The organism is Aeromonas sp. R9-2 (genome assembly GCF_040908025.1).
Classification (GTDB): Bacteria; Pseudomonadota; Gammaproteobacteria; order Enterobacterales; family Aeromonadaceae; genus Aeromonas; species Aeromonas veronii.
In genome coordinates this window covers 115344-346029 of the sequence record NZ_JBFOCX010000024.1, presented here as the reverse complement: position 1 = coordinate 346029, position 230686 = coordinate 115344, and the positions used below count along the sequence as shown (strand labels likewise).

At 58.6% G+C, this 230686-nt stretch carries 192 protein-coding genes, 1 tRNA gene, 2 other RNA genes and 3 pseudogenes (2 of these 198 only partly in view); 86 read left to right on the top strand and 112 right to left on the bottom strand.

Annotated elements, in window-relative coordinates:
• From AB5Y71_RS10660 to AB5Y71_RS10650, 3 genes are all read left to right on the top strand, one after another.
• Positions 1-752 carry the 3' portion of an AraC family transcriptional regulator gene (locus tag AB5Y71_RS10660; protein ID WP_115545162.1) on the top strand. It extends 70 nt beyond the left edge of the window, so 752 of the gene's 822 nt are visible here — the last part of the coding sequence; its start codon lies off the left edge, out of view; its stop codon occupies positions 750-752.
• 368 nt (positions 753-1120) lie between these two features.
• On the top strand, positions 1121-1465 hold the full coding sequence (locus AB5Y71_RS10655) for a hypothetical protein (protein ID WP_139411707.1): 345 nt from the start codon (positions 1121-1123) through the stop codon (positions 1463-1465).
• 6 nt (positions 1466-1471) lie between these two features.
• Positions 1472-1906, top strand: a complete 435-nt coding sequence (locus AB5Y71_RS10650; RefSeq protein ID WP_368171696.1) for an HNH endonuclease — start codon at positions 1472-1474, stop codon at positions 1904-1906.
• On the opposite strand, the gene sodC is transcribed toward AB5Y71_RS10650, so the two are convergent.
• From sodC to AB5Y71_RS10630, 4 genes are all read right to left on the bottom strand, one after another.
• Complete coding sequence (gene sodC, locus AB5Y71_RS10645; RefSeq protein ID WP_180343147.1) at positions 1896-2411, bottom strand: superoxide dismutase family protein; 516 nt, start codon at positions 2409-2411, stop codon at positions 1896-1898. The two genes, AB5Y71_RS10650 and sodC, sit on opposite strands and share 11 nt — an antisense overlap.
• A gap of 31 nt (positions 2412-2442) precedes the next feature.
• Positions 2443-2973 carry an ankyrin repeat domain-containing protein gene (locus tag AB5Y71_RS10640; RefSeq protein WP_139411706.1) on the bottom strand — a complete coding sequence of 177 codons (531 nt, stop codon included), beginning with the start codon at positions 2971-2973 and terminating at the stop codon, positions 2443-2445.
• Positions 2974-3088: 115 nt separating this feature from the next.
• Complete coding sequence (locus tag AB5Y71_RS10635; RefSeq protein ID WP_368171531.1) at positions 3089-4594, bottom strand: catalase; 1506 nt, start codon at positions 4592-4594, stop codon at positions 3089-3091.
• Between the two features lie 497 nt (positions 4595-5091).
• Positions 5092-5280 carry a hypothetical protein gene (locus AB5Y71_RS10630; RefSeq protein WP_323905554.1) on the bottom strand — a complete coding sequence of 63 codons (189 nt, stop codon included), beginning with the start codon at positions 5278-5280 and terminating at the stop codon, positions 5092-5094.
• Positions 5281-5543: 263 nt separating this feature from the next.
• Between AB5Y71_RS10630 and AB5Y71_RS10625 the strand changes: the two are divergent.
• The 4 genes and pseudogenes from AB5Y71_RS10625 (at position 5544) to AB5Y71_RS10610 (ending at position 9466) form a co-directional block, all read left to right on the top strand.
• Positions 5544-6335, top strand: a pseudogene (locus AB5Y71_RS10625) (transposase).
• Between the two features lie 453 nt (positions 6336-6788).
• On the top strand, positions 6789-7055 hold the full coding sequence (locus AB5Y71_RS10620; protein WP_139411704.1) for a hypothetical protein: 267 nt from the start codon (positions 6789-6791) through the stop codon (positions 7053-7055).
• A gap of 1006 nt (positions 7056-8061) precedes the next feature.
• Positions 8062-8978, top strand: a pseudogene (locus AB5Y71_RS10615) (IS5 family transposase).
• A 308-nt stretch (positions 8979-9286) separates the two neighbouring features.
• Entirely contained in the window at positions 9287-9466 is a 180-nt protein-coding gene (locus tag AB5Y71_RS10610) for an AlpA family transcriptional regulator (RefSeq protein ID WP_088869049.1), read from the top strand.
• A gap of 35 nt (positions 9467-9501) precedes the next feature.
• Here AB5Y71_RS10610 and AB5Y71_RS10605 read toward each other — a convergent pair whose 3' ends face one another.
• Positions 9502-10695: a site-specific integrase gene (locus AB5Y71_RS10605; RefSeq protein ID WP_139411703.1), complete on the bottom strand. Its 1194-nt coding sequence runs from the start codon at positions 10693-10695 to the stop codon at positions 9502-9504.
• Between the two features lie 188 nt (positions 10696-10883).
• On the opposite strand from AB5Y71_RS10605, the gene sbcB reads away from it, so the two are divergent.
• Together sbcB and AB5Y71_RS10595 are read left to right on the top strand one after the other, a co-directional pair.
• On the top strand, positions 10884-12299 hold the full coding sequence (gene sbcB, locus AB5Y71_RS10600; protein WP_368171530.1) for an exodeoxyribonuclease I: 1416 nt from the start codon (positions 10884-10886) through the stop codon (positions 12297-12299).
• A 155-nt stretch (positions 12300-12454) separates the two neighbouring features.
• Positions 12455-12955 carry a hypothetical protein gene (locus AB5Y71_RS10595; protein WP_368171529.1) on the top strand — a complete coding sequence of 167 codons (501 nt, stop codon included), beginning with the start codon at positions 12455-12457 and terminating at the stop codon, positions 12953-12955.
• A gap of 78 nt (positions 12956-13033) precedes the next feature.
• On the opposite strand, the gene AB5Y71_RS10590 is transcribed toward AB5Y71_RS10595, so the two are convergent.
• Positions 13034-14743, bottom strand: coding sequence for a glycoside hydrolase family 36 protein (locus AB5Y71_RS10590; protein ID WP_368171528.1), 1710 nt, complete (start codon positions 14741-14743; stop codon positions 13034-13036).
• A gap of 160 nt (positions 14744-14903) precedes the next feature.
• On the opposite strand from AB5Y71_RS10590, the gene AB5Y71_RS10585 reads away from it, so the two are divergent.
• The 3 genes from AB5Y71_RS10585 (at position 14904) to cdd (ending at position 17013) form a co-directional block, all read left to right on the top strand.
• A complete protein-coding gene (locus AB5Y71_RS10585) occupies positions 14904-15260 on the top strand; it encodes a CidA/LrgA family protein (protein WP_005333279.1) in 357 nt (118 codons plus the stop codon).
• A complete protein-coding gene (locus tag AB5Y71_RS10580; protein ID WP_267511724.1) occupies positions 15257-15943 on the top strand; it encodes an LrgB family protein in 687 nt (228 codons plus the stop codon). The genes AB5Y71_RS10585 and AB5Y71_RS10580 overlap by 4 nt, the downstream gene beginning before the upstream one ends.
• A gap of 185 nt (positions 15944-16128) precedes the next feature.
• Positions 16129-17013 carry a cytidine deaminase gene (cdd, locus tag AB5Y71_RS10575; protein WP_042061831.1) on the top strand — a complete coding sequence of 295 codons (885 nt, stop codon included), beginning with the start codon at positions 16129-16131 and terminating at the stop codon, positions 17011-17013.
• 132 nt (positions 17014-17145) lie between these two features.
• Here cdd and AB5Y71_RS10570 read toward each other — a convergent pair whose 3' ends face one another.
• The gene (locus tag AB5Y71_RS10570) at positions 17146-18531 is read right to left on the bottom strand and encodes a tryptophanase (protein WP_368171527.1); all 1386 of its coding nucleotides are present in this window, start codon (positions 18529-18531) and stop codon (positions 17146-17148) included.
• Between the two features lie 460 nt (positions 18532-18991).
• Between AB5Y71_RS10570 and AB5Y71_RS10565 the strand changes: the two genes are divergently transcribed.
• The 4 genes from AB5Y71_RS10565 (at position 18992) to asd (ending at position 23606) form a co-directional block, all read left to right on the top strand.
• Entirely contained in the window at positions 18992-19156 is a 165-nt protein-coding gene (locus AB5Y71_RS10565; protein ID WP_368171526.1) for a DUF2256 domain-containing protein, read from the top strand.
• Positions 19156-20676 carry a cryptochrome/photolyase family protein gene (locus AB5Y71_RS10560; protein WP_368171525.1) on the top strand — a complete coding sequence of 507 codons (1521 nt, stop codon included), beginning with the start codon at positions 19156-19158 and terminating at the stop codon, positions 20674-20676. Before AB5Y71_RS10565 ends, AB5Y71_RS10560 begins: the two co-directional genes overlap by 1 nt.
• 157 nt (positions 20677-20833) lie before the next feature.
• Positions 20834-22141, top strand: coding sequence for a D-amino acid dehydrogenase (locus AB5Y71_RS10555; protein ID WP_368171695.1), 1308 nt, complete (start codon positions 20834-20836; stop codon positions 22139-22141).
• A gap of 352 nt (positions 22142-22493) precedes the next feature.
• Positions 22494-23606 (top strand): aspartate-semialdehyde dehydrogenase, encoded by a 1113-nt coding sequence (gene asd, locus AB5Y71_RS10550; protein WP_005345266.1) that lies wholly within the window; start codon positions 22494-22496, stop codon positions 23604-23606.
• A gap of 103 nt (positions 23607-23709) precedes the next feature.
• Here asd and fdhD read toward each other — a convergent pair whose 3' ends face one another.
• The 5 genes from fdhD to AB5Y71_RS10525 form a co-directional block, all read right to left on the bottom strand.
• Positions 23710-24561: a formate dehydrogenase accessory sulfurtransferase FdhD gene (fdhD, locus tag AB5Y71_RS10545; RefSeq protein WP_368171524.1), complete on the bottom strand. Its 852-nt coding sequence runs from the start codon at positions 24559-24561 to the stop codon at positions 23710-23712.
• A complete protein-coding gene (locus tag AB5Y71_RS10540; protein WP_368171523.1) occupies positions 24558-26690 on the bottom strand; it encodes a sigma 54-interacting transcriptional regulator in 2133 nt (710 codons plus the stop codon). The genes fdhD and AB5Y71_RS10540 overlap by 4 nt, the downstream gene beginning before the upstream one ends.
• Positions 26691-27106: 416 nt before the next feature.
• On the bottom strand, positions 27107-27349 hold the full coding sequence (locus AB5Y71_RS10535) for a hypothetical protein (protein WP_234784138.1): 243 nt from the start codon (positions 27347-27349) through the stop codon (positions 27107-27109).
• Positions 27350-27601: 252 nt separating this feature from the next.
• Positions 27602-29746 (bottom strand): formate dehydrogenase subunit alpha, encoded by a 2145-nt coding sequence (gene fdhF / locus AB5Y71_RS10530; protein ID WP_080771385.1) that lies wholly within the window; start codon positions 29744-29746, stop codon positions 27602-27604.
• 46 nt (positions 29747-29792) lie between these two features.
• Complete coding sequence (locus AB5Y71_RS10525; protein ID WP_005333302.1) at positions 29793-30392, bottom strand: 4Fe-4S dicluster domain-containing protein; 600 nt, start codon at positions 30390-30392, stop codon at positions 29793-29795.
• A 675-nt stretch (positions 30393-31067) separates the two neighbouring features.
• Here AB5Y71_RS10525 and AB5Y71_RS10520 point away from each other — a divergent pair.
• From AB5Y71_RS10520 to hypA, 18 genes are all read left to right on the top strand, one after another.
• Entirely contained in the window at positions 31068-33536 is a 2469-nt protein-coding gene (locus AB5Y71_RS10520) for a hypothetical protein (RefSeq protein WP_368171522.1), read from the top strand.
• A 477-nt stretch (positions 33537-34013) separates the two neighbouring features.
• Complete coding sequence (kup, locus tag AB5Y71_RS10515; RefSeq protein ID WP_368171521.1) at positions 34014-35882, top strand: low affinity potassium transporter Kup; 1869 nt, start codon at positions 34014-34016, stop codon at positions 35880-35882.
• Between the two features lie 598 nt (positions 35883-36480).
• Positions 36481-37146, top strand: coding sequence for a 4Fe-4S dicluster domain-containing protein (locus tag AB5Y71_RS10510; protein ID WP_005333313.1), 666 nt, complete (start codon positions 36481-36483; stop codon positions 37144-37146).
• Positions 37146-39017, top strand: coding sequence for a hydrogenase 4 subunit B (gene hyfB, locus AB5Y71_RS10505; RefSeq protein ID WP_368171520.1), 1872 nt, complete (start codon positions 37146-37148; stop codon positions 39015-39017). Before AB5Y71_RS10510 ends, hyfB begins: the two co-directional genes overlap by 1 nt.
• A gap of 1 nt (position 39018) precedes the next feature.
• Positions 39019-39972 carry a respiratory chain complex I subunit 1 family protein gene (locus AB5Y71_RS10500; RefSeq protein ID WP_368171519.1) on the top strand — a complete coding sequence of 318 codons (954 nt, stop codon included), beginning with the start codon at positions 39019-39021 and terminating at the stop codon, positions 39970-39972.
• Positions 39973-40052: 80 nt separating this feature from the next.
• Positions 40053-41771 carry a hydrogenase large subunit gene (locus AB5Y71_RS10495; protein WP_335817110.1) on the top strand — a complete coding sequence of 573 codons (1719 nt, stop codon included), beginning with the start codon at positions 40053-40055 and terminating at the stop codon, positions 41769-41771.
• 9 nt (positions 41772-41780) lie between these two features.
• Complete coding sequence (locus AB5Y71_RS10490; protein WP_368171518.1) at positions 41781-42359, top strand: formate hydrogenlyase complex iron-sulfur subunit; 579 nt, start codon at positions 41781-41783, stop codon at positions 42357-42359.
• On the top strand, positions 42359-43174 hold the full coding sequence (locus tag AB5Y71_RS10485) for an NADH-quinone oxidoreductase subunit B family protein (protein WP_024944977.1): 816 nt from the start codon (positions 42359-42361) through the stop codon (positions 43172-43174). The genes AB5Y71_RS10490 and AB5Y71_RS10485 overlap by 1 nt, the downstream gene beginning before the upstream one ends.
• Positions 43167-43580, top strand: a complete 414-nt coding sequence (locus tag AB5Y71_RS10480; protein WP_236563238.1) for a formate hydrogenlyase maturation HycH family protein — start codon at positions 43167-43169, stop codon at positions 43578-43580. Before AB5Y71_RS10485 ends, AB5Y71_RS10480 begins: the two co-directional genes overlap by 8 nt.
• Positions 43580-44071 carry a hydrogenase maturation peptidase HycI gene (gene hycI / locus AB5Y71_RS10475; protein ID WP_368171517.1) on the top strand — a complete coding sequence of 164 codons (492 nt, stop codon included), beginning with the start codon at positions 43580-43582 and terminating at the stop codon, positions 44069-44071. Before AB5Y71_RS10480 ends, hycI begins: the two co-directional genes overlap by 1 nt.
• A gap of 213 nt (positions 44072-44284) precedes the next feature.
• Positions 44285-44376 (top strand) — tRNA-Sec (locus tag AB5Y71_RS10470).
• A gap of 314 nt (positions 44377-44690) precedes the next feature.
• Positions 44691-46160 (top strand): L-seryl-tRNA(Sec) selenium transferase, encoded by a 1470-nt coding sequence (gene selA / locus AB5Y71_RS10465; RefSeq protein WP_368171516.1) that lies wholly within the window; start codon positions 44691-44693, stop codon positions 46158-46160.
• Positions 46161-46164: 4 nt separating this feature from the next.
• On the top strand, positions 46165-48060 hold the full coding sequence (gene selB, locus AB5Y71_RS10460) for a selenocysteine-specific translation elongation factor (protein WP_368171515.1): 1896 nt from the start codon (positions 46165-46167) through the stop codon (positions 48058-48060).
• Positions 48057-50495, top strand: coding sequence for a carbamoyltransferase HypF (hypF, locus tag AB5Y71_RS10455; protein WP_368171514.1), 2439 nt, complete (start codon positions 48057-48059; stop codon positions 50493-50495). The genes selB and hypF overlap by 4 nt, the downstream gene beginning before the upstream one ends.
• 5 nt (positions 50496-50500) lie before the next feature.
• Complete coding sequence (locus AB5Y71_RS10450) at positions 50501-50752, top strand: HypC/HybG/HupF family hydrogenase formation chaperone (protein ID WP_368171513.1); 252 nt, start codon at positions 50501-50503, stop codon at positions 50750-50752.
• The gene (gene hypD, locus AB5Y71_RS10445) at positions 50746-51858 is read left to right on the top strand and encodes a hydrogenase formation protein HypD (protein ID WP_368171512.1); all 1113 of its coding nucleotides are present in this window, start codon (positions 50746-50748) and stop codon (positions 51856-51858) included. Before AB5Y71_RS10450 ends, hypD begins: the two co-directional genes overlap by 7 nt.
• Entirely contained in the window at positions 51855-52859 is a 1005-nt protein-coding gene (gene hypE / locus AB5Y71_RS10440) for a hydrogenase expression/formation protein HypE (RefSeq protein WP_368171511.1), read from the top strand. Before hypD ends, hypE begins: the two co-directional genes overlap by 4 nt.
• A gap of 69 nt (positions 52860-52928) precedes the next feature.
• Entirely contained in the window at positions 52929-53270 is a 342-nt protein-coding gene (hypA, locus tag AB5Y71_RS10435) for a hydrogenase maturation nickel metallochaperone HypA (RefSeq protein ID WP_106843291.1), read from the top strand.
• On the opposite strand, the gene AB5Y71_RS10430 is transcribed toward hypA, so the two are convergent.
• Complete coding sequence (locus tag AB5Y71_RS10430) at positions 53248-53604, bottom strand: hypothetical protein (protein ID WP_368171510.1); 357 nt, start codon at positions 53602-53604, stop codon at positions 53248-53250. The two genes, hypA and AB5Y71_RS10430, sit on opposite strands and share 23 nt — an antisense overlap.
• On the opposite strand from AB5Y71_RS10430, the gene hypB reads away from it, so the two are divergent.
• Positions 53485-54333, top strand: coding sequence for a hydrogenase nickel incorporation protein HypB (gene hypB / locus AB5Y71_RS10425; RefSeq protein WP_368171694.1), 849 nt, complete (start codon positions 53485-53487; stop codon positions 54331-54333). The genes AB5Y71_RS10430 and hypB overlap by 120 nt on opposite strands.
• A gap of 351 nt (positions 54334-54684) precedes the next feature.
• Here hypB and AB5Y71_RS10420 read toward each other — a convergent pair whose 3' ends face one another.
• The 12 genes from AB5Y71_RS10420 to AB5Y71_RS10365 form a co-directional block, all read right to left on the bottom strand.
• A complete protein-coding gene (locus AB5Y71_RS10420; RefSeq protein ID WP_368171509.1) occupies positions 54685-55326 on the bottom strand; it encodes an ATP-binding cassette domain-containing protein in 642 nt (213 codons plus the stop codon).
• On the bottom strand, positions 55326-56114 hold the full coding sequence (locus tag AB5Y71_RS10415; protein WP_368171508.1) for an ATP-binding cassette domain-containing protein: 789 nt from the start codon (positions 56112-56114) through the stop codon (positions 55326-55328). Before AB5Y71_RS10415 ends, AB5Y71_RS10420 begins: the two co-directional genes overlap by 1 nt.
• The gene (locus AB5Y71_RS10410) at positions 56108-56923 is read right to left on the bottom strand and encodes an ABC transporter permease (protein ID WP_368171507.1); all 816 of its coding nucleotides are present in this window, start codon (positions 56921-56923) and stop codon (positions 56108-56110) included. The genes AB5Y71_RS10415 and AB5Y71_RS10410 overlap by 7 nt, the downstream gene beginning before the upstream one ends.
• Positions 56913-57923 (bottom strand): ABC transporter permease, encoded by a 1011-nt coding sequence (locus AB5Y71_RS10405; RefSeq protein ID WP_368171506.1) that lies wholly within the window; start codon positions 57921-57923, stop codon positions 56913-56915. The genes AB5Y71_RS10410 and AB5Y71_RS10405 overlap by 11 nt, the downstream gene beginning before the upstream one ends.
• On the bottom strand, positions 57908-59518 hold the full coding sequence (locus tag AB5Y71_RS10400; protein WP_368171505.1) for an ABC transporter substrate-binding protein: 1611 nt from the start codon (positions 59516-59518) through the stop codon (positions 57908-57910). Before AB5Y71_RS10400 ends, AB5Y71_RS10405 begins: the two co-directional genes overlap by 16 nt.
• 131 nt (positions 59519-59649) lie before the next feature.
• The gene (hybE, locus tag AB5Y71_RS10395; RefSeq protein ID WP_064336165.1) at positions 59650-60165 is read right to left on the bottom strand and encodes a hydrogenase-2 assembly chaperone; all 516 of its coding nucleotides are present in this window, start codon (positions 60163-60165) and stop codon (positions 59650-59652) included.
• Positions 60147-60677, bottom strand: coding sequence for a HyaD/HybD family hydrogenase maturation endopeptidase (locus tag AB5Y71_RS10390; RefSeq protein ID WP_368171504.1), 531 nt, complete (start codon positions 60675-60677; stop codon positions 60147-60149). The genes hybE and AB5Y71_RS10390 overlap by 19 nt, the downstream gene beginning before the upstream one ends.
• Complete coding sequence (hybC, locus tag AB5Y71_RS10385; protein WP_064336167.1) at positions 60677-62380, bottom strand: hydrogenase 2 large subunit; 1704 nt, start codon at positions 62378-62380, stop codon at positions 60677-60679. Before hybC ends, AB5Y71_RS10390 begins: the two co-directional genes overlap by 1 nt.
• Positions 62377-63564 (bottom strand): Ni/Fe-hydrogenase cytochrome b subunit, encoded by a 1188-nt coding sequence (gene hybB / locus AB5Y71_RS10380; protein ID WP_021230238.1) that lies wholly within the window; start codon positions 63562-63564, stop codon positions 62377-62379. Before hybB ends, hybC begins: the two co-directional genes overlap by 4 nt.
• Positions 63557-64603: a hydrogenase 2 operon protein HybA gene (gene hybA, locus AB5Y71_RS10375; RefSeq protein ID WP_368171503.1), complete on the bottom strand. Its 1047-nt coding sequence runs from the start codon at positions 64601-64603 to the stop codon at positions 63557-63559. Before hybA ends, hybB begins: the two co-directional genes overlap by 8 nt.
• Before the next feature lie 2 nt (positions 64604-64605).
• Positions 64606-65739 carry a hydrogenase 2 small subunit gene (gene hybO / locus AB5Y71_RS10370; RefSeq protein ID WP_005345182.1) on the bottom strand — a complete coding sequence of 378 codons (1134 nt, stop codon included), beginning with the start codon at positions 65737-65739 and terminating at the stop codon, positions 64606-64608.
• A 956-nt stretch (positions 65740-66695) separates the two neighbouring features.
• Positions 66696-69749 carry an ATP-binding protein gene (locus tag AB5Y71_RS10365; protein ID WP_368171502.1) on the bottom strand — a complete coding sequence of 1018 codons (3054 nt, stop codon included), beginning with the start codon at positions 69747-69749 and terminating at the stop codon, positions 66696-66698.
• Between the two features lie 45 nt (positions 69750-69794).
• On the opposite strand from AB5Y71_RS10365, the gene AB5Y71_RS10360 reads away from it, so the two are divergent.
• The 3 genes from AB5Y71_RS10360 to AB5Y71_RS10350 all read left to right on the top strand — a co-directional run bounded on the left by AB5Y71_RS10360 (position 69795) and on the right by AB5Y71_RS10350 (position 75598).
• Positions 69795-71102, top strand: a complete 1308-nt coding sequence (locus AB5Y71_RS10360) for a two-component system response regulator (RefSeq protein ID WP_368171501.1) — start codon at positions 69795-69797, stop codon at positions 71100-71102.
• A gap of 240 nt (positions 71103-71342) precedes the next feature.
• Positions 71343-74255 carry an HD domain-containing phosphohydrolase gene (locus AB5Y71_RS10355; RefSeq protein WP_368171500.1) on the top strand — a complete coding sequence of 971 codons (2913 nt, stop codon included), beginning with the start codon at positions 71343-71345 and terminating at the stop codon, positions 74253-74255.
• A gap of 323 nt (positions 74256-74578) precedes the next feature.
• Positions 74579-75598: a diguanylate cyclase gene (locus AB5Y71_RS10350; protein ID WP_368171499.1), complete on the top strand. Its 1020-nt coding sequence runs from the start codon at positions 74579-74581 to the stop codon at positions 75596-75598.
• A 50-nt stretch (positions 75599-75648) separates the two neighbouring features.
• On the opposite strand, the gene AB5Y71_RS10345 is transcribed toward AB5Y71_RS10350, so the two are convergent.
• Genes AB5Y71_RS10345 through AB5Y71_RS10330 form a run of 4 tightly spaced genes read right to left on the bottom strand, consistent with a single transcriptional unit; the run spans position 75649 to position 80779 of the window.
• On the bottom strand, positions 75649-76785 hold the full coding sequence (locus tag AB5Y71_RS10345; RefSeq protein WP_368171498.1) for a glycosyltransferase family 4 protein: 1137 nt from the start codon (positions 76783-76785) through the stop codon (positions 75649-75651).
• A gap of 12 nt (positions 76786-76797) precedes the next feature.
• Positions 76798-78069 (bottom strand): glycosyltransferase family 4 protein, encoded by a 1272-nt coding sequence (locus AB5Y71_RS10340; RefSeq protein ID WP_368171497.1) that lies wholly within the window; start codon positions 78067-78069, stop codon positions 76798-76800.
• Positions 78066-79472, bottom strand: a complete 1407-nt coding sequence (locus AB5Y71_RS10335; protein WP_368171496.1) for an O-antigen ligase family protein — start codon at positions 79470-79472, stop codon at positions 78066-78068. The genes AB5Y71_RS10340 and AB5Y71_RS10335 overlap by 4 nt, the downstream gene beginning before the upstream one ends.
• The gene (locus AB5Y71_RS10330; RefSeq protein ID WP_139460613.1) at positions 79460-80779 is read right to left on the bottom strand and encodes a lipopolysaccharide biosynthesis protein; all 1320 of its coding nucleotides are present in this window, start codon (positions 80777-80779) and stop codon (positions 79460-79462) included. The genes AB5Y71_RS10335 and AB5Y71_RS10330 overlap by 13 nt, the downstream gene beginning before the upstream one ends.
• A gap of 299 nt (positions 80780-81078) precedes the next feature.
• Between AB5Y71_RS10330 and AB5Y71_RS10325 the strand changes: the two genes are divergently transcribed.
• From AB5Y71_RS10325 to AB5Y71_RS10310, 4 genes are read left to right on the top strand one after another with little or no spacing between them, the layout of a single operon-like run.
• Positions 81079-81834 (top strand): acyltransferase, encoded by a 756-nt coding sequence (locus tag AB5Y71_RS10325; RefSeq protein ID WP_323924250.1) that lies wholly within the window; start codon positions 81079-81081, stop codon positions 81832-81834.
• Positions 81831-83030: a glycosyltransferase gene (locus AB5Y71_RS10320; protein WP_368171495.1), complete on the top strand. Its 1200-nt coding sequence runs from the start codon at positions 81831-81833 to the stop codon at positions 83028-83030. The genes AB5Y71_RS10325 and AB5Y71_RS10320 overlap by 4 nt, the downstream gene beginning before the upstream one ends.
• Positions 83027-85561, top strand: a complete 2535-nt coding sequence (locus AB5Y71_RS10315) for a hypothetical protein (protein ID WP_368171494.1) — start codon at positions 83027-83029, stop codon at positions 85559-85561. The genes AB5Y71_RS10320 and AB5Y71_RS10315 overlap by 4 nt, the downstream gene beginning before the upstream one ends.
• A gap of 11 nt (positions 85562-85572) precedes the next feature.
• Positions 85573-86049 (top strand): hypothetical protein, encoded by a 477-nt coding sequence (locus AB5Y71_RS10310; protein WP_307896715.1) that lies wholly within the window; start codon positions 85573-85575, stop codon positions 86047-86049.
• Here the strand turns inward: AB5Y71_RS10310 and AB5Y71_RS10305 are convergent.
• Positions 86027-86473, bottom strand: a complete 447-nt coding sequence (locus AB5Y71_RS10305) for a hypothetical protein (RefSeq protein ID WP_128835865.1) — start codon at positions 86471-86473, stop codon at positions 86027-86029. The two genes, AB5Y71_RS10310 and AB5Y71_RS10305, sit on opposite strands and share 23 nt — an antisense overlap.
• 90 nt (positions 86474-86563) lie before the next feature.
• Positions 86564-87331, bottom strand: a complete 768-nt coding sequence (locus AB5Y71_RS10300; RefSeq protein ID WP_043819769.1) for a hypothetical protein — start codon at positions 87329-87331, stop codon at positions 86564-86566.
• Positions 87332-87498: 167 nt separating this feature from the next.
• Between AB5Y71_RS10300 and AB5Y71_RS10295 the strand changes: the two genes are divergently transcribed.
• The gene (locus AB5Y71_RS10295) at positions 87499-88344 is read left to right on the top strand and encodes a DUF1194 domain-containing protein (protein WP_042083513.1); all 846 of its coding nucleotides are present in this window, start codon (positions 87499-87501) and stop codon (positions 88342-88344) included.
• Between the two features lie 85 nt (positions 88345-88429).
• On the opposite strand, the gene AB5Y71_RS10290 is transcribed toward AB5Y71_RS10295, so the two are convergent.
• From AB5Y71_RS10290 to AB5Y71_RS10280, 3 genes are all read right to left on the bottom strand, one after another.
• Complete coding sequence (locus AB5Y71_RS10290; protein WP_368171493.1) at positions 88430-89074, bottom strand: hypothetical protein; 645 nt, start codon at positions 89072-89074, stop codon at positions 88430-88432.
• A gap of 244 nt (positions 89075-89318) precedes the next feature.
• A complete protein-coding gene (locus tag AB5Y71_RS10285; RefSeq protein WP_307896712.1) occupies positions 89319-90149 on the bottom strand; it encodes a hypothetical protein in 831 nt (276 codons plus the stop codon).
• Between the two features lie 377 nt (positions 90150-90526).
• The gene (locus tag AB5Y71_RS10280; RefSeq protein ID WP_307896711.1) at positions 90527-91942 is read right to left on the bottom strand and encodes a GNVR domain-containing protein; all 1416 of its coding nucleotides are present in this window, start codon (positions 91940-91942) and stop codon (positions 90527-90529) included.
• 156 nt (positions 91943-92098) lie between these two features.
• On the opposite strand from AB5Y71_RS10280, the gene AB5Y71_RS10275 reads away from it, so the two are divergent.
• From AB5Y71_RS10275 to AB5Y71_RS10265, 3 genes are read left to right on the top strand one after another with little or no spacing between them, the layout of a single operon-like run.
• Positions 92099-93250 carry a glycosyltransferase gene (locus AB5Y71_RS10275; RefSeq protein ID WP_307896710.1) on the top strand — a complete coding sequence of 384 codons (1152 nt, stop codon included), beginning with the start codon at positions 92099-92101 and terminating at the stop codon, positions 93248-93250.
• 31 nt (positions 93251-93281) lie between these two features.
• Positions 93282-94475, top strand: coding sequence for a glycosyltransferase family 2 protein (locus AB5Y71_RS10270; RefSeq protein ID WP_307896709.1), 1194 nt, complete (start codon positions 93282-93284; stop codon positions 94473-94475).
• On the top strand, positions 94472-95107 hold the full coding sequence (locus tag AB5Y71_RS10265; RefSeq protein ID WP_005333398.1) for a sugar transferase: 636 nt from the start codon (positions 94472-94474) through the stop codon (positions 95105-95107). Before AB5Y71_RS10270 ends, AB5Y71_RS10265 begins: the two co-directional genes overlap by 4 nt.
• 297 nt (positions 95108-95404) lie before the next feature.
• Here AB5Y71_RS10265 and AB5Y71_RS10260 read toward each other — a convergent pair whose 3' ends face one another.
• From AB5Y71_RS10260 to AB5Y71_RS10235, 6 genes are all read right to left on the bottom strand, one after another.
• Positions 95405-96406 (bottom strand): glycosyltransferase family 4 protein, encoded by a 1002-nt coding sequence (locus AB5Y71_RS10260; protein WP_307896708.1) that lies wholly within the window; start codon positions 96404-96406, stop codon positions 95405-95407.
• Between the two features lie 80 nt (positions 96407-96486).
• Positions 96487-97977: a SpoIIE family protein phosphatase gene (locus AB5Y71_RS10255; RefSeq protein ID WP_307896707.1), complete on the bottom strand. Its 1491-nt coding sequence runs from the start codon at positions 97975-97977 to the stop codon at positions 96487-96489.
• A 23-nt stretch (positions 97978-98000) separates the two neighbouring features.
• Positions 98001-98669, bottom strand: coding sequence for a tyrosine-protein kinase family protein (locus tag AB5Y71_RS10250; protein WP_005360129.1), 669 nt, complete (start codon positions 98667-98669; stop codon positions 98001-98003).
• A gap of 1 nt (position 98670) precedes the next feature.
• A complete protein-coding gene (locus AB5Y71_RS10245) occupies positions 98671-100776 on the bottom strand; it encodes an SLBB domain-containing protein (protein WP_307896706.1) in 2106 nt (701 codons plus the stop codon).
• Positions 100777-100794: 18 nt separating this feature from the next.
• Positions 100795-101211: a hypothetical protein gene (locus AB5Y71_RS10240; protein ID WP_307896705.1), complete on the bottom strand. Its 417-nt coding sequence runs from the start codon at positions 101209-101211 to the stop codon at positions 100795-100797.
• The gene (locus AB5Y71_RS10235) at positions 101208-101558 is read right to left on the bottom strand and encodes an STAS domain-containing protein (RefSeq protein WP_005333409.1); all 351 of its coding nucleotides are present in this window, start codon (positions 101556-101558) and stop codon (positions 101208-101210) included. The genes AB5Y71_RS10240 and AB5Y71_RS10235 overlap by 4 nt, the downstream gene beginning before the upstream one ends.
• Positions 101559-101896: 338 nt before the next feature.
• Between AB5Y71_RS10235 and AB5Y71_RS10230 the strand changes: the two genes are divergently transcribed.
• Positions 101897-102388 (top strand): molybdopterin-dependent oxidoreductase, encoded by a 492-nt coding sequence (locus tag AB5Y71_RS10230; protein ID WP_005351410.1) that lies wholly within the window; start codon positions 101897-101899, stop codon positions 102386-102388.
• Between the two features lie 8 nt (positions 102389-102396).
• A complete protein-coding gene (locus AB5Y71_RS10225) occupies positions 102397-104223 on the top strand; it encodes an ATP-binding protein (protein ID WP_307896704.1) in 1827 nt (608 codons plus the stop codon).
• 317 nt (positions 104224-104540) lie between these two features.
• On the opposite strand, the gene ffs (AB5Y71_RS10220) is transcribed toward AB5Y71_RS10225, so the two are convergent.
• An RNA gene (ffs, locus tag AB5Y71_RS10220) (signal recognition particle sRNA small type) lies at positions 104541-104634 on the bottom strand.
• 269 nt (positions 104635-104903) lie between these two features.
• Between ffs (AB5Y71_RS10220) and AB5Y71_RS10215 the strand changes: the two genes are divergently transcribed.
• Positions 104904-105086: a hypothetical protein gene (locus tag AB5Y71_RS10215; RefSeq protein WP_021230269.1), complete on the top strand. Its 183-nt coding sequence runs from the start codon at positions 104904-104906 to the stop codon at positions 105084-105086.
• A 278-nt stretch (positions 105087-105364) separates the two neighbouring features.
• Here AB5Y71_RS10215 and AB5Y71_RS10210 read toward each other — a convergent pair whose 3' ends face one another.
• The 5 genes from AB5Y71_RS10210 to radC all read right to left on the bottom strand — a co-directional run bounded on the left by AB5Y71_RS10210 (position 105365) and on the right by radC (position 108376).
• Positions 105365-106171 (bottom strand): hypothetical protein, encoded by an 807-nt coding sequence (locus AB5Y71_RS10210; protein WP_016350878.1) that lies wholly within the window; start codon positions 106169-106171, stop codon positions 105365-105367.
• Between the two features lie 26 nt (positions 106172-106197).
• Positions 106198-106749: a recombinase family protein gene (locus AB5Y71_RS10205; RefSeq protein WP_016350879.1), complete on the bottom strand. Its 552-nt coding sequence runs from the start codon at positions 106747-106749 to the stop codon at positions 106198-106200.
• Between the two features lie 648 nt (positions 106750-107397).
• Positions 107398-107538 (bottom strand): hypothetical protein, encoded by a 141-nt coding sequence (locus tag AB5Y71_RS10200; RefSeq protein ID WP_164470740.1) that lies wholly within the window; start codon positions 107536-107538, stop codon positions 107398-107400.
• 5 nt (positions 107539-107543) lie between these two features.
• A complete protein-coding gene (locus AB5Y71_RS10195) occupies positions 107544-107912 on the bottom strand; it encodes a DUF2787 family protein (protein WP_119197676.1) in 369 nt (122 codons plus the stop codon).
• Entirely contained in the window at positions 107909-108376 is a 468-nt protein-coding gene (gene radC, locus AB5Y71_RS10190) for a DNA repair protein RadC (protein ID WP_044800094.1), read from the bottom strand. The genes AB5Y71_RS10195 and radC overlap by 4 nt, the downstream gene beginning before the upstream one ends.
• Positions 108377-108648: 272 nt before the next feature.
• On the opposite strand from radC, the gene AB5Y71_RS10185 reads away from it, so the two are divergent.
• Entirely contained in the window at positions 108649-108990 is a 342-nt protein-coding gene (locus tag AB5Y71_RS10185) for a hypothetical protein (RefSeq protein ID WP_144406140.1), read from the top strand.
• 256 nt (positions 108991-109246) lie between these two features.
• Here the strand turns inward: AB5Y71_RS10185 and AB5Y71_RS10180 are convergent, their stop codons facing one another.
• The 5 genes from AB5Y71_RS10180 to AB5Y71_RS10160 all read right to left on the bottom strand — a co-directional run bounded on the left by AB5Y71_RS10180 (position 109247) and on the right by AB5Y71_RS10160 (position 117657).
• Positions 109247-112420 (bottom strand): type I restriction endonuclease subunit R, encoded by a 3174-nt coding sequence (locus tag AB5Y71_RS10180; protein WP_368171492.1) that lies wholly within the window; start codon positions 112418-112420, stop codon positions 109247-109249.
• A gap of 36 nt (positions 112421-112456) precedes the next feature.
• Complete coding sequence (locus AB5Y71_RS10175) at positions 112457-112921, bottom strand: hypothetical protein (protein ID WP_368171491.1); 465 nt, start codon at positions 112919-112921, stop codon at positions 112457-112459.
• 115 nt (positions 112922-113036) lie between these two features.
• Positions 113037-114299: a PD-(D/E)XK nuclease family protein gene (locus AB5Y71_RS10170; protein ID WP_368171490.1), complete on the bottom strand. Its 1263-nt coding sequence runs from the start codon at positions 114297-114299 to the stop codon at positions 113037-113039.
• A complete protein-coding gene (locus AB5Y71_RS10165) occupies positions 114296-115684 on the bottom strand; it encodes a restriction endonuclease subunit S (protein WP_368171489.1) in 1389 nt (462 codons plus the stop codon). Before AB5Y71_RS10165 ends, AB5Y71_RS10170 begins: the two co-directional genes overlap by 4 nt.
• Positions 115681-117657, bottom strand: a complete 1977-nt coding sequence (locus AB5Y71_RS10160; RefSeq protein WP_368171488.1) for an N-6 DNA methylase — start codon at positions 117655-117657, stop codon at positions 115681-115683. Before AB5Y71_RS10160 ends, AB5Y71_RS10165 begins: the two co-directional genes overlap by 4 nt.
• An 815-nt stretch (positions 117658-118472) precedes the next feature.
• Between AB5Y71_RS10160 and AB5Y71_RS10155 the strand changes: the two genes are divergently transcribed.
• Positions 118473-121088 (top strand): phage/plasmid primase, P4 family, encoded by a 2616-nt coding sequence (locus AB5Y71_RS10155; RefSeq protein ID WP_368171487.1) that lies wholly within the window; start codon positions 118473-118475, stop codon positions 121086-121088.
• Positions 121089-121247: 159 nt separating this feature from the next.
• Here the strand turns inward: AB5Y71_RS10155 and AB5Y71_RS10150 are convergent, their stop codons facing one another.
• The 10 genes from AB5Y71_RS10150 to AB5Y71_RS10105 form a co-directional block, all read right to left on the bottom strand.
• Positions 121248-122090 (bottom strand): OST-HTH/LOTUS domain-containing protein, encoded by an 843-nt coding sequence (locus tag AB5Y71_RS10150; RefSeq protein WP_368171486.1) that lies wholly within the window; start codon positions 122088-122090, stop codon positions 121248-121250.
• A gap of 88 nt (positions 122091-122178) precedes the next feature.
• Positions 122179-123297: a tyrosine-type recombinase/integrase gene (locus AB5Y71_RS10145; RefSeq protein ID WP_368171485.1), complete on the bottom strand. Its 1119-nt coding sequence runs from the start codon at positions 123295-123297 to the stop codon at positions 122179-122181.
• A gap of 84 nt (positions 123298-123381) precedes the next feature.
• Positions 123382-123478: signal recognition particle sRNA small type (ffs, locus tag AB5Y71_RS10140), an RNA gene on the bottom strand.
• Between the two features lie 102 nt (positions 123479-123580).
• Positions 123581-124369 carry a sulfite exporter TauE/SafE family protein gene (locus tag AB5Y71_RS10135; RefSeq protein WP_307896703.1) on the bottom strand — a complete coding sequence of 263 codons (789 nt, stop codon included), beginning with the start codon at positions 124367-124369 and terminating at the stop codon, positions 123581-123583.
• Positions 124370-124475: 106 nt separating this feature from the next.
• Entirely contained in the window at positions 124476-125912 is a 1437-nt protein-coding gene (gene arcD / locus AB5Y71_RS10130; RefSeq protein WP_058057349.1) for an arginine-ornithine antiporter, read from the bottom strand.
• Positions 125913-126270: 358 nt separating this feature from the next.
• The gene (locus AB5Y71_RS10125) at positions 126271-127050 is read right to left on the bottom strand and encodes an SDR family oxidoreductase (RefSeq protein ID WP_307896702.1); all 780 of its coding nucleotides are present in this window, start codon (positions 127048-127050) and stop codon (positions 126271-126273) included.
• Between the two features lie 52 nt (positions 127051-127102).
• Positions 127103-128005, bottom strand: a complete 903-nt coding sequence (gene mmsB, locus AB5Y71_RS10120) for a 3-hydroxyisobutyrate dehydrogenase (RefSeq protein WP_368171484.1) — start codon at positions 128003-128005, stop codon at positions 127103-127105.
• A 51-nt stretch (positions 128006-128056) separates the two neighbouring features.
• Entirely contained in the window at positions 128057-129169 is a 1113-nt protein-coding gene (locus AB5Y71_RS10115) for an enoyl-CoA hydratase/isomerase family protein (protein ID WP_368171483.1), read from the bottom strand.
• 18 nt (positions 129170-129187) lie between these two features.
• Positions 129188-129970, bottom strand: coding sequence for an enoyl-CoA hydratase (locus tag AB5Y71_RS10110; protein WP_005345131.1), 783 nt, complete (start codon positions 129968-129970; stop codon positions 129188-129190).
• A 140-nt stretch (positions 129971-130110) separates the two neighbouring features.
• Positions 130111-131268, bottom strand: a complete 1158-nt coding sequence (locus AB5Y71_RS10105) for an acyl-CoA dehydrogenase family protein (protein WP_368171482.1) — start codon at positions 131266-131268, stop codon at positions 130111-130113.
• Positions 131269-131573: 305 nt separating this feature from the next.
• Here AB5Y71_RS10105 and AB5Y71_RS10100 point away from each other — a divergent pair, with 305 nt between their 5' ends.
• From AB5Y71_RS10100 to AB5Y71_RS10060, 9 genes are all read left to right on the top strand, one after another.
• Positions 131574-132716 (top strand): isovaleryl-CoA dehydrogenase, encoded by a 1143-nt coding sequence (locus AB5Y71_RS10100; RefSeq protein ID WP_307896698.1) that lies wholly within the window; start codon positions 131574-131576, stop codon positions 132714-132716.
• Positions 132713-134314 carry a carboxyl transferase domain-containing protein gene (locus AB5Y71_RS10095; RefSeq protein ID WP_307896697.1) on the top strand — a complete coding sequence of 534 codons (1602 nt, stop codon included), beginning with the start codon at positions 132713-132715 and terminating at the stop codon, positions 134312-134314. The genes AB5Y71_RS10100 and AB5Y71_RS10095 overlap by 4 nt, the downstream gene beginning before the upstream one ends.
• Positions 134315-134325: 11 nt before the next feature.
• On the top strand, positions 134326-135180 hold the full coding sequence (locus tag AB5Y71_RS10090; protein ID WP_307896696.1) for an enoyl-CoA hydratase-related protein: 855 nt from the start codon (positions 134326-134328) through the stop codon (positions 135178-135180).
• Entirely contained in the window at positions 135177-137147 is a 1971-nt protein-coding gene (locus AB5Y71_RS10085) for a biotin carboxylase N-terminal domain-containing protein (protein WP_307896695.1), read from the top strand. The genes AB5Y71_RS10090 and AB5Y71_RS10085 overlap by 4 nt, the downstream gene beginning before the upstream one ends.
• Positions 137144-138112: a hydroxymethylglutaryl-CoA lyase gene (locus AB5Y71_RS10080; protein WP_368171481.1), complete on the top strand. Its 969-nt coding sequence runs from the start codon at positions 137144-137146 to the stop codon at positions 138110-138112. Before AB5Y71_RS10085 ends, AB5Y71_RS10080 begins: the two co-directional genes overlap by 4 nt.
• Positions 138113-138114: 2 nt before the next feature.
• Positions 138115-138525 carry a MerR family DNA-binding transcriptional regulator gene (locus AB5Y71_RS10075; protein ID WP_307896693.1) on the top strand — a complete coding sequence of 137 codons (411 nt, stop codon included), beginning with the start codon at positions 138115-138117 and terminating at the stop codon, positions 138523-138525.
• A 36-nt stretch (positions 138526-138561) separates the two neighbouring features.
• Entirely contained in the window at positions 138562-139323 is a 762-nt protein-coding gene (locus AB5Y71_RS10070) for an ABC transporter substrate-binding protein (protein ID WP_307896692.1), read from the top strand.
• Positions 139324-139375: 52 nt separating this feature from the next.
• Positions 139376-142378, top strand: a complete 3003-nt coding sequence (locus AB5Y71_RS10065) for a DUF748 domain-containing protein (RefSeq protein ID WP_368171480.1) — start codon at positions 139376-139378, stop codon at positions 142376-142378.
• 224 nt (positions 142379-142602) lie between these two features.
• Positions 142603-143199 (top strand): GPR1/FUN34/YaaH family transporter, encoded by a 597-nt coding sequence (locus AB5Y71_RS10060; protein ID WP_005336948.1) that lies wholly within the window; start codon positions 142603-142605, stop codon positions 143197-143199.
• A 336-nt stretch (positions 143200-143535) separates the two neighbouring features.
• On the opposite strand, the gene AB5Y71_RS10055 is transcribed toward AB5Y71_RS10060, so the two are convergent.
• The 9 genes from AB5Y71_RS10055 to sdhC all read right to left on the bottom strand — a co-directional run bounded on the left by AB5Y71_RS10055 (position 143536) and on the right by sdhC (position 154879).
• Positions 143536-145026, bottom strand: coding sequence for an autotransporter outer membrane beta-barrel domain-containing protein (locus tag AB5Y71_RS10055; protein WP_368171479.1), 1491 nt, complete (start codon positions 145024-145026; stop codon positions 143536-143538).
• Between the two features lie 277 nt (positions 145027-145303).
• Entirely contained in the window at positions 145304-146176 is an 873-nt protein-coding gene (gene sucD / locus AB5Y71_RS10050; RefSeq protein ID WP_005333542.1) for a succinate--CoA ligase subunit alpha, read from the bottom strand.
• On the bottom strand, positions 146176-147342 hold the full coding sequence (sucC, locus tag AB5Y71_RS10045; protein WP_005361097.1) for an ADP-forming succinate--CoA ligase subunit beta: 1167 nt from the start codon (positions 147340-147342) through the stop codon (positions 146176-146178). The genes sucD and sucC overlap by 1 nt, the downstream gene beginning before the upstream one ends.
• 171 nt (positions 147343-147513) lie before the next feature.
• Positions 147514-148704 carry a 2-oxoglutarate dehydrogenase complex dihydrolipoyllysine-residue succinyltransferase gene (gene odhB, locus AB5Y71_RS10040; RefSeq protein ID WP_043824260.1) on the bottom strand — a complete coding sequence of 397 codons (1191 nt, stop codon included), beginning with the start codon at positions 148702-148704 and terminating at the stop codon, positions 147514-147516.
• 35 nt (positions 148705-148739) lie between these two features.
• Positions 148740-151547: a 2-oxoglutarate dehydrogenase E1 component gene (sucA, locus tag AB5Y71_RS10035; RefSeq protein WP_368171478.1), complete on the bottom strand. Its 2808-nt coding sequence runs from the start codon at positions 151545-151547 to the stop codon at positions 148740-148742.
• A gap of 115 nt (positions 151548-151662) precedes the next feature.
• Positions 151663-152379: a succinate dehydrogenase iron-sulfur subunit gene (locus AB5Y71_RS10030; protein ID WP_005333549.1), complete on the bottom strand. Its 717-nt coding sequence runs from the start codon at positions 152377-152379 to the stop codon at positions 151663-151665.
• Between the two features lie 16 nt (positions 152380-152395).
• Positions 152396-154162, bottom strand: a complete 1767-nt coding sequence (sdhA, locus tag AB5Y71_RS10025) for a succinate dehydrogenase flavoprotein subunit (RefSeq protein WP_040066317.1) — start codon at positions 154160-154162, stop codon at positions 152396-152398.
• 1 nt (position 154163) lies between these two features.
• A complete protein-coding gene (gene sdhD / locus AB5Y71_RS10020) occupies positions 154164-154508 on the bottom strand; it encodes a succinate dehydrogenase, hydrophobic membrane anchor protein (protein WP_005333558.1) in 345 nt (114 codons plus the stop codon).
• A complete protein-coding gene (gene sdhC / locus AB5Y71_RS10015) occupies positions 154502-154879 on the bottom strand; it encodes a succinate dehydrogenase cytochrome b556 subunit (protein ID WP_005333571.1) in 378 nt (125 codons plus the stop codon). Before sdhC ends, sdhD begins: the two co-directional genes overlap by 7 nt.
• A 442-nt stretch (positions 154880-155321) precedes the next feature.
• Between sdhC and AB5Y71_RS10010 the strand changes: the two genes are divergently transcribed.
• Positions 155322-156608, top strand: coding sequence for a citrate synthase (locus AB5Y71_RS10010; RefSeq protein ID WP_307896687.1), 1287 nt, complete (start codon positions 155322-155324; stop codon positions 156606-156608).
• Between the two features lie 92 nt (positions 156609-156700).
• Complete coding sequence (locus AB5Y71_RS10005; protein WP_019446103.1) at positions 156701-157021, top strand: DUF4377 domain-containing protein; 321 nt, start codon at positions 156701-156703, stop codon at positions 157019-157021.
• Between the two features lie 77 nt (positions 157022-157098).
• Here the strand turns inward: AB5Y71_RS10005 and AB5Y71_RS10000 are convergent, their stop codons facing one another.
• Together AB5Y71_RS10000 and AB5Y71_RS09995 are read right to left on the bottom strand one after the other, a co-directional pair.
• Positions 157099-157539 carry an acetyltransferase gene (locus AB5Y71_RS10000; RefSeq protein WP_307896686.1) on the bottom strand — a complete coding sequence of 147 codons (441 nt, stop codon included), beginning with the start codon at positions 157537-157539 and terminating at the stop codon, positions 157099-157101.
• 57 nt (positions 157540-157596) lie between these two features.
• Positions 157597-158442: a DUF5718 family protein gene (locus AB5Y71_RS09995; protein ID WP_118854763.1), complete on the bottom strand. Its 846-nt coding sequence runs from the start codon at positions 158440-158442 to the stop codon at positions 157597-157599.
• A gap of 299 nt (positions 158443-158741) precedes the next feature.
• Between AB5Y71_RS09995 and AB5Y71_RS09990 the strand changes: the two genes are divergently transcribed.
• The 3 genes from AB5Y71_RS09990 (at position 158742) to AB5Y71_RS09980 (ending at position 161315) form a co-directional block, all read left to right on the top strand.
• Complete coding sequence (locus AB5Y71_RS09990) at positions 158742-159299, top strand: class IV adenylate cyclase (protein WP_307896685.1); 558 nt, start codon at positions 158742-158744, stop codon at positions 159297-159299.
• Positions 159300-159316: 17 nt separating this feature from the next.
• On the top strand, positions 159317-159709 hold the full coding sequence (locus AB5Y71_RS09985) for an NUDIX domain-containing protein (protein ID WP_159143829.1): 393 nt from the start codon (positions 159317-159319) through the stop codon (positions 159707-159709).
• A 487-nt stretch (positions 159710-160196) separates the two neighbouring features.
• A complete protein-coding gene (locus AB5Y71_RS09980; RefSeq protein ID WP_307896684.1) occupies positions 160197-161315 on the top strand; it encodes a glycerol dehydrogenase in 1119 nt (372 codons plus the stop codon).
• A gap of 106 nt (positions 161316-161421) precedes the next feature.
• Here the strand turns inward: AB5Y71_RS09980 and pdxY are convergent, their stop codons facing one another.
• The 3 genes from pdxY to AB5Y71_RS09965 all read right to left on the bottom strand — a co-directional run bounded on the left by pdxY (position 161422) and on the right by AB5Y71_RS09965 (position 163881).
• The gene (gene pdxY / locus AB5Y71_RS09975; RefSeq protein WP_043824274.1) at positions 161422-162285 is read right to left on the bottom strand and encodes a pyridoxal kinase PdxY; all 864 of its coding nucleotides are present in this window, start codon (positions 162283-162285) and stop codon (positions 161422-161424) included.
• 172 nt (positions 162286-162457) lie between these two features.
• Positions 162458-163234, bottom strand: coding sequence for a DUF429 domain-containing protein (locus AB5Y71_RS09970; RefSeq protein ID WP_307896683.1), 777 nt, complete (start codon positions 163232-163234; stop codon positions 162458-162460).
• An 83-nt stretch (positions 163235-163317) separates the two neighbouring features.
• The gene (locus AB5Y71_RS09965) at positions 163318-163881 is read right to left on the bottom strand and encodes a hypothetical protein (RefSeq protein WP_005333596.1); all 564 of its coding nucleotides are present in this window, start codon (positions 163879-163881) and stop codon (positions 163318-163320) included.
• 260 nt (positions 163882-164141) lie between these two features.
• Between AB5Y71_RS09965 and ybcJ the strand changes: the two genes are divergently transcribed.
• The gene (ybcJ, locus tag AB5Y71_RS09960) at positions 164142-164375 is read left to right on the top strand and encodes a ribosome-associated protein YbcJ (protein ID WP_005361116.1); all 234 of its coding nucleotides are present in this window, start codon (positions 164142-164144) and stop codon (positions 164373-164375) included.
• A gap of 33 nt (positions 164376-164408) precedes the next feature.
• On the opposite strand, the gene AB5Y71_RS09955 is transcribed toward ybcJ, so the two are convergent.
• From AB5Y71_RS09955 to AB5Y71_RS09940, 4 genes are all read right to left on the bottom strand, one after another.
• Positions 164409-164882, bottom strand: coding sequence for a DUF4442 domain-containing protein (locus AB5Y71_RS09955; protein WP_005352552.1), 474 nt, complete (start codon positions 164880-164882; stop codon positions 164409-164411).
• A gap of 167 nt (positions 164883-165049) precedes the next feature.
• Positions 165050-166801: an ABC transporter transmembrane domain-containing protein gene (locus tag AB5Y71_RS09950; RefSeq protein WP_338774652.1), complete on the bottom strand. Its 1752-nt coding sequence runs from the start codon at positions 166799-166801 to the stop codon at positions 165050-165052.
• Positions 166798-168534: an ABC transporter transmembrane domain-containing protein gene (locus tag AB5Y71_RS09945; RefSeq protein WP_368171477.1), complete on the bottom strand. Its 1737-nt coding sequence runs from the start codon at positions 168532-168534 to the stop codon at positions 166798-166800. The genes AB5Y71_RS09950 and AB5Y71_RS09945 overlap by 4 nt, the downstream gene beginning before the upstream one ends.
• Before the next feature lie 166 nt (positions 168535-168700).
• Positions 168701-171505 carry a response regulator gene (locus tag AB5Y71_RS09940; protein ID WP_139463071.1) on the bottom strand — a complete coding sequence of 935 codons (2805 nt, stop codon included), beginning with the start codon at positions 171503-171505 and terminating at the stop codon, positions 168701-168703.
• Positions 171506-171692: 187 nt separating this feature from the next.
• Between AB5Y71_RS09940 and trxC the strand changes: the two genes are divergently transcribed.
• Together trxC and AB5Y71_RS09930 are read left to right on the top strand one after the other, a co-directional pair.
• On the top strand, positions 171693-172127 hold the full coding sequence (gene trxC, locus AB5Y71_RS09935) for a thioredoxin TrxC (RefSeq protein WP_042083398.1): 435 nt from the start codon (positions 171693-171695) through the stop codon (positions 172125-172127).
• Between the two features lie 161 nt (positions 172128-172288).
• Complete coding sequence (locus AB5Y71_RS09930; protein ID WP_005333606.1) at positions 172289-173671, top strand: DASS family sodium-coupled anion symporter; 1383 nt, start codon at positions 172289-172291, stop codon at positions 173669-173671.
• A 63-nt stretch (positions 173672-173734) separates the two neighbouring features.
• On the opposite strand, the gene AB5Y71_RS09925 is transcribed toward AB5Y71_RS09930, so the two are convergent.
• Together AB5Y71_RS09925 and AB5Y71_RS09920 are read right to left on the bottom strand one after the other, a co-directional pair.
• Positions 173735-176209 carry a glycogen/starch/alpha-glucan phosphorylase gene (locus AB5Y71_RS09925; RefSeq protein ID WP_368171476.1) on the bottom strand — a complete coding sequence of 825 codons (2475 nt, stop codon included), beginning with the start codon at positions 176207-176209 and terminating at the stop codon, positions 173735-173737.
• Between the two features lie 375 nt (positions 176210-176584).
• Positions 176585-176782, bottom strand: coding sequence for a DUF4250 domain-containing protein (locus AB5Y71_RS09920; protein WP_005333612.1), 198 nt, complete (start codon positions 176780-176782; stop codon positions 176585-176587).
• A 230-nt stretch (positions 176783-177012) separates the two neighbouring features.
• Here AB5Y71_RS09920 and AB5Y71_RS09915 point away from each other — a divergent pair, with 230 nt between their 5' ends.
• Both AB5Y71_RS09915 and AB5Y71_RS09910 read left to right on the top strand, forming a co-directional pair.
• Positions 177013-177498: a cell division inhibitor gene (locus AB5Y71_RS09915; protein WP_005333614.1), complete on the top strand. Its 486-nt coding sequence runs from the start codon at positions 177013-177015 to the stop codon at positions 177496-177498.
• A gap of 412 nt (positions 177499-177910) precedes the next feature.
• Entirely contained in the window at positions 177911-178345 is a 435-nt protein-coding gene (locus AB5Y71_RS09910; RefSeq protein WP_005352569.1) for a YcgN family cysteine cluster protein, read from the top strand.
• A 578-nt stretch (positions 178346-178923) separates the two neighbouring features.
• On the opposite strand, the gene pflB is transcribed toward AB5Y71_RS09910, so the two are convergent.
• From pflB to AB5Y71_RS09890, 4 genes are all read right to left on the bottom strand, one after another.
• The gene (gene pflB, locus AB5Y71_RS09905; RefSeq protein ID WP_005352571.1) at positions 178924-181206 is read right to left on the bottom strand and encodes a formate C-acetyltransferase; all 2283 of its coding nucleotides are present in this window, start codon (positions 181204-181206) and stop codon (positions 178924-178926) included.
• A 46-nt stretch (positions 181207-181252) separates the two neighbouring features.
• A complete protein-coding gene (gene focA / locus AB5Y71_RS09900) occupies positions 181253-182101 on the bottom strand; it encodes a formate transporter FocA (protein WP_005333620.1) in 849 nt (282 codons plus the stop codon).
• A 381-nt stretch (positions 182102-182482) separates the two neighbouring features.
• On the bottom strand, positions 182483-184243 hold the full coding sequence (gene ycaO, locus AB5Y71_RS09895) for a 30S ribosomal protein S12 methylthiotransferase accessory factor YcaO (protein WP_100645702.1): 1761 nt from the start codon (positions 184241-184243) through the stop codon (positions 182483-182485).
• Between the two features lie 193 nt (positions 184244-184436).
• Positions 184437-185870, bottom strand: a complete 1434-nt coding sequence (locus tag AB5Y71_RS09890; RefSeq protein ID WP_064337774.1) for a glycoside hydrolase family 1 protein — start codon at positions 185868-185870, stop codon at positions 184437-184439.
• A gap of 167 nt (positions 185871-186037) precedes the next feature.
• On the opposite strand from AB5Y71_RS09890, the gene AB5Y71_RS09885 reads away from it, so the two are divergent.
• Positions 186038-186901, top strand: a complete 864-nt coding sequence (locus tag AB5Y71_RS09885; RefSeq protein WP_368171475.1) for a LysR substrate-binding domain-containing protein — start codon at positions 186038-186040, stop codon at positions 186899-186901.
• Between the two features lie 36 nt (positions 186902-186937).
• Here the strand turns inward: AB5Y71_RS09885 and AB5Y71_RS09880 are convergent, their stop codons facing one another.
• Together AB5Y71_RS09880 and metE are read right to left on the bottom strand one after the other, a co-directional pair.
• Positions 186938-187687 (bottom strand): ABC transporter substrate-binding protein, encoded by a 750-nt coding sequence (locus tag AB5Y71_RS09880; RefSeq protein ID WP_139399337.1) that lies wholly within the window; start codon positions 187685-187687, stop codon positions 186938-186940.
• Between the two features lie 176 nt (positions 187688-187863).
• Positions 187864-190128: a 5-methyltetrahydropteroyltriglutamate--homocysteine S-methyltransferase gene (metE, locus tag AB5Y71_RS09875; RefSeq protein ID WP_307896678.1), complete on the bottom strand. Its 2265-nt coding sequence runs from the start codon at positions 190126-190128 to the stop codon at positions 187864-187866.
• 276 nt (positions 190129-190404) lie between these two features.
• Here metE and AB5Y71_RS09870 point away from each other — a divergent pair, with 276 nt between their 5' ends.
• The gene (locus tag AB5Y71_RS09870; protein ID WP_013723658.1) at positions 190405-191313 is read left to right on the top strand and encodes a LysR substrate-binding domain-containing protein; all 909 of its coding nucleotides are present in this window, start codon (positions 190405-190407) and stop codon (positions 191311-191313) included.
• 6 nt (positions 191314-191319) lie between these two features.
• Here the strand turns inward: AB5Y71_RS09870 and AB5Y71_RS09865 are convergent, their stop codons facing one another.
• Positions 191320-192255 carry a LysR substrate-binding domain-containing protein gene (locus AB5Y71_RS09865; RefSeq protein WP_368171474.1) on the bottom strand — a complete coding sequence of 312 codons (936 nt, stop codon included), beginning with the start codon at positions 192253-192255 and terminating at the stop codon, positions 191320-191322.
• A 192-nt stretch (positions 192256-192447) separates the two neighbouring features.
• On the opposite strand from AB5Y71_RS09865, the gene AB5Y71_RS09860 reads away from it, so the two are divergent.
• The 4 genes from AB5Y71_RS09860 (at position 192448) to AB5Y71_RS09845 (ending at position 196403) form a co-directional block, all read left to right on the top strand.
• Positions 192448-193185 carry an isochorismatase family protein gene (locus AB5Y71_RS09860; RefSeq protein WP_041210334.1) on the top strand — a complete coding sequence of 246 codons (738 nt, stop codon included), beginning with the start codon at positions 192448-192450 and terminating at the stop codon, positions 193183-193185.
• A gap of 59 nt (positions 193186-193244) precedes the next feature.
• The gene (locus AB5Y71_RS09855; RefSeq protein ID WP_307896674.1) at positions 193245-194144 is read left to right on the top strand and encodes a pirin family protein; all 900 of its coding nucleotides are present in this window, start codon (positions 193245-193247) and stop codon (positions 194142-194144) included.
• Complete coding sequence (locus AB5Y71_RS09850; protein ID WP_307896673.1) at positions 194141-195400, top strand: CynX/NimT family MFS transporter; 1260 nt, start codon at positions 194141-194143, stop codon at positions 195398-195400. Before AB5Y71_RS09855 ends, AB5Y71_RS09850 begins: the two co-directional genes overlap by 4 nt.
• A 100-nt stretch (positions 195401-195500) precedes the next feature.
• Positions 195501-196403, top strand: coding sequence for a LysR family transcriptional regulator (locus tag AB5Y71_RS09845; RefSeq protein WP_005352600.1), 903 nt, complete (start codon positions 195501-195503; stop codon positions 196401-196403).
• Between the two features lie 124 nt (positions 196404-196527).
• On the opposite strand, the gene AB5Y71_RS09840 is transcribed toward AB5Y71_RS09845, so the two are convergent.
• The gene (locus AB5Y71_RS09840; protein WP_368171473.1) at positions 196528-197418 is read right to left on the bottom strand and encodes a LysR family transcriptional regulator; all 891 of its coding nucleotides are present in this window, start codon (positions 197416-197418) and stop codon (positions 196528-196530) included.
• A 101-nt stretch (positions 197419-197519) separates the two neighbouring features.
• Here AB5Y71_RS09840 and AB5Y71_RS09835 point away from each other — a divergent pair, with 101 nt between their 5' ends.
• From AB5Y71_RS09835 to AB5Y71_RS09825, 3 genes are all read left to right on the top strand, one after another.
• The gene (locus AB5Y71_RS09835) at positions 197520-198158 is read left to right on the top strand and encodes an NAD(P)-dependent oxidoreductase (RefSeq protein WP_203975982.1); all 639 of its coding nucleotides are present in this window, start codon (positions 197520-197522) and stop codon (positions 198156-198158) included.
• 425 nt (positions 198159-198583) lie between these two features.
• Positions 198584-199621: an isopenicillin N synthase family dioxygenase gene (locus AB5Y71_RS09830; protein WP_368171472.1), complete on the top strand. Its 1038-nt coding sequence runs from the start codon at positions 198584-198586 to the stop codon at positions 199619-199621.
• A gap of 133 nt (positions 199622-199754) precedes the next feature.
• Positions 199755-200918, top strand: a complete 1164-nt coding sequence (locus AB5Y71_RS09825) for a PLP-dependent aspartate aminotransferase family protein (RefSeq protein ID WP_042052882.1) — start codon at positions 199755-199757, stop codon at positions 200916-200918.
• Between the two features lie 109 nt (positions 200919-201027).
• On the opposite strand, the gene AB5Y71_RS09820 is transcribed toward AB5Y71_RS09825, so the two are convergent.
• The 3 genes from AB5Y71_RS09820 to AB5Y71_RS09810 form a co-directional block, all read right to left on the bottom strand.
• Complete coding sequence (locus AB5Y71_RS09820; protein ID WP_005333638.1) at positions 201028-202692, bottom strand: AMP-binding protein; 1665 nt, start codon at positions 202690-202692, stop codon at positions 201028-201030.
• A gap of 98 nt (positions 202693-202790) precedes the next feature.
• Positions 202791-203069 (bottom strand): YfcL family protein, encoded by a 279-nt coding sequence (locus tag AB5Y71_RS09815; protein WP_005333639.1) that lies wholly within the window; start codon positions 203067-203069, stop codon positions 202791-202793.
• 99 nt (positions 203070-203168) lie between these two features.
• Entirely contained in the window at positions 203169-204284 is a 1116-nt protein-coding gene (locus AB5Y71_RS09810) for an ATP-NAD kinase family protein (protein ID WP_307896670.1), read from the bottom strand.
• A gap of 120 nt (positions 204285-204404) precedes the next feature.
• Here AB5Y71_RS09810 and AB5Y71_RS09805 point away from each other — a divergent pair, with 120 nt between their 5' ends.
• Complete coding sequence (locus AB5Y71_RS09805) at positions 204405-205142, top strand: TerC family protein (RefSeq protein ID WP_127006498.1); 738 nt, start codon at positions 204405-204407, stop codon at positions 205140-205142.
• 95 nt (positions 205143-205237) lie between these two features.
• On the opposite strand, the gene AB5Y71_RS09800 is transcribed toward AB5Y71_RS09805, so the two are convergent.
• From AB5Y71_RS09800 to pspA, 18 genes and pseudogenes are all read right to left on the bottom strand, one after another.
• On the bottom strand, positions 205238-205726 hold the full coding sequence (locus AB5Y71_RS09800; RefSeq protein ID WP_005333642.1) for an OmpA family protein: 489 nt from the start codon (positions 205724-205726) through the stop codon (positions 205238-205240).
• Positions 205727-205761: 35 nt separating this feature from the next.
• Complete coding sequence (locus AB5Y71_RS09795) at positions 205762-206991, bottom strand: diguanylate cyclase (protein ID WP_005361161.1); 1230 nt, start codon at positions 206989-206991, stop codon at positions 205762-205764.
• A complete protein-coding gene (locus AB5Y71_RS09790; protein WP_227342662.1) occupies positions 206988-207545 on the bottom strand; it encodes a YfiR family protein in 558 nt (185 codons plus the stop codon). Before AB5Y71_RS09790 ends, AB5Y71_RS09795 begins: the two co-directional genes overlap by 4 nt.
• Before the next feature lie 188 nt (positions 207546-207733).
• The gene (gene tyrR, locus AB5Y71_RS09785; protein WP_005333656.1) at positions 207734-209281 is read right to left on the bottom strand and encodes a transcriptional regulator TyrR; all 1548 of its coding nucleotides are present in this window, start codon (positions 209279-209281) and stop codon (positions 207734-207736) included.
• Positions 209282-209429: 148 nt separating this feature from the next.
• Positions 209430-209519, bottom strand: a pseudogene (locus tag AB5Y71_RS09780) (4a-hydroxytetrahydrobiopterin dehydratase); the annotation flags it as partial.
• A gap of 29 nt (positions 209520-209548) precedes the next feature.
• Positions 209549-209887: a 4a-hydroxytetrahydrobiopterin dehydratase gene (locus AB5Y71_RS09775; RefSeq protein ID WP_019444917.1), complete on the bottom strand. Its 339-nt coding sequence runs from the start codon at positions 209885-209887 to the stop codon at positions 209549-209551.
• A 63-nt stretch (positions 209888-209950) separates the two neighbouring features.
• Positions 209951-210745: a phenylalanine 4-monooxygenase gene (phhA, locus tag AB5Y71_RS09770; RefSeq protein ID WP_115521826.1), complete on the bottom strand. Its 795-nt coding sequence runs from the start codon at positions 210743-210745 to the stop codon at positions 209951-209953.
• Between the two features lie 152 nt (positions 210746-210897).
• A complete protein-coding gene (locus AB5Y71_RS09765) occupies positions 210898-212328 on the bottom strand; it encodes a gamma-aminobutyraldehyde dehydrogenase (RefSeq protein ID WP_042657595.1) in 1431 nt (476 codons plus the stop codon).
• 29 nt (positions 212329-212357) lie between these two features.
• Positions 212358-213185 carry an ABC transporter permease gene (locus AB5Y71_RS09760; RefSeq protein WP_005352644.1) on the bottom strand — a complete coding sequence of 276 codons (828 nt, stop codon included), beginning with the start codon at positions 213183-213185 and terminating at the stop codon, positions 212358-212360.
• A 35-nt stretch (positions 213186-213220) separates the two neighbouring features.
• On the bottom strand, positions 213221-214189 hold the full coding sequence (locus AB5Y71_RS09755) for an ABC transporter permease (protein WP_005346227.1): 969 nt from the start codon (positions 214187-214189) through the stop codon (positions 213221-213223).
• Entirely contained in the window at positions 214186-215199 is a 1014-nt protein-coding gene (locus AB5Y71_RS09750; protein WP_368171471.1) for an ABC transporter ATP-binding protein, read from the bottom strand. Before AB5Y71_RS09750 ends, AB5Y71_RS09755 begins: the two co-directional genes overlap by 4 nt.
• Before the next feature lie 143 nt (positions 215200-215342).
• The gene (locus AB5Y71_RS09745; RefSeq protein ID WP_368171470.1) at positions 215343-216488 is read right to left on the bottom strand and encodes an ABC transporter substrate-binding protein; all 1146 of its coding nucleotides are present in this window, start codon (positions 216486-216488) and stop codon (positions 215343-215345) included.
• Positions 216489-216685: 197 nt separating this feature from the next.
• A complete protein-coding gene (locus tag AB5Y71_RS09740) occupies positions 216686-217609 on the bottom strand; it encodes a LysR family transcriptional regulator (protein WP_005346246.1) in 924 nt (307 codons plus the stop codon).
• A gap of 190 nt (positions 217610-217799) precedes the next feature.
• Entirely contained in the window at positions 217800-218831 is a 1032-nt protein-coding gene (locus tag AB5Y71_RS09735) for a YcjF family protein (RefSeq protein WP_368171469.1), read from the bottom strand.
• A 53-nt stretch (positions 218832-218884) separates the two neighbouring features.
• Positions 218885-220291: a YcjX family protein gene (locus AB5Y71_RS09730; RefSeq protein ID WP_368171468.1), complete on the bottom strand. Its 1407-nt coding sequence runs from the start codon at positions 220289-220291 to the stop codon at positions 218885-218887.
• A gap of 145 nt (positions 220292-220436) precedes the next feature.
• Entirely contained in the window at positions 220437-220841 is a 405-nt protein-coding gene (gene pspC, locus AB5Y71_RS09725) for an envelope stress response membrane protein PspC (protein ID WP_005333670.1), read from the bottom strand.
• The gene (gene pspB, locus AB5Y71_RS09720; protein ID WP_005333672.1) at positions 220838-221074 is read right to left on the bottom strand and encodes an envelope stress response membrane protein PspB; all 237 of its coding nucleotides are present in this window, start codon (positions 221072-221074) and stop codon (positions 220838-220840) included. The genes pspC and pspB overlap by 4 nt, the downstream gene beginning before the upstream one ends.
• A gap of 3 nt (positions 221075-221077) precedes the next feature.
• Entirely contained in the window at positions 221078-221764 is a 687-nt protein-coding gene (pspA, locus tag AB5Y71_RS09715) for a phage shock protein PspA (RefSeq protein ID WP_005361184.1), read from the bottom strand.
• A 196-nt stretch (positions 221765-221960) separates the two neighbouring features.
• Here pspA and pspF point away from each other — a divergent pair, with 196 nt between their 5' ends.
• From pspF to AB5Y71_RS09685, 6 genes are all read left to right on the top strand, one after another.
• Positions 221961-222989 carry a phage shock protein operon transcriptional activator gene (pspF, locus tag AB5Y71_RS09710; protein ID WP_115521818.1) on the top strand — a complete coding sequence of 343 codons (1029 nt, stop codon included), beginning with the start codon at positions 221961-221963 and terminating at the stop codon, positions 222987-222989.
• Between the two features lie 108 nt (positions 222990-223097).
• The gene (sapA, locus tag AB5Y71_RS09705) at positions 223098-224693 is read left to right on the top strand and encodes an ABC transporter substrate-binding protein SapA (protein ID WP_041202111.1); all 1596 of its coding nucleotides are present in this window, start codon (positions 223098-223100) and stop codon (positions 224691-224693) included.
• A gap of 2 nt (positions 224694-224695) precedes the next feature.
• Positions 224696-225655, top strand: a complete 960-nt coding sequence (locus AB5Y71_RS09700; protein ID WP_368171467.1) for an ABC transporter permease — start codon at positions 224696-224698, stop codon at positions 225653-225655.
• Positions 225656-225690: 35 nt separating this feature from the next.
• Positions 225691-226584, top strand: a complete 894-nt coding sequence (locus tag AB5Y71_RS09695; protein WP_005333677.1) for an ABC transporter permease subunit — start codon at positions 225691-225693, stop codon at positions 226582-226584.
• On the top strand, positions 226584-227582 hold the full coding sequence (locus AB5Y71_RS09690; protein WP_005333679.1) for an oligopeptide/dipeptide ABC transporter ATP-binding protein: 999 nt from the start codon (positions 226584-226586) through the stop codon (positions 227580-227582). The genes AB5Y71_RS09695 and AB5Y71_RS09690 overlap by 1 nt, the downstream gene beginning before the upstream one ends.
• Before the next feature lie 34 nt (positions 227583-227616).
• A complete protein-coding gene (locus tag AB5Y71_RS09685) occupies positions 227617-228402 on the top strand; it encodes an ABC transporter ATP-binding protein (protein ID WP_005333681.1) in 786 nt (261 codons plus the stop codon).
• A gap of 105 nt (positions 228403-228507) precedes the next feature.
• Here the strand turns inward: AB5Y71_RS09685 and htpG are convergent, their stop codons facing one another.
• Together htpG and recR are read right to left on the bottom strand one after the other, a co-directional pair.
• Positions 228508-230421 (bottom strand): molecular chaperone HtpG, encoded by a 1914-nt coding sequence (gene htpG / locus AB5Y71_RS09680; RefSeq protein WP_368171466.1) that lies wholly within the window; start codon positions 230419-230421, stop codon positions 228508-228510.
• A gap of 176 nt (positions 230422-230597) precedes the next feature.
• Positions 230598-230686, bottom strand: partial view of a recombination mediator RecR gene (recR, locus tag AB5Y71_RS09675; RefSeq protein WP_139494219.1) — the end only. Its footprint extends 514 nt past the window's final position; the window shows 89 of its 603 coding nt (coding positions 515-603); its start codon lies beyond the right edge, outside the window; it ends in the stop codon at positions 230598-230600.

Here is a 230686-nt window from a genome sequence, read left to right as displayed (position 1 = left end):
GCCAGAACTCCAATAGCCAAGACTATCCGGCGGGTGGCCATCTTCATTTGCTGCGAAGCGGTGAGCTCACTCTGTATCACGAGGGTGCGGAGCCGCACTTACTCACAGAACAAACACTGCTCCTCTTTCCGAGCGGGCTTCCCCACCGTATGGAACCCCGCCAACTGGGGGGATGTGACCTCGTGTGTGCCTCTGTATCTTTTGGCCAGGGAAGCACATCACCATTACAACTGGCGCTTCCTGATGTGTTAGTTCTGCCACTGAATGACATGCCAACACTGGCACCACTACTGAACATGTTGTTCGACGAAGCATTTGCTCATCGCTATGGCCAAGACCCACTCCTGACAAGGCTGTTGGAAAGCTTATTGATCTTGCTGTTGCGCCATATGGTGGAGAAGGGGCTCTGCCAAAAGGGGATGTTGGCCGGTTTATCAGACCCACGGCTGGCACGTGCGATTGCAGCTATGCATTTACGCTCAGAAGAAGGGTGGACTGTTGCAACATTGGCACAGGAAGCCGGAATGTCCCGAGCCCGCTTTGCCGCACACTTTCAGTCACAGACTGGATTGTCGCCTCTGGGTTACCTGACCCAATGGCGGATGCTGTTGGCCTGCCAACAATTGTTGACTGGGGAATCAATTACTCAGGTTGCGCTGGGGGCAGGATACAGTGGTAGTGTCGCGTTCAGTCGGGCGTTCGAGCGGGAATTTGGAATGAGCCCTGGACGATGGCTCAAGGCAATACAGTGAATTTGAAGAGGATAATAATCCCGCAGTGTGAGTGGGTAATTAACTACGAGGGAGTGGCTCTACAGCAACAGTGGTAGTAGCGAACCTTCCTCTTATGCGAATGATACCTATGGCCGCTATACAAGCTTTCTGTTGGTAGCGCATCAACCAATATCCCGCCCTGGTGCTATGGGAAACGGAACATCCGAGAAATAAGGTTGTGATAGTGAAACATAAGGAAGGACTGACGTACTGAATGAAGATATCGGGGTATCACCATCGCTCGATGAGACGACGTATCGGTTTTCTGGTCGCCTAAGACCAACATAAACGGCTCGCAGAACCAGACCTATATCATCAATCTCACGCTGAGCCTGCGCAGAGATATTGTGATCTCTTACGCCGATGGGTTTATCAAGGACGTTGGTCTGGTTACGGCACCTAGCAAAGAGAAATCCAAGCCCTCTGAATTCGGCAACGCAGGCGATTCATGGTCAGATGCAGGCGGGGAGGTACCTATCGACTGGGAGTTGCTGGAACACCCAATTCGTCCCAAGGACCATCTGGTATTGATCTCCCCCCTCCTCCATTCGAATAATTCGCCCTTGCAGGCCAGCGGTAATGGTAACCACGGTTGCTATCTGGCAAGCATAAGTGAAGCTCTCAGCAACCTGGTGCTCTCATTGGCCAAGAGAATGAACCCATCTTTTGCTGATGACATCGAGCAGCACTAGGCCGAACTGGAAGGTGATGCAATCGAGGCGGACATCCAGGCCTCTGCCCTGGACGCCACAGAAAAGCAGCAGCTCGTCAAATCGCGCCGTGGCCAAGGTCTTTTCCGTGCAAACCTGGAGAAGGTCGAGCCAGCTTGTCGAGTTACCGGAGTCTCCAACAAGGTCCTGCTGATTGCCAGCCACATTAAGCCCTGGTGTAAGTGCGATAACATTGAACGCCTAGATGGTAACAACGGCCTGCTGCTATCCCCTCACATCGACAAGCTATTTGACCGGGGGTGGATCACCTTCACTGACGCCGGCGACCTACTGTGTGCCGACCCCAGCATCGAGCGGGCCCTGCAGCAGTGGGGCGTTGAGCTGCCAATAAACGTCGGCTGTTTTGACCCCAAGCAAGTCATTTACCTCACCTATCACCGTGAAGTTATATTCATGGGATGATACCGCATACAACTCTCGGTCCACCGCCACCAAGGGGGGCTGGATGATCTGAGTGGTTGTCACCGCCTGCATGAATCATCAAGGCCTTACCACTCAGTTCCGCCAGGGTCAGGCGTGGAGCCAAAACTGGTTGAACAGCTTTACCTACCTCATCGACATAGAGAGGTGGTAAATCTCCCTTGTGGATATCATCTTGCCAGGGGGCGCCATGGCGCCCTGTTTGCTGGGGATCATAGTGACCACCCGCCGCGCCACCCGCAACGCTTTGCCCATCCTTAATACTGCTGTCGCAGCTCCCGTTTGCGTGCACATGGAATCCATGCAAACCAGCAGGCAAAGAGGACAGTACCGGAGTAAAGACTGCTCCATATGGACTTTCACTCAACTCTACTTGCCCAACGACCGCCCCGCTGGCCAGATCCTTCATCGTCACACTAGCTGCAGTGGCATTGACGCTTACTACCAACACCGCAGCAAGCATCACCTTACTCATTCGAGTATTCATCTTTCTTCCCCTTGCTCTATTACATCGAGGATTAGTTACCCTCGATGTAATTGCCTTTCCCAGCACCAATTGCCAGAGCGCGAAACCGTTCGCCCTGTCCAAAATGTTCGGCAAACTGAGCCGCCGTCATCGTGCTTTTATCGGTAACAGGCTCATCAGCCCGTTTATCACTATCCCAATCACAATCAATGGCATATAGGGTTTTCGCAATACGCCATTCACCCTTGATCACCGCCCCCATTAATGCGGTATGACCTCGTTTATCACGCAAGCAAGGGTCTGCCCCTCTTTCGAGAAGAGACTTCACTGCCTCCGACTGCCCTTGGTAAGCGGCAATCATCAGTGCGGTGTAACTCTGCTCATTGCGCTCATCGATCGGGAAGCCAGCTTTTACAAACTCATTCAGAACACTCACCTCTCCGCTGCGCGCAGCGGCAAAGAAATATTCTTGTAAGCTGGTAGGCTGCAATTGCTCCGCCTCTGTCGGCTCGCTACCCCAGGTAGGTTCAGACAACCCCACAAGCACTACAAGCAAACTCAGCAGCAAACGGTTAGGTACCATCCTGCACTCCTTCAACATAATGCCTGCAAGGCCCGGTTCATGATTGCAGGCAGGAACAAGTGGGCCCTGCAGGACTTACCTAGTTACCCCCACCGCCTGCCTGGTGGGGGCAAAATTAGAGTTTGCTCGCGAGTTGTTTGACCTGCTGCTCATCCCCCTTAACGGCACGAGTTAGGGCCATACCATATTCACTGTCTGCTTTGTAAAAGTGGGCCAGCATCTTGTGCTTCACTCCACTGTCACGCACAGCACCGAGATCGGCAGCCAAGTTGCGCACGAGATTAGTCTTTCCTTTAGCATCGAGAGAGCGATAGAAATTGCCGGCTTGGCTGAAGTTATCGGTTTTCTCGATCTGCTTTTGCTGAACTGTCCCCTCTAGCGCTGTCGTTACTGCACGCGCCTCTGCCACCATGGTCTTAGGTGCCTGGCTGCTCGGTTCATAGTTCACGTTGCTGATTGTATTGCCAATGTTCATGGCACCATCCTGGTTGTTACTCACAACCGGCACCAATGGACGGTTGATAGGCAACTGTTGATGGTTTGCTCCGAGACGGTAGAACTGGGTGTCACTGTAGGCGAACAGACGCCCCTGAAGCAGACGGTCTTCGGAAGGTTCGATACCAGATATCAGGTTGGCCGGAGCAAAGGCAGACTGTTCGGTTTCCTGGAAAAAGTTGTCAGGAATTCGATTGAGGGTCATGGTCCCTATCTTCTGCTCAGGTACCCCCTCCCACACCTTAGTAGCATCCAGCGGGTTGTAGCTAAAGTCGTTCAGCTGAGAGGGCTTTAACACCTGAATAGCCAGATCCCATTTCGGGTAGTCGCCGGCCTTGATGGCACTGTACAGATCCCGGGTCAGATGGTTGAAGTCCTGACCTTGTAACTTAGCGACTTGATCTAGATCCAGACTGCTCACCCCCTGCCGGCTGCGCCAGTTAAATTTGACGTAATGCACATCGCCCTTGGCGTTGACGAACTTGTATGCATGCACGCCGAAGCCATCCATTTTGCGATAGCTGGCTGGGGTACCGAGATCGGAGTAAACCTGGGTCAGCATATGAGTAGAGGCCGGATCCTGACTCATGAAGTCAAACACTCGGTTCGGGTCTTGAATATTGTCGACCGGTGAAGGCTTGAGAGAGTGGACCATATCGGGAAACTTGATGGCGTCACGGATGAAGAACACCGGTAGGTTATTGCCTACCAAATCCCAGTTGCCCTGGTCGGTATAAAACTTGGTAGCAAAGCCCCGTGGATCCCGGAGGGTCTCTGGACTATGTTGGCCATGTATAACTGTGGAGAAGCGAACGAAAACAGGGGTTTTCTTGTTCACGGCTGAGAATAGGCTTGCAGAAGTCAGCTCTGGAATAGCATGGGTCACCTCAAACTCGCCATGGGCGCCAGTACCTCGGGCATGAACGACCCGCTCGGGGATCCGCTCCCTGGCAAAGCGCTGCAATTTTTGGATGAGATGCACATCTTGCAGCAAGACAGAACCATTCTCACCGGCCGTAGTAGAATGCTGATTATCACCTACGGGCGCACCGTTATCGCGGGTGAGGAAATCAGCTTGAACGTGCAATGCAAGGCCCGACATGAGAGCAATTGTCAATTTTGTCATTATTTTCATTTCTTCCCTTATTTTTTCTAGATTTATCCCTGCCTGCGTGCTCAATACTATGCCAGCCATGCATTCTAAAAAAACGATTAAATACGATTAAATTGTTCTATTTTTACGATTAGATTTGACTGTAGCTGAAATGAGTGAGAAAGAAATAGGTCACCAACAAGGCTTTGCTGATTGATGGCCATATCTAACCTTGGTGTGAAAGCGACAATGCCGAGCGACTTGATGGCAATAACGGCCTATAGCCCTGCCCTCACATCGGCAAACTGTTTGAATCGCCCCGGGCAGTGACTGCCAGTAGTCAGCGAACGTAGCGGCCTCGAGGAGGATCCGCTCTCTTGGCCATCCAGTTTCCTTGCTGGCCCACCTGCCCCACTCTGCAGGTAGGAACCAGTCATTCGGCAAACGAGTTCCTCGTCGTGAAGCTGAGCTTTCGGCAGCGCGCTCCCCTTGGGGGGATATAGGGGGGATCTTTGGATCAATGACTGGATCTAAAGAGTGACTGATTCTATGTGCAGCTCCTGCACTATGAGTCTGTGCATCTCTTGCACATCTGGATGTGCAGGAGATTCACCATCAAGTGTCAGCATGTAGACATTTGACCTCTTCCCATTGGGGCCTCTTCTGGCTTCCTTAATCAAAAGGCCCGCCGCACAGAGCGCATCGATATGACTGATCACTGAGCGACGCGAAATCTCACATTGGTCAGCGATATGTTCACTGCTTTAAAATTTGCTAGAGCAGGCCAAGAGCTTGAAACTGACAAAATTGCCATGCACTGAGTTTTTATTGTTGCTTTCGCCATAGTCAGTAAAGAAGCTAGACCTCAATAAATTGCATACATGTGTCGAGCACTGCGCTGTTTCCCAAATCGATGCAGTTTGAAGGGAACTTACTGAGGACTCGGTGATCTGATCACCACCATCCCCTTCAAGTCTGCATCATGGGCACGTCGCTTCATCCCATCACCAACTGGCCTCAAGTCAACAAGTTTTTGATTAATCGTGGTTCAATCACCTTCAGGGTTGATACCGAGGCCATGCACAACTGATTTCACCAAGACCATCACGGGCTACGGGGCCGCAGCCAGCTCTACAGCGACCAGAGCATCTGCACCTTTGATGCTCAAGAGGAATTTCAACCTCACTCTGCTGGCCACTCAGGGAATACTCTACTCCTTATTCGCGTTGATGAATGTGCCGCTGTGTCTGTCGGACTATAGAGGTGCCAGCAAGCGGATAAGCACGGTGACGGTGGCGTATCGGCAGCCATTTAAAGCAAAGGTTACCGATCAGGTATCGACTCAACCGGGCTGAAGGTGTTTGGTGAAGGCGATTGGAAGGTCAGGAAACACGGCGGTGAGTCAGGCGCAAGCTGGGACGTGTTTATAAAGATGACGCCTATGACAGCAAAGCCAGCCATCAGCTTATCTCGCGCAAAGCGGCGACAGCCTGTATCCCGCCTCGCAAAAGCGCGGGGTTATGGAAAAAGGGACATCCAAGAAATGAGGCTGTGCTGGTTATGCACAAGGAAGGGCTGGCGCACTGGAAGAAGATATCGGGGTATCACCGTTGCTCGCTGGCAGAGACGGCGATGTATCGGTTCAAACAGTTGCTGGCGGGGAAAATCAGTCTGCGTAACTACGACGGCCAAGTGGGAAAAGTAATGGCGTGTGTAAGCGCCATAAACAAACTGAACACTCAGGGTTTTGCCTGTTAGACAGCCCCGAATGTAGCAGTCACCAAAGGCTGGGGCTGTTGCTGCTTGATGATTGATGATTGATGATTGATGATTGATTTGGGAAACAACGCCGTCGAGCACTATCAATAACGTATCGATGGCGCTCGGTCTCATTGGAGGAAAATATGATGCACTCAATAAAAAAGAATGCGGCTACTTACCTTTAAAATAAACTGTTATCGATTGTTAAACCATTCAAACCTTAATAAAAAGTAGCCTTCCCTCAACACTACAGCATGGCTTCCTCTAAAACTTAAAAAACTTGAGCGTTAAGCAATTAACACCCCCAAGAAAATATTGACCTTGCCTACATAACAGAATTTAATGTCACGCCCTAAACAACTGTTCTTAATAATACTACATCTTGCCGTAAGCCTTTAGCGTAAGGAATTTGTGCAATCTGACGGCAACCCCTGAAATGACAAGGTTCAGCGAAAATGTGTGCGTCATGTCACCTGTAGAAGCGGTACGAGTACAGTGTTCTACCATTCAGTCGAACTATTTAGTTCAACAAGCTGTTATGCCGCAAGGGACATCAACAAACCAAGCCATCACCATTAAAACACCATTCTTCATGCAGGTTAATTCCAAGCCTTGCTTGATGGCATATAAAGGGGCTATTGCCGTATTATGGCAATTTTTATCGAAAATTTTCCCAGATTTTCGCATGCAAATCGTTGTGGTTTTATCATGTACACAAATCCTAATCATTTAAAAATGGCTCTTTAAAAAACAATGCTTTAAGCTAATGAAACTACTATTTCAATGTCAAAAATCTGTGCCACTATATGGCAATGAACATTTGGCGCTGCCATATGGTGGCAGACACTTCTACCCAACGACTTGCTGAGCCTGTTCACCATACAGTCAACTCAGAAGAACCATTAAATTATGAAGATAAAGCGACTGAATATGCAATAACCAACCCTTCCATAATCATCTCAGTATCTTGTTCAAAGATAGTACAATGGGACACCATTAATTATAACCAAGCCATCTTTTTGAACCCAATCGAATCCCAACTGGAGGGTGACTTATTATGCATTTAATACATGCCTTCGACGCTATCTTGTAGATACTCATGAATTATACCTTTTCATTCTGACCTTCATTTACATCCCCTGTATTTCAAGATGAAATACGAACTATATAGAAAACTATCTTAAACAATATGAATTGCTGAGTTATTACTTATATTATCTCACTTGGTGCCACACTGTGATGATATATTTCATTATATGATTAAGATAAGTGGCATGGCTATGGGTTTTATCCGCTGGGATGAAAATTTCAATACGATACGTCTTGTCACCCAGAGTGGGGATTGAATAATCCTGTATCTAAAGCATAATAAAAACAAAGATTTCATCAATATCTCACCCTGGTAATTAGAATATACAGGCCTATTCAACTTGGCGACTCTGGATGTTATTAATCACGCGGGAGATGGTGCGCGAGGCGGTGAGTATCTACAACGTGGAGCGACCGTATTATATGTTGAAATACAGAGTCCCCGATGTGGTACATCGGGAATTTTGAGTGAAGAAATGCTAGTTGAAATTGTGTAAACCGGCATTATTGCCCAAATAGATACAGCTTGAATGGAACTAACTCAGAACTTGGTGACATGATCGGCGTTGTTTCCCAAATCGATGCAGTTTGAAGGGGACTGACTGAGGACTCGGTGATCTGATCACCACCATCCTCTTCAAGTCTGCATCATGGGGACGTCGCTTCTCCCCATCACCAACAGGCCTCAATACAACAAGTCTTTGATTAACCGTGGTTCCCTCACCTTCTGGGTTGATACCGAGGCCATGAGCAACTGGTTTATCCACGACCATCATGGGCGGCGGGGCCGCGGCCAACTCTACACTGACCAGACCATTTGTACCCTCCTGATGCTCAAGGGGATTTTCAGTCTCACTCTGCGAGCAACACAGGGACTACTCGACTCCCTGTTCGAGTTGATGAACGTACCGCTGTGCGCACCGGACTACAGCTGTGTCAGCAAGCGAGCACGCTCGGTGACGGTAGCTTATCGACAGCCCCAAAGGGACGCATTACAGACCTGGTTATCGACTCGACCGGGCTGAAAGTGTTTGGTGAAGGCGAGTGGAAGGTCAGACAACACGGCGCCGAGAAGCGGCGAGTCTGGCGCAAGTTGCATCTGGCGGTAGACCCGGTGACCCACGATATCGTGGCGGCAGAAGTCTCGCTGGAAAATATCCATGATGCCGAGGTGTTGCCGACCTTGCTCAACCCACTTCGGCGCAAGCTGGGACGTGTTTATGCGGATGGTGCCTATGACAGCAAAGACTGCCATCAGCTTATCTCGCGCAAAAGGGCGACAGCCTGTATCCCGCCTCGCAAAAGCGCGGGGTTATGGAAAAAGGGGCATCCAAGAAATGAGGCCGTGCTGTTTATGCACAAGGAAGGGCGGGCGAACTGGAAGAAGATATCTAGATATTACCGTCGCTCGTAGGCAGAGGCGGCGATGTATCGGTTCAAGCACTTGCTGGTGTGGAAAGTCAGTCTGCGAAAATACAATGGCCAGGTAGGGGAAGTGATGGCGTATGTGAACGCGACAAACAAACTTAACAGCCTTGGCCTGCCCGTCAGACAGCCCCGAGTATAGCGGTCACCTGGGCTGGGGGGGTCATGACTAGTTAGCTGATTTGGACAACAACGCCATTCCATACCCAACAAGCAAGAACTAAAACGAGCCAAAATTGTTATTGAAATTTACATATCATGACCATAAGCCATATTGTTTCATAGCCATTTTCATTGCTTTTATAATACACAAAAACAATTGTTGAATTGATTTTCGCAGTATGAAAATGACTACTTGTTTTTCTATATCATAAAAGCAAGCCGTCTAAAAATATGATAAATTGACACATATACCAATCATGTTTAACCTCCTAAAAAATAGGAGACTATATGAACAACAATGAACCAGCACTAATAAGAACAAAAACACTATTAAAAAAACTTGGCATATCCAGATCGACGCTGTACAGATGGATTAAAGAAGACAAATTCCCACCACCTATCAATAAGGGCTTTTATTCTGTCGCAGCGATAAATAGCTGGATATCAAGGGAAAATCACTCATCTTAGATGATGAATCACACCATCTTATGGTTCAGTTATATTTAAATATCCTGCAAGGATTTTATTGCCTCCATTAATTTTGTATCCCATAACTCATATGCCTCACGTTGCTCATCAATCCAGTCATGCAGATTGTAGATGGCCATCACACCGGCCATCCTGTGGCCAAGAATTTTTTCGGTTACCTGTGGTAGAACTCGTTCCTCCGATAAACGCGTACTCAACGTTCGACGCATGTCATGCATACGCCAATACGGCAGATCCAGTTTATCTCGCACACGCTCTGCTAACTGGATCAAGGACGCACTGCTCAACGATCTTTTCGGATTCACTGGCGAGCGACATACTGGCCCTCCCTTTAGCCGATCTCTCGCTGCCGCTTCTTGCAGCAGCATCATAACCCTGCTGGGAATAGGCCGACGTATTGGCGCCCCACATTTGGCGCGAGCAGCGGGAACCGTCCAAATTTGCTCCTCCATATTGAACTCACTCCACTGTGCACCCAATGCCTCGCCGCTGCGACAACCAAGCAAGATCACCAATTTGGCTGCCAATTTTAATCCGCGGCTGGCCCTGCTCTGTTCAAAGGCAATCCAAATTTGAGCGAGTTCTCGCATGGTCAACACACGAGTACCTTTCTCAGGTTGAGAGCCCACATCTTCGGTGCGTAATTGGAGCACCGGGGAGCCACCAATGAGATTACGACGAATACAAAAACTAAGCATGGATTTTAACCTGCGCAATAAATGCCCAGCGTTTTTCGGCTTTTTCTTGCCAATCTTATCAAACCACTCCAGCCAGCTCGAAAACGGGATCTGTTCAACCGGAATACCAATAAACAGAGGTTCGAAATAGCGCTGCATGGTATGCTCATAGAGCATGACCGTACGGGGCCGCAGCTTGGGCAGATGGTGCTCACGAAAATGCTCGCAGCACTGTTTCAGTGTGACATCATGCTTCTGGTGGAGCTTATCCCAGAAAACTCTGGGATGTTCATTACGCTCAAGTGCACCACGGATTGCAGGGATCAACGCCCTGGCATCAGCGAGTTTAAGGTCGGGATAGCGTCCAATTTTGAGTCTCGCCGCTTTTCCTTGCCAGCGATAGCGATATTGCCACGAGATGGTGCCTCGCTCGGTGACCCGAGCTGACAATCCATCACGGTCTGACAATTCCGTCTTGCCAAAGTAGGGCTTACCATAGAGGGCCCGTAGCTTCGTATCAGTAAGTGGCATATGACTCTCCTGTGACTGGTCATCTGATTTTTCACTGACACATTAACGCGTCCTAACGTGTACACAGATATGTACCAAACTGGTCTGAAACGGACTGAATCAAGGTCGGACAAAGTGAGACAATCTGAGATAACACTCCGTATAACGACTTGTTTTTCAAGCATATAGACACAATTCAGAACCACGAAATGAACCAGCAGACAAATCCTACCTTCTATTTCCACGACTACGAGACCTTCGGCATCAGCCCCGCCAAGGACAGGCCGTCGCAGTTTGCCGGTATTCGCACCGATGCAGATTTCAACCTCATTGGCGAGCCGCTGGTCATTTATTGCAAACCTCCGGCGGACTATCTGCCGGATCCGGAGGCGTGCCTGATTACCGGTATCACGCCGCAAAAGGCGATGAAGGATGGGCTGTGCGAGGCGGATTTCATTCGCCAGATCCACGAGCAGTTCGCCACGCCGAATACCTGTGTGCTTGGCTACAACAGCATCCGCTTCGATGATGAAGTGACCCGCTACACCCTCTATCGCAACTTCTATGACCCCTATGCCTACAGCTGGCAAAACGGCAACTCCCGCTGGGACATTCTCGACATGCTGCGGGCCTGCTATGCCCTGCGGCCGGAGGGGATCGAGTGGGCCTTTGACGATGAAGGAAAACCGAGTTTCAGACTTGAAAAGCTGACGGTCGCCAACGGCGTTACTCACGCCAATGCCCACGATGCACTCTCGGACGTGCTGGCCACCATCGAGATGGCCAAGCTGGTGAAAAAAGCCCAACCCAAGCTGTTTGGTTATCTCTTTGATCTGCGTAACAAAAACAAGGTGAAGGCGCTGATTGACGTGGTGACCATGAAGCCACTGGTGCACGTCTCCGGCATGTTCTCCCCCTGGCAGGGTTGTGCAAGCTGGGTCTCGCCGCTCGCCTGGCACCCCAACAACCAGAACGCGGTGATCATGGTGGATCTGACCCGCGACCCCACCCCGCTCATTGAACTCTCCAGCGAGGAGATCCGCGAGCGCCTCTACACCAAGAAAGAGGAGCTGGGGGATCTGGCGGGCATTCCGGTCAAACTGGTGCACATCAACAAGTGCCCGGTGCTGGCGCCGGCCGCCACCCTGACGGCGGAGCGCGCCGACGAGCTCGGCATCGATCGGGAGCAGTGCCGCAAGAGCCTGGATCTGCTGCGCGCCCACCCCGAGGTGCGGGAAAAACTGGTGGAAGTGTTCAATCAGGAGTTCACCGGCAGTAATGACAGCGACCCCGATACCCAGCTCTACGCCGGATTCTTTGGCCATGGCGACAAGTCCACCATGGATCTGGTGCGTGCCACCCCCGCGGATCTGCTGGGTGAGCGGGAGTTCGCCTTTAGCGACTCCCGGCTGCCGGAGATGCTGTTCCGCTACCGCGCCCGCAACTGGCCGCACACCTTGAGCGAAGCGGAGCAGAAACGCTGGCGCCTGCACTGCAGCGACTACTTCAGCCGCCGTCTGCCGGACTATGTGCCCCGTCTCGAGGCGCTGGCCGAGCAGAACCAGAGTAACGAACGGAACTTTGCGATTCTAAAGAGTCTCTACCACTATCTGGAAGATTTATGAGTTGTGAGTAGTTTCACAATAAATCCTTCCCGCCCGTCCCCTTCTTCAGGTCATAATGACGAAGGGGATTTCCCCAAAAACCAATATCTTGCAACATCCTGAGCGGATGTCTCCCAAGCAAGAGATCTTTTTGGCCGAACGGAAGCCATTTGCTGATGCCTCGTCACCACGCACTGCTCGGATTACTGGCCCTGCTGCCGCTGGCAGCCAACGCTGCATACCGGTTCGATGTGCCGGATTATCTTGCTCGCCTGCCCGAACAGACCTATCGCATCGTAGAACAGAACTTCAACACCCTTTATCAGCAGACTGATTTCACTCCCCTGATCACCAACAGCTACTTCAACGGCTCCAATCTCTGCAAGTTTGTCGGGGTACCGCTGGCCATCAGCGCCCAGTCAGGTTTCCAGCTGGAGGTGTTTGGTCAGGTCTATAACCGCGCTTCGCAAGCCTATATACACCTGAGCGAGGACATGTCCCTCTATCGGGTGATGCGAGTCGATCTGATGGGGAACCCCAATGATCAACTGGCCATCGGTTTTGGTCTGGGGGTGCCCATCACACCATTGCTGACCCTCAAGGCGATCGCCTCCGGCAGTGATATCCCGGGCTATGGCTCCGCCAAATACGCCGTCGGTTTTGAGTGGCGTTACTGAAAAACGTGACTGATAACCGCTGATTGAAACAATTCAGGCTCCGTGATGGAGCCTGAATTGTTTATGGTGACGTTGTGATCAGGCGTAGCGGATCACCCGCCCCTCGCCCCCTTGCAGGGTCACAGCCGTGCCGACTGCCTGTCCCAGCCAAAAATCGCTTCCCCCTTCCGGCAGCAGAAACTCCTGTGGTTGCCCCTCCCAGTTGAACAGGCAGAGCAGAGTGCCGCCCTCGGGCAGGCTTACTTCGCCGCAGGCAAAGTCCATCGACTCGAAACGGGCAGAAGGTGTCCGGGCCGCACAGAGCTCAAGCAGCTTGCGCAGTTGCGCCGCCTGCTCCTCATCGAGATCTTGTAGCCGATCACCCGCCAGCATCATGCCGCCGCTTGCCACCAACGCCGCCAGATGGAAACTGTATTCCGCCTGGCTTGCCTGCTGGCTTGGCAGATCCCGCAGACAGATGCAGTCGGGGTCGAGGGCCCAGAGCTTGTCGTTCTGCCAGGCACGGCAGAAGGCCTCGCGGGCAATTTGGCGATAGCGGTGGCCATTGCGCTCCACGTCATCGCTCACCCGCATGCCGTGCACCAAGCCAAGGCTTGGCCAGATGGGGGCGTTGCAACCGAGCAGGAAAGCCCCTTCACCTGCACCGCGCAGAATGGCCGCCATGCCGCGCCGATAGGCTTCAACCCGCGTGGCAGCCGGATCGTGGAAATGGCCACCGTGGATGGCACCCCAGAAGTTGGCATCGAGCTTGAAGTAGTGGATGCCCCACTGTTCTCGCAGGGTGCGGAACACCTGTTCAAGGTGCGCCTGCACCTCAGGGTGGGTGCCGTCCAGCACATACCAGGGGGTGCAGCGCCAGCCGCCATAGGTGACCCGCTCGGAGGGCAACGGCAGACCGTCATCCCCCTTCACAAACCAGTTGGGGTGATCCTGAAACACCTGTGAACCGGGTTCGGCAATAAAAGGGGCGACCCAGAGAGCGGGCTCGCAGCCAGCCTGTTTGATCTTCGCAGCCAATGAAGCAACACCTTGCTCGAACTTGGCCGACGGGGTAAGCCAGTCGCCCATTTTGGCCTGATAGCCGTCGTCGATCTGCACATAACGCAGGGCCGGGAAGCGCTCGGCACGCACCTGCAGGTTCTCGCGAATATCGGCGGCACTTACCTCGGCGTAGTAGTGATACCAAGAGCACCAACCGCTCGGGCGCTCACTCACCTTGCCGATCAGCGAGCCATGTTCGACCTCGATCAGCCGTGCCAGCTCGGCCAGCAGCTCCTCGCGCTCCGCCCCTTCGAGGCAGATCAGCGCCTCGCTCTGCCAGTACCCACCGGCCGCAAGTTTTCGCCCTTCGCAATTCATCAGGATCTGCAAGCGACCATCCGGGTAGAGGCGAAACTCCCCGCCAAAACGGTGGCAGCTGGCAAAGGCGAGCAGCAGCCACCCCTTGCCATGCTCCATCAACAACAGGTTATGAATGGTGTGGTAGCCATTGTCATCGGTGATGCGATAGATGCTGGCATCGGGGCAACGGCCGACATGTTGTGGTGATTGCCAGCTGCCCATGGTCTGGGCCAGCATCTGGAATCCTTCGCCATAGATGGCGCTCTCCACCGGCAGGCCAAGCTTGCCATCAAACAGCACCCAGCGCTCAACCGGGGTAGCATCAGAACCGATGTTGTCGAGTCGCACCCGGCACAGAGGCCCTTCCCACTGACGGGTTTGCAGCAGATGGGGTGGCAACGCATTATCATTCGCCAGCTGGCGAACTCGGGACAAGAGGGATGTCATCACTACTCCTTGAAGTTCGAAAAGGGTTCTATCAGACAATTTTCAAAAATTGCCAATCAAATCAGCCTCAAATGAACTGATTTCAGTTGTTATTGTTTTAATGCCGCGACCCGCCCTCTCTGGTAAACTGCGATTTTTCTTCCCAGTCGATGAGGTTCACGTGATCGCGCAACGCGCCTTGCTGTACTTTCGTGACTTTATGGTCATCGTCGCCTGCCTGCTGGCAGGCAAATCCGTGGCAGCCATCCTGCCGTTCGCCTTTCCCGGCAGCATCATCGGCATGCTGCTGCTGTTTGTGCTGCTCTCCCTGCAACTGATCAAGCTGCACTGGGTCGAGCTGGGGGCAGGCTTACTGCTGCGCCACATGGGCGTTTTGTTCGTGCCGGTTGCAGTCGGACTGGTGGCCTGGCTTGAGCCATTGCGCCAATCCTTCGGCGTCATCATGCTCTGCATCGTGCTCGGGATCGTGCTTATCCTCGCCACCGTCGGTCGGCTCTACCAGAGGATGAACAAATGATCTTCTGGCTCGCCATTCCCTTAACGCTCGCGCTCTATTTCGCCACCCGCGCCCTCTATCGCCGCCTGCCCTGGCCCATCATCAACCCGGTGCTGGTGCCAACCGCGGTGATCATCGGCCTGCTACTCTGGCTCGATCTACCCCTTGAGCAGTACGAGCACGGCAGCAGCCCCATTACCATGCTGCTGGAACCCGCAGTAGTGGCACTGGCGCTGCCGCTCTATCAACAGGCGCGCCAGATCCAGGCCAAGCTCAAGCCCATCCTAATCTGTACCCTCGCCTCCGTCTTGATCTCGGTGTGCACAACCCTGCTGATCGGTCATTTTATGGGCACAGATCCGGCGCTGCTCGCCTCATTGGCGACCAAATCCATCACCACCCCGCTCGCCATGAGCGTCAGTCAGTCCATTGGTGGCATTCCCGCCATCGCGGCGGCAGTGGTGGTGGTGGTGGGAATTGTCGGCGCCCTGATCGGCTACCCGCTGCTCAAACTGCTGAAAGTGACCGACCCGGAAGCCCAAGGGCTCGCCATGGGGGCCTGTGCCCACGCCATCGGCACCGCCACCTCCGCCGAGAAGGGGATCACCCAGGGCGCCTTTGCCTCGCTGGCCATGGTGGTGTGCGGCATTCTCACCGCTGCCGTCGCGCCCCTCCTCTTTGCCATCTATCACTGGCTCACCTGACCGATGATTAACCACCCCGACGGCTCTGCAGCGCTGTCGGGGTGCGACCTGCCGCACAATTTGCACAAGACAAACGTTTCCATTACCATCCCCCTCCGTTTGCCCATCAGGGCGTGAGCCTGCTCACACATTTACCCGAGCTTGCTCCCTACAATGGCCGCCCAATTGGCCTTTGAGGACACACTATGCATCCCCGTTTTGCCAAGCCATTCGATACCCTCTCTGCCCCGCTCAAAGCAGCCGTGCAGCCCATGCTGGATAGTGCCGACTTCAACGCCCGCTTCACGCCGGAGCAAGTCGCCACCCTGAAAGCCGCCACAGGTCTCGATGATCGCGCCCTGCGCCTCGCCCTGTTGCCGCTGGCTGCTGCCTGCTCGGTGGCACCCATTTCCAAGTTTTACGTCGGTGCCATCGCCTGCGGCCTGAGCGGCAGCTGGTACTTCGGTGCCAACATGGAGTTCGCGGGACAAGGTCTGTTCCACTCGGTCCACGCCGAGCAGTCCGCCATCTCCAACGCCTGGCTGGGTGGCGAGACCGGGATCTCTGAAATCACCGTCAACTACACCCCCTGCGGCCATTGCCGTCAGTTCATGAACGAGCTGAGCACCGCCAAGATCCTGAAAGTCTCTCTGCCCGATGACCTGAGTGCCCTGCAATCCTTCCTGCCCCACTCGTTTGGCCCGGCGGATCTCGACATCACGGATGCGCTGATGAGCCCGCAAGATCACGCAGAGCTTCAGCTTCAAAGCGAAGACCCGCTGTGGCAGGCTGCGCTGGCCGCCGCCCGTCAAAGCTACGCCCCCTACAGTCAGGGCTATGCCGCGGTGGCGCTGCAGTTTGCCGATGGCCGCATTTTCTCTGGCCGCTACGCCGAGAACGCCGCCTTCAACCCCAGCCTGCCGCCGATGCAGATGGCCTGCGCCCATGCGGTGCTTAACGGCGAAGATCTCGCCACCATCCGCCGCGCAGTGCTGCTGGAGAACAAAAACGGCCAGATCAGCCAGCGTGACTCCGCCCAGTCCACCCTCAAGGCGCTGGGCTCGGTCGAGCTGGAGTATCAGGCGGTTTGATCTCGGCTTTGTGTCGATAAACGAAAGCCCCCGCACCAAGGTGCGGGGGCTTTTTACTTGGCCGTTTAACCGGGAGTGGCCGGTGATCTCACGGCTTGGCGCGGTTGATCACCACATCTAACCGATTGCTGATCAGACCGGTTTCAGCCGCGCCGTGAAGTGGCGCAGTAGCGGCGGCTCGTAGTCAAAGGTGAGCCCGCGAATGTCTCGGGCCCGTGCTTTCACCGCGATCAGGCAGTCGGCCACATAGTCCATGTGATCCCGGGTGTAGACCCGGCGCGGAATGGTCAGACGCAGCAGCTCGAAGTCCGCCGCCTCCTGCTTGCCGGTGGCGGGATCACGCCCCAGCAGCAGGGAGCCAATCTCCACCCCGCGCACACCCCCTTCCAGATAGAGCTCGCAGGCGAGTGCATGAGCCGGAAACTGCTCGGCCGGAATATGGGGCAGCAGCTTTTTGGCATCCACAAACACCGCATGGCCGCCAGTGGGGGTCTGGATGGGGATGCCCGCCTCTGCCAGCCGCTCGCCGAGATAAGCCACCTGACTGATGCGGTAGGTGAGATACTCCTCATCCATCCCCTCCCGCAGGCCAATGGCGAGCGCCGCCATGTCCCGGCCGGCAAGCCCGCCATAGGTGACAAACCCCTCCATCGCCACACAGCGCACCTGCACTGCACGGAACAGGTCGAGATCCTCTTTAAAGCAACACAACCCGCCGATATTGACCAACCCATCCTTCTTGGCCGACATGGTGAAGATGTCCCCCAGCGCGAACATCTGGCGCACTATCTCCTTGATGCTGCACTTGGCATAGGCCGGGTCCCGCTCCTTGATAAACCAGGCGTTCTCGGCGAAGCGGGCGGCGTCGATCACCACCGGAATCTGGTGACGACGGGCCAACTCGGAGACCGCCTCCATATTGGCCATGGAGACCGGCTGGCCACCGGCGCTGTTGCAGGTGACCGTGATGATGATGCCGGCCACGTTGGCGGCCCCCAGGGTCTCGATGGTGTCGCTCAGGCGAGGGAGATCAAAGTCCCCCTTCCAGGCATAAGGGGCAGTGGTGTCGAGGGCTTTTGGGGTGAGCAGGTTGATGGCCCGTGCGCCAGCCAACTCCACGTGAGCCTTGGTGGTGTCGAAGTGGTAGTTGGAGATAAACACCGGCGCCTTGCCCTTACAGCGCTTGACCAGCTCGGGGAAGAGGATCTGCTCGGCCCCGCGCCCCTGGTGGGTGGGCATCACATGCTGATAGCCGAAGATATCGCGCACCGTGCGCTCCAGCTCGACGAAGTTGCGGCTGCCCGCATAGGCTTCATCCCCCATCATGATACCGGCCCACTGACGGTCGGACATGGCACCGGTGCCGCTGTCGGTCAGCAGATCGATATAGACATCCTCGGCCAGCAGCAGGAAGGGGTTCCAGCCCGCGGCCTCGAGGGCGGCACAGCGCTCGGCGCCAGTGGTCTGTTTGATGGGCTCGACCATCTTGATACGAAACGGCTCGGGTATACGACGCATATAAGACTCCTCACCGGCGCTGGGCCAGTGTGTTTGAAATCGGAATTGGCAAAGAGGCCTGGGCGATCAGGGTCGTCCGGCTGACAAATTCAAACGGCGGGTGCCGCCAATCAGCGGTGAGGAAAGTCGAAGGTGAGAATGGGATCCCGGGTATACCAGTGGGCGAGCAGGCAAGCTGCCCGGGGCGTAGCTGTCATGATTGGCATCACTCCCCTCCATATCGGTTGTAAACAGTCGGTGGCTAACAAGATCTATTGATGGATGCTGCCAGCAGGCAGCCTCGCCACGTTAACGGCTGGTTAATTGGCAAACAAGGGGCGCACCGACGGGCTGTGCGCCCGCTCACAAAGTGGGCATCTGCGCGGCAAACCGGCAGCGAGGTTGATCCGCCCGCGCTCCCGCTTCGTTATTCTCCCTACCCACACGCCACATCCCCCATCAGCCAAGGCCGGAAGCCATCATGCATCGCAAACCCCATCTGCCCGAGAAGATCTGCCCCGTCTGCCAACGCCCCTTCAGTTGGCGGCGCAAGTGGGCACGCAGTTGGGAGGAGGTTCGCTACTGCAGCGAGCACTGTCGCCATGCTCGTCACCACAGCTGCCAACATAACGGGGAGCCAATGTGATGGAGCTGCGCCTGATTCTCGGCGATCAGCTGAACGCCGGTCACAGCTGGTTTCGCACCTCGGATCCGGCGATCTGCTATCTAATGGCGGAGCTGCGCCAAGAGACCGACTACTGCCGCCACCATCGCCAGAAGGTGCAGGCCTTCTTTGCCGCCATGCGCGCCTTCGCAGCGGCCCTCACCCAAGCGGGCCACCGCGTCTGTTACCTGACCCTCGATGAGAGCGCCCGCTGGCCCGACTTGCCCAGCCTGCTGGCAGCTCAGCTCGAAGCACATCAGGCCGACAGCTTTGCCTGGCAGAGCCCGGACGAGTGGCGCCTCGCCAGCCAGTTGAAAAGCTGGGCGGCGGGCCTTGCCATCCCTGCTACCGAGGTGGAGAGCGAACATTTTCTCACCCCCCGTGATGGCTGGCAGCGCTACCCCCACAGCCGGATGGAGTTCTTCTACCGCGCCCTGCGAAAGCAATACCAAGTGCTGCTCGATGAGCGCGGCCAACCCCTTGGTGGGCGCTGGAATTTTGATGGCGAGAACCGAGCCAAACTGCCGGCGAGCCAGCCGATCCCGGCCCCCCTCACCTTTGCCAACGAGGTGAGCGAGATTGATGCCATGCTGACCCGCCACGGGGTCAGCACCATCGGCGAGGCGGATGCCAGCAGGCTGCCCTGGCCCATCACAAGGCGCCAGAGTCGCGAGCTGCTGGCCCATTTTCTGGCGCACTGCCTGCCTCACTTTGGCCGCTATCAGGATGCCCTGAGCGAGCGGGGTTGGAGCCTGTTTCACAGCCGTCTGTCGTTTTCCCTCAACAGCAAGATGCTTAATCCGCTTGAGGTGATCCGCGCCGCCGAGACCCACTGGCAGGCCAATCAGGCCACCATCACGTTGGCGCAGGTGGAGGGTTTTATCCGCCAGATCCTCGGCTGGCGCGAGTTTGTCCGTGCCCTCTATTGGGAGAAGATGCCCGACTATCAGCGCACCAATTTTCTCGGTGCCAACCGGTCGCTGCCCAGCTTTTTCTGGAGCGGCGAAACCAGGATGGCCTGCGTGCGCCACGCCATTAGCCAATCCCTTGAGCACGGTTACGCCCACCATATCCAGCGGCTGATGGTGACCGGCAACTTTGCCCTGCTGGCGGGGCTTGCTCCTGACGAGGTGGATGACTGGTATCTCGGCATCTATGTGGATGCCATCGAATGGGTGGAGCTGCCCAACACCCGCGGCATGAGCCAGTTTGCCGATGGCGGCCTGATGGGCAGCAAGCCCTACGCCAGCAGCGGCGCCTATCTCGAGCGGATGGGCCACTACTGCAAGGGGTGCCACTATCAGGTCAAAGCCCGCAGCGGCGACGGGAGTTGCCCCTTCAACAGCCTCTACTGGCACTTTCTCTGGCGCAATCGGGACAAACTTGGCGGCAATCCCCGCCTCGCCCTCCCCTATGCCAACTGGGATGGCCAAGCCGCCGAACAGCAGCAGGCCATTCTGGCCACGGCAGAACACTACCTGATCAAGCTGGAGCAGTTGTAAGCGGGCCATGCCCCCTGGCACATTCACACTGACAACAGTGCAGCGATTTACGCTGGCAATCAGGCTCTCCATCGCACCAAACACCAGCTTGTGACAGGCAAGCAGACGGAGATCCCAATCCTGCGTAGAGCGGTTGAATATCCTGTGGCGGCTGATTATGGTGGTGGCCACATCAGGAGATCAGTCAAGGAAAGACGATATGGAGATAGTGGTTCTCGGTGGCGGCGTGATCGGGGTAACCAGCGCCTGGTATCTGGCCAAAGCGGGTCACAAGGTGACCCTGCTGGAGCGACAGGGGGGCGTCGCCCTTGAAACCAGCCATGCCAACGCCGGGCAGATATCCCCGGGTTATGCGGCCCCCTGGGCGGCCCCCGGCATTCCCCTCAAGGCCGCCAAGTGGATGCTGCAAAAGCATGCCCCCTTCACCGTGCGCCCCACTGCCGATCCCTTCCAGCTACGCTGGATGCTCAGAATGCTCGCCAACTGCACCCCGACCGCCTATGCCACCAACAAGGGACGCATGGTGCGTCTGGCCGAATACAGCCGCGACTGCATGAAGCTGCTGCGCGACGAGCTGAACATCGATTACGAAGGGCGCCAGCTCGGCACCCTGCAGCTGTTTCGCAGCCATTCCCAGCTCGATGCCAGCCAGCGCGATATCGAGGTGCTGGAGGAGTATGGCGTCCCCTACCAGTCGCTGGATGCCAGCGGCTGCGAAGCGGCAGAGCCTGCACTGGCGCGGGTGCGCGGCAAAATCGTTGGCGGCTTGCGTCTGCCCGGCGACGAGACCGGCGACTGCTTCCGCTTCACCAAGGCCCTGGCCCTTGAAGCCGAGAAGCTCGGGGTCAAGTTCGTCTTCAACTGCGACATCGACGAGATTGAGCAAGCACGCGGCCGCGCCGTGGCGGTGCGGGCGGGCGAGCAGCGCTATCGTGCCGATGCCATCGTCTGTGCACTTGGCAGTTATGCCACCGGTTTTCTACGGCCGCTGCTGCGCCCGCTCGGACTGGAGCTGCCGGTCTATCCGGTCAAGGGCTACTCCCTCACCCTGCCGATGATCAATGCCGAGGCCGCGCCGCGCAGTACCGTGCTCGACGAGACCTACAAGGTGGCCATCACCCGTTTTGACGAGCGGATCCGGGTCGGCGGCATGGCGGAACTGTCGGGCTACAACCTCGCCCTCAACCCGAGGCGCCACGACACTTTGGCAATGGTGGTGGGCGATCTCTTTCCCGAGGGGGGCGATATCAGCCAAGCCGAGTTCTGGACCGGCCTGCGCCCCATGACGCCGGACGGTACCCCGCTGGTGGGGCCCAGCCCCATTCCCGGTCTCTGGCTCAATACCGGCCACGGCACCCTGGGCTGGACCATGGCGGCCGGTTCGGGTCAGCTGTTGTGCGATCTCATCAGCGGCAGCGAACCCGCCATCAGCGATGAGGGGCTCACTCTGGCTCGTTACGGCTAAGCACCCAAGCTGTCGGGCTGTTTCACTCGCCAACTACGCCCAGCAGAGGACGTTCTCAACCGCTTTATTGACAGGCCACCGCCATAAACGGTGGCCTTTTCGTCTGATGTTGACCTTCTCCCTCCCCGTCTGCCTGAGCGGTAGTCTGGCTGCCGGTTAATGCAGCAAACGGCACAGAATATTGCGCAATTCGACTTGCGCAAGCCGCCACAATCCGTAATGTGGATAGACGCATTTTTCGCAGCGCATATTTTTTAAATGACCTGTAAACCGCTTGTAAACAGGCGTCGCCAGACAAGAGGTTACGGGTGTCACCGCGAGTTTCTTTAGCAGCAATCCAGGGTAGGACATTATGAAAAAAGTAGGTTTGGTCGGTTGGCGTGGCATGGTGGGATCGGTTCTGATGAGCCGGATGCAGGAAGAACAGGATTTCGCCCATATTCAACCCACATTCTTCACCACCTCCCAGGCCGGTGAGGCCGCACCCAACTTCGGCGTCGATGCCGGTACTCTGCAGGACGCCTTCGATATCGAGGCGCTGGCCAAGCAGGATATCATCATCACCGCGCAGGGCGGCGACTACACCAAGGATGTCTATCCACGCCTGAAGGCCGCTGGCTGGCAGGGCTACTGGATTGACGCCGCCTCCTCCCTGCGGATGGAGAAAGATGCCGTCATCATTCTGGATCCGGTCAACGGCGACGTGATTGAGCAGGCCCTGAACGATGGCATCAAGACCTTCGTCGGCGGCAACTGCACCGTCAGCCTGATGCTGCTGGCCCTCGGCGGCCTGTTCAAGGCCGATCTGGTGGAGTGGGTGAGCGTTGCCACCTATCAGGCAGCCTCCGGTGGCGGAGCCCGCCATATGCGCGAGCTGGTTACCCAGATGGGGATGCTGCGTGACGAAGTGGCGGTCGAGCTGGCTGACCCCGCCTCCGCCATCCTCGACATCGAGCGCAAGATCACCGAGAAGACCCGTTCCGGCACCCTGCCGGTGGACAACTTCGGCGTGCCGCTGGCCGGTGGCCTTATCCCCTGGATCGACACCAAGCTCGACAACGGCCAGAGCCGTGAAGAGTGGAAGGGTCAGGCCGAGACCAACAAGATTTTGGGTATCGAAAACGCCGTCATTCCGGTGGATGGTTTGTGCGTGCGGATCGGCGCCCTGCGCTGCCACAGCCAGGCGTTCACCATCAAGCTGAAAAAGGATGTGCCGCTGGCGGAGATCGAAGCGCTGCTGGCTGCCCACAACGACTGGGTGAAAGTGATCCCCAACGATCGCGACATCACAGCCCGCGAGCTGACTCCGGCGGCCGTTACCGGCACCCTCAGCATTCCGGTGGGCCGTCTGCGCAAGCTCAATATGGGCCCTGAGTATCTGGCCGCCTTTACCGTGGGTGACCAACTGCTGTGGGGCGCCGCCGAGCCGCTGCGCCGGATGCTGCGTATCCTGCTGGCGCGCTAATCCGCAAGCTATAGGCAGATACAACAAGGGCGGGGAGTCACACTCCCCGCCCTTTTTCATTGCCTGTTTTTATGACCCGTTTAACGGGTTCACGGCCTTGCCATTACTTGAGCAGGATTCGCTGACAGCCGCTGTAGATCTCGGCCCGCCCGGGGCGACAAAAGCCCACCAGGGTGAGCCCGGTCTGCTCGGCCCGCTCGACCGCAAGCTCGGTGGCGGCCGAGATGGCGAGCAATATTTCCACTCCGGCGCTGGCGCACTTTTGCACCATCTCGAAGCTGGCGCGGCTGGTTACCAGAATGGCGCCATCCCGCCGACCGCTGCGGCACAGATGGCCCACCAGCTTGTCCAGCGCAATATGGCGCCCCACATCCTCGCGGATGGCGAGAATATTGCCCTCCCCGTCCAGATGCACAGCCGCATGGGTGGCGCCGGTGCGCTGACCCAGCAGCTGGAGCGGGCGCAGCGCGCTCAATACCTTGTCGATATGGCCCACCGCCAGGCGCTGACTATCGGGCAAGCTTGGCTGGGTGCGGATCACCTGCTCCAGACTCTCGCTGCCGCAGATGCCGCAACCGGTACGGCCCGCCAGAGTGCGCCGCTTCTCTTTGAGGCGATGGACGCAGCGATTGGCCAGGGTGATATGCAGCTCAATCCCCTGACAGCCGTCGATCTGCTCGATGTCGTGGATATCGAGCAGGCTGTCGATGATCCCCTCGGATAGCGAAAACCCGATGGCGAAATCCTCCAGATCGGAGGCCGAGCACATCATCACGCTGTGGGCGATGCCGTTGTAGACCAGCGCCACCGGCGTCTCGGAGGGGAGCTCCATCTCGCTATCGCAGGCCAAGGTATCAGCGCGGTAGTGCACCACCTCGCGGTGGATGGCGCAGCGGGCCAGCTCGTTCTGTTCGCTCTGCTCGCTTCGCGCCTCAAGCTCTATGGCCTCTCTCATGGTGCGACCCCGTCAATGATCTCGGGATCCCGGGCCGAGATGCCGAGCCGCTTCATCTTGGAGAGCAAGGTGGTGCGCTTCATGCCGAGGCGGTTGGCAGCCCCCCGTTCGCCAGCGACTATGCCGTTGCAGTCGCGCAGGGCAGCGATGATCGCCTCGCGCTCATCAATCGGCCCCTCCTCGGCAAAGAGCGGCGTGGCGGGCTCGTCATAGACCAGGGTCTCAATCTTGTGGTAGCCCTTGAGGGGCATCAGCTCATCGGGCGAGAGGTTGAGCACATGACCGCGGGTCATCACCACGGCGCGCTCGATGACGTTCTCCAGCTCGCGGGTATTGCCGTACCAGGGGAGCGATACCAGCATCTTCATGGCATCGGCGGGGATCGAGGTGATGGTGCGGCGCATCCGCTTGGCGATCTTCTTGATAAAGAAATTGACCAAGAGCGGAATATCCTCGCGACGCTCCCGCAGGGGTGGCAGCTCGATGGGAAAGACATTGAGCCGATAGTAGAGATCGCTTCGAAAGCGCTTGTTCTTGACCATTGAGAGCAGATCGCAGTTGGTGGCGGCCACCAGCCGCACATCCACTGCGATGGGGTTGCTGTTGCCGACCCGCTCCAGCTCGTGCTCCTGCAATACCCGCAACAGTTTCGGCTGCAAATCCAGCGGCATATCCCCCACTTCGTCGAGGAACAGGGTGCCCTTGTGGGCCCGCTCGAAACGGCCGATCCGCTGGGTCAGGGCGCCGGTAAAGGCCCCCTTCTCGTGGCCAAAGAGATCGCTCTCGATAAGGCCGGTGGGAATGGCGGCGCAGTTCACTTTCACCATCTCGTGGTCGTGGCGGGCACTCAGGGCGTGAATGGCCTGGGCGATCAGCTCCTTGCCGGTACCGGTCTCACCGAGGATCAGCACGGTACTGTCGCTCTCGGCCACCAGCCGCACCTTCTCCAGCACGCTCTCCATCACCGCGCTCTGGTAGATGATGTGGGGGAACTCCCCCTGCATCTGCGGCTCGTTGATGCGAATGGTCTTCTCTTTGGCGCCGTTGGTGTTGGAGATCTCCTGCTGCGCCTGCACGTTGTTCATGGCAATGGCCGTACGTGCCGCCACCTGCTCCAGCAAGGAGATATCGATATCGGCAAAGAAGTCGGCGTTGGGGTGCGAGAGGATCAGCCCCCCCAGCAGATTGCCCCGATAGCGCAGCGGCAAAATGCAGGAGCTGTCGGCCTCGGGCGGCAGGATCTGGGAGGTAAAGCGGCAGCGATTGCTGCAGCCGTGGCCATGTTCACGATAGACAAAAAACGGCTCGCTGTGGCCAAGGGCCCCCTGCAGGCACTTCTTTTCAAAACAGGAGTGATCGATGATACCCGGCTGCTCGCTCTGGTGCTGATTGACCAGATAGCTCTTGAAGCTGTCGGAGGTGGCGTTGTATTCGGCCAGACACAAGCTGCTGATGCCGAAGTGGTGGTGCAGGATGGCAAACAGGCTCTTGGGCAGCTCGGCAATGCGCACCAGCTTGATCACTGCGTTGGTCACATCCACCAGAATTTTGCAGCTGTCGCGCTCAAGACGCAGGGAGTTGGCCTGCTCCAGGGTGCGCTCCTTGTCGAGCACGTTCTCCAGCGCAATCGCGATAATGGCCGCCAGCTGGGTCAGCTTGGCGAGCGTCTCCATGGTGAAGCTGTCGAGCTGGGTGTTGATAAACTCGACCCCGCCCAAGTGGCTGCGGGCGGTGGTGATGGGGAGCTGGCAGTAGGAGCGCAGCCCCCCGTAGACCCCTTCGCGATCCAGCGCCGGGCAGCGATTCTCAAAGCGGGCGGCAGCGAGAATGATGGCCTGTTCCGGGGTCTCTTTGGTAGGACGGGGGGAGAGGTGCAGCTCTGCCTTGGGGCAGACCAGATGCTTTGGGCCGGAATGTCCCATGAAGTAGAAGATGGCCTCCTCGTCCGCACCCATGTTGAGGATCAGATTGACCCGGGTTACGCCGCCAAAGCTGGCATCTATCTTGTTGAGTTTGTGGATAAAATCATCGAGCGTCACGGCCGACAGGAGGGATTTGGAGAGCAGGAGGAAACCGTCGTCCCAGATGGGAGAGATCTCGTCCAGGGGGATGGCACTCACATTTAGCATTGCGGCCTCACGTTATATCGATTTAGTCACCAGTCAGGCTGTCCATGCCATCGCATCACGACAAGCCCCCGTCACCAAAATAAATAGCCGCAGCCCGTAAAAGCGGCTGCCAATAAGAAAAGCGGTGACGAAAATTGTCGCATGTTGCAATTCCAGAGTTGTTATTAACGAACGACAACAAAAAGTAACATCGTTATCGGGGGATATATTGGAATGGCGACTCATCATAGATGAGCTCAAATTTCATTACAATCCGATTTAATATATCTGATGGCCATATTTAACCGGTTATTTCATCAGTTATTGATCTCAATTAAGGCGCCCGAAAAGTGGGCCGCCGTCAACTGTCAGATCTGCCTCTCCTCTTCGCTGACTGCGGGTTTCGAGATGGCGTTTGCTGCCCATCCATCAGCAATTTACGAGGTGATGATCCGGCTGTGGCAGCACTTCAGGCCACCGAAGATAAAGAGGGCCGACAGGCTCTGGAAGGCCATCAGCAGCCAGCTGGCGTTGTCGGCAAGCTCGGCGGTGACGCTCTGATGCGTGAGGTAGATCAGCAGGGTGATCACCCCCAGCAGCAGGCCGTTGATCAAGGTGGTGGAGATAAACCCGATCAGCCAGGCACTGGAAATACTCAAGGCAGAAAATACGCTGCTCATGGCGAGCCTTGCTGCCATAAAACAGCCGAAAAAACCGAAGCCGAGCAGAAATATCATCTCGTCGCGCCAAATATAGCAACCTATTCCCAGCAATATCGCCGCCAGATAGGTGCCAATATAGAAAAGTCCGAATAAGCGACCAATTTCATGTTGCATCATTTACTCCCCTTTTTTTGGGTAATAAAAGGGTGCCCGACTCGATAAATCCGAGTCGGGTTCCCTTATTTGTGCAGAACCTCTTTTTTAGGGCGATCAGCCTTTGGCTGCGCTGCGCAATTTCGCCTTGAGCGCGCTGTATTCAGTCTGGACGTACACTTCCGCCTCAGGCTGATTGTCGATGCGCTCGATCTTCACCGCGCAATACTTGTACTCCGGCGTGTGGGAGACGGGATCGACGTGCTCGATGGTGAGCTCGTTGCAGGCCCCGATCCACCACTGGTAGGTCATATAGACCACCCCGGCGTTGACCCGGTCGTTATAGTTGGCACGAGTGATCACCTTGCCACGGCGCGACGAGATCCAGACCAGCGCCTGATCCTTCACCCCAAGCTTTTTGGCATCACTCGGGTGGATCTGCACATAGCCCGGCTCATCGGCCAGGGTCTGCAGCGCCGAGCAGTTGCCGGTCATGGAGCGGCAGGAGTAGTGCCCTACCTCGCGCACGGTGGAGAGCACCAGCGGGTACTCGGCACAAGGCTGCTCCAGCGGCGGCCGCCACTCGGAGGCAATCAGCTGACCCTTGCCGCTCGGGGTGGTGAACACGTTCCCCTCGAACAAAGTGCTGGTGCCCGGGTGATCCTCGGTCGGGCAAGGCCACTGCACGCTCTTGAGATCGGCCATCTTGTCGTAGCTGACCCCGGCGTAGAGCGGGCAGAGCGCACGCATCTCGTCCCAGATCTCTTCGGTGTTGTGGTACTCCATGGGATAACCCATGGCGGTCGCCATCAACGAGAAGATGGCCCAGTCCGGTTTCACGTTCTCAGGGGGCGTCACCGCCTTGTAGAAGCGCTGGAAGCCGCGATCCGCCGAGCTGTAGACCCCTTCGTGCTCGCCCCAGCTGGTGGCGGGCAGAATGACGTCGGCCATCTCGGCAGTCTGGGTCATGAAGATATCCTGCACGATCACCAGCTCCATCCCCGCCAGAGTGCGACGGAACTGACCGAGATCTGCCTCGGTCTGGGCCGGATCTTCACCGAAGATGTAGAAGGCCTTGCACTTGCCCTCCTCCACCTTGTGGCCAAGCTCGGTAAGGCGATAGCCGGGCTTTTGGGAGAGTGACGCCACGCCCCACGCCTTGGCGAACTTGGCGCTGATGGCAGGATCGGCCACCGACTGATAACCCGGGAACTGGTGGGGCAGCATCCCCATGTCACAGGTGCCCTGCACGTTGTTCTGACCGCGCACCGGCCCGCAGCCGGTGCCGCGCCGACCGAAGTTGCCGGTCAGCAGCGCCAGACCCGCCAGCCCCTTGACCACGTCCACCGCCTGACCGTACTGGGTCACCCCCATGCCCCACAGGATCATGGAAGCAGGCGACTCGGCATAGGTGCGAATGGCGGCGCGGATATCGGCGGCTTTGAGGCCAGTGATCCCCTCCACATATTCCGGGGTGTACTTGGCCACCGTCGCCTTGAAGGTCTCGAACCCTTCGGTGTAGTTGGCGACAAAGGCCTTGTTGTAGAGCCCTTCATTGATCAACACGTTGGCGAAGGCGTTAACCAGCGCCATGTTGGAACCGTTTTTGAGCGGCAGCCACTGATCGGCGATACGGGCGGTCTCCACCATGCGGGGATCACACACAATCACCTTGGCCCCGTTTGCCTTCGCCTTGAGAATATGGCGGGCGACGATGGGGTGAGAGTCAGCAGCGTTGTAACCAAACACCAGCAGGCACTTGGTCTCTTGAATTTCGGGAATGGCGTTGCTCATGGCGCCGTTGCCTACAGTTGTCTCCAGACCGGAGACTGAGGGTGCGTGTCACACCCTCGCGCAGTGGTCGACGTTGTTCGTCCCAATCACCGCACGGGCAAATTTCTGCATCACATAGTTGGCTTCATTGCCGGGGCCACGGGCAGAGCCGGTGGTCATGATGGCGTCCGGGCCATATTTCGCCTTGATGGCAGACAGACGGCTGCTGGCAAACTCGATCGCTTCATCCCAGGAGACCGCCTCGAACTTGCCACCGCGCTCGCGGCGGATCATCGGGCTCTTGAGACGGGGGGTCAGCAGGTTGGTATCGTTCAAAAAATCCCAACCGTAATAGCCCTTGAGGCAGAGCTGCCCCTCGTTGGTCCGGCCGTTGGCGCCTTCGGCCCCCACCACCTTGTCGTTTTCAACCAGCAGGTTGATTTTGCAACCGGTGCCGCAATAGGGGCACACGGTAATGACTTTTTTCATGACTCACACTCTTGTTTGTTAACGAAAAACGGCTCGGCAAGCCCGCTCACACCCGCGCCGGCATCGCCAGCAGTGCCTCGGCACTGGCCAGCTGCTTCTGCCGGTTCAGGGTTTCAAGATGCTCCGGCGTGACCAGCCGCAGCGCCTGGGTCGGACACACCTCGACACAGGCCGGGCCCGCCTCGCGGTGACGGCAGAGATCGCACTTGAGCGCCTGCGCCTTGGTCTGCGGACGCTTGAAGAGCGAATCGGCAGCGGGTGCCACCTCTTTGAGCACCACCGCCATGGCGCCGTAAGGACAGGCCACCACGCAGGACTTGCAGCCGATGCAGCGCTCCTGCAACACCTTGACGCAGCCATCCTCGCTGACGATGGCATTGTTCGGGCAGGCCATGGCGCACGGCTTGTCTTCACACTGGCGGCAGAGCACCGGCGTGGTCACCTTGCTGCCGACGATCACCTTCAGGCGCGGCTGAAAGTAGCTGTCCCTGGAGACCAGATGTCCATCCTCGATGGCAAGATGCAGGCCGCCCTCCCGCTCAAGGGTCCCGCTGCAAGACCCTGACTGGTGTGAAACGGCGCAGGCCACCTCACAGGTACGACACCCAATACAGAGACTGGGATCTGCAATCACGAAGCTGTTCATAGAGAGGGATCCTAAATGGTTCGTTACACCGGGCCGCCCGCCGACAGGCAAAGAGGCGGCCAGCCCCCCACAAAGCATTTATCAGACCAAAACGGGCCAAGGGTGCGATAAAAGCTCACAACCATCTGAAAATAAAGAAGTAATTAGAAAGAATGACGTGCTAATTGCCCCCCCTGACGAGGGTGACGACGGGGTGGGAAGTGTGATCGACACGACAAAAGTGACGAGCTCGACACCGGCTGACCAGCCCCTACCCCAGCCGTATAACGGAGCCGTTTGAAGGAGTTTGCAGCCAGGATCGGCCGCCCCAAACCGGACAAACGGAGGAAGGAAACCGGGGGAGAAAAACCATAGCAAGGGCCCAAAATGGGCTGTGCAGTACGCTAAAGCCGCTTGCGGCGATGGCAAGTTGTTTGGTTTTACTATCGCGCTGGCAAGCCATCATCAAGTCAAACCGAACAAAAATGGGCCACTTATTGACTGATTTGTTGAGCCAGAGCCGGTTTTAGGCCCCTGCCCCTTCAGTTTTCTATCCCTCCGGTTAATATGTGCCACTTGGAGACTGGTTCCGAAGGGACTCCTCAGGGAATCACGAGTTCAGTCAACAGAAATTCAATGCTGCAAACTAAATGTAAGAACTCTAGATTTCAGTATTAGAAGACACAGGGAGATATAATGAAAACCATGCATGAATGTGAACAATTTTTAAGAAAAATAATTGAAGAAAATTCAGATCTTGAAAAAATAAGAAATGAGGCACAAACAAGACACCACATCATAAACAAGATAATTACAGATGTTTTTGCATGGCCAGATGATCAAATAGAAGTAGAGGAATATGAACAAAATACGTTTACAGACTATGAGCTAGGCTCTCCAAGGCAAGTAATTATCGAAGCCAAACGAGAAGGTAGAGTTTTTGAAATACCTGCAGGATTATCCAAGAAAAATATTATAGACTTGCCCACTCTATTAAAAGCCAACGACGATTTAGGTAACGCAATTAGGCAGGTTCAACATTACTGCGCTTCTAGAGGAACACCTATTGCCGTTGCTACAAATGGTCACCAATATATATCTTTCATTGCAAGCAATCAAAATGGCTGTTCTCCTCTTGATGGAAAAGCATTAGTCTTTGATAGTTTATCTGATATGCTTGGTAATTTTACTCTAGCATGGAATATGCTTTCTTATTTTGGAGTAAAAGAACAGCGTTTAATAAAGTATTTGGCTTCCGATGTGAAAGGAATACCTAATAAATTATCATCATACCTTACAATGTATCCCAAAGTTAGATATGCAAGTGAAATTCAAACATCTCTACGCCAAATATCGGAGTTGATCATACAAGATGCACTAGAAAGCACAGAAAACGAGGAGATTTTTTATAAAAAATGTTATTGCGAAAGTGGTGCCCTTTCAAAATATGCTTTATTAAGTAAAGAAATGATCCAAGCTCGTTATGCTGCCTTATTTAGTGATAGTGAGGCGTCACCTAAACTCACATCCGTAAAACCAGATAAACGAGAACACGGGTTAGATCCTAGCATAATGGCAGAGGCTTTATCCAAAAGGCCAATTGTACTGATTGGTGATGTGGGCGTAGGCAAAACATCTTTTGTAAAAAATCTTATTTACTCTAGCGCGTTTAAAGAATTCAATGAAGCGATATACATTTATATTGATTTAGGTGCAAAAGCCACATTAGCTTCAAATCTTCAGCAATTTATTCTGAATGAGATTGAAGAACAACTGCTCTGCAAATATAACACCGACACATCAGAATTAAAATTTGTAAGAGGCGTATACTCAAGAGACATACAGCGATTTGCCAGTGGTATTTGGGGGGGACTCAGAGAGACGAACAGAGAAAAATATGAAGAGAAGCAATTAGAAATGCTATCATCAAAAATAAACAATAAAGATGAGCATTTAAAAAACTCTATTGCACATTTATCCAAACAAAGCAAAAAACAAGTAATAATCTGTATTGATAATGCAGACCAAAGAGACTTTGACACACAACAACAAGCTTTCGTCATTTCTCAAGAGTTGGCTAAAGAATGGTGCTCACTAGTCTTCATATCTGTGCGACCACAAACGTTCTTCAAATCAAAATCCTCAGGTGCCCTGACGGCTTATCCTCATAAAGTATTTACTATTTCCCCCCCAAGAATTGATCAAGTTTTAGATAAAAGGCTTCAGTTTGCTCTTGAAATGTCCGAGGGTAAGATCCCATTGGAAAAAGCCGAATTCGTAAGAATAAACATCGACAACTTATCTATTTTTATAAAGGTTTTACTCGAATCATTGAGAAGAAATAAATCACTTGGTGAGTTTATAGAAAACATCACGGGGGGAAATGTAAGACAAGCTCTCACTTTCATAACTGGATTTATTGGAAGCCCTAATGTGGAAGCAGAGAAAATAATTAGAACATATGAACACGAAGGTAGATATATCATTCCTGTACATGAGTTTTCAAAACAGGCACTGTTAGGTGAATTTTCTCATTTTGATCCAAACACATCTTTAGCAATGAACATTTTTGATATATCAATAGCTGATGAATCTGAGCATTTCCTTGTCCCGTTTATTCTAGCTATTTTATCAGATAAAAGTGAACTACAAGACCGAGATGGATTTTGTAATACAAAAGAAATAATTTCAGAAATGCAAGGTACTGGATACATACCTGCACAAACAGAGCATGCGTTAAGAAGAGCTACCAACAAGAAACTAATTGAAACCTCGCAACGTTTTACTTTTGATGAAGACGAAACAGGTTTGATTGGTGAAATGCCCGTGAAGTTTAGAATTACATCGACAGGGCAATATCATCTTAAACGCTGGATTAGTGACTTTGCATATTTGGATGCAATGTTATTTGACACTCCTATATTCAATCCTGAAATAGTAAATAAGATGCGTGCAGGATGCGAGTCATTCAACATTGAAGATAGATATAATAGAACTGTAGCATTTAGAGAGTACTTGCTGAGTGCTTGGAATCGACTTGTTATCAAGCCTAGTTACTTCGACCTTGTTGAGGCTTTAAAAATGGGAGAATCATCGTTTGATAATGTGGAAAGGGTGGTTGAAACAAATATGTTTAAATCACATGATTATCCGTTGAAAGCATAATTTTGTAGGGTGCAATTCACGTCGTTCATTGCACCCTACCTTTCCCCTACCAATAAAGACTCCATTGCTACCCAAGCCCCTCCCCTTTGCCATCCTGCCAGCAATTAATTAGTCACTATTTTATCGTCTGTTTTTCACTCACTTCGGTAAAAAATAGTGGCCAAACCACTTCCCCAGATAAAACAAACGGTTGCCCGCAAAGCGCATGAATATTTCAATCAATGGCCAATTAATAACCTTACTCAAAAGGGCGTTTTGATTATTTATACCTGAGCATGAACCCGCAGAGTGTGTGTCATTATAAGCTTAACGACAGATGAACAGACTGTGTCCCATGAAACGCATCTTTATATCCGATTAGCTCCCTTCCCATCGCAATCCTTTGATTTCCCCCGATGTTGTATCCACACATACCTGATGTGTTCGGGGCGATCTGCTGTGGCAAACGTGTAAACATCAAACTGACAAGATGAACTCATGAACTGTGATAAACAACAAGCCATGTCCGGCGTTATGCTGGCGGCGATTGGCGTAGTCTATGGCGATATCGGCACCAGCCCGCTCTATACCTTGCGCGAGTGCCTGTCAGGTCAATTCGGGTTCGGCGTCGAGCCGGCCTCCATTCTCGGCTTTCTCTCGCTGATCTTCTGGCTGCTGATCCTGGTGGTGTCGGTCAAGTACCTCTCCTTTGTGATGCGGGCCGACAACGCCGGCGAGGGCGGCATTCTCACCCTGATGTCGCTGGCGACCCGCAACGCCTCCACCCGCTGGACGCCTCTGCTGATCATCCTCGGCCTGATTGGCGGCAGCTTCTTCTATGGCGAGGTGGTGATCACCCCGGCGATGTCGGTGATGTCGGCCATCGAGGGTCTGAGCATTCTCACCTCCGCCCTCGACCCCTATATCGTCACCCTCTCGGTGCTGGTGCTGACCCTGCTGTTTGCCATCCAGAAACATGGCACCGCCATGGTGGGCAAGCTGTTTGCCCCCATCATGCTGATCTGGTTTATGACGCTGGCGGTGCTGGGGCTGCGCGGCATCATCCACAACCCCGAGGTGCTGGGTGCGCTCAACCCCATCTGGGCGGTGCGCTTCTTTGTCCAGTACCAGACCACCTCCTTCTTTGCCCTCGGCGCCGTGGTGCTGGCCATCACCGGGGTGGAGGCGCTCTACGCGGATATGGGCCACTTTGGCAAGAATCCAATTCGCCTCGCCTGGTTTATCGTGGTGTTGCCGTCGCTGGTACTCAACTACTTCGGTCAGGGGGCGCTGCTGCTGAGTAACCCCGCCGCCATTGCCAACCCCTTCTTCCTGCTCGCGCCGAAATGGGCGCTGGTGCCGCTGCTGCTGCTGGCGACCATGGCGACGGTGATCGCCTCGCAGGCGGTGATCTCCGGGGTCTTTTCGCTGACCCGGCAGGCGGTGCGCCTCGGTTATCTCTCCCCCATTCGCATCGTTCATACCTCCGAGCAGGAGTCCGGCCAGATCTATATTCCGGTCATCAACTGGATGCTCTATATCTCGGTGGTGATCGTCATCATGAGCTTCGAGCACTCCAGCAATCTGGCGGCGGCCTACGGCATCGCCGTGACCGGCACCATGGTGCTCACCTCCATCCTCTCCTGCTCGGTGGCCAAGAACAGCTGGCACTGGAACAAGTATCTGGTGGCCATCCTGTTTGCCGCGCTGCTCTGTATCGACGTGCCGCTCTTTGCCGCCAACCTCGCCAAGATCTTCTCCGGCGGCTGGCTGCCGCTCACCCTGGGCGCTGTGATGTTCACCGTGATGACCAGCTGGAAGAGCGAGCGTTTCCAGCTTATTCGTCGCCTGAACGAGCACGGCAACTCCCTTGAGCCGATGATCGCCTCGCTGGAAAAATCCCCGCCGACCCGGGTGGCCGGCACTGCCGTCTATATGTCGCGAGTGGTCAATGTGATCCCTCATGCGCTGCTGCATAACCTCAAGCACAACAAGGTGCTGCACGAGCGGATCATCCTGCTCACCCTGCGGGTGGAGGATGTGCCCTACGTCCACAATGTGCGCCGGGTCTGCATCGAGCAGCTCTCCCCCACCTTCTGGCGGGTGGTAGCAAGCTACGGCTGGCGCGAGACCCCGAACGTGGAGGAGATCTTCCACCGCTGCAACGCCGAGGGGCTCAGCTGCCGGATGATGGAAACCTCGTTTTTTATGGCCCACGAGTCGCTCATCATGAAAGACCGCCCCTGGTATCTCTATCTGCGCGGCAAGCTCTTTATGCTGCTGCAGCGCAACGCCCTGCGCGCCCCGGATCAGTTCGAGATCCCGCCCAACCGGGTCATCGAGCTGGGATCCCAGGTGGATATCTGATGGCCTCTTAATGGCATTGAAAACCTCAGCAAGTAGAGAGGGAGGCATTGGCCTCCCTCTGTTGTTTGCGTTACACCCGATTACCTCCCCCCCTCATCCCCGGCCCTTCTCCCCCGAGGGGAGAAGGGGGCAAACCACCACGACCATATGTTGCCAACGGTGCAATTCACTTCGTTCATTGCACCCTACTCCCGGCATGCTGCCGATATGTTTGCGTTCTCGTGCGTCCGATTACGCTTCGCTAATCGAACCTACGGTTTCAACACTGACGGACTCTATCCGAACAGACCACCGACGTAGGGTGCAACAAGCGCAGCGTCGTACACCGCGAACATATGTCGGAGAGGTGCAATTCACTTCGTTCTTTGCACCCTACTTATGCTGCGTTTTCCAAGGTGACGAACCCTCTTGGCGGCTTCGTCACAAGTGACGAACGTCACAGTTCGACAACCACATTAGCGCGTTTACTCAACTACACGAAGATTTTTATTCATTTTAAAACAGCCACTTAAAACCAATTTCTCTGCAGAAACCAATCTGGCCCGTATCTTGCCAATCTGCCCCTACTTTCTCCGTTCGCGACACGACAAGGTAGGCTATGAACCGCTTCGTTATCGCTGACCCCAAGCTTTGTATCGGCTGTGGCACCTGTATGGCGGCCTGCAGCGAGGTACACAAGGCGCAAGGTTTGCAGCAAGCCCCCCGTTTAACCGTTATGCGACACGAGCAGGCGACCATGCCGGTTCAGTGCCGTCACTGTGACGATGCCCCCTGCATCAAGGTGTGCCCGGTCGAGGCAATTCGCCAGACCGGCGATTGCGTGCAACTCAACGAGTCGCTCTGCATCGGCTGCAATCTCTGCGCTGTGGCCTGCCCCTTTGGCGCCATCCAGAGCGGCGGCAGCCGTCCGGTAGCCGTGGCCACCAGTTACGACACCTATATCCCCTGCTCCATCCGCTCCAGCAACCCCTCCACCTCCGCCGGCCTGCGCTGCTTTGGCGAGGATCTGCTGAGCTGGGAGCCGGGTGTGCGCAGCATCGCCGTCAAGTGCGACCTGTGCGAGTTTCGCGCCGATGGTCCGGCCTGTGTCGGTGCCTGCCCCTCCCAGGCGCTGAAGTTGGTCAATGACGGCGACACCGAACGCGCCGCCCGTATCCGTCGCCAGCAAGCGGCCGACACCAACCCGCAAGGAGCCTCCGCCTTCTCGGCGCCTGCCACGGCGATCCCTGCATCCGATTTATCTACCACAGAGGGAGTTCGCTGATGTTGTCCCCCCTTGTTATGGCCACGCTCCTGCTCTTTTTGCTGGGCGCTGCCGCCGGTTTGCTGCTGCAAAAGCTGCCCGCACTGGCCAACCGCCTCAATAGCGGCTTTGCTCTGCTGGGGTCACTCGCGGGTCTGGTCGCCGCCATCCAGATCTTTGCTCAAGGCACCCCCGTCGACGGCCAGCTCTGGCTGCTGGGCTCAGTGCACCTCGACATGCTGGCCGCGCTGATGCTGCTGGTGATTAGCACCGTCGGCGTCGCCGTCGCCCTCTACTCCTTTGCCTATATCCGCGAATATCAGGGCAAGGGGGATGTGGCCATCGGTGCGCTGATGAACCTCTTCCTCTTTGCCATGGTGGGCATGGTTCTGGCCGACAACGCACTCGGTTTCTTGCTCTGCTACGAGCTGGTGACCCTCACCACCTACTGGCTGGTCAAGACCAACCCGGATGCCGCCAAACAGAGCCGTCTCTACTTGGTGATGAACCATATCGGCATGGCGCTGGTGCTGATCGCCTTCTGGCTGCTCTGCCGTGAAAGCGGCTCGCTGGAGTTCGCCGCGCTGCGCGAGCACCATCTGGCGGGCGGATTGGCCTCCCTGGTGTTCCTGCTCAGCTTCTGCGGCTTTGGCCTGCGCGCCGGTTTCGTGCCGCTGCACGGCTGGCTGCCGGTGGCCGAGCCCGTTGCGCCGTCCCATATCTCGGCGCTGATGTCTGGCGTCATGGTGAAGCTGGGTCTCTTTGGCATCTTGCGGGTCAGCATCGATTTTCTCGGCGCCAGCCAGCTCTGGTGGGGCTATGTGGTACTGATCTTCGGCGCCTGCTCGGCAGTGCTCGGGGTGCTGTTTGCGCTGGCCGAGCACGATCTCAAGCGGCTGCTCGCCTACCACACTGTGGAGAACATCGGCATCATCCTGATGGGGATGGGCATCGGCATGATCGGCATCGCCAACCAGCAGCCGGCGCTGGTGGTGCTGGGGCTGCTCGGTGCGCTTTATCACCTGCTCAACCACGCCATCTTCAAGAGCCTGCTCTTTATGGGCACCGGCTCGGTGATGTTCCGCCTGCACACCCGTGACATGGACAAGATGGGGGGCTTGGCCAAGCTGATGCCCTGGACCGCGCTGGCGTTCCTCATCGGTGCCATGGCCATCTCGGCGCTGCCGCCACTGAACGGCTTTGTCAGCGAGTGGTTTATCTATCAATCCCTGCTCTCCATGACCAAACTTGGCACCTCTGTCGTCGCGCCGCTCGCGGTAGTGATGCTGGCGGTGACCGGCGCCATGGCGGTGATGTGTTTCGTCAAGGTGTACGGCATCTGCTTCTGCGGCGCACCGCGCAGCGAGAAAGCGAGCCACGCCCGCGAAGTGCCGGGCGCAATGGTGGCAGGCACCCTGCTGCTGGCCGCGGTCTGTCTGGTGCTGGGTCTGGGCGCCCCCTGGATTGCCCCCCATATCGCCAGCTATGGCCAAGCCTTGGTTGCCAGCCAAATGAGTGTCGCCACCGGCGCCACCCTGCTGCCACTCGATAGCAGCCAGGCGATCCTCTCCCCGCCCGTTATCGCCATCACCTTGCTGGGGCTGTTCCTGATCCCGCTGCTGGTACTGACCATCTTCAAGGGGCCCAAGCTGGGTCGTCGTCACGCTGGCACCCCGTGGGCCTGTGGTTACGCCTATGAGGAGCGCATGAGCCTCACCTCTGGCGGTGTCACCCACACCTTGCGCCAACTCTGCGCGCCGCTCTATCGCAAGCAGCCGCAGCTCGATCTGACCACCGCCCTGCACGGGGTGAGCGATACCAGCGGGACGACTGGCTGGTTGCTGCATGGCGTTGTGCTGGCGCTCTTTATCCTGATGGCTGTAGGAGTCTGATATGCCTGTTCTTGAAATGCCGAGCTGGGGCATGGTTGCCCTCGCCCTGACCCAGGCCATCGCCATGCTGGCGCTGGCGCCGCTCGCTACCGGTTTTAACCGGGTGCTGCGGGCCAAGATGCACTCCCGTCAGGGGCCGGGCCTGCTGCAGGATTACCGGGATATCGCCAAGCTCCTGCGCCGCCAGGAGGTGAGCCCCGAGCCTGCCGGCATCATCTTCAACCTGATGCCTGCGCTGCTCATCGCAGCTCTCTTGCTGGTAGGGATGGCGCTGCCTACCCTGACTCATGAGTCCCCCTTCCCTATCGCCGGGGATCTCATCACCGACATCTATCTGTTCGCCATCTTCCGCTTCTTCTTCTCCCTCTCGGGGCTCGACAGCGGCAGCATGTTTGCAGGGATCGGCGCCCGCCGCGAGCTGACGCTGGGCATTCTGGTGGAGCCCATTCTGGTGCTCGCCTGCTTCATCATGGCGATGATGGTGGGCAGCTCGGATCTGGGCAATATCAGCAGTTATGTGGCGACCCAGCCGCTGGCCGCGCCCATCGCTACCCTGCTGGCCGGCGCCGCCTGCGCCTTCGCGGTGTTTGTCGAGATGGGCAAGCTGCCCTTTGACTGCGCCGAAGCCGAGCAGGAGTTGCAGGAGGGGCCGCTCACCGAGTATTCCGGTGCGGGCCTGGCCCTGCTCAAGCTCTCCATCGGCCTCAAGCAACTGGTGGTGGTGCAGCTCTTTCTGGTCATTTTCCTCCCCTTCGGCAAGGCGGCCAACTGGAGTCTGCCTGCGCTCATCGGCGCGGCGCTGATCCTCGCCTGCAAGCTGCTGGTGGCATTTTTGCTAGCCGGCATCATCGAAAACGCCATGGCCCGTACCCAGTTCGTGCGCACCCACAAGCTCACCCGCTACGGGTTGGGGCTGGCCCTGCTGGCGCTGCTCGCCTATCTGGTCGGGGTCTGAACCATGCCCGCCAGCACAGCACCTTTTTTCGATTTCATCATTTGTGAATGCTCATTCCCGAACATTAAAGTGAGAACTGCATGACCATCGCCATTTCGGATCGCATCGGCTGCGACTACATCCAGCAGGTGCGAGCACAACTGCCCCACGCCATCGTCGACGAGGAGTGGCAAACCGCCGATCAGGCCACCATCACCGTCAAACCCACCAGTCTGGTCGAGACCGCCAGCCTGATCTTCCATCAGCTGGGGGGCTGGCTTCCGCTCTCCTTTGCCAATGACGAGCGCAGCCTCAACGGCCACTTCGCCGTCTACCACGTCTTCTCCATGGAGGGCGACACCAAGTGCTGGATCACCGTCAAGGTGCTGGTGGATGCCGATACCCAGGAGTACCCCTCCATCACCCCGACCATTCCGGCGGCGGTGTGGGGCGAGCGGGAGATCCGCGACATGTACGGCCTGCGCGCCATCGGCCTGCCGGACGAACGCCGTCTGGTGCTGCCGGACGACTGGCCGGAGGATATCCACCCCCTGCGCAAGGACGCCATGGATTACCGCCAGCGCCCCATGCCCACCACCGACACCGAGACCTACCCCTTCGTCAACGAGCTCGGCAGTGATGCCAACCGCATCGTGCCGGTCGGCCCACTGCACATCACCTCGGATGAACCGGGCCACTTTCGTCTGTTCGTCGACGGGGAAGACATCATCGATGCCGACTACCGCCTCTTCTATGTCCATCGCGGCATGGAGAAGCTGGCGGAAACCCGCATGGGCTACAACGAAGTGGCGTTTCTGACCGACCGGGTCTGCGGCATCTGCGGTTTTACCCACAGCGTCGCCTACACCACCTCGGTGGAGAACGCCATGGGCATTAAGGTGCCGGAGCGGGCCAAGATGATCCGCGCCGTGCTGCTGGAAGTGGAGCGCCTGCACAGCCATATCCTCAACATCGGCCTGTCTAGCCACTTCACCGGTTTCGACACCGGCTTTATGCAATTCTTCCGGGTACGGGAGAAATCCATGACCCTAGCCGAGCTGCTGACCGGTGCCCGCAAGACCTATGGCCTCAACCTGATTGGTGGGGTACGCCGCGACATCTTCAAGGAAGATCGCATCAAGGGTGCCCAGCTGGTACGGGAGCTGCGTGATGAGCTCAAACCCCTGGTGGCCATGCTGCTGGATACCGCCAACATCTCTTCCCGCCTCATCGGTATCGGCAAGCTCGAGCCGCAAATTGCCCGCGATTTCAGCTGCGTCGGCCCCATGGTGCGGGCGAGCGGCTTCAAGCGCGACGTGCGTCGGGTTCACGACTTTGCCGGCTACCGCGAGCTGCCGATGGAGATCCAGACCAAGGCGGGTTGCGACGTGCAATCCCGGGTGCTGGTGCGGATCCACGAGCTCTACGACTCCCTCGACATGATTGAGTTCGGCCTGGAGCACCTGCCGGAAGGACCGCTTTTGACCGAAGGGTTCACCTACCAGCCGGGCAAGTTTGCGCTGGGCTTTACCGAGGCGCCCCGCGGCGAGAACGTCCACTGGAGCATGACCGGGGACAACCAGAAGTTGTTCCGCTGGCGCTGCCGCGCCGCCACCTACGCCAACTGGCCCGCCCTGCGCTACATGCTGCGCGGCAATACCGTGGCGGATGCACCGCTCATCATCGGCAGTCTGGATCCCTGCTACTCCTGTACCGATCGGGTCACCCTGGTCGACCCCAAGAAGGGCAAATCCACCGTGGTCTCCTACAAGGAGATCGAGCGCTACGGCATCGATCGCAAAAACTCTCCGCTGAAATAAGGGGTCATCATGACCAAGCTGTTCAAGACCATCCTCAAGGCTGGCACCCCGACCGCCAAGTACCCCTTCGCCCCTTACGAGGTGAACCGGGATTTTCGCGGCAAACCGAAATATCAGGCGGATCAGTGCATCGCCTGCGCCGCCTGCACCAAGGCCTGCCCGGCCAATGCGCTGGTGATGGAAGTGGATATGGAGACCGGCGAACGGCGCTGGGAGATCTCCATGGCGCGCTGCATCTTCTGCGGCCGCTGCGAGGAGGTCTGCCCGACCCGCGCCATCGCCCTCTCCCCCGAGTTCGAGCTGGCGGTGACCAACAAGGCGGACCTCTATGAGGAGGCCCGCTTCGCGCTGGCCCCCTGCACCCTGTGCGGCACCTACTTTGCCCCGAGCAAGCTGGTGGCGCTGGTGGAGGACACCCTCAAGCAGGCGGGCACGCCGCTCGCTCGCGATGCCAAGCCGCTTGCGCCGCCAGAGCGACTGCACCACTGCCCCGACTGCAAACGAAAACAGAGCATGCTGAGCCAGCCTGACTCGGCCCTGATCACACCGATAGCCACACCGATGGCCGCACAAAAGGAGTGGATGTGATGAGCAAGATCAAAGGCATAGAACCGGTTGTCGGCTATGCCCATACCCGCGCCGTGCCGCTGGCACAGGATCCCGAGATCACCAAACTCAAGAAGACCCTGCTCAAGGACATTCGCCGCTCGGCCTATGTCTACCGGGTCGATTGCGGCGGCTGCAACGCCTGCGAGATCGAGATCTTCGCCACCATCACCCCGCTGTTTGATGCCGAGCGTTTCGGCATCAAGGTGGTCGCCTCCCCCCGCCACGCCGACATCCTGCTCTTTACCGGCGCGGTGACTCGGGCGATGCGGGTGCCGGCCCTGCGTGCCTACGAGGCGGCGCCCGATCCCAAGATCTGCATCGCCTACGGCGCCTGCGGCTGTGACGGTGGCATCTTCCACGACCTCTACTGCGTATGGGGCGGCACCGACAAGATCGTGCCGGTGGATGTCTATATCCCCGGCTGCCCCCCCACTCCGGCAGCCACCATCTACGGCTTTGCCGTGGCGCTCGGTCTGCTTGAGCAGAAACTCAAAGCCACCAGCCACGAGGTGCAACCGGGTGAACGGGTCGAACTGCGCCACACCGGCATCCCCAATGAAATCCGGGTGATGATCGAACGTGAAGCGCGCCGCATGGCCGGTTATCGTCAGGGGCGGATCATCGCCGACGAGTTTATGGCCCTGCTCGAAGGGGCAACCCAGCAGGATGTGGATCTGCGCATCCAGAGCTACCTCGATCAGCACGACGATCCCCGCCTGGCGGAGATCGTCAACAACCTCGCAAACGCCTGTCTCAACCGGGCGGCCGGCAAGGGAGAGGCGGTGCATGGCTGACGAGGTTTTTTTCTATCGCCTCTCGCGCAAGTTCGTCGACGAGCAGTTCGACGTGCCGGAAGAGGCCAGGGAGGTGATGTACTACAGCCTCGCCATCGGCCACCACCTCGGCATTGTCGATTGCCTGCGAGCAGACCTGGTCTGCTCGCTGATCGGTTATCGCGACTGGGTAGCCAAGCTGCCAGAGGGGAGCGAAGCGCGCCGCAAGATGGAGGGGTTTCTCACCTTTGGCGAGATCACCATCTATCGCGAGCACTGCCATATGCTGGCCTGCGCCTTCGACCGACTGCGCAAAGCCGACAATGTGCTCGATGAGCAAGAGCTTGGCTGGACCAATACCTTTATGGATCAGCTCACCGCCCTCTTTAACGACCCCCATATGTACCTGATGGTAAGGAGCCGCTGATGGGCTGCAATCTCGTGTTGACCGTGGGCAATGCCATGATGGGGGACGACGGTGCCGGCCCCTATCTTGCCGACAAACTGCAGGCCGCCCCCCTGTCCGGCTGGATCCATATCGACGGCGGCATCGCGCCGGAAAATGTGGTCTACAAGGTGCGGGAGCTGCAACCGGAGCGGGTGGTGCTGGTGGATGCCGCCGAGATCGGCGAGAAGGCGGGTACCCTGCAGGTGATCCCCCCCGAGACCATCGCCGAGATGTTTATCTTCTCGACCCACAATATGCCGCTCAATTTCCTGATCGACGAGCTCAAGACCTTTGTCCCCGAGGTGATCTTTGTCGGGGTACAACCGGCCATCGTAGCGTTCTCCTTCCCGATGACCGAGATGGTGAGCGAGGCGATGGATTATCTTTATCAGCACCTTGATGCCGCCAAGGATACCGACTTGTTAATAGAGAAACTGGACAGCTGGAATATTTCCAACGCCAAGCGGTGATTATTTATCGAGTTGTTAACGACCGTTATTGATCAACGATTTCGGCAATGTGATCGAGGCCCGATGTTAAATTAAAAACATCGGGCTAATTGTGCTGAACTTGATATAAAACAAGGTTCTTTTATTTTTTCAAAAAATCGCTAACCCTCGCTTTTTTATGACAAAAAAAGCGTTGCCAGTCACAGAAATTTGCCACAAAATGGCGACCGTTACGGAAGTTGATGGGGTCTGGTGGCCTCCTCGGTCTTCAAAACCGATGTGAGCCGAGAAGGCTTTGGCAGGTTCGATTCCTGCCTCTTCCGCCAAATTTATCTATTGAACAAATACTCTCCCGCTGAATTTTTCGGCCTGGATGTTATTTCCATTGTTTGTTCAATATGTTTGAAGTAATACCTTAAAAAAGGTGCTTGCCGCTTGCCAATATAATCCGAACTCAGGTTATCTCGCTGGCCAAAAATTAATTTATCAGCATTGATGCAGCATTAATTTATACCCGCTCATTAATGCACCCAGTTTGCACTCATCCGCAAATCGCCAGCAGTGCCATAACCCGTCAGCTCGGCCTCTCTATCGGCAAACCGGTGCGCCTCCCGAACCCACGCACTGCACTGGTAATCCCATGCCGAACTCGTCTCACGCGCCAGCCATCCCCCACCGCCAGCCCGCATCAGGTCAGGCTGCCGACGATTCACAGCCAGATTCTCAGCAACAGCCCGGCCAGCAACCAACGCGCCGTTTGCCGCAAGTGGAACAGCTGCTGCAGCAACCCTTTCTCGCTAGGTTTATCGATGAACTCAGCCGCCCGTTGGTGACTCAGGCGGTGCGCGATACCCTGAGCGAGCTGCGCCAGAGCGAAGATTTTCGCCAACATGGCGTTGCCCCCGAGCAGATCGAGGCGCTGATTGCCAAGCGTTGCCGACAGCAGTTGCGCCAGCGTCAAACCCGGGTGATCAACGCCACCGGCACCCTGGTGCATACCAATCTGGGGCGCTCGCCATTAAGTCACGAGCTGTGGGACGAGGTGCGTGACCTCAACACCGGGTACAACAATCTGGAGCTGGATCTCGCCACCGGCAAGCGCGGCGGGCGCAAGGGGCTGATCGCCCCCCTGCTCCGTTGCCTCACCCAGGCCGAGGATTCGCTGGTGGTCAACAACAACGCCGCTTCGCTCTTTTTGCTGCTGCAGGAGGTGGCCAAGGGGCGCGAGGTGATCGTCTCGCGCGGCGAGCAGATCCAGATTGGCGGCGGCTTTCGCATTCCCGATATTCTGGCGCTCTCCGGTGCCAAACTGGTGGAGGTGGGCACTACCAATATCACTACCGCCAAAGATTACCTCGATGCCATCAACGATCAGACCGCGCTGGTGCTGATGGTGCACAGATCCAATTTCGCCATTCGCGGCTTTACTGAATCCCCCGATATCGGCGAGGTGGCCCGCGCCCTGCCCGAACATGTAGTGCTGGCGGTGGATCAGGGGTCGGGCTTGACCACCGAAGAGTTTGCACCGGATGAAACCTCGGTGCGCCAGTACATCAAGGCGGGGGCAGATCTGGTCTGCTATTCCGGCGACAAGCTGCTTGGTGGCCCGCAATCGGGCATCATCAGCGGCCGCAGCGATCTTATCAAGCGGCTGGAAAAACACCCCATGATGCGTACCTTCCGCCCGAGCCGCATCGTCTACTCCCTGCTCGAACGCCTGCTCATCCACAAGCTCAACAAATCTCCCGTCGGCGAGGGTATCGCCCAGCGCACCTTGAGCAACCCGACTGCCATGCAGGCGCGAGCCGATCAGCTGATGGCAGCCCTGCCCGGCTGCTTTGTGCCCGTTCCCGCCCAGCTGGTGGTGGGTGGCGGCACCCTGCCGGACGAGTTTTATCCGGCACCGGCGCTGGAGTGCACCGACCCGCGTCCGGCCCAGCAGTTGCTCGATGCCCTGCGCGAACTCCCCGTCCCGGTGATTGCCACCGTGCGCCAGCAGAAGGTACTGCTCAATATGGCCACCCTGCTGCCGACCGAGATGGAACTGCTTATCGCCCAACTCAAAGAGCTGCTGCTGCCCAGCCCGACCACTGCGACCGAGGAGCCTTGATCCCATGACCCCCTATCGCGCCGTTATCGGTCTTGCTGGCCACGTGGATCACGGCAAGACCCTGCTGATCCAGGCCCTCACCGGCATCACCACCGCCCGCGCCCATGAGCAGGCCATCGGCATGACCCAGGATCTCGGCTTTGCCCACTTCGACGACGGTCAGGGCAACACCATAGGCGTCATCGACGTGCCCGGCCACGAGCGTTATATCCGCAACATGGTGGCGGGGCTCTGGAGTCTGGATCTGGTGCTGCTGGTGATTGCCGCCGACGAGGGGTGGATGCCGATGACCGGCGATCACCTGCGCCTGCTCAAGGCGATGGGGGTGCCGCGCCTCTTGGTCTGCATCAACAAGTGCGATCTGGTCAGCTCCGACGAGCTTTTGCTGTTGGAAGAGAGCCTGCTGGAGCGGGTGATGGACGAGAGCGGCATGGTGCCCGATATCGTCAGCGTCAGCGCCAAAACCGGCGCCAATATGGCTGCCCTACACGCCGCTATCGTACGTCAGCTGGCCGATCTGCCAGCCTCACAAGCTGCCCGCGAGCAGGGCGCACCGCGCCTCTATGTTGATCGTGTCTTTACCGCCAACGGCACCGGCACAGTGCTTACCGGCACCTTGCAGCAGGGCAGCCTCAAGGTGGGGGACAAGCTGCGCCTCTACCCCGCCGATCGGGAAGTGCAGGTGCGCTCCCTGCAGGCCTATCACCAGAGCGTCGACGAGATCGGCGCCGTCTGTCGGGTGGCGGTGGGCCTTAAAAAAGTGCCCCACAAGGAGGTGGCTCGCGGCCACTGCCTTACCAACGCCGCTGGCCAGTGCGAGGCGGCAACCCACCTTATCGTGCGACTCAACGCCGAGAGCCTGAGCGGCAAGGCGCTGCGCCCCTCTCTGCACAACAAGGAGGTCGAAGTAGCCCTTGGCAGCTGGCATGGCCGGGCGCGCTTTGTGCCAATAAAAAACACCCGGCTGGCGCGGCTGATCTTTACCAGCACCATCCCCTGCTTCTTTGGCCAGCCGCTCGCCATCATTCGCCACGGCAGCAGCGAACTGCTGCACGGCGCCCGTATCGTCTGGTGCGGTGACATCCATCCCGCCAGACGCAAGGCGCTGCACGCCCTGCTGGGTGAGCTGCCAGATGAGCTCGAACACTACAACCCGGCCACCCTGCAGCTTGGCCTCAATGGCTATGTGCAGGCTAGCCGCTTTGACCAGCGGCCAGAGCAGGTCACCCCCCTCGGTGACTGGCTGCTGGATAACTGCTGGCTGGCCCAGAGCCGCGACCAGCTGCTGGCTACGCTGGCCAGCGAACCGCTGAGTGCCGCCGAGCTGGCAACCCGCTTTGGCATCGCCCTGCCGGTCATTCAGGCCCTGCTCCAGAAACTCAAGAACGAGCAGCTTGTTCGCCTGCACCATGACAAGTGGCAGCCGGGCAGCGGCGAGTCGGAAGATGATCTGGGGGAAGAGGCGCAGCTGGTGCTCAAGGTGGTGCGAGATCAAGGCAAGGAGGGTTACGAGCCCGGTAAACTGGGCCCCGGTGGTGTGGAGCTGGATCCCTTTATCACCCGCAAGCTGCCCGCAGCCCTGCAGCAGGGCTTGCAACAAAAAGGCGCGTTGCAAAAGCAACTGCGCAACCTGGCGCGACTCAAGTATCTGGTGCAGCTCGATGGCCCCATCTACTACGACGCCGAGCTTTACAACCAGATGGTCGCCGAAGTGCTGGCGGGCCAGCAGGTGGGAGATCTGATCGACATGGCATCCCTCAAGGAGATCACCGGCTTGTCGCGTAAATACGCCATTCCGTTCTGCCTGCGCATGGAGATGGATGGCTGGGTGCGGCGCGAGGAGAACGAGCGCCGAGTGCTGCGTCTGCCGCAGACTCAAGATGAGATGGAGCCGGCATGAGCGCCATCATCGCCCCCTCTGGCTCTTCCAATCCTGTGGCCAACCGGCTGCGCCGCGAATTTCATATCGACGGCATAGTTCAGGGGGTCGGCTTTCGCCCCTTCGTCTATGGGCTGGCGCTGCGCCACGGCCTTGCTGGCTATGTACTGAACGACGCCAATGGCGTCACCATAGGCGCCGAGGGTTCCCCCGAGCAGCTCGCCAGCTTTGCCCGCGAACTGCGGGAACTGGCGCCGCCCTTAAGCCGTATCGATCATTTCAGCGAGCGGGAACGGCCCCTCGCTCATGATCCCGACTTCGATGGCCAATTTCATGGCCAGTTTCGAATTAAAGCGAGCCAGCAGCAGAGCGCGGCCACGGTCGCCATCTCGCCGGATCAGGGCATGTGCGAGGCGTGCGCCCGGGATGTGGCCAACCCCAACGATCGCCACCATCACTACCCCTTTACCAACTGCACCCACTGCGGCCCGCGCTACACCATCATCCGCCGCCTCCCCTACGACCGCCCCCACACTGCCATGGCCGGTTTTGCCATGTGCCGGCGCTGTGCGGCGGCCTATGAAAACCCGCTGGACAGACGCTACCACGCCCAGCCGGTGAGCTGCCCCGAGTGCGGGCCCCATCTCAGCTGGCGCAGCGGCTATGGCGATGCGCTGGCCGAGCGCGAGGATGCCCTGCAGGCCGCTGCAAGCGCCCTGCAAGCGGGGGCGCTGATTGCGGTCAAGGGCATGGGGGGTTATCACCTGATGTGTGATGCCCGCAATGAACAGCGTGTTGCCAGATTGCGAACACTCAAGCGGCGCGCGCGCAAACCACTGGCGGTGATGATGGGCTCCCTTGCCGAGGCCAAATTGCATGTCACCGGCTGCGAGGCAGAGTGGACGCTGCTCGCCTCTCAGGCCAGACCCATCACCTTGCTGCGCAAGCGCAAAAACGATGATCGGCACTCAGAATCTGGACCGTCAGCCGCGCCGCTGGCCGAGGGGATCGCCCCCGGCATCCCCTACCTTGGCGTCATGCTCCCCTATACCCCGCTCCATCAGCTGCTGTTGGATGCCTGCGCCATGCCGCTGGTGGCCACCAGCGCCAATGGTCGCGGCAGCCCAATCCTTATCGAGTGCGAGGCGGTGGTCAGGGAACTCGGCAGCGAGATTGACGGCATCCTGGATCACAACCGCCCTATCCTGCACCCGTGCGACGACAGTCTGGTGCAGTGGGCAGGCGGGCGACGCCAGACGTTGCGGCTGGCCCGGGGCTATGCCCCCTGCACTCCCAGCCTGCAACAGGCGGTCAAGGTGCCGCTCTTGGCAGTCGGGGTGCAGCAGAAGAACCAGCTGGCGCTCGCCTTCGGCCGCCAGCGCATCTACAGCCCCTATATCGGCGATCTGCACAGCCTGCCGATGCAGGAGCACTTCGAGCAGACCCTGGCCACCTTTCGCGATCTCTACGATCTCAAGCCCGAAGTTCTGGTCTCGGATCGCCACCCCGGCTACCTCAGCCACCAGTGGGCCAAAAGCTATTGCCAGGATCAGGGTGCAACCCACCTCGAGGTGCAGCACCATCACGCCCACCTGCTGGGGGTGATGGCCGAGCACGACATCACTGGCCCGGTGCTGGGGGTTGCCTTCGATGGCACCGGCCTTGGCGATGACGGCACCCTCTGGGGCGGCGAGCTGCTGCTGGCCGATGTGAAGGGCTTTACGCGTGTTGCCCACCTCGCGCCTTTCAAGCTGATCGGCGGCGAGGCGGCCATTCGCGAGCCGGTGCGCCAGCTGCTGGGGCTGCTGTTTGAATCGCACAGCCCTGAGGAGATCAGCACCCTCGATATTCCGTTGATCAACAAACTGCCTATAGAGCGGATCCGCAACCTGCACCAGCTCTGGCATCTCGGTCGCAACGCCCCTTACACCAGTTCCATCGGCCGGCTATTCGATGCGGTGGCGGCACTCTTGGGGGTGATCGACACCCCCGATTACGAGGGCGAAACGGGTCTTCTGCTGGAGGCTGCCGCCTTGCAGCTGGCCCCCGATGAAGCGCCCTTCCCCCTTGCCTTTGGCCTGCACCAGAGCGCAGAGGGGCCGCTGCATATCGAGTGGGCAGAGCTGCTCAATACTCTTATCAACGAACAAAGCAAAGGCACCGCCACTGCCAGCCTGGCCGCCGGTTATATCCGCGCCATCAGCAATCTGGTCATCGCCCTGGCCGAGCACTTCCCTGGCTATCCGGTGGCGCTCGGGGGCGGCGTCTTTCAAAACCGGGTGCTGATGGACCAGCTGTTGCCCGCTCTCGAAGCCGCCGGCCGGCAGGTATTGACCAGCGAAACCCTGCCGCTCAATGACGGTGGAATCGCCGCCGGTCAGCTCTGGTTTGCCATCCACCATCTTGCCACGCACCGCCCAACCACAGCCGGTTGTGCCACCTTGTCGGAGTCCTGAAATCCATGTGTCTATCCATCCCCTCTCAGGTAGTGCAGCTGCACCCCGAAGATAACTGCGTCACCGTCGATACCCTGGGGGTGCAGCGGCGCGTCAGCTGCATGCTGCTCGAAAAGCCCCTCCAGGTGGGCGACTATGTGCTGCTCCATATCGGCTTTGTGATGAGCAAGATTGACGCAGAGGAGGCGCAGGCCAGCCTCGAGAGCTTCCGCCAGATGGTGGCCCTGATGCCTAAACAGGATATCTTGCCATGCTGACCTTGAATGACCTGTTTCAGGGCTTTCGTCAGCCTGACGTTATCCGCGCCCTCGCCGCCCAAATTACAGAACTGGCCAAGGATCTCCCCGAGCCGCTGCGGGTGATGGAGGTGTGTGGCGGCCATACCCACACCATCATGAAATACGGCCTGCACCAGCTGCTGCCGGCCAGCATCGAGTTTGTCCACGGCCCCGGCTGCCCGGTCTGCATCATGCCCAAAGAGCGCATCGATCAGGCCATCGAGCTGGCGAGTCAACCGAATGTCATTCTGGTCACCCTGGGGGACATGATCCGGGTGCCGGGCTCCAAGGGTACGCTGGCACAGCAGCGGGCCAAGGGGAGCGATATCCGCCCGGTCTATGATCCCCTCGATGCCCTGCGTATCGCCAAAGAGAACCCGGAAAAAACCGTGGTCTTCTTCGCCATCGGTTTCGAGACCTCCACCCCCATGACAGCCGCCTTGCTGGCTGCCGCTGAAGAGCAAGGGGTCCTGAACCTGCTGTTTCATATCAACCATGTGCTGGTGCCCCCCGCCATTCATGCGGTGATGGCCGACGGGGTGGCCAAGGTGAACGCTTTTATCGGCCCCTCCCACGTCAGCGTCATCACCGGCGCCGATATCTACCTGCCTATCGTCGATCGTTATCAGGTGCCAGTGGTGGTGAGCGGCTTCGAGCCGGTGGATGTGATGGAGGCGCTCTTGATGATGGTGCGCCAGAAGGTGGAGGGTCGCTACGCGCTGGAAGTGCAGTACAGCCGCGCCGTCACCGCCAGTGGCAATAAAGCCGCCCAGCGGCTGGTCGAGCGCTTTTTCGAGACCCGCGAGCATTTTCGCTGGCGAGGTCTTGGCGATATCAACGCCTCCGCCCTGCGCCTGCGCAATGCCTTTGCCAAGCGCGATGCGGAGCGCCACTTTCAACTCAATCAGACTCCCATCGATGACCACAAGGCGTGCCAGTGCGCCGATATCCTGCGCGGCCTGGCCAAACCGAATCAGTGCAAAGTCTTTGGCCGGGGCTGCACCCCGACCCAGCCCATGGGCAGCTGCATGGTCAGCACCGAAGGGGCCTGCAATGCCTACTACCGATATATGGGGATCCAATGAGAGAAATTCAGTTAAGCCACGGCGGCGGTGGCGTCGAGATGAATCAGCTGATCAACCAGCTCTTCTTTCGCCACTTTGGTAACGAGATCCTGCTGCGAGGTGAAGATGCCGCCCTGTTGCCGGTAAGCGGGCCCGTCGCCTTCACCACCGACAGCTTTACCGTCTCGCCGCTCTTCTTCGAGGGGGGCGATATCGGCAAGCTGGCCATCGCCGGTACGGTCAACGATCTCGCCATGATGGGGGCCAAGCCCGAGTATCTGAGCTGCAGCTTTATCATCGAGGAGGGGTTCCCCTACGCTGATCTGGCCCGCATCGTCGAGTCGATGGCCGCAGAGCTGGCCAAGAGCGGCGCCCGTATCGTCTGCGGCGACACCAAGGTGGTGCCCAAGGGGGCGGCCGACAAGATCTTTATCAACACCAGCGGGGTCGGCACCTTCCCGCTGCCTGAGCAGAGCCGGGGCATCTCGGTACGCAACCTCAAGGCCGGTGACGCCATTCTGGTGTCGCGGGATATCGGCAGCCACGGCGCCTGCATCCTGATGGCCCGTGACGCCCTACAACTGGGCTCCGATCTCAAGAGCGACTGCACCACCCTCTGGCCGCAGGTAGAAGCGCTGCTAAAAGCGGGGATTACCCCTCACGCCCTGCGCGATGCCACTCGCGGTGGCCTTGCCGCCGTGCTGAATGAATGGAGCAGCGCCTCCGGCGTTGCCATCGAGCTGGAAGAGTCCGCCATTCCGGTGTGCGATCCGGTGCGTGGCCTGTGCGAGCTCTACGGTTTCGAGCCCCATGATCTCGCCAACGAGGGAACCATGGTACTGGCCCTGCCTGCTGAACAGGCGCAGGACGCACTGGACATCCTGCGACAATTCAACCCCGCAGCCAGCCAGATCGGCGTGGTACAGGCGAGCGATCGCCACAAGGTGATCCTCAACAACCCCTGGGGTAGCCGCCGTTATCTGGAGCTACCGCAAGGGGAACTGCTGCCGCGGATCTGTTGAGCGGCCATGCCGTTCCGTCAATTACAGGGAGGAGTCACTGTTCCTCTCCATATCGGTTAAGGAGCCACCATGCACGAAATGTCTCTGGCCATGGCCGCCATAGATCTGGCAGCCGAGCAGGCCACCCAGCGGGGTTTTACCAGGGTGACCGCCCTCTGGCTCGAGGTCGGCAGCTTCTCCTGCGTCGACCCGGACACCATCGCCTTCTGTTTCGAGGCGGCCGCCAAGGGCACAGTCGTCGAGGGGGCCCAACTTCACTTTCAGCACCAGGCGGCAGAGGCCTGGTGTTACGACTGCAACAAGACGGTCACCCTCACCGAGCGCGGGCAGGCCTGTCCCGAGTGTGGCGGATACAAATTACGAGTCGCGCAGGGCGATAGCCTGCGCATCACCGACATCGAGGTAAGTTGATATGTGTAGCGTATGCGGATGCGGCCAGGCGCGGATCGCCGGCCATGAGCACGATCATGAGCATCATCACGAACATGAACATCACCATGAACATGGTCATGAGCCCCATCACCACCATGATCACGAGCAGAGCGCACCGCGCACCCTGATCATTCACCACCACTATCACCATCAGGGAGATGTCCATCACCACTACCACGGGGTGCTGGCACCCATAAGCCATGAGGGGCATGATCAGCCCCATGAGCACCACCATGATCATCCCCACGACCATCATCATGATCATACCCACTCTCATGACCACGGCCATTCCCACGCGCATCCCCATGACCATGACCATGACCATGACCATGACCACCAGCAGGGTGATCTGCACTATGGCAAAGGGGAAGCGGGATTGTCGGTCCCCGGTATGGGGCAGCGCCAGCTGATCGCCATCGAGATGGATGTGCTGGCCAAGAACAATGCCTTGGCGGCCCATAACCGCGAGCACTTCGACGAGGCGGCCCAGCTGGTACTCAATCTGGTGTCGAGCCCGGGTTCAGGCAAGACCACCTTGCTGTGCGAAACCTTGCGCCAACTGGCCGACAAACGCCCCTGCGCGGTAATCGAAGGGGATCAGCAGACCAGCGCCGATGCGGATCGCATCCGTGCCACCGGCGTTCCTGCCGTGCAGATCAACACCGGCAAGGGCTGCCATCTGGATGCCAAAATGGTTCACGACGCCTGCCACCAGCTGCCCGCCAATGAAGGGGGCATCCTCTTTATCGAGAACGTGGGCAATCTGGTCTGCCCCGCCAGCTTCGATCTCGGCGAGAAGTACAAGGTGGCGATCCTCTCTGTCACCGAGGGGGAAGAGAAGCCGCTGAAATACCCGGACATGTTCGCCGCCGCCCAGCTGATGGTGATCAACAAGATCGATCTGCTGCCCTACGTCAGCTTTGACGTAGCCCGCTGCATCGAGAACGCCAAACGGGTCAACCCCTATATTCAGGTAATCCAGGTCAGCGCCACCACAGGTGAAGGGATGGATGCCTGGCTTAACTGGCTGGCCACAGCCTGAACCAGAACCGGTTAAACGCCGCTGATAACGGTAGAAAACAAGAGAGGGAGGCTGATGCCTCCCTCTCTTTTATCTACGCACTTTGCCAACGATTTTCTCTGTAAAGAATGGCCAGCGTTTCATACTCGCCCCCCGAACCCTGGCCCTCTCCCCAGGGAGAGGGAATCGGTTTGTGGATGCCGCCGCTATACGACGCCCTCAAACCCCTCAGGGGGCTTCGAGCATAACAACCAGCCATATTTTCAAACCCCGAGATTTTCCAAACCCTAAACCCTGAGCGTGGTGAGATGGCACCTTCAACTCCCTTCTCCCCTTGCGGGAGAAGGGCTGGGGATGAGGGGGAACCAATCCTCAGGCCGCATTTTCAGCCAATACACCAGTCACGGGCTGCATCTCCCCAAAGCGCAACACCCGATGGCAGATCTGGCGCAGCAGCGCCTGCTGGTGGCTGAAGATCACCATGGCAAGCCCGCGCTGCTCACATTCAACCATCAACTCCCGCCAGAGCTGGCGCTGTATTTGCGGATCCAGCTGGGCGGTCACCTCGTCGGCAATCAGCAGACGAGTGCGAGGATCGAGGGCGCGCAGCAGCGCGATGCGGGCCAGCTCACCGCCGGAGAGCTGGCCGGGTTTACGACCGAGCCATTCAGGCTTGACCATAAAGCGGGCAAGCATGGCGTCATCGGGGCGCCATACATCCCAGAGCGCCTGCCCGGTGGTGCGATAGGGATTGAAAGTGAGTTCCGGGTGCTGGGGCACCAGCTGGATGGGGTTATAACCTTTTACCTGTTCAGGTACTGGCTGCCCATCCAGCAGGATCTGCCCGCCAGCCCCAACCGGTTGCCAACCCGCCAATACCCGCCCCAACGTGGTCTTGCCATAACCGCTCGGGGCGGAGATGCCGAGCCGTTCGCCCGCTTTCACCGTCAGCGATAACCCCTGCCAGAGGGGACGTTCCCCCTGGGCGATAGTGAGATTTCGTACTTCCAACATCAGGAAACCTCCGGCACAGAGAAGAGCGAATTGAACTCCGGCAGCGCCTGCCAGTGGGCACGGAGCATCTCGCTCCCCTGCCCCTGGCACAGATGGTGGCAGCTCAAGGTATCGCTCACCTGCCCCTGATGCAGCGCCACGATGCGATCGGCGAAGCGGGCCGCCAGCGCCAGATCGTGGGTCACCCAGAGGATACCGCTGCCCTGATTGGCCAATTCACGCAACTGGCCGAGCAGCTGGCAGGCCAGCCCCTCGTCGAGCCAGGCGGTGATCTCGTCCGCCAGAATGTAGCGGGCACCACCGAGCGCCGCAGTGCAGGCCAGAATGCGCTTGGCCATGCCGCCGGAGAGCTGGCGCGGGAATCTGTCCAAGGTGGTCGCGGGCAGCTGATAGCGCAGCAACTGCTCGCCGAGCCGCTCGCGAGAACCATTCTGGCCGCAGAGACGTGCCGCACGCTCCAGCTGACGCTCCACCGTCAACAATGGATTGAGGGCGCTTACCCCCTGCGGCACATAGCAGAGGGTGTGGCCGCGCAGGCTGGCCCGGCTGGCATCGCACAGTGGCGTGCCATCGAGAGAGATGCTGCCGCGCATTCGCAGATTGTCCGGCAGCAATGTCAGAGCGCTTTGCAGCAGCAGGCTCTTGCCCTCGCCGCTCCCTCCCACTAGTGCCACTATCTCCCCCGGCGCCAGTTGCAGGCTGATATCGGTCAGTAAAGGCTGCCAGCTGCGTCGCCCCAGCCAGGAGTAGTGGGCCGCCTCTATGGTCACATGGTCAAAACTCAGCATGGTTCACTCCTGTGCCACAGCAGCTGTTGCAAGGCGCGGCTAGCCTGATCAAAGAGCAACACCAGCAGCAGCAACATCAGCCCCGGGAAGAGGGCCAGCCACCAACCGCCACCCGCCAGATAACGCAGGGCATCGGCCAGCAGCAGACCCAGCGAGGCCTCGTGGGCCGCCAGACCAAAGCCGAGAAAGCTCAAGGCCGCGCTGTGCAGCACCGCATGGGGAAACATCAGCAAGGTGCCGATAAACCACTGGGGCAACAGCCCCGGCAGCAGGTGGATGCGCCAGCGACGCAGCGCCCCCATCCCCTGACAGCGGGCCAGCACCACATAGTCGCTGCAGGCGATCCGCCGCGCCTCGGCGCAGAGAATGAGCGCCAGCTTGGGCCAGTGGGTGAGCGCCACCGCCAGGATAACCCCGCGCATGCCGCCCCCCACGGTAAAGCAGATGAGGATCAGCAGCAGCATATGGGGCAGCGCCAGCATGGCGTCGACCACCATTCGCACCGCCGCATCACATCTGGGGTGAATGAGCGACACGCTTGCCGCTACCATGGCCAGCAACCCGCTACAGAGCGCCGTGCTGATGCCAAGCTCCAGACTGGTGAGGGTGCCCTGAAAGGCCCGCAACCAGAGATCCCGTCCCATCTGATCGGTGCCGAACCAGTGGGTCAGCGAGGGAGGCTGCTGGCGCGCCAGCAGATCCATCGGCACATCCTGATGAGAGAGGCTCCAGCCGTAAGTGGCCAGCAGCGCCAATCCGAGCAGGGCAAAAACCAGCCGCAGTATGGAGGGAAACGGATTAAACAGCATGCTCGCCCTCCCAGCCCCGATTGATGCGGGCCAACAGCACACTGGCCACAGTGTTGCCAATAAAGACCAGCAGGGTGCAGAAGAGCACTATGCCCATCAGCAGGGGGATATCCCCCCGCAGCCCCGCATCCACGGTGGCCTGACCGAGCCCCGGGTAGGAGAAGACCTTTTCGGCCAAGAGCGACCCGCCAATCAGCTCGCCAAGGGAGGCAAACTGCAGGCAGAGTGCCGGGGTCAGGGCGTGGCGCAGCACATGAAAACGCAGCATGGACCAGCCACCATCCCCCTGAGCGCGGGCATAACGGATAAAGTCGCTCTTCAGCACCTCGGCCACCCGCCCCCGGGTATGCAGGGCAATATTGCCTACCCCGAGCAGCGCCAGGGTGGTGACCGGCAGCAACAGATGGCGCGCTCGCAATGCCCAATCCGCTTCCTCGGCAGCAAGCCCCGGCGTCCAGGCGCAGCAGACCGGCAACAGCGGCCAGTGCACCGCAAACAGGGCGAGCAGCAACAGGCCGACCCAGAAGGTGGGCAGGGAGGCGAGCAGATAGGCAAAGCGGCAAATAAAGCGATCGGGCCAGCGGTTGAGATAGCGACCGGCGCAGAGCCCGAGCAGGATGCCGAAAAAACCGGAGAGCAGCCAGGCGCCCGCCAGCAGCAGGAAAGAGGCGGCAAAGCGTTGGCCTATCACCTGAGTCACCGGTGCGTTGTAGAGCATGGAGTAACCGAGATCCCCCCGCAGCACCTGGCTAAACCAGTGCCAGTAGCGCAGCCAGAGCGGCTGATCCAGCCCCCAGCGGGCGGCGATGCGGGCGTACTGCTCCGGCGGCACATGGAGCAGATCGTTCCCGATATAGGCCTTGATGGGATCGATGGGGGAGTAACTCAGCAGCACAAAGGTGGCGACCGAGACCAGACATAACAGCCCTGCCAGACGCAGCAGGGCTTTTAGCAACAGATAACCGGAGTGACTCAAGGGCGAACTTAACGGCACGTCCACCGCCAATCCTGCAGGTTGTTGAGGAGTGACCAGCTACCGTGGATTTCCGGTGCACCCTTGCCAAGGTCGATGCAACGGTTGGCGAGATAGGTGTGCTGCACGTTGAGCAGCCAGGCCCAGGCGGCATCTCCCTGCACTCCGGCACCGGTCTTGCCATCCCACTCCACCTGCTGCCAGAACGGCACGGCCGCTTGCCAGTTCGGGGCATCCAGCGCCTGCTTGAGGTGGCCATCCACCACAGGGTTGCTGTAGTAGCCCGGATTGTAGAACTCCACGCCACCGGAGCCGCTCTGGTAGTGGTGATAGAGCTCCATGGGATCCAGACTCCCCCACCCCATCAGCACCGGATTGGCGTGCATCTCCCGCTCCACCTGCTCCCAGCTGCCGGACTTGAGGCTCACCTCAAAACCGATGGGCTTGAGCATGGCCCGCACCGCTTCCGCCAGATCCCGGCGGGTGCTGTCGCCACTGGTGTACCAGAGGGTAAAGGCGGCGCGCAGGTCGCCCTTGTGGCGAATGCCGTCACTGCCCATCTTCCAACCCGCCTCATCGAGCAGGGTATTGGCGTGGGCCGCATCCCCATCCTTGAAGGCGGTGGCTTTGTTCAGCCAGGGCAAGCCTTCTACCGCGCTGTAGGCGGGGATGGCATGTCCTTCCAGCAGCTGGTCGGCCAGCAGCTTGCGGTCGATGGTGTAGTTGATGGCGCGGCGCACCGCCACGTCCGAGGTCACGTCGTTGCCGATGGGATAACCCTTGGCATCTTTTTTACCAGCAGCAGGAATGGGGAAGACGATGCCGCGGTTCTCGACACTCGGCCGCACCCACAGCTTGAGGGAAGCAGGCACGGTTGGCGCCAGTGACGGGGCGATGCGCACCACATCGAGCTGGCTACTCTGGGCGGCGGCATAGGCGCTCTCTTCATCGATAAAGACAAACACCAGCCGTTTGAAGTCATTGTTGCCGCCGGCGTAATAGGGGTTCGCCTCCACCACCAGTTGCTGACCGGGCAGGAAGCTCACCAGCCGGTAAGGGCCGGCACCGACCGGCTTTTGGGCATAGGCTTTTGCGTCGTAATCCTGCTTCGACACTATCCCCAAGGATCCCAGCACATTGACGAAGGTGCTCTGGGGGGCGCTAAGAGTGATGGCAACCTCGGTGGGCGAGAGCACCTTGGCCGAGACAAAGTTGCCCATGTCGATCTTGCCGCCGCCTTGGGCTGCGCTGTTGTAGGTAAAGGCCACATCTTCGGCGGTGAGCGGCGCGCCATTGGAGAATTTCAGGTCAGGCTTGAGGGTAATGAGCCACCCCTTGCCATCCTTGCTCGGGGTCACCGACTGGGTGAGCACATTCTGCCAGCTGAGATCGGCGTTCTGCTTGAGCAGCGGGCTATGCAGCAGCAGGTAGCTGCCGTGACTCCAGCCAAGCAGAGGGTCAAACCCTTCGGTGGGTTCGGCGCCGATGGCGAGCTTGAGCTCGGCAGGCACAGGTTGGGCAGCGGCCAGCGCCGCGTGAGAGGCAGTGCCCAGCAGCAAAGTCAACAGGGCGGCAGCACTGGTGCCACAGTAATGGCGAAGGGAATTGCGTGGAACAGTCATGGGGATCCTTCTTGTTTTGTACCACTCACGGATCATCACTCAAAAAAGAGGCGGAATGCGTGTCTGAACATGGGAGTGAGGGGCCAAAATGGCCCCCTATTCTAAACTTGATTTCGCGTGAAACCTAGCGACTATGCCGGTTGACCGCGCCGGGCACCGAATAGCCGTCTGCGGCCCAGATCCACGCCGCCAGCCCCTTGCTGCACCGGCAAGGAGAGCAGCATCTTGAGGGTGCTGCTCACCAGTGAGCGCCCCTCCCCGGCCCCAAGATGGGGATCGAGCGGCGACATCAGGGAGCAGGCCAGCAACTGACCACTTTCGGGCAATTCACCCACCATAAAGGTCATGTTGCCGCAGGGGAGCTGCAGGGCGAGCCGATCGCTACTGCTGCGCACCGGCCAAAGCTGATCCGGCCCCGGCAGCACCACCACGCTCAGCATCCAGGGGGTGAGCACGCAGCCGAGCCACTGACCTTCAAACAGCACGCACTCGGCCACGATGGGCATGGTGGCGTGATAGAAGGGCAGCGCCTGCATCTCTTCACGAGCGATCCGCTCATACTGGGCTACCAGCAGAGGTGCGGGATCGCTGGTAAAACCGGCAAATTCCTGCACGTCATCAAGCCCGCTTAAATGGGACTGCACCATAGGCCCTCCCGTGCTTGTTCAGCTTTTTCTTGCTCAGAGAGCGGGATGGCGGGCGCGCCAACGGCGGCCAGCAGGGTCAAAATCCGATCCGTCGCCTCCCCCATGGCCGCCGCCACCACGGGGGTGAGGCCGATGCGAGGTTCGAGGGATTCGGGCTCGACCCCGATCAGGGTGAGCCGCCTGGGCGACTCCCCCGTCATGTGCAGCGCCGAAAGCACGTCCGCCAGCCCCAGCTGGTGCGGGGAGATCTTGCGGCCAAACAGGGTCGGGATCTCCTCATCCTTCAGGGTCACCACTGTGCCCGGCGGATTACCGCTGCGCACCGCATCCACCAGAATGATGTGATCGCGACTGGCCATCGCTTCGAGCAGCTCCATACCGGCGGTACCGCCATCGAGCAGCTCGATGCCGGGGGCGAAACGGTATTCGCGCCCCAGCCCCTCAACGATGCGCACGCCGACGGCCTCGTCACTCAAGAGCAGGTTGCCCACGCCCAGGATCAAGGTGTTCATCACAGCACCTTCACCTGAGTCGTTTCGCCATTCTGGGTATCCACCACATGCACCGCACAGGACATGCAGGGATCGAACGAGTGGATGGTGCGCACCACCTCCAGCGGTTTGGCGGGATCCGCAACCGGGGTGCCCACCAGAGATTGCTCGTAGGGGCCGGGCTCATCGTTGAAGTTGCGCGGGCCCGAGTTCCAGGTCGATGGCACCACCGCCTGATAGTTCTCGATCTTGCCGCCCTTGATGACGATCCAGTGGGAGAGCATGCCGCGCGGTGCCTCTTCAAAGCCCACTCCGCGAAACTCCTTGTCCGCCGGGATCTCCGCCTTGATATAGGCGGTGGTGTCCCCCTTGCCGATGTTGTCCACCAGCGCCTTCCACTGGTGCGCCAGGGTATCTTTGAGCACACAGCAGCGCACCGCGCGACCGATGATGCGGCCCATGGTGGAGTGCAGCTGTTCGGTCTTGATGGCAGAGCCGGTGAGCGCCTTGTAGATGCCGTTCAGCTGATCGAAGTGCGCTACCGTCTCCGGGTGTTTGGCGGCGAGCTTCACCAGCAAGTCGGCAAGCGGCCCCACCTCCACCACCTTGCCGTAGAAGGTGGGGGATTTGACCCAGGAGTATTTGCCATCATCCTGCCAGCCGGTGTAGTTGGGCTCGGTCTTGCCCTCCCACGGCTTGAGGGGGGCGTCATCCTTGTACCAGGCGTGCTTGTTGCTCTCGGCGATGCCGTCCATCAGCCAGCCATCCTGATGGCTCTCGATGGGGCGATAACCCGCCAGATTGCCATTCTCGATGTAGCCGCCCGGCATCAGGAAGCTGCCGCCGTTGGCGTCGGTGGGGAGCTCCGGCACGCTCAGGTAGTGCTTGGCCCCCTGCCCCAGACTCAGCCACTCGGGGTAGTGCGCGGCTATGATGGCGGCATCCACCTTGTAGACCTGCTCGATAAACTCGCCGAGCCGATCGATAAAGCTCTTCACGTAGAGCAGCCGCTCCAGGTTGAGCACGCTCGGTGCATCCAGATTGATGGGGTTGGCCACGCCGCCCACCGCCAGATTCTGGATGTGCGGGCTCTTGCCCCCCAGAATGGCGACGATGCGGTTGGCATCGCGCTGGCACTCCAGTGCCTGCAGGTAGTGGGCCACGGCGATGAGGTTTACCTCCGGGCTCAGCTTCATCTCCTTGTGACCCCAGTAGCCGTTGGCAAAGATGCCAAGCTGGCCGCTCGCCACCAGCGCGCGGATCTTGTCCTGCACCTTGGTCAGTTCATCGGCACTGTTGAGGGACCAGGTTGATACCCCCTTGAGCATGTCCGCCGCTTTTTGCGGATTGGCCTCAAGGGCCGCGGTGATGTCCACCCAGTCCAGCGCGGAGAGCTGGTAGAAGTGGACGATGTGATCGTGGATGTTGTGGGCCGCGATGATGAGGTTGCGGATGTACTGGGCGTTGACCGGCACCTTGGCACCGATGGCGTTCTCCACCGCCCGCACCGAGGCGATTGCGTGAATGGAGGTACATACCCCGCAGATGCGCTGCACTATCATCCAGGCATCGCGCGGGTCGTTGCCCTTGACGATCTCCTCCATCCCGCGCCACATGGTGCCGGACGACCAGGCTTTGGTCACTTTACCGCCTTCGATTTCGCAGTCGATACGCAGGTGCCCCTCAATGCGGGTGATGGGGTCTATGGTGATACGTTGGCTCATACGTTGGCTTTCCCTCGGGCCTGATAATCTTGGTGAACACGTTCAAGTGATGGCAGTACCGGCAAGAGCCGGATCAACAGCAAATAGGCACACACCTCGATGGCAACAAAGCCCAGGGAGATCAGCACCTCCTCCGCAGAGGGGAAGTAGTGGTAGCCATTGCCGGGGTTAAAGGCGAGCAGGGAGTAATCCAGTCGCCAGAGGGCGGCGCCCAGCAGCATGCTGAGGGCCCCCAGGAACAACATGCGCGAATCCCGGCGGCTCTTGTCCCAGTGGAACACCAGCAGCGGGAAGATCATCAGCGCAATCTCGCTCCAGAACATGATGGAGAAGCGATTGAACTCGGAGAGATACTCCGACTTGTCGTGGATGACGATCTCGGCAAAGCGCAGCGCCACAAACAGGATCAGGAAGATATCGATCACCTGGGTCAGCTTGTAGAAGAGCGACTTCTCGTTGGGGCCCCGCCCCGCCAGTCCGGCCTGCACCAAGGATCCTTCAAACACCACAATGGAGAAGCCCATGATAAATGCGGTCAGCAGCGAAAAGACCGGCAGCAACTCGTAGCTTTGCCAGAGCGGATGGATCTTCTCCCCCGCCACTATCATCAACGAGCCCATGGAGGATTGGTGCATGGTGGGCAGCAGGGCCCCCAGCGCCAGCACGAAGAACATGATCTTGTTGAGGCGAATGAGCGACGCCTTCCAGCCAAACTTCTCCAGCAGCACGGGCGCAAACTCCAGCGCCATCACCCCGATGTAGATGGTCATGCAGACCGCCGTCTCGAACAGCACCGAGGAGGTGTTGAAGTGACCAGGCAAGTAGAAGTACGGCAGGTTCCAGTAACGCCCCACGTCGATGGTGATGGAGAGGCCGCCCAGCGAGTAGCCAAACAGGCTCGCCAACAGGGCCGGTCGCACCAACGGGTGATACTCGCCCCGGTTGAACACATAGACAGCCCAGGCCAGTGCCCAGCCGCCACAGGCGAAACCGGTACCGATCAAGAGATCGAACGAGATCCAGAGTCCCCAGGGATAACCGCCATTCAGATCGGTGACCGAACCCAGCCCGAAGACGAGGCGTTTCAAGATCAACATGCCGCACAGCACGGCAAAGGGGGCCAGCACCAGCACAGGCCAGCTGACCAGCTTGCCGCCGAGGGGATACGCCTTGTGGTTACTCATGATCCTTGCCTCCCTTTGTGGTGCCCTGATCCTTGATCTGCGCACTCCCCTGATCATGACCATCATCGTGATGGTGATCGTGACCATTCTTGGTGTTGCGGCGAATGAGCACCGAAAGGCCGGTCAGTACCACCATGGGCAGCACCATCCCCTTGTAGAGGGTGTGCTGGATATGCTCGGAGCGGGCACCGGAGGAGAGCTCCGGCAAGTCGGGCATGTCGAGCTTGGTATAGGGCACCCCGGCCAGTACCAGCACCTGGGTGCCGCCTCCCTCCTTCTCGCCATAGATATATGGCTGGTAGTTGGGCACCTCGTGCAGGTAAGGGTCGTTGGCAGAGAGGGTCTGGCGCGGGTAGGCGTACTCGCTGCCCGGCTTTGCCAGCAGGCGGCGCTTGGCCTCGGCCATCAGCTCCTCGCGGGTGCCGAAGATGACGGCGCCGGTGGGGCACACCTCGACACAGCCGGGCAACTTGCCCTGATCGATCCGCTCAAGCCCCTTCTGGTTGCAGAGCTCGCACTTGTGGATCGCCCCCAGCGGGTTGTCATAGTCATATTTGGGCACATCGAACGGGCAACCCACCATACAGTAGCGACAGCCGGTGCAGACGCTCGGGTCGTAGTGAACGATGCCTGTCTTGGGATCTTTTTTAAGAGCCTGCACCGGACAGACAGAGACGCAGTTGGGATCGACACAGTGCATGCACTGCTTCTTGATGTAGGCGTAGCCATCCACCAGCTGATCCTTGTGCTCGCCAGTGCCGCTCTTCCACACCTGAATGATGTTGTTGGTGTAGGGGGTCAGCTTGTCGTTGTTGGACCAGGTCTGCGCCCCTACCGGGTTGACAGAATTTCCGTTAAGGCGCTGACACTCCGCCACACAGGCCTGACAGCCGACGCAGAGGGGGGAGTCGTAGAGCATACCGAGTGCGCCGGGAATGGGTGGCTTGTTCTTGGCCGCTGCCAGTGCGGTGCCGGGTACGGCTGTGCCCGCCGCCAGCGCACCGACGGAGGCGAATTTGAGGAAGTTTCGTCTGTTCACGGTTACTCCTCCCGTGATGGGTGCTGCCCGGCTTCGTGGCGCTTCTGCTGGCGACCGAGTTCACGCACCGTCATCAGACTCACCCCCACCAGCACCCCGAGGGCGCCACCGATAAGGCCGGTCGCCGTGGGCGAGGTATAGCCCCCCTCCTGAATTTTCACATCGGGTTTATCCACCCGCGGGGTCGGGTTCTCGACCTTGGCAAGCTGGAAGATCCCCTTGCTAAAACCGACCCCCTGCTCGTTACAGCCATAACAGGGGTGACCGATGCCGACCGGCCAGATGCCACCGCCCACATCGCAGAACTCCAGAGTTGAACAGTTGCCATAGGTCTCCGGCCCTTTGCAACCCAGATGGTAGAGACACCAACCCTGACGGTGACCCTCATCGCCAAACTCCTTGGCAAAACGCCCTGCGTCGAAGTGCGGACGACGCTCGCAGTTCTCGTGGATCAGACGCTCATAGGCAAACAGCGGACGCTTCTTGCTATCCAGCGCCGGCAGCTTGCCGTAGGTGATGTAGTAGGCAACCGTGGTGAGGAAGTTGTGGGGATTGGGCGGACAGCCCGGGATATTGATGATGGGAGTGCCGATATTGCCGAGCGCCTCTTCCAAGCTGACCGCACCGGTCGGGTTGCCGCCGCTCGCAGGCACACCGCCCCAGGCAGCACAGGAGCCGATGGCGATCACCGCAGCCGCGTCGGCAGCAGCACGACGAATATGGTCGACGATAGGCTCACCGGCCACCATGCAGTAGACGCCGCCATCTTTGAGCGGAATGGAGCCATCAACCACCAGCACATACTTGCCTTTATAGCGCTTGATGGCGTTGTGCTTGTTCTCTTCCGCCTGATGACCAAAGGCCGCCGAGAGCACCTCGTGGTACTCCAGCGAAATAGTATTGAGGATCAGGTTCTCGATGGTGGGGTGCGTGGCGCGCAGCAGCGATTCGGTACAACCGGTGCACTCCTGCGCCCCAATCCAGATCACCGGCGGCCGTTCGGGGCTGGTGAGCGCAGTGGCCATCTTGGCGACAGCATGCTGACTTAATCCCAGGGTTGCGGCCATCCCGGCACACAATTTCATAAAATCACGGCGATTAATCCCATGAGCCGATAAAAAATTATCCTCGACCATTCTTCTTATTCCCGTAGTGAGCACTTGTTTGATAAATGCTTAATAGCGGAAATGCTAAGGACTCACCCACCCTGCAGTATTGATCTCTATCAATTTCGACCGGCTTACCCCTATTTTCATAGCGAGCCACATCACAAATGAAATTAATTACCCCCTAAGAGATATTTAGCAAAACCGTAAATTTTATGAACTTAATTGGATATTAAATAATTAATCACCGCATATCCTCTCTTTCACTGTGAGCCAAATTAACATGATTGAAATCTTGGCTATACCGCTCATTTCACAATACTGATGCCCACCAATAAATGATCCATTGAATATATCTTTACTCATCTCATTGCATATTTCATGCAGTCATCCACGGGACAACCTCCTGACTTGCCTCCCCATACCAGAACGGTCTCACGGCCAGCTGCCACCGGTAGCAAGCACGGCCTGCACGGCACGATTTACCTGCATGTCGTTTGGTTTCAGTTTGCATTTTACCTGCGCTTCAGTGCGACACGTTCTACTGCTAGCCCACACAGCACAACCCCGCTTGGCCTCCCTGCCGTTTAACACCGCTTAATGAAAAGATGCCGCCGAGGTATGCATATCAGTATGACCTCCCCCCACTCTTTATTGTCTTGGATGCTGGTGAGTAAAATATCGCACTCACGGATATGTTTACGCATCATCGTGAATCTGCATTCAAATTAATGGTGAGAGAAAGGCAAGGTGGAAGGCTGCCTGCAACATAGTGTACATATTTAACTCGCGATGCATTCGCTCATCCGGTTACAGATGTTACCGCCCACCTTCACACTATTTACCTTCACGTCACCCCGCTTAATTAACCAGAGCGTAAATATCCATCTCCATCGATATAGATGATAATTATTCTTGTTCAATGGCAACCCCAAAAAATGAGTTTGGATGACGATGAACATGACAAGCGATAAGGGTGTAAACCATCACTCAAGCAGTGGTGCCAGCAACTGCAGCGCCTTATCGAACTCGAACTCGTTGACCGCCCGGCTCACCTCTTGAAATGCAGCACGCAGCGGCAATGCACTGCCAGCCAGATCAGCCTCAATCTGCTGACAAAACGCCAACGCCTGGGCATCGCTCTGTGCCAGCAAGGCCCCCAACTGCTGGAGTTGCGCCGCCAGCATCCCGGCATCGATGCCTCGGCAAGCGCCCATCGTCACAGGGGACACTGCCAGCGCGGCTTCCAGCCCAGACAGCAGGGGCTTCAGCTCGGCCATCAGGGATGGCAAGCGGGTTGCGACCCCTGCATCATCCCCCTCTTCACTGGCTTGCTCGAGCAGCGCCGCCTGCTCCGCCACACCGGTCGCCCCTATGGTGCTGGCACTGCCCTTGAGGGTGTGAGCCAGACGCCGGGCAGTGACTTTGTCATCCGAGACCCACGCCGAGTGGAAACTGGCTTCCAACCCCCGCTGCCCGTTACAAAAGCGCTGCAACATATTGCGGTAGAGCGCACTGTCGCCCCCCATCACGGCCATGCCCCGCTGCACGTCAAGGCCGAGCACGCCTTGCCAAGGGGTAGCATCGTCAGTCACCTGCAACTTGCTGGCGGCAGCCAGAGGTCTGGCGGGTGTGATCCAGTGCGAGAGGGTCGTCAGCAACAGCGGCATATTCAAGGGTTTGGCGATGTGGTCATTCATGCCTGCCGCCAGCGCCTTCTCTTTATCCCCGGCCATGGTGCTGGCGGTCATAGCGATAATGGGGATCCGGGCCAGCGCCGGATCGGCGCGGATCAACCGGGTCGCGGTGTACCCGTCCATCACCGGCATCTGGCAATCCATCAGGATACCGTCAAACCCGCGATCTTGCGCCAGCAGGGCGAGCGCCTGTGCCCCATCGCAAGCACAGACCAGGGAGATCTGCTCCTTGCCCAGCAGGGCCAGCGCCACCTCCCGGTTCATGTCGTTATCATCCACCAACAGCAGACGAGCCCCCGCCAGCCCATGAGCGGGCAGCGCAACCTGATGATGGGGGCTTGCATCCGATAACGCCTCTCGTCCCACGGCATCGCCCCCCTGCGCCTTACACAATGCCTGACACAGTGCCTGCGGGGTAAACGGATGGGCCAGCACATCACACGGCGCCAACCCCAGCGCAGCAACATAGCTGGCAAGCGGTGCGGGATCGCCCGAGGTGATCAGCAAGATCGCGGGCGGCGCTGCCAGCGTGCCAACCTCCTGCAGCACCTCTGTCAACCAGCTCTCCCCCTCCAGCCAGCCCAGCACAACTCGATCACAGGGTTTGCCCGCCGCGATGCCTTGATGCAGCAGTGCCAGCACTGTGGCGGGCTCGTCCGCGCAGACAAGCTCAACAGGCAGCGCCGCCAGCTGGTGGAGAATGGCCGCTCGCGAAGCAGGACACGACTCCAGCAACAGCAGACGCTGCGGCGCCAGCGGCATGGCCACACGTTGCTCTTTCTCCTTACCCTGATCCGCCAGGGTGGCGAGACAGATACGGAAGTGGAACTCGCTGCCCTGCCCCGGGGCGCTCTCCACCCAGATCTCCCCGTCCATCAGTTGCACCAGATTGTGCGTGATGGCCAAACCAAGACCGGTGCCACCATATTTGCGGGTGGTCGAGCTGTCAGCCTGTTCAAAGGAGTGGAAGAGACGCTGGCACTGCTCGGCTGTCATGCCGATACCGCTATCCTGCACACTGCCCTGCAGCCAGATCTTGCCATCTCGCTCGTTACTGCGTGCCAGCCGGACAATCACCTCTCCCTGCTCGGTGAACTTGATGGCATTGCTGGTCAGGTTGAGCAGGATCTGGCCAAGCCGCAGGGGATCGCCGCACAAACGGTCAGGCAGATCACCGGCCAGATCGAACAGCAGCGCCAGCCCCTTTTCCCGCGCCCGAAACGCCGTAAGATCCGCCAGCCACTCGAACACCTCGTTGAGCTGGAAATCCACCTTCTCCAGTTGCAGCTTGCCCGCCTCCATCTTGGAGAAGTCAAGGATGTCGTTGAGGATCCCGAGCAGGTTGTTCGCCGCTCTGTCTATCTTGCTCACATAGTTGTGCTGCTCGGGGGAGAGGTTGGTTTGCAGCACCAGATGGGCCATACTGATGATGGCATTCATTGGCGTGCGGATCTCATGGCTCATGTTGGCCAAAAATTCGCTCTTGGTTCGGGTGGCATCTTCGGAGATCTGCCTAGCTTCTAGCATGGCGGCCTCAGCCTGCTTGCGGTCGCTGAAATCGAAGATGATCCCGTCCAGATAGATGGCCTTACCCTCGGCATCATAGGTGGCGAGTCCGATGGAGTAGACCCAGCGGAGCTGACCCCAGCGATCGAAGATGCGGTACTCGTTGATGTATTGCCGATGTTCGGCAATGGCATCGATGGTGTTGCGGTTGCTCAGTTCGAGGTCATCAGGATGGATCAAGTCACCAAAATCGCGGCTGTTATCGACAAAATCGCTGGCGGGATAGCCGGTTAATTTTTCCGCCTCGTCGCTGACGAACAACATGGTCCAGGGATGATGAGGCAAGCAGCGATAGACCATACCCGGTACGTTGCGCACCATGGACTGGATCCGCTGCTCGCTCTCGTGCAGCCGCTGGCGATCTGCCGCTATCCGGTCATGAGCCTCCCGCATGGCCTGCTCGGCGGCACGGATCGGGGTGATGTCGACCAAGCTGCCGACCGCACCGCTTCGCTCGCTCTCGGCAAGCTCGATCCCCGAGAGAAAATAGAGCATGTCCAGAGGACGGCCATCCGGCGAAAACAGGCGCACCTCATGCTGCGTTCTGGCCTGGCTGCCAGCCACCCTCAACAAGGTGTTGTCCTCATCCGCCGAGTCCAACCCGGCAAGTTGGGGCAACTCCGCCAACCGCTTGCCCTCGAGCGGGCGGGCACCACCAAATGAGCTGGTAAAGGCGCGATTTACCCCCAGCAGGCGACCCTGATTATCTGCAATATCGATCTCGATTCGGCAAACTTGCTCACGCTGCTGAAAAATATTCGCAGTAGGGCACCTCATCACACACTGCCATTTTTGACCCTGACCTCAGGGACAGATCGCCCATTGATCGAACAATTTGTCCAGGCGAAAGTCTCTGACATTATCTTGACCCCGCTCAAGCCCGATACCCTTAAAACCAGGATCACTCGGCTGCTGTTGGCAACCAGCCAGTCGCAGCCCCCACTTTCACAATTTGAATTCGGTCGTTTACACCGTTTTTCCAACAGCGATCTGGTCGCCAGCAATCAGGATAGTCCAACCATTCTGGTGGTTGACGATGTTCCAGATAATTTGATGCTGATCACCTCGGTATTTCGCAAAGAGTTTCATCTCAAGTTGGTCAAGGATGGCGAAAAAGCGATCAGGATCTGCCAATCAGATAATCCACCCGATCTGGTGCTGCTCGATATCATGATGCCCAACCTGAACGGATTCGATGTCGCCAGAATTTTGCGTGAACATCCCCACTCAGAGCACATCCCCATCGTCTTTATGACGGCACTGGATGATATCTATTCCCGTAAACGGGCGATGAAACTGGGGGCCGTCGATTTTATCACCAAGCCGATCGACATCGAGATGCTGCGTTTTCGCATTGCCAATCTGATGCGGCTGGTGCATGCCAGAAGAGATCTGCAAAAAGAGTTCGATCAGATGCTTGAGCTCAATGCGCTCAAAGAGAGCCTCGAGTTCAATATCCGCTATGAAATTCGGGAGCCCCTGCTCAACGCGCTACACCTGCTGGAAGAGCTGGCGGCCGACTCATCGCTCAACATGCTCCAAAAAACCCAGCTATCCATCACCAGAAAATCTGTAGGCGATGCACTGGCATTGACCCGGCTGGCCAGCGAGATTTACCAGATTGAAACCGGCACCTTTGTTTTGAAAGCGGGTAAAGTCCAGCTCTTTAATATTTTCAACCGGCTTTCGGTGCAATTCAAAAATCTCTATGCCGAGAAAAAGCTCGATATCAAGCTGACCAAACCCCAAAATTACCTCTATGACGAGCTATTCATCGCAGGTGACGAATTTCTCTGTTATTCCGCGTTTCAAATATTGACACGGCTCGCTTGTGAGCATGCGGAGCCCTCCTCCTGCGTGGAAATTGTCTGTCTGAAATACCCCGACAGCATTATTTTAAATATTGATAGCTCGACCTTGCTGGATATCAACAATGTCCTCTCTCTGTTCGACAGATTCCCATCCTCTAATAACAACAAAGAAGCACACAGTCACAATGGCTATCATGGCAAAATCATGCTGGAAGCCCATGGAGCCACCGTTACTGTGTCGCTGGATGAAGAAACCAGGCTGCTGAATATCTCGGCGCACTTCCCGCAAAAAGAGGGTTTCAATCCATATCCAGAGTGAAAAGAATCACGATCACAGAACTCTGCGGTAACATCGCCGTGGATCATTTTTGGCTACTGCGATGGGTGAATAAAAAAAAAGGATTTATCACCCCTTTCCATTTATTGTCATCTGGTGGTTTACGCAACGGGGGCTCTTTAATGCAAGCAGCAAGGGCGAACACCATGAAGCTACCCATTATCCTGTTGGGTTATCTCATTTATACCCCACTCAACAAACCCATCCATTTAAGGAGATAACATGAGTCTCATTCGCCGCGTTATCCCCTTGTATGTTCATATTGCCCATCTGTTTCTGGGTTTATTGCTGGTGTTTGCCTTGATCACTCTTGGTCACCAATATCGGCAAACCAAAACCATGCTGATGAAAGTGGCGGAAGACAGATTCACCCTGATTGGCCAAATCACCACTCAGGCTTTAGAAGGGCTGTTCAGCACCTCAGCTTTAAGCGTTAATCTGCTCGCCCAACAGCGCCTGACCGAAGCCAAGACCCTGTCAGAGCGAATGGCCAGCCTTCCCTACATGACAACCCTGCTCAAAGGACAACCTTCTGCCAACGCGGTGTATGCCGGTTACAACAACGGCGATCTATTCTGGCTCATGCGCTGGCCTGCCGACACCGAGGTACCACACCTAACGCCGCCCGCCAATACCCGCTGGATCGTGAAGAGCATCCGGCATCAAGAGGCAACCACTCTTACGGAGACCTTCGCGCTGGCCGACAATCTCACCATCATTGAACGGCAAGAGGAATCAGGACAATTTTTTGATCCAATAGAGCATCCATGGTTTATTCAGGCCAAGCAGAGTGGACAGTTGGTGCAATCCCCTCTCTATATCTCGCACGATACTCAGGAGATGTACCTGAGTTTTGCCGAACCAATGCAAAATGGGGCTGGCGTCATAGGGATGAGCCTGAACCTCCGAGCTATCGAGCGCCTGCTCAAATCCGCCAAGATAACCCCCAATATGCGTCTAGCCATCGTCAATGAGCAGGGCGAGCTAATGACAAGTCATAAAGGTGGGATGCTGATTCATGAACATGGCGCTTATCGACTTGCAAGAGTGACCGAAGCCGACCTGCCTATGATCCAACACTTGATGAATGCCAGTCAGAATCAGAAGGCAGATAGTCTTTCCTTTAAGTCAGAGGGCAATGATTGGCAAGGAATGCGTATCACTTTACCGGAAGCCGATGGGTCAAAATTAACCCTCTGGATTGCAGCACCTGTCGATGAGTTGCTGGCCACCGCCTTCACCATTCGCAATCAGACCTTCCTTCTGTCGGGCATCTTCCTGATCTTTGCCCTGTTCGCGGCCATCAAGCTGGCCAGAACCGCCGCCAGGCCCCTTGATGACCTGACTCAAGAAGCAGGAAAAATCGCCCACTTCGACTTCAACGATCCGATCCGAGTCAACTCCTATATTGCTGAAATCATCGATCTCTCCCAGGCCATGGGCGACATGAAATCGACCATCCAGCGCTTTTTGCAGCTTTCCACCTCCCTCTCCAGCGAGACCAGTTTCCCCCGCTTGCTGGTGCGGCTGCTCACCGAAATGCAGCAACTGACCGGTGCAACAGGCTGCATGCTCTACCTCTCCGATAGCGGCAACAAGACACTGGATCTGGCAGGGTTGTGCTGGAATGGCGAGGTGCAGGAGCAAACGCCGATCCACAGTATCGGAACCCTCAATCAGCCAAAACATCCACTGTTCCAGAGCTTGCAAGGGGTAGAACTGGAACCCGTTGCATTGGTCACCAGCGAATTGCAGATCCTGTTTCCCTACATCGAGGAGAGCGACACACCACTGACCTTCTGGCCGATTGCCCTGAAAAACCGTGATGGCCAACTGCTCGGCACCCTGGTGTTTCTGATCGATGAACGGAAGAAGTCACTGACCCCGCAGCGGATGGCATTTGTCAACGCGCTCTCTTCCACCGCCGCTGTGGCACTCACCACCCAGCGACTGCTGGAGGAGCAGCGCAATCTGCTGGAAGCCTTTATCCAGCTCATCGCAGGGGCCATCGATGCCAAGAGCCCCTATACCGGTGGCCACTGTCAACGAGTCCCCGAACTGACCAAGATGCTGGCAGAATCGGCATGTGAGGCCAAGGAGGGCCCCTTCCAACACTTCTCGCTCGATGAAAAACAGTGGGAAGCAATACATATCGCGGCTTGGCTGCACGACTGCGGCAAAGTCACCACTCCGGAGTTTGTGGTCGACAAGGCCACCAAGCTGGAAACCCTGTGCGATCGCATTCACGAGGTCAGGATGCGCTTTGAAGTGCTGAAACGGGATGCCGAGATTGCCTACTGGCAGGCACGTCTCCATGGGGGTGATGAGGACACGTTACAGGCCACGCTGCAACAGCAGTGGCAACAGCTGGATGAGGAGTTTGCCTTTATCGCCCGTTGCAACGAAGGGGGCGAATTTATGGCCACAGAGGATATTGCAAGGCTGCAGCAGATCGCGGGCCGCACCTGGCAGCGCACGCTCTCCGATCGGATTGGGATCTCTCAGGATGAACTGGCGCGCAAACAGCGGGCCGCGGAGTCACCGCTGCCGGTCACCGAACCCTTGTTGGCCGATCGCCCGGATCACCTCTTCACCCGCAGCAACCGCGACCGTCTTGCCCCTGACAACCCTTGGGGATTTCAGGTCAACACCCCTGAATACCTCTATAATCGCGGCGAGCTCTACAACCTCGCCATCCGCCGGGGCACCCTCACAGATGAGGAGCGCTACAAGATCAACGAGCACATGATCCAGACCATCATCATGCTCGAAAAACTCCCCTTCCCCGCCAACCTGAAACAGGTGCCGGAAATCGCAGGGGGACACCATGAGAAGATGGATGGCACTGGTTATCCCAAGCGGCTGAAACGGGACGAGATGAGCATCCCTGCCCGGATGATGGCCATTGCCGATATCTTCGAGGCGCTGACCGCCGGCGATCGCCCCTACAAGAAAGCCAAATCTCTTTCGGAGGCCATCCGCATCATGGGATTCATGCAACAGGATCACCATATCGACCCCGAGCTGTTTGCGCTCTTTCTCCGCTCTGGCGTCTACCTGCGCTATGCCAAGCGTTACATGAGCCCGGAGCTCATTGACGAGGTGGATATCAGCCCCTATCTCGCCAGCCATTGATCGCCGCGAGGCACTCTGGGTTACCTGATGCCTGCAGTCTGGGGATCTGCATGCAGACCCGCCGTCTTGTCACCGGTGGTCACCCCGATGCGTAATAGAGATGGGGAGGATATGCACCGGACAGCCATGCTAATCCTCTCCATGGCACCTTGTTCTGACTGACCTTACGGACACTTGCCAATAACGGTAATCGAATAAAAAAACGATAAAAATCAAGATAGATAGCCAAATGAAATGACATTATTGACTATAGTTCAATCAAACGTTTGAAATACGTGACCACTTCTCATGGGCCCAGCGCAATGACCACTGAACGGGAACAGTTGATCCGCTCACTGTTTGATGAGTACATCGAGCTGTATTCATCACGGGATGATCGGCTCACCACGCGGTTTAGCGACAATTTCAGCGGTTTTGCCGGCAGCAGTGATGTTCTGGTTACCGATAGGGATGAGTGGATCCGGATAACCCGCCGCGATTTTGCCCAGATCCCGGGCAGGATCCGCCTGGAAATACTCAATGTGACCCTGCAAGATCTGGCCGCGGATGTGGTGGCGGTCACCGCCTTCTTTCATATCCATCTACCGAAATCAGAACCTATCCTCTCCCGCAGAACCGCCAGACTGGTATTGATTTTTCGACACGAAGCCATGGCGTGGAAAATTGCTCACAGCAGTATCTCCATCCCTTACAGTGCGGCTCGGGAAAACGAAATTTACCCGATGACCAGTTTGGAGGAGCGCCAACATGAGCTGGAGCTCATTATCGAGCTCAGAACCAAGGAGCTGGCGGAAGCGAACCGGAAACTGGAAGCGCTCAGCAATACCGACGGGCTCACCAATATCGGCAACCGTCGTCTGTTCGACAACTCATTGAACCAGGCCTGGGAACACTGTATTCAGACAGAGATGCCGATTGCGCTCATCATGCTCGACATCGATCATTTCAAGCAGTTCAACGACCTCTATGGCCACGTTGCCGGTGACGAGTGCCTTCGATTGCTGGCCCATACCCTGGCGCAATCCGGGCGCCGCTCGGGGGAGTTGGTGGCTCGCTACGGCGGAGAGGAATTTGTCATCCTGTTGCCACATGTCGAGCGTCAATCCGCCTATGAAATTGCCCAACATATCCAGCGACTGATTTTTGCACTGGCGCAGCCACACGCACAAAATGCCACCGGTCTGGTGACCGTTAGCATGGGTGTTGCCTGCCTCAGACCATCGAGTCACTGGCAGCCATCTGAACTGGTCAAACTGGCTGATGCTGCGCTCTACACCGCCAAATCATCCGGCCGTAACTGCATCAGAGTGGCGGAGTCACCCAGCCTCCCGCAACCAGTCTGACCATAAGTCCCTCATACGCCACCATCCTTCCCGTGGGGAATCACTGCGCGCTAACCATGCACGGCAAGGCTCAACGCATCCCATCGCAACATACCTTCCCACTGATCCAGTGTGCTTTGATAGGTATCTGCCGCGTTGTAATGGACCATGGCATGCAGGCGGGCATGATGGCCAAGTCGCTTGACCACGTCGGGCATGGCATTGATGCTGGCCAGCACCCGCGCCAGATCGCCGGGATCGTTTGGTTGATATTTGCGGCAATTCACGTCATCGGTGAGGTGTCGATCCCACCAGGCGCCATCGGCCGGGATCACTACGCATAATCCCGCCGCCATGGCCTCCAGAATGGAGAGACCAAACGGTTCCTGATGACTGGTGGAGACAAAAATGCCGCATTGAGATCGGATCTCGTCAAGATTGGCGGGGTTGGCATACCAGTGCGTGTCTGGCAGCTGTGGCTGAGGCTGGCTGCAGGGTTGCAGCGTGCCCTTGGGTTGCAGATAGCACACCATCAGCTCGGGGCGGGCGTCAGGGATCAGTTGATGGGCGGCCAGCATGGTCTCCAGTCCCTTCCAGCGCAGCAACGAAGCCGCCCACAAAATACGGGGCCCCCCCAGGGTCGCTTTGGGCCAATCAATCTCGCTCAAGCCGTTGGTAAATGGCTGCCAGTGTGACGGGAACTCGGTCTCGCCAAGCCGGGCCAGCAGCGCCGCCAGGGAGCTGCGGGTCGATTCGAGATAAAACACAAAACTCGCCCGCTGCAGGGCCCTGGCAGAGAGCCCCGAGCACCCCACAGGGCCATGGATCAGCTGAACCACCCGGCACCGCACCCAGCGGGCAGCCCAGTAACAGCAGAGATCCACTCCCGGCCCGGACGCCGCCACCAGGCACTTCACCTCCCCCAGACGCAACACCAGCCAGAGGGTCAGCAGAGTCTGCCACCCCTGTTTTAGCAGATAGCCGATGCCGGACTCCCGCCCCTTCAATATGTGGGGCAGCCAAAGAGGATGATGCTGACAACGGGACCAGGAGCCGGGATCCTGGGTCAGCACATGGCATGTGAGCCCGGGCATCCGTTTGGCCAACTCATCGAGCAGCACTTCGGTCGCAACCTTGGAGCCCCCGCGAAACGGGATGGGATCCACAACGATGATCTTTCCAAACACCGGCTCAGTTTGCATGCTCATCTTGCTGCTCCCTTACTCTGGCACCTTGCGGCGGCCAAACCCCAGTTGCACTTTTTGCGCCACTTTGGCCATCCCACTCGCCAACATATTGCGCCCTCTGGCAAGGAGTCGTTGCCCCGCCCAGTGAATGAGTGTGCGATAGGGCGCGGGGGCCGTTGAATGCCAACGACCAGCCAGCGCGGCGTCCCACACCGCCGTGACCCCGTCAACGTAGCGCGCCACCGTGAACAACTGTGCGGCACGCAACTGAGCGGCCCGCCCCATTTCACATCGGCGCTGCGGATTACTCAATTGCCGCCAGTGATCAGCCATCTCGGCCCAATCCCCCGGGGTTGCCAGCAAACCGGTCACCCCCTCTTCCACAACTTCGGGGATGCCGCCCACTCGGTAGGCACTGACCGGGAGCCCCAACATGCCCGCCTCCGCCAACGTCAGACCAAACACCTCCTCACGGGCTCCGGAGACAAGCAGATCCACCCCGCCCCGCAAGATAGCGGCACTGTCCGGCCGCTCACCCAAAAAGTGGACCCGCTCGGCCACCCCGAGCTCGACAGCCAACGCCATCAATGCTTCCCGCTCCGGACCGCTGCCAATGATCAGCAACTGGGCCTCCTCCCCCGATGCCATCAGGGCAGCCAGCGAGCGGATCAGCAGATCAATCCCCTTGCGTTTGATCAGGGAGCTGACGGTGGCGATGACCATATCCCCCGGGGGCAAGCCCAGCATGCCGACGACCGGCCAGTGAGCACCGCCATTCAGGCGAGCGGCATCCACCCCGTTGGGTACCCGGATCAACCGCTCGGCCGCGCAGCCATCCTGACGCCAACCGGTCAACACCGGCTCGCTCACCCCGATCAGCACGCTTGCCTGATGAACCCGCAGGCTGAATCTGTCTCTTGGCTGGTAACGGGCATGGAGGTGACACACTAGCGGAACCTGCAACGCCCGACAAACACCCGCCAGCCACTGACAAGGGGCCGCGCTGTTGGCATGTACCAGCCCAATCTGCCGTTCGGTGATGAGCTCTCTGGCTCGCCGGGAGAGGCGCCGATGGGCAGCAAGATCAAAGCGGGGCGCCTGCCATCCCAGCAGCAGGCTGAACGGCTCGACCATGGTTTCGACCCCGAGGGTGGCCGCCTCTGCCGCCAGCGTCGGGCTATTGCACCAGAGCAACGGCGTAAACCGGCTGCGATCGAGGTGGGCCAGCAGATCCAGCAGGCAGCGTTCGCTGCCGCGGATCCAGTCCTCTCCGTAGTGAACCAGCAAAACAGGGGTTGCGTTCATCCTCTTGCTCCCGTTGGTGGCACTGCTGGCAACCGGGTTGCCTCCTGATGATCCTCAGCGGTGGCCTTCACCTCTGTGGCCGCCTGCTGCACGTACTTGATGGCGGCGACGGCCAGCGCCAATTCCAGATAGATGGGCCAGGTAAACCCCTGGGTCAGGAAGGATCCCGAAATCACAAACCCCACCATGCTGGCCGTCACCCCCTGCATCGCCGTGATCACTGCAGGAGGCATGCCAGCGAGCTGGCAACGCCAGCAACTGCGCAGGGTCACCGTCACCATGCCGATAAACAGCGCCAACCCGACAAAGCCGGTTTCAGCCAGCACCCCGAACCAGGTGGAGTGCACCGCATGATTGAGTCCATCCCAATGGGGGCTGTAGAAGAAATAGTTGTAATAGAAATTGGACAAGCCCACCCCCACCAGCGGATGGCCCAACGCCATGCCCCAGGCCGCTTGCCAGGCGTAGATCCGCCCCATGGCCGAGGCATCGACACCGCTCTCGGCGGCGCCACCAGATGCCCGGTCGCTGATCCCGGCGGCGGCAAACAGCACCACCAGCGCGACCATCCCCAGCGAGATCAACAGGGTTTTCGACTTCACCCGCTGCCAGGCAAACAGGCCACCAACGGCGCAGATACCCAGCAGACCACCGCGGCTCTGGGTGGCGATAATGGCTGCGGCGGTCAGCGCAAAGCCAAGCCCCCCCAGCAAACGCCCCCCCACCCCATTGCCCTGATTGAGCAGCAAGCTCAATGAAAAGCCGGCAGGAAAGAGCAGCACCAGAGCCAGATCGTTGGGATCCCCCAGCACAGAGCCCAGCTCGCGCCCTATGGTCACCCGGGTGCCCTCCACCAGCCCGATCCCGCTCGCCTTGTTGTAGAGGGCCACCAGCGCCACCAGACAGCCCGCTACCACGAAGGTACGCACCGCCAGCGCAAAATCCCCCGGAGTGCGCACCAGCCAGGCGGTGGCCAGGGTCATCAGATAGATCTTGCTGTAACTGCCGGTCCAGGTGGCGATCGCCTCGCCCCGGTTGCTGGCAAACAGCACACCGATGGAGACCATCACAAAGAAGGCCGTCAGCCAGCTCAGGGCTGGACTCCAGTAGGGCTTGATCCGACCGGTCAGCAAAATGTGCCAGACCAGTGCGCCGATGGCGGCCAGCGAGAAGAGCAGCGGGATCTTGAGGGGATAGAGCTGGGAGAACACCTCATGCAGCCGAAAAAAGGAGAAAGTGACAAACCCCAGCACCATTAAGAAGGGCCAGCGCAGGGCAAACCAGATGGCGGGAATGGCAAGGCCGAGCACCGGTAGCAGCAAGGGATGGGGCAGCCGCCACCAGATCAGGGCCAGCACCAGACAGATGGCGCTTGCCCAGATGGCTGGCGTTAGACGAGCCATGATCCTGCCCACCATTGGCCGAGCCAGACCATCGCCAGCGCCCCGAGCGAACTGGCCCAGAGGGTCGAGAGGCGATACGGCAGCGGCAGCAACCGCTGGCTCACCAGATAAAAGGCCAGCGCCCGTACCAGATAGACCAGCAGCAGAGTCCAGATCACCCCGGCGACCCCGAAGGGGGGGATGGCGAGCAGAAAGCCTGCGACCCCAAGAGCGCTGCAGCCCAGATTGATCACCATCTGGGCATTGCTCTTCTCGCCGCTAAAGCAGCCGACATTGAGCAAGTCCGAAACATTTCGCACCGCCATACCCAGCACCAGCAGCGGAATATAGGCAATCGCCCCGTGATAGCTCTCCGGGGTCAGCCAGCGAATGAGCAAGGGGGCAGTGAGCCCGACAATCCCCGCGGTAACAAACCCCAACACCGACCCCATCACGCTGTAGTGAGCATTGAGTCGCAGTCCATCCGGCTCGCGCAACAGCATGAAACGGCGGGGATACCACCAGAGGGCAAAGGGTTGCAGCAGAAGTCCCACTGCCAGCGCCAGCTTGCCCGCCACCGCGTAGTAGGCAAGCAGCGCCTCACCCACCACATCGGCCAGCAGCCAGCGATCCAGTCCGCTCAGGGCAAAGCCTGCCAGCCCGCTCACCACCAGGGGCAATCCATAGCGCAGCAGCGGCCGATAGTGCTGCCAGTCAAAGCGGATCCCGCTATCTCGCCATTGCCAGAGGCTCAGCAGCAGCGCCAGTGCAACGCAGGTCAGGGTGCCGGAGGCCAGCACCCCGCTCACGCCCCAGCCGAGCCAGAGCCACCAGCCGGTCAGCAGGGACTGGATCACCGCCTTGCCTGCGGTCGCCACGAAAAAGAGCTGCGCCTGATTGCGCATGCGCAGCCATGCCAGCGGCACGCCGATCACCCCTTCAAACGGCAGGGCGCAGAGCACCCAGCGCACATCCGCAAGGCGGGTTTCAACCGGCAGCCAGGCTTGCACCACAGGTGCCAACAGCCAGAGCAGCACCAGACTGGCCAGGGCGATCAGCCAGACCAGCCCAAACATGCGGGCCACCACCTGCTGACGCTCCTGCTCATCTTTCGCCAGTCCGGCAAAGCGGTAGAGGGCATCCACCAGCCCGAAGCCAAGGATCAGGGAGCCCAAATTGATGAGGGTCAACAGCACCTCCAACTGACCGTATTCACGAGGCAGCAGCTGATGGGTCAGCACCGGCAGCATCAGCAGGGAGATCCCCTTCATCAAGAGCAAGCCGCCGGCGTAATAGAGCATGGCAATCTGGTTCACACCAAGTTTCATAGGGCCTCCCAGCCACCCGAAGCATCCTGCTCCGGGTCAGCTACCGCTAATGCAAAGCCCACGCCACTCACTCCCGCCCAGAGACGATAGCTCCTCTGCGCGGCTTAACCGGCCTAAGCAAGCCCAGAATGAGACTGGCATTTGCGTTTTGCACAACACTGGCTGCAAATTGCACCGACCGGCGCAATCTGCCCCTCCTCTTAGCCCCATTTGGCCCGATCTAGCTGGGGCCGTCCTGTTGGCCCGATCCCTGCTTTCTGCATAGCGAGCAACGGACTGCACCAGAGGGAGAGGTCGCCATGAACACCATCAACCTGCACCGGATGAAAAGCTGGGCCAAACAGGGGGAAACGCCACTGGCCCGCCGGGTATGGCGACTGGCCAAAAGTGCCCGCCACTGGTCATGCCCAGTGATACCTCCCCTGCATCGGCTGCTTTATCGGCTCTATCTGCTGGGCAGCAACGCGCTGGCGACCCTGACCCGCACCCTCTGGTGGACACCCTTGTTTCAATCTCGCCTGACGGCCCCCGCCCCGCGCCTCTACCTCTATGGCGGCATCCCCTATATCAGCGGTCCGGTCACCATCGAGATCGGCGCCGACTGCCGCCTCAGCGCCGCCATGACCATCAGCGGCCGGGCATCGAGCCAGACACCAAGGCTGGTGATTGGCCGCAATGTCGGGATTGGCTGGCAGACCACCCTGGCGGTGGGCAGCAAGATAGTGCTGGGGGATAACGTCAGAATTGCTGGCCGTGCCTTTCTGGCGGGCTACCCGGGGCACCCGGTCAACGCCCGCGATCGCGCCCTTGGCAAACCGGATCGCGATGAACAGGTGGGGGCCATCGTGCTGGAGCAGGATGTCTGGCTTGGCACCGGGGTGATGGTGATGGCCGGTGTCACCATAGGTGCCGGCACCATTGTCGCCGCAGGCAGCGTCGTCACCCGGGATCTGCCCGCAGGTGTGCTGGCAGCGGGGGTACCGGCCACAGTACTGCGTCCCTTGCAACCACAGGATCACAGCGACCCCGCACACGCTTCGGAGACCTTTGCATGAAACCACACTCACTGCCGCAACTGGTGGTACTGGGCGAGGATTGGGGCCAGCACCCCTCCAGTACCCAACACCTGATCAAACGTCTGTTGCCCGATTATCAAGTGCTCTGGGTCAACTCTATCGGCATGCGCTGCCCCCGTTTTACCCTTCATGATCTCACCCGCATCGTCCGCAAACTGGGGGCCGTGCTGCGCGGCGCGCGCCATGCTGGCGGCCAGTCGGTTGCGCCATCAGAGGTCAGCAGCCCCCGGGTTCTGCCGCCGCTCGCCTTGCCGCTGCCGGGCAGTCGGCTGGCGGGCAAGATCAATGGCCACTGGCTGGCGGCGCAGATCCGGCGCCAGTTGCCCGAGCTGGATCGCCCCTTGCTCTGGATCTCCCTGCCCAGCGCCGTCGATCTGATTGGCAAGCTCGAAGAGCGGGCGGTGATCTACTACTGCGGCGATGACTTCTCGGCGCTGGCCGGGGTGGATCATCAGGCCATCGCTCACTGCGAGGCCCGACTGGTGGAAAAAGCCGATCTCATTCTGGCCGCCAGCCCCGCGCTGGCCAGCCGCTTTCCCCCCCATAAAACCCGGCTGCTCAGCCACGGCGTGGATCTCGAGCTGTTTATGCCCCCCAGAGAGCGTCCAGCGGATCTCCCCTCCGGCCGTCCCATTGCCGGATTTTACGGCAGCCTGAGCGACTGGATTGATATTCCCCTGCTGGCAGAGACGGCGGCCGCCCTGCCCCACTGGGATCTGGTGCTGATTGGCCCGGTCCAGACCGATATCTCCCCCCTCAAGGGGCTCCCCAATATCCATCTGCTGGGGCCCCGTCCCCATCACACGCTGGCGGCCTATGCCCAGCACTGGCAGGTGAGTCTGCTGCCCTTTGTTGACAACGCCCAGATCCGTGCTTGCAATCCGTTGAAATTGCGCGAGTATCTGGCCGTAGGGCGCCCCATCGTCAGCACCGATTTTCCGGCCCTCGATGGCTATCGGGATCAGATCCAGCTCCCCTACGATGGGGAGAGCCTGGCCGAGGCCATCAACCGGGCCGCCTTTGATCAACCCAATCCGGGCTGGTTTCAGGAGAGTGGCTGGGAGGGGCTCACCCGCAGCGAAGGGCGCCACACGCGCCAACAGCAGGTGGCCCTGCAAAGCTGGGATCACAAGGCTGCCGAGCTGAACAACTGGTTGAAGGGGCTACCCGGATGAGCAGAGGGCTCTGGCTGGTTATCCTGCTCTGCGCCAATGCAGCGATGGGCGCTACTCGGCTGGAGGGGCAGACCCCGCTGCCCCTGACAAGTAACCAGACACCCCAGCGGCTCGATCTGAGCTCCCACAGCTGGCCGGTGGGCAGCGATGATGAACTGGTGATCGAGGGCCATAACCCCAGCGCCCGCCCGCAAACCCTGATCCTGCGTATCGACGATGAGGCCTCGGTCAACTACCGCAGCCGGGTCAATCTGGAGCGGATTGTCGCACCCGGCCCCTTCACCCAGCGCTTTGCCTTGAGCGAGTGGCGCACCAGCCAACCCAGAGCGCTGGCGTTGGACAAACTCACCAAGCTCTATCTCTTTATGGCCGATAACGCCCCCTCCATGACCATTCACCGCTGGTACTGGGTGCCCGGTCTGACCCTGCCTAAGGGCACCATTGCGCTGGATCTGGGGGCCTCCACCGCCCCCCGCTTTACCGGCTTTGAGCCCCTGAGCCCGGGGGATCCCCGGCTGATTGGCCATCCCACCCCCATCTTGCGCCCCTCCGGCGATGCCCTTGTGCGCGATGGGCTGCGCAATCTGGATGGCGTACGGCTGGAGGTCGCCAAGGGGCGCTACCAGCTCACCCTCTGGCTGGATGACCCAGGTGAATGGGAGTACCTGCCCCATCCCTTCGAGCGCAGCGTGCTGGTCAATGGCGAGCCCATCTGGGCCGAACAGTGGCAACCACAGGAGTGGCTCACGCAGCGCTATCTGGCGGGACAATCCCGCGAGGCACTGCCAAATCCGGATCCCTGGCAGCTGTTCGGGGCGCGTCAAGGCGGCCCGGTCCATGTCACCCTGAACCACCGCGGCGGCCCGCTCACTATCACATTGGTGGGTCACTCACCGGATGCCAAATACCTGGCGGGGCTGCTGCTTGCCCCCTATCCGGCCAGCACCAGCAAAGAGGCTCTCCCGAATAGTGGAAAAGATCTCGCCGTATTGGCCGACGCTACCGCCATCGTACTGACCAAGCAGCGCCAGCTGTTTTTGGAAAAGTGGACTCTGGCCCCCTATTCCCCAACCCCAGCTTCGCAGCAGCTGAGTCTCACGCCGATTACGGATGCCGCCCCAACCCTGCAGATCGCCCCGCTATCTGCAGCCGATGCGTTGCAGCAAGCTGCGCAACCGGTGCTGGCCGCCCGTGGCAGCCAGCTGTTGCTGGAGTTTGCCATCCACGCCGCCACCGACGATCCGGCCCCCTTGCTGGTGATCCAGCCCCCCGAACAGGCAGGATCGCCGCTGGCGCTGACCCCCTATTACGGCAAGTGGCATCTGGTTCGCCCGCAGGCGAGCGGCACCCTGCTAGCCCCCTCGGATCAGGAGCTGGTCGAGGGGATCGCCGGACTCACCCTGCTGGCAGGCGTACCTCGGCGTCTGGTACTGCAGATCACCGTCCCACGCGATGCGCCTGCGGGGCGCTATCTGGGCAATATTCAGCTGCTGAGCCAGCAGCAACTGGTGCAGTTACCGCTGACTATCGAGGTGCTGCCGCTGACTCTGCCCGCGGCCAGCAAGCCGGTCGGCATCTATGTCGAAGCCCCCCCGTATCTGAATTGGCTGAACCCCGACCCCGAGGCGCTAAAGCAGCAGATCGCAGAGGCCAGTCGCTGCGATCTGGAGCGGCTCGCCAAACTCGGGATCAGCGGCCTTTCACCCGCCCTGCCACAGGATGAGGCGGGGATGCGGGAGATCATGGGAGAGGCGGCCGGGCTCGGCTTTGTGCCGCCCCTGCTGGCCTATACCCCGCTCAAGCGCTGGGGGAGTGACCCTGCCAGCCAGCTTGATCAGTGGCAGGCGCGGCAACAGGCACTGACCGCCAGCGGCTCGCCCCCGCTGGCATGGAGCCTGTTTGATGAGCCGGATCTCGCCACCCTGCCCGCCATCACCAGCCTGGCGCGGGAGATGAAACGGCGGGATCCGGCGGTGATCCGCGCAGGCCACTTCAATCATCCGGGTCAAGTTGGTCTGCTGGCAGAGGTGGAGATTGCCCTGATCAACGCAGGTTTTGGCGCCGACAAGGCCGATGTGGCCCGGGTGCGCCAACACAAGGTCACCACCTGGTTTTACAATCTGGGCACCCCGAGAGCCGCCGGGTTCTATCTGTGGCAAAGCGGCGCCGAGGGCTATTTGCAGTGGCATGGCCGCATGCCCACCGCCCTGCCCTATGACCCCACCGATGGGCGGGAGAGCGACTTTATGCTGCTCGGCCCGCAAGCCTGCGAGGCGCACCGCCTCTCTCACGATCTGTTGCTGTTGCAGCAAGCCATCGAAGATCTGCGCTGGCTCGCCTGGCTGGAGCAGGAGGCCCGCTATCAGGTGGAAGCCGCCCTGCTGCTGGAGCGTCTGCGGGATCAGCTGCCGACCCGCTGGCAGGTGGCAGAGCAACAGCCCTCTGCCGCCTGGATCCAGTGGCGCCGCGAGATTGAACAACTGGCCAAGGGATTGAAAACATTGCAAACTGGTGCCAACTCATCCTCCTGAAGTGACTGCGTATGGCCAACCAGACTCCCCGCTCCACAGCCAAAGACAGCGCCCTGCGCCGCCTGTTGCCTCTGATGCTGCCATTGCTGATCCTCACCGGTTGCGCCCGTCAGGAGCCGGTCAATGAGACCCTGCCGATCCTCAACCAGTTGCGGGAACAGCAAATGGCCGAACAGCCCCAGCTGCAACTGCAGTACCAGCAAGCGGAGACGCAACTGCCAGCGGATCAGGAGCAGCAGTTGCATCAGTTTTTGGGACGCAAGGATCCGGCCCGAATTGCGCTGGTAAGCGGCCCCGGGCTGCAAACCGACATGCTGGAGAGTGCGCGGATGGCGAGCGTGCGGCTGACCGCACTCACCCGTTTGCTGGGCTCTCGCGCCATTGAGCTGGAACCCCGCTATGACCCCATGCTGGCCCCCAATACCTTGCTGATCCGCATTCTGCCAAACGGTGAACCGGGGGCGGTCACCCCAGCGGCGGCGCAATAAGGTCAATGCAAGAAGTCGGCAAGGCCACCCGATAGAGGGGATAAGGTGCCAGCCCCCACAATTTGCGCCAACCCTGGGTCAGACGGTAAGAGAGCAGCGGCGGACTCTGGTGCAGCTCGCCTAAAAACATCACCCCCTGACTCATCCCTTCACCAGCCAGCGTCACTGACATCGCCTCCCGATCCGGCGCCACCAGCATGGCCTGCAGCAGGCCGTCACAGCGGGGATGGGCCAGCTGATAGCTGACATAGGTGCCGCCCAATACTGGCGTAGCCACCCGCAAGCGCCAGCCCAACTGGACCAGCTCCATCAGCATGGGCTTGGCCCCCTCGTTAACTGCCCGGTTCTGATAACGCCAGCCCATGGCGGCAGCACTGAGCAGCGCCACCAGCAACAGCAGCAGATATCCCCTAGATAGACGCATCATGGCGCCCCCTTAGAAACAGGATGGTCATCACCAGCAGCATCATATTGACCACCCGGCTCTGATAACGCCACCAACCGCAGATATCCCTTAGACAGACCCATCACGGCGCCCCCGGATAAAGAGGATGGTCATCACCAGCAACATGATGGCCCACTGGTAGAGCTGGGCCAGCGAGCCGGTATGCAGCCAGCCATACCAGCGCAGATCCAGGCTCATCAGCACCAACCGCAGCTGATTGGCCCCGATATAGAGCAGGCAAACCAGCAGCAACATGGGCCACTGCCGGTAGAGGGGCCGATCCGGCGCCAGCCAGCAGCAGGAGACCAGCCAGGAGAGCACCACCAGATAGAGTTGAGAAAACGAGGAGCACCCCTTGAGCACAATCAGCGCATGGCCCCCCAACCGCTCGATGCGATTGCCATCAAGGCGAGTCTCCCAGCCCAGCAGTTGCAACCACTGGCCCACCCCCCAGGCATCGAGCGCCAGCACGGGGCCGGAGAGCAGGGCAAACACCTGCTGCCCCCACAACACCGCCACGGTAAAGGCGAGCACAATCTGCAACACCGCCCGCTCATCGCCACTCTGATGACGGCGCCATAGCGAGGCCACCAGCAACAGACAAGCCAGCGCCTTGCAACTGGCGCTGGGGATCAGGATCAGCAGGATAAAGAGGGCGAGCGCCAGTGGATGCGGGCGCCAGCTCGGTGCAACCCGCGATGCAATTTGCCACCAGATAGCAATCAGCAACACCACCAGCAGGTTGAAGTGACCCATATTGAGCCACACCATGCCCCACTGATTGGCCAAACCAAGTAGCAGCCAGTTGGGTGCCCACTGCCAGGGACGGATCTCCATCGCAACTCCTGCCGGTTATCAGCGCTTTTGACCCCTGTCGCAAGTTCTCGCAAGTTCCATGCCTGCCCGCTCTCACCCGGACCAAGCCAAGTCAGAGGATGCAACAAAGCTGGCACGCTTTATTCATTCCCCCTGCTGGCACTAGCGCCAGGGAGAAGGAGTGAGCAATGAAACTCAAACCGTTGGCAGGGCTGCTGGGGATGTTGTTGGTAACCTCCCCCGCATACGCCTTGACCGAAGTCGATACCGAACTGCAACTGCTGATGGATGTGTCGGGCAGCGTCAGTTCATCGGAATTCAATCTGCAATTACAGGGGTATGTGGACGCCTTTTACAGTCAGGATGTACAAAGCGCCATCCTCGACACCAGTGGCGGCAAACTCGGGTCCATCGCCGTACAGATGATCATGTGGAGCAGCAGCAACCAGCAGAGCGTGATGACCGACTGGTTCCACCTCTACGACATGACCTCCATCAACAACTTCGCCGCCACCCTGGATGCCCTGGTTCGCCCCTATGCGGGGATGACGGCCCCCGGTTCGGCCATGGCCTTTGGTGCCCAGCAGTTTGATACCAACAACTTCACCGCCGCCCGCCAGGTGATGGATGTGTCCGGTGACGGGATCCAGAACAACGGGCTGGATACCTCTACCGTGCGGGATCAACTGCTCGCCTCCGGCATCGACACCATCAACGGCATCACCATAGGTCAGGACTATGCCGATGGGGTGCTGCAAGAGTGGTATGTGGAGAACGTGGCAGGCGGTCAGGATGCATTTGTGATCAATGCCACCACCTTCGCCGACTTTGGCAATGCGCTGGAGCTCAAACTGGCAGCCGAAATTGAAGGGGGCATTATTCCGGAAGGGGCACTGGCCGCCCCCATCGAGGAGATCCCGCTGGCCGCCCAGCTGCTGCTCGGTATGCCGCTACTGCTGGCCTGGCGCTATCAGCGCCGTAACCAAGGACGCCTGCAGCCCGCCAACGGGCAACTGGCACCCGCCATCGGCTGATTTCTCACCCCGTGTGTCGCGATTAGGGAGCCATGGCTCCCTGATTTTTTTGTGGCGGTGATGACCTGAATACAGCGCGAAAAGGCTAGTCGCCCTGACGAAATTCGCCCGATTGACCAATATGCCAGGTCTGACCATATGGATGCTGCGCCGCTTGTTCTTCTGAGGGCAACAACGATAACGCCTCTAGAGTGGATGCGATAAGTTCACTCTTGCCCAGCGCCTGGCGTAGAGAGAGCGCCTCTGACAACACGGCGCGAGCGTTGTCATAAGCACCGGTCTGTGCGAGAGCCTTGCCCAGATGATGCAGTGCGAAATGCCGCATAAGGGATTTTGGTTGCAACCGACAAACTACTTGGGTGGCCAAGCTGACAGCTTCATCTGCACGATCGAGCCGCAGCAAAACCTGCACCAGGCGTAGTTCTGAGCTAACGCGAGCAACATCGTCCTCTGAAACCATCTGCGCGGAGATCACCTCTCGGAGAATGGCTTCGGCCTGCGCGGCTCGTCCCACACATAGCAACATAAAGGCGGCAGCGCTCCGAGCTCTTGAAGCATCTTGTGATAATGCAGCACAGGGATGTAGGGCGAGGGACTGATTGGCAACAGCCTGCATGGCTATTGGGTCTACCGCTTCGGGGAGCAGATAGGGAGCGCACAAGCGGTATTCCGTACCAGTGCCTGCGACGCATAACGTGTAGTCATCAGTGAGCGCCATGGGTTGATTCATCAATCCTCACGTTTGAAATAAGCTGCCTTGCAGCATTCGATATTTTCCGGAAGCAAGGGCTGTAGGTTCGATTAGCGCAGCGTAATCGGACGTTCGCGGTCTTTTTGCAATATTTCTCTTAAACTAACCAAACCCTCCCAGCTTGCCACTTCGTCCCTCCCCAAAAACACTTACTCTCGAACTGGCTCCGGTCGTGACGTTATTGCCATATTGACATGTAATTTCACCACTCTTAAACAGTTTGTTATGTGAATTTAAACCCATATGCTTTGATCGAAATATCCTTAATTTTACTTTCACCGATACATCTTTTTAAATTTGAGTACACTTTTAGTGCTTCACTATAAAATTGCTCATGTTCAGGATCATCAGAAGCACAATCGACAGCCTTTGCAAAACATTTGGTGGCAGAGAACAGCTTGGAAATACAGATAATCATCAACATATGCTTCAAAGCTAGGCTTTCGTTACGAGTGTCCGGTAATGGGATAACTGCAAACTCACCTTTATGATTCAAGGCAGACCTTGTCTCATCTGCTACCTGTTGTAACGTAGGGTGCTTCATTTTGCACAATAGCTTGTAGTTGTGATAACACATTTTCCAAGCCGTATTAAATTCATCATCATTTGGAAATTCATCCGGAATGTTCCCGTATAAATCTTTGTATGATGCCATTTTGCAAAGTTTTTGAGCCCCCCAAGGAACATCACCATTCTTGTTAAGTAGAACTTCATCAGCCAAGTCTTGACACTCAACAAGGCAATTAACAACAAGTGCATTTTCATAAAGTGAAGCAGCGACACATGCAGCTTGGTAAGGATAACCCCAATTAATCAATAACCACGCACCTCTAAAATCACTCATGGTACGCTTCAAAAATGCAGCAGAAAGCTTGATGGATTTTGAACCTGAGTTTTTACCTTTGAGAAATGGAGCTTTAATTGCTAAGTTCATACAATCTTCAGCTAAAGAACCCCAAGGCTTTAAGTCTTCAAAACTTCGGTCTATTGCACCGACTTCGAGGCGAGCCAAATAGTTCCAATAGTGATCTTGCCAGTTGTCTTCAGAAATCATTTTTCAATCACTTACGTAGGATTCCAATAATTCACATAACAGTAATTAGATGGAAAGCGCTATTAATGTGTTAGTAACGCCTTCCATCTAACTCCGCCCTACCACTCGTCATCACAACCAATAGATAATATTAAAATCACTGTATTACCAACCAGCGACTGATTTGTGAGTCCATTATCAATAGGCCTGAGTCGGCTCCACTTGTACCACTGGGTAAAACTACCGTCAAGAAACGAAAATAGAAAATGAATCCTTTCTCCTGTTTTACCGGCTTGCCATGATTCCTACTCCGCCAAATGCACGATATAAAAAAGGCCTTATCACAAGGCCTTTTCAGAAATATTCAGATTCCGTCTGATAGCCAGCTTTTGTGGCAATCACCCCGGCTCTGGTGACAAGGGCAATACCTGCCCATCCAGCGCCTGATCACTATTGGATGGATAGTCCGGCACCGGCTCGCAGTAGGGAATGCGGCTGAGCACCGGCGCCTTGACCAGGGCGGCCAGTTGATCGGAGCGACGCAGGCTGGCATCCGCCAGTTCCGCCACCAGTGCCAGACCGCAGCCCAGCCCCAGTCCGCCGACAATTCCCGCCAGCAGAAACAGCCAGAGCGGGTAGTTGCTCGGCTTGCTGGGGGCAAAGGGTTTGTCGATCACCTTGATCCGCTCCCCCTGCTCGAAGTTGCCCAGATCGCCGGTCACCTTGGCCTTCTCATAGCGCAGCAGCAAATCCTGATAGAGGGTGCGTTTGACCGCCAGATCCCGCTCCAGCTCGGCGAGCTGGCGCTCGGTATCCCCCTGGGAGTCGACCACCTTGTCCAGCCCATCGAGCTGGTTCTTCAGGCCGGCGGCGTTTTGCTCCGCCTCCGTCAGCTGCGTCTGGGCCAATTGCCACTCGGGCCCGCGCGCCATATCCGGTTGGGATTTGAGCTGCTCGAACTCCTGCTGCAACTGATCAATCTGATAGCGCAGACTCTGCACCTTGCTGTGCTCGTCGCTGTAGCGGGCCCGCAGCAACACCAGCTCGGTGCGCATCAGTTGCAGCTTCTCATCCAGTTGGCGGGCCAGCTGGCTCTCTTGCCCCAGCGATAGCTGATCGACCCGGGCCTTGGCCTGCTGCAGGGTGATCAGGCTCTCGGCATAACGCTCCTGCAAGCCATAGAGACGGGCGACGTTGGTACTCTGCTGCTGGGGCAAGGCGCTGGCATGCTCCCGTTTGAAGTCGGCGAGCAGCTGCTCGGCCGCTTGCAGTTCGCTGCGGCGGCTGTCGAGCTGGCTTTGCAGGAAACGTTCGGACGATTCCGCCGACTGGCGCCCCTTGCTGAGCAGGTTGAAGAAAAAGCGCCGAGAAATGGCTTCGAGCAAACCGGCGCTGTTGGCTGCCGAATCCGCCTTGACCTTTATCTCGATCACCTCATCGCCGATCAGCCGCAGCGAGACGGCACTCGAGAGCCAATCCATGATGGCATCGCGCTGGGCAGGCGGGGTCTCGTCATTGACCAGACCGCGATCCCGCGCTACCCCATCCAGCACATAACGGCTGCGCAGCAGGGCTTCGAGCACCGCAAAGCGATCCTTGAGACTCTCCTGAGTGATCAGATCCTTGAGGGTCGGGGTCTGGTTGGCATCTTGGGGCACCATAAAGGTGGTGCGGCTCTCATACTCCTTGGGGGTGAGCAGACCGACCGTCACGCCCACCAGCGGCATCACCAGCACCGGGATCACCAGCAGATAGCGACGGCGCCAGGCGGCAAAGAGAATGATGTAGAGGTTGTAATAGAACTGGACAGGCATGGCATCAATCCCTGAGAAAGGCCCTCCCCCGCACGATGCAAAGGCAGTGCCACCAGAGGAGCTGATCGCCTCTGTGGGCAGATCGCAAGAGTGGTACAAGATTCGCATTCTCCCGCTATCCGGGGTGTCACCCCTTCCCTTGCCGGAGCGCGAACCATGTTGTCATCAACCCCGTCGCACAAACCCCATCCCCGCAGGGGCGCCAGCGCCCAGTCCGTCGTGCAACCTGCTGTTCAACCTGTCGTACAAATCGTGCAGCACCTGCAGCCCGGCGGGCTGGAGACCATGGTGCTCAACCTCACGCAGGCGAGCCCTGCCGAGCAACCGGTGCATATCATCTCCCTCGAAGGGCACAAAGCGGATGTGCTAAGGGCGTGGCCTGCCCTGTATCCCTTCGCGGGCCACATTCACTGTCTGGAAAAGCCCGCAGGCTGGTCGCTGGCGACCCTCTGGCGGCTCACCCGATTGCTGCGCCAACTCAAGCCAGCCGCGGTACATACCCACCATCTTGGGCCCATGCTCTATGGCGGGCTGGCCAGTCGGCTGGCCCGGGTGCCCACCCTGGTACACACAGAGCACGATGCCTGGTATCTCGATGATCCCCATCAGCGCACGCTGGCCCTGTGGGGACTGCGCGCCTTCAAACCCATTCTGGTGGCCGATGCCACGCCGGTGGCCAACCAGCTGCTGGCCAAGCTGGGCCAACTGTCGCCAACCGTGATCCCCAACGGCATCGATGAGCGGCGCTTTGCCCCGGGCGCCGCCGCCCTCGCCCGTCAGGAGATGGGATTGCCGCAAGGGGTCAAGTTGATTGGCTGCGCCGCCCGCCTTGAGTCGGTCAAGGGACATACCTTGCTGCTGGAGGCGGTTCGCACCCTGCCGGAGGAGGTGCATCTTGCGTTGGCAGGGGTCGGCAGTTTGCAAAATGCGTTGCAACAACAGTGTCAGCAACTGGGGATCGCCCATCGGGTCCATTTTCTGGGGCTGGTCGAAAACATGCCGCGCTTCTATCAGGGGCTGGATCTCTTCTGCCTCCCCTCACTGGCGGAGGGGATGCCGCTTTGTGTGCTGGAAGCGCAGGCCTGCGGGGTGCCGGTGGTGATGAGCGATGTGGGGGCGGCCAGAGAGATCGTCTGTCAGGCCAGCGGCCATATCCTGTCGGAGCGGGATCCCGGCCGCCTTGCCCAGCTTCTGGCACAAGGGTTGCTGCACTGCCATAGCCTGCGTGCCGTCACCCGTGAGTTTGTGTGCCAGCAAAGCAGCTTGAGCCGGATGGCTCAGGCCTATCAGCAGCTTTACAGCCGCTGATCAAGCGACCCGATGACCAGAGGAGCATCCCATGGAATGGATCATGATCGTGTTCTGGCTGTGTGCTGTACTGGTGGTCTACCACCATGTCGGCTATCCCCTGCTACTCAAATTCGGTGGTCGGCAGGCACGCAAGGTAGCCAATCCGCCCCGCCCCCTGGCTCGGGGATTCAAAACAGACGCCACCGATGAGGCGCTGCCGACCATCACCCTGCTGATGCCAGTCTACAACGAGGCGGCGACCATCGCGGCCAAGCTGCAAAACCTCGCCAGCCTCGATTACCCCGCCGACAAGCTGTGGGTGCATGTGCATTTCGACGGCTGCAGCGACAACAGCTACCCCATTGCGCTGAGCCAGCTCGGAGATCCCGCCCTGCAGCAGTTGCAGATCAGGCTGTTTGATCACCCCCGCAATCGCGGCAAGGTCGCCGTGCTCAACGAGGCCATGACCCGGGTGCACAGCGATCTGGTAGCCCTCACCGATGTCTCGGCCCTGCTGCCCATCGACAGCCTGCTGCTGGCTGTCGCCCATTTTGCCGATCCCAAGGTAGGGGTGGTCGGGGAAGCATACCGCTTCTGGCAACCGGGCTCCCGGGGCGAGGAGAGTTACTGGCACTATCAAAGCCAGATCAAACTCTGCGAATCGGCCCTTGGCGGCATGCTGGGGGCCCACGGGGCCTTCTACATGATGCGCCGGGAGTGCCTCACCCCGCTGGCCGCCGATACCATCAACGACGATTTCATCCTGCCGATGCAGGCCATCGCCAAGGGGTATCGCGCGGTCTATGACAATCGCTGCGCCGCACTGGAGCTGGAAGTTTCCAATGCCGCGCTGGAAGCGACACGGCGCAAGCGGATCGGGGCAGGCAATACCCAGCAGCTGTTGCGGTTGCTGCCCCTGCTGCACCCCAAGTTCGGCTGGGTTGCCTTCAACTTTGCCAGTGGCAAGGGGCTGCGGGTGTTGATGCCGCTCTGCCTGACCCTGCTGTGGCTCTGCGCCATCCCGCTGGCTACCCAATCCCTGCTGTTTCAGCTACTGCTGGGGCTGCAACTGCTGGGGTATCTGCTGGTCATCTTGATCCAGCTGACCCCTGTCCACCCCTGGCCCAATCTGTTTCGCAAAATCCACTATCTAGTGCTCGGACACTGGTACAACGGCATGGGCACCCTGCGCTACTGCCTGCGCGCCCCCATACGTTTCATGTCACAGGAGAAAGCCGTATGACACACCCCATTCCAAGATTGACCCTGGTGGTCAAACGCAGCATGGATCTGCTCGGTGCCACTCTTGGCCTGCTGTTGACGCTGCCGCTGTGGCCGCTGATCATGCTGGCCATCCGGCTCGATAGCCCGGGGCCTGTGTTCTTTCGTCAGCTACGGATCGGGCGCAGCCACGCCACCCATACCGAGCTCTTTTTCATGATCAAGTTTCGCACCATGCGCGCCGACGCCGAGGCGGCCACCGGGCCGGTCTGGTGTGGCAAGGGGGACAGCCGGATCACCCGCAGCGGCGACTTTCTGCGCAAAACCCGGCTCGATGAGCTGCCGCAGTTTATCAATGTGCTCAAGGGGGAGATGTCGCTGATCGGCCCCCGTCCGGAGCGACCTGGGATCGCCAACCGGCTGGAAGATGCGGTGCCGTACTTTATCGAACGCACCTATGAAGTGGCCCCCGGTATTACCGGTCTGGCGCAGGTCAATCAGGGTTACGACGAGTCGCTGGATGATGTGCGCAGCAAGCTTGCGTTTGATCTGGCCTACTCGGTTGCCCTGCTCCACCCCTGGCGCTGGCTGGTGCAGGATGTGCATATCATCGGCAAGACGATCGCCATCATGGTCGGCAAGAAGGGGCGCTAATCCCGCCGCACCAACCTCAACCACATCTCAACACCCATCAGGCCATTGCCACTGCAATGGCCCTTTTTATGGCGCATCCTTGTGGCAAATCAACGGTGATCACTGAGAAGTCAGCGATCTGATCGCCATCATCTGGCCCCATCCATCTGCAAGCCATAATGCCAGATTAACCAACCGCAGAAACCCAAGCGTTGCGTGATCACAGAAGCAATCCGCCCCCTGCAACCCCTAACACAGGCACATAAAAAAACGAGTGGCCAGCGGCCACTCGTTTTTGGCGGGTTTCCCCTTGGGGATTCAGGCGCCGTAGACAGCCAGAATATCGGTCACTCTGTTGTTGACGCTGTACCCGCGGGCTATGGTGTTGCGGGCCGCCTGACTCATTTTGCTGCGCACCACCCCATCGCTGCGCAGCCAGTAGTTGACCAGCTCCGCCATATCCCGCACATGGCCGGGCTCCACCAGCCAGCCATTGGATTTATGGTCGATCAGATTGACCAGGCCCCCCACCGCAAAGGTACAGACCGGTATGCCGTGAGCCATCGCCTCCAGGGCCACCAGCGGCAACCCTTCAAAGCGGGAGGTGATGCAGAGCAGGTCGATGTTGTGCCACTCATTGGCCATGTTCTGGAAACCATGAAGCTGGACGCGATCACCATACTGCTGCAACAAGCCGCTTTTCATGGGGCCATCCCCGTAGAGATGAAACGCCCCATCCGCGCAGAAGGCGGCCAGCTGGCAGAATGCCTCCGGCCCCTTTTCCGGCGAGAGGCGGCCGACAAAGGCAATCCGGTTGCCAGTTACCGCAGCCGGCGTCGCAGGCATGGGGACAAAGTTGCTGATCACCGTGCTCGGCACAGGCAATTTGCGAGCGATGGGCTCGCTTACTGCAATACACTTCGCAAAACGCGCTGTAGTGCGATCCAGCCAGCTGTAAAACTTCAGCAAACCCTCCCCATCATCTCCACTGTGAAAAGTCGAGACCACCGATTTACCGGTGAACCAGGCTGTCAGCCGCCCCAGCACCCCGGCCTTGTAGCCGTGGGTATGGATCAGCACAGAGGCAGGCTGGCGAGCCAGACGGCGCATAAAATCGCGGCTGTTTTGGCACACCTCGTAAGGCAAACCCTGTTGTTTGAGCAGGGTCGTAAAGGGGGTCATGCCGTGGTTGCTCACCAGCACTATGGTGGGGCGAAATCCCCTGGCCAGCAGATCGTTGGCCAAGTGGATAATGTGAACTTCTATTCCACCGACCTGACGTGCATCGATGGCCAGCCAGATCTGCTGCATGGGTAACATAGTCACCTCCTCCCGTGGCTCCATGCCACCTGAAATGAGGTGTTGCATAGAGCGGGCCAGTCAGGTAAGGAGGGGCAGGATCAGGCGCCGGGACAGGCGACCAACAAGAGGGTCATGTCATCGAGGGCGGCATCATTGATGCGCTCATCAAACCAGCGGGCAATGCGATGAGCCAGTTGCTCAAGACCGGGCCCCGAAGTCAGGCAGATCTCTTTTAGCTGCGACTCCCAGCGCTGGCGCTCTGCGGCATCACGGCTATCGAGCAGACCGTCGGTCCAGAACAGCAGGATCTCGCCGGGCTTGAGCTGACGCTCATTGGTCACGAAGTGGGGATCCGGGCGCAAACCGGGCAAGGGGCCGGTCACGCCGACCTGACGGATGGTGCCGGGCCCAACCAGCCAGGGCGCAGGGTGGCCCGCGCTGGCCCACTGCACCCGCCCCTCGTTGCCGAGCTCAATACAGAGGGTGGTGAGCAGGGTAGCCCCGAGGAGCGGATCACTGTGAACCGCATTGGACAAGATGGTCAGCAAACGGGCGGGGGCGCGCTCCAGATCGTGGGCCGTCAGCAAGCCACGCAGATAACCGGCATAGGCATGGGCAAAAAACTTGGCTTCTGCATCGTGGCCCATCACATCCCCGAGCCACAGCACCCGATCCTTGACCAGCAGAAAATCCCCGCCCCCCACGGTGGCCGCGCGGGTTTGCAGCGCCAGCTGGTATCCCCCTATGGAGGTGGCGGGCAATAACGGGCGCAGCGCCGAGGTCATGCGCTGATCCAGCTGCTCGCCCCATTGCGACTTGAGCTGCTGCGAGCGTTGCAACACCCGCGAAACAGCCAGCAACAGGTCCTGCTTGGTGATGGGCTTGACCAGAAAGTCATCGATCCCCAGCGCCCCCGCCCGACTCTGGGTCCACTGATCCTGATGACCGGTCAGGAAGATAAAGGGCACCCCCTTCATCTTGGGATCCTTCATCAACTGCTGGCGCAGCCCAAAGCCATCGATCCCCTCCATCTCGATATCGGAGAGCACCAGCGCGGGAGGTTGCTTCCCAAGCGCCAGCAGGGCGGCATGGGAGTCGGCATAACTTTCAACCCAGTAGTGCTCATGAAGGTAGGCGGTGAGCAAGGCACGCATCACCTTGTCATCGTCGATCACCGCGAGCACCGGCAGTTGGTTGACCGGGCCCTGCTGGCGAAGGGTCACGCGATTGCGATCACCGTCGCGAGAGAAGTGCACCTCGGCAAACAGTTGGTGCACCAGCGCCAGCCCGTATCCCCCTTCCTGCAGTTCATCGGGTAACGGCGCACTGGCAAGCCCGGGCTGCGGGCCGCCATCATCTTCCAGTATCAGACTCAAACCCGTTTCATCCTCTTTCAGAGTGAGCCAGAGCCGGGTCGCGGGAGGAGCTGTGTGTTTGACGCTATTGGTGGCCAGCTCACTGAAACAGAGCAGCCAGTTGGCTTGATCCTTTGGGGAGACCTGAAACAGGGAGAGTCCCTGCGCCAGCCGGTTGCGCAGTTCGCGTACCGCCTGCAGGGTTGCCGGAGCAGATCGCAACCAGTCATCCATATCGGGCCTCCATCAGCGGGCGATCAGATCCGAAAATTGAGCAAGGCGCTGCGCCGACACCAGCGCTTGAGCCATTCGGTCACCCGGTTACTGGGCAGCCGGTTGAGCTCGCGCAAGATCTCGCTGGCCAGCCCCGGGTTGAGCTTGTCGTTATAGACTGCGCCAATCAGATTGGCCTCGGCACGGGTCAGTTTATCCACCGCACTTTGTACCACGGTCGTCGGGGTCACCCCCGCCAGCACCACCAGCAGCGCCCCTTCACAGGCCCCACACACCTGATCGGCCGGAATATTGCCCCGATTGAGGGCGGTGAGCGGCGAGGTATCGAAGATCACCACATCGTAATGCTCCAGCCAGCGAACCAGCAGCTGACGCAAGGTATCCTTGTTGCGAAAGGCCATCAGATCCTTGCCCGGCGCCGGGAGCAGCGACAACGACCGGCCAGTGGCTACCGGCTCGGGCACATCATTGGGCCCCCAAGCAACCGCCGTGGCGCGGCCGGGATGATAGAGGTTGAGATCCACCAGCAGGGTACGTAGCCCATCCGCCTCCGAGCGCCTTGCCAGCGCATCGCAGATGGAGCTTACCCCCTCTCCCCCTTCTGACGAGGTGACCGCCAGCGAGCGGATCCCCCGGGCGACCGTCGCCGCGTAGAGGGATTCGAGCTCCAGATATTGAATGGGGATGCTCATATCAAAGCGTCCCGACCAGGGCCACCACCGAGATCGTGGTCAGGATGTCGCGCATACCATCCATAAAAATGGCCCAGTTGCTGCTTTTGCTATCAGGGATAAAGACGGTGTCCCCTGCGCGCAGCACCGGTAACTGGCTAAAGTCGGGCTCTTTGGCAAAGCCGTCGAGATCGAAGCTGCGGGCCTGATCCCCCTGACCACTGGTGGCCATGTTGATCACCACAATCTTCTTGATATAGGCGCTGCTGGTCGGGCCCCCTGCCTCGGCCAGCAGATCCAGCAGGGTCATGGAGGAGTCAAAGCGGTAGCGACCCGGGCGGGCTATCGCTCCCAGCACCCGAATGGTGTTCTCCTTCGGCTCGTCGAGCCAGGGGCGATTCTTCTCCGGCAGGTAGATGGAGTCGCCGGGCAGCACCTTGGGCAGCAAGGTTTCATCGCCAGTTTCAAAGTAGAGGGCAAGATCGAGCTTGCTGACCCGCGCCGTGCTGCCACTGCGATGGGCGATGCGCACATTGCGCAGATCCGCCGCCGCAGTCGGACCATCGGCGGCCGACAGGATGTCGATAAAGCCCATCTGCTCATTGAAGGCATAGCGACCGGGGGCCCCGACCTGACCGAAGATATAGATGGAACTGTCCGGTGACTGGCGCACCCACTGGGACTTGTTATCACTGGGATCGGTGGGCAGCTCGGGGATCATGATGGTGAATCCGGCCCGGATCTTCGGCAGGCTGGCCAGCGCCCCGCCCTGATGAAGGAACTTGTCGAGATCAAACAGGGTTGGCGTGGCCTGCCCCCCTGCGGCGGTCAGGATCTGCACCTTGGCGATATCGGCCCGCTCGTTGGGGCCACCGGCGTGGGCGATCAGATCCAGCAACGACATTTCGTCAGACCATTCATAACGCCCCGGGATCCGCACCGCCCCCATCACCATCACCGCCCGCCCGGGTGCCACCTTCAACCAGGACTTCTCGTTGATATCGGTTTTTTCCGGCACAAAGATGGCATCACCGGGTTTGACTTGGGGCAGCGCCTTTTGCATCCCTTCGGTATAGGCCTGCAAGTCGATGGGTTCGATCGTGCCATCGGTGCGCAGCAAACGGATCTGGCGACTCTCGGCATAGCGGGTCGGGCCACCGGCATTGGCCAGAATATCGAGGAAGGAGTCCCCTTCCCGCCCCTCATAGGCGCCGGGTTTGAACACCTCGCCCATGATGTAGATAGTGCGTGCCCCCCGTTTTATCTGCTCTTCATCCTTGGGCACGAAGATGGTGGCGCCCGGCGCCAGATTGGGCAGCAGCTTGTTGTTGCCGGAGTCGAGATAGGCTTTGAGATCGAACAGTTCGGGGGCATCACCATTGATCACCCGGATCCGCTCCACCCCGGCAAAACGGGTTACCCCACCTGCCCGCATCAGCAGATCCACGATGGAGTTACCACTCTTGAAACTGAAGGCGCCGGGGCTGTTGACCTCGCCAAACACCTTGATCGCCTTGCCGGTATCGCCATCCCCGCCTGCCGCCAGGGTTGCCGCATCAAAATCTATTTGCACGTTGCCGATCAGCGGAGAGGCGGGTACGAACACCACATCGAGGGATTGCAATGGCGGCAACACGCTGGCATCGCCGGTATCGAGATAACGCTTGTAGTCGAAGCTAGATACCGTGCTGCCGCGCCGCACCTGCATGTTGTTGAGCTGGGCACCGGGCACCAACCCGCCAGCGGCATCGAGGGCCATCTGCACGTTGCCATCGGGCGCCAGATCATAACTGCCGGGTTTTTTGACATAGCCCATCACGCTGATCAGCAGCCGCTTCTCCAGCAAGGTGACGGTCAATTGAGAGAGGTTGTTGTAAACAGGTTTGAGGGCGGTGCGGATCAGCTCATCCGCCTGTTGCAGGGTCTTCCCCCCCACCACGACGTTTCCAACTTCAGGCAGTGCAATCTCCCCCTGCTTGTTGATCTGGAAAGGCTGATCAAAAGCAGGCTCACCGGGTTGCACTATGGCCAACCGATCACCGGGAGCCAACAAGGTGGAGGCCAGTAACGGGCAGGTGAAAAACAGCAAGAGAACACAGATCAATCCTTCGAGAGCGCCCCGTTTCATAGACATCCTTTTCGTCTGTTACGTCTGCCCCCATTGGCGTAAGGGGAGCCCTGACCAATCAGCACGACAGCCATCCGCTGTTGTCTGTTGCAGCCGCAAACGTACTTGTTGTAGTGATTGTGCCAACACGGTCTGACGCCAGGCTACATCCGACCAGAGCCGTCCGTGCATATCCCGTTCGATATCAATACGTTGAGATTGTAGTCGTTTCAACTCGGCAGGCATACACCCCTGCAGACTCGCTTGCTTTAATTCCGTCAGCTGCAAGTCGAGTTCCTTCTGACGCTCATCATAACGAGACCAGACCCGCCGTTCATCCTCATTGACCGGAATACGGGTGGGTCTTGCCTCGGCCATGCCGCCATACCCCTCCGACGGCCACTGCGCGCAACCCGACAGCAGAATGGACGAGAGCAGGATACCAAAGCGTTTCATGATGCAGCGGCCATCATGCCACGGGAACGCATATAGGCCTTGATGCTCTCATGGCAGGGGATCACCCGGTCGATATGCAGCATCTCCAGCAGGTCATGAGGTTGACCGGGTCCACAGACAAGGGCCATCTGATGCCCGTTCATAATCAATCTTTTATAGAGAAATACCAAGGCTCCGATCCCCGACGAGTCGATAAAATGAACATCGCTGATATCGGCCAGGATATCTCCCGGGTGGGTCGAGAGGGTTTCAAACAACGGGCGGAGCTCACTGACGGCCATCGCGTCAAACTCGTTTTCCAGTACCACTACCTGGATATCATTAAGGGTGTAAGTCATGCTTTCCATCGCTAGCTCCTTGTCGATTCTCAGACTATTTGCTGTCACGGCATTCAGCACGCTGCAAATGTTATGCCGGGCAGTGCCACGGCACTTGTTCTCCAAATGATACTCTTTGCGCCTTATTCACCGACACCCACTCCTCGTTTTGATTGCCAAATTGCAATTAACCTCCCCCGCACGTTGCAAACTGCAATTCACCTTGGCCGAGATCGCCCGATAACAGGCTAAATGGCTGATAATTCAAGCCCATTAGACTGGGCCCGATTATTGCTTGCCTTTGGACACACATCGCAAGCCACCGTTGGCTCGGCCCCCATGGCGCCATTTTCCAGGAAGGAGAGATCATGAAAGCAGGCCTTTACATCGCACCACTGTTGGCAGCCCTTTGCGGCACCGCATACGCAGCCCCCTCCCCTGACAGCGCTGTGTTGAAGGTTGAAGGCGCCATCAGCAGCCCCACTCATCAGGCTCTGGCCCTGTGGGACAGCGCCATGCTGGATCAACTGCCGGTACACGAAATCAAAACCCATACCCCCTGGTATGACGAAGCCAAGACCTTTCGCGGCCCGCTGCTGCAAGATGTATTGGCCAAGGTCGGGGCAACCGGCAAACAGCTCACCATTACCGCGCTCAATGACTACTCGGTACAGGTGCCGACCAGCGATGCCGAGCAGTATCGGGTCATCCTCGCCCGCACGATCAATGGCAAGCCACTGTCGGTGCGTGACAAAGGGCCGCTGTTCCTTGTCTATCCGTTCGATCAATATCCCGAACTGCAAAACAAGCTCTATTACGGTCGGGCTATCTGGCAGATCAGCGCGATAAAAGTGGAGTAGATCCCATCATGCGTTCCATGGCGGCCAGTCAACGTTTCTTGTTTGTGGTGCTTTGTGTGCTGCTCCTTGCCTTTGCCGGTATTGGTACCATCCAGTACCGGCAATTTCAGGATCTGCAGCGCAGTACCAGCCAGGGCGAAGACAACGTGATGTGGAACTATTTCCAGCTCTATAACGAAGCGCTGCGTTTTCAAAGCTCGCTGCTCCATGAGTCGCAACCGACCTTCCAGCTCAGATACGATATTCTGGTCAGCCGCATGGATCTGGTGTTGGAGAGCAAGGATCGCAGCCTGCTTCAGCAAACAGAGATCTACCAGCAGGCAAGCAAAGCCATTCGATCCTACATCTCTCTGGCAGATATCTGGCTCGGCCCGGAAGCCAATAAGCCGCTCGACAATCTTGCCCATCAGGAGCTGCGCCAACAGCTTGCCTCCCTGCTCCCCCTGCTCCATCAGCTGACTCTGGAGGTGAACCAGCAGGCGACCCTGTTTGATGTGGCACGCCGCGACAGCGTGAGGGAGCAGATCATCACGACGACACTCATCGCGACCCTGCAATTTGCGCTGCTCTTTGTGCTCGCCCTGCTGATCTGGCGGCAAATGAATATCTCGTTTCTGCAACACAAACTGATGCAGCAGCTCAATGACAAACTGCTGCGGGCAAATCAGGCGGCAGAGGCAGGCACAAGAGCCAAAAGCAGCTTTTTGGCCAACATGAGCCATGAAATTCGCACCCCCATGAATGGCATTCTCGGCATGCTCTCACTGCTGGCCGACCGGGATATGGATCCGAGGGAGCGAGACTATCTGGAGACGGCGCGGGAATCGGCAAACCATCTGCTCGGTCTGCTCAACGACATTCTGGATGTATCCAAGCTGGAAGAGGGCAAGATCGAGCTGCAACTGGCCCCCCATCACTTGCCCCAGCTGCTGGAGGATATCCGGGCCCTGATGCAGAGCAACTGCGATGCAAAAGGGATCAAGCTGACCCTGGCTGTTGCCCCCGATACGCCGGAGTGGTTGATGATCGACCCGCTGAGAGTGCGCCAGATCCTCTTCAATCTGGTGAGCAATGCCATCAAGTTCACCCATCAGGGAGAGGTCAATATTCGCGTTGATAGCACCCTGTTGGAGCAGGATCGCCACTCGATACGCATCTCGATCCAGGACACCGGGATCGGCATGAGCAAAAGTCAGCTAAAGAACCTGTTTCAACGTTTCGCCCAGGCGGATGTCTCGATCACCCGCCAATATGGCGGATCGGGCCTGGGACTTGAAATATCCCGTAACCTCGCACGCCTGATGGGCGGCGATATCTCGGTAGAGAGCAGCGAGGGACATGGCAGTACTTTTACCTACATCTGGCCCGCCAGAGCCACGACCCCCTCGATTGTTTGCCTGCCGTCCAAGCCACTGGATCAGGAGAGCTATCGCATCTTGCTGGTTGATGACAATGCCACCAACCGCAAGGTGATCGGCGCCATGCTCGACTCCGTGGGCCATCAGGTCACACTGGCCGTTCAGGGAGAAGAGGCGCTGGAGAAACTGGGTCACACCGAATTTGATCTGGTGTTGATGGATGTCCAGATGCCAGTGATGGATGGCCTGGTGGCCACCACTCGGATCCGCACCTCCCAGATGCCTTGGGCAGATATCCCCATCATCGCCCTGACGGCTGATGCGATGCCGGAATCCAAGCAATACTATCTCTCCCATGGCATGAATGGATATATCACCAAGCCCATCAATAAAGAGACGCTACTGAGCGAGATAAACAGACATATTTCCCATGGGCGGCTCAAATACAACGCAGCCATGCGTGTCACCAAACAGTAAAACCGCGGATTCCGGGCTACTGATTGCTCATGTGGGGCAACATTGACCTCTGCAGGCAACTGAATGGGCTTGGGTCTGGAACCCACGCAGGCAAGCCGCTTCGCAACAGCTGCACGGGCAGTCAGCTTGTCTCGGGTATGCAGGAATTTTTTGATCTCTTTATGACGACCACAGGGGAGCGTGGTGACTTTCCGGTAATACCAGATGCCGTGGGGACTGAGCCAGAGATTCATCGATGAGCTCCTCGTTGTCCACACAAAGTGGATGACCAAGGGCTTTAGGAAGCTAACTTATTGAATTGCAGAAACAAGTGGTGGCCCTACCAGCCACATCCCGGCACTCGAGTCCCCCGCCTTGGCTGCTACCTTCCGGTCCTGACCAGGTCGACGGGTTATCAATGCGAGCCCAAATAAATCAGGCACTTGGGGATGGAACTGATTGCCATCACAGTGTTCTGAAACCTCAACAAGCGAGAATCCGCCGCAAGTACGGTCATCCACATCAAGTGGACATGCTTAAATTGGTAACAAACAGGCCAATCCTACCCGCCCTCTCCCGTACACTGCAAGCACCTCATTACAGGCCCCATCCCCTCCCTCAGAAGCTCAACAATCAACCCAATATTGAGCAAAATGAAATCTAATGGTAACTTTGGGTCTCACTTAAACCCGAGGTGACATATGGCTACGAACACAGGCAAAGGCTATCGACAAGGTTCCGTCAACGACCGTACCCAAGTTCAGAACCCAGTTAATGGGAACTGGACGAAACGCGATACGGATAGCGGCAAGTTTATCGAGCAGAAACAAGGTGGGGAGCCCTTCAAAGGGGTAGCCAAAGAAACCGACAACCGCCGGAAGTGAGTTCATCGATGACCGACCAGTGTTCTTGTGGCCAGCCCCTCAACCATTCAGTTGTGTTCCATCAAAACGGGCAGAAACTCAAAAGCTGCCCGAACTGTTCAGAGCAGGCTGGCGTTCATGTGTTCTATCGGGCAGGAGAATTCGGATTCAGACGGATGGCTGGTGTAACCAGGATACAATCATGGTGCCGTGGTTGCCGAGCCAAGCACCGCTACCGGCTTGATGCCTTGCATACCTGCTAAAGAAAAGGAGCTCTGATGTGAGCTCCTTCAAGTCTACTAGGCCAGAATCGCCACTGCCGGAAACAGCAGAAGCAAATGGAACACCAACAGGATCGGGGTAGGATAGCCCTGTGCCTTCCCTAGCGCCTCTTTCGCCTCTTCTGCAAGGTTATCGCTGTTGCGGTAACTGGGAATCAGGAAGAGCAGAGCCAAGCCAATGTAGACCATCACTTGGCCTGCCAATATCCATGAATCGTAACCCATTGAGGACAGCTGCTCTGCTGTCTTGGCTTTCACATCAAAGCCCCGCCCATAGACCTCTGCATTAATTCTCGAATGTTCGGCAAACATTGTGAACCACGCTGACCGCTCAATGCTTAGGAACCACCCAAGGATCACCCCTGCAGCTGTCATCGCTACGGTCGCGACACCAATCATGCGGCTCAGTGGGTCTGTGAGTGCGGCTGCTTGGAGGCGTTTCTCGTAGCCAATAAAGACCAGAATGGCCCAATGCAATGTCCCAACGACAACTGTGCTCATGATGAGCCATAGCCCTGCTTTGTAGTTAATGCTTAATCCCATTCGAGGCAGTAGAAACTGCCAAGCGAGCACGAGAAGTGCCGTCAGCCACAACCCCCACAGGTGAGCCCTCAGCATGCCCGAGAGATAGGCGTTATAACTGCAGATCCCGCCCCGCAGATAAGGGTTGTTGTTGACCTCGCTTGAATTGGACGGAAGTTCTAGCCGCACAGATTGCTTTAGCCAATCGCGATAGCGGGCCCACTTACCTGCGACCTGTGCCGATGCAGTTTCCCGCTGCTCGAAGAACCGGCCGGACTCTTGTTTCGTCTTCTCTTGTTCCATGTCGTTTTCCTTGTTGTCAAAACTATTCATTCGCCAGACAGTCCACGCAAGATCCGCTGCACACTGGAGAGACTGATCCCCGTTCGACGTGCGATTTCGGCCTTGGCTAGTCCCCGTTCAGCGAGTGACAGCACCTCCTCCCCTTTAGCCATGGCGGTCGGCTTGCGACCTTTGTAGACCCCACGCTGTTTTGCCATAGCAATCCCTTCTGCCTGACGCTCCAGCATCAGCTCCCGCTCAAACGTGGCGATGGCACCGATCATGGTTAACATCAGTTTTCCGGTAGGTGTCGAGGTATCGATACCCAGATTCAAAATCCTCAGAGCAACCCGCTTAGCGTGCAGGTACTCCGAGATCTCCAACAGGTGGCGAGTGTTGCGAGCCAAGCGATCCAGCTTGGTCACCATCACCACGTCTCCCTCACGAACAAAATCCAGCATCAACGAGAGCTGCGGGCGATCATCCTTGGCCCCGCTCACCTTCTCCTGAAATATCTTGCTGCACTCGGCCAGTGCCTGAAGCTGGGCATCCAGGCTCTGCCCCACAGTGCTGACACGTGCATATCCCACCAGTGCCATGGTCTCCTCCTGGTCAATAGGGCAAGGTACACTGACGCGACCGGTCAGAAGGTCGAAAGGAACCCATATGACCGGCAAAAAGTGGCACTTTCGCTCGCGTCACACGGGCTTGGTCTATTGACCTGTGCCAGTGATACAAATGAAAACGGGCCGCTCCGTGATGGAGGGCCCGCAGGGGTTTTTAGGTGCCCATAAAGGGCCAGAGATAATCTCTTTACTACATATGTTAAAGCTACTCGTCGAGGAGCCTAATGACAAAGGGACTCGTTTTTATCTGAATGGTACATATGTACCATGCAGGTCGCTTCACACCATCATGACGAATTAACAGACTCGTTATGATCTGAATGGTACATATGTACCATGCAGGTAGCCTCGCCCCATACTGACGAATTAACGGACTCGTTATGATCTGAATGGTACATATGTACCATGCAGGTAACGCCACCCCATTCTGTCAGCATGACGGACTCATAATTATCTGAATAGTACATATGTAGGTTGCAGGTTCGACTTAATGATGTGTTGTACTACCAGGCATCCGCAATACCTTAGCCAATTCAGCCTTCTTGACCTTACGTTGCTGGTGAATAAACAGAGTGCCACTGGTCAATACTGCCAGGGCCAAGGAACTCAGGATCATCTTCTTCATTGGTATTCATCTCCATTCATGTTGTAGAAGTGTGGTGGCATATAGCGAGCCATCATCGCGTTGACGATGACCGATGCAAATGCCGTCAATGCCGCTTTCAAGGCATCGAGCAGCAGGGCTTTCGTGAAGTCGTTCATAACAGTCACTCTTGGGAAATATCCAAGTGGTAAACCTCCATCCGGTAATAGGTGAGAAAGTTCCTCTCCCAGAGCCGGTAGAGGTCCATGGTTGTGGCCAACGGCCGTTCTCCACACCAGGGGTCGTAGAACACCCCAGCGGCGAAGTCGAAATCCAGCGACTTAGTCAGCTCATCGGTGACATAGCAGAACTCCGTCACATAGAGGAGCCCCCAACTCCCAGCCCGTTTCTCCAGACGAATTTCGACCGGACGGTATCCACCAGTGTCGGCGGAATAATCGGGACTTCGGAAGTTGAGGGTCAGGGCAGTGGCATCGGGGTAGCTGCCGATGATCTTGTCGAACAGAGCCTGTAGCTGTTTGGATGGGGTCATAGCAGCCCCCTATCGGCAAACGAGACGATGTCGTGCTGTCCCACCACAAAGTGGTCGAGCACTCGCACGTCAACCATCTCGAGCAACTCCTTGAGACGAGCTGTGACAGCCTTGTCGGCATCCGAGGGATCGACCATACCAGAGGGATGGTTATGGGCCAGAATGACCGCTGCGGAGTTTTTGTTGAGAGCCGCCTTGACCACCTCACGGGGGTGAACGGTGCCAGCATTGATAGTGCCGAAGAACAGCTCTTGGTAATCGAGTAGCCGATGCTGATTGTCGAGCAGCATGACGGCGAACACTTCCCGCTCGTATTCACCCATCTTGAGCCGAAGGAAGTCTGCTGCCGCTTTGGGCTGAGTGAAGGCATGGCCCAGATGCCGCTGTCGGCTCTCCAGAATGGCCAAAGCTTGATTGATGATGTGATCGCCCTGTCCGGGGTGATCATCATAGTGGTGTGTCATAACAGTAACCTCGCGTCGTTTGGATACACGAGTTACTTATGCCAAGAACACTCCGCATTATTGATAAATTAAATACTGGACATTCAGGTATAAGCCCAGTGATGACTCACCCAGCCCCCTCTTGTCAATATACCTCAAGCAATGTTATTAATTACTTGGGTTGATAATTCCAGGTAAAACAGGGATCTGTTTAATCCACATGGTGTTTGGCAACACATTCGACTTACGGCAATCGATATAAGCCAAACGAAACCAACCATGAGGAAACACCTATGCGTTATCAACACGAAGCACACAGCAGCTATTTGTTAATGAGTCGCACACTGGCGCAAAGTTTGCCCGGCCAACACAAGCTGAATATTCTTTTTTCAGATTGTGATCATGCTGGCACACAAGCATTGTGGATTGTGCCTTGTGATGAAAATCCGATTCAGGGCCGTCTATTCGGTGAATTAAACGTAACACCGCAGCAGATTGCCAAAATCCATGAAATCATGGACTTTTATGGTGTTGATGGCGGTGTTGCCCAGAATACGATGGCTACCGATATGGCTCCATTACCGGTATTGAGATGCGTTGCAGATACTATCTATCATTGCGTCAGATCGCGCTAAATTACTTGAGCTGCTTGCTATAACCCCAAGGGGTCCTTCGGGACCCCTTGTTCATTCAACAGTTAAGATTACCCAACCGATTGCAACACCAAGCGAGGTAATTAATCTGCCGATTTCTATGCATTAATACGATCTTCTCTATGCTACCGATGATAAGAAAAGTTCATAGATATGCCTCAAAATCGGCAGTTGACCATAATCACCTCTTCCCCCTCCTGTTATTAGGCTGGGGAACAATGGTGCCAATTAACCCAACTTAATTCTGATGGCTCAATCCCCCCTGCAAGCCTTTGAGCAAGATATCCAGTAGTAGGCTCTGGATACGGTTGGCCGCCTCGGGTCGAGAGAGGTAGTCCAGCGACATGCCGTTCTGGATATCCATCCGCTCGATCACGGCCGCATCAACCGCCTTGGGATAGTCACCCAGCATGATGGCGTCGCGGGGGTTATTTCGCACCTGATCCATCAAGGGCTGGTTTTCCGCAATCTTGCTGGCCATCCCCTGCAGCCAATCCAGCTTGTCCCCATCAGTCACCTCTGTACCGAACAGATCGTTCAGTTGCTCCAAGATGTGAGAGAGGAAGTCTTTCTTCTCTTCTTTTGCTTTGGCACTGCCGAGCGCCGAGATGCCCTGCAAACCATTGCCGCTTGCATCAGCTTTGAGCTTGAGATCCTGAGTTCGCTTGGCCTTGAGGTTGTAATGGCTCAGCAACACTTGAGAGAGATCAATCTCGTCCTCCTCCAGCACCTCCTGACGCAACATCGGCAGCAGGTGGCGGGCGAACACGCAGAGCCGCTCCAATGATTCGTCATCAAAGGCGGTGATCTGGGAGACAAACTCATAGAACCGCACATAGCTATTGAGATCTTTCTTGAAGAGATCGAGCTCGCCCCGGGCTTCGGTCGCTTCTTTGACCCGCCGTTCGGCATTTACCTTATCAGTCGCAGACCCGCCTTCCCGCTCGATGCGTTTGAGCATCTGGCGACACTCCCTCACAGCTTCACTGGCCAGCTTGTAACGTTTGGTGAACCGTTCGACAGCCGGTTTGATATAACCGGGCAAGGCTTCGGCCCCACGCTTGGGATCGAAATAGGCATCGCTAAACGCCTCCACCTCGCTCCAAGTAAAGATGCCCGTCGCTTTCAGCTTGTGGAACAGGTCATAGACCAGATTGGGATCGGAGACGGTATCGAGGGTGGCTGTCTCAAAATATTTTTGGAACTCCTCCAGCACATCCTGCGGATCATTCACGAAATCGAGCACAAAGGTGCTCTCCTTGCCTAGATAGGTGCGGTTGAGGCGAGAAAGGGTCTGGATGCAATCCACTCCTGTCAGCTTCTTGTCCACATACATGGCACACAGCTTGGGCTGATCGAAACCGGTCTGAAACTTGTTGGCCACCAGCATCACCTGATAGTCCTGGGTATCGAATGCCTTACGCATGTCCCGCCCATTAAGCTCGGGGTTCATGTTCCGCTCGTTAAAGCTCTGCCCTTCCTCTTCGATGTCGCCAGAGAACGCCACCATGGCACGAATAGCACCATAGCCTTGCTCTGTTACATACTTATCGAACGCCAGCTTGTAGCGAACAGCCTCCAGCCGGCTCGACGTCACAACCATTGCCTTGGCCTGCCCTCCCAGGAGATTGGCCACGTTGGTGCGGAAATGCTCAACGATGATCGCCACTTTCTGGCCGATATTGTGCGGGTGTAGCCGCACCCACTTGGATAGCCGGATGCGAGCCTTCTTGGCATCCACTTCCTTATCCGCCTCTTCTGCCTTCATGGCGAGTTTGTAGGCAAGCGAATAGTTGGTGTAGTTCTTCAGCACGTCGAGGATAAAACCCTCCTCGATCGCCTGACGCATGGAGTAAACATGAAATGGCTTGGGCTTGTTATCCTGGCCAAGCGGCATCGTCGGGTTCGCTGGGCGGCCAAACAGCTCCAGCGTTTTACCCTTCGGGGTTGCCGTAAAGGCGAAATAGCTGATGTTCTGGCTGCCGCCACGAGCGGCCAGCGTCATGTTCATCACATCTTCGCCGCTGAGTTCCTCTTCCCCATCTAACTGCTCGGCCATCAAGACTTCACGCAACTGACGAGCCGTGCTGCCGGTCTGGCTTGAATGCGCCTCATCGGCAACCACCGCAAAGCGAGAGCCTTTCAGTGTGGTCGATTCCTGAATGGCCTTGAGTACGTGCGGGAAGGTTTGAATGGTGACGATGATGATGGGCGTGCCACTGGCCAGTGCCTCGGTCAGTTGTGCCGACTTGGAGCCATCTCCCTCTTCCCGGTTGATGCGACTCACCACCCCATCAGCATGGTCAAACTGGGCGATAGTCTCTTGCAACTGGCTGTCGAGCACCGTTCTATCGGTAATCACGATCACCGAATTGAACAACTTCTCCCCTTTATCCAGGTAGAGCGAGGCCAGCTGATGGGTCAGCCAGGCAATCGAGTTGGATTTGCCAGACCCTGCCGAGTGCTGGATCAGGTACTTCTGACCAGCCCCCTCCTGCCCCACCGTGGCCAACAAATTCTGAACCACTTTCCACTGGTGATAGCGAGGGAAGATCATCGTCTCTTTCTTCTTCTGCCGCCCCAGCTCATCCTCTTCCACCTTGACCTCAAGGTGCAGATAGCGACTCAGTATCCGCAGGAAGTTATCCGGTTGCAGGATCTCTTGCCACAGATAACCGGTAGCAATGCCCTCCTCACCATTCACTGGCAAGGGCTGATCATTGCCCGCCCCACCCTCACGGGTGCCCTGGTTGAATGGCAGGAAGAAAGTCGAGTCGCCCGCCAGTTTAGTGGTCATCGCCACCTCGAACTGATTCACTGCAAAGTGCACCAGCGCCCCGCGGCGAAAACTCAGTAGTGGCTCATCACGCCCATTGGTCTTGGGCAGACGATCTTCCCGATACTGCTTCTTGGCATTCTCCAGCGACTGCTTGAAGCAAGATTTGAGCTCCAGTGTCGCCACCGGGATGCCGTTCAAAAAGAGGGTCAGATCGATACGGCCATCATAACCATGGGGGCTATAGACCAACTCGGGCACCACCCGCAGCCGGTTGGCTTGATAGCGAGCCAGCAGTTCTGGATTCAAGTCATGATCAGGCTTGAAGCTGGCGACCTTGAGTCGATGGCCGCGATCTTCAATCTGGTTACGCAGCAGCCACAGGGTTCCCCCTTCACTGCGTTTAAGCTGGCGCACCGCACCGTCCAGCAGGTGGCGTTCCGGCTGCTCGCCATAGGTCTTGCAGAACTTCTGCCACCCCTCAGGCTGGCTCTCTTGCACATAGGCGATCAAGTCTTCCGGATAGAGTGCTCGCTCTTTGTCGTAGTGAGACGACTCACCCACCAGCCAACCCGAAGCGGCCAGCTGCTCGATGATATGGTCTTGAAACGCCTTTTCCCGTGCTTTACTGTCCATAACTCTTCTTCTACGTTTTAATCGGTAAGGATGTTTTTAGTTAGAGCATCTGCAATATGGCCCAATTCCACCACATGCTTGGCATTCGTCCCTGCTATAGGGAGGTAAGACAGCGGTTGATTCAGCATCTACTTTAATGACTTTGGGAGTTTGATCTTTTGGCGTTAGCTTATGGATCATTTGCCGATATCGGGTTTCCCACTGTTGCAGCTCATAGACTTTATCTTCCAAATCCCTTTGCTTGCTCCCCATGCTACGAATGATGGATGCCTGTGTCTGAGATGCTTCATCCATATCATTGAGCTCAGATAGCAGTCGTTGAATTCGAAGCTCAGCGTGCTCCAATGCTGTAGCCTTTACGTCCCGCTCGTCCACTAAGCACACAGTTTTTTTCAAAAGAGCATCATTTAATACATCAGCATCTTTTATCCGCGTAGCTTGACTCTGATATGAATCATCGCCGCACCATAGCAGTAGTTTTTTGAGTATCCGAATCAGCATTAGCTCTCCTGATAACCACGACCAACCAATAAACGGACTTGCTCAAAATCTGCGATGATATGGTCTTGAAATGCCTTTTTCCGTGCTTTGTTATCCATTGTTATCCCCATCCTCGCTACAAGGTCTCAATCGCCTTGTCCATGGTCACTTTCAGCAGGGGCCAGTCGTGTGACCAGAAATGCTGTAGCTTCTTGTCGATCTGTTTTTTGCACGCCTCTTCGTCAGGCTCATCGACAGTGTGTTTTTTATCGAGCAGACGCAGTGAGTAGACTTGGCTCCATTGCGGGCTTTGTCGCAGTTTTCGTGTCGACAGCGCTGCAACCCCACTTTGCTCCACACGGCTAAACAGATGGTCACGCAATGAAGCATCACTGCTAGGGCCAATCAGCAGTTTCAGCTCTAGCTTGTCGGTATTGCTCTGGATTTCAAACAGTACAACGCGGCCACTTTTGGTCCAGTTTGAAGAACGCATCCCCTTCCCGTCATCCCACGGTAAATGGGCGTAGCGAATCATTGTTCTTGTCTCACTATCGATCTCCCAACCGTGCTGCTCTGCGACAAGAGCGATAACCTCTTTCGCCCAATCCCGGCGCTCGGTTCGGCCATCGCCATCAGCAGGTCTGTGCTCAAAAATCAGATCCAGTGCTTTCTGGTGCTTCTTGTAAATACGGCGGCAGAGCTCCGCAATCTCGGTATCTTCCATAAAATATCGCTTGAATAGGGTGATGTAGTGCTCGATGCCGATACGGGCTGATGGCGGGATCTGATGGCCATAATCGGTGACCAGTTCGCTCAGGCATTCAATGACCTGGGCATAGCTCAGGGTTAACCAGCCATCGCGACTGGCCTCGCTGCCGTCGAGGGTCAAGAAGACAAAGACCTTGTGATGCTTCGGATAGCGTCGAGCAATGCTCTGCTCATAACGTTCCAGCTGATTGCCGTGCTCACCGGCGTCAATCTTGTTCTCGATAACAAAGACCTGACGGTTTTGCTCGCTCACCAGCAGTAGATCGATACGATCTTGCTCGCGAAATACCTGCAGGTCATCGTAATCACAGAGATCGATATCGAGTAGGGAAACATCGCCACTTCGCCGCTCCGGCAAGTCATAGAGCAACCTTGAAAGCAGCGACTCAAAGAAGCGAGAGCCCAAACCATGGGGCTCACGGGGATTGAAGAGGGTGCCGAGAAAGTGGGAGTGGCGGATCTCCTGACGCACCATCCCCATCGCTTCAAACAGGTTGAACTCCGAGACCATGCCCCCCAACTTATCGAGCTCCTTGCTATCGAAAATCAGCTCGGTCAGCCAGCGGTACTGCTCGTCATTGCTGGCTGGAGCAATCGCATCAGTCGCCTCGGTTTGCGGCATTGAACTCATGCTGCTGCCTCTTCTGCTGGCGGTGTCCAGCCACGCAGATCTATCTTGCCAGTGACAGCTGCAGAAATCAGAGCAGTACGGCGTTCTTGAAGCAAATTAACCTTATTAATCGCCAAATCTACAATAATGTCTATTCTAGAAGAAACTCGATCGATATATTCTGATATTTCAGAGCGTTCTTTTTCTGGGGGCCAAGCTAGAATGAAATTTTTTATAGTTTCAACATTCACATGTGGCGCCGTAGAGCCAATGCAGTCCTGCTTTGCTTGATTATAAGTAGATGTAGAATTCAAAGCCCACATTATAAATCTTGAGGAGCTCTTCGCTCTAAATAGCATAACCCTTTGAGCCAAGCAGACTTTCGCATTTTGTGGGATGCAAGCACCGATACCGAATCTCTCCCCCTCTCTAGAATAGATAATGTCATCCCATATAGGAACCAAACGTATATTTCTCTCATTATATACGTCTTTGCTTACTCTTCGAGCATTCTGCAAATTCATTAACCCAGCAGAGATGTCCGCTGTACGTATCGCAGGAAAATCCCCCCCATCATCATATCTTGGTGTGGAATGAGGGCAGTCAACTATATGGCTGCATTTATATTTCAGCTTAGTCACAGTCCAATGCTCCGGTACTTGGCCAAGCCACTCGATGCCGGAGTCTTTCATGGGGGCATCGGGGTTGAGGCCCTTGGTCACAGCGTGGGAGATCACCGCCTGCCGCTTCTCTTTCAGCAGCTCGATCAGCCGCTGCTGCTTGGCAATAAGTTGATCAATCCGAGCGGTTTCGTAGTCAAGGAAGGCAGCGATTGTACGTTGCTCATTCATTGGAGGCAGCAAGATATTAAATTCACACAAATCAGCTTGGAATAGATGTGGCACACCCATTCCCCCCTGCATCAATTTAATTACACTCTGCGTATATGGACTCAGAAAAAAATAATATAGGTACTCTGAAACAAGATTTCTGATAGGTCGAATCACTGCAATAGAGCTATTAACCGTGGCTGGCGATGGCAATTTTCTAACAATATTACAGGTGCCCGTGGTCGAACCATCTTTGGTTACTAAAACATCACCTACGTTAATTTTTATTTCAGGTGATTCATCATATCTAAATTTGGTTATGTAGTTGACATTATTGAAATCAATTTCAGAGCCTTTGATGTTGGGTGTGGCCAAAAAAATATAGCCATCTTCAACGTATTCATCAGCTTTAAGCCCCTTCCATCCTAAGCGTGCTTTGATACTCGCTTCAAAGCCAATTCGACTTTTCTCCCAGTGAAATGGAATAGTACCTAACCAGTCCACTCCTGAATCCTTATATTCAGGATAGACATGATACTTCCCCGACTGCAGCACTTCATCTGCTACCTTGCTCATGAATGCACCTCCGCCAGCAGTTGCATAATCTCTTTGGCTACCGCATCGAGATCGGCATCGATGGCAGCCAGATCCCGGGGCGGCTGGTACTGATAGAAGTGGCGGTTAAAGGGGATCTCGTAACCGACGATGCCGACCTGACCATCGAGTGGATCGGTTTTGGTGGTGTCAATCCAGGCATCCGGCACATGGGGCAGCACCTCACGCTTGAGGTAGTCATAGATATCTTCCCCCAACGGCACATTCTCGTTATCCCGCAGGTCCGCATTAGCCTCCGGCTCACCTTTGGTTTTACACACTTCGGCGGCATCATCCTGCTCACCCAGATGGCTCACCAACAGCTTGAAGGCCGGAGCAGGCAGCTTTACCTCACCCAACAACTTGGTCAGCTGTTTTTTGAAGGTGTCGCGTGAGAGCAGTTTGGCCTCAGAGAACTGGCCCAAGGCAGTCAGGATGGCGGACTGCAAAGTGCCATCGAGCTTGGTCCATCCCTTATCGGCAGTGAGGCTGGCAAGACGTTCGGCATCCTGCGGATAGAATGCCAGTTTCAGCGGCCGCTCGATGGTCAGACGGCGATAGCCAAAGGCAGTGGTGGGGAAAATCTTGGCGATCGGGCTCTCTTCATAGCGGCTGTAGAGGCTGACGATCTCGCTTAACACCTCATCGTTCAGCTGTTTGCGCTTGGACCCCAGCGATTTACGCATCGGGCTGTGCAGGTCGCTAGCGTTGATCAGCAGCACCTTGCCCTTACGCTCGGCCGGTTTGTGGTTGGAGAGCACCCAGATATAGGTGGCGATACCGGTGTTGTAGAACATATCGGTGGGCAGGGCCACCAGCGCGTCCAGCAGGTCGTGCTCGAGGATATAACGACGGATCTCGCTCTCGCCACTGCCCGCCCCACCGGTAAAGAGCGGTGAGCCGTTGAGGATAATCCCGATCTTGGAGCCCGCACACTCGGCCGAGGGTTGCTGCATTTTGGCGATGAGGTGCATCAAAAATAGCAAGGAGCCGTCAGATACACGTGGCAAGCCGGGACCAAAGCGACCGTTAAAACCCAGCTTGGTTGCTTCATCCCGCACCTGCTTTTCGACCTTCTTCCAGTCCACACCGAAAGGCGGGTTGGAAAGACAATAATCGAAGGTCTTGTAGGGCAACTGGTCATCGGAGAGGGTATTGCCCAGCTTGATGTTGCTGATCTCCTGCCCTTTGATCAGCATGTCGGCTTTACAGATGGCGTAGGACTCGGGGTTGAGCTCCTGACCGAAGGTGGCCAGCCGTGCGGCGGGATTCAGCTCGTGCAGATACTCCATGCCGCAAGAGAGAAAGCCACCAGTCCCCGCGGTGGGGTCATAGATGGAACGCACAATGCCCGGCTTGCCGAGAGCCTCATCATCACCAGCAAACACCAGGGAGGTGGTGAGCCGCACGATATCGCGAGGGGTAAAGTGTTCACCGGCTGTCTCGTTGGAGCTTTCCGCAAAGCGGCGGATCAGCTCTTCAAACACCAGACCCATGTGGTAGTTGTCTACCGCTTCCGGGGAAAGATCCACGTTGGCAAAGGAGCGAACCACCTTGTAGAGCAGGTCGGCATCTTCCAGCAGGTTGATGCTGGCATCGAAGTTGAAGTGCTCGAAGATCTCACGAGCATCCTTGGAGAAAGCCCGCACGTAGGCATCCAGGTTATCACCCACATGGGTTTCACCAAGCTTGGCCAGCTCCAGCGGTGAACTATTGTAGAAGGCGTGGCCGCTGGCATTGAGCAGCAGCTTCTCTTTGGCCAGTTCTGGCATGGCTTTGGTTGTATCCACCATGGCCAGCACCTGGGCCTTGCTTGGTGCCAGCACACACTCAAGACGACGCAGTACGGTAAAGGGCAGGATGATGCGGCCATACTGGGACTGTTTGAAATCACCACGAAGCAGGTCGGCAACCGACCAGATCAGGCTAGCAAGGGAAGAGATATTGGTGGTCATTGGAATTCTCAAAATACGGGGAACTGCCGAGGCATATTCAGGACCAAACGGAAATGCGGGCAGTTTACCACAGGGGACTGGCTATGGGCGTGATCCCAACCGTTATCCTCAACCCTTTCTTCCCCACTTTGGCCACCAAACCGAATACCCTGCCGTATTTTCATACTGACACGCCGATTTTGTGCTGGCTTACATCCCTATTAACAAAGCGAAATCAGCCTAAAAAGACGTACTCTCTGCCAATTTTCGGGCTAATTAAGAGAACCTTTCATTTAGTTAACCACATGAAAAAGTTAAGAAATATGCTTAAAAACTGGCACATGAACCTGAGGGCTTACATCTCGTTTTGGCACGGGGAGAGTGTCGAATACATGGATAAAGCAGAAGGGACTCATAGGTGTAAGTTGAGGGGCTTCTACGGCTAAACCCTTACCCTAACTAGAACGCTGCATCTCGTTTTTGTATATGCAGCTTTTTTGAAGCCGAGCGAAGAAGGCTAGGATTATCAAATCTGACCTCAAATTGCAAACCCTCCGTTTCGGAGGTTTGATCTCAAAAACAGTATAAAGGCAGTAAAAGCAATGCTTTCACTCTTGTTGTGTATCCATCCCTGAGTATATTTCGACCTTGTGTTGGGTAATTTACGTCCCCGTGGCCATGAAGCCAGCTCCCATGATGGATTCCTGGTGGCCACTACCTCAGCATCTGGCAACCCTTTGTTCGAACGTAGACGGACCGCCGATCAGCCTTTGAGATGGCAGATCTAGCCAGTCAAACAATGAGTTATTAATTGATTGTCAAACTGGAGAGAAATCATGTCTCAACATACAAATTGCGATCTCGAGTTCGCTTTGGCCGAAGCTGGCTACCCGCTCAACTTCGAACTTGCCGATATCAAGGCTAAATTCTCTATTCTTGATGTCACTTCAGCCCTTACAGGGCAAGACGTAGAACAACTTGGTGAGATCTATCGGCTGGATGATCGCAGTTGCCCACTGTGCGGGCATAACGATTGCTTCACCTTATATCCTGAAACAAATAGCTTTCACTGTTTTAGCTGTGAAGAGAATGGTGATGTCCTCGACCTCATCGTCAAATACAAGCAAGCCCCAAATGTCTACGATGCTGCTCGCCTGCTGCTACTGGGAGAACTGGAGGCTAGTCCCACTACTCCCAAGGTTGTACCTTTGGAACAACCGGTCTACACCGCTCCACCAGCTCGCCTGCAGGAGCTATTCAATCTGGCTGCCCGCCACTATCAAACTCGTTTGGACATTGAGGAGCTGGTAGAACTGCGTGGCCATTCTGAGGAGGTGCTAGTGGGGCTGGACATCGGTTTCTCCGGTGGCCTGAACAAAGCGTTGCGGGATGCTGGCTTTTCCCAAGAAGAACGGCTGGCATCCGGTCTGGTCAAGCCCCGCAAGGATGCACCTGACCAACTTCGTGACTTCTTCCCGAGCGGTGTCTATGTGTTCCCGCACTTCGACCGCAACGGACAAGTCAGTCGCTTCACCTTCAAGGACCCAAACAAGCAGCACCAGTTCCAACTACCGAGCCGCAACTGGCTTAACGGCGTTCAGTTCTACGGGGAAGAGAGTCTGAATGCCCCTGGCCCTGTCGCCCTGGTAGAGGGAGAGAATGACCGCCTGTCGCTGGTCGATGCCGGTTGGCCTGGACCAGTGCTGGCCACTATAGGCACTTTGTCAAAGACCCAGCTTGAGTGGCTAGAGCGTGAGCTCGCGAACCGTGACACCGTCACCTTCTTCGACACCGATGAGGCTGGTGATAAATACCGTTCAAATGTTGCCAAACTTGACCTCACGCTGACTCAGGTCAAGCTGCCGGATAGCGTAAAGGACATTGACGAGTATCTGCACGGTGACAATCCACTCCCTCTGCAGGAGCTGGTGGCAGCATTTACTCTGAAAAAACCAGTAGTTGAAACCACGGGAACACAAGATGACGATCTGCAACCAGAATCCGTCACAATTGTCCCCCGTCAGTCCGTCTTGGCAGTCGAGTTCCACGACAGCCGAAACGCTGAACGGCTTGTTGAACTATGCGGCCATGACCTCAAGTATGTGCCCGAGTTTGGCAGTTTCCTCTGCTTCAATGGGACCTGCTGGGAACTGGACAACCAAACCCCGTTGCTGATGGCCAAACAAGTAGGAGAAGAACTCCACCAGATTGCAAAGCAGCTACTCGATACTGCCAAAGAGAAGGATGACGAGAAGGCCATGGAATGGGGCAAGATGGTTCGCAGCTATGGCACCCGTTGCCTCAGTCGGGCGAGCATCCAGAACATGCTGGAGTTAGCCAAACCGATGCTGCAGATAAAACTCGCCGAGCTCAACGCCAACCCCATGCTACTTGGTGTCGGTAACGGGGTTATCGATCTGAACTCTGGATGTTTCCTTGCTGCTCGTCGAGCCCATTTGCTGACCAGTGCCAGCCCTGCTGTCTATATCTCGGGGGCCACTTGCCCACGCTGGGAGCAATTCATCAGTGAAATCACCTGTGGAGATACCGAACTGGCCACCTTCCTGCAACGCTGTGTGGGCTACTGGATAACGGGCCGTACCGACGAGCAATTGTTGTTCTTCCTCTATGGTAATGGCTGTAATGGTAAGAGCACCTTCATGTCGGTCATCCAGCAACTGCTCGGGGACTATAGTCGGCAGATCAACAGTAACGTCCTGCTGTTTAACCGAAATGCCAGTACCGGCCCGAACCCATCGTTGACCAAGCTGGTGGACGCCCGACTGGTAGTAGCTAATGAGCTACCAGAGGGCTCTCGCATGGATGAGAACCTAGTGAAAGCCATGACGGGTGACGACATCATTGTCGCTCGGGCCCCTTATGCCAAGAGCGAGATGGAGTTCCGTCCCCGCTTCTCACTTGCAATGGTGGGGAACCACAAGCCTTTGATCCGGGATACCAGTCCCGGCATGTGGCGACGGATGATGATGATCCCCTTCAATGCAGCGTTTACGGGAGAGCAATTAGACCCGTACTTGATGCAGAAGCTTCAGGATGAACTGCCAGGTATCTTGAACTGGGCCATCCAAGGCACCCAGATGTGGTTGGCACAAGGGCTGAAACGATCGATGCCAGCAAGCATCAAGGCCGATGTCGAGAGCTACCGTGGCGAATCCGATCTAGTGGGAAGCTTTTTGGAAGAGTGCACTCAGCCAAGCAGTAACTACAAATGCACCATGGACGAGATCTACGCTGCTTTTAGCCGCTGGGCTCAGCAGAACGGAGAGTGGACCATGAGTAAAATCATCCTCAAGAAAAAACTTGTGGATAAGGGGTTCGAAGCAACACGCCACCGTAACAAGGCTGCAATTATTGGGATTGTGTTACGGGATGATGCATTTGATGCTTATCCAAGTGCATCCCCCACGCTCCGTCTTGCATCAAATCAGTAACATTTTCGGGGCCTGCGGGCCCCTTTTCGTTGTCGGTTATGGCACACATCACTACCCCATACTGAGGCGGTACTCTGTGCTACTTCAACGTCATAACGTAAGCTGTGGAAATCTGTATCGATGGGATGATGTTTGCTAAACCATCATTGCTGTATCAATTTAGGTTCGGCGTGTGCGATACCAAGTCACTCCACCTGTGGGAGATAGCCGCTTGTCTACTTCGAAGAGCTGGGAACAATGAATGACCTCCCGCCAACTACTACATCCGTACAGCTTTGGAGATAAGTCTGGCCACCGTTGACCAATGCTATAAATGGCTTCGTTTAACTGTACCCAGCCGTTCTTGGCTAAGGAATGCTCTGCAAATTTCAGCTGTTGGATAATGGTGGTATTTTCCCAATTCTCGACAGGTTCACCCGGGATGATGCCGTACAAATAGAGACTCTCTCCGACAGGTGAGTTAATAAATTCAAGCAGTCTCTTCTTACTTTCTTCAAAAGCGATCAGGAGGGATTGTAGCGTTTCCCTATTGCTCTTGATGGTGCTTGCTGCAGTAGACAGATAACTGATTGCCTCTTGGCAACTGGCCTCCGAGTTCAACGTAAAGCGTGACAGGAAATGATGCACCAGCTCATTTCGCAACTCGACCAATTGTTTGAGCTTTTCGCTCATCCATTCCCCGTCTTCCAGACCAACGCTGATGCTGATGTACGCTCGGTTGTGTAGGGCATCATCAATTTCTTGCTCATCGCCCAGCGTAATTCTCTGGCTCCACTGACCAACCAAATGCCCCAGCGTCTTTCCAACTAAAAACTGGCGATAGCGTTCAATGTTGCCAACCAGCTCATCCGAAAATCCGCTCACCTTCATAGTGGGCAGGGCTGCTTTGAGCATCAATTCAAACTGCTGTAGCTGGAGGAGACATCGCCCGTACTCCAACGCAATTTGCTCTTTCAAGTAATTCAAATCAGATTGTGCCGTGTCAGGCCTATTGTGTTCCAACGGAGCTCTTCCTTGTGCTCATTAGCATCCAGCTAATAGTGGCTATGTGAGTTGAAGTACCTATTAGATGTTCACCAATGTAACGCGTTCATAGTGCAGCTTCGATAGCGGCTTGTAACTTCTCAACTGCTATCCCACCACCATATCGGTCATAACTGATCGCTCCGTTGGTATGACCCAAGATCGCGGCAGCAAATTGAAGAGGAATACCTTTATCTTTCAGAATTGTCGCTACCGTATGTCTCAAACTGTGGAAATCTTTAGGCACCGGCCGGTTGCGGCTGAACCACTGCCCCCAAAGGTGGCTGTAGCCGTCTTGGCGATGGGGCAGTTCGACGAAGAGCCTTCCCCCCACCCTCTCTTGCACAAATGCTAGGAAGCCAGCCTCCAGCACCGCCGAATGGATCGGAATGAGCCGTTTGCTGTTGTCTGTCTTGAGCTTCTGGTCTGGTCTACCTGCCTGCACTTTGATACACCAGATGTTATCCACCAACACAACATCATCGGCATAGAGCTGGCAGATCTCGTTGGCTCGGGCCCCCGTGTAGAGCCCCAACAGGGCTATCCAGCGGCGATAGGGCTCCTGCCTTTTCGCCCATTGGACGAACCTCTGCCTCTCCTCCATCGTGTAACCACTTCTGGCCTTGGTCTCTTTGACCCGTTGCAACTTGAGCCCAGCGAAATGGTTGACGATCCCCTCCTGATGGTTAGCAAGCCAGCTAAACAACAGGGAGAGCTTCTGGAGGTACTTGTTGATGGTGGCCGGACTCTTACCCGAGTTCAGTAGCCCATCCTTGAACATGACCACGTCAGCCTTGCTGTAGCCGGTCACAGGGCGATCCCCCAGTGCCTCGATAAAGGAGCCGAGATAGTTTTTCTGGTTCTTTCGCTCTTTGGGAGCCCAGGATAGGGCCTTCTCCTTCTGATAGCGGTCACTCAGGACTGACAGGAGCGGAGCAAGCGGTTTAACCGCCCGAGCTACCGGCTTGGTGCTCGATTGATTTGGTGGGGTCTCTGATGCCTCAGCAGGCTCAACGCCAGATTTTGGTCTGGAACGCACGCAGGCAAGCAGCTGGGTCACCTTGTGGCGGGCCGTCAGCTTGTCTCGGGTATGCAGGGATTTTTTGATCTCTTTGCGACGACCACAGGGAAGCGTGGTGACTTTCCGGTAATACCAGATGCCGTGGGGACTGAGCCAGAGATTCATCGATGAGCTCCTCGTCGTCCACACAAAGTGGATGACCAAGGGCTTTAGGAAGCTAACTTATTGAATTGCAGAAACAAGTGGTGGCCCTACCAGCCACATCCCGGCACTCGAGTCCCCCGCCTTGGCTGCTACCTTCCGGTCCTGACCAGGTCGACGGGTTATCAATGCGAGAGGACCAATAGGACCACCGGCGAGGAGAATAGGCAAACTGGGCGTTCAATGCAACGGCTTTCTACCCTCCAACAGATCGTTTGCCTTATTTTTCAACAATCTGCCGAATGAATCAGCTAAACAGCATAAATTTCGCCCCCACCAGCAGCATCAGCAGAGCAAATGCCTGCTTGAGGCGTCTTGGTGACAATCGGTGTGCCAGCTTGGCACCAAGGCGGGCAAACTGGGTACTGGTCAGCACAATGCCGAGCAGCGCTGGCAGATAGATGTAGCCCACACTCCACTCGGGCAGATCGGCATGACTCCAACCCGCATAGAGGTAGCTGAGGCTCCCCGCCAGCGCGATGGGCATGCTGCAAGCTGCAGAGGCCGCTACCGCATTGCGCATCGGCACCGAGTTCCAGCTCAGATAAGGGACGGTTAGCGAGCCACCGCCAATACCAAACAGCGCTGACATCCAACCAATGATGGTACCGGCGATGCCTGTGCCGAGCGCCCCCGGCATATGGCGCTCCGCTTTGGGCTTGAGATTGAGCCCCATCTGCAGCGCCATAGTCCAGGCGAAGCATCCGATGATGATATTGAGGGTACTGGCACTGAGCAGATTGGCCGTCATACCACCGAGCCAGGCACCAACCAACATACCAGCCCCCAATCTGCGGATCATCACCCAGTCGACGGCGCCCGCTTCTTGGTGCGCTCTAAGCGAGCTGAATCCGGTAAAGATCATGGTGGGAAGGGAAGTGCCCAGGGCCAAATGGGTAATGATTTCGGGTTCAAATCCCATCGCACGAAAACTGACCACCAGCACGGGAACAATGATCAATCCACCGCCAATCCCGAACAGCCCAGCCAGCATACCGGCAAAGGCGCCCAGCAGGAGGTAACCCATAAACAGCATAAAAATTCCTGTCTTGAACGATAAACGGCCAACTCGGCCGGACGACACTGGATATCAGCATGAAAAAAAAAGAGATGGCGCGAGGGCCATCTCTCTATTGTGCCGCTCAGTTCAGCGGAATGGTACCATCCATCACCTTGTAGAAGGCCAGCACGGCGCAGCCGAGCAGAGCCGCCGTCATCCCCTGCTCCAGCCGGTTAAGGCCACGCAGACCGTGATGCTGACGCGCCTTCCAGTAGATGAAGATGCCTGGGCTATATAGCAGCGCCACCAGCAGCAGGTACTCCACACCGGCAGCGTAGACCAGCCAGCAGCCGTAAACGGTCGCCACCAGAGCCAGCAGCAGGTCACGCTTGCGCTGATGAGGTTGACCCTGATAGGTCTCCCCTTTCAATGCCAGCTTCAGGCCATAGGCACCGGAGAAAACGTAGGGCACCAACGCTGCAGAGGTGGCGATGTTGACCAGCGCCAGATAGGTGCTGCTCTGGAAGTAGATGATGATCAGGAAGATCTGCACCAGACAGGTAGAGCACCAGAGGGACACCTGCGGCGAGCCGTTTTTGTTCTCCTTGGCAAACCAGCCCGGGAAGACGCCGGTCTTGCCTGCGATGTAGGGCACTTCAGCGGCCAGCACGGTCCAGCTGAGTAGCGCCCCCATCACCGACACCACCAGACCGATGTTGATAAGCCAGGCGCCCCAGGGGCCGACTACGGCTTCAAGGATCATGGCGGTCGAAGGATTTTTAAGCGCCGCCAGTTGCGGCTGGCTCATGACACCCAGCGAGAACAGGGTCACCATCACATAGAGTGTCAGGGCGCCGAGCAGCGCCAGCACGGTGGCACGGCCCACATCCTTGCGATGACGGGCACGGGCAGAGACCACCACGGCCCCTTCAATCCCGATAAAGACCCAGAGGGTCACCTTCATGGTGGACTTGACCTGATCCATCACGGAACCCAGCTCCATGTTGTTCTGGCCCCAGATATCCAGAGTGAAGGTATCCATGTTGAAGGCCAGCAGGATCGCGACACAGAAGACGATGAGCGGCACCATCTTGGCGATGGTGGTGACGATATTCACCAGCGCAGCGACCTGCACCCCGCGCAGCACCAGCGCATGCACCGACCAGATCAGGATGGAGGCCAGCGTGATGGCCACCGGCGTATTGCCGTCACCGAAGATGACGTTGTCCGGCGTATCGAAGAAGTAGCTCAGGGCGCTGAACACCACGATGGCGTAGGAGACGTTGGCCAGCAGTTGGCAGAGCCAGTAACCCCAGGCGGCGTTGAAGCCGATAAAATCGCCGAAACCGGCTTTGGCATAGCTGAAGATACCGCCATCGAGATCGGGGCGGCGCATGGAGAGGTTCTGATAGACCAGCGCGAGACAGATCATGCCAAGACCGGTGATGGCCCAACCCAGAGCGACCGCCCCGGCACTGGCATGCGCAGCAATGTTTTGTGGCAGACTGAAGACCCCGGCGCCGACCATGGAGCCGATCACCAGCGAAATGAGGGCGCCCAGCCCTAGTTTCTTGTCCATTTCAATCCTGTTTATTTAGGCGGCGGCAGAGCGTCCGTATTCATACTGCGCGCAATATGGGAGGGGCTGGGAATCCTGACCCCGTGAAAAAGGCGGCAACTATATTGCATGACTATTCCGACCGCAATCCCTCGTCCCGTCAATCATGCACCGCCTTGACCGCGCGCAATTTTACAGCACTGACCCATATGGCCTGTGAGCTGGCTCAAATTAACCAAGACCCATTGATATTTCTCATTTTTCTGCCAACACAACCTGACTCGCATGGTTCCTATGCATTGCCATTCAGGCGCTCTCTGTATAAATAATCTGCATAAAAAAGCCCCGGTGGAAACACCGGGGCCCATTATGTAAATCCCTATAAACGCAAACCGCCATCCAGTTCAATCATCCTTCCCGACAGATAGTCGTTGGAAAAAATAAAGCTCACCGTCTCGGCCAGCTGCTGCGCCTCGCCAAGGGTGCCGACCGGAATGGCCTGCTGCATCCGCGCCATCGCCTCCGGCTTCATCGCCGCCGTCATGTCGGTGGCAAACACCCCGGGGGCAATCCCCATCACCCGAATGCCATGGCGCGCCAACTCCCGCGCCCAGGTCACCACCAGCGAGGCAACCCCCGCCTTGCTGGCGGCATAGTTGCTCTGGCCAATATTGCCAGCGCGGGCGATGGAGGAGATGTTGATGATGACGCCCCCCTGCCCCCCTTGCGCCATCAGCGCCGCCCCCTCGCGCCCACAGAGGAAGGTACCGGTGAGGTTGACGTCAATCACGCTCTGCCACTGGACCAGCGTCATCTTCTCCACCAGCTCACCCTCTTTCACCTTGATCAGCATGCCATCGCGCAAAATGCCGGCGCAGTTGATAAGACCGTGCAGCACGCCAAAACGCTCCTTGATGCCAGCAAAAACCGACTCAACCTCGGCTTCGCTCGCCACATTGCAGACAAACAGCTCGCACTGGCTATCTTGATCGCACTGATCATTCTGACTGCGCACCAGGGCTGCGGTCGCCTCCAGATCGGCGCGATTGATGTCGAGCAGCGCCAGCGTCGCCCCCTGTGCGCCCAGGGCCAGCGCAATGGCCCGTCCCAAGCCACGTCCAGCGCCGGTAATAACGATGACCTTATCTTTGATATCCATCAATGCTCCTTGTAGCTGGTCGAAGAGAGATGCCTTAAAGAGAGGTGGCCCGTCAGGTGGGATCCTGTTTATCCAGATAGAGTTCGACGATACTGGAGAAATCGCGGCTCCCCTGCCCCTGAGCGGCATGCAGGTTGAACAGGTTGCGGGCCAGCGCACCCATGGGCACAGCGCTGTGGCCATGCTCGGCCAGCGCCATGGCCAATCCCAAATCTTTCACCATCAAACGGGTCATAAAGCCCCCCTGATAGTTGCGGGCGGCAGGGACATTCTCCATCACCCCGGGCCAGGGGTTGTAGCGCTCCAGACTCCAGTTGTTGCCGGAGCTCTTGCCCATGATGGTGGAGAGCACGGCGGGATCCAGCCCCTCCTTCACCCCGAGGGCCAGCGCTTCGGCAGTACCCGCCATATGGATCGCAAGCAGCATGTTATTGCACATCTTGGCGATCTGCCCCGCCCCCAGCGTTCCGGCGTGAAACAGGTTCTGCCCCATGCAGGCGAGCAGGGGCGTCGCCGCCTCGAAATCTGCCGCGTCGCCGCCAACTATAAAGGTGAGCGTCCCGGCGGCCGCACCGGCGACACCGCCCGATACGGGGGCATCGATAAAGCGCAAACCGCGGGCGCGGGCCGCCTCCCCGACCTGACGGGCAGAGTCGACATCGATAGTGGAGCAGTCGATCACCAGTGCACCAACCGGCAGGGCTGCCAGCAGATCCTGCCCCTCAGACAACCAAAGGTCGCGCACATGCTCCCCCGCAGGTAGCATGCTGATCACCACCTCGCAGCCGGTCACCGCCTCTCGGGCATCCCCCGTGGCGATACAGCCAGCGGCGATGGCGCGCTCAATGTTTTGAGCAACCAGATCAAACACCTGCACCCTGTGCCCAGCCCTGGCCAGATTGGCCGCCATGGGCCCGCCCATGTTGCCGAGCCCGATAAACCCTATCCTTGTCATCCCGCTTGCTCCTTGCGTTGCTGATGGCGGCGTGCGCCGGTTGCCAAGATGTTATTCCTTGCAGGCCAACGGATTGCTCCCCTGCGGCCAGCGATAGAACTCGTCCAGCCACTCCCCCTCCGGTGGCAACTGTTGCCAGCGGGGATCTTTATCCTTGTCGATCAGCAGTGCCCGCACCCCTTCCACAAAATCGCCCTTGAGCACGCAGTTGACCGAGAGGGTCAGCTCCTCGGCAAATACCTCTGCCAGTGAGTTGCGGCGAGCCTGCCAATACTGGCGCCACAAAATGGCACGGCTGATGGGGCTGCCGGTGCGGCAGAGCTGCTGCGCCTGCTGGAGTACCGCCTCCTGTTCATCGAACTGAGCTTCGAACAACCGCGCCAATGCCCCTTGCAGCGTGCGTCCCGCCAGCAAGGCATCGATCCTCTGTTGATGGGGCAGCAATACTGGCGCTGGCAAGCGGGCCGCCACCTCACCATGCAACCCCGTGAGCAGCAGATCGATCTGCTCACGGGGATCACCACTGCCAGCCCAGTCGAGCACGGCGAGGCGTGACAACAGCGCACTGCGCTCGCTACTGGCGATGGCGTGATCCGCCAGCCCAAGACCGATGGCATCACTCCCGTTGAAGCGGGCGCCAGTCAAACCAAGCCAGAGCCCGAGCCGCCCCGGCATCCGGCTTAAAAACCAGCTTGCCCCCACGTCGGGGTAGAGGCCTATGGTCACCTCCGGCATGGCAAACAGGCTTCTTTCGGTGACAACCCGAAAATCGGCTCCGGCAAACAGGCCAATGCCGCCCCCCATGCAGATACCGTCCGCCACGCAAATAAGGGGCTTGCGGTAAGAGTGGATGTGGTGGTCGAGCCGGTACTCCTGCTCGAAAAAGTCGCGGGCATATTCGAACAGTTCCGATCCGCTCGCCTCCTGCTTGCGGTAATAGAAGGAGCGGATATCGCCACCGGCACAAAATGCCTTCTCACCCGCCCCCTGCAGCAGCACACAGACGATGGCAGGATCCTGCTCCCAACGGGTCAGCGTCTGTTGCAGGATCTGGATCATCGGCAGGCTCAATGCGTTGAGAGACGCAGGGCTGTCGAGGGTCAACACCCCGATCTGATGGCCATCTTCGGTGGGATAACAGCTAACCTTGACCAACTCACTCATAAACGGCTCCGTATGGATTTATTCTGTTGGGCCATATTGCCAGCGCGGTAAGCGTTTCTCCAGGAAGGCGGCCACCCCTTCACGCTGGTTGGCATCGCTAAAGAGATCGAGAAACAGCGCTCGCTCAAGGGGCAAGGCGGCATCCCGCGGGCCACTGCGGCCCTGATTGATCAGGGTTTTGCAGGCGCGCAGGGCACTCGGGCTCTGGCGCTCCACCAGATGGGCCATCTGGTGCGCGGCCTCCCACGCCTGACCGGTTTTCACCACCTCCTCCACCAGCCCCATCTCGTAGGCCAGCGAGGCACTCACCTTCTCGCCGCAGAGGATCATCCGCTTGGCCCAGCCCGGCCCCACCAGCTCGGTCAGGCGCTGGGTGCCACCGGCACAGGGGAGCAAGCCCACCGATGCCTCCGGCAGTCCCAGCAGCGCCTGCTGCTCGGCAATGCGGATATCACAGGCCAGCGCCACTTCCAGGCCACCGCCCATGGCATAACCATTGATGGCGGCGATACTGACGCCGTGAAAACGGGCCAGCGCCTCGAAGGCCTTGCCAAAGGCCTCGGCTACTTCGCGGGCCAGCTCGACATTCCCCTCGACAAACATATTTAGGTCGGCACCGGCGCAGAAAAATTTGTCGCCCGCACCACGGATCACCAGCGCCACCACATCGGGACGACTGTCGAGCTCCACCATCATCTGCAAAAAGGCCTGCAGGCTGGCGAGGGTCCAGGTGTTGGCAGGGGGATGGTCGAGGGTGATATAGGCCACGTGGCCATGATATTCGAGTCTGATCCTTGTCATAGCATTGTCCTTGTCGATGAAGCTGCCGCCATGATGACAGGCTTGAATGACACCAACCTGTGGCTGGCTCACAAAGCCGAAACCGGCATGGCATGGTGCAAATCGGGTGGCAGGCAACACACCCTTGATGCGACCACCGGTTAGCCCAGCGACAAACCGGGATCGGCCAGCATGCGGCGCGCGATGATGAGTCGCATCACCTCGTTGGTGCCCTCCAGAATGCGGTGTACCCGGGTATCGCGCAGATAGCGCTCGAGCGGATACTCGCGGATATAACCATAGCCGCCAAAGAGTTGCAGAGCCTCATCACAGATTCGATAACCCACATCGGTGGCAAAACGCTTGGCCATGGCACACCAGGCACTCTTGTCGGGTGCCCCGCGATCCAGCTTGTCGGCGGCCTGACGCACCAGCAAACGGGCGGCAGCCAGCTCGGTCGCCATATCGGCCAGGCGAAACTGCACGCTCTGGAATTCGCTGATCGGGTGACCAAATTGCTGGCGCTGCTGCACATAAGCCAGCGCATCGTCCAGCGCCTGCTGGGCGGTGCCCACCGAACAGGTGGCAATATTGATGCGCCCCCCATCGAGGGCCTGCATGGCGAACTTGAACCCTTCCCCCTCCTCACCCAACCGGTAGCGGGCGGGAATACGCACCCCGTTGAAAACAACCTCCCGGGTCGGCTGGCTGTTCCAGCCCATCTTCTCTTCGGGCTTGCCATAGACGATGCCCGCGCTATCTGCCGGCACCATAAAGGCAGAGATCCCCTTCGCACCTTCACCACCGGTACGGGCCATCACCACCAGCACGTCAGTGCTCCCCGCTCCCGAGATAAAGACCTTGGTTCCCTCGATGAGGTAGCTATCACCCTCGCGCACCGCCCGGGTCATGAGTGCCGCAGCATCGGAACCCGCCCCCGGCTCGGTGAGGCAATAGGAGCTCAGCAATTCGCCGCTAGCCAGTTTCGGAACCCACTCTTTGGCAACCTCGGTGGGCAACCAGCTACCCAGCATCCAGCTCACCATGTTGTGGATCGTCAGATACGCCGTGGTCGAGGTACAGCCCATGGCAAGGCGTTCGAAGATGAGGCTCGCATCGAGGCGCGGCAGCCCCAATCCGCCAAACTGCTCCGGCGTATAGAGACCACAAAAACCTAGCCCGGCCGCCTGCTTGATGGTCGGGATCGGAAACTCATGCTCCTTGTCCCAGCGCGCGGCATGGGGTTTGAGCGCCTCATCGGCAAAGGCGGCGGCCGCCTCCACATACGCCTGTTGATCATCGGTCAGGGTAAAATCCATCTTGTCGTTCGCTCCCTTGTTGCCCCGCGCTTACTTTCCTGAGTTAGTGCTTTATGACGCGGCGCCCACACGCTGCGTCAGCCGGATCTGCCACTATGGCGCTGTTGTCGTGGTAGCTCATGACGCTTTCACTACCACCCCTCTATCGACACACAACAGATTAACAATTGATTTACGTTTACGCTAACGTAAACTTGTGGCAAAAGTGAAGTACAAAATGGACCGACCACTGCCAGCCTTGAAGCCGAGTCAGCCGGTCGAACCCACCTTCCTACCCGACTGTCATATCCGCAAGGAGAGCATGGATGCAGATGGATGAGACCCTGAATGCCCTGACCGAACAGGTTGCGGCCTTCTGCCAGAAAGTGATCGCCCCGCGCGCCAACGAGATCGATCAGAGCAACGCCTTTCCCCGTGATCTCTGGCCCCGGATGGGTGAACTGGGGCTGCACGGCATCACGGTGGCGGAGGAGTATGACGGGGTGAACCTCGGCTATCTGGCCCACGTGCTGGTGATGGAACAGGTAAGCCGCGCCAGCGCCTCGGTCGGCCTCTCCTACGGCGCCCACTCCAATCTCTGCATCAATCAGATCCACCGCCACGGCACGGCGGAGCAAAAAGCACGCTACCTCCCCCCGCTGGTGAGCGGCGAGCATGTGGGGGCGCTGGCCATGAGCGAGCCGGGAGCCGGGTCCGATGTGGTCAGCATGCGCCTCACCGCGGAGCGCGAGGGCGATCACTTCGTGCTGAACGGCAACAAGATGTGGATCACCAACGGGCCCGATGCCGACACCTTCGTCATCTATGCCAAGACAGATACCAGTGCGGGCCCCAAAGGAATTTCTGCCTTTATCGTTGAAGCAGGCACTCCCGGTTTTTCTACCGCCCAGAAGCTCGACAAGCTGGGGATGCGCGGCTCCAGCACCTGCGAGCTGGTGTTCGACAACTGCCGAGTGCCGCAGGAAAACCTGCTGGGCACCCTGCACGGCGGGGTCAAGGTGCTGATGAGCGGGCTCGATTACGAGCGGGTGGTGCTGGCTGCGGGCCCCCTTGGCATCATGCAGGCCTGCATGGATGTAGTGCTGCCCTATGTGCGTGAGCGCAAGCAGTTTGGTCAAGCCATCGGCGAGTTCCAGCTGGTGCAGGGCAAGCTCGCCGACATGTATACCCGCCTCGCCAGCAGCCGGGCGCTGGTCTACTCGGTGGCGAGCGCCTGCGATCAGGGTCGCACCAGCCGTAAAGATTGCGCCGCAGCCATCCTGTTTGCCGCCGAAAACGCCACCCAGATGGCCCTCGATGCTATCCAGCTGCTCGGCGGCAACGGTTACATCAACGAATACCCCACCGGCCGCCTACTGCGGGACGCCAAACTCTACGAGATCGGCGCCGGTACCTCGGAGATCCGCCGCTGGCTGATTGGTCGCGAGCTGATGGGGGATAACGCATGAGCAGGCTCCACTCCCGTCTCGACACGGCGAGCCCGGAATATACGGCCAATCGGGCCGCTATGCAGTCCCTGGTCGACGATCTCCATACCCGCATTGCCGAGATCGCCCAAGGAGGCGGCGCGGCCAACAACGCCCGCCATCAGGCCCGTGGCAAGCTTCTGCCCCGCGAGCGCATCAATCAGCTGCTGGACCTGGGTTCCCCGTTTCTCGAGCTCTCGGCGCTGGCTGGCTGGCAGGTCTATGACGAGCCGGTGCCCGCCGCCGGCATCATCACCGGCATCGGCCGGGTTTCGGGCCGGCTCTGCATGCTGGTGGTGAACGACGCCACCGTGAAAGGCGGCACCTACTACCCGCTCACGGTGAAAAAACACCTGCGCGCCCAGGCCATCGCCGAGCGGCTGCGCCTCCCCTGCCTCTATCTTGTGGATTCCGGCGGCGCCTTTCTGCCGATGCAGGATGAGGTGTTCCCCGACCGGGATCACTTTGGCCGCATCTTCTACAACCAGGCCCGCATGTCGGCCCAGAACATTCCCCAGCTGGCAGTGGTGATGGGACTCTGCACCGCTGGCGGCGCCTACGTGCCCGCCATGGCTGATGAATCCATCATGGTCAGGGAGCAAGCCACCATCTTTCTGGCGGGTCCGCCGCTGGTCAAGGCCGCCACCGGCGAGGAGATCAGCGCCGAGGCCCTGGGCGGCGCCGAAGTGCACTGTGCCCACTCCGGCGTTGCTGATCATATGGCCCGTGACGATGCCCATGCGTTGACCATCGCCCGCACGCTGGTTACTCATCTGGGTAACGAGCCGATAGAGAGCAGCCCCGGCTACGAGCCCCCCTGCTACCCCATAGAGGAGCTCTACGGTCTGGTGGGCACCAGTCTCAAACGCCCTTACGACGCCCGCGAACTGATTGCCCGATTGGTGGATGGCTCTGACTTTGACGAATTCAAGGCGCTGTTCGGCACTACACTGGTGACCGGCTTTGCCCGCATTTGCGGTATGGAAGTGGGCATCCTCGCCAACAACGGCGTGCTGCACAGCGACAGCGCCCAGAAAGGCGCCCACTTTATTCAGCTCTGTAGCCGCCGCGCCATTCCGCTGCTCTTTTTGCAGAACATCACCGGCTTTATGGTGGGGAGTAGCGCAGAAAAAGAGGGGATCGCCAAGCACGGCGCCAAGCTGGTCACCGCAGTGGCCTGCAGCCGGGTGCCCAAGATCACCCTGATCGTCGGCGGCAGCTTTGGCGCCGGCAACTACGGCATGTGCGGCCGAGCCTACGACCCCGATTTTCTCTTTAGCTGGCCCAACAGCCGCATCTCTGTCATGGGTGGCGAGCAAGCTGCCGGAGTGCTGGTACAGGTGCGTCGGGACAAGCTGGCCGCCGAGGGCAAGAGCCTGAGCGAGCAGGAGGCAGCCGCCATCCGCGCCCCGGTGATCGAGCAGTATGAGCGCCAGGGTCACCCCTACTACGCCAGCGCCCGCCTCTGGGATGATGGCGTCATCGACCCGGCCCAGAGCCGCACCGTGCTGGCGCTGGCACTGGCCGCCTGTCAGGGTGCCCGCATTGAACCCGAGCAGTACGGCATCTTCCGGATGTAAGGAGCAAGCATATGTCCGATCCACTCACTTCCCCTGCACTCAGCTCGTCAGCCCAGAACCCGTTTCGGCTGGAGCGGCACGGCCCGCTGACCGAGCTGGTGCTGTCCCGCCCGGCCCGCCACAACGCCTTTGATGCCGACCTGATGCTGGGGCTGCTCGACTGCCTCGATGATCTGGCCCATCTCCATGGTCACTCACTTGCCGAACGCCCTCACGCCCTGCTGCTGCGGGCCGAGGGTAAACACTTTTGCGCGGGCGCCGACCTCAACTGGATGCGCAATCTGGCTCACGCCGATTTCGAGCATAATCGCGAAGACGCCCGGGTACTGGCGCGGCTGATGCAGACCCTCGACGAGCTCCCCTTCCCCACGGTGGCGCTGGTGCAAGGGGCCGCCTATGGCGGGGCGCTGGGGCTGATCTGCGCCTGCGATCTGGTGCTGGCCAGCGACGATGCCCGCTTCTGCCTCTCCGAGGTGAGCCTTGGTCTGGTGCCTGCGGTGATCAGCCCCTACGTGGTGCGCACCATGGGGATGCGTCAGGCGCGCCGCTACATGCTCAGTGCCGAGCCGTTCGATGCCATCACCGCTTGTCGGCTCAATGTGGCACATCAACTCTGCAAGCCGGATCAACTGCTGGCGGAGGGACGGGCGCAGGCCCTTCGTCTGTGCCGCAACGGGCCGGAAGCGATGAAAGAGACCAAACGACTGCTGGCGGCCATAGAGGCCCATCCTTCCCGCCTGCACGAAGAGAAAACCGTCGAGACCATCGCCCGGGTTCGGGTGGGGCTCGAAGCACAGGAGGGGATGCAAGCCTTCTTCGACAAACGCCCTCCCGCCTGGCGCCCCCGTTTCAAGGATGAGACATGACCCATCACACTCAGATTAAGCGCCTGCTGATTGCCAATCGCGGCGAAATTGCCGTGCGTATCATCAAGACGGCGAAACGCCTCGGCATCCACACCATCGCCCTCTACTCCGATGCCGACGCCCATGCCATGCATACCCGTCTGGCCGATGAGGCCTGGCATCTGGGGCCCGCACCGGCCAGAGAGAGCTATCTCGACACCGGCAAGGTACTGAAGATTGCCAAAGAGGCGTGGGCTGATGCCATCCATCCCGGTTACGGCTTTCTGTCGGAAAACAGCGATTTTGCCACCGCCTGCGAGCAGCGTGGCCTGCGCTTTGTCGGCCCAAGCGGCGCCGCCATTCTCGCCATGGGCGACAAATCGGGCGCCAAGGCGCTGATGCAGGCTGCCGGCGTACCTGTGCTGCCCGGCTATCACGGCACGGATCAACGACCGGACTTCTTGCGCGATCAGGCGAGCCAGATTGGCTTCCCGCTACTTATCAAGGCAGCCAGTGGCGGCGGTGGCAAGGGGATGCGCCGGGTCGATCAGCTGGCCGATTTTGACGAGTCGCTGGCGGCAGTCAAACGGGAAGCCAACGCTGCCTTTGGTGACGATCTGGTGCTGCTGGAGCGCTATCTGCCCCAAGCTCGCCATGTTGAGGTGCAGGTCTTTGCCGATAGCCTCTGCAACGCCATCTATCTGGGGGACAGGGACTGCTCCTTGCAGCGACGCCACCAGAAGGTGATCGAAGAGGCACCCGCCCCCGATATCCCTCCGGCTCTGCGCCGCGCCATGGGGGAGGCAGCCGTGGCCGCAGCCAAGGCCATCCACTATCAGGGGGCTGGCACCATCGAATTTCTGCTCTGCAAGGATGAGTTTTTCTTTATGGAGATGAACACCCGGCTGCAGGTGGAGCATCCGGTCACCGAAGCCGTGACCGGGCAGGACCTGGTGGCCTGGCAGTTGGCCGTGGCCGAAGGCAAGCCGCTGCCACTCACTCAGGAGGAAGTGGTGCTGCGCGGCCATGCGGTGGAGGCGCGTCTCTACGCCGAGGATGTGGCGGCCGGTTTTCTGCCTGCCAGCGGGCCTATCCACTGGCTCCACTGGCCGGATGGCGTGCGCATCGACACCGGCGTTACCGCTGGCGATGAGGTCAGCCCCTATTACGATCCCATGATCGCCAAGCTGATCGCCCACGGCCAGAGCCGCACCGAGGCGTTCGCCAAACTGGCCGATGCGCTGGCGGCACTGGATCTCGGCCCGCTGGAGCACAACGGCGCGCTCTTGCTGCGCCTTTGTGAAGAGCCTGACGTCCTGGCCATGGGCCACCATACCCAGTGGCCCATCCCCACCACAGCACGGCCCATTCCTGAGCTCGCCTGGCCGCTGGCCGCCTTCTGGCTGGCGAGCCGCCCTGCGGGCACCTCCCCCTGGCAGCAAGCCTGCGGATTTCGGCTGGGGCCGGATCGCTGCTGGACAGCGGCGGTGCGCATCGGTGATGAGCGCCGGGTATTGACCCTTAACGATCATGGCGGCCAGCTTGAGTGGCAAGGGGAGACTCATTGCTACCAGAGAGGGGACGACCATATCCGGCTGCAACTGGGTGGCTGCTGGCAACAGATCCCCATTCAGACAGTCGAAGGCTCGGAGGCAGCCTTCATCATGACCCTGGGGGGCCAGCGCATCCGCTTCGCGGCCGATGATCGGCAGCACAGCCACCACCATGATCAGGCAAATGATAAGGCGCAGGGCGCCATCGCCCCCATGCACGGCATAGTGGTGGCCGTGCTGGTCGAGCAGGGGCAAACGGTCAGCAAGGGGCAACCCCTGCTGGTGCTGGAGGCGATGAAGATGGAACACCAGTTGCGTGCAGAGCGGGACGGGGTAATTGAAGCCCTGCAGTGCAAACAGGGCGAACAGGTAAGCCAGGGGACCGTGCTGGTGCGCTTTGCCGAAGAGATAGCTTCACAGGAGGATCACCCATGAACCGATCACAGGACGTCCGTGACGACAGGGTCAGTCTGGTGGAGATGGGGCCGCGAGATGGCCTGCAAAATGAAGCTGCGCCCCTCTCCCTGGTACAGCGGCTGGAGCTGATCCAGCGCCTTTCCGACAGCGGCCTGCAGCGCATCGAGGTGGGTGCCTTTGTCTCTGCCAAAAAAGTGCCGCAGATGGCGGACTCCGCAGCGCTGTTCGAGGCACTGCCGCGCAAGGGCTCAACCCGTTACGGCGCTCTGGTGCCCAATCTGCAAGGCTTGCAGGCAGCCATTGCCGCCCGCGCCGACGAGATTGGCCTCTTCACCGCCTGCTCCGACGGTTTTACCCGGGCCAATATCGGCATCAGCGTGGAGGAGTCGCTGGTACGCTTCGCCCCGCTGGTGCAGGAAGCTCGCCGCCTCGGCATCAAGGTGCGCGGCTACCTCTCCACCGTCATCGCCTGCCCGTTCGATGGCCCGACCCGCCCGAAACGAGTCGCTGCGATGGCCGAGCAACTACTGGATCTCGGTTGCCACGAAATTTCGCTGGGGGACACCATCGGCGTCGGCACTCCGGGCACCGTGGCGCCCATGCTGGATGCGGTGCTGCACGAGCTCCCGGCGGGTCGACTCGCGGTCCATTTTCACGACACCTACGGCCAGGGGTTGGCCAACCTGCTACCCGCGCTGGAGCGCGGCATTCGCACCATCGACTGCTCGGTGGCGGGGCTTGGCGGCTGTCCCTATGCGCCGGGCGCCTCCGGCAATGTAGCGTCAGAAGAGGTGGTCTACCTGCTGCACGGCCTTGGCATGACGACCGGGGTGGATCTCGACAAACTGGCGGCCACCGGCCATTGGGTGAGCGAGCAGCTCGGCCGTCCCAACGGCTCGCGGGTCGGTCAGGCCCTGCACGCCAATGCCGAGCGGCTGCGCGCCCGCCTCTGCCAGCCACACGCCCAGCAACAGGAGTCATGACCATGTCCCGTTCCCTGCCCGGCAAGGAGATCACCTACAGCATTTCGGAGCTGGCCCACGAATTCGATGTCACGCCGCGCACCATCCGCTACTACGAGGATGAGGGGCTGCTCACCCCGTTGCGGGAGGGGCACACCCGCATCTACAGCCATCGGGACAAGATCCGGCTCAAGTTGACCCTGCGCGGCAAACGGCTGGGGTTTAGCTTGGCCGAGATCCGCGAGCTGTTCGATATGTACGACACCGACAAATCGAGCAAAACCCAGCTCCACTCCATGATCCAGCTGATCGAGGCAAAACGCGGCGCCCTGCGCCAGCAACTGGAGGATATCCAGATGGTGATGGCCGAGCTCGCGGCCGCCGAACAGCGCTGTGTTAATTCCCTTAACAGCTTGAAAACTGGCGCAGATTAACCGAATCTGGGAGCAAGCTATTGCCCTGGGGATCCCATGAGATATTGGTGCTGGTTTTTGCTCTTGTTCAGCCTCTCTGGCTGGAGCCATCCCCTCATCAAGGTTGGCGGATACCCCTATGCCCCCTTTGTGGTCAAACTCTCCGATTCCCGCTATGAAGGGCTGACGCTGGACCTCATCGCCAAGCTAAACGAGATCCAGCAAGAGGTAAGATTCGTGTTTGTTCCCACCTCGGCCGCCAACCGTTACAAGGCGCTCGATCTGGGCCGTTTCTCGCTGATGCTGTTTGAAGACACCAAGTGGGGCTGGGACACAGATAAATTCAAGATAACAGCCCCCTTTCTCGGTGGTGGTGAGGTCTATGTGGCCCTGAACAAAACAGGCCGGGATCAGCGCTTTTTCGATGACCCCTCTCGGCATCATCTTATCGGGGTGACCGGCTACCACTACGGCGTCGGCCAGTTCAATGCTGATCCCCTCTACCTGCAGCGCAAGCTCAATATCACCCTGGTCAAGGACAACATCAGCGCCCTGCAAGCCCTGCTCAAAGGGCGTGGCGAGGTAGCCATTCTCAACGTTTCCTACCTTAACCAGTATCTGCTGGCCCATCCCGACACCGCCGACCAGCTGCTGATCTCGCAAAAATGGGATCAACAGTATCAGCACCGCGCCATCCTTCACCCTGTGGCCCCCATTACCCCTGCCCAGCTGGAACAGTGGCTCGCAGCGCTGCAAAAAAAGGGGGAACTGGATCGCCTTTGGACAAAGTACGGCGTACAACAGCACGCAACCCCATGATTACTATCCAGCTTTTCTGTACCATGGTGGGAACCAAATGGGAGTGCACCAAATGAACACCACCGAGCCCGCGTCCCCCAAGCTCCGCTTGCTGCGCTACCTTGCCTACGCTTTCCTGCTGCTTCTTATCCTGATCACCCTGCTGCTGTGGCAAACCCCCCGTCTGGTCCAGCGCTATCTGCCCGGCTGGCTGGCCGAGCACTATGGCCTGCAACTGACGCTGGGGGAGATTGACGTAGGTCTGCGCAACCCTTCTATCTCCCTCGGCGCGACTGCCCTGCTCGATGCCAAACAGCAGCCTATCATCCGTTTTGAACAGCTCTTTATCACCCCAAACCTGCAAGCCAGCTGGCAGCAGAAAGGGGTCGTGCTTTCCGCCGTAACCCTGACCAAACCCGTGGTGCAGCTGCAACGGCTGGCAGACAAAAAGGGGGATGTTCGACTCAATCTAACCGATGCGCTGGCGACCCTGCTCACCCCTGCGCCCGCCCCCGAGCCCGAGACAGCAAGCGCCCCGCTACTGGTCGACATCGCCAGCGTCAATGTCACTGACGGGAATGTGCGCTATCAGGATCAGCGCAAGGAGAGCGAACCCGGCTGGTTGCCGCCCCTCAATCTGGAGAAAGTGGCCCTCAAACTCGATAACCTGCGCACCGAGGCAAATCACCCGACCGCCTATCAGCTGAGCGCCGCCATCAACGGCAAAAGCAGCCTCGCCGCTCACGGCAAACTCGATGTGATGAGCGGCATGGGTCAGGGTAAGGTGAGCCTCAAGCAGGTCGAGCTGAAACCCTTCGCCCCGCTCTGGGCACCCTATCTCAAGCTGGATCTGGCCAAGGGCCACGCCAATGCAGAGGTGGAGTACCAGCTTAAAGAGGGCAAGCAAGGGGTACTGTGGCAATTGTCCAAAGGCAAGCTGACGCTGGACAACTGGCAGCTTAAAAAACACAAGGGCGACGAATTTGCCCGCTTCGGCCAGCTGGCCCTGAGCGAGCTGGCTGTCGATGGCCAGAAACAATCCCTCCAGATCAGCAAGGTAACCCTGCAACAACCCCTGCTCAAGGCCACCCTCAACCCACAGCAGGAACTGGATCTGGCTGACTTGCTGATTGAACAGGCTCCCGCCAAGCCCGTCAAAGAAGCCAACACCGCAAACGAGGTGGCCAACAATGCGGCGCCCAAGTCGGCACAACAAGCAAAGACAGCCGGTAACGGCAAGAAAAATGCGCCAGACAAACCCTGGCAGTGGCAAATCAAGCAGATCCTTATCGACAGGGGCGATCTCACTCTCACCGAATCGAGCAGCGGCAAACCGCAGGCACGCCAGCTCTCCGGCCTCAAGCTGGCGATGGGGCCACTGGGCAGCAAGGGGGAGCAACCGAGCAAACTGACTCTGGCCACCCAGTTCAACCAGAGCAGCCCCCTCGCCTTTGATGGCCAACTGACCCTGACTCCTTTCACCTTAAGCGGCGAGATCAACCAGCAGGGGCTGCCCCTGACGCTGGCACAGCCCTATCTGGCCGATCTGGTACGCATTAAGGTGCAAAACGGGCTGCTGAGCAGCAAGACCCGCCTTGATCTCGCCACCACCGCCCAGGGAGATCTCAGCAAGCTGACCCTGCAAGGGGGGCTCGATATCAACGGGCTCAAGGTGGTCGATCGGGCAGACAATCAGCGGCTGCTGGAGTTCAACACCCTGGCACTCACCGGTCTGACGTATGACGGCATCAGCCAGCAGATGCGGATCAAGGACATTGCTCTGAACAAGCCCTTCGCCCGCATCGAGATCAACGAAGATGGCACCACCAACCTGCAACAACTGCTGTTACCGCAGCCGGCGGCAGCCAAAAGTACTCAAGTGGCGGCAGGCAGCAAGACTCCCGACTTTCGTTTCACCATCGACCAGCTGCGCACCGAGCAGGGCAACCTGCGCTTTGCCGACCGCAGTCTGAGTCAGGATTTTGTGGCCGATATCGCCTCGCTGGGCGGCCAGAGTCGCCATATCAGCAATATTCCGGGGCAACGCTCCGATCTCGCCTTCAACGGCAAGGTGGATCGCTATGCGCCGGTGACTATTCGCGGCGGCACCAACCTGCTGGTCGCCAACCCGATCCTCGACATCGCGGTCGCTTTCCACAATCTGGAGCTCACCACCTTTACCCCCTACTCGGGCACCTATGCCGGTTATGCCATCGACAAGGGGCAGCTCTCCATGAAGCTGCACTACAAGCTGGAGGGCAACCGGCTGGAGGGGGATAACGACATCACCATCAAGAAGCTGCAACTGGGCGAGAAGATCAAGAGCGATCAGGCCAAGGATCTGCCGCTGGGGCTGGCCATCGCCCTGCTGAGCGATGCCAACGGGGTGATACAGATGAACCTCAAGGTGAAGGGCGATCTCGATCAACCGGACTTCAGCATCGGCAATATCTTCTGGGATGTGCTGGGCAACACTCTGAGCAAGGCGATCACCTCCCCCTTCTCCCTGCTCGCCTCGCTGGCCGATGACACCGAAGATCTCGACGAGCTCCCCTTCCTGCCGGGGGAACCCGATCTCACCCCCACCCAGCAGGAGAAACTGGTCAAGCTGGCGCAGGCCCTCAAGGATAGACCCAAGCTCAGCATGAACATTCGCGGCAAGGTCAACTTCAACGAGGAGCGCCCCATCTTGCAACGGCAAAAGCTGGAGCGGGTACTGGCCAAGCTCACCGGCAATCAGGCGGATCTCGACCTGCTGGAACAGGACTCAGCCCTGCAAGAGGCGCTGGCCCAGGCCTATGAAGAGCGCTTTGGCGAAGACCTGGAAGATCTGGCCGATCGCCTCCATCTGGATGAAGAGAGCGCGGCACTGCGGGCCCAGGCGGTGATCCTGCTGCGGGATCAGCAGCTCATCACCGCCAAATCTCTGCGCAATCTCGCCATGCGCCGGGCGCAAAATACCAAAGAGTTTCTGGTCGACAGCCAGGGGATCACCCCGGAGCGGCTGTTCGTGCTCGACAGCCAGGTCAAGGAAGAGGACAAGGAAGCCAAAGTGATCCTGACACTGGATCAGTGACGCCGCCACACTGCGCAAAAGCGTAATAAAAATACAACCCCTCAACTATTTTGACACCTTTTGCTCACCAAACATCCTGTCTTGGTGAGCATTTGGCCTCTGATGCAAATAATCACGTAGTTTTTTTACGATTTATCCCCCTTGCCCCCTTGCGGGCGCGCCGCAGCCTGCCTAAAATCGCGCGTCTTTTGTTAACCCCCCACTCTATTTTTGGAGAACGCCACGTGAGCGAAAAATTGGCCAACCCTGCCCCTCTGGGTCTGATGGGTTTCGGTATGACCACCATCCTGCTGAACATCCATAACGCAGGTTTCTTCCCCATCAGCGCCATGATCCTGGCCATGGGCCTGTGCTACGGCGGCATCGCCCAGATCATCGCTGGCATCATGGAATACAAGCGTGGCAACACCTTCGGTGTGACCGCATTCACCTCCTACGGCCTGTTCTGGCTGAGCCTGGTGTTCCTGCTGATCATGCCGACCATGGGTCTGGCCGAAGCCACTCCGCACGCCTACATGGGTTGGTATCTGCTGATGTGGGGCATGTTCACCCTGTTCATGCTGGTTGGCACCATCAACTACCCGCGCGCCAAGCAGTTCGTGTTCGCCTCCCTGACCGTGCTGTTCTTCCTGCTGGCCGCCCGTGACTTCACCGGCAGCACCCTGATCGGCACCATCGCCGGTTTCGAAGGCATCATCTGTGGCGCCAGCGCCATCTACCTGGCCATGGCCACCGTGATCAACGAACAGTTCGGCCGCACCGTGATGCCGATCGGCGATCACAAAAAAGCCGCCGCCGTACAGCTGAAAGCCGCTGCCTGATAGGCAAGCCACTCAGATTGTGAAAAAGGCACCCTCGGGTGCCTTTTTGCTATCTCGCAAAGATGACGTTCCTGCGCACACATCTTCCCTTTTCAGCCCTACATCCGGATATCCGTCTCTAGCTATTCGGCACTCCTGATACACCTATTTGTGGATATATCCATCAACTAAATAAGGCTCTCTCGGGCCACCACAAGGGATACAGTTTGTTATTCGGTATGAAGCCGTATGACCACTCCCTTTTGTTGGCAACTGTCAGGTGAATACCATCTCCATACATGTAATTTAAATCAAAGTGCCGACCAAGTTATCAGTACTTTTATCTCCCTATGTAAGTTAAAAATTCACTGCGGCGTTAAATCTAATATCCCAGAGGTCAAGGTCCTGACGCCCGATACTGTAATAACCGGTGATAACTTCAAAACGCTGATGACGCTGAGGGGCTACCGCCAGTGCAATCCGTGCAGATCCACTCCACGGGGTCGTACTTTCCATTGTCAGATTTTCATTCAGGATCTGACCATCATTGGGACGCTCAATATCATAACGAACCCCAAGACGCAGGGCCGGTATAATTTGAACCCCATCGGTTGTGGTGAAAATACGACTGATATCCCCTGATGCTTCACTGGTGGCATATTCAAAAGAGTTTTCATTAACCCGCAATGTCACGTTATAAATCTGGTTTGCATAAGGCAATGAGCCTGTGTAATTAAACGCATCGGATTTATTGTGACTGTAAAAGAGGGCAAGCTTGGGCCGCAGCAGATATTCACCAACGTCGTAGCCGCCGGTCAGGTTGGCTGAGATCAACCCGGTCGTTGTCTTGAAACTCCCTTTAAGTACATCGAGTTCGGTATCGTTATCAGTTCGTCCCCATGCAGCCCAGCCATCCAGCAGCCAGTGCGTATCTAGCCTATAGCCGCCATATGGCCCAACAAAGAAGCTGTCCCCCTCATTTCGTACCGAACTGCCAAACGTGCCAAGAGAGGTTTTGCTATTGGCAAATGCAATACCGCCCAGCCCGTCTTTACCAAGGGAGCTGTGTATACCGATCAAAAAGCTGTTGGCATGTCCGGATGTGTCTATCTCGTTACGATCATCGGAGACTCCGGTATGGCGTACATCAGTCCATACCTGCCACAACCCCTTTTGACTGGCAATATCTTCAAATTGGTCAAGCCCGACAACGACACGATCTGAAATACTGAGGGAGCCGCTCAAATAGCCCATCAAGGCATCTGCACTGATACTGGTCACAATATTGCGGATCGGGTCACTCCCACCGCCGGTGCCACCACCACTACCACCATTGCTGCCATCCCCACCGCCGGTTCCGCCACCAGTTCCACCATTGCCGCCACCCCCACCGCCGGTTCCGCCACCACTTCCTCCATTGCTGCCGCCACCACCTCCGGTTCCTCCACCAGTGCCACCGTTACTGTCTCCCCCATCGATCGGGGGAATATTTGGAAATACCGGATTGTTCTGGTTTCTCGAATCGAGGAAGCAGTTGAAAGAACCATCCGCATTGAGGAGATCCAGTTTGTGAGTCCCGTTAAGGTCATCAAGTACTACAGGTGAGACACTCAAGTGCAACGACGCGCGGTTTGCATTCCAACTATCGATTTCAGATACCCCGGGAGCAGAGAGGCGAAAATTACCCCCGGAACCTGGACTTGAAAGCCATAGTGATACCGAATTGTCAGCCGAACGCCCAAGAAACTCTAGATGCTGCCCCGGTTGCCTGTTCGGGCAATCCGCCGCCCATGCTGTTGGCAAGCAGATACTGGTAAGGCAGCCAATTCCCAAAATACGTGAAATCATTATGTCCTCCTGACACTACGTTATCTCACTGACATCCTTGCATGACTTTTAGCATTACCCACAAACAGGTCACTCGATGCAATGGGTAAAGGAACAAATCAATCTGACAAGTTCAAATCGCAGACTATTTTAGTATCCACACTGTTTCTGGTCTCCTGTAATAAAATTCGTTTAGCGCCTGAATCGCGATGATTGATTAAATCAAACCACTTTAAAACCCATAAAAAATGCCGCCCATCGGGCGGCATTTTTATTAGAGATAACGGGCTAACGGGAATTACCAGCCGGTGACTTCGCGCAGGGCCTTGCCGATATCGGCCAGGGAGCGGACGGTTTTCACGCCAGCATCTTCCAGCGCGGCAAACTTCTCGGCGGCAGTACCCTTGCCACCGGAGATGATGGCGCCAGCGTGGCCCATCCGCTTGCCGGGAGGGGCAGTAACACCGGCGATATAGGAGACCACCGGCTTGGTGACGTGGGCCTTGATATAGGCGGCCGCGTCTTCCTCGGCGTTGCCGCCGATCTCGCCGATCATCACGATCGCTTCGGTCTGCGGGTCGTTCTGGAACATCTCCAGAATGTCGATAAAGTTGGAGCCCGGGATGGGGTCGCCACCGATACCGACGCAGGTGGACTGGCCAAAGCCCTCGTCAGTGGTCTGCTTGACCGCTTCGTAGGTCAGGGTGCCGGAGCGGGAGACGATGCCCACCTTGCCCGGCTTGTGAATGTGGCCCGGCATGATGCCGATCTTGCATTCACCCGGGGTGATCACGCCCGGGCAGTTGGGGCCGATCATCCGTACGCCGGTCTCTTGCAGCTTCACTTTGACGTCCAGCATATCCAGCGTCGGGATGCCTTCGGTGATGGTGACAATCAGCTTGATGCCCGCGTCGATCGCTTCCAGGATGGCATCCTTGCAGAACGGCGCCGGCACATAGATGACGGAGGCGGTGGCGCCGGTCGCTTCGACCGCGTCACGGACGGTGTTGAACACCGGCAGGCCCAGATGGGTGGTGCCGCCCTTACCCGGAGAGACGCCGCCCACCAGCTGTGTACCATAGGAGAGCGCCTGCTCGGAGTGGAAAGTACCCTGACCGCCGGTAAAGCCCTGGCAGATGACTCGGGTGTCCTTGTTGATCAGTACGCTCATCAGTTGGCCTCCGCTGCTTTGACGACTTGCTGCGCGGCATCGGTCAGACTCTTGGCCGCAATGATGTTGAGGCCGCTCTCGGCCAGCTTGATACCACCCAGCTCGGCGTTGTTGCCTTCCAGACGGACCACGACGGGCACCTTGACCCCCACTTCCTTGACCGCACCGATAATGCCTTCCGCGATCATGTCGCAGCGCACGATACCGCCAAAGATGTTGACCAGCACCGCTTTGACGTTGCTGTCGGAGAGGATGATCTTGAACGCCTCGGTTACGCGCTCCTTGGTGGCGCCGCCGCCGACGTCAAGGAAGTTGGCCGGCTTGCCGCCGTGCAGGTTGACGATGTCCATGGTGCCCATGGCCAGACCCGCGCCGTTGACCATGCAGCCGATGTTGCCATCGAGGGCCACATAGTTCAGCTCCCACTGGGCGGCGTGCGCTTCGCGGGGATCATCTTGTGACGGGTCGTGCATCTCGCGCAGCTTGGGTTGACGATACAGTGCGTTGGCATCGATGTTGATCTTGCCATCCAGGCAGTGCAGGTTGCCCTGCGCGGTGATCACCAGCGGGTTGATCTCCAGCAGCGCGAAATCGCAATCCAGGAACATCTGGCCCAGACCCATGAAGATCTTGGTGAACTGTTTGATCTGATCGCCGACCAGACCCAGTTTGAAGGCCAGTTCGCGGGCCTGATAGGCCTGCGGACCCACCAGCGGATCGATAGCCGCCTTGTGGATCAGATGGGGGGTTTCGTGGGCGATCTTCTCGATATCCACGCCACCTTCGGTCGAGGCCATGAAGACCACGCGACGGGAGCCACGGTCAACCACGGCGCCCAAGTAGAGCTCTTTGGCGATGTCGGTGCAAGATTCCACCAGGATCTTGGTGACCGGCTGGCCGTTGGCATCGGTCTGGTAGGTCACCAGATTTTTGCCAAGCCAGTTTTGGGCAAAAGCACGGATCTCATCCTTGCTCTTGGCCACTTTCACGCCGCCCGCTTTACCGCGGCCACCGGCGTGTACCTGGCATTTGACGACCCAGGTATTGCCGCCAATCTTGTCGGCCGCTTCGGCTGCTTCTTGTGGGGTAGCACAGGCATAACCTTCGGAGACCGGCAGGCCATACTCGGCAAACAGCTGTTTTGCCTGATATTCATGCAGATTCATAGATGCTCTATCCGTGTTGTAGGTATTTCCGTCCGGGGCTGGTGTTTCTCAATCCCCTGTGAATGGGGGCCTGGGCGGCCCCTCGTTATCTTTCAATCGCTCGGGTATTACTCAAACGTCCAGCAGCACGTTCGGCTCGGGGCGCAAACCCCTTGCCCGGGTGCCACAGGCTTAGACGTCCAGCAACAGACGGGTCGGGTCTTCCAAGAGCTCCTTGACGGAGACCAGGAAGCCTACCGATTCGCGCCCGTCGATGAGACGGTGATCGTAGGAGAGCGCCAGATACATCATCGGCAGGATCTCGACCTTGCCGTCAACGGCCATCGGGCGATCCTGGATCTTGTGCATGCCCAGAATGGCGCTCTGGGGCGGGTTGATGATCGGGGTGGACATCAGGGAGCCGAACACACCACCGTTGGTGATGGTGAAGTTGCCGCCAGTCAGTTCATCCACGGTCAGCTTGCCGTCACGGCCCTTGCCCGCCAGATCCTTGATGGCCTTCTCGATGTCCGCCAGGCTCATGTTGTCGCAGTCGCGCAGCACCGGCGTCACCAGACCACGGGGGGTGGAGACGGCGATGCTGACGTCGAAGTAGTTGTGGTAAACCACGTCATCACCATCGAGCGCCGCGTTCACTTCCGGATAGCGCTTGAGGGACTCCACCACCGCCTTCACGTAGAAGGACATAAAGCCGAGCTTGATGCCGTGCTTCTTCTCGAAGATCTCGCCGTACTGCTTGCGCAGATCCATGATGGGCTTCATGTTGACCTCGTTGAAGGTGGTCAGCATGGCGGTGGTGTTTTTCGCTTCCAGCAGACGCTCGGCAATGCGCTTGCGCAGACGGGTCATCGGTACCCGCTTGTCGGTACGACCACCCAGCGGAGTAACCTTGGCTGCCGGAGCGGCAGCGGCGACCGGTGCGGCTGCCGCAGGCTGGCTCTTGGCCTTGATGAAGGCTTCCACATCATCCTTGGTGATGCGACCGCCCTTGCCGGTACCGGTCAGCTTGGTCACATCGATGTCGTGCTCGCCAATCAGGCGGCGCACCGAGGGGCTCAAGCCATCGGCACCATCATCGGCCACCGCTTCAGCGGGTTTCTCTTTGGTCTCTTCACCGGCCACCGGAGCGGCGGTGAGGATGGCAATCAGTTGACGGGACAACACAGTCGCCCCTTCCCCTTGCAGAATATCCCCCAGCACACCGGCTTGCGGTGCCGGTACTTCCAGCACCACCTTATCGGTCTCGATGTCGACCAGCACTTCGTCACGGGCGACCAGATCGCCCGGTTTTTTGTGCCAGGTGGCGATAGTGGCATCGGCCACTGATTCCGGCAGATCCGGTACCTTGATTTCGATAGTCATCCAATCAGTTCCTTTTTACTTCTATGCCAGAGGCTTTACAGGGTAAGGGCATCTTCCACCAAGGCTTTTTGCTGCTTGGCGTGGACAGACATGTAACCGACGGCCGGTGAGGCGGACGCCGGACGACCGGCATAACGCAGGGTAGCTCCGGCTGGCAGCACGCCATCGTAGTGGTGACGGGTGCAGTACCAGGCGCCCTGGTTCTGCGGCTCTTCCTGACACCAGACAAAGTCGGTGACGTGGCTGTAATCGGCCAGAATGGCGCGCACTTCCTCTTCCGGGAAGGGGTAGAGCTGCTCAATTCGCACCAGTGCCACATCTTGCTGCTCGGTCTTGCGACGGGCATCGAGCAGGTCGTAGTAGACCTTGCCGGAGCAGAAGACCACACGCTTGACCGCTTTCGGATCCAGCGCATCGATCTCGCCGATGGCATTCTGGAAGGTACCTTCCGCCAGCTCTTCAAGCTTGCTCACCGCCAGCGGATGGCGCAGCAGGGATTTGGGCGTCATGACGATGAGCGGACGGCGCATCGGGCGCACAACCTGACGACGCAGCATATGGAACACCTGCGCCGGGGTAGAGGGCACGCATACCTGCATGTTGTGCTGGGCGCACATCTGCAGATAACGCTCCAGACGAGCGGAGGAGTGCTCCGGCCCCTGCCCCTCGTAACCGTGCGGCAGCAACATGGTCAGGCCGCACATCCGGCCCCACTTCTGCTCACCGGAGGAGAGGAACTGATCCACCACCACCTGGGCACAGTTGGCGAAATCGCCGAACTGGGCTTCCCAGATGGTGAGGCCAGCTGGCTCGGCGCTGGCGTAACCATATTCAAAGGCCAGTACCGCGTTCTCGGTCAGCACAGAGTCATACACCTCGAACGGGCCCTGTTCGTCGTGCAGGTTGCACAACGGGGTATAAGTGCTGGCATCGGTCTGGCTGTGGAGCACAGCGTGGCGGTGGAAGAAGGTGCCACGGCCGGAGTCTTCACCGGTAAAGCGGATGCGGGACCCCTTGTCCACCAGAGTGGCGTAGGCCAGGGTCTCGGCAAAGCCCCAATCCACCAGCTTCTCGCCAGCGGCCATCAGACGGCGGTCTTCGTAAATCTTCTCGACCTGACGCTGCAGCACGTGGGTCGCCGGATACTGGCTCACCCGCTCGCCGAGGCTCTTGAGGTGATCCATCGGCACGGCACTCTCATAGGCCATGTTCCAGTCGTGACCGAGATAAGGGGTCCAGTCGACGGAGTGTAGCTCCATCGGCCGCCACTCCTTGCTCACCCGCTCGCCGCGATCCAGCGCTTCACGATACTCGTTGACCAGTTCGGTCGCCCGCTCCTGAGCGAGGCTTCCCTCGGCCACCAGCTGATCGGCGTAGATCTTGCGCGGGGTCGGGTGCTGCTTGATCTTCTGGTACATCAGCGGCTGAGTGGCGCTCGGCTCGTCCGCTTCGTTGTGACCGTGACGACGGTAGCAGACCAGCTCGATCACCACGTCGCGTTTGAAGGTGTTGCGGTAATCCAAGGCAATCTGGGTCACCAGCACCACGGCTTCCGGATCATCCCCGTTGACGTGCAGCACCGGCGCCTGCACCGCCTTGGCGATGTCGGTGCAATATTCGGTGGAACGCAGGTCACGGATATAGGAGGTGGTGAAACCAACCTGGTTGTTGATGACGATGCGCACCGTCCCGCCGACACCATAAGCACGGGTCTGGGACATGTTGAAGGTCTCGGCCACCACGCCCTGACCGGCCATGGCCGAGTCACCGTGAATGGTGATGGGCAACACGCTGGAGCCATCCTTGTCACCGCGACGATCCATACGGGCACGGACCGAGCCGATGACCACAGGGTTGACGATCTCGAGGTGAGAGGGGTTGAACGCCAGCGCCAGGTGGACGTTGCCACCCGGGGTGGCGAAGTCGGAGGAGAAGCCCATGTGGTACTTCACATCACCGGTACCCCAGGATTCGCCATGCTTGCCGGCAAACTCGTCGAACAGATCCTGAGCGCGCTTGCCCAGCACGTTGATCAGCACGTTGAGGCGACCGCGGTGGGCCATACCGATAACGGCCTCTTTGCAGCCCTGCTCACCGGCGCGACGGATCAGCTCCTTGAGCATGGGGATCATGGCGTCGCCACCTTCCAGCGAGAAGCGCTTGGCTCCCGGGAACTTGGCGCCCAGATATTTCTCCAGCCCTTCGGCAGCGGTCAGGCTCTCGAGGAAACGGGTCTTCTCTTCGAGGGTGTAGCTCCCCTTCCCTTCAATGGATTCGAGACGCTGTTGCAGCCAGCGCTTCTCTTCCGTGGAGGTGAGGTGCATGTAGTCGGCGCCGATGGAGCCGCAATAGGTCTTCTTCAGCGAGGCGTAGAGGTCGGAGAGCACCATGGTCTCGCGACCGATGGCGTAGGAGCCCACATTGAAGGTGGCCTCCATATCTGCGCCCTGCAGGTTGTGGAACGCGGGATCCAGTTCGGCAACGGTTTCACGCTGCCACAGGCCCAGCGGGTCCAGATTGGCATTCTGGTGACCACGGAAACGGAAGGCGTTGATCAGCTGCAATACCCGCACCTGCTTGGCATCCACTTGCGGATCGGAGACGGGGGCACTGTAGCGAGAGGGATCCTTGGCCAGACGACGGAAATAATCGCGGACCTGGGAGTGGGGTTGTTCAACCGCATGGCCATTGACCTGGGGCAGCTCGCTAAACAGGCTGCGCCACTCGTCGGACACGGAGTCAGGATTTTCCAGGAAGGATTCGTACAAATCCTCAATATAGCTTGCATTCGCACCAGCCAGGTGAGATGACTCCAACCAGGCCTTCATCACGCCGTTATGCATTTCTATCCCTTGTACTTCTTGTTACTGCTGCGCAGCTTGTAGGGGTCAAATAGCCATCCTGCCACGGGTGGGATGGCTATCCAGAGGTCGGGCCAGCACCTGGCCGGCCCTGATACTAAACAGCCCGATTGAGCAACATCGACTTGATCTGGCCAATCGCCTTGGTCGGGTTCAAGCCTTTCGGACAGACGTTCACGCAGTTCATGATGCCATGGCAGCGGAACACGCTGAAGGCGTCGTCCAGATTCCCCAGTCGTTCGGTGGTCGCGGTGTCGCGGCTGTCAGCCAGCCAGCGGTAGGCGGCGAGCAGCCCGGCCGGACCGATGAACTTGTCGGGATTCCACCAGAAGGAGGGGCACGAAGTGGAGCAGCAGGCACAGAGAATGCACTCGTACAGGCCGTCAAGCTTGGCGCGCTCTTCGGGGGATTGCAGGTGCTCACGCACCGGCGGCAACTTGTCATCATTGATGAGGAAGGGTTTGACCTTCTCCCACTGGGTGTAGAACTGGGTCATGTCGATCACCAGATCACGGATCACCGGCAGGCCGGGCAAGGGGCGGATAACGACGTTATTGCCCTTCTTCAGCAGGTCGGAGAGCGGGGTGATACAGGCAAGACCGTTCTTGCCATTCATGTTGAGACCGTCTGATCCACAGACCCCTTCGCGGCAAGAGCGGCGGAAGGCGAGCGTGGGATCCAGCTCTTTCAACTGGATCAGTGCGTCGAGCACCATCATGTCGGAACCTTCAGGAATATCAAGACGATATTCCTTCATATGGGGGACGTTATCAACATCCGGATTGTATCTGTAGACAGAGAATGTGACGTTCATAGGGCTGGCTCCGCAATCAGTAAGTCCGGACCTTGGGCGGGAACGCCTCACGGGTCTTGGGTGACATGTTGACAGCGCGACGGGTCATGGACTCGGTGTCCGGATGATAGAGGCTGTGGCACAGCCAGTTCTCATCGTCGCGATCCGGGAAGTCGAAGCGGCAGTGAGCACCGCGACTCTCGGTACGGAAGTTGGCGGCAACCGCCGTGGCAAACGCCGTCTCCATCAGGTTGTCCAGCTCCAGGCACTCGATGCGCTGGGTGTTGAACTCTTTGGAGGTGTCATCCAGACGGGCTGACTTGAGGCGTTCGCGGATAACCTTGAGCTCGGCCAACCCTTCTGCCATCGCAGCACCTTCGCGGAACACCGAGAAGTTATTCTGCATGCAGCGCTGCAGGTCTTTGCGGATCTGCACCGGGTCTTCCCCGTCACGGCAATTTTCCCAGCGGTTGAAGCGGGCCAGTGCGGCATCCAGATCCGACTCGGAAGCATCGCGGCCGTGATCCATCTCGCCCAGGGTGTTGACCAGATGCATGCCGGCAGCGCGGCCAAACACCACCAGATCCAGCAGGGAGTTGCCACCCAGACGGTTGGCACCGTGTACGGAGACGCAGGCAATCTCGCCCACCGCAAACAGACCGACCACCGGTACATCGTTGCCATTCTTGTCCTGAGTCAGGCACTGGCCATTCACGTTGGTCGGCACGCCGCCCATCATGTAGTGGCAGGTCGGAATGATCGGGATCGGCTCTTTGACCGGATCCACGTGGGCGAAGGTGCGAGAGAGCTCGCAGATCCCCGGCAGACGGGATTCCAGCACCTCTTTGCCGAGGTGATCCAGCTTGAGCTTGATGTGCGGGCCCCAAGGACCATCGCAGCCACGGCCTTCACGGATCTCGATCATGATGGAGCGGGCCACCACGTCGCGACCGGCCAAGTCCTTGGCGTTCGGGGCGTAACGCTCCATGAAGCGCTCGCCATCTTTATTGAGCAGATAGCCGCCTTCACCACGGCAACCTTCAGTTACCAGCACCCCTGCCCCGGCGATGCCGGTCGGGTGGAACTGCCACATTTCCATGTCCTGCACGCCGACGCCGGCACGCAACGCCATGCCGACACCGTCACCTGTATTGATGTGGGCATTGGTGGTGGACTGGTAGATACGACCGGCACCGCCAGTCGCCAGCACGGTGGCCTTGGCCTTGAAGTAGACCACTTCACCGCTCTCCATATCGATGGCAGTACAACCCACCACATGGCCATCCTGGTTTTTCACCAGATCCAGCGCATACCACTCGGAGAAGACGGTGGTCTTGTTCTTGACGTTCTGCTGATAGAGGGTGTGCAGCAGGGCGTGACCGGTACGGTCGGCGGCCGCTGCGGTACGGGCAGCCTGCTCGCCACCGAAATTCTTGGACTGACCACCAAACGGACGCTGGTAGACAGACCCGTTGTCGAAACGGGAGAAGGGCAGCCCCATGTTCTCCAGCTCATAGATAGCCTCGGGGCCGGTTTTGCACATGTACTCGATGGCTTCCTGATCACCGATGTAATCGGAACCTTTTACCGTGTCATACATATGCCACTGCCAGTTGTCATCGTGGGCATTGCCCAGCGCAACCGTGATCCCGCCCTGGGCGGAGACAGTGTGAGAACGGGTTGGAAAAACCTTGGACAACAGAGCGCAGCTCTTGCCGGACTGGGCAATCTGCAGCGCGGCGCGCATACCGGCACCACCGGCACCAATCACCACCGCATCAAATTCACGAGTTGGAATAGTCACCTTACACACCCCACAGCACGACGAAACCCGTCATCAGATAGACAAACAGCACCACGACCAGGGCAAATTGCAGCGCCCCGCGCAGCCCTACCGGCTTGATATAGTCAGTCAGCACCTGCCACAGACCAATCCAGGCGTGGATCAGTACGCAGAGCAGGGTCAACAGGGTGAATACCTTGGTGAATGTTTTGGCGAAGAAGCCTGCCCACACCTCGTAGGTGATGTCGTTGAACGCGACAAAGCCCACCAGATAGAGGACATAACAGGTCATGATGAGGGCGGTGGCGCGGATCAGGATGTAATCGTGAACGCCGCTGCGCCCGAAGGTTGCAGAATTGGTTACCATACAAGCACTCCCGCCAATACAGCCAGGATCGCGGTGATCACGAAGGCCACGCGGGCGCTCTGATTGCCGGATTCCAGCTCTTCCCAATAGCCCATATCCATGACCAGATGACGCAAGCCGCCCACAATGTGGTATGCCAGCGCAGTCAGGATCCCCCACAGCACGAGTTTGACCAGGAAGTTGTCCATGATGGCAACCACGGTTTCAAACCCTTCGGGAGAGGCGAGTGAAGTACCAAGCATCCACAGCAAGATGCCCAGTGCAACAAAGGTAATGACCCCTGAAACACGGTGCAGGATGGATGCAATGGCAGTGACAGGAAAGCTGATCGTCTGTAGGTCGAGGTTGACCGGTCTCTGTTTGTTTTTCACGCTTGCCCACTCAGCTCCATTGAGCACGTTAGTTATTGTTTTAACTCACACTTGAGGGCACGGAATGGTGATTGTTGGTTTTTTGTTACCAAAACACTCTGAAAAAGCCAAAACGCGAGTTTTCGGTTTCACATCAGGCTTTGCCAAAGCGTTTCAAACACCCGCAGCCATGACCCACGTGGCGCAGTATATCGGCGGCCTTAACCGAAGACAATCAATTAGCTACAAAGAAAACACAAAACCGCAAACTCGATCGCATATTTAATTTAACATTTCATTAATGCCATTAATGGGGTTTCAGCAAAATTGACATTGATAAGGAACTCTGTTTCAAATAAGGCGCTCCAGCCACTTCGGTATGGGTAACAACCTTTGCCAGCGTCATAAAAGTCGTAATAGAGTAGGACTGGAACCAAATTATAAAGAGCAAAGGAGACGTGCTATGGCTGATAAGATAGCCACCCTACACCTGCCCGGAAAAGATCCGGTCGAACTGCCGATCCTCTCCGGCACCATCGGCCCGGATGTCATCGATGTCAGAAAATTGGGATCACAGGGGTATTTCACCTTTGACCCCGGTTTTATGGCCACCGGTTCTTGCAAATCTGCCATTACCTACATTGACGGGGATCAGGGTGTCTTGCTGCACCGTGGTTACCCCATCGCCCAGTTGGCCACCCAGGCCACCTATCTGGAAGTCTGCTATATCCTGCTGTACGGCGAAGCGCCGACCAAGGCGCAATATGCCGAATTCGAACGTCTGGTCACCCGCCACACCATGGTGCACGAGCAGATCGCCTTCTTCTTCCGCGGCTTCCGTCGTGACTCCCACCCCATGGCCATCATGTGCGGTGTAGTCAGCGCCCTCTCCGCCTTCTATCACGATGCCCTCGACATCAATAACGAGCAGCATCGCGAGATCTGTGCCTTCCGTCTGCTCTCCAAGATGCCGACTCTGGCCGCCATGTGTTACAAGTACTCCATCGGCCAGCCGTTCATGCAGCCGCGTAACGCCCTCTCCTATGCCGGTAACTTCCTGCACATGATGTTTGGCGTGCCGACCGAAGAGTACAAGGTCAACCCCATCGTTGAACGCGCCATGGATCGTATCTTTACCCTCCATGCGGATCACGAGCAGAACGCCTCCACCTCCACCGTTCGTCTGGCTGGATCCTCCGGTGCTAACCCGTTCGCCTGTATCGCCGCGGGGATCGCCTCCCTGTGGGGACCGGCCCACGGTGGTGCCAACGAAGCCTGCCTGCGCATGCTGGAAGAGATCGGCTCGGTGGATCGCATCCCCGAGTACATCTCCAAGGCCAAGGACAAGAATGATCCGTTCCGTCTGATGGGCTTCGGTCACCGTGTCTACAAAAATCACGACCCTCGTGCCACTGTGATGCGCGAAACCTGCCACGAAGTACTGACCGAGCTGCAGATCAAGGATCCGCTGCTGGACGTGGCCATGGAGCTGGAGCGTATTGCGCTCTCCGACCCCTACTTCGTCGAGAAGAAACTCTACCCGAACGTGGACTTCTACTCCGGCATCATCATGAAGGCGATCGGCATCCCGATGAGCATGTTCACCGTGATCTTCGCCATCTCCCGCACTATCGGCTGGATTGCGCACTGGAACGAGTTCCACTCAGACCCGGACAGCAAGATTGGTCGCCCACGCCAGCTCTACGTGGGCCACCCGCTGCGCGAGTTCACTCCACTCGAGCAGCGCTAACCACTGCGCTGATATGGTTTGTTACAAAGGCGGTCATTGACCGCCTTTTTGTTTGCCGCTCTAATGCCCCCTTTCGCGTTAAGGAGTCCATTATGAAACCACTGTTTATCAGCGCAGCCTTGCTGCTGACCGCCTGCCAGAGCGCCCCCGCCTCGTCACAGGGGGAGACCCTCTATATCAACAGCCAGTTGGTCGATTGCGTCGGGGTTGGCCCAATGCAGTGCATGCAGGTTCGCAGTGATGAGCAGCAGCCCTGGACGCTGTTCTACCAGAATATTGAAGGTTTCCAGTTCGAGCCGGGTTACCGCTACCAGCTCACTGTCAGCAAGGAGCAGCTCACCGATGTGCCGGCCGATGCCCCCTCCGTGCGCTATCAGCTGATCAAGGTGGTGAACAAGGTCGCCAGCAAGTAACAAACACGATCAAAAAACGGGGGATGGCTGATGCCATCCCCCGTTGGTTTATGGGTACTGCGCCTCATCAGGCACGATCAGGTCGGCGCCAGCGCCATATGCAGCAACGGATAGGGCTTGCCCTGACCATCCAGCGGCGAGCGACCCGTCACTGTGAATCCCATCTTCAGATAGAAGCCCACCGCCTGTTCGTTCTGCTCGTTAACGTCAACCAGCGTCGCGCCGCACTGGCTGATGGCATGGGCCACCAGCAAACGCCCCACGCCACTGCCGCGCGCCTCGGGAGCCACAAACAGCATCTCCAGCTTGCCCTCGTGTACCCCGCTAAAACCCGTAATGTGCCCCTCTTCTGTGCGGGCACAGTGCAGTGTCACCGCATCGAAGTAGTGCTCCAGAATAAGCGGTTTGAGCGCGAGGATCTCGGCCTCGGGCAGAAAGTGGTGGGTCGCCCGCACCGAAGCCTCCCACAGATCGATCAGGGCCGGATAATCGGCCCGGGATACCGGAACAATCGTCATAAAATAACTCGATATGATAACCAGCGGGAAGAGACACCTTCCCGCTGGCAACGGTGATTAACGCGCCTGCACCGCCTGCAGCAGCACCGACATATCAGCGCCAAAGTTGCGGCTGCAGATCGCTTCGCGAATATCCGCTTCGCTATAACGGCTGCCCGGATAGACCACCACGCAGGAGGTGTCGCCCGGTTTGAGGAAGTGGGTCTCGCCAAACGGGGTATAGCGGGTGGCACCGATACTGATGAGCGCATGGGGAGGATGTCCCGCCTGCGCCAGCAGTCCCTGAATGTGCTCCGCCGGCCCTTCATCCTGCTGATGATTGAACTTGTCGATGGCCCAGTCGAGCAGCTTGCCGTGGAAGTAGCTGTAGTCGATGGCGGCGCTGTCTACCCCGTAGGCGTGCAGCTCGCCATCGCGCTCCAGATAGCAGGCGATACGATAGTCATCGAGCTCGCAACCGGCGGCAAAACCGGAAAGCGGCAGCAGCTTGGCCGCCAACCCCTTGCTCTCTTCGCCCCAGTTCTTCTTCTCGCTGATCTTCTTGGCGTTGGGACGGCGGATGGAGCAGTCGTTATAGGCACCAAAGGCGCGGGGATGGATCGCCACCACCTGCTTGCCGGCATACTCCAGCTCGCACCAGAGGGCTACTTCCGGCTCGATCTGCACCTTCTCGTCACCGCTGACCGCCGCTTCCGGCAGGAAGATCGCCTTGTCGCTCAACGGGAATACCCCGAGCTGACCCGGATGGCCCGGCACAAAGAAGGGAAACAGCGCCTTGGGCGCCGTGGTGTCGCGCACGACTACCGCTACGAAGTCCGATGCTTCGCCCGCCTGCTCCAGATGACCGGCGAAATTGCCCGCGACCCCGAGTCCGATAAACTTGCTCTCTGCTGCTATCTGCATCTTGCTCACCTGCATCTTGCCCACGCAAGGTAGCAGGCCCGTCACCCACTACCGCTAAAGTGGCAAGATTAAACCACAAGGGGCCCGCCTTCGCCCAGTCCGGCCCTGTCGTGATGTGCGCCAGTCCGCTTTTTTAGGGACGAGAAGGCTGTGGCGAACCAGCGATTGCGCACTCATTCAGCTACGCGGTCACCGCGCTGGAAACAGTGCGTTTCCGACCTATCCCCTCTTTCTCCTTGGGACTCAACTTCATCTTTGTTAGGCTGCCTGCCACACAGGCTCACAGAGGGATCTTCTTGATGTCACAGGCGCACTTTCAGGGCCGCTTCGAAGTCGAGTTCAAATATCAGCTGACGGATCGCCCCGCCTTCCTCAAGGCACTGCTCGCCCTCAATCCGGAGATCATGCTGGAGGATAATCTGGAGCAGGATCGCTACTTCGACACCCCGGATGATGCCCTTGCCCAGGCTGGCAAAAGTCTGGCTATCCGCACCATGCAGCCCTCCGGCATCCAGCTCTGGATCGTCAAGGGGCCCGAGACGGATCGCTGCGAGGCGGTCAATATCAATAATGCGGACAAGGCCGTCAGCATGCTCTTGACCATGAACTACCGGCAGATACTCGTGATCACCAAAAGGCGCAGCATCTACTTTATTGGCCCGTTTCACGTCACCCTGGATCATCTGGCCGAGATCGGGGATTTTGCCGAGCTCGCCATCATGACCGATGACGAGGAACGCCTCCCGGCGTTTCGCCAGCAACTGCTCGCGCTGGCAGATCAGTTGGGACTTTCTCCCGATGCGCAGGAGCCTCGCTCCTACCGCACCCTGTACATGCAGGCAATACGCACCACATAACCAGAGGATGCAACTCAATGATCGACAAACTCGCCTGGCTCACCTTTAAAGATCAGCAGCTGCTCTGCGCCCGCTCCCACGGCAAGGACATCTATTACATCCCAGGCGGCAAGCGGGAACCGGGCGAGAGCGACGAGGCGGCGCTGATCCGCGAGATTGAGGAGGAGCTGGCCGTTACCCTGCAGCCCGATACCCTGCGCTTTGCCTGCGAGTTCAGCGCCCAGGCCGATGGCAAACCGGCAGGAGTCGTGGTGAGACTGCGCTGTTACACCGGCGAAGCGAGCGGCACCCCAATCGCCTCGGCAGAAATTGCCGAGCTGCGCTGGCTCGACAGCTCTCACCTCGATGAGCTCTCCCCCGTCTCCCGCCTGCTGTTTACCTGGCTGGTTGAGCAGAAGCTGATCCGCTGACAAGCCGTACTCGCGGCGAGCATAAGTACCTACCTCATATGAACCAACGGTGGCAATCAGCCACATAACAGCGCAACGACAAGGATGTCAGATGAACGTTGTGGAAGTTAAGAGCGCAGCAACCTACCAAAGTGCACGCAACGCCGAGGCTCCCTTGCTGCGACAGTCATCTTCTACAAACCGCTCTGACCATCCCCTATGCCTTATACAAATACAGCAGGGCCGCACCAAGCGGCCCTGCTTGTTGCCAGCGTGACTGTTTGTTGCAGCAATATGGCTTGCGACGGATTGCCACGATAGAGCCATTGCTCCTGTATGCCTCAACACCGCCAATTGCTCACCCCAAAATACAACCAAATAAACAGAAAGATTAATTAATGATTAAAACACCCCCCTTTTCTTCTTCATCTATTGCCTCATCAGGCGTATCGTGAGAGACCCATTTGATAATCAAATCTATGTTGTTCACTGCCTTGAGGAATAATGGATGCCCACTTTGCCTCGTACAGTTACCTCCCCCAAAAAGTTCATCATCGGTCAACACCTTCTCCCGCAACTCCATGAGCACGTTAAAGATTTTGGTGACTATGCGTTGCTCATCAGCGATGAGTTCATTCTGGAGCGGGTACGGGAAGAAGCTTTGGCGGGGCTCCTGCAGGCAGGCCTCAGGGGAGTGGTCGACAAGTTTCGCTATGAATGCACCGAACAGGAGATCCACCGCCTGACCCACCTTGCAGAGCAATATGGTGCGAACGTGATTGTCGGGATCGGCGGCGGCAAGACGCTGGATGTCGCCAAGGCCGTGGCCTTCTATCTGCGCCGTCCGGTTGTGCTGTTCCCGACGATTGCCTCCACAGATGCCCCCTGCACGGCACTGGCGGTGATCTACAACCAGGCGGGGGAATTTGAGCGCTATCTGTTCCTGCCGCAAAATCCGGACGTGGTGCTGGCTGACACTGCCATCATTGCCGCCGCCCCTCCCCGCTTCTTTTCCGCAGGCGTTGGCGATGCCCTGGCCACCTATTTCGAGGCGCGCGCCTGCTATCGGGCGGACGGGCTCAATCTGGTCGGCAAGCGCCCTTCACGTACTGGCCTTGGTCTGGCACAGCTCTGTTACGAGCTGCTTGGTGAGAACATCGAGCTGGCCATGGATGCGATACGCCACCATGTCTCGACTCCGGCGCTGGAGCAGGTTATCGAGGCCACCATCTACCTCAGTGGCGTCGGCGCAGAAGCCGGTGGGCTGGCCGCCGCTCATGCAATCAACAATGGCATGTCACTGATCGCGGATCTCCATCGTGCCCAACATGGCGAGAAGGTGGTCTTCGGCCTGCTGACCCAACTCGTGCTTGAGCGCGCCCCGCAACATGAGCTTGATGAGGTGTTTCGCATCATCGACTGTGCAGGCCTGCCCATGACACTGCAAGAACTGGGGCTCACCCACTTTGATGAAAGCGAGTGGCGCAAGGTGGCGCAGCTGGCCTGCGATCCCCTCGATACCATGGGCAACATGCCGATGACAGTGAGTGAACAGGATGTCTACGCCGCCATGGTAGCGGCCAATGCCATGGCTGAGCGTTATCGCCTCTGCCATCCCCGCATCTGATTGCTTGCCGCACTAAATAGGCAAACAGTAAAAAGGCTTGCCCATTGGCAAGCCTTTTTCATCTGCATCCCCCCCCTTGTCGGGATAGACGAAAGTCCGCGTTGACTCAGGGGAGTTTCACCGCTCGCACTTCAACCTCTGGCAGGGCGAAGGCATCTTGCGCGGTGATGAGTTGCAGCTCGTAAGCCTGCTGGCGCCAGGTCTCCTGCAGCACCGCATCCACCGAGGCGTTGGTGCGCTCGAACGCGCTAACCGCATCGTGACCGGCCAGCAAATTGGCCAGCATCAGGGCGCTGATAAGATCGCCAACCCCCACCGGCTGGCGGGCAAAGTCGTAGAGCGGACGGGCAATCAGGTAATCCCCTTGCGGGGTCGCCAGCAGCATCTCGAAGCGGCTGGAGTCCTGCGCCGCACGACCGAGATGCTTGACCAGCACCAGCTTGACGCCGCGGGCCAGCAGCTGATGGGCAGCCGCGCGGGTCTGATCCAGATCAGCCAGATGGGTATCGCAGAGGGTCTCCAGCTCCAGCAGGTTGGGGGCCATCATGTCGGCCACCGGCAGCGCCTGCTCGGTCAGGAAACGGGTGACGCCGGGAGCGACGATACACCCCTTCTCCGGGTGCCCCATCACAGGGTCGCAGAAGTAGATTGCATCGGGGTTGGCCGCCTTGACGGCGTTGACCACGGTCAGGATCTCGTCTCCCTGTTCGGCGGAGCCAAGATAACCGCTCAGCACGGCGTCACACTGGCTCAACACCTCGATATTGCCCAATCCTTTCACCAGCGCACTGATATGACCCGCCGGCATCGCCATTCCCTGCCACCCCTGGGCATATTGGGTGTGGTTGGAAAACTGCACCGTGTTGATGGGCCATACATCCATACCAAGGCGACGCATGGGGAAGACGGCCGCGCTGTTGCCGGCACAACCAAAGACCACGTGGGACTGAATAGAGAGAACGGATTTCATCGGGAATACCACAGCAAAGGATCAGCAAGGTGGGCAATATATCGGATGAAGATAACGATGCGCCACCTTGGCGCGGGATGAACAGGCAATTTCCTGACTAAAGACAGGTTTTTTACGCCATATGGCCCGCGTCAACAGGGTGAGCGGCGCCATGATCCGCCGCGTCCGTCCGTCACATCCCGTTACGTTCAACAGCATGACGGGCAAAGTGATAGACCCATCCCTCATCACAAGGCATGTCACTGGGTGGCGAAATCAGCTCAGGCAATACCGTCACCTTGCCACCAGCGGCATATTGCAGCGCCATCAGGGCGCAGAGCGCCGCATCGTAGCGATCGGTGCCGACCAGCACATCCGCAGGCAGCTGTGCCGCCAGCTCGGGCCATGCCGGGGAGGCCTTGCCGCCCACTTTGGCCAATGCCGGATAGACCTCCAGCACGGCGCGACTGGTCTTCGGAGCAACGGTCGGCACCAGTTGCAGATCCGAGAGTCGCGGCAGCATGGAGAGCGCTAGGGTGGCGTTGTTGCCGAGCCGGTCGAAGGTAGCCGACAGCGGCTTCTTGCCGTACTGCTGATACAGCCAGCGCTCGCAGTCGCGGTAGGCGTAGGGGTTGTCTATCTCCCGCTCGGGCACGGCACAGCTGTGTGGCTGGCCATTGAGCAGATCCCGCAAGGCACGGGGAAAGGCGAGCGGAGCATCGATACCGAGCGCCAGTTGCGGGCAGGCTTCTACCTGCATCAGGGTCAGCTCGTTTTGCAGGGCCGGACGCAGCAGGGCGGCCAGATCCGGCGCCACCCGCGAGCTCAGACGAAACAGCGGCGACACCCCGAGCCAGTGCAGGCGGTTGGATTCGGCCTGCCAGCCCACCACGGCCACCGCCTGGGCACTGCCCTGCCAGCCACGCACATCCCAGCCGATCCCGATTGCACTCATTTGCCCTGCCGTCATCAATTACCTCTGTTCGCCTGTCACAAGTTGCAAGAGGCACAGGGTAATCAGCAGAGGCCCTTAACGCAAAGCGAACCGCCCACTCAGAACGATTTCTGGAAGTTCACCAGCGGCAGAATGGGGAACACACCGTTGGCGGCATAGTTGGCCAGCCCGATCTGCAAGCCGTCGAGGTGCTTGGTCGCATTGATAAAGCCAATCTGGAAGGTGGTACGCTCGGCATAGTTGACGAAGCCAACGTTGGCCAGCGCATTGCCCTTGGCGATATTGACCGCTCCCCAGTTAAGCCCCTGTACATTGTTGGTCAGGTTGACCAGCCCCAGATTGACGCCGGTATCTTGCCCTTCGTGCCAGTTGATGGCGTTGATGGCGACCCCGCCAAACTGGTGGCGCACCCGACCAGCACCGAGGAAGATCCCGAGCTGCAGGCCGCTGAACTGATCCACATCGGAGAGGGCGAAGATCGGCAGATCAATACCCTTCACCTGACCGGTCCGGCCGTAGAGCAGCGAGGCGCGCGCCCCTTCCACCTGATGGGACGCGGGCAAATTGACCCCAGGCAGCGAGACCTGCACCGGAGTACTGGCCTGCGCGACACCGCACAGAGTAAGGGCGCTGCATGCCAGCAGCAGGCGGGAGAGTGTCATGGAAAGTTCCTTGGGCCATTGAGAGTGGCCCGATCCTAACAGTCAGGGGCTAATGTGGGCACACCAGCAGGGACGAGGTGCGTCACGATACGTCACGGGTGGCCCTCTCACCTCTCCATCAGGTCTTGCGAAAGCGCCACCTTAAAGACAATCGGCCACTTTTTCGCAGCGAGTGGCCCCTCTTCCTTTCTTTGCCTGAGCGAACTGCCTAAAATAGTCGCCCTGCTGTATCCGGCATTCATCCATCTAGAGGATTTCCCATGGAGACGTTTCTGCTCGAAGGTCACCCCTTCGTTGCCTTGTGTGACCTTATCAAACATCAGGGGTGGGCCGATTGTGGCGGCGCCGCCAAAGCCCTCGTTGCCGAAGGGCTGGTCGAGGTGGACGGTCAGGTGGAGACCCGCAAGCGCTGCAAGATCGTGGCCGAACAGGTGGTCAACTTCAACGGCATGAAGGTCGTGGTGAAAGAGGGTGTCAGCCCGGAGATTGGCTAAACCCGTTTCGGGGAGCCACTCTCCGGCAACCCGCTAGCTGGCCTTGATCGACAGGGTCAGCACAAAACGCGCCATCGCCTCATCCCCGTTCAATGACGGGCAGGTGGCCACCACCCGGATGGGGCGATTAATGCGCTGACCGCTTGCCAGCGACTCGTCGATCATGGCGTCAATCTCCTCCCCCGCTGCGCAGTCGAACTGCACATCCCCCTCCGGTCGTTTCAAAAACTCCCCCTGCACATCCTTGAAGGCGAAGTGCACCTTCTTGCGCCGCTGCCGCCCCTTCTCCATCACCAGTAGACCACCTACCAGATCGGCGCCGGTCGCCAGCGCGCCAAAATACATGCTGCCTAGGTGGTTGCGGGTACGCCAGCCAAGGGGAATGCGAATGCGCAGCGCCTTGGCGTTCATCTCTTCGATGATCGGGGCACAAAACCCGATGACGGGAATGTAGCGCCAGGCAAACAGCCGAAGCGCCAGATTGGCTTTGAAGCGTTGCAAATCCATATGCGAACTGATCCGATGAGTTAATGTAAACAACATGTTGCCTGCATCTGCGCCATTCGACAAGCACAGGGATCACGGTTACGACCTTTTGCCCAACCCAAAAAAACAGAGGGAACCGCACCGGTTCCCTCTTTTCGCTCATGTCGCTGTTACAGCAAATGTGCCGATCAGGCGCGCTTCTCTTCCAGCCAGGCCCCCTGACTCTGCATCTCGAACAGCTGGGCATAGTGACCGCCGAGGGCCATCAACTCACCATGGGTACCCCGCTCGCTCACCTGACCGCGGGAGAGCAGCAGGATCTCGTCCGCATCGACGATGGTCGAGAGGCGGTGGGCGATGGCGATGGTGGTGCGGCCACGACGGGCGGCAGAGATCGCCTGCGACAGCGCCAGCTCGGTCTGGGAGTCCACACTCGCCGTCGCTTCATCCAGAATGAGGATACGCGGATCCCCCACCAGCGCGCGGGCAAAGGAGAGCAGTTGCCGCTGACCGGCGGAGAGGTTCTTGCCCCCCTCCTCCATCAAGGTGTTGATCCCCTGTGGCAAGCTGCGCACAAACTCGGCCAACTGCACCTCGCTCAGCGCCTGCCAGAGCCTCGTTTCGTCTATTCCGGCCCGACCGAGACGCAGGTTCTCCGCCAGGGTGCCGACGAAGATAAAGGGATCTTGCTGCACCAGCCCGATGCTGCGGCGCACCGCCGCCAGCGACAGGGTATCCAGTGCGTGATCATCGAAGCGGATCTGCCCCTGATCCAGCGGATAGAAGCCCATCAGCAAGCTGATGATGGTGGACTTGCCGCTGCCGGTATGGCCCACCAGCGCCAGCATCTGGCCCGGTTTTGCGGCAAAACTGACCTCCCGCAGCACCTGCTGCTCACCATCGTAGGAGAAGCTCACCCGCTCGAAACTGACCCGCCCTTCCAGCGGAATCATCTCGCCATCGGTGCTCTCGCGGGTTTCATCGAGCAGGGCAAAGACCCGCTCCCCCGCCACCATCGCCTGCTGCAACTGGTTAAGCTGGTTGGTCATCTCGATGAGCGGCTCTATCATCCGCCCCAGATAGCTGATAAAGGCGTAGAGCACCCCCACCTGAATCGCACCGGCGTGGCTCACCCCCTCGTGGGCGAACAGCGCCAACAGACCAATCAGCACCATCATGTAGAAGAGATCGATAAGCGGACGCAGCAAAATGCCGTTGATCTTGAGGCTCTTGACCCGTGCCGACCAGTGCTGCTGATTCACCTCGGCAAAGGCGTTGGCAAAGTGGCGCTCCTGTACCATCGCCTGGATCACCGGCATCCCCTGCAGCGACTCGTTGAGGCGGCTGTTGATGTCGGAGAGCAGGCTGCGGGTCGCTCGCACCACCGGCACGCTAAGTTTCTGGTAGAGCCACATCACCCCACCCACTGCGGGCAGCAACAGGGAGCAGACCAGCATCAGCCGCAGATCCAGCAGCGCCATCGAGATGAGGATGCCGCACAACAGAACCACTTTTTGCACCAGCAAGCCGATCACCTGCACATAGAGGTTCATGATCGCCTCGGTGTCGTTGGTGATGCGGGAAATCAGCGAGCCGGAGCGATGCTTGTCAAAGTAGCGGGCCGGCAAGCGGATGGCGGTGGCAAACACCTGCTCGCGCAAGGTTTGCACCACCGCCTGGGCGATACGGTTAAAGCGCAGGGATTGCAAATAGAAGCCCGCCGCCGAGAGTACCTGCAAGCCCAGATAGCCCGCTGCAATCAGGGCTATGGTGGGCAGCACGATATTGCGAGGCGCCAGATAGTCATCGATAAAGAGCTTGATCAGCAGCGGCCCGGCCACTTCGGCACCGGTGGCGAGCAGCAAACAGATCCCCGCCTGGATCAGCCAGCGAGGATACTGGGCGCAGTAGGCGAGCAGTCGTTTAATGGTCGGATTCACAGGCTCTCCTCCACCGCTTCTTCGAGACGCTGGTAACGCACCATATCTGCATACCAGCCATTGTGCGCCATCAGGGTACCGTGATGACCCCGCTCGCTGATGGTCCCCTGCTCCAGCACCAGGATCTCGTCGGCCTGCTCCACCGCCGTCATGCGATGGCTGACCAGGATCAGGGTGCGACGATGGGCCTTGAGGGCATGCAGAATTTGCTGCTCGGTGTGGGCATCCACCGCCGAGAGCGCATCATCTAGCACCAGAAGGGGCGCATCCAGCAGCAGGGCGCGGGCAATGGCCAGCCGCTGTTTCTGGCCGCCGGAGAGGGTCACCCCTTTCTCCCCCACCTCGGTCTCATAGCCCTTGGGGAAACGCACAATATCATCGTGAACACAGGCAATGCGCGCCACCCGTTCGACCTCCTCGCGGCTCGCATCGGGTTTGCCCAGGGCGATATTGGCGGCGATAGTGGTGGAAAACAGGAATGGCTCCTGCGGCACATAGGCAAACTGGCTGCGCAGTGTGGCGAGCGGCAGCAGGTCAATCGGAACGCCACCCATGACAATCGAACCGTGAGTCGGATTGGCAAGGCGCATCAACAGCTTGAGCAGGGAGCTCTTGCCTGCCCCGGTGCGCCCCACCACCCCGAGCATCCCCCCTTGCTTGAGGGTAACGTCGATATCCGCAAGCAGGGTGCGCTGCTCAAGTTGATAGCTCACCCCTTTGATCTGCAAAGGAAAGGCAGAGGTAAACGCGGCCGGCTGGGCGGGCTCTTCGATATCGCTGCGCTCCCCCAGCAGGCTTTCGATACGGGAGTAGGCGGCGCTGCCCCGCTCGATGATGTTGAACAGCCAGGCGATGGCAAACATCGGCCAGATCAGCTGGCCGAGGTACATGGTGAAGCTGGTGAGCTCACCCAGGGTCAACTCATCGCGCAGCACCAGCACACTGCCCCCCGCCACCGCGAGGAAGTAGGAGCAACCGATACAGAGATAAATGACCGGATCGAACTTGGCATCGATGCGGGCCACCGCCATATTGCGCTCCCCCGCCTGTTTGGTCAGCTCGGCAAAGCCTTCATCTTCCAGCGATTCAACCGCATAGGATTTCAACACCCGCACGCCGGAAAGGGCCTCCTGGGTCTTGTTGTTGAGCCTGGAGAAGGCCCCTTGCGCCGCCTTGAACTGGGTGTAGATCTGGGTGCCGAAGCGGTTCATGAAATAGGCCATCACCGGCAGCGGCAGTAAGGAGACCAGCGTCAACTGCCAGGAGTACTGGCTGCACATGATGGAGAGCACCAATACCCCGACCATGATGGAGTCCACCAGAGTCAGCACCCCTTCGCCAGCGGTCATCTCCACAGCCTGAATGTCATTGGTGGCATGGGCCATCAAATCGCCAGTACGGTGGCGCTGATAAAAATCGGGGCTCATCCGGGTGAAATGGCTGAACAGGCGATTGCGCAACACATAGGCCAGACGGTAAGAGGCACCAAACAGCATCACCCGCCAGACGTAGCGCAGCAGATAAATCAGCACACCCAGACCAAACAGCCCCGCCAGATAGCGCATCAGGGTACCATTGTCGAGACCGTCCTTGGTGATGCCATCCACCACCCAGCCCACCACTTTGGGCGGAATAACGGTCAACAGGGCTACCATCAGTAGCAGGGAGATGGCAGCCAGATAACGGGGCCACTGCTCCTTGAAAAACCAGCTCAATCGTAGAAATACGCTCACACCACCAACCTTTAGCGCTCTCTGCCCGTGACCGCTCCAAGGAGCGGCCATCAGCGAAGCCACGCAGAAATAGAAGAATGAAAACAATCGCCTCCGGCTGGAGGCGATTCGAACGAAAGCTCATCATATCCCGAACCGGGATGGTTGAGAATAATTACTATTTAATTCACTGTGACATGCGATCATCCCCTGATGAATAGGGATTATACGAATTTTCATGCTGCTCACCGGTCAACAGGAAGTGTGACACCTCTTCCCGGGTCTGGCTGAACACCTGTTGCAACTGCTCCAGATCTGTCTCGCTTAGCACCTCGTTTTGCCGCAAGCGCCACTCCAGCTCGCCAGCCACCAATTGCAGACGGGCCGCCGAGATATTGGCAGACACCCCCTTGAGGGTGTGCAGCAGCTTGCTTGCCACCTCGGGCTGCTGACGGCGCAGGGCTGAGCGGATCTCCCACAGATCGTCCTTGTGCTCCGACATGAACAGCTTGAACAGGATCTGCAATGCCTCCTTGTCCTGCTCCAGCCGCTTGAGGGCATCCTGCAGATCGAGGATCCCGATCATATCCGGCGGTTTCACCTCCATGATCCCCGCCTGCTCCACCCCTTGCGGCTTTACCCACTGCAGCAGGTTGTTGTAGAGATCCAGCTTGCTCACCGGCTTGGTGACATAGCCATTCATCCCCACCCCCAGACAACGCTCCTTGTCACCGGGCATGGCACTGGCGGTGAGGGCAATGATGGGCACATCGTGTTTGTCGACCATCTTGCGGATCTGGCGGGTGGCATCGAGTCCGTCCAGCACCGGCATCTGCAAATCCATCAGGATCACGTCAAAAGGCTGCTCTGCAACCCGCTCCACCGCCTCCCGACCATTGCTGACCACACACACTACCGCATCGACGCGCCGCAGATACTCGATGATGAGCTGCTGATTGACCCGGTTATCTTCCGCCAACAGCACTCGGGTACCCTGCAACAGGGATTTGAAGTGTTGCTGATCCCCCTGTGCCTCTGCCTTGCGCAGGTTGAGCTCGTAGGAGCTGCCGTTGAGCAGCTCGTCCACCTTGGCCAGCAGGGCATTTTCGGTCATCGGTTTGGGCAGAAAATGGGTCAGCCCCATGCTGTCCATCCTGGCGTGTAGCCCCTCTCTGGCCCAGGCACTGATCATCAGGATGGGGATCCGCCGCCACTGGCTGTGCTGATACATCTCCAGCGCCAGATCGAGCCCATCCTCCTGACCCATGCGCCAGTCGAGGATCGCCAACCGCAGATTCGGTCCCTCTTCACGGAGCAGCTGACGGGCACGGGAAAGGGAGTTGACCGGCAGCACTCGCACTCCCGCCCGAGTCAGAATGTCCCGGGCCAGATCCAGCACCAGTTCGTTGTCATCCATCACCATCACCAGCGGCTGGTTTTCGAAGAAGACTTTCCGTCCAGCCACGCCGTAGACCGCCTGCGCCATCGGGATATCGAACTTGAACAGAGAGCCGACGCCAGGCTTGCTCTCTACGGTGATCCGCCCCCCCATCAGCTCCACCAGCCGCTGGGAGATATTGAGCCCGAGTCCCGAGCCGCCATATTTGCGGGTATTGCCCGCCTCCAGCTGGGTAAACGCCTGAAACAGTTGGGTCTGCTTCTCTTCGGCAATGCCGATGCCGGTATCGCGAACACTGAAGCGGATCCGCATTGGGTGAGGATTGGCCAGCTCGATGCAGACTTCGACTTCACCGCGTTCGGTAAACTTGATGGCGTTGTTCACCAGATTGACCAGCACTTGTCCCAGTCGCAAGGGATCCCCCCGCAAGAAGACCGGCACCTCCGGTGACTTGCGAATAACCACTTCCACGTGTTTGCGCTCCGCCAGATCGGCAAACATGCCCGCCAGCGAATCGAGCTGCTCGCTGAGATCGAAGTCGATCTCCTCCAACGTCAGCTTGCCTGACTCCACCTTGGTCAAATCAAGGATGTCGTTGATCAGCAACAGCAGGGTATCGGATGAGGATTTGATCTTGCCCAGATAGTCCCGCTGTTGTTGATCCAATTCGGTCTGCAGTGCCAGCGAGCTAAAACCTATGATGGCATTCATGGGGGTGCGGATCTCATGGCTCATGTTGGCCAGAAAATCGCTTTTGGCCTGAGCCAGCAAGCCGGTCTGGCGCGACAACTCGCTCAGCTTCTGGTTGCGGCGCCACAGGGTGAAGGCCACCAGCGCAAAGCAGATCAAAGCCCCGCACAGCACCATCAGATAGAAGCGGTTCATCAAAGAGGAGGCGCGCTCCAGCTTGTCGAGTTTCCAGCGCACCAGACTCTCGATCACATGCATGTCGATGAGCTGGTAACGCAAGGTGTGATAAGCAATCACCTGCTGGCTCATCTCCTTGCTCAGGCGGATCAGGGTGGCGATCTCCGGCAAGTTGCCATAACGGGATTGCAACTGCTGTTGCAGCTGGTCCAGCGTAGTCTGTTCACGTTTGTCCCAACTGCGCTGCAGATAGTTGCTCAGTTGCGCCAACTCCTCCAGGTCGCGATGGAGAGCACTGTCTGACGGGCTTATCCCCCGCACCTTTTTAATCTGGGCCTGCAGGGGCGCATTGAGGTACTCGATAGCCATCTCAATGGCATGAAGCCTGGCCAGCGCCATCAGATAGGTGTCCATGTCCTCAAGCAGTGCTTGGGAGAGATCGTCTTGCACCAGCTCGGGATCGCTTCTGACTTCCCGTACAAAACCGTCAAGGGTGATGGATAACTGGTTCAGGCGCTGCTGGACATTGCTGTCATTGGCCTGCTCCCGCCCAAGCAGATAGACGGTATCGGCGTTGATCCGGTTCAGCACCACCTCGGCCGCGTCGTTCAGGTCGTGGGCCTGTTGCTGCTGACTGAGCGACTGCCAGCAGTAGCCCGAAAAGGCGAGCAGCAAGGCAACGATCAGCCCTGGCACAGCACGGTTTTTCCGTGATCCTTTATTCATCCCGTCTCGACTCTCATCTGGTGGTCGCTGAATTATCCGGTCAGGCAATGACCCCTGGGGGAATTATCCACTCCCGCTGGGCACTGTGTTACCGTTATTGCTCTGATATTTCGCTATTGTTTCGCGATTGCTTCATTCTGGCTTCTCATCATATCCCCGGCCAGAGCTGATTTAGAAGGAACCAATTATGTCATTTATCACTACTTATTGTAGCCACTGCTTTACCAGGAACCGCCTGCCCATTACCCATATCGATACATCTGCCAAATGCGGGCGCTGCAAAGCCCCCCTGTTCAGCCAGACCCCTTGCCTCGGGAAGACGGATAACTTCGATACCCTGATCAACTCAGATATCCCGGTCGTGGTCGATTTCTGGGCCAGCTGGTGCGGCCCCTGCCAGCAGTTTGCTCCGGTATTTCATGAGGTTGCCCATGAACTCGAACCACGGATGCGCTTTGCCAAAGTCGATACCGAGCAACAGAGCACCATTGCCGCCCGTTACGCCATTCGCAGTATCCCCACCCTGATGGTCTTCAAACAGGGCAAACTGGTGAACCAGATAAATGGCTCCTTGCCCAAGAGCATGTTCAAGCAATGGCTGGAACAGTTCATGGATGTTTGATTTATATTTCGCACATGTTTTATTTATGTGTTCATTTCCTCATTTTTATCAATGAGTATGTGAGTAGAGGCTGATTTTCAACATGTGAGTCTGTTTCAAACAAGTGAATGGATGTAATCTCGGCAACACAAAAACAACCATAAATTAACCGAGAGAACATTATGCACACATCAGCTGTACCCTCTGCTCCATCTCGCTGGCTGGACATCAAATCAGGGATCGTCATCCTGGATGTTTTGCTACTTTGTGCCATGCTCGCCTGGCTCCCGTTTGACCCCATGGTCAACAAGGGGCTGGGCATTCTGGTCTTTATCGCCATCCTCTGGCTGACCGAAGCACTGCACGTCACCATCACCGCGCTGCTGGTACCCCTGCTGGCGACCGTGCTCGGGGTGTTTGACATGAGCAAATCCCTCACCGATTTTGCCAACCCGATCCTGTTCCTCTTTTTTGGCGGTTTCGCCCTCGCGGCAGCTCTCTCAAAACAGGGACTGGATACCCTGATGGCAGGCAAGGTGATGCACCTGGCCAATGGTCATCTAGGTTGGGGCGTCATCCTGCTCTTTACCATCACAGCCGCCATGTCGATGTGGATCAGCAACACCGCTACCACCGCCATGATGCTGCCACTGGCGATCGGTATGCTGGCACGCCTCGATAGCAAAAAAGAGCGCGCCACCTTCGTCTTCGTATTGCTGGGGATCGCCTACAGCGCCAGTATCGGCGGCATCGGTACCCTGGTGGGTAGCCCACCCAACGCCATCGCAGCCGCCCAGATGGGGATTGGCTTCACTGACTGGATGAAATTCGGTGTTCCAGTAGTGCTGATCCTGATGCCCTGCGGTATTGCCCTGCTCTATCTGGTAACCCGCCCGCGTCTCAGCCACCGCGTCGAGATCCAGGATGTCACCATCAACTGGACCCGCGAGCGTAAAGTGACGCTGGCAATCTTCCTGACCACCGTTGTGCTCTGGATCGGCTCACAACCCATCTCCAACGCCTTTGGCGGTATTCCGCAACTCGACACCCTGATTGCCATGGGCGCCATCGTGGCCATCGTGGTCAGCCGTGTCGCCAGCTGGGATGACGTCAACCAGAATACCGACTGGGGCGTACTGATGCTGTTTGGCGGCGGTCTGACCCTGAGCGCCATTCTCAAAGCCACTGGTACCAGCGCCTTCCTGGCCAGCCATCTGTCGGCCGTGCTCTCCAACGCCAACATTTTTGTTGTGTTGCTTATGCTGGCCGCCTTCGTGGTGTTCCTGACCGAGCTGGTCTCCAACACCGCCACCGCCGCGCTGTTGGTTCCCCTGTTTGCCGGTGTCGCCGAGGCGCTGGGTGTATCACCTGTGGTGATGTCGGTGTTGATCGCTATCGGTGCCTCCTGTGCCTTTATGCTGCCGGTCGCCACGCCGCCCAATGCTATCGTCTTTGCCAGTGGCCACATCCGCCAGAGGGAGATGATGAAAGCCGGTATGGCTCTGAACGTGGTCTTTACCGTGTTGCTCGCCCTGCTGGCCTACTTTGTTGGCGATATCCTTTGATCCAGCTCCCCCCAATAAACAAAAACCCCCGCATTGCGGGGGTTTTCTCATTTATGAATCCGATTAGCTGATGTTGCAGGCCTTCAGATCCCAGATCCGATCCACATAGTCCTGAATGGAGCGGTCGGAGTTGAACTTGCCCATGGTGGCCGAGTTGATGATGGCCTTCTTCGCCCACAGTGCCGGATCCCGATACCAAGTATCGATCAGCTTGTGTGCATCCGAGTAGGACTGGAAGTCCGCCAGGGTCAGGTAAGGGTCTCCCCCTTCCAGCAAGGAGCGCTTGATGGAGGCCAGCTCACCCGGACGACCAGGCGTGAAGTAGTCGGTATCAAACCAGTCCAGCACGGCTTTGAGCTCGGAGTTGGCATAGTAGAAGTCGTACGGGTTGTAACCGCGCGCCTTCAGCGACTTCACTTCGTCCACGTTCAGACCGAAGATGGCACAGTTTTCGGCACCCGCCTCTTCAGCGATCTCGATGTTGGCTCCATCCAGCGTCCCGATGGTGATTGCACCGTTGAGTGCCATCTTCATGTTGCCGGTACCGGATGCTTCATAACCTGCCGTAGAGATCTGCTCGGAGACATCTGCCGCCGGGATCAGCTTCTCGGCCAGACTCACGCGGTAGTTCGGCATGAACACCACTTTCAGCTTGCCTTGGATACGAGCATCGTTGTTGACCCGATCCGCCAGCTTGTTGATGGCATAGATGATGTCTTTGGCCAGCTTGTAACCGGGCGCCGCTTTGGAGCCGAAGATAAACACGCGTGGGTGCATGTCATAGTCCGGGTTGGCCAGCAGACGACGATAGAGTGCCATGATGTGAATGAGGTTCAGCTGCTGGCGCTTGTACTCGTGCAGACGTTTGATCTGAACGTCAAAGATCGCCTCGGCACTGACATCGATACCGGTTTCGTCTTTGATGACCTTGACCAGCTTCTCTTTGTTGTGACGCTTGATGGTCATGAACTGCTGCTGGAACGCCTTGTCGTCGGCAAACTTCACCACGCCACGCAGTTTGTCCAGTTGCAGCGGCCACTCCTTGCCCACAACTTCGTTGTAAAGACCAGCCAGCTCTGGATTGCACGCCAGCAGCCAGCGACGCGGGGTTACCCCGTTGGTCACGTTGCACATTTTTTCCGGCCATAGCTCGGCATACTCGGGGAAGAGATCTTCCTTCACCAGCTTGGAGTGGATCTCGGCCACACCGTTCACTTTGGACGAACCGATCACGCACAGGTTGCCCATGCGAACCTTGCGCACGGCCCCCTCTTCGATGATGGAGAGCTTGGCCTTGATGGCATCGTTGCCCGGCCACTTGGGCTCCACCAACTCGTTCAGGAAGCGGGCGTTGATCTCGTAAATCACTTCCAGATGGCGAGGCAGTACTTTCTCGAACAGGCTGACCGACCACTTCTCCAGCGCTTCCGGCAGCAGAGTGTGGTTGGTATAAGAGAAGACCTGATAGCAGATAGCCCAGGCGGCATCCCAGTTCAGATCTTCCTCGTCAACCAGCACCCGCATCAGTTCCGGGATGGCGACAGTCGGGTGAGTATCGTTGAGCTGAATGGCGATTTGCGCAGCAAAGTTGCTGAAGTCACTGCCATGGACCCGCTTGTAGCGGCGCATGATGTCCTTGATGGAGCAAGCACAGAAGAAGTACTGCTGGATCAGACGCAGCTCTTTACCTGCATCGGTCTCATCGTTCGGATACAGCACCTTGGAGATGGTCTCAGCCTGGGCTTTCTCAGCCTGGGAGTCGATGTAACCACCGGCGTTGAACACGTCCCAGTCGAAAAACTCGGAGGCGCGGGATTCCCACAAACGCAGGATGTTGACGGTGTGACCGCCAAAACCGACCACCGGAATATCCCAAGGCACCCCTTTAATCTTGCGACCGGCGTGCCATACCTTCTTCAGGCCGCCATTGTCACCAAACACGGTCTCGACGTAGCCATAGAGCGGCACTTCTTGCACCGACTCGGGGCGGCAGATCTCCCAGGGGTTGCCATATTCACGCCAGGAGTCCGGACGCTCGATCTGGCGGCCATCCTGGATTTCCTGACGGAACAGACCGTGTTCGTAGTGGATACCATAACCAACCGCCGGATAGTTCAGAGTGGCCAGCGAGTCGATAAAGCAGGCAGCCAGACGCCCCAAGCCGCCGTTGCCAAGTGCCATGTCCGGCTCTTGTTCGCAAAGGTCGGTCAGTTCCAGACCGAGTTCGCCCAGCGCCTCTTCGCAAGTCTTGTAGAGGGAGAGGTTGTGCAGGTTGTTGGAAGTCAATCGTCCCATCAGGAATTCAGCAGAGAGATAGTGAATCGCACGAGTATCTTTCTTGAAATGAGTCTGCTGAGTGCGGGTCAGGCGCTCGTACACCTGTTCATTGACAGCCGCAGCAGTGGCTTTCCACCACGCTTCGGGAGAGGCTTTCTGTTCGCTTGTTCCCAAGGTAGAACGCAGGTGACGCACGATACTCGCCTTGAGCTGATCTTTATCCAGTTGGAGATCCTGGTCTGTCTTCTTCTTGGTAGCCATAAACCATATTCCTTCGTTACAAATAAAATTGTTATCCCGCTTGCGGGACCGGCGCTGTTGTTATCTCAAAATATGTACCGGCGTGAGAATACTAACTAAAGCGGCAGAATTAAAAGTTAACGCAAGTCACACTTTAACCGATAAAAACAGCCTGAAAAGCTTGAAAACCCTTTCCTTTAATTGATCGCACAAAAACAAACATTCCCTTTATTATCATAAACTTAATGAAACAATAAAAATATTCTGGCATGAATAGGTTTTCAGAGATTGCCAAGCCTTGAAAATCCCTGAAAATAGGCAGCAAGACGGCACATTGAAACCGGTTTCAATGTGCCTGAAAAATTACCGTATAAATATGAAGCAATCATTGCACCCTTAAAGATGTGCCTTGAACTGATTACTCAATGGATCGTAATGGTACCCAATCTGATCCAGACGTCCTGCCAACTGCTCTTCACTCATATCGTAATAGGCCAGTAACTCCTCCAACCCGTCACACTCAAGCCTTAGCTTCTCATTGATGATGCCCAGCAAGATGTTGGCATCAAGACGTTGCAAGGTACTGATATCCATGGCGGCACCTCCTGTAAATGACCTGTATAACCATGGGCGGTTACGCAAGGTTTGTCCATAGTACGAAAAACACCCAGCCAGCTTTATATTAAATAGTGTTTAAAAACATAACCTTACTAACGACACATGCCAACACCATCACATTTTTCAGCAAAAACTCCTTGTCACTGCCACAGGATATAACTACTGTATACACATACAGCTTGGATATTCATACAGGAAACCCATATATGAACCAGCCCCTGCACTCACTGCCCTTTGCGATGAATCGTGTCATGAGCAAGCCCTGGCCAACCAGAACCGCCTGCAAAGCGGAGTTGGCTCATTATGGTGTGACTATCCAGTCTGATGATCAGTTTCTGAGCGAGCTGACAAAGCTTGGGGAGGCTCATACCGGCTGGATCTTGTTGATCGCCCCGCCGGGACGCCCCACAGTCAGCCGTCTGGAAGAGCGAGGTATCGATCCCAAGAGAGTGCTGGTGGTACATAGCCCCAAAATCAAGAACTGGCAGCAAACCCTGGAGCGCAGTCTGGGCAATGGTCACTGCGCCGCCGTATTTACCTGGCTACCCGAGCAGATCGAGCTGGATCACGTCAAGCTGCAGCGACTGGGACAGCAATCTGGCGTACTCACCCGCTTCTTTGGCGCGAAACGGACTAACCTCGGCACACCTCTGCTGGCCTATGCAGAGCAAGATATCTACCTCAATCATTAAGAAAAAAAACGAACACCTACGCAGGCTCTCCCGCGGGGCGCAGTGACAGAAGGGCGCAACCAATATGTGACCAGCGGCTTTATTTGAAAGACAAGCGTGCAACAGCCTGACGGTAGGCATCGGAGATCATTTGACCCTGCTTGCTGCAAGCAGACAAACATCAAAAGATGTAACAGATAAAGAGGCAGAAAATAAAACCTGAACTGGACAATCATGCAGCCCAAGTATTCAAACCTGCGGGACTTCCTGCCCACCAGCGAACCCGTTTGAGCAATATGATGAGGCTGAAAGTCATTGCATTCATTTGAGCTGATCACGACAATTTGCCCACCGGAGTGACCCTCTCCTTGAAATACTGGGTAACAAGGGGTATAACCACGCGTTTTATCAGGTGTAATAAGTGAGCGGTATGATGCAAGCCCCCTTTTGGCAGACCAAGAGTCTGCAGCAGATGACTGAATCCGAATGGGAATCCCTCTGCGATGGTTGCGGAAAATGCTGCCTCAACAAGCTGATCGATGAAGATACCGACGAACTGGTTTTCACCAATGTCGCCTGCAATTTGCTTAACACCAAGACCTGTCAGTGCTCTGATTACGCCAATCGTTTCAAAAAAGAGCCTGACTGTCTGCAGATCACCCATGACAAGATCGCCGAATATGACTGGCTTCCCTCAACCTGCGCATATCGCCTGCTGTCTGAAGGTGACGCTCTTCCAGAGTGGCATCCTCTGCTGACCGGCAGTCGTTCTGCGATGCATCAGGCTGGTCAATCCGTCCGTGGCAAAGTCATTCACGAGGATCAGGCGGGTGAATGGATCGATCACATCATCACTTGGGCCAGCTGACACGCTCAACCCGCTATTCTCCAGAGGCAAGGGCTGCACAATGTGCAGCCCTTGTTGTTTCTGCAAGCAGGGTTTGTAGCTTCACACATATCTGGCTGGCTAAACCAGACCCCCTCCCAGCTGCGCATTGAGAGAGGCAGAGGCAGAGGCAGAGGCAGAGGCAGAGGCAGAGGCAGAGGCAGAGGCAGAGGCAGAGGCAGAGGCAGAGGCAGAGAATGATTCCATAGTCACAGGCTTATGGGTATTGCTTGATACTCGCGATGGCGCCTCTGTTCACCCCTTAAACCTGATCAGCTGTTCCACGAGCCATAGCAACACTGATGCAATGGCAGGCAAAGCAATCGCCCTATTCCCTTAGAGCATGAATAACGAGTTATCGCATTACAGGCTGTGCCAAGTTCAACCCTGATGAACACCTGCGCCATAGCACTGTTCAAATACCCCAAGACAACTGTCAGGTGAATACCATCTCCATACATGTTGTGATTACGATGGAACTGGATGTAAGCCTACTCCCCTGAATCACACGCATAAAAAAACCGGCGCCTTGGCGCCGGTTTTTGCTCACTATCTCTCGATTACAGAGAAGCAGTGAAGGTACGGGTGATGACGTCTTGCTGTTGCTCTTTGGTCAAAGAGTTGAAGCGAACGGCATAACCGGATACGCGGATGGTCAACTGCGGATATTTCTCCGGGTTTTCCATGGCGTCCAGCAGCATTTCACGGTTCATCACGTTAACGTTCAGGTGCTGACCACCCTCTACGTTGGATTCGTGGTGGAAGTAACCGTCCATCAGGCCAGCCAGGTTGGCTTTCTGGGCTTCCATATCTTTACCCAGTGCGTTCGGAACGATGGAGAAGGTATAGGAGATACCATCTTTAGCGTAAGCGAACGGCAGCTTGGCTACGGAAGTCAGGGAAGCAACAGCACCTTTCTGGTCACGACCGTGCATCGGGTTTGCACCCGGACCGAACGGAGCACCAGCACGACGGCCATCCGGGGTGTTACCGGTCTTCTTACCATATACCACGTTGGAGGTAATGGTCAGAACAGACTGGGTAGCAACAGCACCACGGTAGGTGTTCAGCTTCTGAATCTTCTTCATGAAGCGCTCAACCAGGTCACAGGCGATATCATCGACGCGAGCGTCGTTGTTACCGAACTGCGGGTATTCGCCTTCGATTTCGAAGTCGATGGCAACGCCATCTTCGTCACGAATCGGCTTGACCTTGGCGTACTTGATGGCAGACAGGGAGTCAGCCGCTACAGACAGACCAGCGATACCACACGCCATGGTGCGATATACGTCACGGTCGTGCAGCGCCATCAGAGAGGCTTCGTAGCTGTACTTGTCATGCATGTAGTGGATGATGTTCAGCGCAGCAACGTATTGCTTGGCCAGCCAATCCATGAAGTGGTCCAGACGATCCATTACGTCGTTGTAGTCGAGGTACTCGGACTTGACCATCTCGGTTTTCGGACCGACCTGGATCTTGAGTTTCTCGTCCATACCACCGTTGATTGCATACAGCATGGTCTTGGCCAGGTTGGCACGAGCACCGAAGAACTGCATCTGCTTACCAACGATCATCGGGGATACACAGCAAGCGATGGCGTAGTCATCGTTGTTGAAATCCGGACGCATCAGATCGTCGTTCTCGTACTGAACGGAAGAGGTCTCGATGGATACCTTGGCACAGTACTTTTTGAAACCGACCGGCAGCTTCTCGGACCACAGGATGGTCAGGTTCGGCTCAGGGGACGGGCCCATGGTGTACAGGGTGTTCAGCATACGGAAGCTGTTCTTGGTGACCAGGGTACGGCCGTCAACGCCCATACCAGCCAGGGTCTCGGTCGCCCACATCGGGTCGCCGGAGAACAGTGAATCGTATTCCGGAGTACGCAGGAAGCGAACCATACGCAGCTTCATGACCATGTGGTCCATCAGCTCCTGGGCTTCTTGCTCGGTGATCAGGCCTTTCTGCAGGTCACGCTCGATGTAGATATCCAGGAAGCTGGAGGTACGACCGAAGGACATGGCTGCACCGTTCTGGGACTTGACTGCCGCCAGGTAGGCGAAGTAGGTCCACTGTACGGCTTCTTTGGCGTTCTTGGCCGGTACGGAGATATCGCAACCGTACTTGGCAGCCATCACCTTCATCTGTGCCAGGGCACGGTGCTGCTCGGAGATCTCTTCGCGCAGACGGATGGTGGCCTCCAGGTTGACGCCGTTTTCCAGGTCAGCTTGCAGGGACTTGAACTGGGCCAGTTTGTCGGCCATCAGGAAGTCAACACCGTACAGAGCAACACGACGGTAGTCACCGATGATACGGCCACGGCCGTAGGCATCCGGCAGACCGGTGATAACACCAGACTTGCGGCAGTTCAGGATGTCTTTGGTGTAAACGTCAAACACGCCCTGGTTGTGAGTCTTGCGGTATTCGGTGAAGATCTTCTCGACCATCGGGTCCAGTTGACGACCGTACACTTCGCAAGAAGTTTTAACCATCTTGATACCGCCGTTGGCGATGATGGCGCGCTTCAGCGGCTTGTCAGTCTGCAGACCAACGATCTGCTCCAGGCTCTGATCGATATAACCGGCATCGTGTGCGGTAATGGTGGAGGGCAGGTCAGTATCAAAATCAACCGGCGCATGAGTGCGGTTCTCGATTTTGATCCCTTCCATGACCTTGTCCCACAGCTTGGTGGTCGCTTCGGTCGCGCCAGCCAGGAAGGACTCGTCACCTTCATACGGGGTGTAGTTCTTCTGGATGAAGTCACGGGTGTTGACAGAGGTCTGCCATTCACCGGCCGCGAAGCCTTCCCATGCTTTTTGGAACTGTTCGTTAAGTTCTGCCATTTTTCATTACCTCACACGGTATTGATGTAGTATCCCGCAATCATCCTTAATGATGACGACGGAAGATAAACCAGTAAGTCAGACCAACCATCACGCCACCACCGATGATATTGCCGATGGTCACGGGGATGAGGTTGTGTAGGACGAAGTTGGATACGGTCAGGTCAGCAAAGGTTGCCGGATCCTGGCCGATGGCCTGCCAAAATTCCGGACTAGCCACGCTGTGGATAGCGATACCAACCGGAATCATAAACATGTTTGCGATGCTGTGCTCGAAACCTGAGGCAACGAACATGGCAACCGGCAGCAGCATAACCACTACCTTGTCAGTCGCGCTGCGGGCACCAAAAGCCATCCAGGCAGCAAGACATACCATCAGGTTACAGAGGATACCCAGCGCCACCGCTTCAAAGAAGGTGTGGTGAATTTTGTGCTGGGCCACTTTGAGGGCATTGAGACCCCACTGACCGTCTGCGGCCGTGTACTCGGCAGAAACGATGATCAGCGCCACCATCAGCAGACCGCCAATCAGGTTGCCGAAGTAGACCAGACCCCAGTTCTTGAGCAGCTGAGCCCAGCTGATGCGATTGGCAGCCTTGGCCACCAGCGTCAGGGTGGTGGAGGTGAACAGCTCGGCACCGAGCAGCACACAGAGGATAAGTCCGAGAGAGAAGCAGAGACCGCCCACCAGCTTGGCCATACCCCAAGGCATGGAGCCGGTTCCGGTAGTCACTGTGATGTAGAAGATAAATGCGATGGCGATGAAAGCGCCTGCGGTAATGGCCAGTGGAATGACCTTGTATGCCGGCTTGGTAGCCTTGGCATAGGTGATGTCTTCAGCCAGTGCAGCGATGGCTTCGGGCTTGAGACAATCGAATGGAGATTCAGCTTTCAATTATTTTCTACCTGAATGTTTTGCCTGTTGAAATCATAACAAAGGGCCAAATAGCCAAAATTGACATTGATCAAGTTTATCAGAGTGCGAATGTAATTTTACTACAAATATTTTAGTGCGATGGCTACGCCACTTTACACCAGGTATCAGCTGAAACAGAAATATCACATTTTTAATGCAATGATTTTAAAGAATTTATTCTAGAGCATGGAAATGTGGCATTGGCAAGATATCTTTGCAGATCGACAGCACATCCCCTGCCCTGCCATCAACCCCCTTAGGGGTATTTTTTGTTTTTTATTTCATCTTTGAATAACAATCCCGTGCCTTGCCGCACGATAAACAGAAGGGGCCACACGGCCCCTTCCTTTACAGCAACGATCACGCCCAGTGATGGGCTCGCTTGGCCTTCTGCAGCTTCTCGTAGGCCGCCAGCAGCTTCTGGTGCAGCGGGAACTGGGAGAGCGACAGATCGGCCGCCTCCAGCCCGTGGAAGCGTGCTTCGCCAGTGGCGTTGGCCCATGCCTGTGCCAGCGTCTCTTCACCATACATGCGAGTGAAGACGGCGCGATACTGCTCCGGATCCCGCTCCTCGTCGAGGAACAACTCGACGCAGGCACGCAGGGCGCGGTAGTAGCTGGCACGCTCGGCAGTAAACACCGACTGGTTGAACTCCATGGTCCAGTCGATGAGATCGAGAGCAGTCTCCAACTCACCGGCGGCCAGCGCCAGCATGGCTTTCAGCTCGCCAACGCGCAGGGTGTGCAGCGCTGTACCCTTGACTGCGGCGATGCCCAGCAGCTCGCGTACACGGGTACGCTCGTCGTGCCCCTCTTCATCCAGTTGATCAAACAACGCCATGTACTGCTCGGCATCCCAATCCAGTGATGGCAGCGCCAGGATCACTTCGCGCAGGTTGGCGCCCATGTTGTTGTTGGCCAGCAGCAGATCTTCGGCCGGATAGATGTCGGACATGCCCGGCACCAGAATGCGGCAGGCGTAGACCCCCAGATGCTCGTAGTCGGCGATATAGACCGGCTGCTCCAGCTCATGGAAGATGCCGATCAGGTGGTCGAACTCCTCCTGCGAGGTACCACGGAAGTCCCAGTCGGCAAACTCGAAGTCCGCATCCTGCTTGAACAGATCCCAGCTGATGAGGCCCGAGGAGTCGATGAAGTGGGTCTCGAGGTTGTGGTGATCCGCCACCTGCTCGTTGTCGAATGACGGCGGCACAAACACGTCGAGATCCTTGAGACCACGGCCCTGCAGCAGCTCGGTCACGGTACGCTCGAAGGCCACTTCGAAGCGCGGGTGGGCGCCGAAGGAGGCAAAGCAGGTGCCGTTGCTCGGGTTGAGCAGCACCACACAGATGACCGGATAACGGCCACCCAGGGAGGCATCGAAGCTGTAAATGGGGAAGCCTTCCGCTTCGAGCGCCGCGATGGAGGCGGCAATCCCCGGATAACGGGCAATGACCTCGTCCGGGATCAGCGGCAAGCTGATGGCCTCGGCGATGATCTTGTTCTTCACGTGGCGCTCGAACACCTCGGAGAGCGCTTGAGTGCGCGCTTCGGTCTTGGTGTTGCCAGCGCTCATGCCGTTGGAGACATAGAGGTTGCCGATGATGTTCATCGGGATGTAGACGGTCTCGTGATCGGACTGGCGCTCGAACGGCAGGGCGACGATACCGCGCTCCTCGTTGTTTGACTGCAGATCCACCAGCATGTCGGCGGTCACTTCACCATCCGGGTTGTAAAACTTGCGGGTGAAGCTGTCTAGCAGACCGGCCGGGAACTGGTCACCCTCGATGGGGAACCACTTCTCGTTCGGGTAGTGAACGAAATCGCCGTTGGCGACCTGCTCGCCCAGATAGAAGTCGGCGAAGAAGTAGTTGGTGGAGAGACGCTCGAAATATTCGCCAAGGGCAGACGCGAGGGCCGCCTTCTTGCTGGCACCCTTGCCGTTGGTAAAGCAGAGGGCGCACTCTTTGTCGCGAATATGCACCGACCAGACGTTCGGCACGGGGTTGAGCCAGGAGGCCTCTTCAATATCAAAGCCCAAGGCTTGCAGCTTGGTCTGGAAGCGTTCGATGGAGTCTTCCAGCGCCGCGTCCTTGCCGGGAATAAAAGTGTGGTCAGTCATCACGATATCCTGATTTTTATTGGCTCATGTTCGGCCGCAGATAATAGCAGGGGTCGGCGGCTTTGGCAGGACAAAAATCAGCAAACAGGGGTGAGTCGCACAGAGAGAAACCGGCTTGCCCCCTCTCCCCCGCCACAAACAGCGCGGGCCCGGGGATTGCCCGGGCCCGCTTGTTACGCGACGCGATAAACCGTCAGAGCTGCTTACCCTGGCTCGCAATCACCTGGCTGTACCAGTGGAAGCTCGCTTTCTTGATCCGGCGAAGGGAGCCCCCCTGCTCGTCACGCTCCACATAGACGAAGCCGTAACGCTTCTGGTAGCCGTTGAGCCAGCTCAGGATGTCGGTGAACGACCAGGCGCAGTAGCCGAGCAATTCCACCCCATCCTGCATCGCCTCTTGGCACGCCTTTACGTGGCTGCGCAGGTAATCGATGCGGTACGCATCGTTCACCTTGTCGCCCGCCTCCAGCTTGTCGAACTCGCCAAGGCCGTTCTCGGTGATCATCAGCGGCAGACCATAGCGGGAAGAGAGGCGACGCAGGGCGATGCGCATCCCGGTCGGGTCGATGGCCCAGTCCCAGTTGCTGGTCTCAAGGTGCGGATTGGGCGCCGTCTTGTAAAGGCCCGGGATGCCGCTGGACGGCGTGGTGCCCTTCTTGCCGGTGGTGTTGATCCGCTGCAGGGTCTGACCGCCCAAGGGGTTATCTGTGTAGGTCAGGGTGTAGTAGTAGTTGACGCCAATGTAGTCGGGCGTCCCCTCTCGCAGCAGCTCCATATCGCCCGGCAGGATCTCCGGCGCCTCGCCGTTTTCCCGCAAGTAAGCGAGTGCCGCTTGCGGATAGCGGCCAAAGCAGTAGGCATCCAGCCACCAGAGGTTGTTGAACTCCTCGGCGTTCTCGTAGGCCAGCATATCTTTCGGATCGCACGACGCCGGATAGGCAGGAGAGTAAGCAAAGCTCGGGCCGATGAGGCCATTTGGCACATGCTGGCGAAACGCCTTGATCACCCGGGCGTTGGCCAGAAACGCGATATGGTTGGCGGCAAAGAAGCGCTTGCGATCCTGCACAGCGGGCGGATGGGTGCCGAGCTGATAGGCGTTAGTCAGGTTGTAGTTCTGCTCGTTAAGCGACACCCAGTACTTCACCTTGCCGGCAAAGCGCTGATAGAGGGTCACGCAGTAGCGCTCGAAATCCTCGATAATGCGTCGGTCTTCCCAACCGCCGTACTCATCCTGCAGCGCCTGCGGCAGATCCCAGTGATAAAGGGTCAGTACCGGCTCGATCTGGTGGGCCAAGAGGGTGTCGATCAGCTTCTCGTAGAAGGCCAGACCCGCCTCGTTCACCTCCCCCCGACCGGTGGGATAGATGCGCGGCCAGCTCACCGAGAAGCGGTAAGCCTTGAGCCCCATCTCGGCCATCAGCGCCACGTCCTCTTCCATGCGGTGGTAGTGATCCACCGCCACATCGCCGTTGCTCCCCTCAAAGGTCTTGCCCGGCAGCTTGGTGAAGAGATCCCACACCGAAGGCCCCTTGCCATCGGCATTCCAGCCCCCCTCCACCTGATAGGCGGCGGAGGCGGCGCCCCACAGAAAATCGCTCGGGAAGTCGTTGAACTTGTGGTGATGCATCTGGTGTTGCTCCTTCTGCGCTGATGGTGTCAACCATCTCTGATAACTCGGCGCCCCCGTGCCGGGGCATCCGAAATGAATTGGCATAAGCATCCATCACTTCTAAAATTCCGTCCAATGACAAATTTGACCACTCAACATTCCCAACAAGAATGAAAGGAGCCCTGATGGAGCTACGGGATCTGAAAGCCTTCGTCACTCTGGGGGAGGTACTGCACTTCGGCCAGGCGGCGGTACGTCAGCACGTTACCCAGTCGGCCCTGAGCAAACAGATCAGGCGACTGGAGGAGGAGCTGGGCGGTGAACTGTTCGAGCGCAACGCCAGTACCACTCGCCTCACCGGACTGGGCAGGGCGCTGTATGAGGATGCCCGCGCAGTAGTCATCCAGAGCGAGCAGCTCTCGCGCACCGCCCGCGACGTGCTGGCGGGCAATGTCGGCACCCTGCGCATCGGCTTTGGCGTGGCCACCAAAATCCTGGTGCCCGCCGCCATTGCCCGTTTTCGCGCCGATCGGCCGCAGGTGACCATTGAGCTCAACGATCTCTCTACTCACCACCAACTACTGGCGCTCAGTGAAGGCAAGCTGGATCTCGGTTTTTGCCGCCTGCCCGCCCCCAAGGGGTGGCACGCCCTGCCGGTGGTCGAGGCCCACTTTGTCGCCGTCCTGCCCGCCAGCTACCGCGATGTGAGGGAGCTGGCGGATCTGGTGGACAAGCCGCTGGCGATCCTGCGTCGGGACAAGGCGCCGTCCTTTTACGATCACCTGATGAACTATCTGGCCCAGAGCGGGCTGCGTTTTCGCGATATCCAGTACGTCAACGACTTCGCCGCCGGTGTTGCCACCGCGGCGGCAGAGATCGCCTGGACTCTGGTTCCCTCCTCCACCACCATCGAGCACCCGGATGTGCTCACCCTCCCCCTCAGAGATGGGGAAGCCTGCTGGACCATTGGCCTTATCCGTCCGCCCCACAGCAAGGGGCCCTTGATCGATGCCTTCTGGGCAACCATCGCCGATATGACGCCAAGATAGACACGCCGTTGGCAAACAGCAGATGGCAGCCGCGCATCAACGATATCGTTCGACGATACGCGCCAACTCGCCGCTTTGTCGCAGCTGTTGCAGGGCACTGTTGAACTCGGTTATCCGGGTATTGAAGCGGGAGTGCTTGCCGATGCAGAGATTGAACGGGGTAGAGTCAAGCTGCAGCGGCACCTCGACCACCAACCCGGAGAGACCCAGCTGGTTGAGTTTGAAGCGTGCCACCAGTGGGTCGGTCACCATCAGGTCCCCCCGCCCCGCCGCCAGCATTTTGAAGACATTATCGACATTGATGGTGTGATGAACGGTGAAGCCCGCCAGGTTCTCCTTGCCCCAGCCGTTACCGAAATAGTCGAGAAAGGTAAGCGATTTGAAGTCGCTCAAGCGGCTGGCTCGCTGAAACTCCGCCATGCGGGGATGGGCGCGCTGGGTAAAAATGGTTAGCACAGTGGTAGTGACCGGCTCTTCCACAATCAGGGTATAGCTGCGCCGCTCCCGAGTTGCGATGGTCACGAAGCCATCGGCCTGCGCCATCCGCACCAGTTTTTGCGCCCGTTGCCACGGATAGCCTTCGTGGCGCACCCGCAGCCCCATCTGCACAACCACCCGATCCATCACGTCGATCATCAGCCCGCGCATCCTGCCCTGTTCGTCACGCCACGAATATGGGGCAAAGTCGTCAAAGTAGACCATCTTCAACTCGGCCGCTGGCGCCGCCCATACACTCTGCCACATCAGCAATCCCCACAGGATTGCACTCCCCAGACTGACTCTCATGGCCGCGACTCCATCCACTTCTGCCAACTCTGAGCCTAGTGCAAAGCAGGCTGCAGCAAGGTTCAGGATCCAGTGGAAAAAGTGGCCAACGAAAAAAGAGAGGGGAAGCAGTGGCTTCCCCTCTCTCGTTCGTTTTTCAGCACACCACCTTATCGATGGCGGTCACGGCTTGCCGGTTACGCCAGCTCGGCCCGCAGCGCCCTGGTAGCATCGACCATCACCTTGAGGGCGGCTTCTGTCTCTTCCCAGCCGCGGGTCTTGAGGCCGCAATCCGGGTTGACCCAGAGCCGCTCGGCCGGGATCTGTTTGGCGGCTTTGCGCAGCAACCCCTCAATCCAACTCTGGCTCGGCACGTTCGGCGAGTGGATGTCGTAGACGCCCGGGCCAATCTCGTTGGGGTAGTTGAAGCGTTCGAACGCTTCGAGCAGCTGCATCTGGCTGCGGCTGGTCTCTATGGTGATCACATCCGCATCCAACGCCGCCACCGCCTCGATGATGAGGTTGAAGTCGCTGTAACACATGTGGGTGTGGATCTGGGTGCGGTCCGCCACCGGGCTTGCACTCAGACGGAAGGCCCGCACCGCCCAGTCGAGATAGGCCTGATGATCTTGCTTGCGCAGGGGCAAGCCTTCGCGGATCGCCGGTTCGTCGATCTGGATGATCTTGATGCCAGCGGCTTCCAGATCTGCCACCTCGTCGCGAATGGCAAGGCCGATTTGCAGGGCGGATTGCTCGCGGCTCACATCTTCCCGCGGGAAGGACCAGCAGAGGATGGTCACAGGACCGGTCAGCATGCCCTTCACCGGCTTGTCGGTCAGGCTCTGGGCAAACTTTGTCCACGCTAGGGTCATGGGAGTCGGGCGGTCAATATCGCGGGTGATCACCGGCGGCTTGACGCAGCGTGAGCCATAACTCTGTACCCAGCCGAAACGGGTGATGGCAAAGCCATCCAGCAGCTCACCGAAATACTCCACCATGTCATTGCGCTCGGCCTCGCCGTGCACCAGCACGTCCAGCCCGATGGCCTCCTGACGCGCGATGGCATCGCGGATCTCCGCCTTAATGCCCGCCTCGTAGGCGCTGTCATCGATGCGACCGGCGCGCCAATCCTGCCGCAACACCCGGATCTGCGAGGTCTGCGGGAAGGAGCCAATGGTGGTGGTGGGCAGCAGCGGCAGTTTGAGATCCGAGCGCTGCAGCTCGGCCCTGACCGGATAGGGGCTGTGGCGATCAAAATCGCTGTTGGTGAGGCTGGCGAGCCGTGACTGCACCGCTTTTTTGTGCACCCGGCTGTCGGACTCCCGATCGACGATGGGCTGGCCGTAGGCGGTGATTTTGTCGAGCTCGCCCCCATCCAGATATTCTCTGAGCAGTCCCAGCTCGAAACATTTTTGCAAGGCGAAGGCGAACCAGCTGCGGGTCTGGGGATCCAGCTCCTGCTCCAGGGTCAAATCCACCGGGCTATGCAGCAATGAGCAGGATGAGGCCACCCAGAGCCGCTCGCCGAGTTTGGCTTTCAGTGCCTTCAGAGTCGGCGCCAGCTTGGCCAGATTGGCACGCCAGACGTTGCGGCCGTTGATCACCCCGGCTGAGATGACCCACTGGGCGGGCAGATGCGGCACCAGGGTCTCCAGCTGTTCGGGGGCGGCCACCAGATCCAGATGCAGGCCATCTACTTTCAGGCTGGTAATAATGTCGCGCTGATGAGCCACTGAACCGAAATAGGTGGTGAGCAGCAGCTTGCAAGGGCCCGCGAGGCGCTCGTAGGCGTTGAGGTAGGCCAGCCGCCACTCGTCCGGCAGGTCCAGCGTTAGCGCAGGTTCATCGATCTGTACCCACTCCACTCCCTGGGCGGCCAACTTGGCCAGGATCTCCTGATAGACGATGAGCAGGCGATCGAGCAGTTCAAGGCGGGAGAAGCAGCTCTCTTTCTCCTTGCCGAGCCACAGATAAGAGACCGGCCCCAGCAGCACCGCCTTGACCGGCAGCCCCAGCGCTTTGGCCTCTTCGACCTCGTCAAACAGCTGGCTCCAGCCCAGTTTGAAGCGCTGATCACGGCTGAATTCCGGCACCAGATAGTGATAGTTGGTGTTGAACCATTTGGTCATCTCGGCGGCGGCCGCCGCCGGGCCGGTCGGCGCACGGCCACGGGCCACCCGGAACAGGGTGTCGAGATCGGTCTCGCCATGACGGTGACGCGCAGGCACCGCATCCACCAGCAGGCTGGTACCGAGCACTTGGTCATACCAGGCAAAGTCGCCCACCGGCAGCAGATTGACCCCGGCGCCGTGCTGGGCCTGCCAGTGGCGCTCACGCAGCGTCTTGCCCACGGCAACGAGTTCGGCCTGAGTGGTCTCGCCACGCCAGTAGGATTCGAGGGCAAATTTCAGCTCGCGCTTGGCGCCGATGCGGGGGAAGCCCAGGGTGTGTGCTCGTGTCATAGGTTCATTTCCTTATGCTCATTCATCTGATGGGAAACTGGATGATTTAGCCATCCAGATGTTTACACATCCAAAATGACAAGATAAGGTGACGCTGGCTATTGAATCCTCTTCAAGTGGCTCTCAAATAATCCTCAACTGACCGCCGGTAAGGTTCACCGCGAGGATACAGAGGCCGATTTTTACAGGTGCAAGAGGTGCTGCAGTCAAGAAGCGCAGCAGGCCACCGCCGACCGTAACCTCAGCGCCAGACGCAATCTCACAAGGAGCCATCTTATGGCAGTGCCAAGCAATGCAGGGATAGAGATCAAACACTTGAAAACATTGACCGCGCTGGCCGAGCAGGGCTCGCTGGCCGGTGCGGCGCTGACCCTCAACCTCACCCAGTCCGCCCTCTCCCACCAGCTCAAAGAGCTGGAGACCCGCCTCAATCTGGAGCTCTACCTGCGCAAAAGCCGCCCGCTGGTGCTGACCGCAGCCGGCAGCCAGCTGCTCGCCCTCGCCCGTCAGGTACTGCCCGCTCTGGCCCAGACCGAGAAACAGTTGCAGGCCCTGCAGAGCGGCGATGCGGGCAGGCTGCATCTGGCGCTCGATTGCCACAGCTGCATCCAGTGGCTGCTGCCGCTGTTGCCCGATTTTCGCCGCCAGTGGCCCGGGGTGGACCTGGAGGTGGAGTCAGTGCCGGGCTTTGATGCCATCAATGCCCTGCTGGGCGGCCAGCTCGATCTGCTGCTCACCTCCGATGTGCAGGCCCGCGGCGATCTCCACTTCGAGCCGCTGTTTGCCTTCGATCTGACTCTGGTGATGGCGCCGGATCATCCCCTCTGCCACCAGAGCCGCATCGAGCCGGGCGATCTGGGGCCGGAGGTGCTGCTGGTCTATCCGGTGGAGCGCAGCCGCATGGATATCTTCAGCCGCTTTTTGCAACCCGCCGGGGTGGAGCCCGCCCGCTGCAAGCCGGTGGACAACACCTCGGTGATGCTGCAAATGGCCGCCGCAGGACTCGGGGTCGCCGCCTTGCCGCGCTGGGCCAGCGACGAGTTTGTCAGACAGGGAATGCTCTGCGCCCGTCCCCTCGGGAGCGGTATTCGTCGCCATATGTACGGCGCGGTGCGGGCCGCCGATCGGGATCAAGCCTGCCTGCAGAGCCTGTTCGAGCGCATTCGCCGCAAGATGGAGGGATAGCCCTCCTCAGCGTGGCTGACCGACCTCTGCCAGCAGTGCAGGCAACTGCACCTTGATAAAGTCGATGAGGGCCCTGACCGCCGGTGACAGACCGCGCCGCGCGGGATAGAGCATCACCAGCTTGCCATCTTTGGGACGCCACTCGGGCAGCAGTTGTTGCAGCCGCCCATCCGCCAACTCACTCACGCAGGCGTAAAGTGGCAAGCCCACCATCCCTAGCCCCGCCAGCGCCGCCTGTTTGAGGGTTTGTACATTGTCACTGCGCAGCAGCACATTGACCGCCACCTCCTCACTCTCCCCGCTATCGTGCCGCAGCCGCAACAGATCGGCCTGACGCTCCAGCGAGCTGAAGAGCAGGGCATCCTTTCCCTCCAGCTGGCTAGGGTGCGCCAGCGCATTGTGGCGGGAGAGCCACGCCGGGGTCGCCAGCACGCCCCACTGCACCGTACAGAGCGGCACCTGCACCAGGCTGGAGGGGGGCTGCTCGAAGGCCACCCCGCGGATCACCACATCCAGCCCCTCCTCCAGCAGATCCACCTGCCGGTTGCTGGCTTGCACGGCGAGTCTCACCTTGGGGTATTGCGCCATAAAAGCGGGCAGCAAGCGGGCAAGCAGCGCATCGGCAATGGTAATGGGCACGCCGATCCGCACCAGACCGCTCGGCTCCTGCTGCCGTTGCCGCACAGCCGCCTCTCCGGCCTGCGCCTCGGCCAGCATCGCCTGACAGTGGCGATAGAGCACCTCACCGGCATCGGTCAGGCTGAGTTGGCGCGAGGTACGTTGCAGCAGCCGGGTATCCAGCCGCTCCTCCAGCAGCCGGATCCGGCGCGAGATCCGCGACTTGGGCACGCCAAGCGCCCGCGCGGCGGCGGTGAATCCCTGTCGCTGCACCACATGGGTGAAGAGATAGAGATCATTCAAATCAAGTTCCAGTGGTGTCATCGGGCAGCCTTGGTCAGGGTGAGGTGCATTCACATCGTTCCATTGATGGAACGATAAGAACCTATTTCACCAGATTGTCGCCGTTTTTGCAGCCATCATAATGGCCCTGTCCCCATCAGACGGTTGCTGCGCGGGCAATCCGCCCCACCAGCAAGGGCCGTTTGACTGTTCCGATATCACAAGGAGTTCACCATGAAACTGCGACAAATCTGCTCTGCCACCCTGCTCGGTCTGGCGACCCTGACCGCCACGCTTGCCACCACAGCGACACCGGCCATGGCCGCCGAGGCTGCCAGCCATCCGACCGTATCACCCAACCGCTATCTGGAGATGCTCTCCCGAGACAATGCGGTACTGCTGCTGGTCGACCATCAGGTCGGCTTGCTGAGCGGCGTGCGCGACACCACGGTGGGCGAGCTCAAGCACAACGTGGTGGCGCTCGCCAACGCCGCCCGCGCCCTCGGCGTGCCGGTGATCGTGACCGCTACCATGCCCGATGGCATGTGGGGCCCCACCATGCCTGAACTGACCAGTGCCCTGCCGGATGTGAAGGTGATCAACCGCACCGTCATCAACGCCTGGGACGATCCTGCCGTGCGCGCCGCCATTGAGAAGACCGGCCGCAAACAGCTGATCATCGCCGGGGTATCCCTCGAGATCTGCGCCAGCTTCCCGGCCCTCTCTGCCAAGGCTGCCGGCTATGATGCCCGGGTGGTGCTCGATGCCTCCGGCACCTTCAACGAAGCCAAGCGCACCACTGGGCTGCAACGCTTGCTGGGGGCCGGTATCCCGGTCACCGACTACGCCTCCGCCGCGGTCGAGATGCTGCGCAGCAACGTCGACCCCAAGGCGCACGATGTCTACAGCGCCCTCGACATGCCTTTCGCCACCTTGGTGTGGCAGATGCAAGAGGGTGCCAAGAAGTCGTAACTCGCACCGCCTTCGGTCAGATGACCGAAGGCATCTTTTGTCTTCAAGAGGTTATATCGATGACCAGACGCCTGACTCTCTCCGCCCCCGTCAAGGGCCAACCGCTGCGCATTGGCTGCGACTTTGAAGCCAGCCATTTTGGCGAACACTTTTTCAACGGTCTGATAGACCCCGTGGTGATGGTGGATCACTTCCAGATGACCGCCCCCACCTTCGAGCCCCATCCCCACGCCGGGATCTCTGCCGTCACCTATCTGTTCGAGGATTCGACGAGTCCCCACGTCAACTACGACTCTCTCGGCAATCAGGGCCCCATCGAACCGGGCACGCTCCACTGGCTGGCGGCCGGGCGCGGGGCCGTACATACCGAGCAGCCGGAAGGGGCATCCCCCTATGTCCACGCCCTGCAGATCTTCGTCAACCTGCCTGCCCGTCAAAAGATGATGTCGCCTTTTGCCGTCCACGCAGCCGCTGCCATCATCCCCGAGTTTCATGGCGAAGGGGTGCGAGTACGGGTGGTCGCAGGCCACAGCAACGGGATAACGGCGCCACACTCGGCAGAGCTGCCCCAACCCTTTACCCTGCTCGATGGCCATTGCGCGCCCGGCAGCCGCTTCACCCATCTGCTGGCGGCAGGCTGGAATGCCATGATCTATCCCCTGACCGGATCGCTGACCCTGCAGGCGGAGGGAGAGCGGCACCTCATCCCGGCAGGTCACGGGATGGGTGTCAGCCTCTCTGCCGAGGGCGGCGAGGCGGTGGCTCTGCAGCTTGAGGCCACCGAGCCCTGCCACTTCGTGCTGCTCTCAGGCCAGGCGCTCAATGAACCCCTGGTCAAACATGGCCCCTTCGGCATGAACAGCCACGACGCCATTGCAGATCGGCTGCATGCCTATCAGCGCGGCGAATTTGGTCAGCTCAACGATGAGTGGCTGCGCAGCGGCCAATATCGGCCATGAGCACGCTCGCTTGCCACCAGCCACAAAGCACGCGCTGGCCTCTGGTCTTCCTCGCCATTTTTGCCGGTGCCAGCGGCGCCCTCTGCCTTGGCAAAGTGCCCGCCGTACTCGGCATACTGCGCAGCGAGCTGGGGCTGACACTGGTCGAAGCCAGCTATCTCGCCTCAGCTTTCAATACGCTGGCGATCCTCTGCAGTCTCTTTCTCGGCCTGTTGCTGACCCGCTGGAGTGGGCGGCAAACCGGGGTTGTCGGGCTTTTGGTTATCGTCACAGGCGGTGCGTTGGCGCTGCCCGCCACCGGGCTGGCCATGATGCTGCTGTCGCGCATTGTCGAGGGGATTGGCTTTTTGCTGATCTCGGTGGCCATGCCCGCCTTTATCGTGGCGGTGACCCGGGAGGAGGATAAACGGCTGGCCATAAGCCTGTGGGCAGTCAACCTGCCCCTCGGTGCGGCGGCCGGCATGCTGCTCACCCCCTGGCTCACGGCGCAAGGTGGCTGGCGCCTGGCCTGGCTGATCCTGATGGCTCTGCAACTCTCGGCCCTGCTGCTTCTGCTGGCCAGTCGTTCGGCAGATAAACTGCGGGTCGGGGCACCCCAAAACTCGATCAACTCGGGCCACCCGCTGCGCCAACTCACGGTGCTCCGGCAGAAGGCACTCTGGCGCTACGGGTTGGCGTTCACGCTCTACAGCCTGATGCTATGGGCGCTCTTTGTCTGGCTGTCAACCATGTTGCAAGGCACTCCCGGGACTGGCCAAAGCCAGATCGCCCTGCTCTCGGCACTGGCGGTGGTCGCCAACATTCCCGGCAACCTGATGGGGGCATGGCTGCTGCGCCGGAGCGTGACGCGAGATCGGCTCATCAGCTGGGCACTGAGCCTGATGGCGCTGTGCGGCATGTTCGCCTTCTGGCCCGGCCTGTCGCCGTGGTGGGTCTATGGGCTCTGTCTCGCCCTCTCCCTGGCGGGCGGTATGGCGCCGCCGGCGATCCTCTCGTCTGCGCAGGGAGTTAGTCAGGGGACGGTGCAACTGGCCATCGTGCAGGGATTTTTTGTCCAGCTCGCCAACCTCGGTCAGCTGCTTGGCCCCCTGTTGCTGGCGGCCCTGATGACGGACAGCGGCCAATGGGGGAACGCTCGCTGGCTCTTTCTGGGCGGCTTGCTGCTGGTCGCGCTGCTCTATGCCGCGGGCCCCCTGCCGGACTCAAGCATGACTGCAAAACAGGCTCGATCGCATTCGCGGCATGATGGAAGATGACGAATAGAGAGGGAAACATCACAGTTATCGCAGGGAATGCTGGCCGGACAAGAGGCTGTTCAGTATGTTAACTGTTTAATCTTGCTTAACGGTAGCCACCATGTCTCAAGTCGATCTCAATCTCTTTCGCGTCCTCGATGCGGTGATCCGCTATGGTGGTGTCACCACGGCCGCCGAGATGATGGAGATGACCCCCTCGGCCATCAGCCAGGCCATCAGCCGCCTGACCACCCTGGTGGGCGAGCCGCTGTTTGTCCGCCAGGGACGCGGCATCACCCCCACGGCGCGAGCGCTCAGTCTGCACCACGAGATCATGGTACCGCTGCACGACATGGAGCGCAGCCTGCAGCGCACCGATCTCTTTGATCCCCAGACCAGTCGGCGCACCTTTCGCATCGCGGGGGTGCCCGATATCGATATCTTCTTCCTGCCGGAGCTCAACAACCTGCTGCAGACCCAAGCCCCCAACTGTCAGCTGGAGTGGAACACCCAGGTGCAGGACGAAGCCCTGCGCCAGAACAGCCTCTATCTACACAGCGTGGATCTGGTGCTGGCCACCAAGCCGATGGCGGAGCAGGGGATCGAAAACGAGCAGATCATGTCCCAGGCCCTGCGCATCGCCTGCCGCAAGGATCACCCCAGGATCCGCCAGGCCCCCGACATGGCCACCTTCTTCAACGAAAAGCACGTGGTATTGCAAACCAGGCGGCTCGACAGCTTGCTGCTCAACACCCTGACCAAGGCGCCGCTGCCGCCGCGCCAGATTGCCTACGAGAGCGACTCTCTGCTCACCGCCCTTCATCTGGTGAGTCGTACCGACTGGCTCTGCGTCGCCAGCCAGTGGCACATGGAGAAACTGGGGCAGGCGCTGGATCTGGCCAGCTATCCCCTCCCCTGGCTCTCGGAGGATTGCCCCGTCTACATGAGTTGGCACAAGAGCTCCGGTCAGGATACCGGGCTTAATTGGCTCAAAGATCAGGTGCGGGCCGTCAGTTCGTTTTAAGTACGCTTAACAGTCAAGCATGCCCATCTCCTCATCCGGGCTATCGATCTTCTCGACAAACCGCCTTATGGATAATTCCCCTTCAGGATAATCGGGGGGCTTTTCTCAACCATTAAGGCGCAGCTCATGACGACATCGTCGTGCCGAAATAGCTGCGCAGCGCCTCCACCACCCGTCGCACCTTCTCCGGGATCTCCCGCTGCGGCGTGATGGCGTGGATCTCCATCGGCGCCACCCGAAAACCGGGCAGCAGTTCGAGCAGACGCCCCTGCGCCAGATCCTCGCCAATCTCCCCCTCCGGTTGCAGCGAGATCCCCTGCCCTGCCAGCGCAAACTGGCGCAGGGGCAACACGTTGTTGCAGAGCACCTTGGCCTTGAACCTCACCCTGTGTTCGCCCCCCTTCTCGTCAAGCAGCAGCAAACCGTTGCCCAGCATGTCGCCACAGAGCCAATCGTGGGCGGCCAGATCGGCGGGCGTGCGCGGTGGCCCCTTGCGCGCCAGATAGGTGGGGGCGGCGCAGAGCAGCATCCGGGTTTGCCCCAGTTTGCGGGCCACCAGAGTCGAGTCGGGCAAGGTGCCGACCCGCAATGCCACGTCAATCCGCTCGGCAATCAGATCCCGCTTTTCGTCATCGGCAATTATCTGGATGGTGAGGCCGGGGTGGGCCTGCAACAGCGGGGACAATGCCAGCGCCAGCGGCTGGCCCGCCATCCCCACCGGGGCGGTTATCCGCACTTCCCCGAGCAGGGCGTCGCGCACCTCGGAGAGGCGCAGCTCGGTCTCGCTCAGGGTCTGCTGCAGCGCCCGGCACCCTTGCCATACCACCTCTCCCGCCTCGGTCAGACTGAGGCGACGGGTGGAGCGATGGAGCAGGGGCAGCCCGAGCAGGCTCTCCAGCTGGCTGATATGCTGACTGACGGCAGAGGAGGTCATGCCGAGGGATTTGGCCGCCCCTGTCATGCTGCCCGCCTCCACCACGGCGGCGAAGATGGCGTAACGTCTGAGCTGTTCCATTATTAAATCCAGCTTACAAGTGAATGCATTTTTGAGGTGATTATTAAATCATAAATGGCGGCGTAGGATAGCCCCATTCCAACAGTGAAGGAGAGTTCCCCATGAAGATTGCCCTGATCGGTGCCAGCGGTTTTGTCGGTTCAGCCATCCTGAACGAGGCCATCAGCCGCGGCCATCACGTCACCGCCATCGTCCGCGATGTCAGCAAGGTGGCCGCCCATCCGCAGGTCACCGCCGTGGCGGTGGATGCCCAAAACCCACAGGCATTGGCCGAGGTGCTCAAGGGGCACGATCGGGTGATCAGCGCCTACAACCCGGGCTGGGCCACACCGGATATCTACGACCAATACCTCAAGGGCGCCAACGCGATCGTCGCATCAGCCAAAGCGGCCAACAGCTGGCTGCTGGTCGTGGGTGGTGCCGGCAGTCTGGAGGTTGCCCCCGGCGTGCAACTGGTGGATACCCCGGAGTTCCCGGCTGAGTGGAAACAGGGGGCACTGGCGGCCCGCGACGGTCTCACCGCCCTGCGTCGTGAAACCACCCTCGACTGGCGCTTTGTCTCTCCCCCGGTGTTCCTCGAACCGGGCGAGAAACGCGGCGGCTATCGGATTGGTGGCGATCAGGTGCTCTTTAGCGGCGAACAGCCTGCCGGGATCACCGCCGGTGATCTGGCCGATGGCGTGCTAAACGAGGTGGAAAAACCGGCTCACCAGCGCCAGCGCTTTACCCTGGGTTACTGAGAGCCAGCAATCGGTTAAGGCCAGAATGCACGGTCACTCGCCTGTGCTTTCGGTCAGGTGAACACCCGCTCAACCAGAAGGGAGGCATCCGCCTCCCTTCTGTTTTGGCCATTTTCTGTTTTGGTCATTTTTGCCGCTGGTAGCTTGCTTCTGGTTATCACTCGCCCTCTCATCGTTGCCCCTTTAGCCCGCAATGGCTGCGCAAAAAACCTTCAGCCCATCAGGCGCCGAATTCCATTTCGAATTTTGTATATAACTAAGAATAATTTGTTGTTTCCGTCTTATAACACCGAACAGTAGCATCCCCTTTATCCCAGATGGCGCCACACTGTCGCGCCATCCCGTTCGCCGCTTATCAGGTCTGCCAACAGCGGAGGCAGTGCAAGAGATGGCGCCAGAGATAAAGAAAGAGTGAGGAGGTGCACATGGAACATTCACCACTGCCGATCATCGATCTGGCTGCCCTCAACGGGGCGCCCGAGGTACGTCGCCCTATGCTGGCCAGGCTGGCCGCGGCCGCCCGCGATGTGGGCTTTTTCTATCTGGTCGGCCACGGCTTGAGCAAGGTTGAGATGCTAGAGATTCTGGCGCTGGCAGAGCGCTTCTTTGCCCTGCCGGAGCAGGAGAAGCTGACGGTGCAGATGGTCAACAGCCCCCACTTTCGCGGCTACAACCGGGTCGGTGCCGAGCTAACCCGCCAGCGGCCGGATCTGCGAGAGCAGTTCGATATCATGAATGAGGCGCAGGCTCTGCCTGTGGCGCAGATCCGTGAACCCTGGCAGCAGCTGATCGGCCCCAACCAGTGGCCGGCCGCCTTGCCAGAGATGAAAGCTCATCTGCTGGCGTGGCAGGGGCGGCTGAGCGATATCACCCTCACCCTGCTCGCTGCCTTCGCCGAGGTGCTGGAGCAACCGGCCAACGTGTTTGACGACAGTATTCGCGGCGCCCCCTACCAACACATGAAGCTCATTCACTACCCGGGGCAAGAGGCGGGTGGCAGCAGTCAGGGGGTCGGCGCCCACAAGGATCCTGGCTACCTGACGCTGGTGATGCAGGACAATCACTCGGGGCTTGAGGTCGAGACGGCCGACGGCTGGATCTCCGCGCCCCCCCTGCCGGGAGCGCTGGTGGTCAATATCGGCGAGCTGCTGGAGCTTGCCTCCAACGGCTATCTCAAGGCGACCCTGCATCGGGTGGTGAGCCAGCCGCCCGGCGTCTCGCGCCTCTCCTGCGCCTTCTTTATGGCGGCGCGGCTCGATGCCACCGTGCCCCTACTCACCCTCTCCCCCGAGCTGGCAGCGCAGGCGCAAGGGCCGGAGAGTGACCCGACCAACCCGCTCTTTAATCAGGTGGGGAAGAACGTGCTGAAAGGGCGGCTGCGCTCCCACCCGGATGTGGCGGCCCGCCACTATGGGGAACCCGCTCGCCTACCGCGCACAAAGAGCGAAGCGATACCGGCCTAAGCAGCGCAGAGATCCACAGGCGGGTATATGCATAAGCCACAAGCCGCATGCACATACCCGCGCTGACAAAAACAACAAGCAACGAACAACAAAACAAGTCATGGCCAGAGCCTGGCGATCACGGAGCAACACGATGAAATTCAAGACCATGAGCGTACACAGCGGCCAGCGGATCGACCCACAGACCGGTGCCCTCACCACCCCGCTCTACCAGAGCAGCACCTTCAGCTACTTCAACGCCCAGGCGGGCAAGGAGCGCTTTGCAGGTCAAGCCCCCGGCTTTATCTACAGCCGCTTTGGCAACCCCACCACTGCCGAGCTGGAGCAGAAACTGGCGGCGCTGGAAGGTGCCGATGAAGCGCTGGTGGTGGCGAGCGGCATGGCGGCGGTGAGCGCCATCATGTATGCGCTGGCCGACAGCGGCGATGAGGTGGCCTATATCGGCCCGCTCTACGGCGGCACCGATGCCTTCCTCAAGCAGACCTTCAGCCGCGCCGGCATAAAAGTCACCGCCTACGAGAGCGATCGGGATCTGCTGGCCAACATCCGCCCCGCCACCAAGGTGGTACTGTTCGAAACCCTGACCAACCCCACCCTCAAGGTGGTGGATCCGCGGCTGGTGGTGGAAGCAGCCCGCAAGGTGGGTGCCATCACTGTGTGTGACAACACCTTCCTCACCCCCTACCTGCTGCGTCCGCTGGAGCTCGGGGTCGATGTGGTGATGCACAGCGGTACCAAGTATCTGGGTGGCCACGGCGACATCATCGCCGGGGTGGTGGCGGGCTCCCACGCCCTGATGAAGTCGATCCGCACCGTGGCCCTCAAACATATCGGCTCCCCCATCGGCCCGCAGGAGGCCTACCTGCTGCAGCGCGGGGTCAAGACCCTGCCGCTGCGGATGGATGCCCACCTGCACAATGCCCAGAAAGTGGCCGAGTTTCTGGCGGCACATCCGGCAGTGAAGAAGGTGATCTACCCGGGGCTTGCCAACCATCCGGGCCACGATGCCCTCGGCGCCTTCGCCAGCGGCTTTGGCGGCATGGTGAGTATTGAACTTGAAGGCGGGTTTGAGCGCTGCGCCACCCTGCTCGATAACCTGCAGCTGTTCGTGCAGGCGGTGAGTCTGGGGGATCTCGAGAGCCTCGCTTGCCATCCGGCCAGTACCACCCACGCCGCCATGGACGAGGCGAGCCGCCTCGCCGCCGGAGTCAACGACGACCTCATCCGCTTCAGCATCGGGGTGGAAGATGCCGACGATCTGATCGCCGATCTGGCCGCCGCGCTGGCGCAGATCTAACCGGGCGCGCTTTTACTCGCCGACAAAACAGCGGCGAGTGATATGCCTCAAAAACAACAACGGCCCATCAAGGGCCGTTGTTGTTTGTTGCGCTATGGAAAGACGGGATTTACTCCTCCCACACCACCACCTGGGATGAGGGCCAGCGATCCCCGACCTGGGCGTACTTTTGCTCCAGCAAGTGACGCTTGATCTTCATGGTGGGGGTCAGCACGCCGTTTTCGATATTCCAAGGGGTTTTCACCACCAGAATACCGCGGATCTTGGCGTGGGATTCCAGCTGATCGTTGACCCGTACCCGCGCCGCTTCCAGTCTGGCGTTGACCTCCTCCCGATTGCCCTTCATGGCACTCTCGGCCAGCTGCACCAGCGCAATGGGCTGGGGCATGCCGTAACCAATCACGCAGAGCTGTTCGATGATGGGCTCCTGCCCCAGCAGTCCCTCGATGGGCACCGGCGCCACATACTTGCCCTTGGCGGTCTTGAACACATCCTTCATCCGGCCGGTGATGGTGAGATAACCCTCCTTGTCCAGCTTGCCCATGTCACCGGTGTGCAGCCACCCCTCGGCATCGATGGCCTCGGCGCTGTGCTCGGGATCCTTGTAGTAACCCAGCATCATCCCTTCGCAGCGGCAGAGGATCTCCCCCTCGTCGGAGATCTTGATGGTCACCCCGATCCCCGCCTTGCCGACGGTGCCGATCTTGTCGGCGCGGAACGGGTAGTTGATGGTGGAGTAGGCGTGGTTCTCGGTCATGCCCCAGGCTTCAGTCACCTTGAGGCCGATGCTCAGATACCACTCAAGCAGCGCTGGGGAGACAGGCGCGGAGCCGCAGCCGAGTACCCGGGCCTGATCCAGTCCCAACCCCTTTTGCAGCTTGCGTTTGATAAGGCCGGAGATAAGCGGGATCTTGAGCAGCAACGCCAGTTTGTTCTGGGGCAGCTTCTCGTGGATCTTGATGCGGAACATGGCCCACAGTCGTGGCACCGAGATAAAGACGGTGGGACGGCAACGTTTGACATCTTCGATAAAGGTATCGAGGGATTCGGGGAAAGCGATAGTAGCACCGCCATAGAGGCTACCGCCGTAGATGTAGACCCGCTCGGTAATATGGGCCAGCGGCAGGTAGGAGAAGCCCCGATCGGCCTGGCTCAGGCTCACCGTCTCCACCAGCTTCTCGCACGACCAGGCGTAGCGCTCGACGCTCAGCATGGCCCCTTTCGGCTTGCCGGTACTGCCGGAGGTGTAGACCAGACTCAGCAGGGAGTCAGGGGCCTGCACCGGGCTGTCAGGGATCGGCTCATGCGCCTCCAGCAGATCGTCCCACTGGTGGCTGGCCGGCATGGTGTCATAGGGGAAGGCGATGCGCAGCAGATCGGCGGGTACGCCAGCCTCCTGACTCTTCCAGTCATCCAGCTTGCCGACGAAGATCGCCTTGGCCTCGCTGTGGCGCAGCACATATTCGATGGTGTCGACGTTGGCAGTCGGGTAGATGGGCACGCTCACATACTGCCCCATCTGCATCGCCAGATCGGCGATAAACCACTGGGCGCAGTTCTTGGAGAGCAGCGCCACCTTGTCACCGGCCACCAGACCGAGGTGACGCAAGGCCGTCACCATCCGCCGCGCTTCATCGGCCACTTCACCCCAGGTGAAATCGACATATTCGCGATTGATGGTTTGACGCAGGTAGGTTCGATCAGGACACTGCCGCTCCCAGTGATAGAGCATCTCGAGCGGCAGTTTATTGGCAATGCGTGAGGAGGAGGCCATAGTTTAATCCCTGAAACAAAAGGCGAAACTTATTATTAACCTTTCACTAACTTCAGGGGAAGAATAAACTCAAACTTCAGTTTGAATTGTGTATCCGATCAAGCTTCTGCGTCTTGTTGCAAACGGCTCCACATCGCCTGCACCAGTTTTTCATCCTCTTCAGAAAGCTCACCTTGCAAGATCGCCTCGTTGAGGCTGCGCAGCACATAGCTCTTGACGTCCCGCACCAGGGTCTTGCCTTCCAGCTCGGCCCGGGCAACGGCCAATGAGATATGACCTCGCAGGTAACCCCCCGCAAACAGCTCATCGTCGGTTGCGGTGGCAACCATGCTGTCGATCAGTCCCAACAACTTGTGCTCAAAATCGTGAATCGTCATGTAACGCAGCCTCATTTGCGGCAAAAAATTCGGGGGTATGGAACCGCAATCCGGTTGATTGCGGCTCTCTGGCGCCAGGCCAGCAGCGTCCTTGGCGTCCTATTCCGGGTTGGCCACCGGGTAGATGACCTGATCCTTGTATCCCGTGGTTATTCGCAGATAACCACGCAACGCCCGGTTTAATTCGGGATCATCGGTGTCCACCAGCAGCGGCCTGCCCGCAAGGGCGGCAAGCTTGGCTTTGGTTGCCAGCACCTGGATATTCTCCAGCCCGACACACCGAATCACCTCAGGACTCAATTGCTGATTTCCGCGCCCGAACAGATGTCCCTGTCCGCCTATCAGGGTAATGATCAGTCGGCAGCGACGGCCGCGGATCCGGGTCAGGATCTCGGCGGCGCTGAGATCCTGCCCGATAAGTCGGCCATTTTCCACCAGATCCACACCGAGCAAAGTATTTTCCAGACCGAGCTCTGCCATACAGGCTGCCACCGTGCTGCCGGAGCCCATCAGATAGAGGGTATCGGGCTCCATCTGCTCCACCACACCGGCGGCGAGATCCGCCAACACCAGCTCTTCGGACTCCTTTCCCCCCTGCTTGACCGCCTGTACGTAACGCAGATCGCCGGGCACCTTCAGTTGGCCGTAGTGGCGGGCCCGCACCTTGCCCGCGCGAAACGCCTCCTCGTCGATGTCGCGCACCTCGGCATCGATCAGGCTGAGCAGTTCCCCTGCGATCATCCGCGCCACCACCCGCCCGCTGGCGGCGGGGGTCACCCCGTAGACGCCGGAGTGGATCTTGCACCCCGCCGGAATGCCGAGCACATGGCAGGACTCCCCCACCGCGGCGCAGATATCCCGCGCCGTGCCATCGCCACCGGCAAACAGCAGCAGATCGACCCCGGCTTCGCGCATCAGCCCGGCGGCGTGGCGGGTATCATCGGCCGAGGTGCTCTCCCCGACCGGTTGATAGATGACCCGTGAGGGCAATCCCAGCTCTCGGGCCACCGCCTCCCCCATCTCTCCCGCCACCGTCAGCAGTTCGAACGGGACGCTCAGCTCGCACAGTGGCAACAAGGCTTGCCGCGCCCGCTCCTGCGCCTTGGGCACGGCACCACGAGCAAGCGCCTCATCCACCACGCCGTCACTGCCCTTGAGCCCCACTGCGCCGCCAATCCCGGCGACCGGATTAATGATGAACCCTAATCGAAACATACCTGCCTCCCTTGCGATGGCCACCATTTTTATCTTTTCCCCCCTCTGGGACAAGCAGTGGCGCCCCTGCTAGAATGCGCTGCTTCAATTTTCCAACCAATTTTCAACCAAGGTTCAATCATGCTGGAATGGGTTCTTGATCCCTCTGCCTGGGTCGCACTCGCCACCCTTACCCTGCTCGAGATCGTGCTGGGCATCGACAACATCATCTTTATCTCCATCCTGGTCGGTCGCCTGCCGGAGGCGCAGCGTCAAAAAGCGCGCATTCTGGGTCTGGGGCTTGCCATGGGTACCCGGATCCTGCTGCTGCTCTCGCTGGCCTGGGTGATGCGCCTCACCGACCCGCTCTTCACCGTGCTGGGTGAAGCCATCTCCGGCCGCGATCTGATCCTGCTGCTGGGGGGCCTGTTCCTCATCGGCAAGAGTGCCCACGAGATCCACGTCACCCTGGAAGGGGCGGCCGAGCCGGAAAGCGTCAGCAAAGCGGCCTCGGGCTTTATCAGCACCCTGATCCAGATCGCCATCCTCGATATCGTGTTCAGCCTCGACTCGGTGATCACCGCGGTCGGCATGGCCGATCACGTGCCGGTGATGGTGCTGGCCATCATGATCGCCGTCTTCATCATGATGTTTGCCGCCAAATCCATCGGTGATTTCGTCGACAGCCACCCCACCATCAAGATGCTGGCCCTCTCCTTCCTCACCCTGGTGGGTTTCGCCCTGATGGCCGAGGGGATGGACCTGCATATTCCGAAGGGCTACATCTACTTCGCCATGGCCTTCTCGCTGGTGGTGGAGATGATCAACATCCGCCTGCGCAGCCATCACGACAATAGCGGGCAAAATAGCGCGCAGTAACCCTGCCCCACATGCCCTCGCGACCCCAGCTGTCGCGATCAAAAAGAGCGCCGATCGGGCGCTCTTTTTTTATGGGTAACGAAACGATGAAAGGGTTATTGATCGCTGATGACGATGGCAACCCGGCGGTTGGCGGCCCGGCCCTCTCTGGTCTTGTTATCTGCCAGCGGCATGGTCTCGCCACGGCCATGGATCTCCAGATTGGCTGGCTTCATGCCGACCGAGACCAGCACATCGGCCACCGACTGGGCCCGCTTCAGGGAGAGCTGCTGGTTGTAGCTGCTCTCGCCGGTATTGTCAGTGTGGCCATCCACCCGCGCCTTGTCCAACCCTACGCCAAGCAGTGTTTTACCCAGTTTTTCAACGGATTGACGAGTCTGGGGATTGAGCGCCCCCACGTTGTTGGCAAACAGCACCCGGTTGGCCAGATCCAGCGTCCACCCCTCATCGGTCAGATAAAAGCCCTGCTCCTTGAGCACAGCGATCTGCTCCGGGGTCAACCCCTTGGGGGCACTCTGGCAACCGGCCAGCAGTGACAACATCAACCCCAGCAGGGTCACTTTCAACAGGTGGGTGATCTTCATGGTTTGCTCCTTGTTTATGTTGTTATTCTTGCCAGTCAGGCGATGGTTTGCTGTTCGCTGCGGCGCGCCCGTTTCGCCAGATACATGGCCGCATCGGCCTGATCACACAGCACGCTGGCACTCATGCCCGCCTGATAGACGGCAAAGCCGACACTCACCTCGGCCACCAGCTGACGACCGTCACGCAGCGCCACCGGTTCGCTCATCGCCTGCTGGATGCGGCCAATCACCTCTTCCACCTCATGCTGTCGCTGGAGTGGGCCAACCAGCACCGCAAACTCGTCACCACCGAGGCGAAACACCAGATCATCCGGACGCAACTGATGTTGCACCCGTCTTGAGAGCGCGATCAGCACATCGTCACCGGCGTTGTGCCCCAGCGTGTCATTAATTTGCTTGAAACGATCGCAGTCGAGATAGAGCAGCGCAAACCCCTCTTGCTCGCCGAGGGAGATGGCCTGCGCGAGCCGCGCTTCAAACAGGGCACGATTGGGCAGTCCGGTGAGGGCATCGTGGGTCGCCTGATGGAGCAGGCTGGCATTTTCGCGGGCCTGCTGGGCCTGCCAGGCTTGCAGCTCGTCCAGCAGGGAGTTGAAGTCATCCCCCAGCTCGTTAATCTCGACGATATCGGCCGGTGGCGCCCGCATCCCCAGGGTGCGTTGTCGACGTACCGAGTGGGCGACAAGTGCCAGTTTGCGCAGCGGTGCGGTGATGGAGACCTGCATCCGGTCAGCCACATAGAGTGCCACCATGGCGCTCAGCATCAGACAAACAACCATCACCAGCAGCGCCGAGAGCAAAAACAGCAACAGATATTCACCGTGGCCGCGCAGCTCGATGGTGGCGATCTGCTCGCCACCCCGCAGCATGGGGAGCTTGACAGGCCCCGGCATCAGCAGTTGGGCCAGATAGTCTTCGAGCGTCACCAGCGGGTTGCTTCTGGGGCGCTCCCAACTGGCGAGCAGCTGACCATTGGTCAGTACGATAGTGGCTTGGGCCACCTCTTCCTTGGCAACGATGCCACTGAGCGCCTCGCTCGCCGCCTCCTCATCATGGAACACCACCGCCGCCTCGGCGCTGTAGCTGATGGCGCGGGCTACCAGCTCCAGATTGTGGTCGGCGTAAAAACGCACTACCAGCAGGGCCACCAGAGTAAAAAAGAGTCCCGCCACACTGACGGCTGTGATGGCGGCCACCAGATGGGTTCGCCCCAGGCTCTGACGCAGGGTCAGACGGCGGGGAGCCGCGCTCACCTGTCGCCTCATGGGACCCCCTTGTCGGCACGGGCCAGCTTGAGCACAGCGGGATGTACTCGTACGCCGCTCAGGGCCAGGGCATCGAGGTTCACTTTAAACCGCACTCGCACACTCTGTGGCTCGGTCTGCAGACAGAACACCGAGCTGGTGGAACAGTCGTGGTTGTATTCGCTGATGCTGAGCACTGAATGACCCTGCAAGCGCGCAAACAACGCAATCCGGGTCGGCTCGTCGACGACGCCGAGATAGAGCACATCGCAATTATCACTGATGGCCGGATCACTCGCGTCGTAGCGATTGACCTGCACGGCACGGCCATTGGCCTGACGATCGATGGTAAAGAGGGCTCCGGCATACTCCGTCGGCGCCGCCACACACAGGCGCAGCACCGCAGGCTCGGTGGGCCAGCGAGTGTAACTCAGGATATCGAGCACCAGCTCTCTGACCGCCGTCGCCCGGCTCTCTGCGGCCGTTTCCGCCAGCGCGTGAGGCAACAGCAGACCAAACCCTAACAGCAAGGGCGCCAGGCGAGCGGCGAAACGGGGAGAAAAGAGTAACAGCATGATCGGGAAGTGGCCGCCTTGACAACACCGCTGCAGTGGCATGGCGGTTCGGGTACATGTATCCAGATAGTAAGTTGGTGGACACTGGCCTGACAAGTCTCCCGAAGCCCTCCCGCCCGGAAGCCGTGTAAAGAAAACAGAGAGCCCGTCTGGTGACGGGCTCTCTGTTGGCTGGCATCCGGAACAACTTACTTCTTGCTGATGCCATATTCCCGCAGCTTGTTGGCGATGGCGGTATGCGACACGCCCAGGCGTTTGGCCAACTGACGGGTCGACGGGAAGGCGGGATAGAGCCGGGCCAGCAGCTGGCTCTCGAAGCGCTTCACCGCATCGTCGAGATTCCCCTCAAACCACTCGTCGATCAGCGGCATGGTATCGGCCGCCACCGGCAGGTCGATCTGCTCGGGCCCCAGCTCATCCCCTTCCAGCAGTGTCATGGCGCGGTAGAGACAGTTGCGCAGCTGACGCACGTTGCCCGGCCAGCGGTAGGCGGTCAGGTAGTCGGCCATGTTGCGGGTAAAGCGCGGACGGGGTCGCTGCAACTCGCTGGCAAAGCGGGAGACAAACTGCTGGGCCAGCACCATGATGTCTGCCTTGCGCTCGCGCAGGGGGGGCAGCGCCAGACTGAGCACGTTGAGGCGATAGTAGAGATCCTCGCGGAAGGTTCCTTCGTGCACCAGATCCAGCAACTGCTTCTGAGTGGTGCAGATGAAACGCACGTTGACCTTCACCTCCTGCTCGTCACCGACCCGGCGGAACACCCCATCCTGCAGCACCCGCAAAAACTTGGTCTGCAGATGGGGAGACATATCGCCGATCTCGTCCAGCATCAGGGTGCCGCCGCTCGCCAGCTCCAGCACGCCGCGCTTGCCCTCGGTGTTGTTGCCAAAGGCGCCGGGGGCATAACCAAACAGCTCGCTCTCGGCCACGTTATCGGGCATGGCGGCGCAGTTGAGGGCCATAAAGGGGTGGCTGGAGCGCAGGCTGGCCCCGTGACAGGCACGGGCCAGCAGCTCCTTGCCGGTACCGGTCTCACCGACAATCAGCAGCGGCGCGTCCTGCATCGCCAGTTTGCGCGCTTGCGACAGCACCTCTTTCATCTTGGGGCTCTCGGCCTGCAGATGCTCGAAGCCCCCCACTTCCACCGCATGAAGCGCGCTGAAGTGCAGGCCGACCCGACGGGCAGATTTGAGCACCACCACGGCACCGGCCAGCGCCTGCTTGCCGCGGGCTTCCGCCACGAACAGCGGCATCAGATCCGCCAGATACTCTTCGCCATTGAAACTGAGCTTGCAGGTCTGCGGCTTGATCTCACTCGCCTCCAGCCAGCGGGTGAAAGAGAAACCCTTGACCAGCGAACCGAGCGCCACCCCGCGCACCTCCTCCACCGGCAAGCCGAGGGTGGTGAGGGCAGACTGGTTGGCCTGGGTCACCTTGCCCTTGCTGTCGAGGGAGAAGACCAGATCCGGCAGCGCCTTGAGCAGCGCCTCGATCTCGTGATGCTCTCGCTCGGAAGGCATGTAGGGGATGGTCTTGACGTCGTAGACGCCGGGAATACGGCGGATCTCCGGCATCAGGTGCTGAAAATCACTGAACTCCAGCTCGGGAAAGTTGAGATAGATGATGCCTGAGGTATCGATTTCGATGCCGCGCAGATCGATATTGTGCTCCACCAGGCGGTCGAGCAGTTCCCGGGTCAGGCCCAGGCGGTCTTCACAGCTGACTTCAAGACGCATTCGGGACACACTTCCTAGCTAACTCTATGAATGAGCGGATAATACAGTCTCGATCCCCCCAGTGCGAGCGCCAGCCCATAAAAATGCGGGCCTGCCCCGCTTTCGCAGGCAGGCCCGGGTCAACCGATGACGCTGGTGTGGGGCGCGATTACCGGAGCAACTGATCGGTGCGCGCCGCCATGATGAAGCCGTTGCGATGCAAACCGCCGATCTTATGCATCCACCAGCTGACGATCACCATATCGCTCACTGGATGAGTGGTGGCGTTCACTTCAGCAGCTCATCCGTGCGTGCAGCCATGATGAAGTCGTTGCGGTGCAAGCCGCCGATCTTGTGGGTCCACCAGCTGACGGTCACCTTGCCCCACTCGGTCAGGATGGCCGGATGATGGAACTCCGCTTCCGCCAGCTCCCCCAGGCGGTTGGTAAACGCCAACGCCTCCTTGAAGTTGCGAAACGTAAATTCCCGCCGCAGTTGCAGCGCCCCCTCCTCCACCAGCGGCTGCCAGTCGGGAATAAGCTGCATCAGCTCGCGCAGCTCCTCATCGCTCACCTTGGGGGCATCGGCGCGACACGCTTCACACTGCTGGCTGGCCAGTTCGGACATGGGTTACTCCTGCTTGAATTAATGAAAAATTAATGAAAATGAAATAGGGTTGTTTGCCTTTGGTCAGCTCGCCTGTTTGCCAGCGGGAACCTCAAAGCGCGGCGGATAGAGGCCAAGCCGACTGGCCTCGGCCAGAGCAGCCATGATCTCCTCCCCGGTCAGCTGGTAGAGATGATCGAGACTCGGCAGCACAAAATAGGTGGGCTGCATGATGTCGATGCGATACGGGGTGCGCAGCACAGTCAGTAGATCGAAGGGTTGCAGCAGCGGCTTGCCAGAAAGGGCATAAGCTGTCTCGCCGATGGAGGAGAGAATGCCGCCACCGTAGATACGCAGCCCGTCAGGCGTCGCCAAGAGGCCAAACTCCACGGTGAACCAGTAGAGCCGCGCCAGAAAAACCCGCTGCTCCTTGCTCGCCTGCTGGCCAAGCTGGCCATAGAGGTGGGTAAAGTGGGCAAAGGCCGGATTGGTCAGCATGGCGCAGTGGCCGAAGATCTCGTGAAAGATATCCGGCTCTTGCAGGTAGTCGAGCTCGTCCCGGCGCCGGATAAAGGTGGCCACCGGAAACTGGCGATTGGCCAGCAGGGCGAAGAAGCGATCGAACGAGATAAGTGCAGGTACTGCCGCCACCGACCAGCCGGTCGCAGGCTGCAAGACGGCGTTGATCTCGGCCAGCTGGGGGATGCGATCACGGGGCAGCCCCAGTCTGTCGAGACCGGCCAGATACTCGTCACACCCCTTGCCATCGAGAGCGGCGAACTGACGTTCGATCAGGATCTGCCAGGTGCCGTGCTCTTCGTTGCTGTAGTGGATCACCCCGTCAGCATCCGGCTGGTGGGCGGTGTAGAAGGTTGCCATAGCGGTTCCATCCTCTGGCGCCACATCAGGCGCCTTGCCGTTTCATCACGGCTTCACTGTAACGAAATGGCAACAAAAAAAGCAGCCGCCCCATGAGTCGGCTGCCTGAAACAGTTGTAAATAAATTGTGACAACTAGCTAGCCAGTCCCCACTACAGCTTGACCATGATATGGCGCGGCACCGTGTAATCCTCCAGCGCATAGAGGGAGAGATCCTTGCCGTAGCCCGACATCTTCATGCCGCCGTGGGGCATCTCGGAGGTGAGCATGAAGTGGGTATTGATCCAGGTGCAACCATATTGCAGGTGGCTGGCCACCTTGCTGGCGAGGCTCAAATCCCGGGTCCAGACCGACGAGGCGAGACCATAGTCCGAGTCGTTGGCCCACTGCACCACCTGCTCGGCATCGTTGAAACGGGTCACCGACACCACAGGGCCAAACACCTCGCGGCGCACGATCTCATCCTCCTGCCGGGCCCCGACAATCAGGGTCGGCTCGAAGAAGAAGCCGTTGCCGGGGCGGATCTTGCCCCCCGCCGTCACCTCCACATGACCGCTGCTCTGGGCCCGCTCGACAAAGCTGGCAACCCGGTTGCGCTGCCGGTCCGAGATGAGCGGCCCCATCTCCACACCCTCCTCGTACTGGCTGCCCACCTTGATGGAGGCCACCGCCTCGGTCATGGCCGCGACGAACTTGTCGTAGATTTTGCCCTGGGCATAGATACGGCAGGCAGCGGTGCAATCTTGCCCTGCATTGTAGAAACCGAAGGTGCGAATACCCGCCACCACCGCCTCCAGATCCGCATCGTCGAAGATGATCACCGGCGCCTTGCCCCCCAGTTCAAGGTGGGTGCGCTTCATGGTACGGGCGGCGCTTTGCAGGATCTTCTGGCCGGTGGCGATATCGCCGGTGAGCGACACCATCCGCACCAGCGGGTGCTCCACCAGCGGCGCCCCCACACTCTCGCCCCGCCCGCAGATGACGTTGATGACGCCGCGGGGGAAGATCTCGCTGGCCAGCTCCGCCAAACGCAGCGCGGTGAGCGGGGTCTGTTCGGAGGGTTTGAGCACCACCGTATTGCCCGCCGCCAGCACCGGCGCCATCTTCCAGGCCGCCATCATCAGCGGATAATTCCAGGGGGCGATACTGCCCACAACACCTATGGGGTCGCGGCGGATCATGCTGGTGTGCCCCTCGAGATACTCCCCCGCCAGCGGCCCTTGCAGGCAGCGGGCCGCCCCGGCAAAGAAGCGGAAGCAGTCCACCACCGCGGGCAGCTCGTCGTTGAGCACTGCCAGATAGGGTTTGCCGCAGTTGAGGGATTCCAGCGCCGCGAACTCCTCGGCGTGGCGCTCGACGAGATCCGCCAGACGCAGCAGCAGGTTGCTGCGGCTTGCCGGGGTGGTGCGGCTCCACTGGGCGAAGGCGCGCTGGGCACCGTTCACCGCCCGGTTCACCTGTTCGAACGAGGCTTCGGGTACGGCGGCGATCTGCTCGCCATTGGCCGGGTTGAGAATGGGTTCGGCCTGCCCCTCGCCGGTCACAAACTGGCCATCAATCAAGAGTTGGGTAGAGAGTTTCATGGTTGCATCCTTGCGCACGCGTTGAGTCATCATTTGCCACTGCCAGCGACATCATGGGTGTCGCGAGTGAGGTAGTAGGCAAGCAAAATAGGGATAGTGGTGAAGGCCACTATGATGAGGGCCACCACGTTGGTGACCGGCCTGTCACGGGGGCGGATCAGCTCCTGATACATCCAGATGGGCAGGGTGGTCTGCTGGCCCGCCGTAAAGGTGGTGACGATCACTTCGTCAAAACTCAGGGCAAAGGCCAGCATGCCCCCCGCCAGCAGCGCCGTGGCCAGATTGGGCAGGATCACGTAGCGCAGAGTCTGGAAGCCGTCGGCCCCGAGATCCATCGACGCCTCGATGAGGCTCTGGTTGGTGCGGCGAAAACGGGCCAGCGCATTGTTGTAGACCACCACCACGCAAAAGGTGGCGTGGCCGATAACGATGGTCCAGAAGCTGAACGGGATCTCCATCAAGCCGTAGGCCGAGCGCAGCGCGATACCGGTGACGATACCGGGCAGCGCGATGGGCAGCACCAGCAGCAGTGACACCACCTCCTGACCGAAAAAGCGGCTGCGAGCAATGGCCCCTGCTGCCAAGGTGCCGAGGATCATGGCCGCCAGTGTCGCCAGCCCCGCGACCTCCAGTGACAGCTGGATGGCACGCCACACATCGGGGCGATTGAGGGTCACCTCGAACCACTTGAGGGTGAGTCCGGGGGGCGGAAACTGGTAACTCTTGCTCTCGCTGGTGAAGGCGTAGAGGAAGATAAACAGAATGGGAAAGTGCAGGAACAAGAGTCCACCGATGGCGGCGTACTTGAGCAGGCCCGAAGGGCGCTCTCCCTGACGGCTCACTGAGCTAGCTGACATGACGGCCTCCTTGCTGCCGGTTCAAAGCGATAGGGTCAAAGCGCATCAAAGGCTCCTAACCGTTTCGCAATCGCCAGATAGATGGCGATGATAAGGATCGGCACCAGCGAGAAGGCGGCGGCAAAGGGCAGATTGCCCGCCGTTCCCTGCTGCATGTAGACCACCTGACCGATATACATGGTCGAGTTGCCGATGATGCCGGGGATGATGTAATCACCGAGGGTCAGCGAAAAGGTGAAGATGGAGCCCGCCACCACACCGGGCAACGCCAGCGGCAGGATCAGGTTGCGAAAGGTCTGGGCGGGTGTCGCCCCCAGATCGCTGCTCGCCTCCAGCAGGGATCGCGGAATACGCTCCACCGCCGCCTGAATGGGCAGGATCATGAAGGGCAGCCAGACATAGACGAACACGATAAAGGTGCCGAGCCGCGAGAAGGAGAGCGACGGGCCACCTATCACCGGCAGGGAGAGGATGGCATCGAGCAGCCACTCCAGCCCCATGCTGTCGGCCAGCCAGCTTACTACCCCCTCCTTGGCCAAAATAAGCTTCCAGGCGTAGACCCGCACCAGATAGCTGGACCAGAGCGGCAGCATGATCCCCACATAGAACAGCGCCCGGGTCTTGCCACTGGTGTAGCGCGCCATGTAGTAGGCAACCGGAAAACCGAGCAGGGCGCAGGCCAGGGTCACCAGCAGCGACATGCCGACGGTGCGGCCGATCACATCCAGATTCTCCGGCCGTAGCAGGGCGACGAAGTTTTGCAGCCCCAGCTCGTGGCGCACCTGACCGCTGAACTCGTCCAGCCCGAACAAGGAGTTGGAGAGCAACATCAGCAAGGAGCCGACGTAGATGATGCCGAGCCACAGCAGCGGCGGCCCCAGCAGGATCGCCAGCAGCAGGCCGGGCCGCCCATAGAGCAGGGTCGAGAGGCGCCGCAGCGGCCTGAAACGGGCAGGTTCGGGCTGATGGTTCATGGCAAGACTCGCACTGTGAGGGGCACTCATGGCTGCGCCCCCTGATGGGCACCGCTCAGGCGGTGGATGGCCTGCTCCGGCCAGCTGAGGCTGACCCTGCAGCCACGGGCCAGACGGGCCTGCCCCTCATTGGGGTGGTTGACGATGATCTCGAGCTGCTCCCCGAGATCAACCCGATAACGGACGAAGGGACCCAGATACTCCACCTCGCGGATCTCCCCCGACCAGCCCGGCGCGCCCGCCTCAGCGAGCCGGATCCGCTCCGGGCGCACCATCATCTGGCTGCCGTCGCCGCACAGCCGTCTGGCCTGCTCCCCTTCGAACAGATTGACGGTACCGACGAAGCGGGCCACAAACGGCGTCGCCGGAGCGTCGTAGATAGTATCGGGCGCAGCGATCTGCTCGATCTTGCCCTGACTGAAGATGCAGAGCCGGTCGCTCATGGAGAGCGCCTCCTGCTGATCGTGGGTGACGAAGATAAAGGTGATGCCCAACTGGCGTTGCAACGCCTTGAGCTCAAGCTGCATCTGCTCGCGCAACTTGAGATCGAGGGCCCCCAGCGGCTCATCCAGCAGCAGGATGCGTGGCTGGTTGATAAGCGCCCGGGCGATGGCGATGCGCTGGCGCTGGCCGCCGGAGAGCTGGCTTGGGCGGCGCTTGCCGACCCCGGGCAGTCGCACCAGCTCCAGCATCTCGTCCACCTTGCGGTAACGCTCCGCCTTGGCGACCCCCTTGAGCATCAGGCCATAGCCGATGTTGTCGCGCACATCCATGTTGGGAAACAGGGCATAGTCCTGAAACACGGTGTTGAGGTTGCGATCATAGGGCGGCACGGTGGAGCAGGGTTCGCCAAACAGGCGGATCTCCCCGTCGCTCGGGTACTCGAAGCCCGCGATCATCCGCAGGCAAGTGGTCTTGCCGGAACCGCTCGGCCCCAGCAGGGTAAAGAATTCCCCGGAGGGGATCTGGAAAGAGATGTCATCGACCGCCTTCACCTCGCCATAGTGGCGGCTGACCCGGTCAAATTGTACGGCGTTCATGGGGCGTCCTTGTCTGTGCTGGGATGGGCCGGACTCCTGTCCGGCCCGCTTGATTATCCGCTCTCGGCAGTCGTGCAGAGGAGGCGCAGCTCCCCTGCCGTTGGCAAGGTGGCAGCTGTTCCGACCACCTTGCTCACCCCACCTCAGCGACCGCCCAGAATGGCGATATAGTCGGAAACCCAGCGGTAATAGGGCACGCAAGTTCCCTGGCTCTTGCACTGGGAGACCGGAGTGCGCCAGAAGCGAACCCGATCGAAGTTGTCGATACCGTTGGTTTTGCACCCGGTCGGGCCCAGCAGGGCATTGCCCTCGCAGGCGGCAGGCACCACAGGCACCGAGCCAAACCAGGCGGCGAGATCCCCCTGCAGCTTGTTGCTCAGGGAGTGCTCCAGCCACTTGTAAGCGCAGGTGAGGTTCTTGGCATCGCTGTGCACCATGCTGGTATCGGCCCAACCAGTCACTCCCTCTTTGGGCACAGTGGTGGCGATGGGTTGCTTGTCGGCGATCAGGGTATTGGCCTGGAACGGCCAGGAGCCTGACGCAACCACTCCTTCATTCTTGAAGTCATCGATCTGGACGAAGGCATCATGCCAGTAGCGTCCCACCAGCTGGCGCTGCTTGCGCAGCAGATCGAGGGAGGCCTTGTACTGATCCTCGTTCAGCTCGTAAGGATCCTTGATGCCCAGGGCAGGCTGATGGGTCATCAGATAGAGGGCGGCATCGGCGATGTGGATCGGGCCGTCAAAGGCTTGCACCCGCCCCTTGTTGGATTTGCCATCCGCCAGAGTCTGCTCCTCGAACACCACGTTCCAGGAGTCCGGTGCCTTGGGGAACACCTTGGTGTTGTACATCAGGATATTGCCGCCCCACTGGTAGGGGACGCCGTAGTGCTTGCCATCCACAGTGTGCCAGGGGGCATTTTGCAGCCGGGGATCAATCTTGCTGTAGCTCGGGATGAGCGCCAGATTGAGCGGCTGCACCTTGCCACCGGCAATCAGACGCAGACTGGCATCGCCGGAGGCGGTCACCAGATCGAAGCCCCCCTCGTTCATCAACGCCACCATCTCGTCCGAGGTGGCCGCCGTCTTGACGCTCACCTTGCAGCCGGTCTCTTTCTCGAATCCGGTCACCCAGTCGTAGTTCTTGTCGGTCTCGCCACGCTCAACGTAGCCAGCCCAGGCCACGATATTGAGCTGGCCTTCACCCTTGCCGAGCTCGGTCGGGGCAGCCTGGGTCTGGCCAGCCAGCAGCGCCGGCACAAGAGCCAGCATCAGAGGGGTCAATTTCATCATGCACTCCTTGCATTGTGTTGACTTGCATCAGGTGAAGGAACGCCACCGCGGGCGTTAACATCCTGTTAACCAGCAATGAGCTTAGGGGAGTGGCAATACGATGAATATTTCAATTTTTGATGGCTCAGGTATCAGCTAAATCGATATCGAGTGCAGATGAATCTGATTTTTGGTGGCTACCCCGCAAGAGATGGCTAGCGAGGGAGCGCCTGACGAGCTCTCAACCGGCTCTGATCCCGCGCAATATCGATAAATTCCCGCGCCGTCCAATCCAGCCGAGAACCACGGCGCCACACCAGCCCGATATCGATGGCGGGAATGGGCTCCTTGATGGGGCGCGCCTCGACCCGCTCCTGCTCCAGCGACCAGGGGCGATAGGCAAAGTCGGGCAACAGGGCGACCCCGAGCTGGCTGGCCACCAGACTGCGCACCGCCTCCACCGATGCGGTGCGCAGCACGATACGGGGGGAGATGCCGTAGCGGCGCAGGCCGCCACCGATGATCTGATCCAGCTGATCGGCGGTCAGCGAGATCATCGGCTCCTCCCCCAGCGCGGTGAGCGAGAGGGTCGACTCGGCGCAGAGCGGGTGGTTGGCGGCCAGCCAGAGCCGCAGCGGCGAACGGGTCAGCAATTCGGTATCAAACGCCTCTTGCCGGATGGTGCGGTTGGTCATCAGGATCCCCACATCTACCTCACCGTTGACGATCTGGTGCTCCAGAAAAGGCTGTTCATCCTCCTTCACCTCGATCTGTACCGCCGGAAAGGCGCGGCGAAAACGGCCGAGCGCCTCTGAGAGGTAGTAACCCGCCACCAAGGTGGTCACACCTATAGTGAGCCGTCCCTGATCCTGCTGGGCTACTGCTTTGAGGGAGTGGCTCGCCTCGGTCATGGCGCCGAGAATGCGGCGGGCGTGGAGCAAAAACTGGTGCCCCTGAGTGGTGAGGGTGACGCCGCGCGGATTGCGCTCGAATAGCGGGGCGCCGAGCTCGGTCTCCAGCTCGCGAATGGCGCTGGTCACCGCCGACTGGGAGATATGCAGCTCGGCGGCGGCGCGGCTCACTGAAAAGCTGTCGGCCACGGCCACAAAATAACGGATCTGGCGAAAGGTAAAGTTCATCGGGCATCCTTGCCGATTGGTACTATTGGTGTGATTGGTAAGATTGACTGCCAGCTTAACCGTAAACGGGCGTCTCGCCAAAACCGGGCACTGCTGCCAACTCAATGATCTGCCGATTAAAACCATGCCCCTGCGGCTTGGCGAGCACAACAGGAGCATGGGTCATCGCAGCAAGGTGCAGACAGGGCTATCAGGATTTGTTGAGATACCCCGCCAACTGGCCGATCAGCCGCTTGCGCAGCTCTCCCAGTTTGGGTTTCTCGTCCGCACACCAGGGCAGCGGGCGGCACGCTTCGATGGTGCGCAGGCCAAGGCGAGCGGTGAGCAGCCCGGCCCCCACCCCTTGTGCGGCGCGTGCAGAGAGCTTGGCGGCAAACTCGGCACCCAGCAAGTCCATCCCCACCTCGGTCACCAGCTCGGTGGCACCGGCGTAGAGCATGTTGCGAAACACCTGACGGATGAGGCGTATGCGGCTCCAGTAGCCAAGTTCGATGGCATAGACATCGGCGATATCCTCGATCATCCGCAGGTTGCGCCACAGCATCAGCATCATGTCGACGGTGGCGAGCGGGCTGAGCGCCACCAGCACGGCGGCCTCCCCCGACCATTTGGCCACCCGCGCCTGCGCCAGCTTGTCACGCTCGCCGAGTACCAGCTGGCTATAGAGGGTCAGCACTTCCCGATCGCTGTGGCTCTCATCGAGCTGGGCCAGCCAGGTTTGATACCCCTCGCGCCCCTTGTCGCCACTTTTGACCGCCAACCCTTCGCAAAAGGCCTGCCCCTGCCCGACTCCCTGATGGGCCAGCAGATCTTCTGCTCGCGAGCGCACATCCTGACGCCGCTTGAGGGTGCGCAGCCGCAGCCACTCGCGCCCCACCACGCTGGCGGTGCCCGCCGCCACCAGCGCCGAGGCCGCCAGCCAGGCGCTGCCCCAGAGCGGGGTGGTGAGGAATTGATCGTAAAGGAAGGCGCCATATTGGCCCAACGAGAGCAGACCGACTGCCCCCAGCCCCCACGCCAGCACCCGATGGCGGCGGCGCGGTTTGATGACCAGGGCGGGCTCCACCTCGGTGAACTCGTCCAGCTCGTCGAGGCGCTCGAAACTCGCCTCCTCCAGCCGCTGGGCCGGTGCGGGCGGTCGCTCGTCACTGGCCACCGTCAAGGCTGGCTCAAGGATCACCTTGCCCTGCAGCGGTGGCCGCTCTTTTATCTGATCGTTCATCGCATTGTTCTCCTGTGCGCAGCCTTCGGCTCAGGTGCCAAGACCGCACACCGTTATTCGAGGTGATCCCCGAGCAGAAACTCCAGCGCCGCATCGAGCCGGATATGGGGCAGCGCCTGATGGGGGCTCATGGGCATGGGGCGAAACGCCTGAAAATCAAAACCCTGACTGTTCCACCACTGTGCGGGGGGAATATGAGGCGGCACCTCTCCGGGGAACAGCAGCAGCGGCTCACCGCTCAGACTGGTGCCGCGGATGGCCGGAAACTCGCGGCCATTGGCCACCCCCTTGCCCACCTCGGTCGCCTTGATGGCGGCGAGCGCCAGACACTCGGTGGTGATCCCCTCAAAACGGGCCTGGCCGCGGCCGCTGCGCACCAGATGCTGCAGAAGTGAGACCATGGGGGCATGCTGTTCGGGGGTGACGTGATCGGCCTTGCTCGCCACAAACAGCAGCTTGTCGATACGGGGCGAGAAGAGTCGCCGCCACCAGTTGCTCTTGCCGTAGGCAAAGCTCTCCATGATGCGGGCAATGGCCTGCTGCATGTCGCCAAAGCTGGCTGCCCCGGCGTTGAGGGGCTGCAGGCAATCCACCAGCACGATCTGGCGATCAAAGCCGGCAAAGTGCTGCTCATAAAAACCCTGCACCAGATGCTGTTTGTACTGCTCGAAGCGCTGCTTGAGAGTGGCGTAAAGAGTGCCATCGGCGGGCTCGCCGACAGGCATCTCCCACACCCAGGGGACAAATTGCAGCATGGGGGCACCGGCATACTCCCCCGGCAACACGAAGCGACCGGGTTGAATAAGGTGCAATCCCAGCTCCTGTTTGCAGGCATGCAGATAGGCGGTGTAGCGCTCGGCAAGCTCAGCTACCGGCCGCTCTTCGAAGCGCTGATCGACCTGCCACCCGGGTGTCAGCCAGCTGGCGGCAAGTGCCTGTAGCTCTGGGCGACGCAGCTGCTCGCGCACCTGTTCGCTCCACTGCTCGTAGCTCATCTCAAGGAGCGGCAAGTCGAGCAGCCACTCCCCGGGGTAGTCCACCAGATCCACGTAGAGGGTGGAGATCTCCCCCAGATGCTTGCGCAGGGGATGACGGGTGCGATAACGGATTTCGAGGCGCACTTCGGCCACGCCGCGGGTGGGCTCGGGCCAGGTCGGTGGCTCGCCAAACAGGGAGTCGAGGCCACGCTCGTAGGCAAAGGTGGGGATGTGGGCATTGAGCTGCGGCACCCGGCGGGCGCCGAGGATGCGCCCCTGACGCAGGGCATCCCACAACGGCAAACGGCCATCGATGGCCGCGTGTTCCAGCTGGTTGACCAGCGCCGTGATAAAGGCGGTTTTGCCGCTGCGAGAAAGGCCGGTCACCGCCAGCCGAATATGGCGATCCCGCACCCGGTTCACCACGTCGTTCGCCTTGTGTTGCAGGCGAGTCAACTTCTGTTCCAGTTTATTGAGTATCAAGGCTTGATCCGTTCTCCCTTGGTGGTTGCATCCGGCGTGCTCAGCCGTGCGAGAGGTCGACCGCTTATCCACGTCTGGATAGTTGTCGTCGATGGTGGATCATCGCAGAAGATTCCACCATCGACATTGAGTGCTTGAGCAAGAACTACAGCTTGCGAAACTCCCGCTGCAGGGTGAACTCCCTGGAGGTCACCAGCTTCTCGATCCGCTGAACTCTGGGCTCCAGCGCGTCAAGTTCCTGCGCGATGCGGCCCAGCGCCTGATGAGGGGTGATCCCCGCCTGCCAGCTACGCGCCTTCATCCGCACCTCGGCAAAGTCGGCATCCTCTTGCGAATAGAGGGTGACCGGCTTTTTGTCGAGCAGGAACCAGGCGGCGATATAGGCGGTGAAGGTGATGAAACCGGCGAAGATAAGGCCACTGATGGCGAGCAGCCGCACGATCCAGGTCTCCACCCCGAAATACTCAGCCAAACCGGCACAGATCCCGGCTATCTTGCCACGCTGGGGATCGCGATAGAGGTTACGCCCTTCACGACTGACACTGCTCATACCTTGTTCCTCCAACCGGGTACTTCCGCATCCAGGATCGATTCCAGCGCACCGACTCGCTCCTGCATCTTCTCGGTGCGAGCCAGCAGCCCTTGCAGCTGTTCCCGCTCGCTATCAGCAAGACCGGCGCCAATCCGCCCCTTGGCACGATAGTGCAGCACCAGCCAGATGGGGGCCACCACCACCATGAAGACCACCATGGGAACCATCAATACGCCCAGCAGATCTTCCATCTGTTACTCCCCCTGTTTGCCTTCGCTTTTGCTGTCGCCCTGACCCAGCTTCTGGCGCATGGCTTCCAACTCGCGGCTTATCTGATCGTCCACTTCCAGCTCGGCAAACTGCTGCGCCAGCGCCTTGTCGGACTGTCCCAGATCGGCGCGCGCTTCCATTTCGTCGATGCGACGCTCCATCCGCTCAAACTTGCTCACCACCGCCTGGCTCTCGCCACGGGCTACCTGGCTCTGCACATTGAGACGGCTGCTGGCCGCTTCGGTGCGAATGGCCATCGCCTTTTGACGGGCGCGGGCATCTTCCAGCTTGGCTTCGAGCTGGCGGATCTCCTCACCCAGCTTCTCGATGCCGCTGTCGACCGCCTGCTGCTCGCGGTAGAGGGTCTCTGACAACTCGGTCTGCTTTTTCTTCTCGATCAGGGCGGCGCGTGCCAGATCTTCACGCCCTTTGGTCAGGGCCAGCTCGGCCTTGGCTTGCCACTCGTCGACCCGCTCCTGATGACGGGCGACCTGACGACCAATCTCTTTCTGGCTGGCGAGGAAGCGGGCCAGATTGGAACGCTCCTTGACCAGCTCGTCCTCCATCTCCTGGATGATCAGGCGCACCATCTTCTGGGGATCTTCTGCCTTGTCGAGCAGGGCCGTCAGGTTGGAATTGATGATGTCGGCCAGACGGGAAAAAATACTCATGATTGCACTCCTGTTATTGGCATGGCGTTGTTTCTCCATTGACAATGGCAACTTGTGTGCCAATCTGGAAAAAAATTTAACTTGTTGATTTATATGGGGCAGAATAGCCGGATTGCAAGATGCCTCGCGCAAGTGATGATTAAAATCACCAACTTTTGGTAAGATTGACCAGCTTTTACAACTGACAGGGATCACTATGACCACGGCCACGGAAAGCCTGCTGGGGGAATCCAACGCATTTCTCGAGATCATTGAGCAGGCCTCACGGCTCGCCCCGCTGCGCAAACCCGTGCTGATCATCGGTGAGCGGGGGACGGGCAAGGAGCTGATCGCCCACCGCCTACATTATCTCTCGGCGCGCTGGGATCAAAGCTTTGTCACCATCAACTGCGCCACCCTGAGCGAGAGCCTGCTGGAGACCGAGCTGTTCGGTCACGAAGCGGGATCGTTTACCGGCGCGGCCAAGCGCCATCAGGGCCGCTTCGAGCGGGCCGATGGCGGCACCCTCTTCCTCGACGAGCTGGCCACCACCAGCGCCAGGGTGCAGGAGAAGTTGCTGCGGGTCATCGAGTATGGCGAGTTCGAGCGGGTGGGTGGGGCCAAGCCCCTCAAGGTTGATGTGCGACTGGTCTGCGCCACCAACGAGGATCTCCCTGCGCTGGCCAACAAGGGGCAGTTTCGCCACGATCTGCTCGACCGGCTCGCGTTTGATGTGATCACCCTCCCCCCCTTGCGGGAGCGGCGGGAAGATATCCTGATGCTGGCGGAGCACTTCGCCCACAGCATGACCCGGGAGCTTGGGTATCCGCTGTTTGCCGGTTTCTCGCGCAAGGCAACCCAGCTACTGCTGGATTACCACTGGCCGGGCAACGTGCGGGAGCTGAAGAACGTGGTGGAGCGCAGCATCTATCGTCAGGGCAATCCCCAGCTGCCGCTCTCGACCCTGGTGCTCAACCCGTTTGATTCCCCCTGGCGACCACAGGTCACGCAACCTGCGCAAGAGGCCCGAAGCGAGGTACAATCTGCATCCCCCCTCGCCCTGCCGCTCGATCTCAAGCAGGCGGTGGCGGAGTACGAGATTAATTTACTCAAGCAAGCGATGCAGCAATCCCAGTATAATCAGCGCAAAGCCGCTCAACTGCTGGCCTTAAGCTATCACCAGTTCCGTGGCATGCTACGCAAATATCAGCTGCTGGATGGCGATAACGATGCAGAACAAGAGTGAAGGAGCGCGGTTGATGCCGACTCCAGCAACACGCCAGCCTTCGCGCTGGCACATTTGTATCAAAACGTGCGTACAAAACCCCTATAAGAACATGGTTCAACAATGAGAATGCTCACACCCTTGCTGCTGGGTCTGCTGGTGCTGGTCACCGGCTGCCAGAAGCAACCCGAGGCCTCCAAAACCGGACTCATCTATTGTGCTGAGGGATCCCCCCTCTCCTTCAATCCCCATGTTTCCAACTCCGGGGTGACACTGGATGCCAGTGCCCGTCCGCTCTACGACCGCCTGCTGGAGGTGAACCCCAACACCCTGGCGCTGGAGCCGGCGCTCGCCACCAACTGGCATGTCAGCGAGGATGGCCTCACCTATACCCTGACCCTGCGCAAGGGGGTGACGTTTCACCATACCCCCTGGTTCAAGCCCACCCGCACTTTCAATGCCGATGATGTGGTCTTTACCTATGCCCGCCAGCTTGACGAGCAGCACCCCTATCACAATGTCTCCGGCGGCGATTACCCCTACTTCTACAGCCTGGGGCAAGATCTGCTGATCAAACGGGTGAGCAAGAAAGGGCCGCAGACGGTAGTATTCGAGCTGAACCAGCCGAACGCCTCCTTCCTCGCCACCCTGGCCAGCGACTATGCGGTGATCCTCTCCGCCGAATACGCCGAGCAGATGTTGCAGGCAGGCACCCCGGCCCTGCTGGATAGCCGCCCTATCGGCACCGGACCGTTCAGCTTCAAGGAGTATCGCCACAACGAGTTCATTCGCTATCTGCGCCATCCCGGCTACTGGGGCGGGGATGCCAAGATTGAACAGCTGGTCTACGACATTACCCCCAAATCCGCCAAACGGCTGGCCAAGCTGCTGACCGGTGAGTGCGACGTTATGAGCACCCCTTCCGCCAGTCAGCTCTCGGTGATCAAGCAAAATCCGGCGCTCAGTCTCTCGGTCCAGTCGGGGATGAACGTCGCCTTTTTGGCCCTCAATACCCGCAAGCCGCCGTTCAACAACGTCAAGGTGCGTCAGGCCATTGCCAGCGCCATCAATATCGACAACCTGTTGCAGGCGGTCTATTTCGATACCGGCCTGCCCGCCAACAGCCTGTTGCCGACCCTCTCATGGGGTTACAACCCCAGCCTGCCCGAGCGCAAACCCGACCTGAAACGGGCGCGCCAGCTGCTCAAGGAGGCGGGACTGGAGAAAGGGTTCGAGATGCAGGTGCTGGTGCAACCGGACGCCCGCCCCTACAACCCGGATGCGGTCAAGACCGCCCAGCTGATCCGCAGCGATCTGGCCAAGGTCGGGATCAAGCTCAAGATCGTGCAACGGGAGTGGCCGGTGATCGAAGGGCGCCTCACCAAGGGGCAGTACGACAGTCTGCTCTCCGGCTGGATTGCCGATAACGCCGATCCGGACAACTTCTTCCGCCAGCTGCTGAGCTGCTCGGCAGTGGAGCGGGGCAACAACTACAGCCGCTGGTGTAGCCCGGCCTTCGATCAGTTGCTGGATGATGCTGTCACCACGCCCCAGCTCTCGTTCCGGCTGCGTAACTACTACTATGCCCAGACCCTGCTTAACGAACAGCTGCCGCTAATCCCGCTGGCGCACGCCTTGCGTACCCAGGTAAGCCGCAGCGACATCGAGGGGCTGACGCTGATGCCCTTTGGCGGCACCTCCTTCAACCAGGCTCACAGGGAGTAAGCATGCTTCTATACACCTTGCGCCGCATCAACCTGCTGCTCATCACCCTGCTGGCGCTGACCTTTGTCGCCTATCTGCTGGACTATCGGCTGATCGGCCATCAGCTCAGCTTCTGGAGCGGCTACCCCGATTTCCTGCGCCGCATTTTCGCAGGTGACCTGGGGCTCTCCAGCGTCTCCGGGCTACCGGTGCTGGACGAGATCCGCCACTACTTCCCGGCGACCCTGATCCTCTGTCTGGCGGCGTTCGCCATCTCGCTGCTGGTGGGCATTCCCCTCGGCACCCTAGCGGCCCTGTCCCAAGGAAAGACGCTGGATCTCTCCATCATGACAGCCGGTCTTATCGGCTATGCGGTGCCGGTATTCTGGCTGGCGCTGCTGGTGGTAATGCTCTTTTCGCTGGATCTCGGCTGGCTGCCGGCGTCGGGCCAGATCAGCCTGCTCTACGACGTGCCCCCCATCACGGGCATCGCGGTGCTCGATGTGCTGCTCAGCAACGAACCCTTGCGGCAAGCGGCGCTGCACGATGCCCTGCGCCACCTGATCCTTCCGTCACTCGTGCTGGCGGTAGTGCCCACTACCGAGGTGATCCGCCATGTGCGCAGTTCCCTCATCGACGTGATGAAGCAGAACTACATCAAGGCGGCGGCGAGCCGAGGACTCTCCAAGGCGCAGATCGTCTGGCGCCATGGTCTGAAGAACGCCCTGCCGCCGGTACTGCCGCTGCTGGGTCTGCAACTGGGTAGCGTGCTCACCTCCGCCATGATCACCGAGGTGGTGTTCGAGTGGCACGGGATCGGCCGCTGGCTCATCAGCAGCATCGCCCTGCAGGATTACGCCGCCATTCGCGGCGCGACCCTGGTGGTCGCCAGTTTCGTGATCCTGACCAGCGTCAGCACCGAGTTGCTGACCACCCTTATCTATCCGGTACGGCGCAAAGAGTTGTATGCCAAACAAGATTGAACGCGCTCATGGCGTGACCAGGAGCCAGGTATCCTATGCAAGATAAATCGAACATCTATCCCGAGCTCAAGATCCTCTCGCCCCTTGAGCAGACGTGGGCCTCCTACAGCCGCAATCCGCTGGCGATGGCAGGGCTATGGTGCTTTTTGCTGTTGCTGCTCATCACGCTGGTGGGGCCGCTGGTCGTCCCCTACGGCATCGATGAACAGCACACCGACAAGCTGCTGCTGGCCCCCTCGTGGGCGGCGACCGGCAACATCGACTACTTCCTCGGCACCGACGATCTGGGGCGCGACATGCTCTCCCGGCTGGTGGTAGGGGCGCGCCTCACTTTCGGTTATGCGCTGGTCGTTGTGGTGATCGCCATGGTGGTGGGTTCCGCCATCGGTATCCTCGGCGGCATGAGCAAGGGGCTTAAATCGAGCGTGCTGCACCACTTACTCGATACCCTGCTCTCCATCCCCTCCCTGCTGATGGCCATCATCATGGTCGCCATCATGGGGCCGGGTTTTGGCAATACCCTGATTGCCATTACGCTCGCCTTGATCCCGCCCTTTATCCGGGCCACCTACAACGCAGTGCATGCCGAGATGCAGAAGGAGTACATCACCGCCAGCCGCCTCGATGGCTCGCCCCCCTTCCGGATCATGCGTCTGGCTATTTTGCCCAACATTGTCGAGACCCTGGTGGCCCAGACCACACGCACCTTGTCGGCGGCCATTCTCGATATCTCGGCGGTCGGGTTTCTCGGTCTCGGCGCCCAGTCTCCCCAACCTGAGTGGGGCACCATGCTGGCCGATTCGAGCGACCTCATCTATCTCGCCCCCTGGACCGTCACCCTGCCCGGCATCGCCATCCTGTTCAGCGTGCTGGTCACCAATTTAGTGGGTGAAGGCATTCGTGAAGCACTCAAAGAGGGGAACGACTGATGCCGCTGCTCGACATACGCAATCTCACCATCGAGATCGACACCCCGCAAGGCAAGGTCAAGGCGGTGGACAAGGTGAGCCTGACCCTGACCGAGGGGGAGATCCGCGGTCTGGTGGGTGAATCCGGCTCCGGCAAGAGTCTGATCGCCAAAGTGATCGTCGGCATCGAGAAGGACAACTGGACGGTACGTGCCGACCGGATGCGCTTCAACGACATGGATCTGCTGACCATGGCCCCCAAGGAACGCCGTCGCATCATGGGTCGCGAGATCGCCATGATCTTCCAGGACCCCATCAGCTGTCTCGACCCCTCCGAGGAGATCGGCACCCAGCTGGAAGAGGCGATCCCGACCGATTCGTTCGAGGGACAATTCTGGCAGCGCTTCCAGTGGCGCAAGAAAAAGGCCATCGCCCTGCTGCACCGGGTCGGCGTCAAGGATCACCGCAAGGTGATGCGCGCCTATCCCCACGAGCTGTCGGATGGCATGTGCCAGAAGGTGATGATCGCCATGGCCATTGCCAACCAGCCGCGTCTGCTGGTAGCCGACGAGCCCACCAGCGCCATGGAGTCCACCACCCACTCCCAGATCCTGCGACTGCTGGACAAGATGAACAAGCTGGGCAATACCACCATCCTGATCATCAGTAACGATATCGCCGCCATCGCCAACCTGACCGATACCATCAACGTGATGTACTGCGGCCAGATGGTGGAGGTAGGCACCCGGGAGCAGATCCTCGAGACCCCGCATCACCCCTATACCGATGCCCTGCTCAAATCGATCCCCGACTTTGACAAGCTGGTGCGCCACAAGTCGCGCCTAGAGACCCTGCCCGGCGTCATCCCGCCACTGCAACACCTGCCCATCGGCTGCCGTCTGGGGCCGCGCTGCCCCTATGCCCAGAAGCAGTGCGTGCAAACTCCGTTGATGAACAAGATCAAGGGCCATCAGTTCAGCTGTCACTTCCCGCTGAACATGGAGGAACCGAAAAAATGATGACCGTTAATGCCCCCATTAAGGAGCCCCGCTTGTGATCGAGCCATCCCTGTTGCAGGTCAGAGGCCTTAGCAAAACCTACCAGAACCGCACCGGTCTATTCCGTCGTCAGGCGGTGGAGGCGATCAAGCCCCTCTCGTTCGATCTCGAAGTGGGTCAGACCCTCGCCATCGTCGGCGAGGCAGGCTCCGGCAAGAGTACCCTCGCCCGCATTCTGGCTGGCATGATCGAACCCACCAGCGGCGACATCGCCATCGACGGCCAGCTGATGGTGCATGGCGATTACCAGACACGCTGCAAACTGCTGCGGATGATTTTTCAGGATCCCAACACCTCGCTGAACCGCAAGATCCGGGTCGGCCAGATCCTGGAAACCCCGCTGCGTCTCAACACCGAGATGACCGAGGAGGAGCGCCGTGAGAAGGTGGTGCAAACCCTGCGTATGGTGGGGATGCTGCCGGATCACGCCCTGTTCTATCCGCAGATGCTCTCCTCCGGTCAGCAGCAGCGGGTGGCGCTGGCGCGGGCACTGATCCTCAACCCCAAGATCGTGGTGGCCGATGAGGCGCTTTCCACCCTGGATATCTCGGTGCGCTCCCAGATCATCAACCTGCTGCTGGAGATGCAGGAGACCATGGGGCTGAGCTATGTGTTGGTAGCCAACGATCTGGGTATCGTCAGCCATATCAGCGACGAGGTGCTGGTAATGCACGAAGGTCGGGTGGTGGAGCGCGGCAAGACTCTCAAGGTGTTTGCCGATCCCCAGCATGAGGTTACCCGGCGTCTCATCCAGAACTACAACAACGAATACCGCAAATAGAGAGGCGCTGGCCACCTCCCTCACCGCTGTGTTTCGCCGAGCTCACACGGCGGGATCAAAAAAGCCCACTGCATGCAGTGGGCTTTCTGTTACCGGCGTTGCTGCTTAGGCTTGCAGCAGTAGACGGTTGATGCGGGAGACGAAGCTCGCCGGATCGTTCAGCCCGCCCTGCTCGGCCAGCTGGGCCTGTTCGTGCAGCAGGGTGACCCACTCACCGAACAGTGCCTCGTCTTCAATGGTGTCGAGTTTCTTCACCAGCGCATGGTCGGGGTTGAGCTCCAGAATGTACTTCTGCTCCGGTACCGGCTGGCCGGCCGCACGCATCAGCTTGATCATCTGGGTGCTCATACCGTAGGCGTCGGTGACGATGCAGGAGGGGGAGTCGGTCAGACGGTGAGTGACACGCACCTCTTTCACCGCATCGCCCAGGCTCTTCTTGACCCGCTCCACCAGACCGGCGTTGGCCTTCTCGGCATCGATCTGCGCCTGCTTGGAGGCTTCGTCTTCCAGATCGCCGAGATCCAGTTCGCCACGGGTGACGGAAATAAGCTGCTTGCCGTCGAACTCGGTCAGGTGGCTCATCAGCCACTCGTCCACGCGCTCCCACATCAGCAGCACTTCGACCCCCTTCTTGCGGAAGATCTCAAGGTGCGGGCTGTTTTTGGCAGCGGCATAGGAGTCAGCAGTGATGTAGTAAATCTTCTGCTGACCTTCCTTCATGCGGCCAACGTAATCCTCAAGAGAGACGGTCTGGGCTTCGCCCTCGCCCGCGGTGCTGGCAAAGCGCAGGAGCTTGGCGATCTCTTCGCGGTTGGCGTAATCCTCGGCCGGGCCCTCTTTGAGCACGTTACCGAACTCTTTCCAGAATTTGGCGTACTTCTCGGCATCGTCTTTCGCCAGCTTGGAGAGCATGGTCAGCACGCGCTTGGAGCAAGCCTTGCGCAGGGAGGCGGTCACCTTGTTGTCCTGCAGGATTTCACGGCTGACGTTGAGCGGCAGATCGTTGGAGTCCAGCACCCCTTTGACGAAACGCAGGTAGGTCGGCATAAACTGCTCGGCGTCATCCATGATGAAGACGCGCTGCACGTAGAGCTTCAGACCGTGCTTCTGCTCGCGGTTGTAGAGGTCGAACGGAGCGCGGGCCGGTACGTAGAGCAGGCTGGTGTACTCTTGCGCCCCTTCCACCCGGTTGTGACCCCACAGCAGCGGATCTTCAAAGTCGTGGGCGACGTGCTTGTAGAACTCCTGATACTCCTCGTCCTTGATATCTTTCGGGTTGCGGGTCCACAGTGCCGTGGCGCGGTTGACCTGCTCCCACTCGCCCGGGGTGCCGACGATGGTCTCACCATACTCTTCGCGATCCGGGGTGCCCTCTTTGAACATCTCGACCGGCACACTGATGTGATCGGAATATTTGCCCACCACGGAGCGCAGACGCCAGTCGTCGAGGAACTCATCCTCTTCGGCACGCAGGTGCAGGATGACATCGGTACCGCGACCGGCTTTGGTCACATCCGCGACGGTGAAGGAGCCTTCCCCTTCCGATTCCCACTGTACGCCCTGCTCCGGAGCAGTACCGGCGGCGCGGGAGACCACGGTCACCTTGTCGGCTACGATAAAGGCGGAGTAGAAACCGACCCCGAACTGGCCGATCAGCTGGGAATCCTTACCCTGATCGCCGGAGAGGTTTTTGAAGAATTCTGCGGTGCCGGACTTGGCGATGGTACCCAGGTGCTCAATCACCTGATCACGGGTCATACCGATCCCGTTATCGGAGATGGTCAGGGTACGCTTCTCTTTGTCCACCACCAGACGCACACGCAACTGGCCGTCGTTTTCGAACAAAGAGGCATCGGAAAGCGCCTTGAAGCGCAGCTTGTCCGCCGCATCGGATGCGTTGGAGATCAGCTCGCGCAGGAATACTTCTTTGTTGGAGTAGAGGCTGTGAGCCATCAGGCTCAGCAGTTGTTTGACTTCAGTCTGAAAGCCGTGGGTTTCGGCATGAACACTTTGGGTCATGGACCAATCCTCAGAAACATCGGGTTGAACATATGCCCAACCTAGATGGGGACGGCCAATCAAATATCAAGGGGCGAGTGTGCAATCCCGCTCACTCGCCCCTTTAAATCCGCTCAAACGGCTATTTCTTACCCAGCGCGACCGCTATTAATGCGGGGAAACTGGCTTTCGCCTTGCTATTTCAAGCGCTGGCGCCCCATCAGGGAGTGGGAGAGCGTGGTGCCATCCACCAGCTCCAGCTCGCCCCCTACCGGCACCCCGTGGG

Coding starts and splice junctions, on each gene's coding strand:
- AB5Y71_RS10245 (WP_307896706.1), bottom strand. CDS start 100,776: ATGAAACGGGGCGCTCTCGAAGGATTGATCTGTGTTCTCTTGCTGTTT.
- AB5Y71_RS10255 (WP_307896707.1), bottom strand. CDS start 97,977: ATGGATGACTGGTTGCGATCTGCTCCGGCAACCCTGCAGGCGGTACGC.
- phhA (WP_115521826.1), bottom strand. CDS start 210,745: ATGGCAACCTTCTACACCGCCCACCAGCCGGATGCTGACGGGGTGATC.
- cdd (WP_042061831.1), top strand. CDS start 16,129: ATGCATCCCCGTTTTGCCAAGCCATTCGATACCCTCTCTGCCCCGCTC.
- pspF (WP_115521818.1), top strand. CDS start 221,961: ATGACCACGGCCACGGAAAGCCTGCTGGGGGAATCCAACGCATTTCTC.
- AB5Y71_RS10275 (WP_307896710.1), top strand. CDS start 92,099: ATGTTGTCATCAACCCCGTCGCACAAACCCCATCCCCGCAGGGGCGCC.
- AB5Y71_RS10005 (WP_019446103.1), top strand. CDS start 156,701: ATGAAACCACTGTTTATCAGCGCAGCCTTGCTGCTGACCGCCTGCCAG.
- AB5Y71_RS10090 (WP_307896696.1), top strand. CDS start 134,326: ATGTCCGATCCACTCACTTCCCCTGCACTCAGCTCGTCAGCCCAGAAC.
- AB5Y71_RS09890 (WP_064337774.1), bottom strand. CDS start 185,870: ATGCATCACCACAAGTTCAACGACTTCCCGAGCGATTTTCTGTGGGGC.
- AB5Y71_RS10485 (WP_024944977.1), top strand. CDS start 42,359: ATGAGCAAGATCAAAGGCATAGAACCGGTTGTCGGCTATGCCCATACC.
- AB5Y71_RS10265 (WP_005333398.1), top strand. CDS start 94,472: ATGACACACCCCATTCCAAGATTGACCCTGGTGGTCAAACGCAGCATG.
- AB5Y71_RS10200 (WP_164470740.1), bottom strand. CDS start 107,538: ATGAACGACTTCACGAAAGCCCTGCTGCTCGATGCCTTGAAAGCGGCA.
- kup (WP_368171521.1), top strand. CDS start 34,014: ATGAACTGTGATAAACAACAAGCCATGTCCGGCGTTATGCTGGCGGCG.
- AB5Y71_RS09690 (WP_005333679.1), top strand. CDS start 226,584: ATGCCGCTGCTCGACATACGCAATCTCACCATCGAGATCGACACCCCG.
- AB5Y71_RS09980 (WP_307896684.1), top strand. CDS start 160,197: ATGCCCACTTTGCCTCGTACAGTTACCTCCCCCAAAAAGTTCATCATC.
- AB5Y71_RS10195 (WP_119197676.1), bottom strand. CDS start 107,912: ATGACCCCATCCAAACAGCTACAGGCTCTGTTCGACAAGATCATCGGC.
- sdhD (WP_005333558.1), bottom strand. CDS start 154,508: ATGGTAACCAATTCTGCAACCTTCGGGCGCAGCGGCGTTCACGATTAC.
- sucA (WP_368171478.1), bottom strand. CDS start 151,547: ATGCATAACGGCGTGATGAAGGCCTGGTTGGAGTCATCTCACCTGGCT.
- pspA (WP_005361184.1), bottom strand. CDS start 221,764: ATGAGTATTTTTTCCCGTCTGGCCGACATCATCAATTCCAACCTGACG.
- AB5Y71_RS09985 (WP_159143829.1), top strand. CDS start 159,317: ATGATCGACAAACTCGCCTGGCTCACCTTTAAAGATCAGCAGCTGCTC.
- AB5Y71_RS09995 (WP_118854763.1), bottom strand. CDS start 158,442: ATGCAGATAGCAGCAGAGAGCAAGTTTATCGGACTCGGGGTCGCGGGC.
- AB5Y71_RS09765 (WP_042657595.1), bottom strand. CDS start 212,328: ATGAAACTCTCTACCCAACTCTTGATTGATGGCCAGTTTGTGACCGGC.
- AB5Y71_RS09735 (WP_368171469.1), bottom strand. CDS start 218,831: ATGAACGATCAGATAAAAGAGCGGCCACCGCTGCAGGGCAAGGTGATC.
- AB5Y71_RS09915 (WP_005333614.1), top strand. CDS start 177,013: ATGAACCAGCCCCTGCACTCACTGCCCTTTGCGATGAATCGTGTCATG.
- AB5Y71_RS10490 (WP_368171518.1), top strand. CDS start 41,781: ATGACCAAGCTGTTCAAGACCATCCTCAAGGCTGGCACCCCGACCGCC.
- htpG (WP_368171466.1), bottom strand. CDS start 230,421: ATGACCCAAAGTGTTCATGCCGAAACCCACGGCTTTCAGACTGAAGTC.
- AB5Y71_RS10330 (WP_139460613.1), bottom strand. CDS start 80,779: ATGAAACTTGGTGTGAACCAGATTGCCATGCTCTATTACGCCGGCGGC.
- AB5Y71_RS10270 (WP_307896709.1), top strand. CDS start 93,282: ATGGAATGGATCATGATCGTGTTCTGGCTGTGTGCTGTACTGGTGGTC.
- AB5Y71_RS09870 (WP_013723658.1), top strand. CDS start 190,405: ATGGCAGTGCCAAGCAATGCAGGGATAGAGATCAAACACTTGAAAACA.
- trxC (WP_042083398.1), top strand. CDS start 171,693: ATGTCATTTATCACTACTTATTGTAGCCACTGCTTTACCAGGAACCGC.
- asd (WP_005345266.1), top strand. CDS start 22,494: ATGAAAAAAGTAGGTTTGGTCGGTTGGCGTGGCATGGTGGGATCGGTT.
- AB5Y71_RS10240 (WP_307896705.1), bottom strand. CDS start 101,211: ATGAAACGCTTTGGTATCCTGCTCTCGTCCATTCTGCTGTCGGGTTGC.
- AB5Y71_RS09830 (WP_368171472.1), top strand. CDS start 198,584: ATGGAACATTCACCACTGCCGATCATCGATCTGGCTGCCCTCAACGGG.
- AB5Y71_RS10355 (WP_368171500.1), top strand. CDS start 71,343: ATGAGTCTCATTCGCCGCGTTATCCCCTTGTATGTTCATATTGCCCAT.
- pdxY (WP_043824274.1), bottom strand. CDS start 162,285: ATGAAATCCGTTCTCTCTATTCAGTCCCACGTGGTCTTTGGTTGTGCC.
- AB5Y71_RS09850 (WP_307896673.1), top strand. CDS start 194,141: ATGAGCACGCTCGCTTGCCACCAGCCACAAAGCACGCGCTGGCCTCTG.
- AB5Y71_RS10525 (WP_005333302.1), bottom strand. CDS start 30,392: ATGAACAGCTTCGTGATTGCAGATCCCAGTCTCTGTATTGGGTGTCGT.
- tyrR (WP_005333656.1), bottom strand. CDS start 209,281: ATGCGTCTTGAAGTCAGCTGTGAAGACCGCCTGGGCCTGACCCGGGAA.
- AB5Y71_RS10535 (WP_234784138.1), bottom strand. CDS start 27,349: ATGAGCAGCGTATTTTCTGCCTTGAGTATTTCCAGTGCCTGGCTGATC.
- AB5Y71_RS09835 (WP_203975982.1), top strand. CDS start 197,520: ATGAAGATTGCCCTGATCGGTGCCAGCGGTTTTGTCGGTTCAGCCATC.
- AB5Y71_RS10320 (WP_368171495.1), top strand. CDS start 81,831: ATGAAACCACACTCACTGCCGCAACTGGTGGTACTGGGCGAGGATTGG.
- AB5Y71_RS10205 (WP_016350879.1), bottom strand. CDS start 106,749: ATGGCACTGGTGGGATATGCACGTGTCAGCACTGTGGGGCAGAGCCTG.
- AB5Y71_RS09965 (WP_005333596.1), bottom strand. CDS start 163,881: ATGACACTCTCCCGCCTGCTGCTGGCATGCAGCGCCCTTACTCTGTGC.
- AB5Y71_RS10390 (WP_368171504.1), bottom strand. CDS start 60,677: ATGAACACCTTGATCCTGGGCGTGGGCAACCTGCTCTTGAGTGACGAG.
- AB5Y71_RS09880 (WP_139399337.1), bottom strand. CDS start 187,687: ATGAGAGTCAGTCTGGGGAGTGCAATCCTGTGGGGATTGCTGATGTGG.
- AB5Y71_RS10610 (WP_088869049.1), top strand. CDS start 9,287: ATGAACAACAATGAACCAGCACTAATAAGAACAAAAACACTATTAAAA.
- AB5Y71_RS10420 (WP_368171509.1), bottom strand. CDS start 55,326: ATGTTGGAAGTACGAAATCTCACTATCGCCCAGGGGGAACGTCCCCTC.
- AB5Y71_RS09920 (WP_005333612.1), bottom strand. CDS start 176,782: ATGGATATCAGTACCTTGCAACGTCTTGATGCCAACATCTTGCTGGGC.
- AB5Y71_RS10185 (WP_144406140.1), top strand. CDS start 108,649: ATGCGTTATCAACACGAAGCACACAGCAGCTATTTGTTAATGAGTCGC.
- AB5Y71_RS10065 (WP_368171480.1), top strand. CDS start 139,376: ATGAACACCACCGAGCCCGCGTCCCCCAAGCTCCGCTTGCTGCGCTAC.
- AB5Y71_RS10570 (WP_368171527.1), bottom strand. CDS start 18,531: ATGCGTCGTATACCCGAGCCGTTTCGTATCAAGATGGTCGAGCCCATC.
- AB5Y71_RS09695 (WP_005333677.1), top strand. CDS start 225,691: ATGCAAGATAAATCGAACATCTATCCCGAGCTCAAGATCCTCTCGCCC.
- AB5Y71_RS10170 (WP_368171490.1), bottom strand. CDS start 114,299: ATGAGTTCAATGCCGCAAACCGAGGCGACTGATGCGATTGCTCCAGCC.
- hypF (WP_368171514.1), top strand. CDS start 48,057: ATGAGCGCCATCATCGCCCCCTCTGGCTCTTCCAATCCTGTGGCCAAC.
- AB5Y71_RS09795 (WP_005361161.1), bottom strand. CDS start 206,991: ATGAGGCGACAGGTGAGCGCGGCTCCCCGCCGTCTGACCCTGCGTCAG.
- AB5Y71_RS10345 (WP_368171498.1), bottom strand. CDS start 76,785: ATGAGCATGCAAACTGAGCCGGTGTTTGGAAAGATCATCGTTGTGGAT.
- AB5Y71_RS09930 (WP_005333606.1), top strand. CDS start 172,289: ATGCACACATCAGCTGTACCCTCTGCTCCATCTCGCTGGCTGGACATC.
- AB5Y71_RS09865 (WP_368171474.1), bottom strand. CDS start 192,255: ATGACACCACTGGAACTTGATTTGAATGATCTCTATCTCTTCACCCAT.
- AB5Y71_RS10175 (WP_368171491.1), bottom strand. CDS start 112,921: ATGCTGATTCGGATACTCAAAAAACTACTGCTATGGTGCGGCGATGAT.
- sucD (WP_005333542.1), bottom strand. CDS start 146,176: ATGAGCGTACTGATCAACAAGGACACCCGAGTCATCTGCCAGGGCTTT.
- AB5Y71_RS09755 (WP_005346227.1), bottom strand. CDS start 214,189: ATGAGTGCCCCTCACAGTGCGAGTCTTGCCATGAACCATCAGCCCGAA.
- AB5Y71_RS10365 (WP_368171502.1), bottom strand. CDS start 69,749: ATGAGGTGCCCTACTGCGAATATTTTTCAGCAGCGTGAGCAAGTTTGC.
- AB5Y71_RS10580 (WP_267511724.1), top strand. CDS start 15,257: ATGATCTTCTGGCTCGCCATTCCCTTAACGCTCGCGCTCTATTTCGCC.
- AB5Y71_RS10160 (WP_368171488.1), bottom strand. CDS start 117,657: ATGACCACCAATATCTCTTCCCTTGCTAGCCTGATCTGGTCGGTTGCC.
- AB5Y71_RS10165 (WP_368171489.1), bottom strand. CDS start 115,684: ATGAGCAAGGTAGCAGATGAAGTGCTGCAGTCGGGGAAGTATCATGTC.
- sapA (WP_041202111.1), top strand. CDS start 223,098: ATGCTCACACCCTTGCTGCTGGGTCTGCTGGTGCTGGTCACCGGCTGC.
- AB5Y71_RS10070 (WP_307896692.1), top strand. CDS start 138,562: ATGAGATATTGGTGCTGGTTTTTGCTCTTGTTCAGCCTCTCTGGCTGG.
- selB (WP_368171515.1), top strand. CDS start 46,165: ATGACCCCCTATCGCGCCGTTATCGGTCTTGCTGGCCACGTGGATCAC.
- pspB (WP_005333672.1), bottom strand. CDS start 221,074: ATGGAAGATCTGCTGGGCGTATTGATGGTTCCCATGGTGGTCTTCATG.
- AB5Y71_RS10400 (WP_368171505.1), bottom strand. CDS start 59,518: ATGACTGTTCCACGCAATTCCCTTCGCCATTACTGTGGCACCAGTGCT.
- AB5Y71_RS10410 (WP_368171507.1), bottom strand. CDS start 56,923: ATGCTGTTTAATCCGTTTCCCTCCATACTGCGGCTGGTTTTTGCCCTG.
- pspC (WP_005333670.1), bottom strand. CDS start 220,841: ATGAGCAGTGTCAGTCGTGAAGGGCGTAACCTCTATCGCGATCCCCAG.
- AB5Y71_RS10285 (WP_307896712.1), bottom strand. CDS start 90,149: ATGATTTCTGAAGACAACTGGCAAGATCACTATTGGAACTATTTGGCT.
- AB5Y71_RS10095 (WP_307896697.1), top strand. CDS start 132,713: ATGAGCAGGCTCCACTCCCGTCTCGACACGGCGAGCCCGGAATATACG.
- AB5Y71_RS10605 (WP_139411703.1), bottom strand. CDS start 10,695: ATGCCACTTACTGATACGAAGCTACGGGCCCTCTATGGTAAGCCCTAC.
- AB5Y71_RS09745 (WP_368171470.1), bottom strand. CDS start 216,488: ATGAAATTGACCCCTCTGATGCTGGCTCTTGTGCCGGCGCTGCTGGCT.
- hycI (WP_368171517.1), top strand. CDS start 43,580: ATGGGCTGCAATCTCGTGTTGACCGTGGGCAATGCCATGATGGGGGAC.
- AB5Y71_RS10555 (WP_368171695.1), top strand. CDS start 20,834: ATGGTGGTGGCCACATCAGGAGATCAGTCAAGGAAAGACGATATGGAG.
- AB5Y71_RS10075 (WP_307896693.1), top strand. CDS start 138,115: ATGTCCCGTTCCCTGCCCGGCAAGGAGATCACCTACAGCATTTCGGAG.
- AB5Y71_RS09810 (WP_307896670.1), bottom strand. CDS start 204,284: ATGTTTCGATTAGGGTTCATCATTAATCCGGTCGCCGGGATTGGCGGC.
- AB5Y71_RS09925 (WP_368171476.1), bottom strand. CDS start 176,209: ATGGCTACCAAGAAGAAGACAGACCAGGATCTCCAACTGGATAAAGAT.
- AB5Y71_RS09775 (WP_019444917.1), bottom strand. CDS start 209,887: ATGTCCGAACTGGCCAGCCAGCAGTGTGAAGCGTGTCGCGCCGATGCC.
- AB5Y71_RS10305 (WP_128835865.1), bottom strand. CDS start 86,473: ATGCGTCTATCTAGGGGATATCTGCTGCTGTTGCTGGTGGCGCTGCTC.
- AB5Y71_RS10210 (WP_016350878.1), bottom strand. CDS start 106,171: ATGGAACAAGAGAAGACGAAACAAGAGTCCGGCCGGTTCTTCGAGCAG.
- metE (WP_307896678.1), bottom strand. CDS start 190,128: ATGACACGAGCACACACCCTGGGCTTCCCCCGCATCGGCGCCAAGCGC.
- ycaO (WP_100645702.1), bottom strand. CDS start 184,243: ATGACTGACCACACTTTTATTCCCGGCAAGGACGCGGCGCTGGAAGAC.
- AB5Y71_RS09885 (WP_368171475.1), top strand. CDS start 186,038: ATGGAGCTACGGGATCTGAAAGCCTTCGTCACTCTGGGGGAGGTACTG.
- AB5Y71_RS10540 (WP_368171523.1), bottom strand. CDS start 26,690: ATGCTAAATGTGAGTGCCATCCCCCTGGACGAGATCTCTCCCATCTGG.
- AB5Y71_RS10340 (WP_368171497.1), bottom strand. CDS start 78,069: ATGAACGCAACCCCTGTTTTGCTGGTTCACTACGGAGAGGACTGGATC.
- AB5Y71_RS10085 (WP_307896695.1), top strand. CDS start 135,177: ATGACCCATCACACTCAGATTAAGCGCCTGCTGATTGCCAATCGCGGC.
- AB5Y71_RS10590 (WP_368171528.1), bottom strand. CDS start 14,743: ATGACATCCCTCTTGTCCCGAGTTCGCCAGCTGGCGAATGATAATGCG.
- AB5Y71_RS10450 (WP_368171513.1), top strand. CDS start 50,501: ATGTGTCTATCCATCCCCTCTCAGGTAGTGCAGCTGCACCCCGAAGAT.
- AB5Y71_RS09815 (WP_005333639.1), bottom strand. CDS start 203,069: ATGACGATTCACGATTTTGAGCACAAGTTGTTGGGACTGATCGACAGC.
- AB5Y71_RS09805 (WP_127006498.1), top strand. CDS start 204,405: ATGCTGGAATGGGTTCTTGATCCCTCTGCCTGGGTCGCACTCGCCACC.
- AB5Y71_RS09970 (WP_307896683.1), bottom strand. CDS start 163,234: ATGACGGCAGGGCAAATGAGTGCAATCGGGATCGGCTGGGATGTGCGT.
- AB5Y71_RS09740 (WP_005346246.1), bottom strand. CDS start 217,609: ATGAACTTTACCTTTCGCCAGATCCGTTATTTTGTGGCCGTGGCCGAC.
- AB5Y71_RS09750 (WP_368171471.1), bottom strand. CDS start 215,199: ATGAACGCCGTACAATTTGACCGGGTCAGCCGCCACTATGGCGAGGTG.
- AB5Y71_RS10110 (WP_005345131.1), bottom strand. CDS start 129,970: ATGACAAGGATCAGACTCGAATATCATGGCCACGTGGCCTATATCACC.
- fdhD (WP_368171524.1), bottom strand. CDS start 24,561: ATGAGAGAGGCCATAGAGCTTGAGGCGCGAAGCGAGCAGAGCGAACAG.
- hybO (WP_005345182.1), bottom strand. CDS start 65,739: ATGGTCGAGGATAATTTTTTATCGGCTCATGGGATTAATCGCCGTGAT.
- AB5Y71_RS10280 (WP_307896711.1), bottom strand. CDS start 91,942: ATGCCTGTCCAGTTCTATTACAACCTCTACATCATTCTCTTTGCCGCC.
- AB5Y71_RS10100 (WP_307896698.1), top strand. CDS start 131,574: ATGCAGATGGATGAGACCCTGAATGCCCTGACCGAACAGGTTGCGGCC.
- AB5Y71_RS09860 (WP_041210334.1), top strand. CDS start 192,448: ATGAAACTGCGACAAATCTGCTCTGCCACCCTGCTCGGTCTGGCGACC.
- AB5Y71_RS09700 (WP_368171467.1), top strand. CDS start 224,696: ATGCTTCTATACACCTTGCGCCGCATCAACCTGCTGCTCATCACCCTG.
- AB5Y71_RS09990 (WP_307896685.1), top strand. CDS start 158,742: ATGTCACAGGCGCACTTTCAGGGCCGCTTCGAAGTCGAGTTCAAATAT.
- AB5Y71_RS09840 (WP_368171473.1), bottom strand. CDS start 197,418: ATGGAACAGCTCAGACGTTACGCCATCTTCGCCGCCGTGGTGGAGGCG.
- hyfB (WP_368171520.1), top strand. CDS start 37,146: ATGTTGTCCCCCCTTGTTATGGCCACGCTCCTGCTCTTTTTGCTGGGC.
- AB5Y71_RS10080 (WP_368171481.1), top strand. CDS start 137,144: ATGAACCGATCACAGGACGTCCGTGACGACAGGGTCAGTCTGGTGGAG.
- AB5Y71_RS10225 (WP_307896704.1), top strand. CDS start 102,397: ATGCGTTCCATGGCGGCCAGTCAACGTTTCTTGTTTGTGGTGCTTTGT.
- AB5Y71_RS10620 (WP_139411704.1), top strand. CDS start 6,789: ATGTCACCTGTAGAAGCGGTACGAGTACAGTGTTCTACCATTCAGTCG.
- mmsB (WP_368171484.1), bottom strand. CDS start 128,005: ATGACAAGGATAGGGTTTATCGGGCTCGGCAACATGGGCGGGCCCATG.
- hypA (WP_106843291.1), top strand. CDS start 52,929: ATGCACGAAATGTCTCTGGCCATGGCCGCCATAGATCTGGCAGCCGAG.
- hybE (WP_064336165.1), bottom strand. CDS start 60,165: ATGGTGCAGTCCCATTTAAGCGGGCTTGATGACGTGCAGGAATTTGCC.
- AB5Y71_RS10215 (WP_021230269.1), top strand. CDS start 104,904: ATGGCTACGAACACAGGCAAAGGCTATCGACAAGGTTCCGTCAACGAC.
- AB5Y71_RS10115 (WP_368171483.1), bottom strand. CDS start 129,169: ATGAGTGAGTTGGTCAAGGTTAGCTGTTATCCCACCGAAGATGGCCAT.
- sbcB (WP_368171530.1), top strand. CDS start 10,884: ATGAACCAGCAGACAAATCCTACCTTCTATTTCCACGACTACGAGACC.
- AB5Y71_RS10595 (WP_368171529.1), top strand. CDS start 12,455: ATGCCTCGTCACCACGCACTGCTCGGATTACTGGCCCTGCTGCCGCTG.
- AB5Y71_RS09800 (WP_005333642.1), bottom strand. CDS start 205,726: ATGAAGATCACCCACCTGTTGAAAGTGACCCTGCTGGGGTTGATGTTG.
- AB5Y71_RS10135 (WP_307896703.1), bottom strand. CDS start 124,369: ATGCTGTTTATGGGTTACCTCCTGCTGGGCGCCTTTGCCGGTATGCTG.
- AB5Y71_RS10480 (WP_236563238.1), top strand. CDS start 43,167: ATGGCTGACGAGGTTTTTTTCTATCGCCTCTCGCGCAAGTTCGTCGAC.
- AB5Y71_RS10430 (WP_368171510.1), bottom strand. CDS start 53,604: ATGGTCATGGGGATGCGCGTGGGAATGGCCGTGGTCATGAGAGTGGGT.
- AB5Y71_RS10335 (WP_368171496.1), bottom strand. CDS start 79,472: ATGGCTCGTCTAACGCCAGCCATCTGGGCAAGCGCCATCTGTCTGGTG.
- AB5Y71_RS10500 (WP_368171519.1), top strand. CDS start 39,019: ATGCCTGTTCTTGAAATGCCGAGCTGGGGCATGGTTGCCCTCGCCCTG.
- AB5Y71_RS10560 (WP_368171525.1), top strand. CDS start 19,156: ATGGAGCTGCGCCTGATTCTCGGCGATCAGCTGAACGCCGGTCACAGC.
- AB5Y71_RS10105 (WP_368171482.1), bottom strand. CDS start 131,268: ATGGATTTTACCCTGACCGATGATCAACAGGCGTATGTGGAGGCGGCC.
- AB5Y71_RS10125 (WP_307896702.1), bottom strand. CDS start 127,050: ATGGATATCAAAGATAAGGTCATCGTTATTACCGGCGCTGGACGTGGC.
- AB5Y71_RS10055 (WP_368171479.1), bottom strand. CDS start 145,026: ATGATTTCACGTATTTTGGGAATTGGCTGCCTTACCAGTATCTGCTTG.
- AB5Y71_RS10155 (WP_368171487.1), top strand. CDS start 118,473: ATGTCTCAACATACAAATTGCGATCTCGAGTTCGCTTTGGCCGAAGCT.
- AB5Y71_RS10145 (WP_368171485.1), bottom strand. CDS start 123,297: ATGAATCTCTGGCTCAGTCCCCACGGCATCTGGTATTACCGGAAAGTC.
- sodC (WP_180343147.1), bottom strand. CDS start 2,411: ATGAATACTCGAATGAGTAAGGTGATGCTTGCTGCGGTGTTGGTAGTA.
- AB5Y71_RS10640 (WP_139411706.1), bottom strand. CDS start 2,973: ATGGTACCTAACCGTTTGCTGCTGAGTTTGCTTGTAGTGCTTGTGGGG.
- arcD (WP_058057349.1), bottom strand. CDS start 125,912: ATGGACAAGAAACTAGGGCTGGGCGCCCTCATTTCGCTGGTGATCGGC.
- AB5Y71_RS09845 (WP_005352600.1), top strand. CDS start 195,501: ATGTCTCAAGTCGATCTCAATCTCTTTCGCGTCCTCGATGCGGTGATC.
- pflB (WP_005352571.1), bottom strand. CDS start 181,206: ATGGCAGAACTTAACGAACAGTTCCAAAAAGCATGGGAAGGCTTCGCG.
- AB5Y71_RS10510 (WP_005333313.1), top strand. CDS start 36,481: ATGAACCGCTTCGTTATCGCTGACCCCAAGCTTTGTATCGGCTGTGGC.
- AB5Y71_RS10315 (WP_368171494.1), top strand. CDS start 83,027: ATGAGCAGAGGGCTCTGGCTGGTTATCCTGCTCTGCGCCAATGCAGCG.
- AB5Y71_RS10325 (WP_323924250.1), top strand. CDS start 81,079: ATGAACACCATCAACCTGCACCGGATGAAAAGCTGGGCCAAACAGGGG.
- AB5Y71_RS09820 (WP_005333638.1), bottom strand. CDS start 202,692: ATGGCCTCCTCCTCACGCATTGCCAATAAACTGCCGCTCGAGATGCTC.
- AB5Y71_RS10300 (WP_043819769.1), bottom strand. CDS start 87,331: ATGGAGATCCGTCCCTGGCAGTGGGCACCCAACTGGCTGCTACTTGGT.
- hypE (WP_368171511.1), top strand. CDS start 51,855: ATGAGAGAAATTCAGTTAAGCCACGGCGGCGGTGGCGTCGAGATGAAT.
- odhB (WP_043824260.1), bottom strand. CDS start 148,704: ATGACTATCGAAATCAAGGTACCGGATCTGCCGGAATCAGTGGCCGAT.
- AB5Y71_RS10010 (WP_307896687.1), top strand. CDS start 155,322: ATGGCTGATAAGATAGCCACCCTACACCTGCCCGGAAAAGATCCGGTC.
- radC (WP_044800094.1), bottom strand. CDS start 108,376: ATGACACACCACTATGATGATCACCCCGGACAGGGCGATCACATCATC.
- AB5Y71_RS10030 (WP_005333549.1), bottom strand. CDS start 152,379: ATGAACGTCACATTCTCTGTCTACAGATACAATCCGGATGTTGATAAC.
- AB5Y71_RS10635 (WP_368171531.1), bottom strand. CDS start 4,594: ATGACAAAATTGACAATTGCTCTCATGTCGGGCCTTGCATTGCACGTT.
- AB5Y71_RS10250 (WP_005360129.1), bottom strand. CDS start 98,669: ATGAGCATCCCCATTCAATATCTGGAGCTCGAATCCCTCTACGCGGCG.
- hypD (WP_368171512.1), top strand. CDS start 50,746: ATGCTGACCTTGAATGACCTGTTTCAGGGCTTTCGTCAGCCTGACGTT.
- AB5Y71_RS10295 (WP_042083513.1), top strand. CDS start 87,499: ATGAAACTCAAACCGTTGGCAGGGCTGCTGGGGATGTTGTTGGTAACC.
- AB5Y71_RS10230 (WP_005351410.1), top strand. CDS start 101,897: ATGAAAGCAGGCCTTTACATCGCACCACTGTTGGCAGCCCTTTGCGGC.
- AB5Y71_RS10000 (WP_307896686.1), bottom strand. CDS start 157,539: ATGACGATTGTTCCGGTATCCCGGGCCGATTATCCGGCCCTGATCGAT.
- AB5Y71_RS09955 (WP_005352552.1), bottom strand. CDS start 164,882: ATGGATTTGCAACGCTTCAAAGCCAATCTGGCGCTTCGGCTGTTTGCC.
- AB5Y71_RS09940 (WP_139463071.1), bottom strand. CDS start 171,505: ATGAATAAAGGATCACGGAAAAACCGTGCTGTGCCAGGGCTGATCGTT.
- AB5Y71_RS09760 (WP_005352644.1), bottom strand. CDS start 213,185: ATGTCAGCTAGCTCAGTGAGCCGTCAGGGAGAGCGCCCTTCGGGCCTG.
- AB5Y71_RS10520 (WP_368171522.1), top strand. CDS start 31,068: ATGAAAACCATGCATGAATGTGAACAATTTTTAAGAAAAATAATTGAA.
- ybcJ (WP_005361116.1), top strand. CDS start 164,142: ATGGAGACGTTTCTGCTCGAAGGTCACCCCTTCGTTGCCTTGTGTGAC.
- sucC (WP_005361097.1), bottom strand. CDS start 147,342: ATGAATCTGCATGAATATCAGGCAAAACAGCTGTTTGCCGAGTATGGC.
- AB5Y71_RS10310 (WP_307896715.1), top strand. CDS start 85,573: ATGGCCAACCAGACTCCCCGCTCCACAGCCAAAGACAGCGCCCTGCGC.
- AB5Y71_RS09825 (WP_042052882.1), top strand. CDS start 199,755: ATGAAATTCAAGACCATGAGCGTACACAGCGGCCAGCGGATCGACCCA.
- AB5Y71_RS10180 (WP_368171492.1), bottom strand. CDS start 112,420: ATGGACAGTAAAGCACGGGAAAAGGCGTTTCAAGACCATATCATCGAG.
- AB5Y71_RS10415 (WP_368171508.1), bottom strand. CDS start 56,114: ATGCTGAGTTTTGACCATGTGACCATAGAGGCGGCCCACTACTCCTGG.
- selA (WP_368171516.1), top strand. CDS start 44,691: ATGCCGAACTCGTCTCACGCGCCAGCCATCCCCCACCGCCAGCCCGCA.
- AB5Y71_RS09910 (WP_005352569.1), top strand. CDS start 177,911: ATGCAAGCCCCCTTTTGGCAGACCAAGAGTCTGCAGCAGATGACTGAA.
- AB5Y71_RS09790 (WP_227342662.1), bottom strand. CDS start 207,545: ATGCTGTTACTCTTTTCTCCCCGTTTCGCCGCTCGCCTGGCGCCCTTG.
- AB5Y71_RS10290 (WP_368171493.1), bottom strand. CDS start 89,074: ATGAATCAACCCATGGCGCTCACTGATGACTACACGTTATGCGTCGCA.
- AB5Y71_RS09855 (WP_307896674.1), top strand. CDS start 193,245: ATGACCAGACGCCTGACTCTCTCCGCCCCCGTCAAGGGCCAACCGCTG.
- AB5Y71_RS10495 (WP_335817110.1), top strand. CDS start 40,053: ATGACCATCGCCATTTCGGATCGCATCGGCTGCGACTACATCCAGCAG.
- hybC (WP_064336167.1), bottom strand. CDS start 62,380: ATGAGCCAACGTATCACCATAGACCCCATCACCCGCATTGAGGGGCAC.
- AB5Y71_RS10565 (WP_368171526.1), top strand. CDS start 18,992: ATGCATCGCAAACCCCATCTGCCCGAGAAGATCTGCCCCGTCTGCCAA.
- AB5Y71_RS10260 (WP_307896708.1), bottom strand. CDS start 96,406: ATGTTACCCATGCAGCAGATCTGGCTGGCCATCGATGCACGTCAGGTC.
- AB5Y71_RS10235 (WP_005333409.1), bottom strand. CDS start 101,558: ATGGAAAGCATGACTTACACCCTTAATGATATCCAGGTAGTGGTACTG.
- hybB (WP_021230238.1), bottom strand. CDS start 63,564: ATGAGTAACCACAAGGCGTATCCCCTCGGCGGCAAGCTGGTCAGCTGG.